This is a genomic window from Jiangella endophytica (genome assembly GCF_003427025.1).
Taxonomy (GTDB): Bacteria; Actinomycetota; Actinomycetes; order Jiangellales; family Jiangellaceae; genus Jiangella; species Jiangella endophytica.
In genome coordinates, this window is the sequence record NZ_QVAI01000002.1 from 341,582 (window position 1) to 572,267 (window position 230,686).

General features: G+C 72.1%; 207 protein-coding genes, 6 tRNA genes and 3 pseudogenes (1 of these 216 only partly in view). 120 read left to right on the forward strand and 96 right to left on the reverse strand.

Annotation, left to right across the window (positions count from 1 at the left end; genetic code table 11):
- Positions 1-192 precede the first annotated feature (192 nt).
- From DZA62_RS05920 to DZA62_RS05975, 12 genes are all read left to right on the forward strand, one after another.
- A complete protein-coding gene (locus DZA62_RS05920) occupies positions 193-993 on the forward strand; it encodes a hypothetical protein (RefSeq protein ID WP_116947863.1) in 801 nt (266 codons plus the stop codon).
- A 1,340-nt stretch (positions 994-2,333) separates the two neighbouring features.
- A complete protein-coding gene (locus DZA62_RS05925; RefSeq protein WP_157987507.1) occupies positions 2,334-2,759 on the forward strand; it encodes a hypothetical protein in 426 nt (141 codons plus the stop codon).
- 98 nt (positions 2,760-2,857) lie between these two features.
- The gene (locus DZA62_RS05930; RefSeq protein ID WP_116947867.1) at positions 2,858-3,556 is read left to right on the forward strand and encodes an SAF domain-containing protein; all 699 of its coding nucleotides are present in this window, start codon (positions 2,858-2,860) and stop codon (positions 3,554-3,556) included.
- Positions 3,556-4,365: a hypothetical protein gene (locus DZA62_RS05935; protein ID WP_116947868.1), complete on the forward strand. Its 810-nt coding sequence runs from the start codon at positions 3,556-3,558 to the stop codon at positions 4,363-4,365. Before DZA62_RS05930 ends, DZA62_RS05935 begins: the two co-directional genes overlap by 1 nt.
- Complete coding sequence (locus tag DZA62_RS05940; protein WP_116947870.1) at positions 4,358-5,962, forward strand: ATPase, T2SS/T4P/T4SS family; 1,605 nt, start codon at positions 4,358-4,360, stop codon at positions 5,960-5,962. The genes DZA62_RS05935 and DZA62_RS05940 overlap by 8 nt, the downstream gene beginning before the upstream one ends.
- Positions 5,962-6,867 (forward strand): type II secretion system F family protein, encoded by a 906-nt coding sequence (locus DZA62_RS05945; RefSeq protein ID WP_116947872.1) that lies wholly within the window; start codon positions 5,962-5,964, stop codon positions 6,865-6,867. Before DZA62_RS05940 ends, DZA62_RS05945 begins: the two co-directional genes overlap by 1 nt.
- The gene (locus DZA62_RS05950; protein WP_116947874.1) at positions 6,864-7,769 is read left to right on the forward strand and encodes a type II secretion system F family protein; all 906 of its coding nucleotides are present in this window, start codon (positions 6,864-6,866) and stop codon (positions 7,767-7,769) included. The genes DZA62_RS05945 and DZA62_RS05950 overlap by 4 nt, the downstream gene beginning before the upstream one ends.
- 124 nt (positions 7,770-7,893) lie before the next feature.
- Positions 7,894-8,094 carry a hypothetical protein gene (locus DZA62_RS05955; protein ID WP_157574545.1) on the forward strand — a complete coding sequence of 67 codons (201 nt, stop codon included), beginning with the start codon at positions 7,894-7,896 and terminating at the stop codon, positions 8,092-8,094.
- A gap of 93 nt (positions 8,095-8,187) precedes the next feature.
- The gene (locus DZA62_RS05960) at positions 8,188-8,532 is read left to right on the forward strand and encodes a TadE/TadG family type IV pilus assembly protein (protein ID WP_198663457.1); all 345 of its coding nucleotides are present in this window, start codon (positions 8,188-8,190) and stop codon (positions 8,530-8,532) included.
- A 1-nt stretch (position 8,533) separates the two neighbouring features.
- Positions 8,534-8,971 carry a TadE family protein gene (locus DZA62_RS05965; RefSeq protein ID WP_116947878.1) on the forward strand — a complete coding sequence of 146 codons (438 nt, stop codon included), beginning with the start codon at positions 8,534-8,536 and terminating at the stop codon, positions 8,969-8,971.
- Complete coding sequence (locus tag DZA62_RS05970) at positions 8,968-9,399, forward strand: hypothetical protein (RefSeq protein ID WP_116947880.1); 432 nt, start codon at positions 8,968-8,970, stop codon at positions 9,397-9,399. Before DZA62_RS05965 ends, DZA62_RS05970 begins: the two co-directional genes overlap by 4 nt.
- A 125-nt stretch (positions 9,400-9,524) precedes the next feature.
- Positions 9,525-12,689, forward strand: coding sequence for a LysM peptidoglycan-binding domain-containing protein (locus DZA62_RS05975; protein ID WP_116947882.1), 3,165 nt, complete (start codon positions 9,525-9,527; stop codon positions 12,687-12,689).
- Between the two features lie 73 nt (positions 12,690-12,762).
- Here DZA62_RS05975 and DZA62_RS05980 read toward each other — a convergent pair whose 3' ends face one another.
- Both DZA62_RS05980 and DZA62_RS05985 read right to left on the reverse strand, forming a co-directional pair.
- The gene (locus DZA62_RS05980; RefSeq protein ID WP_116947884.1) at positions 12,763-13,686 is read right to left on the reverse strand and encodes a hypothetical protein; all 924 of its coding nucleotides are present in this window, start codon (positions 13,684-13,686) and stop codon (positions 12,763-12,765) included.
- Positions 13,680-14,231, reverse strand: a complete 552-nt coding sequence (locus tag DZA62_RS05985; RefSeq protein WP_116947886.1) for a hypothetical protein — start codon at positions 14,229-14,231, stop codon at positions 13,680-13,682. The genes DZA62_RS05980 and DZA62_RS05985 overlap by 7 nt, the downstream gene beginning before the upstream one ends.
- A 247-nt stretch (positions 14,232-14,478) precedes the next feature.
- On the opposite strand from DZA62_RS05985, the gene DZA62_RS05990 reads away from it, so the two are divergent.
- The 3 genes from DZA62_RS05990 to DZA62_RS06000 all read left to right on the forward strand — a co-directional run bounded on the left by DZA62_RS05990 (position 14,479) and on the right by DZA62_RS06000 (position 18,059).
- A complete protein-coding gene (locus DZA62_RS05990; RefSeq protein WP_116947888.1) occupies positions 14,479-15,615 on the forward strand; it encodes an N-acetylmuramoyl-L-alanine amidase in 1,137 nt (378 codons plus the stop codon).
- A gap of 127 nt (positions 15,616-15,742) precedes the next feature.
- Positions 15,743-17,077, forward strand: a complete 1,335-nt coding sequence (locus DZA62_RS05995) for an aminotransferase-like domain-containing protein (RefSeq protein ID WP_232827274.1) — start codon at positions 15,743-15,745, stop codon at positions 17,075-17,077.
- A gap of 16 nt (positions 17,078-17,093) precedes the next feature.
- Complete coding sequence (locus DZA62_RS06000; RefSeq protein ID WP_116947889.1) at positions 17,094-18,059, forward strand: D-alanine--D-alanine ligase family protein; 966 nt, start codon at positions 17,094-17,096, stop codon at positions 18,057-18,059.
- A gap of 175 nt (positions 18,060-18,234) precedes the next feature.
- On the opposite strand, the gene DZA62_RS06005 is transcribed toward DZA62_RS06000, so the two are convergent.
- From DZA62_RS06005 to rpmH, 8 genes are all read right to left on the reverse strand, one after another.
- Positions 18,235-19,269, reverse strand: a complete 1,035-nt coding sequence (locus DZA62_RS06005; protein WP_116947891.1) for a ParB/RepB/Spo0J family partition protein — start codon at positions 19,267-19,269, stop codon at positions 18,235-18,237.
- Positions 19,262-20,176 (reverse strand): ParA family protein, encoded by a 915-nt coding sequence (locus tag DZA62_RS06010; RefSeq protein ID WP_116948153.1) that lies wholly within the window; start codon positions 20,174-20,176, stop codon positions 19,262-19,264. Before DZA62_RS06010 ends, DZA62_RS06005 begins: the two co-directional genes overlap by 8 nt.
- Positions 20,177-20,415: 239 nt before the next feature.
- The gene (gene rsmG, locus DZA62_RS06015; protein ID WP_116947892.1) at positions 20,416-21,096 is read right to left on the reverse strand and encodes a 16S rRNA (guanine(527)-N(7))-methyltransferase RsmG; all 681 of its coding nucleotides are present in this window, start codon (positions 21,094-21,096) and stop codon (positions 20,416-20,418) included.
- Positions 21,097-21,149: 53 nt separating this feature from the next.
- Positions 21,150-21,671, reverse strand: a complete 522-nt coding sequence (locus DZA62_RS06020) for a Jag family protein (protein WP_116947894.1) — start codon at positions 21,669-21,671, stop codon at positions 21,150-21,152.
- Positions 21,672-21,749: 78 nt separating this feature from the next.
- Positions 21,750-22,676, reverse strand: coding sequence for a membrane protein insertase YidC (gene yidC / locus DZA62_RS06025; RefSeq protein WP_198663458.1), 927 nt, complete (start codon positions 22,674-22,676; stop codon positions 21,750-21,752).
- A gap of 7 nt (positions 22,677-22,683) precedes the next feature.
- Positions 22,684-23,031: a membrane protein insertion efficiency factor YidD gene (gene yidD, locus DZA62_RS06030; protein WP_116947897.1), complete on the reverse strand. Its 348-nt coding sequence runs from the start codon at positions 23,029-23,031 to the stop codon at positions 22,684-22,686.
- On the reverse strand, positions 23,028-23,399 hold the full coding sequence (gene rnpA / locus DZA62_RS06035) for a ribonuclease P protein component (RefSeq protein WP_116947899.1): 372 nt from the start codon (positions 23,397-23,399) through the stop codon (positions 23,028-23,030). The genes yidD and rnpA overlap by 4 nt, the downstream gene beginning before the upstream one ends.
- A gap of 37 nt (positions 23,400-23,436) precedes the next feature.
- A complete protein-coding gene (gene rpmH, locus DZA62_RS06040; RefSeq protein WP_053203721.1) occupies positions 23,437-23,574 on the reverse strand; it encodes a 50S ribosomal protein L34 in 138 nt (45 codons plus the stop codon).
- 473 nt (positions 23,575-24,047) lie between these two features.
- Here rpmH and dnaA point away from each other — a divergent pair, with 473 nt between their 5' ends.
- The 15 genes from dnaA (at position 24,048) to DZA62_RS06115 (ending at position 39,047) form a co-directional block, all read left to right on the forward strand.
- Positions 24,048-25,529, forward strand: coding sequence for a chromosomal replication initiator protein DnaA (gene dnaA / locus DZA62_RS06045; protein WP_269813849.1), 1,482 nt, complete (start codon positions 24,048-24,050; stop codon positions 25,527-25,529).
- A gap of 427 nt (positions 25,530-25,956) precedes the next feature.
- Positions 25,957-27,090, forward strand: a complete 1,134-nt coding sequence (gene dnaN, locus DZA62_RS06050) for a DNA polymerase III subunit beta (RefSeq protein WP_116947903.1) — start codon at positions 25,957-25,959, stop codon at positions 27,088-27,090.
- Between the two features lie 127 nt (positions 27,091-27,217).
- Positions 27,218-28,138 (forward strand): phosphogluconate dehydrogenase (NAD(+)-dependent, decarboxylating), encoded by a 921-nt coding sequence (gene gnd, locus DZA62_RS06055; RefSeq protein WP_116947905.1) that lies wholly within the window; start codon positions 27,218-27,220, stop codon positions 28,136-28,138.
- A gap of 9 nt (positions 28,139-28,147) precedes the next feature.
- A complete protein-coding gene (gene recF / locus DZA62_RS06060) occupies positions 28,148-29,323 on the forward strand; it encodes a DNA replication/repair protein RecF (RefSeq protein WP_116947907.1) in 1,176 nt (391 codons plus the stop codon).
- Positions 29,324-29,390: 67 nt separating this feature from the next.
- Positions 29,391-30,008, forward strand: coding sequence for a DUF721 domain-containing protein (locus DZA62_RS06065; RefSeq protein WP_116947909.1), 618 nt, complete (start codon positions 29,391-29,393; stop codon positions 30,006-30,008).
- Between the two features lie 250 nt (positions 30,009-30,258).
- A complete protein-coding gene (gyrB, locus tag DZA62_RS06070) occupies positions 30,259-32,259 on the forward strand; it encodes a DNA topoisomerase (ATP-hydrolyzing) subunit B (RefSeq protein ID WP_198663459.1) in 2,001 nt (666 codons plus the stop codon).
- A gap of 198 nt (positions 32,260-32,457) precedes the next feature.
- Positions 32,458-34,929 carry a DNA gyrase subunit A gene (gene gyrA / locus DZA62_RS06075; RefSeq protein ID WP_116948154.1) on the forward strand — a complete coding sequence of 824 codons (2,472 nt, stop codon included), beginning with the start codon at positions 32,458-32,460 and terminating at the stop codon, positions 34,927-34,929.
- Complete coding sequence (locus DZA62_RS36735; protein WP_232827277.1) at positions 34,926-35,957, forward strand: DUF3566 domain-containing protein; 1,032 nt, start codon at positions 34,926-34,928, stop codon at positions 35,955-35,957. The genes gyrA and DZA62_RS36735 overlap by 4 nt, the downstream gene beginning before the upstream one ends.
- Before the next feature lie 88 nt (positions 35,958-36,045).
- Positions 36,046-36,119: transfer RNA gene (locus DZA62_RS06085), tRNA-Ile, on the forward strand.
- 38 nt (positions 36,120-36,157) lie between these two features.
- Positions 36,158-36,979 carry a hypothetical protein gene (locus tag DZA62_RS06090; protein ID WP_157987508.1) on the forward strand — a complete coding sequence of 274 codons (822 nt, stop codon included), beginning with the start codon at positions 36,158-36,160 and terminating at the stop codon, positions 36,977-36,979.
- A gap of 95 nt (positions 36,980-37,074) precedes the next feature.
- On the forward strand, positions 37,075-37,443 hold the full coding sequence (locus DZA62_RS06095; RefSeq protein ID WP_157987509.1) for a hypothetical protein: 369 nt from the start codon (positions 37,075-37,077) through the stop codon (positions 37,441-37,443).
- 79 nt (positions 37,444-37,522) lie between these two features.
- Positions 37,523-38,032: a DUF305 domain-containing protein gene (locus tag DZA62_RS06100; protein WP_116947916.1), complete on the forward strand. Its 510-nt coding sequence runs from the start codon at positions 37,523-37,525 to the stop codon at positions 38,030-38,032.
- Between the two features lie 85 nt (positions 38,033-38,117).
- Complete coding sequence (locus tag DZA62_RS36215) at positions 38,118-38,258, forward strand: DLW-39 family protein (RefSeq protein ID WP_169790490.1); 141 nt, start codon at positions 38,118-38,120, stop codon at positions 38,256-38,258.
- A gap of 238 nt (positions 38,259-38,496) precedes the next feature.
- Positions 38,497-38,823: a TipAS antibiotic-recognition domain-containing protein gene (locus DZA62_RS06110; protein WP_269813852.1), complete on the forward strand. Its 327-nt coding sequence runs from the start codon at positions 38,497-38,499 to the stop codon at positions 38,821-38,823.
- A gap of 148 nt (positions 38,824-38,971) precedes the next feature.
- Positions 38,972-39,047 (forward strand) — tRNA-Ala (locus DZA62_RS06115).
- Positions 39,048-39,093: 46 nt separating this feature from the next.
- Here the strand turns inward: DZA62_RS06115 and DZA62_RS36220 are convergent.
- The 3 genes from DZA62_RS36220 to DZA62_RS06130 form a co-directional block, all read right to left on the reverse strand.
- Positions 39,094-39,345 (reverse strand): tyrosine-type recombinase/integrase, encoded by a 252-nt coding sequence (locus tag DZA62_RS36220; RefSeq protein ID WP_198663460.1) that lies wholly within the window; start codon positions 39,343-39,345, stop codon positions 39,094-39,096.
- Between the two features lie 16 nt (positions 39,346-39,361).
- Positions 39,362-39,826 carry a DoxX family protein gene (locus DZA62_RS06125; RefSeq protein WP_116947922.1) on the reverse strand — a complete coding sequence of 155 codons (465 nt, stop codon included), beginning with the start codon at positions 39,824-39,826 and terminating at the stop codon, positions 39,362-39,364.
- Between the two features lie 82 nt (positions 39,827-39,908).
- Entirely contained in the window at positions 39,909-40,115 is a 207-nt protein-coding gene (locus tag DZA62_RS06130; RefSeq protein ID WP_116947925.1) for a hypothetical protein, read from the reverse strand.
- 66 nt (positions 40,116-40,181) lie between these two features.
- Here DZA62_RS06130 and DZA62_RS06135 point away from each other — a divergent pair, with 66 nt between their 5' ends.
- Together DZA62_RS06135 and DZA62_RS06140 are read left to right on the forward strand one after the other, a co-directional pair.
- Positions 40,182-41,054, forward strand: a complete 873-nt coding sequence (locus DZA62_RS06135; RefSeq protein WP_198663461.1) for a phosphotransferase — start codon at positions 40,182-40,184, stop codon at positions 41,052-41,054.
- A 63-nt stretch (positions 41,055-41,117) separates the two neighbouring features.
- Positions 41,118-42,257: an HIRAN domain-containing protein gene (locus tag DZA62_RS06140; protein WP_157987510.1), complete on the forward strand. Its 1,140-nt coding sequence runs from the start codon at positions 41,118-41,120 to the stop codon at positions 42,255-42,257.
- Positions 42,258-42,271: 14 nt separating this feature from the next.
- Here the strand turns inward: DZA62_RS06140 and DZA62_RS06145 are convergent, their stop codons facing one another.
- A complete protein-coding gene (locus tag DZA62_RS06145; protein ID WP_116947931.1) occupies positions 42,272-44,554 on the reverse strand; it encodes an LLM class flavin-dependent oxidoreductase in 2,283 nt (760 codons plus the stop codon).
- Positions 44,555-44,619: 65 nt separating this feature from the next.
- On the opposite strand from DZA62_RS06145, the gene DZA62_RS06150 reads away from it, so the two are divergent.
- The 11 genes from DZA62_RS06150 to cobT all read left to right on the forward strand — a co-directional run bounded on the left by DZA62_RS06150 (position 44,620) and on the right by cobT (position 56,364).
- Positions 44,620-45,015 (forward strand): winged helix-turn-helix transcriptional regulator, encoded by a 396-nt coding sequence (locus DZA62_RS06150; RefSeq protein ID WP_116947933.1) that lies wholly within the window; start codon positions 44,620-44,622, stop codon positions 45,013-45,015.
- 384 nt (positions 45,016-45,399) lie between these two features.
- Positions 45,400-46,260, forward strand: coding sequence for a fumarylacetoacetate hydrolase family protein (locus tag DZA62_RS06155; RefSeq protein WP_116947934.1), 861 nt, complete (start codon positions 45,400-45,402; stop codon positions 46,258-46,260).
- An 81-nt stretch (positions 46,261-46,341) separates the two neighbouring features.
- Entirely contained in the window at positions 46,342-47,250 is a 909-nt protein-coding gene (locus DZA62_RS06160) for a sigma-70 family RNA polymerase sigma factor (protein ID WP_116947936.1), read from the forward strand.
- A 236-nt stretch (positions 47,251-47,486) separates the two neighbouring features.
- Positions 47,487-48,464, forward strand: coding sequence for an ABC transporter substrate-binding protein (locus DZA62_RS06165; RefSeq protein WP_198663462.1), 978 nt, complete (start codon positions 47,487-47,489; stop codon positions 48,462-48,464).
- Positions 48,465-48,468: 4 nt separating this feature from the next.
- Entirely contained in the window at positions 48,469-49,530 is a 1,062-nt protein-coding gene (locus DZA62_RS06170; protein WP_116947938.1) for a FecCD family ABC transporter permease, read from the forward strand.
- A 5-nt stretch (positions 49,531-49,535) separates the two neighbouring features.
- Positions 49,536-50,339 (forward strand): ABC transporter ATP-binding protein, encoded by an 804-nt coding sequence (locus DZA62_RS06175; protein WP_408618262.1) that lies wholly within the window; start codon positions 49,536-49,538, stop codon positions 50,337-50,339.
- Positions 50,336-51,256: an adenosylcobinamide-phosphate synthase CbiB gene (cbiB, locus tag DZA62_RS06180; RefSeq protein WP_116947942.1), complete on the forward strand. Its 921-nt coding sequence runs from the start codon at positions 50,336-50,338 to the stop codon at positions 51,254-51,256. Before DZA62_RS06175 ends, cbiB begins: the two co-directional genes overlap by 4 nt.
- Positions 51,253-52,647, forward strand: a complete 1,395-nt coding sequence (locus DZA62_RS06185; RefSeq protein ID WP_198663463.1) for a cobyric acid synthase — start codon at positions 51,253-51,255, stop codon at positions 52,645-52,647. The genes cbiB and DZA62_RS06185 overlap by 4 nt, the downstream gene beginning before the upstream one ends.
- Positions 52,644-53,405, forward strand: coding sequence for an adenosylcobinamide-GDP ribazoletransferase (cobS, locus tag DZA62_RS06190; protein ID WP_116947944.1), 762 nt, complete (start codon positions 52,644-52,646; stop codon positions 53,403-53,405). The genes DZA62_RS06185 and cobS overlap by 4 nt, the downstream gene beginning before the upstream one ends.
- 137 nt (positions 53,406-53,542) lie before the next feature.
- Entirely contained in the window at positions 53,543-55,306 is a 1,764-nt protein-coding gene (cobC, locus tag DZA62_RS06195; protein ID WP_198663464.1) for an Rv2231c family pyridoxal phosphate-dependent protein CobC, read from the forward strand.
- Positions 55,303-56,364 (forward strand): nicotinate-nucleotide--dimethylbenzimidazole phosphoribosyltransferase, encoded by a 1,062-nt coding sequence (cobT, locus tag DZA62_RS06200; protein WP_116947948.1) that lies wholly within the window; start codon positions 55,303-55,305, stop codon positions 56,362-56,364. Before cobC ends, cobT begins: the two co-directional genes overlap by 4 nt.
- A gap of 6 nt (positions 56,365-56,370) precedes the next feature.
- On the opposite strand, the gene DZA62_RS36225 is transcribed toward cobT, so the two are convergent.
- Positions 56,371-57,129, reverse strand: a complete 759-nt coding sequence (locus DZA62_RS36225; RefSeq protein WP_198663465.1) for a hypothetical protein — start codon at positions 57,127-57,129, stop codon at positions 56,371-56,373.
- 148 nt (positions 57,130-57,277) lie between these two features.
- Between DZA62_RS36225 and DZA62_RS06210 the strand changes: the two genes are divergently transcribed.
- The gene (locus tag DZA62_RS06210; RefSeq protein ID WP_116947950.1) at positions 57,278-57,802 is read left to right on the forward strand and encodes a peptidylprolyl isomerase; all 525 of its coding nucleotides are present in this window, start codon (positions 57,278-57,280) and stop codon (positions 57,800-57,802) included.
- A 160-nt stretch (positions 57,803-57,962) separates the two neighbouring features.
- The gene (locus DZA62_RS06215; protein WP_198663467.1) at positions 57,963-58,754 is read left to right on the forward strand and encodes a rhomboid family intramembrane serine protease; all 792 of its coding nucleotides are present in this window, start codon (positions 57,963-57,965) and stop codon (positions 58,752-58,754) included.
- Between the two features lie 1,343 nt (positions 58,755-60,097).
- On the opposite strand, the gene DZA62_RS06220 is transcribed toward DZA62_RS06215, so the two are convergent.
- The gene (locus DZA62_RS06220; protein WP_116947954.1) at positions 60,098-60,355 is read right to left on the reverse strand and encodes a cell division protein CrgA; all 258 of its coding nucleotides are present in this window, start codon (positions 60,353-60,355) and stop codon (positions 60,098-60,100) included.
- Positions 60,356-60,464: 109 nt separating this feature from the next.
- Between DZA62_RS06220 and DZA62_RS06225 the strand changes: the two genes are divergently transcribed.
- The gene (locus tag DZA62_RS06225; RefSeq protein ID WP_116947956.1) at positions 60,465-61,202 is read left to right on the forward strand and encodes a DUF881 domain-containing protein; all 738 of its coding nucleotides are present in this window, start codon (positions 60,465-60,467) and stop codon (positions 61,200-61,202) included.
- Positions 61,199-61,840, forward strand: a complete 642-nt coding sequence (locus DZA62_RS06230; RefSeq protein WP_116947958.1) for an aminodeoxychorismate/anthranilate synthase component II — start codon at positions 61,199-61,201, stop codon at positions 61,838-61,840. The genes DZA62_RS06225 and DZA62_RS06230 overlap by 4 nt, the downstream gene beginning before the upstream one ends.
- 78 nt (positions 61,841-61,918) lie before the next feature.
- Here the strand turns inward: DZA62_RS06230 and pknB are convergent, their stop codons facing one another.
- The 6 genes from pknB to DZA62_RS06260 all read right to left on the reverse strand — a co-directional run bounded on the left by pknB (position 61,919) and on the right by DZA62_RS06260 (position 69,400).
- Positions 61,919-63,793 (reverse strand): Stk1 family PASTA domain-containing Ser/Thr kinase, encoded by a 1,875-nt coding sequence (gene pknB / locus DZA62_RS06235; RefSeq protein WP_116947960.1) that lies wholly within the window; start codon positions 63,791-63,793, stop codon positions 61,919-61,921.
- An 85-nt stretch (positions 63,794-63,878) separates the two neighbouring features.
- On the reverse strand, positions 63,879-65,348 hold the full coding sequence (locus DZA62_RS06240; RefSeq protein WP_116947962.1) for a peptidoglycan D,D-transpeptidase FtsI family protein: 1,470 nt from the start codon (positions 65,346-65,348) through the stop codon (positions 63,879-63,881).
- Positions 65,345-66,739, reverse strand: coding sequence for an FtsW/RodA/SpoVE family cell cycle protein (locus DZA62_RS06245; protein WP_116947963.1), 1,395 nt, complete (start codon positions 66,737-66,739; stop codon positions 65,345-65,347). The genes DZA62_RS06240 and DZA62_RS06245 overlap by 4 nt, the downstream gene beginning before the upstream one ends.
- Positions 66,736-68,193 carry a PP2C family protein-serine/threonine phosphatase gene (locus DZA62_RS06250; protein WP_116947965.1) on the reverse strand — a complete coding sequence of 486 codons (1,458 nt, stop codon included), beginning with the start codon at positions 68,191-68,193 and terminating at the stop codon, positions 66,736-66,738. Before DZA62_RS06250 ends, DZA62_RS06245 begins: the two co-directional genes overlap by 4 nt.
- 6 nt (positions 68,194-68,199) lie before the next feature.
- The gene (locus DZA62_RS06255) at positions 68,200-68,676 is read right to left on the reverse strand and encodes an FHA domain-containing protein FhaB/FipA (RefSeq protein WP_116947967.1); all 477 of its coding nucleotides are present in this window, start codon (positions 68,674-68,676) and stop codon (positions 68,200-68,202) included.
- Positions 68,677-68,680: 4 nt separating this feature from the next.
- Positions 68,681-69,400 (reverse strand): FhaA domain-containing protein, encoded by a 720-nt coding sequence (locus DZA62_RS06260; protein WP_198663468.1) that lies wholly within the window; start codon positions 69,398-69,400, stop codon positions 68,681-68,683.
- A gap of 251 nt (positions 69,401-69,651) precedes the next feature.
- On the opposite strand from DZA62_RS06260, the gene DZA62_RS06265 reads away from it, so the two are divergent.
- Together DZA62_RS06265 and DZA62_RS06270 are read left to right on the forward strand one after the other, a co-directional pair.
- Positions 69,652-69,738: transfer RNA gene (locus tag DZA62_RS06265), tRNA-Leu, on the forward strand.
- Between the two features lie 75 nt (positions 69,739-69,813).
- Entirely contained in the window at positions 69,814-70,413 is a 600-nt protein-coding gene (locus DZA62_RS06270; protein ID WP_116947971.1) for a short chain dehydrogenase, read from the forward strand.
- On the opposite strand, the gene DZA62_RS06275 is transcribed toward DZA62_RS06270, so the two are convergent.
- From DZA62_RS06275 to DZA62_RS06285, 3 genes are read right to left on the reverse strand one after another with little or no spacing between them, the layout of a single operon-like run.
- Complete coding sequence (locus DZA62_RS06275; protein ID WP_116947973.1) at positions 70,397-71,254, reverse strand: immunity 49 family protein; 858 nt, start codon at positions 71,252-71,254, stop codon at positions 70,397-70,399. The two genes, DZA62_RS06270 and DZA62_RS06275, sit on opposite strands and share 17 nt — an antisense overlap.
- Before the next feature lie 10 nt (positions 71,255-71,264).
- Entirely contained in the window at positions 71,265-72,671 is a 1,407-nt protein-coding gene (locus tag DZA62_RS06280) for an MFS transporter (RefSeq protein WP_116947975.1), read from the reverse strand.
- A gap of 34 nt (positions 72,672-72,705) precedes the next feature.
- Entirely contained in the window at positions 72,706-73,407 is a 702-nt protein-coding gene (locus DZA62_RS06285) for a TetR/AcrR family transcriptional regulator (protein WP_116947976.1), read from the reverse strand.
- A 114-nt stretch (positions 73,408-73,521) separates the two neighbouring features.
- On the opposite strand from DZA62_RS06285, the gene DZA62_RS06290 reads away from it, so the two are divergent.
- Complete coding sequence (locus DZA62_RS06290; protein WP_116947978.1) at positions 73,522-74,454, forward strand: NAD-dependent epimerase/dehydratase family protein; 933 nt, start codon at positions 73,522-73,524, stop codon at positions 74,452-74,454.
- A 159-nt stretch (positions 74,455-74,613) separates the two neighbouring features.
- On the opposite strand, the gene DZA62_RS06295 is transcribed toward DZA62_RS06290, so the two are convergent.
- Positions 74,614-75,192: a TetR/AcrR family transcriptional regulator gene (locus DZA62_RS06295; protein ID WP_157987511.1), complete on the reverse strand. Its 579-nt coding sequence runs from the start codon at positions 75,190-75,192 to the stop codon at positions 74,614-74,616.
- 115 nt (positions 75,193-75,307) lie between these two features.
- Here DZA62_RS06295 and DZA62_RS06300 point away from each other — a divergent pair, with 115 nt between their 5' ends.
- The 3 genes from DZA62_RS06300 (at position 75,308) to DZA62_RS06310 (ending at position 78,981) form a co-directional block, all read left to right on the forward strand.
- Entirely contained in the window at positions 75,308-76,714 is a 1,407-nt protein-coding gene (locus DZA62_RS06300) for an MFS transporter (RefSeq protein WP_116947982.1), read from the forward strand.
- Between the two features lie 276 nt (positions 76,715-76,990).
- Positions 76,991-78,007, forward strand: coding sequence for a LacI family DNA-binding transcriptional regulator (locus tag DZA62_RS06305; RefSeq protein ID WP_116948158.1), 1,017 nt, complete (start codon positions 76,991-76,993; stop codon positions 78,005-78,007).
- On the forward strand, positions 78,004-78,981 hold the full coding sequence (locus DZA62_RS06310; RefSeq protein WP_116947984.1) for an ROK family protein: 978 nt from the start codon (positions 78,004-78,006) through the stop codon (positions 78,979-78,981). Before DZA62_RS06305 ends, DZA62_RS06310 begins: the two co-directional genes overlap by 4 nt.
- Before the next feature lie 9 nt (positions 78,982-78,990).
- Here DZA62_RS06310 and soxR read toward each other — a convergent pair whose 3' ends face one another.
- Entirely contained in the window at positions 78,991-79,467 is a 477-nt protein-coding gene (soxR, locus tag DZA62_RS06315) for a redox-sensitive transcriptional activator SoxR (RefSeq protein ID WP_116947986.1), read from the reverse strand.
- A 122-nt stretch (positions 79,468-79,589) separates the two neighbouring features.
- On the opposite strand from soxR, the gene DZA62_RS06320 reads away from it, so the two are divergent.
- Positions 79,590-80,570: a zinc-binding dehydrogenase gene (locus tag DZA62_RS06320; RefSeq protein WP_116947988.1), complete on the forward strand. Its 981-nt coding sequence runs from the start codon at positions 79,590-79,592 to the stop codon at positions 80,568-80,570.
- Between the two features lie 356 nt (positions 80,571-80,926).
- Here DZA62_RS06320 and DZA62_RS06325 read toward each other — a convergent pair whose 3' ends face one another.
- On the reverse strand, positions 80,927-82,192 hold the full coding sequence (locus tag DZA62_RS06325; protein ID WP_157987512.1) for a Stp1/IreP family PP2C-type Ser/Thr phosphatase: 1,266 nt from the start codon (positions 82,190-82,192) through the stop codon (positions 80,927-80,929).
- Between the two features lie 568 nt (positions 82,193-82,760).
- On the opposite strand from DZA62_RS06325, the gene DZA62_RS06330 reads away from it, so the two are divergent.
- Together DZA62_RS06330 and DZA62_RS06335 are read left to right on the forward strand one after the other, a co-directional pair.
- Positions 82,761-83,198, forward strand: coding sequence for a hypothetical protein (locus DZA62_RS06330; protein ID WP_157987513.1), 438 nt, complete (start codon positions 82,761-82,763; stop codon positions 83,196-83,198).
- 145 nt (positions 83,199-83,343) lie between these two features.
- Positions 83,344-86,433, forward strand: a complete 3,090-nt coding sequence (locus DZA62_RS06335; RefSeq protein ID WP_198663469.1) for an AfsR/SARP family transcriptional regulator — start codon at positions 83,344-83,346, stop codon at positions 86,431-86,433.
- Between the two features lie 39 nt (positions 86,434-86,472).
- Here DZA62_RS06335 and DZA62_RS06340 read toward each other — a convergent pair whose 3' ends face one another.
- Positions 86,473-87,432 (reverse strand): AraC family transcriptional regulator, encoded by a 960-nt coding sequence (locus tag DZA62_RS06340; RefSeq protein WP_116947995.1) that lies wholly within the window; start codon positions 87,430-87,432, stop codon positions 86,473-86,475.
- Positions 87,433-87,512: 80 nt separating this feature from the next.
- On the opposite strand from DZA62_RS06340, the gene DZA62_RS06345 reads away from it, so the two are divergent.
- Positions 87,513-88,346 (forward strand): NmrA family NAD(P)-binding protein, encoded by an 834-nt coding sequence (locus DZA62_RS06345; protein ID WP_116947997.1) that lies wholly within the window; start codon positions 87,513-87,515, stop codon positions 88,344-88,346.
- A gap of 183 nt (positions 88,347-88,529) precedes the next feature.
- Here DZA62_RS06345 and DZA62_RS06350 read toward each other — a convergent pair whose 3' ends face one another.
- The gene (locus tag DZA62_RS06350; protein WP_116947999.1) at positions 88,530-90,815 is read right to left on the reverse strand and encodes a hypothetical protein; all 2,286 of its coding nucleotides are present in this window, start codon (positions 90,813-90,815) and stop codon (positions 88,530-88,532) included.
- Between the two features lie 302 nt (positions 90,816-91,117).
- On the opposite strand from DZA62_RS06350, the gene DZA62_RS06355 reads away from it, so the two are divergent.
- The 3 genes from DZA62_RS06355 to DZA62_RS06365 all read left to right on the forward strand — a co-directional run bounded on the left by DZA62_RS06355 (position 91,118) and on the right by DZA62_RS06365 (position 95,185).
- Positions 91,118-92,902, forward strand: a complete 1,785-nt coding sequence (locus DZA62_RS06355) for a helix-turn-helix transcriptional regulator (RefSeq protein ID WP_198663470.1) — start codon at positions 91,118-91,120, stop codon at positions 92,900-92,902.
- A gap of 205 nt (positions 92,903-93,107) precedes the next feature.
- On the forward strand, positions 93,108-93,548 hold the full coding sequence (locus DZA62_RS06360; protein WP_116948001.1) for an HIT domain-containing protein: 441 nt from the start codon (positions 93,108-93,110) through the stop codon (positions 93,546-93,548).
- 713 nt (positions 93,549-94,261) lie between these two features.
- Complete coding sequence (locus DZA62_RS06365; RefSeq protein WP_116948003.1) at positions 94,262-95,185, forward strand: phytanoyl-CoA dioxygenase family protein; 924 nt, start codon at positions 94,262-94,264, stop codon at positions 95,183-95,185.
- A 108-nt stretch (positions 95,186-95,293) separates the two neighbouring features.
- On the opposite strand, the gene DZA62_RS06370 is transcribed toward DZA62_RS06365, so the two are convergent.
- Positions 95,294-95,755, reverse strand: coding sequence for an NUDIX domain-containing protein (locus tag DZA62_RS06370; protein ID WP_116948005.1), 462 nt, complete (start codon positions 95,753-95,755; stop codon positions 95,294-95,296).
- 100 nt (positions 95,756-95,855) lie between these two features.
- Here DZA62_RS06370 and DZA62_RS36230 point away from each other — a divergent pair, with 100 nt between their 5' ends.
- Positions 95,856-96,395 (forward strand): Arm DNA-binding domain-containing protein, encoded by a 540-nt coding sequence (locus DZA62_RS36230; RefSeq protein WP_408618264.1) that lies wholly within the window; start codon positions 95,856-95,858, stop codon positions 96,393-96,395.
- A gap of 67 nt (positions 96,396-96,462) precedes the next feature.
- On the forward strand, positions 96,463-97,101 hold the full coding sequence (locus DZA62_RS37500; RefSeq protein WP_408618266.1) for a tyrosine-type recombinase/integrase: 639 nt from the start codon (positions 96,463-96,465) through the stop codon (positions 97,099-97,101).
- Positions 97,102-97,248: 147 nt separating this feature from the next.
- Here the strand turns inward: DZA62_RS37500 and DZA62_RS06380 are convergent.
- Positions 97,249-97,321: transfer RNA gene (locus tag DZA62_RS06380), tRNA-Arg, on the reverse strand.
- A 157-nt stretch (positions 97,322-97,478) separates the two neighbouring features.
- On the opposite strand from DZA62_RS06380, the gene DZA62_RS06385 reads away from it, so the two are divergent.
- Both DZA62_RS06385 and DZA62_RS06390 read left to right on the forward strand, forming a co-directional pair.
- Positions 97,479-98,684: a metal-dependent hydrolase family protein gene (locus DZA62_RS06385; RefSeq protein WP_116948007.1), complete on the forward strand. Its 1,206-nt coding sequence runs from the start codon at positions 97,479-97,481 to the stop codon at positions 98,682-98,684.
- A 354-nt stretch (positions 98,685-99,038) separates the two neighbouring features.
- Positions 99,039-100,874, forward strand: a complete 1,836-nt coding sequence (locus DZA62_RS06390; RefSeq protein WP_116948009.1) for a phosphoenolpyruvate carboxykinase (GTP) — start codon at positions 99,039-99,041, stop codon at positions 100,872-100,874.
- 122 nt (positions 100,875-100,996) lie between these two features.
- Here DZA62_RS06390 and DZA62_RS06395 read toward each other — a convergent pair whose 3' ends face one another.
- From DZA62_RS06395 to DZA62_RS06415, 5 genes are read right to left on the reverse strand one after another with little or no spacing between them, the layout of a single operon-like run.
- On the reverse strand, positions 100,997-101,950 hold the full coding sequence (locus DZA62_RS06395; RefSeq protein ID WP_116948011.1) for an LLM class flavin-dependent oxidoreductase: 954 nt from the start codon (positions 101,948-101,950) through the stop codon (positions 100,997-100,999).
- Complete coding sequence (locus tag DZA62_RS06400) at positions 101,950-103,194, reverse strand: threonine synthase (protein WP_116948013.1); 1,245 nt, start codon at positions 103,192-103,194, stop codon at positions 101,950-101,952. The genes DZA62_RS06395 and DZA62_RS06400 overlap by 1 nt, the downstream gene beginning before the upstream one ends.
- A complete protein-coding gene (locus DZA62_RS06405) occupies positions 103,191-104,390 on the reverse strand; it encodes a M24 family metallopeptidase (protein WP_116948015.1) in 1,200 nt (399 codons plus the stop codon). The genes DZA62_RS06400 and DZA62_RS06405 overlap by 4 nt, the downstream gene beginning before the upstream one ends.
- Positions 104,387-105,409, reverse strand: coding sequence for an LLM class flavin-dependent oxidoreductase (locus DZA62_RS06410; RefSeq protein ID WP_157987514.1), 1,023 nt, complete (start codon positions 105,407-105,409; stop codon positions 104,387-104,389). Before DZA62_RS06410 ends, DZA62_RS06405 begins: the two co-directional genes overlap by 4 nt.
- Positions 105,406-106,728: a cytosine permease gene (locus DZA62_RS06415; protein ID WP_116948019.1), complete on the reverse strand. Its 1,323-nt coding sequence runs from the start codon at positions 106,726-106,728 to the stop codon at positions 105,406-105,408. The genes DZA62_RS06410 and DZA62_RS06415 overlap by 4 nt, the downstream gene beginning before the upstream one ends.
- A gap of 149 nt (positions 106,729-106,877) precedes the next feature.
- Between DZA62_RS06415 and DZA62_RS06420 the strand changes: the two genes are divergently transcribed.
- Both DZA62_RS06420 and DZA62_RS06425 read left to right on the forward strand, forming a co-directional pair.
- Complete coding sequence (locus DZA62_RS06420; protein ID WP_116948021.1) at positions 106,878-108,017, forward strand: PucR family transcriptional regulator; 1,140 nt, start codon at positions 106,878-106,880, stop codon at positions 108,015-108,017.
- A gap of 76 nt (positions 108,018-108,093) precedes the next feature.
- The gene (locus tag DZA62_RS06425; protein ID WP_116948023.1) at positions 108,094-108,528 is read left to right on the forward strand and encodes a VOC family protein; all 435 of its coding nucleotides are present in this window, start codon (positions 108,094-108,096) and stop codon (positions 108,526-108,528) included.
- Here the strand turns inward: DZA62_RS06425 and DZA62_RS06430 are convergent.
- The 3 genes from DZA62_RS06430 to DZA62_RS06440 all read right to left on the reverse strand — a co-directional run bounded on the left by DZA62_RS06430 (position 108,525) and on the right by DZA62_RS06440 (position 110,557).
- Entirely contained in the window at positions 108,525-109,298 is a 774-nt protein-coding gene (locus DZA62_RS06430; protein WP_116948025.1) for a hypothetical protein, read from the reverse strand. The genes DZA62_RS06425 and DZA62_RS06430 overlap by 4 nt on opposite strands.
- A 105-nt stretch (positions 109,299-109,403) precedes the next feature.
- Positions 109,404-110,366 (reverse strand): nucleotidyltransferase domain-containing protein, encoded by a 963-nt coding sequence (locus DZA62_RS06435; protein ID WP_116948027.1) that lies wholly within the window; start codon positions 110,364-110,366, stop codon positions 109,404-109,406.
- A gap of 100 nt (positions 110,367-110,466) precedes the next feature.
- Positions 110,467-110,557, reverse strand: a tRNA-Ser gene (locus tag DZA62_RS06440).
- Positions 110,558-110,636: 79 nt separating this feature from the next.
- Between DZA62_RS06440 and DZA62_RS06445 the strand changes: the two genes are divergently transcribed.
- Positions 110,637-111,290 (forward strand): phosphoribosyltransferase, encoded by a 654-nt coding sequence (locus tag DZA62_RS06445; RefSeq protein WP_116948029.1) that lies wholly within the window; start codon positions 110,637-110,639, stop codon positions 111,288-111,290.
- A 209-nt stretch (positions 111,291-111,499) separates the two neighbouring features.
- Positions 111,500-113,071, forward strand: a complete 1,572-nt coding sequence (locus DZA62_RS06450) for an LCP family glycopolymer transferase (RefSeq protein ID WP_116948031.1) — start codon at positions 111,500-111,502, stop codon at positions 113,069-113,071.
- Position 113,072: 1 nt separating this feature from the next.
- Here DZA62_RS06450 and DZA62_RS06455 read toward each other — a convergent pair whose 3' ends face one another.
- From DZA62_RS06455 to DZA62_RS35530, 4 genes are all read right to left on the reverse strand, one after another.
- Complete coding sequence (locus DZA62_RS06455) at positions 113,073-114,089, reverse strand: hypothetical protein (RefSeq protein ID WP_116948033.1); 1,017 nt, start codon at positions 114,087-114,089, stop codon at positions 113,073-113,075.
- A gap of 38 nt (positions 114,090-114,127) precedes the next feature.
- On the reverse strand, positions 114,128-114,604 hold the full coding sequence (locus DZA62_RS06460) for a hypothetical protein (protein ID WP_116948035.1): 477 nt from the start codon (positions 114,602-114,604) through the stop codon (positions 114,128-114,130).
- A 387-nt stretch (positions 114,605-114,991) separates the two neighbouring features.
- A complete protein-coding gene (locus tag DZA62_RS06465; RefSeq protein WP_116948036.1) occupies positions 114,992-116,647 on the reverse strand; it encodes a bis-aminopropyl spermidine synthase family protein in 1,656 nt (551 codons plus the stop codon).
- Position 116,648: 1 nt separating this feature from the next.
- Positions 116,649-116,741 (reverse strand) — tRNA-Ser (locus tag DZA62_RS35530).
- A gap of 47 nt (positions 116,742-116,788) precedes the next feature.
- Between DZA62_RS35530 and DZA62_RS06470 the strand changes: the two genes are divergently transcribed.
- Positions 116,789-117,577 carry a phosphotransferase gene (locus tag DZA62_RS06470; RefSeq protein ID WP_116948037.1) on the forward strand — a complete coding sequence of 263 codons (789 nt, stop codon included), beginning with the start codon at positions 116,789-116,791 and terminating at the stop codon, positions 117,575-117,577.
- A 209-nt stretch (positions 117,578-117,786) separates the two neighbouring features.
- Here DZA62_RS06470 and DZA62_RS06475 read toward each other — a convergent pair whose 3' ends face one another.
- A complete protein-coding gene (locus DZA62_RS06475; RefSeq protein ID WP_116948038.1) occupies positions 117,787-118,617 on the reverse strand; it encodes a sulfurtransferase in 831 nt (276 codons plus the stop codon).
- Positions 118,618-118,718: 101 nt separating this feature from the next.
- Here DZA62_RS06475 and DZA62_RS06480 point away from each other — a divergent pair, with 101 nt between their 5' ends.
- Genes DZA62_RS06480 through DZA62_RS06490 form a run of 3 tightly spaced genes read left to right on the forward strand, consistent with a single transcriptional unit; the run spans position 118,719 to position 119,868 of the window.
- Positions 118,719-119,156: an SRPBCC family protein gene (locus DZA62_RS06480; protein WP_116948039.1), complete on the forward strand. Its 438-nt coding sequence runs from the start codon at positions 118,719-118,721 to the stop codon at positions 119,154-119,156.
- On the forward strand, positions 119,153-119,482 hold the full coding sequence (locus DZA62_RS06485) for an ArsR/SmtB family transcription factor (protein WP_116948040.1): 330 nt from the start codon (positions 119,153-119,155) through the stop codon (positions 119,480-119,482). The genes DZA62_RS06480 and DZA62_RS06485 overlap by 4 nt, the downstream gene beginning before the upstream one ends.
- Positions 119,479-119,868 (forward strand): VOC family protein, encoded by a 390-nt coding sequence (locus tag DZA62_RS06490; protein WP_116948041.1) that lies wholly within the window; start codon positions 119,479-119,481, stop codon positions 119,866-119,868. Before DZA62_RS06485 ends, DZA62_RS06490 begins: the two co-directional genes overlap by 4 nt.
- Positions 119,869-119,935: 67 nt before the next feature.
- On the opposite strand, the gene DZA62_RS06495 is transcribed toward DZA62_RS06490, so the two are convergent.
- Both DZA62_RS06495 and DZA62_RS06500 read right to left on the reverse strand, forming a co-directional pair.
- Positions 119,936-120,493, reverse strand: coding sequence for a hypothetical protein (locus tag DZA62_RS06495; RefSeq protein WP_116948042.1), 558 nt, complete (start codon positions 120,491-120,493; stop codon positions 119,936-119,938).
- A complete protein-coding gene (locus tag DZA62_RS06500; RefSeq protein WP_116948160.1) occupies positions 120,494-122,119 on the reverse strand; it encodes a long-chain fatty acid--CoA ligase in 1,626 nt (541 codons plus the stop codon).
- Positions 122,120-122,358: 239 nt separating this feature from the next.
- On the opposite strand from DZA62_RS06500, the gene DZA62_RS06505 reads away from it, so the two are divergent.
- From DZA62_RS06505 to DZA62_RS06525, 5 genes are all read left to right on the forward strand, one after another.
- The gene (locus DZA62_RS06505; protein WP_116948043.1) at positions 122,359-123,708 is read left to right on the forward strand and encodes an ammonium transporter; all 1,350 of its coding nucleotides are present in this window, start codon (positions 122,359-122,361) and stop codon (positions 123,706-123,708) included.
- A 70-nt stretch (positions 123,709-123,778) separates the two neighbouring features.
- Positions 123,779-125,062, forward strand: a complete 1,284-nt coding sequence (locus tag DZA62_RS06510; RefSeq protein WP_116948044.1) for a glycoside hydrolase family 15 protein — start codon at positions 123,779-123,781, stop codon at positions 125,060-125,062.
- An 83-nt stretch (positions 125,063-125,145) separates the two neighbouring features.
- Positions 125,146-126,027: a hypothetical protein gene (locus DZA62_RS06515; protein ID WP_116948045.1), complete on the forward strand. Its 882-nt coding sequence runs from the start codon at positions 125,146-125,148 to the stop codon at positions 126,025-126,027.
- A gap of 84 nt (positions 126,028-126,111) precedes the next feature.
- Entirely contained in the window at positions 126,112-126,471 is a 360-nt protein-coding gene (locus tag DZA62_RS06520) for a YciI family protein (protein WP_116948046.1), read from the forward strand.
- Positions 126,468-127,727 carry an RNA polymerase sigma factor gene (locus DZA62_RS06525; protein ID WP_116948047.1) on the forward strand — a complete coding sequence of 420 codons (1,260 nt, stop codon included), beginning with the start codon at positions 126,468-126,470 and terminating at the stop codon, positions 127,725-127,727. Before DZA62_RS06520 ends, DZA62_RS06525 begins: the two co-directional genes overlap by 4 nt.
- On the opposite strand, the gene DZA62_RS06530 is transcribed toward DZA62_RS06525, so the two are convergent.
- Positions 127,720-128,301 (reverse strand): dihydrofolate reductase family protein, encoded by a 582-nt coding sequence (locus DZA62_RS06530; RefSeq protein WP_116948048.1) that lies wholly within the window; start codon positions 128,299-128,301, stop codon positions 127,720-127,722. The two genes, DZA62_RS06525 and DZA62_RS06530, sit on opposite strands and share 8 nt — an antisense overlap.
- A 67-nt stretch (positions 128,302-128,368) precedes the next feature.
- On the opposite strand from DZA62_RS06530, the gene DZA62_RS06535 reads away from it, so the two are divergent.
- Positions 128,369-129,295, forward strand: coding sequence for an RNA polymerase subunit sigma-70 (locus DZA62_RS06535; RefSeq protein ID WP_116948049.1), 927 nt, complete (start codon positions 128,369-128,371; stop codon positions 129,293-129,295).
- 60 nt (positions 129,296-129,355) lie between these two features.
- On the opposite strand, the pseudogene DZA62_RS37505 reads toward DZA62_RS06535, so the two are convergent.
- The 5 genes and pseudogenes from DZA62_RS37505 to DZA62_RS06560 all read right to left on the reverse strand — a co-directional run.
- Positions 129,356-129,631 (reverse strand): annotated as a pseudogene (locus DZA62_RS37505) (sulfatase-like hydrolase/transferase); the annotation flags it as partial.
- Complete coding sequence (locus tag DZA62_RS06545) at positions 129,628-130,923, reverse strand: Gfo/Idh/MocA family protein (protein ID WP_116948050.1); 1,296 nt, start codon at positions 130,921-130,923, stop codon at positions 129,628-129,630. The gene DZA62_RS06545 and the pseudogene DZA62_RS37505, both read right to left, overlap by 4 nt.
- Positions 130,924-130,925: 2 nt before the next feature.
- Positions 130,926-131,789: a carbohydrate ABC transporter permease gene (locus tag DZA62_RS06550; RefSeq protein WP_116948051.1), complete on the reverse strand. Its 864-nt coding sequence runs from the start codon at positions 131,787-131,789 to the stop codon at positions 130,926-130,928.
- Positions 131,789-132,820 carry a carbohydrate ABC transporter permease gene (locus DZA62_RS06555; protein WP_116948052.1) on the reverse strand — a complete coding sequence of 344 codons (1,032 nt, stop codon included), beginning with the start codon at positions 132,818-132,820 and terminating at the stop codon, positions 131,789-131,791. The genes DZA62_RS06550 and DZA62_RS06555 overlap by 1 nt, the downstream gene beginning before the upstream one ends.
- Before the next feature lie 5 nt (positions 132,821-132,825).
- A complete protein-coding gene (locus DZA62_RS06560; RefSeq protein WP_157987516.1) occupies positions 132,826-134,232 on the reverse strand; it encodes an ABC transporter substrate-binding protein in 1,407 nt (468 codons plus the stop codon).
- Positions 134,233-134,362: 130 nt separating this feature from the next.
- On the opposite strand from DZA62_RS06560, the gene DZA62_RS06565 reads away from it, so the two are divergent.
- Positions 134,363-135,361, forward strand: a complete 999-nt coding sequence (locus DZA62_RS06565) for an Lrp/AsnC family transcriptional regulator (RefSeq protein WP_198663473.1) — start codon at positions 134,363-134,365, stop codon at positions 135,359-135,361.
- A 73-nt stretch (positions 135,362-135,434) separates the two neighbouring features.
- A complete protein-coding gene (locus tag DZA62_RS06570; protein WP_198663474.1) occupies positions 135,435-135,989 on the forward strand; it encodes a GrpB family protein in 555 nt (184 codons plus the stop codon).
- On the opposite strand, the gene DZA62_RS06575 is transcribed toward DZA62_RS06570, so the two are convergent.
- Entirely contained in the window at positions 135,961-136,911 is a 951-nt protein-coding gene (locus tag DZA62_RS06575) for a DUF389 domain-containing protein (protein WP_116948056.1), read from the reverse strand. The two genes, DZA62_RS06570 and DZA62_RS06575, sit on opposite strands and share 29 nt — an antisense overlap.
- Positions 136,912-136,941: 30 nt before the next feature.
- A complete protein-coding gene (locus DZA62_RS35535; RefSeq protein ID WP_157987517.1) occupies positions 136,942-137,094 on the reverse strand; it encodes a hypothetical protein in 153 nt (50 codons plus the stop codon).
- Between the two features lie 74 nt (positions 137,095-137,168).
- Here DZA62_RS35535 and DZA62_RS06580 point away from each other — a divergent pair, with 74 nt between their 5' ends.
- The 13 genes from DZA62_RS06580 to DZA62_RS06630 all read left to right on the forward strand — a co-directional run bounded on the left by DZA62_RS06580 (position 137,169) and on the right by DZA62_RS06630 (position 148,617).
- Complete coding sequence (locus tag DZA62_RS06580; protein ID WP_116948161.1) at positions 137,169-138,119, forward strand: 2-hydroxyacid dehydrogenase; 951 nt, start codon at positions 137,169-137,171, stop codon at positions 138,117-138,119.
- Between the two features lie 42 nt (positions 138,120-138,161).
- Positions 138,162-138,944: a carbon-nitrogen hydrolase family protein gene (locus DZA62_RS06585; protein WP_116948057.1), complete on the forward strand. Its 783-nt coding sequence runs from the start codon at positions 138,162-138,164 to the stop codon at positions 138,942-138,944.
- 13 nt (positions 138,945-138,957) lie between these two features.
- Positions 138,958-139,662, forward strand: a complete 705-nt coding sequence (gene mobA, locus DZA62_RS36235) for a molybdenum cofactor guanylyltransferase (RefSeq protein ID WP_232827288.1) — start codon at positions 138,958-138,960, stop codon at positions 139,660-139,662.
- A 43-nt stretch (positions 139,663-139,705) separates the two neighbouring features.
- Entirely contained in the window at positions 139,706-139,969 is a 264-nt protein-coding gene (locus DZA62_RS36240) for a DUF6457 domain-containing protein (RefSeq protein WP_232827289.1), read from the forward strand.
- 24 nt (positions 139,970-139,993) lie between these two features.
- Positions 139,994-141,094: a potassium channel family protein gene (locus DZA62_RS06595; RefSeq protein WP_116948058.1), complete on the forward strand. Its 1,101-nt coding sequence runs from the start codon at positions 139,994-139,996 to the stop codon at positions 141,092-141,094.
- A gap of 13 nt (positions 141,095-141,107) precedes the next feature.
- Entirely contained in the window at positions 141,108-142,085 is a 978-nt protein-coding gene (locus tag DZA62_RS06600) for an NAD(P)H-quinone oxidoreductase (protein WP_116948059.1), read from the forward strand.
- Between the two features lie 97 nt (positions 142,086-142,182).
- Positions 142,183-142,728: an NUDIX hydrolase gene (locus DZA62_RS06605; RefSeq protein WP_116948060.1), complete on the forward strand. Its 546-nt coding sequence runs from the start codon at positions 142,183-142,185 to the stop codon at positions 142,726-142,728.
- Positions 142,729-143,316: 588 nt separating this feature from the next.
- The gene (locus DZA62_RS06610; protein ID WP_116948061.1) at positions 143,317-143,949 is read left to right on the forward strand and encodes a PadR family transcriptional regulator; all 633 of its coding nucleotides are present in this window, start codon (positions 143,317-143,319) and stop codon (positions 143,947-143,949) included.
- Positions 143,946-144,677: an ABC transporter ATP-binding protein gene (locus tag DZA62_RS06615; RefSeq protein ID WP_116948062.1), complete on the forward strand. Its 732-nt coding sequence runs from the start codon at positions 143,946-143,948 to the stop codon at positions 144,675-144,677. Before DZA62_RS06610 ends, DZA62_RS06615 begins: the two co-directional genes overlap by 4 nt.
- Positions 144,674-147,415, forward strand: coding sequence for an FtsX-like permease family protein (locus DZA62_RS06620; RefSeq protein WP_157987519.1), 2,742 nt, complete (start codon positions 144,674-144,676; stop codon positions 147,413-147,415). The genes DZA62_RS06615 and DZA62_RS06620 overlap by 4 nt, the downstream gene beginning before the upstream one ends.
- Positions 147,412-147,573, forward strand: a complete 162-nt coding sequence (locus DZA62_RS35540; protein WP_157987520.1) for a hypothetical protein — start codon at positions 147,412-147,414, stop codon at positions 147,571-147,573. Before DZA62_RS06620 ends, DZA62_RS35540 begins: the two co-directional genes overlap by 4 nt.
- 10 nt (positions 147,574-147,583) lie before the next feature.
- A complete protein-coding gene (locus DZA62_RS06625; protein WP_116948064.1) occupies positions 147,584-148,168 on the forward strand; it encodes a bacterial proteasome activator family protein in 585 nt (194 codons plus the stop codon).
- 2 nt (positions 148,169-148,170) lie between these two features.
- Entirely contained in the window at positions 148,171-148,617 is a 447-nt protein-coding gene (locus DZA62_RS06630; RefSeq protein WP_116948162.1) for a hypothetical protein, read from the forward strand.
- Between the two features lie 10 nt (positions 148,618-148,627).
- Here the strand turns inward: DZA62_RS06630 and DZA62_RS06635 are convergent, their stop codons facing one another.
- The 4 genes from DZA62_RS06635 to pheA form a co-directional block, all read right to left on the reverse strand.
- Complete coding sequence (locus DZA62_RS06635; protein WP_116948065.1) at positions 148,628-149,083, reverse strand: DUF6918 family protein; 456 nt, start codon at positions 149,081-149,083, stop codon at positions 148,628-148,630.
- A 181-nt stretch (positions 149,084-149,264) separates the two neighbouring features.
- Positions 149,265-150,074, reverse strand: a complete 810-nt coding sequence (locus DZA62_RS06640) for an HAD-IIB family hydrolase (protein WP_198663477.1) — start codon at positions 150,072-150,074, stop codon at positions 149,265-149,267.
- Complete coding sequence (gene serS, locus DZA62_RS06645) at positions 150,071-151,333, reverse strand: serine--tRNA ligase (protein ID WP_116948164.1); 1,263 nt, start codon at positions 151,331-151,333, stop codon at positions 150,071-150,073. Before serS ends, DZA62_RS06640 begins: the two co-directional genes overlap by 4 nt.
- 109 nt (positions 151,334-151,442) lie before the next feature.
- Positions 151,443-152,378, reverse strand: a complete 936-nt coding sequence (gene pheA / locus DZA62_RS06650; RefSeq protein ID WP_116948066.1) for a prephenate dehydratase — start codon at positions 152,376-152,378, stop codon at positions 151,443-151,445.
- Between the two features lie 91 nt (positions 152,379-152,469).
- Here pheA and DZA62_RS35545 point away from each other — a divergent pair, with 91 nt between their 5' ends.
- Complete coding sequence (locus DZA62_RS35545; protein ID WP_157987521.1) at positions 152,470-154,776, forward strand: hypothetical protein; 2,307 nt, start codon at positions 152,470-152,472, stop codon at positions 154,774-154,776.
- 3 nt (positions 154,777-154,779) lie between these two features.
- Here DZA62_RS35545 and DZA62_RS06660 read toward each other — a convergent pair whose 3' ends face one another.
- Together DZA62_RS06660 and DZA62_RS06665 are read right to left on the reverse strand one after the other, a co-directional pair.
- Positions 154,780-155,604, reverse strand: a complete 825-nt coding sequence (locus DZA62_RS06660) for an arylamine N-acetyltransferase family protein (protein ID WP_116948067.1) — start codon at positions 155,602-155,604, stop codon at positions 154,780-154,782.
- A 20-nt stretch (positions 155,605-155,624) separates the two neighbouring features.
- Positions 155,625-156,380 carry a glycosyltransferase family 2 protein gene (locus tag DZA62_RS06665; RefSeq protein WP_116948068.1) on the reverse strand — a complete coding sequence of 252 codons (756 nt, stop codon included), beginning with the start codon at positions 156,378-156,380 and terminating at the stop codon, positions 155,625-155,627.
- 119 nt (positions 156,381-156,499) lie between these two features.
- Between DZA62_RS06665 and DZA62_RS06670 the strand changes: the two genes are divergently transcribed.
- Positions 156,500-157,723 (forward strand): arginine deiminase, encoded by a 1,224-nt coding sequence (locus DZA62_RS06670; RefSeq protein ID WP_116948069.1) that lies wholly within the window; start codon positions 156,500-156,502, stop codon positions 157,721-157,723.
- Positions 157,724-157,927: 204 nt separating this feature from the next.
- Here the strand turns inward: DZA62_RS06670 and DZA62_RS06675 are convergent, their stop codons facing one another.
- Together DZA62_RS06675 and DZA62_RS06680 are read right to left on the reverse strand one after the other, a co-directional pair.
- Complete coding sequence (locus tag DZA62_RS06675) at positions 157,928-158,845, reverse strand: DUF5926 family protein (RefSeq protein WP_116948070.1); 918 nt, start codon at positions 158,843-158,845, stop codon at positions 157,928-157,930.
- A 57-nt stretch (positions 158,846-158,902) separates the two neighbouring features.
- Positions 158,903-159,343, reverse strand: coding sequence for an ATP-binding protein (locus DZA62_RS06680; protein ID WP_157987522.1), 441 nt, complete (start codon positions 159,341-159,343; stop codon positions 158,903-158,905).
- Between the two features lie 723 nt (positions 159,344-160,066).
- Here DZA62_RS06680 and DZA62_RS06685 point away from each other — a divergent pair.
- The gene (locus DZA62_RS06685; RefSeq protein ID WP_198663478.1) at positions 160,067-161,149 is read left to right on the forward strand and encodes a globin domain-containing protein; all 1,083 of its coding nucleotides are present in this window, start codon (positions 160,067-160,069) and stop codon (positions 161,147-161,149) included.
- A gap of 55 nt (positions 161,150-161,204) precedes the next feature.
- Here the strand turns inward: DZA62_RS06685 and DZA62_RS06690 are convergent, their stop codons facing one another.
- The 6 genes and pseudogenes from DZA62_RS06690 to DZA62_RS37510 form a co-directional block, all read right to left on the reverse strand.
- Entirely contained in the window at positions 161,205-162,401 is a 1,197-nt protein-coding gene (locus DZA62_RS06690) for an AAA family ATPase (protein WP_116948073.1), read from the reverse strand.
- Positions 162,402-162,477: 76 nt separating this feature from the next.
- Positions 162,478-162,768 carry a YiaA/YiaB family inner membrane protein gene (locus DZA62_RS06695; protein ID WP_116948074.1) on the reverse strand — a complete coding sequence of 97 codons (291 nt, stop codon included), beginning with the start codon at positions 162,766-162,768 and terminating at the stop codon, positions 162,478-162,480.
- A 120-nt stretch (positions 162,769-162,888) separates the two neighbouring features.
- Positions 162,889-165,294, reverse strand: coding sequence for a hypothetical protein (locus DZA62_RS35550; protein WP_157987523.1), 2,406 nt, complete (start codon positions 165,292-165,294; stop codon positions 162,889-162,891).
- Positions 165,295-165,395: 101 nt separating this feature from the next.
- Positions 165,396-167,246 (reverse strand): CocE/NonD family hydrolase, encoded by a 1,851-nt coding sequence (locus DZA62_RS06700; RefSeq protein ID WP_116948075.1) that lies wholly within the window; start codon positions 167,244-167,246, stop codon positions 165,396-165,398.
- 23 nt (positions 167,247-167,269) lie between these two features.
- A pseudogene (locus DZA62_RS06705) lies at positions 167,270-167,698 on the reverse strand (response regulator transcription factor); the annotation flags it as partial.
- A 124-nt stretch (positions 167,699-167,822) separates the two neighbouring features.
- Positions 167,823-168,194 (reverse strand): annotated as a pseudogene (locus DZA62_RS37510) (DUF5931 domain-containing protein); the annotation flags it as partial.
- A 69-nt stretch (positions 168,195-168,263) separates the two neighbouring features.
- On the opposite strand from DZA62_RS37510, the gene DZA62_RS06715 reads away from it, so the two are divergent.
- From DZA62_RS06715 to DZA62_RS06740, 6 genes are all read left to right on the forward strand, one after another.
- Positions 168,264-169,055, forward strand: coding sequence for a helix-turn-helix domain-containing protein (locus DZA62_RS06715; protein ID WP_116948078.1), 792 nt, complete (start codon positions 168,264-168,266; stop codon positions 169,053-169,055).
- A gap of 84 nt (positions 169,056-169,139) precedes the next feature.
- The gene (locus DZA62_RS06720) at positions 169,140-169,688 is read left to right on the forward strand and encodes a TIGR03086 family metal-binding protein (RefSeq protein ID WP_116948079.1); all 549 of its coding nucleotides are present in this window, start codon (positions 169,140-169,142) and stop codon (positions 169,686-169,688) included.
- 58 nt (positions 169,689-169,746) lie between these two features.
- Positions 169,747-170,151 (forward strand): pilus assembly protein CpaE, encoded by a 405-nt coding sequence (locus DZA62_RS06725; protein ID WP_116948080.1) that lies wholly within the window; start codon positions 169,747-169,749, stop codon positions 170,149-170,151.
- Positions 170,152-170,253: 102 nt separating this feature from the next.
- Positions 170,254-171,681 carry a PTS ascorbate transporter subunit IIC gene (locus DZA62_RS06730; protein WP_116948081.1) on the forward strand — a complete coding sequence of 476 codons (1,428 nt, stop codon included), beginning with the start codon at positions 170,254-170,256 and terminating at the stop codon, positions 171,679-171,681.
- Between the two features lie 8 nt (positions 171,682-171,689).
- Positions 171,690-171,998, forward strand: a complete 309-nt coding sequence (locus DZA62_RS06735; RefSeq protein ID WP_116948165.1) for a PTS sugar transporter subunit IIB — start codon at positions 171,690-171,692, stop codon at positions 171,996-171,998.
- Entirely contained in the window at positions 171,995-172,429 is a 435-nt protein-coding gene (locus DZA62_RS06740) for a PTS sugar transporter subunit IIA (protein WP_157987525.1), read from the forward strand. Before DZA62_RS06735 ends, DZA62_RS06740 begins: the two co-directional genes overlap by 4 nt.
- Before the next feature lie 115 nt (positions 172,430-172,544).
- Here the strand turns inward: DZA62_RS06740 and DZA62_RS06745 are convergent, their stop codons facing one another.
- From DZA62_RS06745 to DZA62_RS06765, 5 genes are all read right to left on the reverse strand, one after another.
- Positions 172,545-173,225 (reverse strand): RraA family protein, encoded by a 681-nt coding sequence (locus DZA62_RS06745; RefSeq protein ID WP_116948166.1) that lies wholly within the window; start codon positions 173,223-173,225, stop codon positions 172,545-172,547.
- A 31-nt stretch (positions 173,226-173,256) separates the two neighbouring features.
- Positions 173,257-175,197: a glycoside hydrolase family 127 protein gene (locus DZA62_RS06750; RefSeq protein WP_198663479.1), complete on the reverse strand. Its 1,941-nt coding sequence runs from the start codon at positions 175,195-175,197 to the stop codon at positions 173,257-173,259.
- Between the two features lie 66 nt (positions 175,198-175,263).
- A complete protein-coding gene (locus tag DZA62_RS06755) occupies positions 175,264-176,088 on the reverse strand; it encodes a carbohydrate ABC transporter permease (protein ID WP_116948083.1) in 825 nt (274 codons plus the stop codon).
- 9 nt (positions 176,089-176,097) lie between these two features.
- Entirely contained in the window at positions 176,098-177,039 is a 942-nt protein-coding gene (locus DZA62_RS06760; RefSeq protein ID WP_198663480.1) for a carbohydrate ABC transporter permease, read from the reverse strand.
- 79 nt (positions 177,040-177,118) lie between these two features.
- Complete coding sequence (locus DZA62_RS06765; RefSeq protein WP_116948085.1) at positions 177,119-178,432, reverse strand: ABC transporter substrate-binding protein; 1,314 nt, start codon at positions 178,430-178,432, stop codon at positions 177,119-177,121.
- Positions 178,433-178,676: 244 nt separating this feature from the next.
- Between DZA62_RS06765 and DZA62_RS06770 the strand changes: the two genes are divergently transcribed.
- The 5 genes from DZA62_RS06770 to DZA62_RS06790 all read left to right on the forward strand — a co-directional run bounded on the left by DZA62_RS06770 (position 178,677) and on the right by DZA62_RS06790 (position 189,606).
- On the forward strand, positions 178,677-179,702 hold the full coding sequence (locus tag DZA62_RS06770; RefSeq protein WP_116948086.1) for a LacI family DNA-binding transcriptional regulator: 1,026 nt from the start codon (positions 178,677-178,679) through the stop codon (positions 179,700-179,702).
- Between the two features lie 137 nt (positions 179,703-179,839).
- Positions 179,840-180,460, forward strand: coding sequence for a hypothetical protein (locus DZA62_RS06775; protein ID WP_116948087.1), 621 nt, complete (start codon positions 179,840-179,842; stop codon positions 180,458-180,460).
- Positions 180,461-180,464: 4 nt separating this feature from the next.
- Entirely contained in the window at positions 180,465-181,523 is a 1,059-nt protein-coding gene (locus tag DZA62_RS06780; protein ID WP_116948088.1) for a hypothetical protein, read from the forward strand.
- 101 nt (positions 181,524-181,624) lie between these two features.
- Positions 181,625-186,340, forward strand: coding sequence for an Ig-like domain-containing protein (locus DZA62_RS06785; protein ID WP_198663481.1), 4,716 nt, complete (start codon positions 181,625-181,627; stop codon positions 186,338-186,340).
- Between the two features lie 155 nt (positions 186,341-186,495).
- Entirely contained in the window at positions 186,496-189,606 is a 3,111-nt protein-coding gene (locus DZA62_RS06790) for a family 43 glycosylhydrolase (RefSeq protein WP_116948090.1), read from the forward strand.
- An 86-nt stretch (positions 189,607-189,692) separates the two neighbouring features.
- Here the strand turns inward: DZA62_RS06790 and DZA62_RS06795 are convergent, their stop codons facing one another.
- From DZA62_RS06795 to DZA62_RS06825, 7 genes are all read right to left on the reverse strand, one after another.
- A complete protein-coding gene (locus tag DZA62_RS06795) occupies positions 189,693-190,898 on the reverse strand; it encodes a cytochrome P450 (RefSeq protein WP_157987526.1) in 1,206 nt (401 codons plus the stop codon).
- A 70-nt stretch (positions 190,899-190,968) separates the two neighbouring features.
- Entirely contained in the window at positions 190,969-194,052 is a 3,084-nt protein-coding gene (locus DZA62_RS06800; RefSeq protein WP_116948092.1) for a beta-L-arabinofuranosidase domain-containing protein, read from the reverse strand.
- A gap of 358 nt (positions 194,053-194,410) precedes the next feature.
- Positions 194,411-195,919 carry an L-arabinose isomerase gene (araA, locus tag DZA62_RS06805; protein ID WP_116948168.1) on the reverse strand — a complete coding sequence of 503 codons (1,509 nt, stop codon included), beginning with the start codon at positions 195,917-195,919 and terminating at the stop codon, positions 194,411-194,413.
- Between the two features lie 13 nt (positions 195,920-195,932).
- A complete protein-coding gene (locus tag DZA62_RS06810; protein ID WP_116948093.1) occupies positions 195,933-196,586 on the reverse strand; it encodes an L-ribulose-5-phosphate 4-epimerase in 654 nt (217 codons plus the stop codon).
- Positions 196,583-198,253: a ribulokinase gene (araB, locus tag DZA62_RS06815; RefSeq protein ID WP_116948094.1), complete on the reverse strand. Its 1,671-nt coding sequence runs from the start codon at positions 198,251-198,253 to the stop codon at positions 196,583-196,585. The genes DZA62_RS06810 and araB overlap by 4 nt, the downstream gene beginning before the upstream one ends.
- A gap of 42 nt (positions 198,254-198,295) precedes the next feature.
- Positions 198,296-199,330, reverse strand: coding sequence for a LacI family DNA-binding transcriptional regulator (locus tag DZA62_RS06820; protein ID WP_116948169.1), 1,035 nt, complete (start codon positions 199,328-199,330; stop codon positions 198,296-198,298).
- A gap of 74 nt (positions 199,331-199,404) precedes the next feature.
- On the reverse strand, positions 199,405-200,040 hold the full coding sequence (locus DZA62_RS06825; protein ID WP_116948095.1) for a TetR/AcrR family transcriptional regulator: 636 nt from the start codon (positions 200,038-200,040) through the stop codon (positions 199,405-199,407).
- 111 nt (positions 200,041-200,151) lie between these two features.
- On the opposite strand from DZA62_RS06825, the gene DZA62_RS06830 reads away from it, so the two are divergent.
- A complete protein-coding gene (locus tag DZA62_RS06830) occupies positions 200,152-200,934 on the forward strand; it encodes an SDR family NAD(P)-dependent oxidoreductase (protein ID WP_116948096.1) in 783 nt (260 codons plus the stop codon).
- A 25-nt stretch (positions 200,935-200,959) separates the two neighbouring features.
- Positions 200,960-201,373 carry a nitroreductase family deazaflavin-dependent oxidoreductase gene (locus tag DZA62_RS06835; protein ID WP_116948097.1) on the forward strand — a complete coding sequence of 138 codons (414 nt, stop codon included), beginning with the start codon at positions 200,960-200,962 and terminating at the stop codon, positions 201,371-201,373.
- A gap of 1 nt (position 201,374) precedes the next feature.
- Here the strand turns inward: DZA62_RS06835 and DZA62_RS06840 are convergent, their stop codons facing one another.
- Both DZA62_RS06840 and aat read right to left on the reverse strand, forming a co-directional pair.
- Positions 201,375-202,238, reverse strand: a complete 864-nt coding sequence (locus tag DZA62_RS06840) for an Fpg/Nei family DNA glycosylase (protein ID WP_116948098.1) — start codon at positions 202,236-202,238, stop codon at positions 201,375-201,377.
- Between the two features lie 4 nt (positions 202,239-202,242).
- Positions 202,243-202,956: a leucyl/phenylalanyl-tRNA--protein transferase gene (gene aat / locus DZA62_RS06845; RefSeq protein ID WP_198663482.1), complete on the reverse strand. Its 714-nt coding sequence runs from the start codon at positions 202,954-202,956 to the stop codon at positions 202,243-202,245.
- Positions 202,957-203,040: 84 nt separating this feature from the next.
- Here aat and DZA62_RS06850 point away from each other — a divergent pair, with 84 nt between their 5' ends.
- Positions 203,041-203,736, forward strand: a complete 696-nt coding sequence (locus DZA62_RS06850) for an EcsC family protein (protein ID WP_116948170.1) — start codon at positions 203,041-203,043, stop codon at positions 203,734-203,736.
- Here the strand turns inward: DZA62_RS06850 and DZA62_RS06855 are convergent.
- Both DZA62_RS06855 and DZA62_RS06860 read right to left on the reverse strand, forming a co-directional pair.
- Positions 203,670-204,371: a hypothetical protein gene (locus DZA62_RS06855; RefSeq protein WP_116948100.1), complete on the reverse strand. Its 702-nt coding sequence runs from the start codon at positions 204,369-204,371 to the stop codon at positions 203,670-203,672. The two genes, DZA62_RS06850 and DZA62_RS06855, sit on opposite strands and share 67 nt — an antisense overlap.
- 11 nt (positions 204,372-204,382) lie before the next feature.
- Complete coding sequence (locus DZA62_RS06860; RefSeq protein ID WP_116948101.1) at positions 204,383-204,940, reverse strand: TetR-like C-terminal domain-containing protein; 558 nt, start codon at positions 204,938-204,940, stop codon at positions 204,383-204,385.
- A 72-nt stretch (positions 204,941-205,012) separates the two neighbouring features.
- Between DZA62_RS06860 and DZA62_RS06865 the strand changes: the two genes are divergently transcribed.
- A complete protein-coding gene (locus DZA62_RS06865; protein WP_116948102.1) occupies positions 205,013-205,477 on the forward strand; it encodes a cytidine deaminase family protein in 465 nt (154 codons plus the stop codon).
- A 192-nt stretch (positions 205,478-205,669) separates the two neighbouring features.
- Here the strand turns inward: DZA62_RS06865 and DZA62_RS06870 are convergent, their stop codons facing one another.
- Both DZA62_RS06870 and DZA62_RS06875 read right to left on the reverse strand, forming a co-directional pair.
- Positions 205,670-206,236 carry a hypothetical protein gene (locus tag DZA62_RS06870; RefSeq protein WP_116948103.1) on the reverse strand — a complete coding sequence of 189 codons (567 nt, stop codon included), beginning with the start codon at positions 206,234-206,236 and terminating at the stop codon, positions 205,670-205,672.
- Between the two features lie 130 nt (positions 206,237-206,366).
- Entirely contained in the window at positions 206,367-207,164 is a 798-nt protein-coding gene (locus tag DZA62_RS06875) for an Fpg/Nei family DNA glycosylase (protein ID WP_116948104.1), read from the reverse strand.
- Positions 207,165-207,243: 79 nt separating this feature from the next.
- On the opposite strand from DZA62_RS06875, the gene DZA62_RS06880 reads away from it, so the two are divergent.
- Entirely contained in the window at positions 207,244-207,567 is a 324-nt protein-coding gene (locus tag DZA62_RS06880) for a hypothetical protein (RefSeq protein ID WP_116948105.1), read from the forward strand.
- Positions 207,568-207,571: 4 nt separating this feature from the next.
- Here the strand turns inward: DZA62_RS06880 and DZA62_RS06885 are convergent, their stop codons facing one another.
- The 4 genes from DZA62_RS06885 to DZA62_RS06900 form a co-directional block, all read right to left on the reverse strand.
- Complete coding sequence (locus tag DZA62_RS06885) at positions 207,572-208,039, reverse strand: methylated-DNA--[protein]-cysteine S-methyltransferase (protein WP_116948106.1); 468 nt, start codon at positions 208,037-208,039, stop codon at positions 207,572-207,574.
- 15 nt (positions 208,040-208,054) lie between these two features.
- Positions 208,055-209,494 (reverse strand): DNA-3-methyladenine glycosylase 2 family protein, encoded by a 1,440-nt coding sequence (locus DZA62_RS06890; RefSeq protein ID WP_116948107.1) that lies wholly within the window; start codon positions 209,492-209,494, stop codon positions 208,055-208,057.
- Between the two features lie 354 nt (positions 209,495-209,848).
- Positions 209,849-211,378, reverse strand: coding sequence for a helix-turn-helix domain-containing protein (locus tag DZA62_RS06895; protein ID WP_116948108.1), 1,530 nt, complete (start codon positions 211,376-211,378; stop codon positions 209,849-209,851).
- Between the two features lie 357 nt (positions 211,379-211,735).
- On the reverse strand, positions 211,736-212,776 hold the full coding sequence (locus DZA62_RS06900) for a serine hydrolase domain-containing protein (protein ID WP_116948109.1): 1,041 nt from the start codon (positions 212,774-212,776) through the stop codon (positions 211,736-211,738).
- 199 nt (positions 212,777-212,975) lie between these two features.
- Between DZA62_RS06900 and DZA62_RS06905 the strand changes: the two genes are divergently transcribed.
- Genes DZA62_RS06905 through DZA62_RS06915 form a run of 3 tightly spaced genes read left to right on the forward strand, consistent with a single transcriptional unit; the run spans position 212,976 to position 215,377 of the window.
- Positions 212,976-213,596, forward strand: coding sequence for a cyclodeaminase/cyclohydrolase family protein (locus DZA62_RS06905; protein WP_116948110.1), 621 nt, complete (start codon positions 212,976-212,978; stop codon positions 213,594-213,596).
- Positions 213,593-214,420, forward strand: a complete 828-nt coding sequence (locus tag DZA62_RS06910; protein ID WP_116948111.1) for a bifunctional 5,10-methylenetetrahydrofolate dehydrogenase/5,10-methenyltetrahydrofolate cyclohydrolase — start codon at positions 213,593-213,595, stop codon at positions 214,418-214,420. The genes DZA62_RS06905 and DZA62_RS06910 overlap by 4 nt, the downstream gene beginning before the upstream one ends.
- A gap of 30 nt (positions 214,421-214,450) precedes the next feature.
- Positions 214,451-215,377 (forward strand): bifunctional helix-turn-helix transcriptional regulator/GNAT family N-acetyltransferase, encoded by a 927-nt coding sequence (locus DZA62_RS06915; RefSeq protein WP_116948112.1) that lies wholly within the window; start codon positions 214,451-214,453, stop codon positions 215,375-215,377.
- A gap of 139 nt (positions 215,378-215,516) precedes the next feature.
- Here DZA62_RS06915 and DZA62_RS06920 read toward each other — a convergent pair whose 3' ends face one another.
- The 3 genes from DZA62_RS06920 to pdhA are packed head-to-tail and all read right to left on the reverse strand — an operon-like array spanning position 215,517 to position 218,878.
- A complete protein-coding gene (locus tag DZA62_RS06920; protein WP_198663484.1) occupies positions 215,517-216,806 on the reverse strand; it encodes a dihydrolipoamide acetyltransferase family protein in 1,290 nt (429 codons plus the stop codon).
- A 10-nt stretch (positions 216,807-216,816) separates the two neighbouring features.
- Positions 216,817-217,824, reverse strand: coding sequence for an alpha-ketoacid dehydrogenase subunit beta (locus tag DZA62_RS06925; RefSeq protein ID WP_116948113.1), 1,008 nt, complete (start codon positions 217,822-217,824; stop codon positions 216,817-216,819).
- Position 217,825: 1 nt separating this feature from the next.
- Entirely contained in the window at positions 217,826-218,878 is a 1,053-nt protein-coding gene (gene pdhA / locus DZA62_RS06930) for a pyruvate dehydrogenase (acetyl-transferring) E1 component subunit alpha (RefSeq protein ID WP_198663485.1), read from the reverse strand.
- 132 nt (positions 218,879-219,010) lie between these two features.
- Between pdhA and DZA62_RS06935 the strand changes: the two genes are divergently transcribed.
- The 4 genes from DZA62_RS06935 (at position 219,011) to DZA62_RS06950 (ending at position 228,055) form a co-directional block, all read left to right on the forward strand.
- The gene (locus DZA62_RS06935) at positions 219,011-219,640 is read left to right on the forward strand and encodes a TetR/AcrR family transcriptional regulator (RefSeq protein WP_198663486.1); all 630 of its coding nucleotides are present in this window, start codon (positions 219,011-219,013) and stop codon (positions 219,638-219,640) included.
- Between the two features lie 178 nt (positions 219,641-219,818).
- Positions 219,819-222,713, forward strand: a complete 2,895-nt coding sequence (locus tag DZA62_RS06940) for an AfsR/SARP family transcriptional regulator (RefSeq protein ID WP_116948114.1) — start codon at positions 219,819-219,821, stop codon at positions 222,711-222,713.
- Positions 222,710-225,595, forward strand: coding sequence for an AfsR/SARP family transcriptional regulator (locus DZA62_RS06945; protein WP_116948115.1), 2,886 nt, complete (start codon positions 222,710-222,712; stop codon positions 225,593-225,595). The genes DZA62_RS06940 and DZA62_RS06945 overlap by 4 nt, the downstream gene beginning before the upstream one ends.
- A 267-nt stretch (positions 225,596-225,862) precedes the next feature.
- On the forward strand, positions 225,863-228,055 hold the full coding sequence (locus tag DZA62_RS06950) for an Ig-like domain-containing protein (RefSeq protein ID WP_157987527.1): 2,193 nt from the start codon (positions 225,863-225,865) through the stop codon (positions 228,053-228,055).
- A 331-nt stretch (positions 228,056-228,386) separates the two neighbouring features.
- Here DZA62_RS06950 and DZA62_RS06955 read toward each other — a convergent pair whose 3' ends face one another.
- Both DZA62_RS06955 and DZA62_RS06960 read right to left on the reverse strand, forming a co-directional pair.
- Positions 228,387-229,070, reverse strand: a complete 684-nt coding sequence (locus tag DZA62_RS06955) for a DUF1707 SHOCT-like domain-containing protein (RefSeq protein WP_116948117.1) — start codon at positions 229,068-229,070, stop codon at positions 228,387-228,389.
- Between the two features lie 99 nt (positions 229,071-229,169).
- Entirely contained in the window at positions 229,170-229,604 is a 435-nt protein-coding gene (locus DZA62_RS06960) for a (deoxy)nucleoside triphosphate pyrophosphohydrolase (RefSeq protein ID WP_116948118.1), read from the reverse strand.
- 282 nt (positions 229,605-229,886) lie between these two features.
- On the opposite strand from DZA62_RS06960, the gene DZA62_RS06965 reads away from it, so the two are divergent.
- Positions 229,887-230,686, forward strand: partial view of a CAP domain-containing protein gene (locus DZA62_RS06965; protein ID WP_116948119.1) — the 5' portion only. It continues 118 nt past the right edge of the window; 800 of the gene's 918 nt are visible here — the first part of the coding sequence; the start codon lies at positions 229,887-229,889; its stop codon lies off the right edge, out of view.

A 230,686-nucleotide genomic window follows, 5' to 3' on the forward strand; every position in this document is an offset into this window, starting at 1 on the left:
ACGGGGTGATCGGGGCGGGTTGTGGCAGCGGATCGGGCATTTGGATCATCACGGGCATTAGGCAAGCCGCTGACCTGCGTACTCCCCAACCGGGCAAGAGCAAGAACCCACCCGAGGGCCTTGCGGGCAAGAGCCAGGGCAAGCCCTTCGGACCACGGTGGAGGCGTCGATCCACCCCGGAGGAGACACTCGATGCCCATCCCCGTCGCCACTGCCCACGACGTCACCCGCACCGGTGCCCGCCGCCGCACGGACGCCAGTCTCGTGGGCCGCTTGAACACCGAATGGAGCCGGCTCTGCGCCGACCCGCGCACCGAACCCGCCGTCGCTCACTGGGGCCGGCGGCACCCCGAGCTGTCCGGCTGCTTCGCCCTCGACGACGTCGAACTGGCCGTCGCCGCGGCCGACCCGGAGCGGGCCGACCAGATCCTGCTCGCGCTGCTGCGCCTCGCCCAGACCGGCGACTCACTGGCCGGCCGCACCGTGCTGCAGCTGATGCTCGGCAAGGCCGTCCGCATCGCCACGACGCGCGCGGGCCGAGACACCAGACCGGCCCTCGAGCACACCGCCGTCGCCGCCCTGTGGACGACCATCGCGACCTATCCGATCGAGCGCCGGCCGGCCAAGGTCGCGGCGAACATCGCCATGGAGACGCTGCGCGCCGTCACCGGCGAACTGACCCATCAGCTCACCGAGACCCCCACGAGCCCCGACCTCCTGGCCGCCGACCTCATGGAGCTGACCCCGTCCGAGCGGACCACCGCCGACCACGAACTGCTCGACCTGCTCACGTGGGCGGTCGACGAAGGCACCATCACGGCGGCCGACGCGACCCTGATCCTCGACATCTACACGCCGGCCCCTGGGACGGACGGCGGCGCGGCCGCGGCGGCACGGCACGGCCTCACCTGGCCGGCGGCGCGGCAACGGGCCAGCCGGGCCATTCGCAAGGTCGCCCGCCAGCTCCGCGCCGACGTCCCCGCGGCGGCGTGACCGGACCCCGGCGGCGGAAGCGGCGGCGCAGGAAGGCCTGCGCTCGGCGATGGCCACGCCTCGATGCCGGGCGCCTCGACACCGGGTTGTTCGGTGCCGGGCCGTTCGGTGCCGGGCCGTTCGGTGCCGGGCCGTTCGATGCCGGTCGGACGTGCCGGACTCCGCGAGGCGGCATCCCGATCGATCGGATCCCCGTGGTCCGGCTACCGCACCGCTGGCTCACGGCGAGCGGGCTCGCCGACGGGCGGGGCACGGCTGGCCGACCCGGCCGGTGCCGCCGTCAGAAGTGACGCTCGGGACCCTCCCATGAAATGACCGTTGCCGACGCATTGCGACCCGGTGGACAGGTGCCTGGTGGCCTGGTCGGCGGCGCGCCGTGGCCCGGTCGCCCGGTCGCCCGGCGTGCCACGTCCCGGCCGCAGGTCCACCGCGGCCCCGGCGGACCGCCGCGACGCGGAGCGTCACGCTCGCGAGCTTCGACCTCGGTCAACGGGCGGCGGCGACCGGACGTGCAGCCGCCGGCCGCGATGTGCGGACGGCTGTCATACGCGCAAATCACGCTGGAAGCCGCACGATCTGAGCCCCTGCCTGAACCCGTGCTGCCGGATCCGCGCCGGACGATGGAAGGACGAGCGCATCGTCGGCGGCCGGCCCCGACCGCCACCGTCACGGGCCCGCTCCATGATCATCAACCCTTTCGGCCGTGATGGTGTCGCAGAAGGTTGATGATCATGAAGCGCTGAGTGCACGCTCGCACCGCCAGGGCATCGTGGGGCCGCCGCCCGGTGCATCAGCCGGTGACGTCGGTCGACCGGGAGTGACGAACGACGGTGATGTGGAAACTGAGCGCGGCACCTGAGGGAACGCCCACCGCCGGCACCGTGTACCGGGACCGCACGGCAGAGCGGTGGCGCGGAGACAGGCCGGTGTCGCCGCAGGACCGGAAGCCCTTCCCACGCGCCCGGAACCGGGACCGACACGGGTCCCGACGGCATCAGACGGCTACAGGCTTCACCTCCGTCACTCCGGACCCGCGATGATCATGGAAGTGAGCCGTTCGGGTTGCGCCGATACTGGTCAGCCGTGAAGATCGTCTGAACGGCCGAGCCGGCAGGGAGGCTCGCGTCGCCCCGGACGGAGCCCATACATGGGTCATACAGTCACCAGACGCTCGCCAAGACTTAACAATTCGTGCCCTATGCAGTTGTGGGCTCAGTCACATACCCTCATGCCACGAGGCCGCCCGTGCAGGGCGCGGCCTCGCAGGTGTATCGAGGAGGCCGGCGTTGACCGAGAGCACTCCGACCACTGAATTCCTGCGGCAGGGCACGGATCCGGTGGTGGATACAGCGGGCCTGGACGACGTCCTGGCCCGCCGCTCGGTCGGCACCGAGACGGTCGCGAAGGCCGCGCCGGTCATCAAGCCGAGTGTGGTGCACGTGCCGTCGTCGCTGTTGTCGCTGGTGGCGGCGGAGCGGCAGCGGTCCGGCCGGTCGAACGGGCAGATCCTGATCGATGCGATCGAAGCCGGGCACGACCACCTGGTCAAACTCCACAACGAGTCCAACAGCATCGGAGGCCGACTCTTCACCGCCCGCACGGCGAAGCCCCAGCTTCCCGTGGCCCAGCCCCTCTCACCGCTGAACGTCCGCCTGTACGAGCAGGACTACGAGGTTCTCGACCGGCTCGTCACCGAGCTCGGCGCAGGTTCCCGCAGCCGGCTGGCGACTCTGGCCCTGGCCTTCTACCTCGACGCCTCGACCTGACGCAGCCCGACCCCGCACCAGTCCCGCAGCACCAGCCCCCAGCACCAGCCCGCAGCACCAGCGTCACCCCCCTTCCCCGGACAAGCAGGACGGCAACGATGAGTTCGCCCCCCACCCATCAGCCGGCGCCCGATCACCTCGACGACGAGTTCGACATCGCCGAGGCGAAGCTGGAACCGGCCGTCGCGGCGCCGCCGAAGCAGCGCCGCCGGCCGGCGTTGATCGGTCTCGGCGTGGCCCTGGTCGCCCTCGGCGGCCTGGGCGCGGCCTGGCTGGCCACGAGCATGAGTGACACGGTCGACGTCATCGCGGTGCGCGCCGACGTCGCCCGCGGCGAGCAGATCACCGAGGACGACCTCACGACGGCGAGCATCAACGCCGACCCCGCGCTCGACCCGATCCCTGAGACGCGCCGCGACGAGGTGGTCGGGCAGTACGCGTCCGTCGACCTCCCTGCCGGCACGCTGGTCACCGAGAACGCCTTCAGCGGCAGCATCCAGCCCGGCGAGGGCGAGTCGATGGTGGGCGTGGCGGTGACGACGGCCCAACTGCCCAGCGAAGCGCTGCGCCCGGGCGACATCGTCCGCATCGTCGACACCCCGAACCCGCAGGACGACCCGCCGGGGTCGACGCCGGACTCGATCGAGGCGACGGTCGTGTCGACGTCGACCGACGAGGAGACCGGTCAGCGCATGGTCAACGTCGTGCTGCCCGAGGTGCGCGCTCCCGACCTCGCCGCCCGCGTCGCGACGGGGCGGATCATCATCATCCTGATGTCGCGAGCGGGAGGCGAGTGATGGCCATCGTCGCGCTCACCTCGGCACGAGGGGCACCCGGCGTCACGACCACGGCGCTGGCCATGGCCATGCTGTGGCCGCGGCCGGTCGTGCTGGTCGAGGCCGACGTCGCCGGAAGCAGCAGCATCCTCGCGGGGTACCTGCGCGGCACCGTCCCACCCGACCGCGGGCTGGTCAGTCTGGCCGTCGCGCACCGCCGCGGCGTCCTCGACGAGAAGTTCTACGACCAGACCATCGCGCTCATCGAGAACCGCGTCCGGCTGGTCCCCGGGCTGGTCAACGCCCAGCAGGCGGCCAGCATGGACAAGCTGTGGTCGCCGCTGAGCATCGTGCTCGCGAACCTGGAGCGCACCGGCACCGACGTCATCGTCGACGCGGGGCGGCTGGGCATGCGGCACGGCCCGATGCCGCTGCTGCGCTCCGCCGACGCCGTCCTGATGGTCACGCGCACGACGCTGCCCGCCGTCAGCTCGGCACGGGCCCGGGTGAACGTGCTGCGCGAGGACCTCGTCGAGCTGGGTCAGGGCGACGACACGCTGGCCATGCTGCTGATCGGCGAGGGCCAGCCGTACCGCGCCCGCGAGATCCACTCCGCCCTCGGCGTCCCGGTGCTGGCCTCCATGGCCTGGGACCAGGCCGCGTCCGACTCGCTGAGCGTGGGCGCGCCGTACGGACGGCGGTTCGCGGCGGCTCCACTGTTCCGCAGCACGCGGGTCGTCATCGGCGCCGTCCACGAGCTGATCGACCGCCATCGCACCCGGCTGGCCCCGGCCGCGGAGTCCTTGATGGAGGAGCACACCTATGGCTGACCCCACGCACGCCGCGGCGAGCCTCGAGAACCTGCCGCTGTTCACCGAGCCGGACGGCGGCAACGGCTCCGGCGACGAGTGGGGCGACACCCATCATTCGCTCAGCGGCCCGGGTGGCCAGACCGATCTGCGCCGGTCGCTGCAGGCCAGGCTCGCGTCCGCCTCGGCGCAGCGCGGCCGCGGCCCGGGGCCGTCAGGCCAGCACGCCCGCCGCGCCGAGGACGAGCTCACCGCGCTCGAGCGCAGCGGCGGCGTCCTCCGGCCGACGAGCCGGGGCGGTGAGGTCGACTGGGGCCTGGTCCGCGCCTACCGCGAGCAGGCCGCGGACCAGCTGGCGCACGCGCTGCGCAGCCGCGAGGGCCTCGACGACGCCGGCCGCCGCGAGCTCGGCCGCAGCATCGTCGTCGAGCTGCTCGCCGACCACGCCGAGCGGGCCCTCACCAAGGGCCTGCCGATCATCACGCCGGACGAGCAGATCCAGCTGGCCGAGGCGATCATGGCCGCGCTGTTCGGGCTCGGCCGGCTGCAGCCGCTGGTCGACGACCCCGGCATCGAGAACATCGAGATCAACGGGCACGACAACGTCCACCTGATCTACAGCGACGGCCGCATCGTCGAGGGCCCGCCGGTGGCCGACAGCGACGAAGAACTGATCGAGACGCTGTCGTTCCTGGCCACGCGCACCGGCACCAACGAGCGCCCGTTCTCGCCGTCGAACCCGCGTCTGCACCTGCGGCTGCGCGACGGGTCGCGGCTGGCGGCCACCGCGTGGATCACCCCGCGGCCGGTCGCCGTCATCCGCAAGCACCGGCTCACCGACATCGGCATCAAGGAACTGGTCGACCTCGACATGCTCAGCCCGGCCGCGGCGGCGTTCCTGACCACCGCCGTCCGCGCCCGCAAGAGCCTGGTGGTCTCCGGCGCGCAGGGCGCGGGCAAGACCACGCTGGTCCGCGCGCTGACGAACGAGCTGGACCCGATGGAGCGCATCGGCACCATCGAGACCGAGTACGAGCTGCACCTGCACGACATGCCCGAGCGGCACAAGCGCATCGTGGCGTGGGAGGCGCGGCCGGGCAGCGGTGAGCGCGGACCCGACGGCCGCGCCGTCGGCGAGATCACCCTCGACGACCTCGTCTTCGACTCGCTGCGGATGAACCTCTCGCGGCTGATCGTCGGCGAGGTGCGCGGCCGCGAGGTGCTGCCGATGTTCAAGGCCATGCAGTCCGGCGCCGGATCCCTGTCGACGACACACGCGCACTCGGCACGAGCGGCCATCGAGCGCCTGGTCACCTGTGCCATGGAGGCGGGCCAGCACGTCACGGAGTCGTTCGCGTACCGGCAGATCGCCGAGCACATCGACCTCATCGTGCAGATCGAGCTGATCGACGAGAGCCATGCCGGCGGCAAGCGCTCGCGCTACATCGCCGAGATCATCGCGATCGAGCCCGGCGAGCACGGCCTGCCCGCGATCACCGACGTGTTCCAGCCCGGCTCCGACGGCCGCGCGGTGCCCGGCACACCGCCCATCTGGCTGTCCGATCTCGAGCGGGTCGGCTTCAACCCGCGGTTGCTCGACCACGGCGGTGCGCCGTGATGCCGTTCGCCGCGGCCCTCGCGGCGATCCTGGTCCTCGGCGGACTGCTCGTGATCGTCCTCGGGCTGATCCCGCGGCCGGCGCAGGCCCGTCCGGCCACCTCCGGGCAGCGGCTCAAGTCCCGGTTCATCAGCATGACCGGAGGCCGCAACGCCGCCGCCCGGCAGCTGCGCATCCTCCTCGGCATCGGCATCGCGGGCGGCATGGTGGCCTGGCTGCTCACCGGCTGGCTGATCCTCGTCGTGCTGGTTCCGGCGGCGCTGATCGGCCTGCCCGCGCTGCTCGCGCCGCCGTCGTCGGCCACCCCCGTCGCCAAGCTCGAGGCCATGGAGGAGTGGACGCGATCGCTGGCCGGCGTGCTGACCGTCGGTGTCGGGCTCGAGCAGGCCATCACCGCCACCATGAAGTCGACGCCCGACGCGCTGCGGGCCGAGGTGACGACGCTGGTGGCCCGGCTGCGCGCCCGCTGGTCCACGGTGGCGGCGCTGCGCGCGTTCGCCGACGACCTCGACGACGCGACGGGCGACCTCATCGCGTCGTCGCTGATCCTGGGTGCGACGCGGCGCGGCGCCGGGCTCGCGGCGGTGCTGGAGGGACTGGCGGCGACGGTGGCGCAGGACGTCCAGGTGCGCCGCAAGATCGAGGCCGACCGGTCCAAGCCGCGGACGACGGCGCGGATGGTCACCATCATCACGCTGGTCGTGCTCGGCTTCATGACGTTCAACAGCTCCTACATCGAGCCGTACGGCTCGGCCATCGGGCAGATCGTCCTGATCGTCCTGCTCAGCTGCTACGTGCTGTGCCTGCTGTGGATGCGCCAGATCACCAAGCCCAGGCCGCTGCCGCGGATCATGGGCTGGGACCTGCGCTCGTCGGGCGGACCGACCCGGGCGGAGGCGCGATGATCTGGGAGCTCGGCATCCTCGCCGGCGCGCTGGCGGGGCTCGGGCTGGCGCTGGTGGTACGCGAACTGGTGCCGGCACAGCCGCACCTGCGGGCCACGCTGGGCCGGCTGCACGACACCGGCACCGAGACCACGCGGTCGCTGGAGCCGCAGGTCAGCCAGAACGGCTCGCTGTTCCAAGACCGCCTGGGCCGGTTCCTCGAGCAGCGGCTGCCGACCCTGGTGGGCTTCCGGCTGCCGCGCCAGGAGTTGGACCTGCTGCGCATCCCGGCCTACCGCTACTACGGCGAGAAGGCACTGTGGGCGCTGCTCGGCCTGGCGTTCCCGGCCATCCTGACGTTGACACTGGCCATCACGGGCGTCTCGCTGCCGTTCACGGTGCCGGCCTTCGTCGGCCTCATCCTCGCCGTCGTCATGTGGTTCCTGCCCGACATCGAGACCCGTCAGAAGGCGAACAACGCCCGCGAGGAGTTCACCCGAGCGCTGGGCGCCTACATCGACCTCGTCGCGCTCGAGCGGGCCGGCGGCGCCGGGTCCACCCAGGCGCTCGAGAACGCCGCCGAGGTGGGCGACTCCTGGGTGTTCCAGCGCCTTCGCGAGGAACTGGCCCGGGCCCGGTGGTCCGGCACCACGCCGTGGGAGGGCCTGCACACCCTCTCGGTCCAACTCGGACTCAGCGACCTCGACGACCTCGCCGACATCATGCGGCTGTCCGGAGAGGAGGGTGCCACGGTCTACGAGAGCCTGCGGGCCCGCGCGAGCGGACTACGCGACGCCACCCTGTCCGCCGAACACGCCCGTGCCAATGCAGACAGCGAACGAATGGTCATGCCCGTCGCACTTCTGGGCGTGGTTTTCATGGCTCTACTGGCGGCTCCGACGGTGATGCGTATGCTCGAATGACTCTTTGTCCGTTATTTCCTCAGTCAGGAATTCCCCGATCCTGATGCGTCACAGAAGTCTCCCCGGACATGCCTACAGCTGTGACGGGTCGGGAACAGCCCGCACCCCCGAGAGGAACACGACAATGCTGCAACTCCAGACATGGATGACGGTCCTGTCCGCAGAGCTGCGCGACCGCTACTCCGAGTTGACCGACCGCCGCCGCGAGCAGGGCGCCACGACGCTCGAATACGTCGTCATCGCCGCGGCGGTGTTCGTCGCCGCCGTCGCCCTGGTGGGCATCATCATCGGCGTCATCAACCGCGAACAAGCGAAGATCCAGTAGGTCATGAGCCGCCGGCCACGTGACGGGCAGCGGCGTCGCCCCCGACGCCGCCTCCCCGGACGTCCCGAACGAGGCGCGGCGACGCTGGAGCTCGTGGTCCTGTTCCCGGTCGTCCTGCTCATCACCTTCGGCGTCATCGAGGGTGCGTTGTGGTACCACGCCCGCAACGTCGCTCTCGCGGCCGCCGAGGAAGGCGTGCGGGTGGCCACCGGCAACGGCGGGTCGCTCACGGCCGGCGTCGCCGAGGCCCGCTCGTTCGCGCAGGAGGCGGGCGCCGACGGCGTGCTCAGCAGCGTCTCCGTCAGCGGCGACGGTGGCGACGTCGAGGTGACCATCACCGTCGAGGGTTCGTCGCAGAGCCTGTTCCCCGGCTGGTCCGGGCACCAGGTCTCGCAGACCGCCACCGGTCCGGTCGAGCGCTTCACCGGGCCGGGCTGACATGTCCGCGCAGACAGCACGCAGGGAGCGCGGCTCGGCCACCGTCGAGCTGGCGGTGGTCGCGCCCGGCCTGCTGATGATCATCGCATTGCTCGTGCTCGGCGGCCGGGTCACCATCGCCGGTGGGTCGGTCGAGCACGCGGCGGCCGCCGCGGCCCGCACCGCGTCCATCGCCCGCACCGAGAGCGACGCGCTGTTCCAGGGCCGCAACGCCGCCCAGGCGTCGCTGGACCAGCAGGACCTCCAGTGCGTCGGCGGACCGTCCATCCAGATCGACACCAGCCAGTTCAGCCGGCCGCCGGGCGAGCCCGCCACGGTCTCGGCCACGGTCACGTGCCGGGTCCAGCTCTCCGACGTCGCCATCCCCGGGCTCCCCGGCTCGCGGGAGATCACCGAGACGGTCGAGAGCCCGCTCGACACCTACAGGATGCGCCGATGACGGGGCGACGGCTGCGGCCCGACGGCGAACGGGGCGCCGTCGCGATCTTCGCCGTGGTCATCGTCATGGCGTTGTTCCTGGCCATCGGCCTCGTGGTCGACGGCGGCGGCCAGATCCGGGCCATGCAGCGGGCCAACGCGATGGCCGCCGAGGCCGCCCGCACGGCCGCCCAGGCGGTCATCATCGACGGCAACGGGGCAGGCCACCCGACCATCGACTTCGCCCGGGCCTGCACGGCGGCCACCAGCTACGTCACCGCGGCCGGCGGCCAGCCCACCGACTGCCGGCGCGTCGACGACACGACGGTGCAGGTCGACACCGCCATCACCTACGACAACGTCTTCCTGTCCCTGATCGGGCAGCCGACGTCCCAGGCCACTGGCAGCGCGCAGGTCCGCCTCGCGCGCGGTGTCGGTACGGAACAGTGAGGAGTACCCCCGTGCCTCGAACCCATCGAACCTCCCGCTCCCGGCACACGATGTCATCTGGGACTGACGTCAGACCTCGCGGTCGGCGATCGCGGCTCGGATCGGTCCTGCGTGGGCTGGGAGCGTTGGTCGTCATCGTCGCGGTCCTGGTCGGCATCCCGCTCGCACTGATCGCCGTCGCCGGTCAACCACTACCCGGTTCGCTGCCGAGCTGGAACGACATCACGTCCGCGCTCACCGAGCCCGACGACGGGTCACTGTTCCTGCAGGCACTCGTCCTGATCGGGTGGCTGGGCTGGATCAGCTTCGCCGTCGGCCTGGTCGTCGAGATCCCCGCCGCGCTCAGCGGCCGCAAGGCTCCGCGCCTGCCCGCGCTGCGGTTCCAGCAGCGCGCCGCCGCCGGTCTGGTCGCCGCCGTCGCCGCCGTGTTCGTCGTCGGGCCGGTCGGCGTGGCCACCGCCGCGGAGCCGATCCAGCCGCCCGCGCAGCAGCCCGCCCCGGTCACGACCACGCAGGCGACGCCGGCGCCCGAGGTGGCGACGGCCGAGACCGCGCCCGCCGCTCCCGAGACGCCCGCCCAGCCGGCCACGGTGCAGCGCACGCACACCGTCGAGCGCGGCGAGTCGCTGTGGCGCATCGCCGAGCAGGAGCTGGGCGACGGCATGCGCTGGCCCGAGATCGCGGAGCTCAACTATGGCACCCCGCAGCCCGGTGGCCGCGCCCTCGACAACACGCACTGGATCGATCCGGGCTGGCAGCTGCTGCTGCCACCGGAGCCGGCCCCGGCCGCCGTCCCGGTCGCCGACACCGGCGCCACCACGCACGTCGTGACCGAGGGCGAGACCCTCTGGGGCATCGCCGAGCAGCGGCTGGGCGACGGCGCCCGCTATCCGGAACTGGTCGACGCCTCCCGCGACACCGTCCAGCCCGACGGCGCTCGGCTCACCGACCCCGACCTCATCAGGCCGGGCTGGACCATCACCGTGCCGGGCACCGCGGGCACACCGCCGGTGGTCGGCGACCCGGTCTCACGCGAGCCGGTCCAGCCGCCGGCCGAGGAGCCGACGCCGCCGGTCGACGAGAACGTGCAGCCGCCCGCCCCGGAACAGCCGCAGGACGAGGCGCCGCCCGAGGAGGCCCCCGCGGAGGAGGCACCGGCCGAGGAGCAGCCGCCGGCCGACGAGCAGGTGCAGCCGCCGGTCGCCGAACAGCCCGGCGACTCCGAGGTCGGCGACTCCGCCACGCAGGCCGTCGGCGACGACGTCGACGTGCCCATCCGCACGGCCGCCGGCGTCGGCGCCCTGCTGGCGGCTGGTGTCCTGGCCTTCCTCGCCGCCCGGCGACGCACCCAGCAGCGCCGGCGGGAGCCCGGCGAGCGCATCGCCATGCCGGTCGGCGCGGTCGCCGCCACCGAGCGCGAACTGCGCGGCGTCGCCGACCCGATGAGCGTCGAGGTGGTCGACCTCGCGCTGCGCGGGCTGGCCGCCGACTGCGCCCGGCGTGGAGTGTCGCTGCCGCCGCTGCGCATCGGGCGGCTCACGTCCGAGCAGTTCGAGCTCTACCTCGCCGACGCCGCGGAGCTGCCGGCGCCGTTCGTCGCCACCGACCAGGGCCACGTGTGGCTGCTGCCGGCCGCCGCCGGACGCGCCTTCGACGCCGCCGAGCTGCGCGAGGTCCCGGCGCCGTACCCGAGCCTGGTCACCGTCGGCCACGGCCCCGAGGACGGCCACCTGCTGCTCGACCTCGAACGACTCGGCACCCTCGCCGTCGTGGGCGAGCGCGAGCCGTCCCGCGAGGTCATGGCCGCCCTCGCGGTCGAGCTGGCCACCAGCCCGTGGGCCGACGACCTGCAGGTCACGCTGGTCGGCACCTGCCCTGAGCTGGCGAGCGGCCTCGACACCGGCCGCATCCGCTACCTGCCGACGGTGGGCAGCCTGCTCACCGAGCTGGGCACGCGTTCCCGGCACGACCGCGTCGCCATGGCCGAGTCCGGCGCCTACTCGCTCGACGACGCCCGTGCCCGCGGGGTCGCCGTCGCCGCGTGGACACCCGAGATCGTGTTGCTCGGTGAGCCGCTCGGCCCCGACCAGGACGCGCAGCTCGCCGAGCTGGTCGAGTCCCTGCCCCGGGTGGCCGTCGCGGCGGTGACCAGCGGTCATGGTGCCGTTGGACAATGGTCGCTGGAACTGTCCGCCGCCGCGCCCGACGACGCCGTCCTGCAACCGGTGGGCGTCGATGTCCAGCCGCAGCGGCTCGACCAGCACCAGTACCGGCGCATCCTCGAGCTGCTGGGCGTCACCACCCAGCCGGCCCGGCCCTGGGTCGACGCCGGGGGCCGTCCGGCCGACGAGCCGGAGCCCGACGACGTCGGTCCCGGCCTGCTCGACAACCTCGAGGCCGACTTCGACCGGCTGGCGGCCGCGGCCGGGCCGGTCGTGGAGCCGGCCGGCGTCGACGACGTCGCCGCGGTGCCGCAGCAGACCGGCCCGGAGTCGGCCGACGAGGTCCCGGCGGCGCCCTCGCCCGCACCGGTTCCGGGCGAGGGACCGACCGTCCTGCTGCTCGGCCCGGTCGAGGTCGAGGACGCCGAGGGACCGGTCGAGCAGTCGAAGTACCGGCAGCTGACCGAGATCGCCGCGTTCATCACACTGCACCCGGGCCTCGGGCACGCGGCGCTCGACGACGCCATGTGGCCGGGCAGCCGGGTCACCCAGAACACCCGCAACACCGCCATCTCCAAGCTGCGCCGCTGGTTCGGCCGCGATACCCACGGCGACGACTACCTGCCGCGGGTCGATTCCGGCTACCGCTTCCACCCGGGCGTCACCACCGACTGGGACGAATGGCGCTCGCTGGTCGGCGACGACCCCGCGCTGGCCGGCACCCAGCAGCTGGTCGCGGCGCTCGAACTGGTCCGCGGCCAGCCGTTCACCGGCGTGAACCCGCGCCGCTACGGCTGGGCAGAGCACCTGAAGCAGGAGATGATCTCGGCCATCGTCGACGCCGCCCACGAGCTGGCCCAGCGGGCCCTGCGTGGCGGCGACGCCCACCTCGCCCGCAAGGCCTCGACCATCGGCCTGCAGGTCGAGCCCGGCATGGAGCTGCTGTGGCGCGACCGCATCAAGGCCGAGCACCTGGCCGGCAACCGCTCCGGCATCGACGACGCCATCGCCCGCATGACGGCCATCAGCGCCGACCTCGGCGACGACCTCGAGACCGCCACCGTCCGGCTGATCGCCGAGCTCACCAGCCCGGCGCCGGAACACTCGGGCGTGCCGGAACGCCTCTAGGCCCCCGCACGAGAGGGCGCCGCACCCGGATGGCCGGGGCGGCGCCCTTCGTGTGTGCCGAAGCCGATGCTGCTCAGCGGGTGCGGACCAGCGCCTGGATCTCGCCGACCGGGACGACGGTGCCGTTCCACGGGCTCTCCAGGGTGTCCGGCACACCCGGCAGGACCAGCTCGACGCCACCCATGGTGAACGTGACGTCGTAGACGAGGCGCGCCTGGGCGGCGAAGCCCGGCCGGCCGTCGAAGTCCTCGGCCGTCTGCTCGTGCGACATCTCCAGGTAGACGTGCTGGCAGGCACGCGAGCGCAGGTCGGGGTCGCAGTCGATGACGTCGGAGCCGTCGGCCGGGTCGATCTCGACGTGACTGAGGGTGCCGGTGGCCTGCAGCGGGCCGGCCACGCTGCCGATGATCTCGCCGTCGCCGAGGCCGTCGAGCATGAACCGGGTCTCGGCGCCGACGTAGGTCAGGCCGGCCGGCTGGAAGCTCATGGTGAACGCGGGGGTCTGCAGGCGGCCCAGGGCCTGCCAGCCGAGGCCCGGCAGTGCGTCCTCGTACGGCTCGATCCACCGCCACCGCGCGTAGAGTTCCTCCTGGCCAGGAACGCGGCACTGGACGAACGTGAAGATGTGGTCCGGGCCGGGCCGGGTCTCCTCGGCCGGCCACTGGTCCTCGGGCAGCGGCGACGGGATGTCGGCCCGGCAGGCCTTCGTGCCGAGGCAGAACTCGTCGTACGGCTCTTCGGTGAGGTCGCAGCGCGGGCCGTTGCCGCCCCCGCCGCCATCGCCGCCATCGCCCTCCTCGTCGGGGTCGGGGCAGATGTTGACGTATTCGAACACGCCCGGGCTGACCTGGATGAGGACGTAGCAGGGGTCGTTGGCGGGGTCGACCGCGGCCGTACGCACGCCGGCCGCCTGGCCGGGTGCGATGCCGCCCAGCAGGCCGACCAGCAGGACGGCGACGGCCGTCAGGACCTGGGACACGCGTCGGGGGGTCAGCATGTGATGGTCCCTCCAGGTTCGATCGGATCGCCGATGAGCCACGAACCGCCGGACTCGACGACTTCGTACACCACGGGATGGGGGGTCGACAGCTCCTCGGCCGGCGGGATGGTCTCACCCGTCGTGAGCTGGGGGGCCCACCCGGACTCGTCCATGCAGGCGCTGACCACCCCGGACCGGTCGACGACCTGGACGTTGACATCGCTGATGACTGGCTCGCCGACTCGGACGATGCCCTGGTCGGCGTAGCGGGAGGCGATGCCGACGTTGAGTTCGGTGGTCTCGTCGGTGGCGAGGCCCTCGAACAGCCCTGCGAGGTCGTCGGCGCGACCGCTCTGGGCCTCGACGACGGCGACGATGAAGTCGTCGAACACCGTTCGAATCTGCTCTTCGGCCTGGGCAGCGGCATCTTGGGTGACGGTGGCTGTGGGCGTGGGGGACGCGGGATCGCCGGTGTCGTCGTCGCCGCTGCATGCGGCCACGACTGCGATGCTCACCAAGCCGACCGTGAAGCGCCAGCCCGTCCGGGGAAACGAGCCGTTCATGCAGGGACAATAGCGATCAAGACGTGACACGGGCAACAGGAACGTCGTGAACGGTGGATGTCATTTCCGCTGGCCGCGCCGGAAATCCGAGCTCGCCGCGAGGCGGTTGAGGGCCCTCGCTGTGGGTAGAATCGGGCCCGAGCTGTGGCGGAGGGTTGTGCGGGTTCCACGTGAAACGGGAGCCGACGGAGCTGGTACGTCGTACAGCCCGATGTCAGAACACGGCCCAGGGAAGGACCACCTCCGGATGACCTCGCTTCGGTACCAGTTGGGCGACACCGGTCCGGCGATCGCGGAGATCCGCTCCAAGCTCACGCAGCTCGGACTCCTCGACGACACCGCGCCGGGCCCCAGCACGTTCGACGAGGACGTGGCCCAGGCGGTGCGCCAGTTCCAGCAGGAGCGCGGCCTCACGGCCACCGGTGTCGTCGACGCCACGACCTACCGGGTGCTCGACGAAGCGCGCTGGCGGCTCGGCGACCGCCTGCTGTCGTACGTGGTGGGCAACCCGCAGGCCGGCGACGACGTCATCGCGCTGCAGCGGCGGCTGTCCGAGCTGGGCTTCGACGTCGGACGGGTCGACGGCGTGTTCGGTGCGCGCGTCGGCGACGCTCTCCGCGACTTCCAGCGCAACATCGGCCTGCCCGCCGACGGCACCTGCGGGCCCAGCACGTTCAAGGCACTCGGCCGGCTCGCCCCCATCGTCACCGGTGGCCGGCCCGAGAGCCTGCGCGCCGTCGAGGCGCTGCGCCAGGCCGGCAAGCGGCTGCCGGGCAAGGTCGTCGTCATCGATCCCGGCCACGGCGGGCCCGACCGCGGCCACCGCGCGAACGGTCTCGACGAGGCCGCCGTCGTCGAGGACCTCGCCGCCCGCATCGAGGGCAGGCTGACGGCCACGGGCGTCCAGACCTACCTGACCAGGGGCCCGGGCTCCGACGCGTCGCCCGGTGAGGCCGAGCGGGCCGCATTTGCCAACGACTCCGGCGCCAACCTGCTCATCTCGCTGCACGTCGACGCTCACGCGAACCCGCACGCGTCGGGGGTGGCCACCTACTTCTACGGCAGCCGCGAGCCGGGCACCGCCAGCGCCATCGGCGAGCAGTTCGCCGGGCTGGTGCAGCGCGAGATCGTCGCCCGCACCGACCTCGTCGACTGCCGGGCGCACCCGAAGACGTGGGACCTCCTGCGGCACACCCGCATGGCCGCGGTGCGGGTCGAGCTCGGCTACATCACCAACGACGGCGACGCCGCCCGGCTGGCCGATCCCGACTTCCGCGACGTCGTGGCCGAGGCCATCGTCGTCGCCATCCAGCGGGTCTACCTGCCGTCGGGCGAGGACGCCGCCACCGGCGCGCTGCGGTTCCACGACCTGGCCACGGGCTGAGTCCGACCTGCCCGAATCGCGGGCAATGGATTAGCCACGCCCTGCCCGATGAGGCACAGTTGACCCTGGGGTACCGGTGTTTCCGGCCCCGTCGTCTGTGTCGGTCCTTGTTCCGGGAGGTGTGTACGTGAGCCAGCAGTCCAGCCCGAACCGGAAGACGACCGACGCAGCAGCCACCGGCTCACGTCTGGACTCATACGTCGACCGTTACGCCACCCGCACGCACGGCATGACGGCCTCCGAGGTGCGCTCGCTGTTCGCGGTCGCTTCGCGGCCCGAGGTCGTGTCGCTGGCCGGCGGCATGCCGAACATCTCCGGGCTGCCGCTCGACGTCGTCGGCTCACTGGTCAACGACCTCGTCGCCAAGCGCGGCATGACGGCGCTCCAGTACGGCTCCGGCCAGGGCGACCCCACGCTGCGCGAGCAGATCTGTGACGTCATGCGGCCGGTCGGCATCGTGGCGCATCCCGACGACGTCACCGTCACGGTCGGTTCACAGCAGGCGCTCGACCTCGTCACCCGCATCTTCATCGACCCTGGCGACGTCATTCTGGCCGAGGCGCCGTCGTACGTCGGCGCGCTGGGGACATTCCGCTCGTACCAGGCGTCGGTCGTACACGTCGAGATGGACGACCACGGGCTGGTGCCCGAGCGACTGAGCGCGGCCATCGACGCCGTCCGTGCCGCCGGCAAGCGCATCAAGTTCCTGTACACCATCCCGAGCTACCACAACCCGGCCGGCGTCACCATGACGGCGGCGCGCCGGGCCGAGGTGCTCGAGATCTGCCGCCGGGCCGACGTCCTCATCATCGAGGACGACCCCTACGGCCTGCTGGGCTTCGACGGCGAGGTGCCGCGCGCCATCCGGGCCGACGACGCAGAACGGGTCATCTACCTGGGCTCCTTCTCCAAGACGTTCGCGCCGGGTCTGCGCGTCGGCTGGGCGCTGGCGCCGCATGCCGTCCGCGAGAAGCTCGTGCTCGCCGCCGAGAACAGCGTCCTCTGCCCGCCGGCGTTCAGCCAGCTCACGGTCTCCGAGTACCTCGCCGGCCACGACTGGATGGCGCAGGTCAAGGACTTCCGCGAGACCTACCGCGAGCGGCGCGACGCCATGCTCGAGGCGCTCGACGACCTCATGCCGGCCGGCGCGCACTGGACCCGTCCGTCCGGGGGGTTCTACGTGTGGCTCACGCTGCCCGAGGGCATCGACGCCAAGGCCATGCTGCCGCGCGCCGTCACCAGCCGGGTGGCCTACGTTCCCGGCACCGCCTTCTTCGCCGACGGTTTCGGTGCGCGCTCCATGCGGCTGTCGTACTGTTACCCGACACCCGAGCGCATCCGCGAGGGCGTTCGCCGGCTGGCGCAGGTCATCGAGCAGGAGATGGAGCTGCGCACCACGTTCGGGGCCTGGAGTGCCGCACAGCGGCCCGGACTCGACGCACCGGCGCCAGACCTGAGTTGAGGGGTTTCGTTCCAGCATGAGTGATCTGGGCCGCGTTCTCGTGATCGCCGGCGGTCTCTCGCACGAGCGCGACGTGTCGCTGCGTTCGGGCCGTCGGGTGGCCGAGGCGTTGCGTGAGGTGGGTCTCGACGTCGAACAACGCGACGCCGACGCCGACCTGCTCCCGTCGCTGCGCCAGGACGCTCCGGACGTCGTGTTTCCGCTGCTGCACGGTGTGTCGGGCGAGGACGGCGCCATCCAGGAGGTGTTGACGCTGGCCGGGCTTCCATACGTCGGCTCGGCGCCGGCGGCCTGCCGGCTGGCGTTCGACAAGCCGGTGGCCAAGGCCATCGTGCGGCGGGCGGGCATCGCCACGCCGGCGGCGACCGTGCTGTCGCAGTCGACCTTCCGCGAGCTGGGCGCCGCCGTGCTGCTCGATGCCCTGGTCGCCCGGCTCGGGCTGCCGCTGGTGGTCAAGCCCGCCCGCGGTGGGTCCGCTCTGGGCACGACGGTCGTGCGTTCGGCCGGCGAGCTGCCCGCGGCCATGGTCGAGTGCTTCGCCTACGGCGAGCGAGCACTCATCGAGCAGTGGATCGACGGCACCGAGGTCGCGGTGTCGGTCCTCGACACCGGCGACGGCCCGAACGCGCTGCCCGGCGTCGAGATCGTGCCGGAGTCGGGCACCTACGACTACCACGCCCGCTACACCGCCGGAGCCACCGAGTTCTTCGTGCCGGCCCGACTCGACGCCGACGTGGCCACGGCGGTCGCCGAGGTCGCCGTGGCGGCACACCGCACGCTCGGACTCAGCGACCTGTCGCGTACCGACGTCATCGTCGACCACGACGGCGTCCCGTGGCTCCTGGACGTCAACGTCGCGCCGGGCATGACGGAGACGTCGCTGCTGCCGCAGTCGGTCCAGGCGGCCGGGCTCGACCTCGGTGTGCTGGCCCACGAGTTGCTCGCCGCCGTCGTCGACCGGCATCTGCGCACCGCCGGCTGACTCGCATTCGTCCGGTCGGTGGGTGCGGAAGCCGTCTCCGCCCGCCTCGCTCGGATGCCCGCAGCCTACCCCTGACGGCATCTCCACCCACCGACCTGGCTGACCTGTCGGCTCGCGGTCCGGCCGACCTGGATCACGGTGCTGTCCACCGGCCTCGCTGGTGATTCGCGGCGGGTCAGGCGGGTGCGCCGTCACCGCCCGCGTCGCGCACCTGCTTCGCCATTCGCGGGTCGATGGTGCCGACGATGCGCTCGAGGTCGTCAATGCTGGCGAACTCGATGGTGACCTTGCCCTTGTTGCGGCCGAGGTCGACCTTCACCCGGGTGTCGAGCCGCTCTGAGAGCGCCGACGCGATGTCGCCGAGCCGCGGCGCCACCGGGCGGGCGGCACGACGGGCTCGGGCTTTGGGGGTCTCGGCGTCGTCGAGCGCCACGATCTCCTCGACGGTACGGACGCTGAGCCCTTCGGCGACGATTCGTTGCGCCAGCCGCTCCTGGGCGGCGCCGTCGCCGAGACCGAGCAGGGCGCGTGCGTGCCCGGCGGACAGAATGCCCGCGGCGACACGGCGTTGCACCAAGGGCGGCAGCTTCAGCAACCGCAGCGTGTTGGAGATCTGCGGCCGGCTGCGCTTGATGCGCACGGCGAGCTCGTCGTGCGTGCAGCCGAAGTCGTCCAGCAGCTGCTGGTAGGCGGCCGCTTCTTCCAACGGGTTCAGCTGGCTGCGATGAAGGTTCTCCAGCAGCGCGTCGCGCAGCATGTCGTCGTCGCGCGTGGTGCGGACGATGGCCGGGATGGTGGGGAAGCCGGCTTCCGTGGTCGCCCGCCACCGCCGCTCGCCCATGACCAGCTCGTAGCGGCCGGTCTCCAGCTGCCGGACGACGATCGGCTGCAGGAGGCCGACCTCCTGGATGGAGGAGACCAGCTCGGCCAGCGCGTCCTCGTCGAAGACCTGCCGCGGCTGCCGGAGGTTGGGCACGATCGCGTCGACCGGGATCTCGGCGAACGTGGCGCCGTCGACGGGCAGCAGTTCGTCGTCGTCATCGGGCGCCGTTTCACGTGAAACATGCGGCGCGGAGCCGTTGGAGGCCGGTGTTCCGCCTGGGAAGAAGACGTCGACCGGCGACTTGCGCAGCGCATCGGCGCTCGCCGGATCCGCCGTGGGGATGAGGGCGCCGAGACCGCGCCCCAACCCCCGCCTCTTCTCAGCCATGAATCGTCTCCCCATGTGTGCTGCCCGATGCTCCCCGCTCCGCGATCTCGCGCGCGGCTTCCAGATACGACAGCGCGCCACTGGAGGCGGCGTCGTACGTCATCACGGTCTGGCCGTAGCTCGGCGCCTCGCTGATGCGCACCGAGCGCGGGATCGCCGTCTTCAGGACGGTGTCGCCGAAGTGCCGGCGGACCTCCTCCGCCACCTGCGCGGCCAGTCGCGTGCGGCCGTCGTACATGGTGAGGAGGATCGTCGAGACCGCGAGATCGCGGTTGAGGTGGGCCCGGACCATGTCGATGTTCTTGAGCAGTTGGCTCAGACCCTCGAGGGCGTAGTACTCACACTGGATGGGGATCAGCACCTCGTCGCCGCCGACGAGAGCGTTGACCGTGAGCAGGCCGAGCGACGGCGGGCAGTCGATGAACACATAGTCGTACTCGACCCCGGGTGTCTGCAGGTGCTGATCGAGGGCCTTCCGCATGCGCGACTCGCGGGCGACCATCGAGACCAGCTCGATCTCTGCGCCGGCGAGGTCGATGGTGGCGGGCACGCACCAGAGGCCGTCGATCTCTTCGACCTTCTGCACGACGTCGCCGATGGCGGTCTCCTCGACCATGACGTCGTAGATGCTGGGGATCTCCGCGTGGTGGTCGATGCCGAGCGCCGTCGACGCGTTGCCCTGAGGGTCGAGGTCGATCACCAGGACGCGCAGGCCGCTGACGGCGAGCGCGGCGGCGAGGTTCACCGTCGTGGTGGTCTTGCCGACCCCGCCCTTCTGGTTCGCGACGACCATGATGCGGGTCTGGTCTGGTTGCGGCATCGGCGCCGTGCGCCGACCGACCGCCATGAGCGCCACGGCGGCCTCACGGGCGATCGGGGTGTCCAGGTCGGCCAGTGAGCCGGACATCGCGAACTCCGCGAGGTCGGCCGTCGAACGTACGTGGGTGCTCGCGGCCGGTTCGGCCGGTCGGTCGCCCGCATTCACCGAAATCTCACGCTCCAGGTTCGACGGTCCGCCCGTCGGATCAATGGTCCCACTGATGAGCGGCCAGCCGTGAGGCGACCGCCGTTCCCCCGTAGCGCTGTCGATTGCGACGACCCCACCGGCCACGGGCCATCCCAGGCCCGCCACGACGGTGGCATCGGTCATCTGTTCGTCCTCCGTTGTCGTGCACCTTGCTTCGGCGCCGTCCCCGTACGTCCGGCGACCACGACGGCGACACGCGCGGCCGGGTCGACCACGCCTGCGCCGGCTTCTTCAACTCTCCATGACGTCGCGCCCATTCTCGCCAATGACGCGGCGGAATCGCGCAACTCTTCGGAAACCGACTGCCCTTTGAGCGCCAAAAGCACTCCACCGGGACGCAGCAGCGGCAGCGTCCAGCCCGCCAGCCGGTCCATCGGCGCGACCGCACGGGCCGTCACGACGTCGAACCGGGCTCGGGGCCGGACGTCCTCGGCCCGCGAACGCAGCACGCTCACGCCGTCGAGCCCGAGCGCCGCCACGGTCTCCGCCAGGAACTCGCTGCGTCGCAGCAGCGGCTCGATCAGGACGACCTCGAGATCGGGCCGGGCGATCGCCAGAGGTATACCCGGCAGGCCGGCGCCGGAACCCACGTCGGCGACGGTTCGGCCCTCGTCGACCAGCTCGGCCACGACCGCGGAGTTCAGGATGTGCCGGTCCCAGATCCGAGGGACCTCGCGCGGGCCCAACAGGCCCCGTTCGATGCCAGGGCCGGCGAGCTGCGCGGCGTAGGCCGCCGCCAGCTCCAGCCGGTCCCCGAAAACGGCGGAGGCCGAGTCCGGCACGGCGAGAACGTCGTCCAAGACTCGGCCTCCTGAGAATGTCAGCGGTGTCGTTTCACGTGAAACACGCACCACTAGGCGGGCATCACCACGACGTAGCGCCGGGGCTCCTCGCCCTCGGACTCGCTGCGCAGGCCCGCCTCGGCCACAGCGTCGTGCACGACCTTCCGCTCGAACGGCGACATGGCGCCCAGCGACTCCGGCTCGCCGGACGTACGCACGGCCTCGATGACCCGCTTCGCCAGCTCCAGCACCTCGGCCCGCCGGTTGGCCCGGAAGCCACCGACGTCGAGCATCAGCCGGCTGCGCTCGCCGGTCTCGCGCACCACCGCCAGCCGGGTCAGCTCCTGCAACGCCTCGAGCACCTTGCCGTTGTCGCCGACCAGGGCATCGAGGCCGTCACCGACGATCGAGACCACCGCGCGGTCGCCTTCGACGTCCATGTCGATGTCGCCGTCCAGATCGGCGATGTCGAGCAGTTCTTCCAGGTAGTCCGCCGCGATGTCGCCCTCGCGTTCCAGCCGCTTCGCCGGGTTCTCCCCGGCCTCGGTCTCTCGTTCCTGCGCCGCATCGAGTTCCGTGCCAGCGTCGCTCACCGTCGACTCCTTCTACGTTCGTTGTGGGGCGGGTCCGCTGCCCGCCGAGCCCTGCTGCCGCGCGGTCGTCGCCGCCGGCTACTTCTTCTTGCGCTGCGAGCGCGTCGTCTTCTTCGGCTGCCGCCGGACGACCTCGGTCTCCTCCGGCTGCGCAGGCTGGCCCGCGTCGGGCGTCGGCAGCTCGATGCCCTTCTTCCGTGCCTTCTCCTCCATGCGCCGCTGATGCGCCTTCTCCGCGTCGGTGCCGGGCGCGGGCATGCGGCGGATGACGTACAGCTGCTGGCCCATGGTCCAGAAGTTCGACGTCAGCCAGTAGAGGACGGTGCCGAGCGGGAAGTAGACGCCGGAGAACGCGAACACCAGCGGCAGCACGTACAGCAGGATCTTCTGCTGCTGCGCGAACGGGCCCTCGAGGGCCTCCTTCGGCATGTTCTTGCGCATGATCTGGCGCTGCGTGATGAACTGCGTGGCGCACATCAGCACGACCATCACCGCGGCGATGATCCGGGTGTTGATGCTGTCGGCCCCCAGGAACGTGTCGGCCAGGCGGGCGCCGAAGATCTGCGCGTGGCCGGCGGACTCGAACAGCTCCGGCTGGCTGGTGAACGCGCCGCGCTCGTGCCCCTTCGCGACACCGTCGAGCACCCGGAACAGGGCGAACAGGAAGGGCGCCTGGAGCAGGATGGGCAGACAGGACGCGAACGGGTTGGTGCCCGTGTCCTTGTACAGCTTCATCATCTCTTGCTGCAGGCGTTCGCGGTCGCCCTTGTACTTCTTCTGCAGCTCGCGCAGCTGCGGCTGGAGGATCTGCATCCTCCGCTGCGACTTGATCTGCCGTACGAACAGCGGGATCAGCAGGATGCGGATGACCACGACGAGGCCGATGATGGCCAGCGCCCAGTTCACGCCGTCGTGCCCGATGCCGATCAGCTGCTCGAAGACCCAGTGCCAGCCGATCATGATCCAACTGACCAGGTAATACAGCGGCGCGAGGATGGTATCCACGGGTGTATCAGACTCCTCGGAGAGAGGTCGGTGCGCCAGGCGGCAGGTCCGCCCGCGGCGCGGAAGCTCCATGCGACGGAGCCGCGAGCGGCTCGTCGTCGCCGTCAGTCCCGGCGGCCCGGCCCCACCAGCGGTAGTTCTCGCGAGTGGGTACGAGGTCGACGCCGCCGGCACACCAGGGGTGGCAGCGGCCGAGCCGACGCAGGGCCAGCCAGCTTCCGCGTAGGGCACCGTGCCGCTCCACCGAGCTCAAGGCATACGCCGAGCAGGACGGGTAGTAGCGGCAGGTCTGCCCATACAGCGGGCTGATGACGAGGCGGTAGCCCTTGAGCAGAGCCACCAGGATGGTCTTCATCGCCGACGCTCCGTTCGGGACACGGCGCGGTCGATGGCCGCGTCGAGCTCACGCGCCAGAGCGGAGCTGGGAGCGCCGGCGATGCCGGGCAGCGCCCGGACCACGAGCTTGGAGCCGGTGGGGAGCCGATCGACCCGTTCGGCGAGGAGGTGGCGCAGCCGGCGGCGTACGGTGTTGCGCATCACTGCACCCCCAACCGTGCGTCCGACGACCAGACCCACCGACGTTGGTCCCGCATCTGCTGCCCCGGCGGATTCGCCGGCGGGCATCAGGTGCACGACCATGGTCGGCCGCCCGACGCGAACCCCACGGCGCACGATCACCCGGAAGTCGGCCGAGCGCCGGAGGCGGTGCTCGGCCTTCAGCACCTCTGATCGTCGAGCGAGCGCAAGCGTGCCAGCCGGATCAGGCGGACAGCTTGGCACGGCCCTTGCTGCGACGGGCGGCGAGGATGGCACGGCCGGCACGCGTACGCATGCGCAGCCGGAAGCCGTGAGTCTTCGCACGACGGCGGGTGTTCGGCTGGAAGGTGCGCTTGACCACGTCCGGGCTCCTGTGTCGATCGATGAGATGTGCGTGCTTCTGGTGCCGTGCGGGACCGATGCATCCCCGGACAGTCAAGCCCGGGCATGACAACGGAAGCCCTCGTCGGACCGATTTACGGTACGCGGTGGCCGCGTCTCAGGTCAAACTCGGCAACCCGACGGCGCCCGGACGGCGGCAACTGCTCATCATGGCAGCCTGGGAGAGCCCATGGCCGGCAGCGACACGCGGCGTGTCTGGGGGCAACCTGTGGACATCAGTTGAAGCGCTGGCCACATGTTGTTAGCGTCGCCTGCTCCAGCACGCTGTCCGTCCGGTACGGCACCACGGTATCGACACCGCGTTCGCGCAGGTCACAATGGAGCGGATGGAGACAAAAGCGCACGTGTCGACACCCTCCACACCCTGTGGACGACCGTGTGGACAACGACAACGGGGGTGGCCAGCCAGTTGCCGCCGGTTTGGAGGGAACTGTGGCAGACGAGGCCGGAACCGATTTCGCGACCGCCTGGGCCAAGGCTCTGACCGATCTGGAGTCCATCGAGATCGGACCGCAGCAGCGCGCGTTCCTGTCGCAGGCCCGTCCCGTCACCCTGGTCGAGGGCACCGCCGTCATCTCCGTTCCGAGTGACTTCGCGCGCGCGCAAGTCGAGCAGCGGCTCCGCTCGCACATCGTCGACGCGCTCTCCGAAGTACTCGGACGGCCGGTCGGGCTAGCCGTCAGTGTGGCGCCGCCGCCTGACGGCGTCGCGCCCGACTCCGTGCCTCCTCCGCCGCCGATGAGCGGTGGCTACCTCGACGCGCCGACCTCGTCGTCGGTCGACACCGAGGAGATCCCGCTGGTCAGCGCCGCTGCCGAGGCGCCGGCATTCGTGCCACGACCGCCGGCCGAGGCACCCGCCCGGCGCGGCGACGTCGAACCGCACCTCAACCCGCGGTACACCTTCGACACCTTCGTCATCGGCTCGAGCAACCGGTTCGCGCACGCCGCCACCGTCGCCGTCGCCGAGGCACCGGGCAAGGCGTACAACCCGCTGCACGTCTACGGCGAGTCCGGGCTGGGCAAGACCCACCTGCTGCACGCCATCGGGCACTACACCCGGACGATGTACCCCGGCACGCGGGTTCGCTACGTGAGCTCCGAGGAGTTCACCAACGACTTCATCAACTCCATCCGCGACGACAAGGCGTCGGCGTTCCAGCGCCGTTACCGCGACGTCGACGTCCTGCTCATCGATGACATCCAGTTCCTCGAGGGCAAGATCCAGACGCAGGAGGAGTTCTTCCACACGTTCAACACGCTGCACAACGCCAACAAGCAGATCGTCATCACGTCCGACCGGCCGCCGAAGCAGCTGTCGGCGCTGGAGGACCGCCTGCGCAACCGGTTCGAGTGGGGCCTGACCTGCGACGTGCAGCCGCCCGACCTCGAGACCCGCATCGCGATCCTGTCCAAGAAGGCCACCCAGGACCACCTCAACGTCTCGCCCGACGTCCTGGAGTACATCGCCAGCCGCATCGCCACGAACATCCGCGAGCTCGAGGGCGCCCTGATCCGGGTCACGGCGTTCGCCAGCCTCAACCGTCAGCCGGTCGACCTCTCGCTGGCCGAGATCGTGCTGCGCGACCTCGTGCCCACCGACTCCGGTCCGGAGATCACGGCCGCCACGATCATGGCGCAGACGTCGGCGTACTTCGGCCTGACCATCGAGGACCTGCAGGGCACCAGCCGCAGCCGGGTGCTCGTCACGGCCCGGCAGATCGCGATGTACCTGTGCCGCGAGTTGACCGAGCTGTCGCTACCGAAGATCGGCCAGCACTTCGGCGGCCGCGACCACACGACGGTCATGCACGCCGAGCGGAAGATCCGCACGCTGATGGCCGAGCGACGCAGTGTCTTCAATCAGGTCACCGAATTGACCAACCGCATCAAGCAGCAGGCCCGGCAGTCATGACGGTGACCGGCGCCGCGACGGCCGGGGAAGCACACGCACGCGGGGTGATCGACTTCTCACAGGCTGTGGACAAGTTTGTGGACATGAGTGCCATCGCCGTGGACCGGGACGGGGAAAGTGTCACCCATCGGTGGACAACCTCGAACGGTCCACGTCACCCACTGGCCGTGCCCACAGCCTCAGTGGACAACGGTAGCCGCGCTCACCTGCGACGTTCATGGTTTTCCACACTTTCCACCAACGCTATGAACATGACTGACCTATCCATGGATCAACGGGCAGCGCACAAGCCTTGCGGGCCGGTTCCTGTGGATCGTGTGATTCACGGCCGCCGATTGACGCCACTGGCCGCCACTGTCGGCGCCCCGTGGAAGGATGTCGTCGAACCACAACGACCCGGGCTGGTGCCCGAGGGGAGGACGGACCGGTGAAGTTCCGGCTCGATCGCGATGTACTGGCAGAGGCGGTGGCCTGGACGGCCCGCACCCTGCCGAACCGGCCGACGGTGCCGGTCCTGGCCGGCCTGCGCATCGACGCGTCCGACACCCAAGTGACGTTCTCGTCGTTCGACTACGAGGTGTCCGGCCGCGTGTCCGTCGACGCCGACGTCGCCGACGGTGGCACCGTTCTGGTCTCCGGCCGGCTGCTCGCCGACATCGCGCGGTCGCTGCCCAACAAGCCGGTCGACCTCAACGCCGACGGTGCCAAGGTCACCATCACGTGTGGCAGCGCCCGGTTCACGCTGCTGACGCTGCCGGTCGAGGAGTACCCCGACCTGCCGTCCATGCCCGACGCCTCCGGCACCGTCGACGGCGCGGTCCTCGCGGCGGCGGTCAGCCAGGTCGCGGTCGCCGCCGGTCGCGACGACATGCTGCCCACGCTCACCGGCATCCGCATCGAGATCGAAGGCGAGACAGTCACTCTGGGTGCCACCGACCGCTACCGCCTCGCGGTCCGCGAGTTCACCTGGAACCCCGGCACCCCCGACATCTCCGTGGTCGCCCTGGTGCCGGCCCGCACGCTGGTCGACGCCGCCAAGACGCTCGGCCCGGCAGGCGAGGTCACCCTGGCGCTGGGCACCGGCACGCAGGACAGCCTGCTCGGGCTCGCCGCCGGCGGCCGCCACACCACCAGCCGGCTCATCGACGGCGAGTGGGTGCCCAACTACCGCCGGCTGTTCCCGGCCGAGACCGCCACGGTCGCCCGGGTCGAGATCTCCGCGCTGGTCGAGTCCGTGAAGCGCGTCGCGCTGGTGGCCGAGCGCAACACCCCGGTCAGGCTCGCCTTCGACGAGGGCCAGGTCGTGCTCGAGGCCGGCAGCGGCGAGGACGCGCAGGCCTCCGAGGCGCTGCCCGCCGACGTCCAGGGCCCGGCCATCGCCACCGGCTTCAATCCCACGTACCTGCTCGACGGCTTGCAGGCGCTGGGCACGCCGTTCGTGCACATGTCCTTCACTGACACTCCGCTGAAGCCCGTGGTCATCCAGGGTGTCGGCAGCGCCGAGGCCGAGCCCGACGGCAGCTACCGCTACCTGGCGATGCCCATTCGCCTCTCCGGCTGACGACTCTCGGTGGCGACCCGGTCGCACGCGGCCGGCCCGGCGCGCGAGGATGGGTGACACCGGCCCGTGCCACGGCGCGGCGCCATCGTCACGGGGAGGAACTCAGGTGGGCACGGAAGGGAACGTCATGGAGTTGGGCCTGGTCGGACTCGGTCGCATGGGTGGCAACATGCGCGAGCGGTTGCGGCGAGCCGGCCACACGGTGGTGGGCTACGACCGCAATCCCGAGGTCAGCGACGTCGAGAGCCTGAAAGAGCTGGTCGGGCGGCTGTCCGCACCGCGGGCGATCTGGGTCATGGTGCCCGCCGGCGAGCCCACCCGAGCCACCGTCAAAGAGCTGGGTGAGCTGCTCGACGAAGGCGACCTCGTCATCGACGGCGGCAACTCCAAGTTCACCGACGACCGCGAGCACGCCGACATCCTGGCCGAGTACGGCATCGGCTACGTCGACTGCGGCGTGTCAGGCGGCATCTGGGGCCTCGACGTCGGCTACGGCCTGATGGCCGGCGGCGACAAACAGCACGTCGAGCGGCTGATGCCGATCTTCGACGCGCTCCGCCCCGAGGGCCCGCGCGACGAGGGCTTCGTCCACGCCGGCGGCGTCGGCGCCGGGCATTACGCCAAGATGGTCCACAACGGCATCGAGTACGGCCTCATGCAGGCCTACGGCGAGGGCTACGAGCTGCTCGCGGCCTCCGGTGTCGTCGACGACATCCACGGCACGCTCAAGGCGTGGTCACGCGGCACCGTCGTGCGCTCCTGGCTGCTCGACCTGCTGGTCCGGGCGCTCGAGCAGGACCCCGCGCTGGCCGAGATCGAGGGCTACGTCGAAGACTCCGGCGAGGGCCGCTGGACGGTCGAGGAGTCCATCCGCAACTCCGTGCCCGCGCCGGTCATCACCGCCGCACTGTTCGCCCGGTTCGAGTCCCGGCAGGACGACTCCCCCGCTATGAAGGCGGTGGCCGCGCTGCGCAACCAGTTCGGCGGCCACTCCGTCAAGGCGGCCGAGGCCGGGCCGACGTCCGGGGCCGGCGACACCAGGCCCTGACGCTCGCGCATGCATGTCGCCCATCTGTCGCTGGCCGACTTCCGATCGTATGCCTCGCTCGAGCTCCCGCTCGAGCCGGGCGTCACGGCGCTGGTCGGGCCCAACGGCCACGGCAAGACCAACCTGGTCGAGGCGCTGAACTACCTCGCGACGCTGGGGAGCCACCGGGTCGCGCAGGACGCTCCCCTGGTCAGGCTGGGCGCCGAGCGGGCGGTCGTGCGCGGCAGCGTCGTCGAGACCGTGGGCGGTGAGCCGCGCAGCACCCTGCTGGAGATCGAGATCACGCCGGGTAAGGCGAACCGCGCCCGGCTGAACCGATCCCCGGTCCCCCGGCCTCGTGAGCTGCTCGGCGTGCTGACCACGGTGCTGTTCGCGCCCGAGGACCTCGCGCTGGTGAAGGGCGATCCGTCCGAGCGGCGCCGGTTCGTCGACGAGTTGCTGGTCGCGCGGGCGCCGCGGTTCGCCGGCGTCCGGTCCGACTACGACCGCGTGCTCAAGCAGCGCAACGCTCTGCTCAAGTCGGCCGGCATGGCCATGCGATCCAGTCGCGGCGGCGGGTCGTCGCGTGGCCCCGACCTCAGCACGCTCGACGTGTGGGACACCCACCTGGCACAGGCCGGCGCCGAGCTGCTGGCCGCCCGGCTCGACCTCGTCGAGGCGCTCCGCCCGCTGGTCGCGAAGGCGTACGACGCGGTGGCCGGCGGCTCCGGCCCGGCCGGTGACCGCGAAGCGCGGCTCACCTACAAGTCATCGCTCGGTCCCGACGCCGATCTCGTGCCGTCGCGCGACACCCTGGCGGCGGCCCTGCTCGAAGCGCTGGCCGGCGTCCGTCGTGACGAGCTGGATCGCGGCGTGTCACTGATCGGGCCGCACCGCGACGACCTCGTGCTGACGCTCGGCCCGATGCCGGCCAAGGGGTACGCGAGCCACGGCGAGTCCTGGTCGTTCGCGCTGGCGCTGCGACTCGCCTCCTACGAGCTGTTGCGTTCTGCCGGCAGTGACCCTGTACTGGTCCTGGACGACGTCTTCGCCGAGCTCGACGCCGGTCGGCGCGACCGGCTGGCCGAGCTGACCGCCGGCGCGGAGCAGGTGCTGGTCACCGCCGCGGTGGCGGCCGACGTGCCGGCCGGGCTCACCGGAGCCAGGGTCGACGTGCTCGGCGGCGAGGTCCGGCGGGCGGAGTGACGACGAGACGATGGTCGGGCCGGCCGCAGGGGTCCGACGTCCCTCGAGGAGGAGGTGGGCACGGCTCATGAGTGACAGCGACGATGTCACCGGTCCGGCGCCCGGCGTCGATCTGCCGGCGCCCGCCACCGATCCCGTCGGGCCCGCGGACGGTTTCACGTGGAACCCGGACGGCGAGGAGCTCGCGAAGGCGCTGCTGGCGCGGGCCAAGGCGGCCGGCCGCCCGGGCCGCCGCGCACCGTCGCGCAAGACCGGCGACGCCGCGGGCGGCCGCACCTGGCGCCGTCGCTGGACCCCGGGCGCCGGCTGGAGCGGCCCCGGCTCCGACGAACGCGACCCGCAGGCGGTCGGCTCGGCCGTCGACCGGCTGATCGGCGAGCACGGCTGGGCCGAGGACATCGCGGTGCACGGCGCCGTCGCCCGCTGGGACCAGGTGGTCGGTCCCGAGGTCGCGGCGCATGTGCAGCCGGAGCACTACGAGGACGGTGTGCTCACCGTCCGGGCCGATTCCACGGCGTGGGCGACGCAGGTCAGGCTGTTCGCGGCCGAGCTGGTCCGCCGGTTCAACGCCGAGATCGGCGACGGCTCCGTCACCAGGGTCGACGTGCGCGGACCGCAGGCGCCGAGCTGGCGGAGAGGACCCCGGAGCGTTCCCGGCCGTGGTCCGCGCGATACGTACGGCTGACCGAAATCCGCCGATCCGCTCCGCGGCGCCAGACGGCCCTCAGCGTCGCCGGGGCGCCCGGTGCGGGTATGGGGACACATGCGAGCCGATCTACGCGGCTCCACGGGGCATTCAGGGCCGCAGAACGCGCATTCTCGCTTCGGCACAAGGTAGAATGGAGGCGTCCATCCAGGCCGCACGGTCTCCTGGGCCTCTCAGCGGCCGCAGGTGGCGGGGTGCGGCCTGATCCCTGGCAGGAGGTCCCCCGCTCGTGACGGACACTACGTCCTACGACGCCAGCGCCATCACCGTACTCGAAGGTCTCGAAGCGGTCCGCAAGCGTCCCGGCATGTACATCGGCTCCACCGGCGAGCGAGGTCTGCACCACCTGGTCTACGAAGTCGTCGACAACTCCGTCGACGAGGCTCTGGCCGGCGTCTGCGATCACATCGACATCACGCTGCTCCCGGGCGACGGCGTCCGCGTCATCGACAACGGCCGCGGCATCCCCGTCGACGAGCACCCGGTCGAGAAGCGGCCCGCGGTCGAGGTCGTCATGACCGTCCTGCACGCCGGCGGCAAGTTCGGCGGCGGCGGCTACAAGGTCTCCGGTGGCCTGCACGGCGTCGGCGTCTCCGTCGTCAACGCGCTCTCCTCGAAGATCGACCTCGAGATCCACCGCGACGGCTACCGGTGGACGCAGTCCTACTCGCTCGGCGTGCCCGACGCGCCGCTGGAGCGGCACGAGCCGTCCGACCGCACCGGCACGTCCACGACGTTCTTCGCCAGCAAGGACATCTTCGAGACCACCACCTACGACTTCGAGACGCTCTCCACGCGGCTGCGCGAGATGGCCTTCCTCAACAAGGGCCTCACCATCGTGCTGCGCGACGAGCGCCCGGCCGAGCCCGACCCCGGCGCCGAGGACGACGTCGACTCCGACGCCCCGGACGGCCCGCGCGAGGTCCGCTACCGCTACGACGACGGCCTGGTCGACTACGTCAACCACCTCAACACCTCCAAGACGCCGATCCACCCCACGGTCATCTCCTACGAGGCAGAGTCGACCGACGGCGACGGCCAGCCGATGAGCCTCGAGATGGCGCTGCAGTGGAACGACCAGTTCACCGAGTCGGTGCACACGTTCGCCAACACCATCAACACCCACGAGGGCGGCACCCACGAAGAGGGCTTCCGCGCCGCGCTGACCACGCTGGTCAACCGCTTCGCCCGCGACTGGGGTGTGCTGAAGGAGAAGGACGCCAACCTCACCGGCGACGACGTCCGCGAGGGCCTCACCGCGATCATCAGCATCAAGATCGCCGAGCCGCAGTTCGAGGGCCAGACGAAGACCAAGCTCGGCAACACCGAGGCGAAGGGCTTCGTCCAGCGCATCGTCAACGAGCAGCTGGGTGCGTGGTTCGAGCAGAACCCGACCGAGGGCAAGCTCATCGCCCGCAAGGCGCAGAGCGCGGCCATCGCCCGCGTCGCCGCCCGCAAGGCGCGCGACGCCGCGCGTAGCCGCAAGGGCCTCATGGGTGGCGGCGGCCTGCCGGGCAAGCTGGCCGACTGCCAGTCGACCAACCCGGAGGAGTGCGAGCTCTTCATCGTCGAGGGCGACTCCGCCGGCGGCCCGGCCAAGCAGGGCCGCGACCCGAAGGTGCAGGCCATCCTGCCCATCCGCGGCAAGATCCTCAACGTCGAGAAGGCGCGCATCGACAAGATCCTGCAGAACCAGGAGGTCCAGGCGATCATCAACGCCTTGGGCACCGGGGTGCACGAGGAGTTCGACCTCAACCGCCTGCGCTACCACAAGGTCGTGCTGATGGCCGACGCCGACGTCGACGGCAAGCACATCCAGACGCTGCTGCTGACGCTGCTGTTCCGGTTCATGAAGCCGGTCGTCGAGCACGGCCACGTCTTCCTGGCCCAGCCGCCGCTCTACAAGCTCAAGTGGGCCGGCCGCGACTCCGCGCCCGAGTACGCGTACTCCGATCGCGAGCGGAACGCGCTGATCCGTGCGGGCCAGGAAGCGGGCAAGCGGCTGCCCAAGGACGAGGGCATCCAGCGCTACAAGGGTCTCGGCGAGATGAACGACGACGAGCTGTGGGAGACCACCATGGATCCCGAGCAGCGGCTGCTGCTGCAGGTCACGCTCGACGACGCCGCTCAGGCCGACGAGGTGTTCAGCACGCTCATGGGCGAGGACGTCGAGAGCCGGCGCAAGTTCATCCAGCGCAACGCTCGCGACGTCCGCTTCCTGGACATCTGATCCAGCACATGACATGAAACGCCGCTACATGAACGACAACGGGGACGAAGACAACCGTGGGCCTGTTTCGCGCGTCATAACTGACGTGTGGCCGGCAGGTCGCACCTGGAGGAACCACTCGTGACCAACGACACCACCACGGCCGGCGACGCGTTCGGACCCGGGGGACGGATCGAGCCGGTCGATCTGCAGGTCGAGATGCAGCGCAGCTATCTCGACTACGCGATGACCGTCATCGTCTCCCGGGCGCTGCCCGACGTCCGTGACGGTCTCAAGCCGGTGCACCGCCGCGTCCTCTACGCGATGTTCGACGGCGGCTACCGGCCCGATCGCGGCTTCTCCAAGTGCTCCCGCGTCGTCGGCGACGTCATGGGCAACTACCACCCGCACGGCGACACCGCCATCTACGACACCCTGGTCCGGCTGGGCCAGTGGTGGTCGATGCGGTACCGGCTGGTGCAGGGGCAGGGCAACTTCGGTTCGCGCGGCGACGACCGCCAGGCGGCCATGCGCTACACCGAGTGCCGCATGGCGCCGCTGGCCATGGAGATGGTCCGCGACATCGAAGAAGAGACCGTCGACTTCTCCCCCAACTACGACAGCCGCGGCGCCGAGCCAGACGTGCTGCCGGCGCGGTTCCCGAACCTCCTGGTCAACGGCTCCGGCGGCATCGCCGTCGGCATGGCCACGAACATCCCGCCGCACAACCTGCGCGAGGTCGCGGCCGGCGTCGACTGGTACCTCGACAACCCCGAGGCCTCGAACGAGGAACTGCTCACCGCGCTGCTCGAGCGGGTCAAGGGCCCCGACTTCCCCACCAGCGCGCTCATCGTCGGCACCAACGGCATCGAGCAGGCCTACCGCACCGGCCGCGGCTCGGTCACCATGCGCGCCGTCGTCGAGGTCGAGGAGGACAGCCGTGGCCGCACCTGCCTGGTCATCACCGAGCTGCCGTACCAGGTCAACCCCGACGCGCTGATCCGCAAGATCGCCGAACTGGCCGACACCGGCCGGGTCCCCGGCATCGCCGATCTCAAGGACGATTCCTCGTCGCGGACGGGCATGCGCATCATCGTCGTGCTCAAGCGCGACGCCGTCGCCACCGTCGTCCGCAACAACCTCTACAAGCACACCCAGCTGCAGGACAACTTCGGCTGCAACATGGTGGCGCTGGTCGACGGCGTGCCCCGCACGCTGTCGCTCGACGCGTTCGTCCGGCACTGGGTCGTGCACCAGGTCGAGGTCATCCGCCGGCGCACCGAGTTCCGGCTGCGCAAGAAGCGCGAGCGCCTGCACATCGTCCTGGGTCTGCTCAAGGCGATCGACGCCATCGACGAGGTCATCGCGCTGATCCGCCGGTCGCAGGACGTCGAAGAGGCCCGCAACGGCCTCATGGCGCTGCTCGACATCGACGAGATCCAGGCCACGGCCATCCTCGACATGCAGCTGCGCCGGCTCACGGCGCTGTCGCGCGACGAGCTGCAGAACGAGCACGACGTCCTGGTCGCCGACATCGCCGAGCTGCAGGCCATCCTCGAGTCCGACGAGCGCAAGCGGGCCATCATCCGCGAGGAGCTCGCCGAGATCGTCGAGAAGTACGGCGACGAGCGCCGCAGCCGCATCGTGCCGGCCGAGGGCGACCTCACCGCCGAGGACCTCATCCCCGAGGAGCCGGTGGTCGTCACGATCACCCGCGGCGGCTACGCCAAGCGCACCAAGGCCGACCTCTACCGCTCGCAGAAGCGCGGCGGCAAGGGCGTGCGCGGCGCGCAGCTGCGCGAGGACGACGTCGTCGACCAGTTCTTCGTCACCACCACGCACCACTGGATCCTGTTCTTCACCAACCGCGGCCGGGTCTACCGCGCGAAGGCCTACGAGCTGCCCGAGCTGGCCCGCGACGCCAAGGGGCAGCACGTCGCCAACCTGCTGGCGTTCCAGCCCGACGAGAAGATCGCCCGGGTGCTCACGCTGAAGGACTACGAGCAGTCGCCGTACCTCGTGCTCGCCACGAAGCACGGCATGATCAAGAAGACCAAGCTCACCGAGTACGACTCCAACCGCTCCGGCGGCGTCATCGCGGTCCTGTTCCGCGAGGAGGACGACGAGCTGATCGGCGCCGAGCTGGTCAGCGCCGACGACGACATCCTGCTGGTGTCGCGCAAGGCGCAGGCCATCCGCTTCACCGCCACCGACGATCAGCTGCGGCCGATGGGCCGCGCCACCGGCGGCGTCGTGGGCATGAAGTTCCGCGACGGCGACGAACTGTTGTCAATGTCCGTTGTGCGCGATGGAACCGACTCGTACGTCTTTACCGTCACAGATGGTGGATTCGCCAAACGAACCGTTGTCGAGGAATATCGTGTTCAGGGACGCGGGGGTTTGGGTATCAAGGCGATGAAGATCAATGAGGACAGAGGCTCTCTGGTGGGTGCCCTGGTCGTCGGCGACGGCGACGAGGTTCTTGCCATCCGGGCATCCGGAGGGGTGACGCGTAGTCCAGTGGCGGACGTTCCTGCCAAGGGTCGTGACACCATGGGAGTCAAGTACGTTGCGCTCGGTGGCGACGATGTGGTCGTCGCCATCGCGCACAGTGCCGAGGAGGACTCGGTGGAGGAGGTCGTCGAGGACGTGGCGGACTCCGAGATCGACGCGGAGGGTGATGGCTCGTGACGAGCAGCGGCGCGACCGGGCGTCCGGGGTCCGACCAGGACGCGCGCAACAAGAGCGCGCCTCCTGCGGACCGGCAGGAACAGCAGTCCAACGGCGCGAAGCCCGGGGCTCCCAGTAGCAACGGGTCGCCCAACGGGCAGCGCGACGCCGGGGAGCCAGCGGTCGACAATCGCCGCCAGCAGCAGGGTGGCGGGCAGACGCGCGGCGCCGCCGCGGCCCGCACGGCCACCCGCAACCGCTCGCGCGAGGACACCACGCCGCGGTCGGGGGCCGAGTCCACGCAGAACCCGTGGTCCCGTCCCGGCGAGCAGCCCGGCCAGAACGGCGGCCCGCAGAACGGCAACGGCAAGCGGCCCGCCGCCGCGAACTCGCCGAACGGCGGCCCGGCCGGGTCCGGTCAGGCCGCCGGCGCGCCGCCGAACGGTCCCGTGCCGCCGCCGTCGCTGGTCGCCCAGCAGGGCGGCGCCGCTCCCACGGTGTTCCCGGCTACGCCGCCCGGGCCGGTCCCGGCTGCGCCCGTCCCGCCGACCGATCTCGCCGTCGACACCCAGGCCAGCCTCGAGGCGGTCCCGCCGGCGACGCCTCGTGCGTCCAACCCGGGCAAGACGGCGGCCGGCTCCAGTTCGTCGCGGTCCACCAGTTCGCGCCGTCCCGGCCGGGTGCGCAAGGCCCGGCTCCGGCTGCTGCGGGTCGACCCGTGGTCGGTCATGAAGACGGCGTTCCTGCTGTCGGTCGCGCTCGGCATCACGCTGTTCGTGGCGGTCGCGGTGCTCTGGTCGGTGCTCGACGCCGCCGGCGTGTTCAGTTCGATCGACGAGATCGTCACCGACATGACGGCCTCCGACAGCAACTCCGGCATCGACATCAACCAGTACGTCGAGCTGTCTCGCGTGCTCGGCTTCACCACCCTCATCGCGGTGGTCGACGTCGTGCTGCTGACGGCCCTGGCGACGCTGGGCGCGTTCCTGTACAACCTCTCCGCGAGCCTGCTCGGCGGCCTCGAGCTGACCCTCGCCGAGGACGACTGAGCCGGTCCCCGTGGCGGCGGTCAGCCCGGTTTGGGTTGGCCGCCGACGGTGAGGTACGCTGCTGCGGCGCACTTGGTGCGAAATCCCCGGGCCTATAGCTCAGACGGTTAGAGCGCTTCCCTGATAAGGAAGAGGTCACAGGTTCAAGTCCTGTTAGGCCCACCCAGGTCAGAGCCCCTATCGACCCACTCGGTAGGGGCTTGCTCGTGCCCGCGCTCCTACGCGGGCATCCGGACCTCAGGCCGCGGACTCCGAGCCGGGTAGCTTTGAGCTACCAAGGACGAGGGGATCCGATCATGGCAAACGGTCCTGAGGTCATCACGGCTCGCGTCCAGGCCGCCGCCGCCCGTACGTCGGCGGCCGGTTCGGCGCGCCTGTCGTCCGGGCTCCATCACGGTGCGCCGACCCTGGAGGTGCGCGACCGGCTCACCGAGGGCGTGGTCGATTTCGCGGCCCGCAGGGCGCTGGTGTCCGAACGACTCCTGTCCGGATCTCTCCAGGACGACCTGCAGAGCGCACCGGAGGCCTTCATCAGACCGCGCGAGCTGCTCTACGACGGCGCGATCCAGCTGATGCGCTCGGGTGACTCCTGGCTCGCCTTCACCGACGTCGAGCGGGACGGCCCACGCAGCCACCTCGATCCGCTGTGGCCGATGGACGCCCTGTTCGGTGCCGGCGATGACGTCATCGTGGCTGGTACGGACACCATCCGCGACGTCACGACCACTCACTATCAGTTCACCGTCGATCTCGTGGCGGCCGACGACCGCCTGCTCACGGGGATCGAAGTGCCCGAAGGGCCGTTGCGCCGATTGCGTCGGCTGCCCGCAGAGGTATGGCTGGACGACGCCGGCCGAGCGCGCCGGATCGCGATCCAGAACGCCGCGGGCGATCGTCAGGTCTGGAAGGTCCTCGAGTTGTGGGACTTCGGCGTCGCGGTAGCGATCACCCCTCCCGGCCCTGACCAGGTGACGACCCCGGACCCGGTCGACCTGCCGCGGATCCTCATGGGAGACGGTTAGGACCAACGGCGTGACTGCGCACCACCCGTGTGGTCCCGTCGTCCGGCGGGCAGGGCTGCGGGCTGTCCGCGCCGGTCCCGGTAGGCTCGGTGGCCGTGAGGACGGTGTCGCGGCTGCTGGTGCTGGCCGCGTTGCTGCTCGGCATCGTGCTGATGCACCACGTCGCCGGGGCCGGACACACCGACGGGCACAGCCCGGCGCACGAGCCCACGGCCACCCATGCCGCGGGGCACGAGAACGAGCCGTCGCCGTCGTCGGAGGGACACGGGCTCGCGCACCTGTGCCTGGCGGTCCTGTCGGCCGCCGCGCTGGTCCTGGCCGGCCGGCTGCTGCTGGGCCGGCTGCCCGACGTCACGCGGCGCGCCCGCGACGTCGTCCTGGCTGGGCGGACGCTCTGGGCGTGGCCGCCGCCGCGCGCTCATGGAGCCGCGCTGCTGACGTCCCTGGGTGTGTCGCGGACGTGACGGCCGGGGCCACGCCCCGACCCACCGTCCACGTAGCTCCCGAAGGGACCGGTTCCCATTGCACCGCAGACGCTTCGCGATGCCCGCCCTCGCCCTCGTCGTCCTGGCCGGCTGCGGCTCGAACGACGACGGTGACGACTTCGCTCCCGCGGACGTCGAGTTCGCGCGCCAGATGATCCCGCACCATGCCCAGGCCGTCGAGATGGCCGGCATGCTGCCGGCCGACGGCGTCAGCGCCGAGCTGACCGAGCTGGCCGCCGCCATCGCCGACGCCCAGCAACCGGAGATCGACCAGATGACCGCGATGCTGGACCGCTGGGGCTACGTGCCGCCACCGCTGGAGGGCGGCCACGCGCACGAGATGGCCGGCATGCTCACCGAGGACGACCTCGCCGCGCTCGACGCCGCGACCGGCGTCGAGTTCGAGCGGATGTGGCTGACGATGATGATCGAGCACCACGAGGGTGCGATCGAGATGGCCCGGTCCGTGCTCGACGACGGCATCGACACGCAGGCCCGTGAGCTGGCCGAGGAGATCGTCGACGTGCAGCAGGCCGAGATCGTGCGGATGGAGCGCATGCTGGAGTGACGTGATTCCGATGTCGCCCTGCTGCCGCCGGGATCACTGCGTTAACCTCACACGTGAGTCGACCACCGTCTGGAGGCGGACCATCGTGTTCAACAAGAAGATCCTGTTCGGAGCGGTCGTTGCCGTGGTGGGGTACCTCGGTTACCGCCGTTACCAGTCCGGACGGGCCGAGCAGGACCTGTGGGCCGAGGCCACGGATCCGATCCCGCCCGCCGACCCGCGCTGATTCATACATCGACGGCCACGTGAGCCCTCGCCCGGTCGTGGCGAGGCCTCACGTGGCCGTCTGCTGTCGGTGGACTTGACGTTGACGTAGCGTCAACGCTTACCGGCGTGGACGGCCGACGGAGGCTGCCGCCACTACGAGCAGGAGCAACTGCTGCGGTTGCAGCGGATCCTGCTGTTGCGCGAGCTCGGTCTCGGGCTGGAAGGGGGACCATGACGGCGAACTCGATGACCTCGCCATCGACGAGGCGACCGCCCGGATGCGCGGTCGGTCGGCGGACCAGGCGACGCAGGCACGGTCGGGCTTCGCTGCGGCGTCGTCCGCTCTCGCCGCTCTGCGCGCCGACGGCGTCTCCGTCGCCGCTGCACAGGTGCAGGAGGTCGTCGACGAGCACTACCGGTGGGTGTGCCTGTTCTGGACGCCCAGCCGTGACGCCTACCGCGGCCTCGCCGACCTCTACGTCGACGACGACCGCTTCCGCCAGAACATCGGCCAGGGCGACGACGCGCTGGTCGACTACCTCCGCGACGCCATGAAGGCCTACGCCGACGCGCGGCTCGCGTAGCGGTCCGACGGGCTCGGGAGAGCTGCGGATCTCCCGGCCCGCCGGATGCCGGTTCGGGTATGAATTCGCTGCACAGCGCGCTGACGCGCTATGGTTGGCGGCGCGGTTCGGCACCGCGCTCTTCGGCGTGGAGCCGCTCCGCACCAGCGGGGACGTAGCTCAATTGGCAGAGCACTGCCTTTGCAAGGCAGGGGTTAGGGGTTCGATTCCCCTCGTCTCCACCAGCGCCAACAGCCCAAGAACGATCATCGTCAGCATCGGTCGTGCCCGTTACGTGCCCGTACGGCCGTCGTCGGTGGCTTCGACACCGGGCAGCGTGATCCCCTTCAGCGCGTCGGCGATCTGACGGTCACGTCCGTTGGCGGCATGCAGGTAGATGACGGCGGCGCGAGTGCTGGCGTGGCCCATCCGCTCCATCAGCTCACGTAGGTTCGCACCGCTCGCGGCGGCCAGCGTGTTGACGGCGTGCCGAAGGTCGTGGACGTGCACATCCGTCAGCCCTGCCGCTGTGAGCGCCTTCACCCCGCGACGGCGGTGGTCACTCGGGCACGGTAGCGGCGCTCCCGTGGCGAACCTCGCTCGCCCCTCGTCCCCGCCAGTCCCGTGGCCGTGCCACCCATGCGACCACCAGCGCCAGCACGAGGTGGATGGGCGCGGAGATGCTGTGTGCGAGGGGATCCTCGTTGGCGACATGGGTGACCACGGCGCCGAAGGTGATGACGATCAGCATCGAGGCGCCGGCGAAGCGCAGGGGCGGCCGGAGCAGCATGAGCGCGGCCACAAGCTCGCCTGCGCCGACGAAGAAGCGGAACCAGCTCGGGTAGCCCCACTCGACGAACTTCACCGAGTACGCGTCGCCGAACCACGTCTCGCCCCAGTAGAACTTCGTCAGCGCCCCCATGACGAAGGAGAACACCATCCATGCCAGCAGGACGGTGAACGCACGTCGTCCGACGGTGGAGCGGGTCGGCGGTGTCGCTGCCTGGGATTCCTCGGTAGGCATCGGTCTGCCCCTTCCGGTCTCGGTACTCGGTCGTCCCCCTGACGGGTCTCGACGCGAATGTGTGACCGGGTGCCGGTCGAACTCAGGCCTGGCGGGCGCTCGCCGGCCGGATCGTGGAGCCGACGATGCGCATCTCGTACTGGTCGACGACGAAGGCCGTGTGCTGGTGGGCGTCGGAGTGGTCACGTGCCGCCGCGTCCGCCGTCCCGTATCGGATGAACGGCCGGCCGACCCAGGAGCAGTCGGCGCAGCGGCCTCGGTAACGGAGTTGGCCGTGTGCCTGAGGCATGGCCAGAGATTAACCGGCGACAATGCATGCCGACCTCAGTAGTGACTACTGCTCTATCGTGAGGCCGTGCTGCCCGATCCCGTCCTCCAGAGCCTGACCGGCCGCCCACCGGCGGACGTCGCCGACATCGACGAGGTGGCGCTGGGAGGGGGCACCGGCGCGGCGACCGCCGGGCTGACGCGGCTGACGGTTCGGCTGCGCGACGGTCGAGAGGCGACGGTGATCCGCAAGGAGTGCCAGCCACTGACGTCGGGCCGCCACCGGCACGGCGCCACCGATCCGCGGCACTGGGCCTACTGGCGGCGCGAGCCGCTGGCGTACGCGTCAGGCCTGCTCCCGTCCGGTCCGGGGCTGCGGGCGCCGCGCTGCCACGGCGTCGTGGACGAGGTGGTGTACCTGGAGGACGCGGGCGCGACGCCGGCGGACGTGCGGACGGCGGCGCGGCAGCTCGGCGCGTGGCAGTCCGGCGTCGGCCTCCCCGACGTCCCGTGGCTGGGCGGGCACCAGCTGGCGCAGCGGGTCGCGGTGTCCGAGCTCGACTGGTCCGCCGTCGACGCCGACGAGCGGGCGGTGCGGCTGTGGTCGCGGCGCGACGAGCTGCTGGCCCTGCTGGCCGCCCTCCCCCGGGTCGTCTCCCATGGCGACTTCCACCCGCTCAACCTGCGCGCCGACGGCTCGGACACCGTCGCCCTGGACTGGGGCACGATGAGTGCCGCACCGGTCGGGGCTGACGTCGCGCACCTGGCCCTGGGCGCCCAGGCCGACGTGCTGGACGACTACCTGGCGGGCGCGGACGGGGCCTTCTCCCGCGACGACGTCGACGCCGGCTGCCGGGCGACGCTGGTTCTGGTCGGCGCCAGCCGTGTGCACTGGATGCTCACGACGGGCGCCTCCTTGCCGCCCGGCTACGTCGACTTCCTCTGGGCGCACCGGCCCTGACGGAGTTCTGTCCGCCCCGCCGGGCAAGATCAGTTCGCGGGCGGCGAACGACCGGGGGTCTCCATGAGATTGCTGGACCGATGGCGTACTACGCGCAGGCCGAACGACGCGATAGCGCCGTCGATCCTGGGCGGAACCGAAGACCTCGAGGTGGTCGGTGAGGCCAGCTATCAAGAGGCGCTGTGGAAGCTGTGCGGAGGGTCTCCGGGCGACCGGGTCCGGCACCGGATCGTCGCGGTCCTGGTGCCCGAACCCCATAACCAGCACGACGAGAACGCCATCGCGGTCCACACCGGCGGGTATCTCGTCGGCTACCTGACGCGCGAGGTCGCGGCGCAGTACGTGGCCGGGCTGCACGCATTGAGGACGAGGATCGGCGGGCACGTCGCGCTGCACGGGGTGATCGTCGGCGGCGGATACTACGCGTCCGGGCGGGGCCGGCTCGGCGTCTGGCTCGATCACGATCCCGCCGACTTCGGACTCGGCCGGGGGTCGCCCCGACCGCGCCGGGCGACGGGCACGCTGCGGACCGGGTTCACGGAGGCCTGGCTGACCGACGTCGCGGACGACTCGTACGACCTCTCGTGGTTCGACGAGTTGCCTGACGCCGATCGGCCGGCGATCGCCATGCTTCGCCGGCTGCTGGAGACCGATCCGGACCCGATCGACCGCCACTTCCAGTTCACCGAGCTGGAGAGCCGCCTGTACCGCAGCCGCGACCGCGACGAGTCGGCGCTGAACGAGTTCGACGACGCGTTCCGGCGGCACGACGCGGAGATGGACGTGATCCGGGCCGCGTTCATGGCCAAGTGGGGCAAGGTGCCGCTGCTCGCGACCTATCGTCAGATGGCCATCCGCTTGCAGAAGCAGAAGGACTGGACCGCCTGCGTCCGCTGGACCGAACGCGGCCTCGAGCTCTACGGCGACGACGCCGCTCGCGAGGAGGCGGTCGAAGATCTCCTGAAGCGCCGCAACCGCGCGCTCGCCAAGCTCGAGGCCGCGCTGTCGGCGGAGCCGGCCAGGCCGACCAGCGTCGTCACCACGCTGGCGAAGTCGTCAGGGGCACCGCCCAGGGCGCCGGCCGGCATCGTCGCCGAGATCGAGATCCTGACCTGCTCTCGATGCGCGACGTCGTTCGAACGAGTGCGGGTCCGTGGCCGGAAGCCGTCACTCTGCCCGGACTGCCGGTCGGCGCCCGCGTGAGCCGTGCGGCGACGTCAGGTCGTCACGGCCGCCGGCGCGATGCTGGGAGCGATGTTGAAGTTGTGCCGGAAGACGTTGTCCGGGTCGTAGCGGTCCTTGATCTCGCGCAGCCGCTCCAGCGTCGCCGGCGGGAACGCCGCGGCCAGCACCTCCGGGCTCTGGTCGGTCTCGAAGCTGAGGTACAGGCCGGAGAAGAACGGCTGCAGCGTCGCCCAGACCTCGCCCAGTCGCTGGACATGGGCGCCCATGGCCGTCACCGAGAAGTTCGCCGACCGGTGGGCGTAGGCCGTCGCGTCGGCGGGGACGTCGGAGACGGCGCCACCGACGGCACGGATCTGGAAGAAGTAGATCGCGCCGCTGGACAGGGCCTTCGCCACCGCTGCCGCGAACTCGGGCGTGATGTGCTCGATCAGGCCGCTGTGCGCCAGCGGCTCGCCGGTCGCCACGTGGGCGGGGCCGGAGGCGTTCTGCATGATCCCGGCGTAGGAGGTGATCGTCACCTCCTGGTCGTAGAGGGGTGCGATCGACGCGATCTCCTGCAGCCGCGCGACCACGACCTCCGGGTCGTCGGACTCGACCACGCTCCGGCTCTGCGCGACGGCCGGCTGCCCGTTCCGCGGCGGGCCCATGACGAGGAAGCTGGTGAGGTCGCGCGGCGCGTTCTCGACGGCGGCGCCCCAGCGGATCAGGTAGTCGCCGACGTCCTCCGCGACCTGGGTGAGGAAGCCCCACCCCACGTCGCCGACCTCGTCGGCGACGAAGTCGAAGGACGTGACGATGCCGAGGTTGCCGCCGGCGCCGCGGACCGCCCAGAACAGGTCCGGGTGCTCGGTCTCGCTGGCCCGCACCACCGAACCGTCGGCCAGGACGATCTCGGCCGCGCGCAGGTGGTCGATGGTCAGCCCGTGCGACCGCGACAGGTACCCGATGCCGCCGGCCGTCGCCAGCCCGCCCACCCCGACCCCGCCGTAGTCGCCGGACGACAACGCCCAGCCGTGCGGAGCCAGCGCCGCCGCGACGTCTCCCCACCGTGCGCCGGAGCCGACGCGGACCAGCCGCTGCTCCTCGTCCAGCACCTCGATTCGGTCCAGCCGCCCGACGTCGATGACCAGGCCGCCGTTGTTGGTCGACCGTCCGCTGATGCCGTGCCCGCCGCTGCGGACGCCCAGCGGCAGGTCGGGGTGGCGCCGCGCGTATGCCAGTGCCTCGACCACCTCTCCGGTCGACGACGGCCGCAGGACCAGGCCGGGTGATCCGCCGCGCAGGTAGCCGCCGCGCACGGTCCGGTAGTCGGGGTCGCCGGGCTCGACGGCGGAGTCGCGCAGCGTCGGCGGAAGGCCGTCGTAGTCGATGCCGTCGCGCCGTTGTGCCAGCGCCGACACGGGCCGGATCCGCTCCCCGGCCGAGCCGGCCGGCAGCGCGTCGTCGACGGCCTCGCGCAGCGCCGGCATGACCTCCTCGGCGAACTGCTGCATCGTGCGCGGGTCGTCGGCCATGACGATGAGGGTGCCGATGCCGTCGTCGACGACCAGCGGCAGCAGGTCGTCGACCCAGTCCTGGCTGGTGCCCTGCAGGAAGCCGGTGCGCGACGCGCCGAACCGTCCGCCGATGTTGAGCAGCCGGCGGATCTCGCGGGGGTCGCGGCCGGCCTCGCGCGCCGCCTCGTCGATGATCGCGTTGCCGCGCTCGAGGGCGCCCGGCTCGAGGTACGGCAGGCTGGGCAGCCAGCCGTCGCCCTTCTCGCCGATCAGCCGGAGCATGCGCGGCTTCAGCGCCCCGATCCACAGCGGGATCGGGTGTTTCGGCGCGGGGCCGCGCTTGGCGCCGTCGAGCCGGTAGAACTCGCCGCCGATCCGAGCCCCGCCGCGCGCGTCGACGTCCCACAGCGCCCGGATGACGTCGATCGCCTCGCTGAGCGCCTGGACGGACTCGCCCGGCGTGAGCCGGCGCCCGCCCATCGCCTCGATCGCGTCCCAGAACCCGCCCGCGCCGAGGCCGAGCTCGGCCCGTCCGTCGGAGAGCAGGTCGAGGCTGGCCGCGGCCCGGGCCAGCACGGCGGGCGTGCGCAGCGGGATGCTGTGCACGTTCGCGGACAGCCGCACGCGTGACGTCTGGGCCGCGACCCAGGTGAGCAGTGTCCAGGTGTCGAGGAACGCGGGCTGGTAGGGGTGATCCTGGAACGTCACCACGTCGAAGCCGAGCTGCTCGCTCAGCTGTGCGAGCGCGAGGGGCGTCTGCGGCGACTGGTTGGTGGGCGTGATGAAGGTGCCGAACTCGAGACGGTGGCCGTAGTTCACGGTCCTCAGTCTCCGGATCGGGCCGGTTGTTGGCCAACTGGGCGTTAGCGACTTACTATGAGTGAGTGGCAATCGACACCAGACTCACCCCCGACCGACCGGAGACCGGGTTCGAGCACATCGACGACGAGAAGTGCCGGCTGTTCACCGGCTACATCGAGATCATCGGCAAGAAGTGGAGCGGTGGCATCATGCTGGCCGGCGTTCGCGGCGCTCGGCGGTTCATCGAGTACCGCGCGGCGGTGCACGGCATCTCCGACCGGCTGCTGAACCAGCGCCTCAAGGAGCTCGAGGCCGAGGGCCTGATCGAGCGGACGGTCGTGCCCACCACTCCGGTGCTCGTGCAGTACCACCCGTCGGAGCGTGGCCGGAGCCTCATGCAGGCGCTCGAGCCGCTGGTCGCCTGGGGTGTGGACGATCACGAGCGGCAGCTGCGGGAGCAGGCGCGGGCGCACCGCTAGATGAGTGAGGGCGATCGTCGGTGGTGGGGCGACGGCGTGCTTGTGGACGCCGATGATCATCAACGATCGCGTACAACACCAGGCGTTCTCCCGCTCCACCAGGCATGCATGCCTCGTGATGCACCAGAACGCCTCATGGCACCGCCTCCCGGATGGAGGCCGCATTCGGACTGACTCATCCAGGGAGCCACTCGCCGGTCGTGCGGGTCCGATCCGGCGGATCTCCCCGGAATGGGCAGGCCGGGCCGCCTACGATGGGCGAGCACCCGCCCGGGCGCCCACCGGCTGCGCGTGACGGACCGCGCTGCCGCCAGCGGACACCGCCACCCCGGCGCCATTGCCGGCGGTCGCCGCCACCGGGCGGCCGCGACCGGAAGGAGACCCATGCGCCTCGCGTCCATCCTCGTCGACGGTGTGCCGCGGGCCGCCGTCGTCCACCCGACCAAGGGCGTGGCCGTCGTCGCGGACCTGCTGCCGGAGTTCACCGGTGACGTCATGTCGCTGATCGCGGACCGGCGCGGCGACGAGGTCGACGAGGCCGTGGCGCAGGCCGATCCGGGCCTGTTCCGGCCGGCCGGCGAGGTGACGTACACGGCGCCGTACCGTAACCCGCCGAAGATCTGGGGCATCGGCCTGAACTACGTCGACCACGCCAGTGACCTGGCCGAAGTGGTCCCGGACGAGCCGGCGTCGTTCATCAAGGGCCATCACACGATCATCGGGCCGGGCGAGCCGATCCCGTTGCCGGTGCAGAGCGAGCGCGTCACCGCGGAGGCCGAGGTCGGCCTGGTCATCGGCCGGTACTGCCGCGACGTCGAGGAGGACGAGGCGCTGGACCACGTGTTCGGCCTGTGCGCGATCCTCGACCAGACCGCCGAAGACATCCTGCAACGCAATCCGCGGTTCCTGACCCGGTCGAAGAACTTCCCCGGCTTCTTCTCCTTCGGGCCGCACATCGTGCCGCTGGCCGAGGCGCTCGCCGCGCAACCGACCGGCCCGGACATCGCCGGCATCGAGGTCAGCACGGTGGTCAACGGCGAGCGGCACCGCAGCAACGTCGTCGGGCGGATGCGGTTCTCGCCGGCCTTCCTGGTCAGCTTCCACAGCAAGGTCATGCCGCTGTACCCGGGCGACATCATCTCGACGGGCACGCCCGGCGCCGTGGTCGTCCAGCCCGGCGACGTCGCCCGCTGTGAGGTCTCCGGGCTGGAGCCGCTGGTCAATCCCGTGGTCGCCCCTGAATGACCGGTCCGGCGCAGGGGCGCGGTCACATCCGGCGCCCGCCACTCGTCAACCAGGTGACGGGACGAGACGGGAGAGTGTGACGTGACGCGCGACGACGACTGGCTGGCCCAGCGGTTCGAGGAGAACCGGCCGCGCATGCGGTCCGTGGCCTATCGCATGCTGGGCTCGGCCAGCGAGGCCGACGACGCCGTGCAGGAGGCCTGGCTGCGGCTGAGCCGCACCGACACCGACGAGGTACGCAACCTCGGCGGCTGGCTGACGACGGTGGTGTCGCGGGTGGCGCTGGACATGCTGCGGTCGCGGACGTCGCGGCGCGAGGACCCGCTCGACGACGACGCCGACCGCGACACCGCCACCATCGATGACGCCGCACCCGATCCCGAGGGCGAGGCGCTGCTGGCCGAGACCGTCGGTCCGGCCCTGCTCGTCGTTCTCGACTCGCTCGCGCCGGCCGAGCGGCTGGCCTTCGTCCTGCACGATCTGTTCGCGATGCCGTTCGACGAGATCGCGGCCATCCTCGACCGCACGCCAGCCGCCACCCGCCAGTTGGCCAGCCGGGCGCGTCGCCGCGTGCAGGGCGCCCGTGCGCCGTCCGCCGATCCGGCCCGGCAGCGGCTGGTCGTCGACGCGTTCCTCGCGGCCTCCCGCAACGGTCAGTTCCAGGACCTGCTCGCGTTGCTCGACCCCGACGTCGTGCTGCGCGCCGACGAGGTCGCGATCGAGAACGCGAAGGCCGGCCGGGCGCAGGGCGCGCCGGAGCTGGTCCGGTTGCTCCGCGGCGCCGACGCCGTCGCCGGCGTCTTCTCCGGCCGGGCGGCGCACGCCGAGACGGTCCTCGTCGACGGTGTCCCGGCGGCCGCGTGGGCGCCCGGCGGGCAGCCGCGGGCGCTGTTCCGGTTCACCTTCGACGGCGATCGCATCACCGCCATCGACATGGTCGGCGACCCCGATGCGATCGCCGAGGTGGAGGTCACGCTGTTCCGGCAGTGACGACGGCGCCGGAGGCGATAGGATCGCGAATGCCCGGGCTGCGGCCCGGGTGCGACGAGTGTCTGCGAAGTCCGGTTCGATTCCGGCGCTGTCCCGCAACTGTGAAGCCGCCCGCCTGCCGCGGACGGACGAGCCAGGTCGCCAGCCTCGTGGCCCGGATTCGTCCTCGGTAGAAGGGCGGTTCGCAGATGGCACCCCGCCATCCGCGCCCCTTTACCGTCTGAAGGAGGCGCACGTTGCGAACCATCCGCCCCGCGCGGCTCGCCCTGCTGGCGGCCGCGCTCCCGCTCGTTCTCGTGGCCTGTGGCGACGACTCCGACGACAGCTCGGCCGCGCCGAGCGACGCGCCGTCGTCGGCCGCGGCCGGTGACTCCGGCGACGATGCCGCGTTCCCCGTCACCGTCGACACCCAGGACGGGCCGGTCGAGATCGCTGAGCAGCCCGAGCACATCGTCTCGTTGTCGGCCACGGCCACCGAGATGCTGTTCGCCATCGGCGCCGGTGACGCCGTCGTCGCCGCCGACTCGTACTCCAACTACCCTGCCGACGCACCGACCACGGACCTGTCCGCGTTCGAGCCCAACGTCGAGGCGATCATCGGGTACGACCCCGACCTCGTCATCGCGTCCAGCGATCCGGGCGAGCTCGTCTCCGGCCTGGCCGCCGTCGACATCCCGGCCATCGTGCTGGCGCCCGCCGTCACACTCGACGACACCTACACGCAGCTCGAGCAGCTGGGCGCCGTCACGGGTCACGTCGGCGACGCCGCCGAGCTGGTCGGGCAGCTGCGGTCAGACGTCGACGAGCTCGTCGCGCAGGTCCCGGCCGACGCGCCGCCGGTGACGTATTACCACGAGCTCGACCCCAACCTGTACACCGTCACCAGCGGCACGTTCATCGGCGAGATCTACCGGCTGGCCGGCCTGACCAGCATCGCCGACGAGGCGCCCGACGCCGCCGGCGGCTACCCGCAGCTGTCGCCGGAGTTCATCGTCACGGCGAACCCGGAGATCGTCTTCTTCGCCGACGGCGGGGCCGGCGGCGTCACGGCCGACGACATCGCGGCCCGGCCGGGCTGGGACCAGCTCAGCGCCGTCCAGCAGGACCGCGTCGTCGAGGTCGATCCCGACATCGCCAGCCGCTGGGGGCCGCGCATCGTCGACTTCCTGCGCACCGTCGTCGAGCAGCGGACGGCGCTCGCGCCGGCCGAATGACGCCATGAGCAGCGCCGCCAGGAGCGAGCCTGACACCGCGACGCCCACGTTGCGGCCGGTCCGGCTGCCCCGGCGCTGGCTGGTCGGCTCGCTCGCGCTGCTCGTCGCGGCGGTCCTGCTCGGCCTCACGGTGGGGCCGGCGGGGCTGCCGCTGCGCGGCGTCGTCACCGAGATCGTCAACCTCGTGCCCGGCGTCGACCTCGCCGGTGGGCTGGACGACCGCGAGGCGGCGGTGCTCTGGCAGTTGCGCGCGCCGCGGGTCGTGCTCGGCCTGATGGTCGGAGCGATGCTGGCGCTGGCCGGGGCCGGGTACCAGGGCGTGTTCCGCAATCCGCTGGCCGACCCCTACCTGCTGGGCGTCGCCGCCGGCGCCGGGCTGGGGGCGACGTTCGCGATCGTCTCCGGCGGTAGCCGGTTGCTGGTGCCGCTGGCCGCGTTCACCGGGGGCGTGCTGGGCGTCGCCGCCACGTACGCGCTGGGGCGAGGCGTCGGCGGGCGCAGCACCAACTCGCTGATCCTCGCCGGCGTCGCGGTCGCCGCCTTCCTGACCTCGGTGCAGACGTACGTCAACCAGCGCAACACCGACTCCCTGCGCGAGGTGTACGGCTGGATCCTCGGCCGGCTGCTGACCGCCGGGTGGGACGAGGTGCTGGCGGTGCTGCCGTACATCGCGGTGTCGGCGATCGTGATCCTGGCGCACCGGCGGCTGCTCGACGTGCTCAGCGTCGGGCCTGACGAGGCCGGCACCCTCGGCGTCCCCGCGGCCCGGGTCCGCCTCGTGGTGGTGCTGGCGGCGACGCTCGGCACGGCGGCCGCGGTCTCGGTCAGCGGGCTGATCGGGTTCGTCGGCATCGTCGTCCCGCACATCGTGCGCATGCTGGCCGGCTCGTCGTATCGCATCGTGCTGCCGCTGGCGGCCGCGGTCGGCGCGACGTTCCTGGTGGTGGCCGATCTCGTCGCCCGCACCGTGGTGTCGCCCGGCGAGCTGCCGGTGGGTGTCGTCACCGCGTTCGTCGGCGCGCCGTTCTTCACGCTCGTGCTGCGCAGCTCTCGGAGGTCCTGGTGACCGCGCTGACCGTCGACGGTGTCGGCGTCACCCTGCTGGAGCGGCGGGTGGTCGACGACGTCAGCCTCGGCGTCCCGGCCGGGACCTGGCTGACACTGGTCGGGCCGAACGGCGCCGGGAAGTCGACGCTGCTGCGAGCGGTGTCGGGGGCGGTCACGCACACCGGCACCATCGCGTTCGACGGCGTCGAGGTCGCGCGGCTGCGGTCGCGCGAGCGAGCCCGCCAGGTGGCCGTCGTCCCGCAGGACCCGGCCCGGCCCGACGGCATGACAGTCCTCGACTACGTGCTGCTCGGGCGCACGCCGTACGTGCCGTACCTGGGCACGGAGTCGGCCGAGGATCTCGCGGTGGCCGGCGAGCTGCTCGACACACTGGAGCTGCGGTCGCTGTCCGGCCGCATGGTCACGGAGCTGTCCGGCGGCGAGTTCCAGCGCGCCGTGCTCGCCCGGGCGCTGGCCCAGCAGGCGCCGGTGCTGTTGCTGGACGAGCCGACCAGCTCGCTGGACCTCGGCCACGCCCAGCAGGTGCTCGAGCTGGTCGACGAACTGCGCTCGTCGCGCGGACTGACGGTGGTCAGTGCGCTGCACGACCTCACCACGGCCGGTCAGTTCGCCGACCACCTGGTGTTGCTGGTCGACGGCCGGGTGGTGGCGCAGGGGTCGGCCCAGGAGGTGCTGACCGAGGAGCTGATCCGCGAGCACTACGGCGCCCGCGTGCGGGTGGTCACCGATCCGCAGGGCGGTGTGGTGGTCGTACCGCTGCGGTCGCGGCCGGCCGGCGGCATCCGCGACGTCGGAGGGGTGGCATGAACGCCACCAGGTCGGTGGGTGCCGCGGCGGGCGTCGCCGTCGCGGTGGTGCTCGACGCGACGTTGCGCGAACCGCCGCTGGCCGCGCATCCGGTGCGTTGGATCGGGCGGTACCTGACGTGGGCCGGCCGGCGGGTGCCGTCGAGCCCACCCGTCCGGGCGGTGACGGCCGGCGGGCTGGCCTGGGTCGCGGGCGCGGCGACGGCGTACGGCGCGGGCCGGCTCGCCTCACGGGCGGTCGCACGGCTGCCGCGGCCGGTCCGGCCGCTGGTCGCCGGGGCGGCGTTGTGGCCACTGTTCGCGCACCGGATGCTGCTCGACGAGGTGACGGCGGTGGAGCACGCGCTGGTCTCGGAGGGTGTCGAGGCCGGGCGGTCGGCGGTGGCGCGCATCGTCAGCCGCGACGTGACCTCGCTGACGGAGGACGAGATCCGGCAGGCGGCGGTCGAGTCGCTGGTCGAGAACCTGTCCGACTCCGTCGTCGCGCCGCTGGTCTGGTACGCGGCCGGCGGGCTGCCCGCGGCCGCGGCCTACCGGTTCGCCAACACGGCCGACGCCGTCTGGGGCTACCGCACGCCGCGCTGGAACCACGCCGGACGGGTCGCCGCCCGCGCCGACGACCTGCTGAATCTCGTGCCGTCCCGGCTCACCGGCGCACTGCTGGCCGGGCGGCGGGTGTCCTGGCGCCGGCTGCGCGCCGAGGCGGCGCTGACCCCGTCGCCGAACGCGGGCTGGCCGATGGCGGCCCTGGCGCTGCGCCTCGGCGTGCGGCTGGCCAAACCGGACGTCTACGCCCTGGGCGCGGCCGGCCGGGCCGTCGGGTCGGCCGACGTCGAGGCGGCGCTCCGGCTGGCCCGGCACCGTGGATGGGCGCTGGCCGCCGCTGCCGCCGTCACCGCCGGGGTGCGGTCACGATGAGCGCCGTCATGCTCCAGGGCTGCACCAGCTGGGCCGGGAAGAGCCTGCTCACGACCGCGCTGTGCCGCTGGTACGCACGGCAGGGCCTGACGGTCGCGCCGTTCAAGGCGCAGAACATGTCGAACAACGCGCGGGTCGTCGACGGCGGTGAGATCGGCGTCGCGCAGTGGCTGCAGGCGCGCGCGGCCGGGGTCGAGCCCGAGGTCAGGATGAACCCCGTCCTGCTCAAGCCCGAGTCCGGGACCAGCCAGGTCGTGCGGCTCGGCCGGGTCGACGCCGAGCTGTCCCGGCGGCCGTGGCGCGACCGCAGCGAGGCCCTCTGGCCCACCGTCGAGAACGCGCTGGCCGAGCTGCTGGACGAGTACGACGTCGTGGTCATCGAGGGCGCCGGCAGCCCGGCCGAGATCAACCTCGCCGCGAACGACATCGTCAACATGCGGGTCGCCGAGCGGGCCGACGCGCCGGTGCTGCTCGCCGTCGACATCGACCGCGGCGGCGCGTTCGCGCACCTCTACGGCACGTGGGCGCTGCTGCCGCCGCACCACCAGCGGCGCATCCGCGGCTTCGTGCTCAACCGGTTCCGCGGCGACGCGTCGCTGCTGCCGCCCGGCCCGGAGCAGCTGGAGCGGCTCACGGGCGTGCCGACCGTCGGCGTCGTCCCGATGATCCGGCACGACCTCCCCGACGAGGACGGCGCGGCGTTGCGGGCGCCGGTCCGGGGCGGGCTGCCGCCGGTCGCGATCGTCCGCTACCCGGCGGCGTCCAACCTGGACGAGTTCGCTGCGTTGGAGCAGGTCGCCGACGTGCGCTGGGCGACCCAGCCGTGGCATCTCGACGGCGCGGCGACGGTGATCCTGCCGGGGTCGAAGCACGTGGCGTCCGACCTGCGCTGGCTGCGTGCGTCCGGGATGGACGACGCGGTCGTGGCGGCATCGGCGCGGCCCGGTGTGCGGGTCCTGGGCGTGTGCGGCGGGCTGCAGCTGCTCGGGCGGCGGCTGGACGACCCGTTCGGGGTCGACGGCGCCGGCGACGCGCTCGGCCTGCTGCCGCTGACCACGACGTTCGAGCGCGACAAGCTGCTCCGGCGGCGGTCGGTGACGCTGCCCGCGTTCGGTGCGCCGTGGGCCGCGCTGAGCGGCCTGCCCGTCGACGGCTACGAGATCCGGCAGGGCCGCACGGTCGATGCCGACGGGTCCGACGCCCTTGTCGCCGCGGAGGGGAACGTCGCCGGGTGGTACCTGCATGGGCTGTTCGAGGACCCCGCGGTGCTCGAGGCGCTGTTCGGCGCCCGGCCGTCACGCACCCTCGACGCGACGTTCGAGCGCCTGGCCGACGTGGTGGAGGCGCACCTGGACACGCGGCTGCTGCGGTCGTTGGTGGGGCTGTCGTGATCGCGGCACTGCGGGCGGCGGTGGGGTTCCTGACCCGGATCCCGGTCGGTTCGGCCCCGTTCGCCGGGTCCGCGCTGGATCGGGCCGGCGCGTGGTTTCCGCTGGTCGGAGCGCTGGTCGGCGGCGTCGGGCTGGGCGTGTGGTGGGTGGCGGACGAGTTGGCCGGTCCGTTCGTCGCCGCGGTGGCGGCGGTGCTGGCGACGGTGATCGTCACCGGCGCGCTGCACGAGGACGGCCTCGCCGACACCGCCGACGGACTGTGGGGCGGCGCGACCCGCGAGCGGCGGCTGGAGATCATGCGCGACAGCCGGCTCGGCACGTATGGCGCTCTGGCCCTGGCCGGTGACCTCCTGCTGCGGGTGGCGCTGGTCGCGACGGCCGGATCGGGCTCCGCCGCGTTCGCCGACGTCGCCCGCATCCTGCTCGCCGGCCACGTCGTCGGGCGGGCGGCGCCCCTGGTGCTGGCGGCCTGGCTGCCGCCGGCCCGGGCGGACGGCCAGGGCCAGCGGCTCGGCCGGCTCGGCGCGGCGGACACGGTGGTGGCGGCGGTGACCGTGCTGGTCGTGGCGGTGCTGACGTCCGGCTGGTGGGCGCCGGTGGTGCTCGCCGCGGCGGCGGTGCCGGTGCTCGGCCTGCGCCGGGCGGCCCGGCGGCGCATCGGCGGGGTCACCGGTGACGTGCTCGGCGCCGCGGTGGCGCTGACGAACCTCGCGGTCGCGATCGCCGTCGTGGCCCTGGCCCAGGAGGACCTGCTGTGAATCCCGAGCCTCGCCCCGGCCCACCGCCCGCCTCCACTCACGTTGATCATGGAGAAACGCGGGTTCCGTCGGGCACGGACGCCGCGCTTCTCCATGATCAACCCCGGTCGGCGGCGGTCGGGGGACGGCTGACGCTGGTGCTGGGCGGTCAGAAGTCCGGCAAGTCGGGGCTGGCGGCGCGACGGGCGGAAGCGAGCGGCCGTCCGGTCGTGGTCGTCGCGCCCGCCGTGGTCCGCGACGAGGAGTTCGCGGCCCGGGTCGAGCGGCACCGCGCGGACCGTCCGGCGCACTGGCGGACGCTGGAGACGTTCGACCTGGCCGCCGCGGTCGCCGACGCGGGTGCGGGCACGTTCGTGCTGGTCGACGCGCTGGATACCTGGCTGGCCGAGACCCTGGAATCGTCCGGGGTGTTCGTCGGCGACGACGTTCCCGACCCCGCGCGGCGAGTCCGCGCCGAGGACGGCGTGGTGGCGGCGCTGCGGGCGTTCACCGGCGCGGTCGCTGCCTTGGACGTCGACGTGCTGGTCATCGCGGGTCAGCCCGGCCTCGGCGTGCACGCCGGCGGTCCCGGCGCCCGCCTGTACGTCGACGTGCACGGACGGGCCGTGCAGTCGCTCTCCGCGGCGGCGGACGAGGCTCTCCTGGTGGTCGGTGGCCGCGTCGTCCGCCTCGAGCCCGACGTGCCGCCTGGTGTCTCGGCCTCTGGCACCTCACCCTCGTCCGGCCCGGTCGCCGCCCCGCCGGCGGGCGACCTCGCGACACCCGCTGACGCGGCGACGCCGGAAGGGTCATCGTCCCTGGGAGGGTTCGCGCCGCCGGGAGAGCCGACGATCGCCGTCCGCCCGGAGACCGGCCAGTCGGCGGCGGGCGCGTCGGTGGACCCACCTCTGCGCGAGCACGGCGACACCCAGGTGCCGGCCGGGATGGTCGACCTCGCGGTGAACGTGCAGCCAGGTCCGCCGTCGTGGCTGGCCGATCGGCTGGCGGCGGCGGTGCGCGATCTCGCCGCCTATCCCGACGACCGTGCCGCCCGGGCCGCGGCGGCCGCCCGCCACGGCCGTCCCGCCGAGGAGTGCCTGGTCGTCGACGGCGCCGCGGAGGCGTTCTGGCTCCTGGCTCGCGTGTTACGGCCGCGGCTGGCCGCCTGCGTGCACCCGTCGTTCACCGAGCCCGAGGCGGCGCTGCGAGCGGCCGGCTTACCCGGAGTCCGGGTCCTGCGCGACGCCGAGCAGGGCTGGCGGCTCGACCCGTCCTCCGTCCCGGAGGCCGCGGATCTCGTCGTGCTCGGGCGGCCGGACAACCCGACCGGCGTGCTCGATCCCGCCGAGACGGTAGCGGCGCTGGTCCGGCCCGGGCGGATCGTCGTCGTCGACGAGGCGTTCGCCGAGTTCCTCGACGACGCCGACGGCGTGGCCGGGCGCAGGGACCTCCCGGGCGTCCTCGCCGTGCGCAGCCTGACCAAGCTGTGGGGCCTGGCCGGCCTGCGGGTGGGCTACGTCGTCGGCCCGCCGGACCTCGTCGGCCGGCTCGCCGCCGAACGCCGGCCGTGGAGCGTCAACAGCCTCGCGCTGACCGCGATCGAGGCCCTGACCTCGCCGGTCGCCGAGGACGAGCGGCGCGCCCGGGCCACCGCCGTCGCCGGGCTGCGGGCGGAGCTGATCGCCGGCCTGCGGGCCGTCGGCGGCCTGGAGGTGTGGGACGCGCACGCCAACTTCGTGCTGGTCCGCTCCGGCCGTCCCGGTCTGCGCGACCGGCTGCTGGAGCACGGCCTGGCCGCCCGCCGGGCCGACACCTTCCCCGGGCTGGACGACCGCGCCGTGCGCGTCGCCGTCCGGGACCGCGCGACGAACCAGCGGCTGATCGCCGCGCTACGCACCATCGAGGAAAGGGGTTCGGCATGACGCCGACTGTCGAGGAGCTCATCGCGTCGGTCCGCCCGGTCGACCACGCGGCGCTGGAGCAGGCCCGCGAACGGCACGCCGGGCTGGCCAAGCCGCCGGGGAGCCTGGGGCGGCTGGAGGATCTCGGCGCGCAGCTGGCCGCGATCGGCGGGCACTGCCCGCCACCGGTGCCGTCGTCGCCGACGGTGATCGTGGCCGCGGCCGACCACGGCGTGCACGCGCAAGGTGTGTCGGACTGGCCTCAGGAGGTGACGGCGGCAATGGTCGCGACCGCCGTCTCCGGGGGCGCCGCGGTGAACGCGATCGCCCGGACCGTGGGCGCTCGGGTCGTCGTGGTGGACGTCGGGACGCTGCAGCTCGGCCCGGTTCCCGACGGCGTCCGCGACGAGCGGGTACGCAGCGGGACGCGTGACCTCGCCGTGGAGCCGGCTATGACGCTCGACGAGTGCCGGGCGGCGATTCGGGCGGGCGCACGGGTCGCGGCGGAGCTGATCGACGGCGGCGCCGATCTCCTGGTGACCGGCGAGGTCGGCATCGGCAACACGACGGCGTCGGCCGCGCTGATGGCGGCGTTCACCGGTGTCGACCCGGCCGAGGTGACGGGGAAGGGCGCCAACCTCGACCACGGCCGGACGCCGCACAAGCTCGACGTCGTGCGAACGGCGCTGGCGCGGCACGCCGAGGCCGAGGAGCCCGGCCCGCTCGGGACGCTGGCGTCGCTGGGTGGGCTCGAACACGCCGCGCTGGTCGGCGTCATGCTGGCCGGCGCGGCCGCGCGGATCCCCGTCGTCGTCGACGGCGTCGTCACCGGGGCCGCCGCGCTGGCCGCCGTCGCGCTCTGCCCGGAGATCGTGGGCTATCTGGTCGCCGGGCACACGTCGGCCGAGCCGGGCGGGCGCACGCTGCCCGGCCGCCTCGGCGAACCGGCCCTGCTCGACCTGTCCCTGCGTCTCGGTGAGGGCACCGGCGCGCTGCTCGCGGTCCCGCTGGTGCAAGCCGCCGCACGGGTGCTCACCGAGATGGCGACCCTCGCCGAGGTGACGAAGGATGCCGGCTGACGCCTGCTAGTTCTGGCTGCCGTCGAGAGTGCCCTGGGTGCTGTTGCCGGCCGTCGAGGCGGGCGTCGACTTCTTCGCCGGTGCCTTCTTGGCGGTGGCCTTCTTGGCCGGGGCACTCTTCTTCGCCGGCGCCGCCTTCTTCGCGGCCGGCTTGTCGTCGCCGGCGCCGTCGGAACCGGCTGCGGACTTCTTGGCGGCGACCGGCCCGGGCTCGTCGTCCGGCTTGGCCTCAGGTGCCGGCGCGGGTGCCCAGGGACCCGTGGACGGGTCGTACGTCGTCCACTGATCGGACTGCCCGCGACGGCGCACCACCGCGGCGAGCGCGGCGCCCGCGGCGGCGAACCCGCCCAGCACGGCGACGACCCGGCGGCGACGCTTCTTCTTGCGCTGCTTCTCGCTCTTCTCCGCGAGCGCGGCGGTGCGCTCGGACAGGTCGTGCGCTCGCTCGGAGAACTTGTCAGCCGCGACCGCCAGCGAGTCGGCGACCCGCGGGACGACGTCGTGCAGCAGCGTGTCCTTGGCCTGGTTGGCGGCCGGGCCTACCTTCTCGCGGGCCGCCTGGACCTTCGGGCCCACCTTGTCGACCGCGGACTCGACCACCGGCGCCAGCCGCTCACGCGCGGAGTCGACCACCGGTGTCGCGGCCTCGCGGGCGCGCCGGCCGGCCTCACGTGCGGCCTGGCGGGCCTGTTCCGCAGCCTCCTGCGTGCGCACCTTGGCGTCCTCGGTGCTGCCGTTCCGCCGGATGCTGAATAGCCTGCTCACGTTGGGCCTCCCTTGTCGGATCGCGTGCAGGGCCCCTGTCCCCGTCGTATCCCCCCGATCTTGCCTTACCGACGACCGTATGCCGACATACGCCACGGCGTGCGAGGATGGAGCAAATCGAGGACGTCGAACAGCGAAGGGCTTACCCGTGGCCGACCAGCTTCATGCCACCCTGCACACCAACCGCGGCGACATCACCGTGGCACTGCTGCCGAACCACGCCCCGAAGACGGTGCGCAACTTCGTCGAGCTCGCCAAGGGCGAGCGCGAGTGGGTCAACCCGGAGACCGGTGAGAAGACCAGCGACAAGCTGTACGACGGCACCGTCTTCCACCGCGTGATCTCCGGCTTCATGATCCAGGGCGGCGACCCTCTGGGCAACGGCCGCGGCGGCCCGGGCTACGAGTTCGCCGACGAGTTCCACCCGGAGTTGGCGTTCAACAAGCCGTACCTGCTGGCCATGGCCAACGCCGGGCCGGGCACCAACGGCTCGCAGTTCTTCATCACCGTCGGCCTGACGCCGCACCTGAACCGCCGTCACACCATCTTCGGTGAGGTGGCCGACCAGAGCAGCCGCGACGTCGTCGACGCCATCGCCGCCACACCCACCGACCGCACCGACCGGCCGCTCGAGCCCGTCGTCATCGAGTCGGTCACCGTCACCGGCGGCTGAGACCCGAGAGCCGGCGTTCTCCATGACCGGAAATGCCGGCGGTCCGGCCGGGCCGCCCGCCAGCGGCGACTCGGCCGCACCGCCGACCTGCTACCGCCACCCAGACCGCGAGACGTACATCCGTTGCTCGCGGTGTGAGCGGCCGATCTGCCCCGAGTGCATGATCTCCGCCCCGGTCGGCTACCAGTGCCCGCAGTGCGTCGCCGAGGGCCGCAAGGGCGTGCGTCAGGGCCGCACCGTGCTGGGCGGCCACCGGCGCGACACCAGCTCCAACGTCGTCACGCTCACGCTCATCGGCATCAACGTCGTCATCTGGGTCATGGGCCTGGTCATCGGGACCCGCGGCGACTCGTTCTACGACCGCTACGCCCGAGGCATCGGCACCAACGAACTGAGTGCCCGGCTCGGCCTCGTCCTCGGCGAGCGCAACGACCCGTTCTCCTTCGGCGTCGTCGACGGGCAGTGGTACCGGCTCATCACGGCCGCGTTCACGCACGAGAACGTGCTCCACATCGGGCTGAACATGGTCGCGCTGTACATGCTCGGCAGCTCGCTGGAGCCGATCCTCGGCCGCAGCCGGTTCATCACCCTGTACCTGCTGTCCGCGCTCGGCGGTACGGCGGCGTCGCTGCTGACCGTGTCCGACCCCTACCAGCTGTCGTACGGCGCGTCGGGCGCGGTGTACGGCCTGTTCGGTGCGCTGTTCGTGATCGCGCGGCGGCTGGGTCGCGATACCGGCGGCATCGTGGTGATCCTGGGCATCAACCTGGTGTTCGGGTTCACCGTGCCGGGTATCGACTGGCGGGCGCACCTGGGTGGTCTGGTCATCGGGACGGCGCTGGCGGCCGTGTTCGCCTACGCGCCCAAGGAGCAGCGCGGGTTGTGGGCGCTGATCGGCTCATTGGCCGCAGCCATGTTCATCACGACGGCCATCATGATCGCCGTCACCTGACGTCGTCCCGGTCGGCCTGCCCGGTGACGTGCGGCGCGGCGGGTGTCGTGTGGCGCGGCCTGGCCGGGTCCGCCGAGGAGGTCTGGTCGGGCCGGTCGAGTGGGTCAGGCCCCGGTCCGGACCGGTACGGGTTGTGACCACCTGGCGGCCGGCGGGCTCAGGGCTGGATCGCCTCGAGTTCGGTGAACTCTCGTGACTCGACCGGCCCCGCCTCCCATCCAGTGCCTGATCGCTTGCCGCCGCCGAACGGCGCGAACCGGGCGCCGCCGACCTGGACCTGGCCGCCAGGTCCTCCGAGCGGCCGGTGTCCACGCCGAGCATCGCACCGGACTCGACGCCCGGACCCATCCGGACCTGCTGCGCATGGTCGCGGGCCCGTCGGGCGATGCCGAGCTCGATGTAGCCGGCGACCGCTGGCCCTGGCCTCCGGCGCGAGCGGGCCGATCGGGGCGGCTGCAGGGCGATGTCACGTGGCCCGGCCGGACTCGCCAGGAATGCTCCTCGCCCGCCACACAGCCGGATGATGTGCCGACCTGGCCGTCATTCGGCTCGGGCGCGGGTGAAGAGCCGCTCGCGCGAGTGACGGCGGCCTGCGAGACGCCGCCTTCTGCCGCCGCTCGTCGTCCTGGCGGGGTGCGAGTCGGCGGTGCCGGCACATCACGGTGCGGACGAGCTCCGTGGCGGTGTCGTTCGCGCTCGGTCGACGGTGCTTCTGCCTCGGGTGCGACGGCCGGGTCGGGGTCGGCGGCGGTCGCCCTTCTCGCCCGCCACGTCGTCGGGCGGGCGGCGCCAGGTGCTGGCGGCCTGGCTCCCGCCGGCCAGGATCTGCGGGATCCCAGGTGCTGGCGGCGTGCCGTGCTGCCGGCCTGGCGGACGGTGACATGGGGTGGCGGTCTGGCTGCCGCTGACCTGGTGTGCGGGAGCCTGGCTGCCCGGCTACCGCTGGCCTGGTCGGACGGGAAGGGTCAGCGGCTCGGCCGGCTCGGCGTGGCGGACTCGGTTCCCAGAGGCGACACCTGCGTCGCGCCACTGGGCCGAGCCGGTCAGCGGTCGGCCCCGGTCCTGTCTGAGCGCACCCTGCTGTTCGCGGTGTGATCCGGTGCGCGAGTGGTGCGGACAAGCGGGAGCGTCCGCGCCGAGGTGAAACACCGCCAGCCACCAGCTGCGGCCGTGACCGACAGCGGCCAGCCCCGGCCGGCGACGCGCCGGGCGTCCACAAGCACCGTTGCGGACGGTGTTATCCACAGGGGTTATCCCCACTGGGGAAAATTACACGCGTGTAATCACAGCTGTGCAATAACCTGTGGACAACACCGTTCCCGCAGGTCAGTGACGAAAAGCCGTCACTTCCAGCGCGTGGCGGTCATGAACCCGCCGGTGATCAGACCCATGCCGATCAACAGGTTCCATCCACCGAGGTCCTGGACGAGCGGAATGTCGTCGCCGACGAGGTAGTAGACGACGATCCACACCAGCCCGACGAGGAGCAAGGTGATCATGGTGGGGACGACCCAGCGACCAGAGACCGTCGGGTCCTTGAGCTCGCCCCGCTCCGGAGGGGTGTAGTCGTCGTCCTTGCGACGGCTGCGAGACTTGGGCACGGTCGGTTCCTCTCGGTCTTGGCTGGTTGCGGTGATGCTCGGCTAGCGTAGTCGTCAGCAGGCCGAGCGCCCACATCGCGGCTTGCAGTCCCGATCGTCCCACTTGGAGGTGGACACCATCAGCCGGTCGTCCGACTATCCCCGGGCCTGGCGGTTCCTGGCGCCCGTGGTGCTCGCAGGCTGTGGTGTCCTGCTCATCACCAGCGCCAAGGCGGCCGACGGCGACGACCTGCGTGGGAGCGACGTCATCGCGTTCTCCGACCTGGTCCGCGCCGAGGAGCAGCGGGTTCAGGAACTACAGGCTCGCATCGACGACCTCAACTCCGACATCACGGACCTCACGGGCGGCCAGGGCAGCAGCGAGTCCGCCGAGGTCGACCGCCACACCGAGGAGCTGATGCCGGCGGCCGGGCTCACGCCGGTGCAGGGGCCTGGCCTGACGGTCACGCTCGACGACGCGCCGCTGCCGAACAACCTGGGCGAGGACTCCGAGTTCAACACCGAGGACTACCTGGTGCACCAGCAGGACCTCGAGGGCGTCATCAACGCACTGTGGGCGGGCGGCGCCGAGGCCATGACCGTCATGGACCAGCGCATCGTCTCGACCAGCACGGTCCAGTGCGAGGGCCCGGTGCTGCTGCTCAACGGCCGCACCTTCTACCCGCCGTACACCATCAGCGCCATCGGCGACGCCGACGCCATGCGCGACGCGCTCGACGCGGCGCCGGCAGTGCGCGAGTACCGCGCCTGGGCCGACCGCATCGGGCTGACCTACCGCGTCGGCGGCGAGGACAACATCACGATGCCGGCCTTCACCGGCAGCGTTCAGGGAGGCCAGACGTCGTGAGCCGGCGCATTCTCGTGGTCGACAACTACGACAGCTTCGTCTTCAACCTCGTCCAGTACCTCGCACAGCTCGGCGCCGAGTGCGACGTGCGCCGCAACGACGAGATCGGGTCGACCGACGGCTACGACGGCATCCTGCTCTCGCCCGGCCCCGGTACGCCCGAGAAGGCCGGCGGTTGCATCGACCTCATCCACACGCTGGCCGGGCGCACCCCCATCTTCGGCGTCTGCCTCGGGCTGCAGGCCATCGGTGTCGCGTACGGCGCCACCGTCGGACGTGCGCCGGAGCTGCTGCACGGCAAGACCAGTCAGGTCCTCCACGACGGCGACGGCGTTCTGGCCGGGCTGGCCAGCCCGTTCACCGCCACCCGCTATCACTCGCTGGCGGTCGAGCCCGACACCGTCCCCGCCGAGCTGGAGGTCACGGCGCGCACCGCGGGCGGCGTCATCATGGCCATGCGGCACCGGTCGCTGCCGGTCGAGGGGGTCCAGTTCCACCCGGAGTCGGTGCTCACCGAGGGTGGCCACCGCATGCTGGCCAACTGGCTCGCCGACTGCGGCGACGACGGCGCGGTGGCCCGGTCCGCAGGGCTCGCCCCGGTGGTCGCGCACGGCCCGGCCGCCGACCTCCCCGCCTGACCTCACACACGAGAAAGCCGCGCGGCCCGGGAGGACGTCTCCCGAGCCGCGCGGCTCTCGTTCGTGCCGTGATTCCGGCTACGGGCCGAGGACGCCGCCGCCGTCGCCGCCGGTCTCGTTGCCGCTGTCGGTTCCGGCGTCTGTGCCCGCGTCGCCGCCGGTCTCCGTTCCGCCCTCGGCCCCGGAGTCGGTGCCGGGCGTCTCGGTCTCGGTCGGCTCGTCGGTCGGCGTCTCCGTCTCGGTCTCCGTCGGCTCCTCGGTGGGCGCAGGGGCCTCGGCGACGTAGATGATGACGGTGTCGCCTTCCTGCAGTTCCTCGCCCTCTCCGGGCTCCTGCCGGAACACGTTGCCCTCGGGTTGGTCAGCGGTCTCCTGGCGGCGGACGTCGGCTCTCAGACCGAGCCGGTCCAGCGCGTTGGTGGCCGCGTCCGCGCTCTGGCCGATCAGGTTCGGCACCAGAATCGCGACCTCTCCGGTGGAGACCACGATGTCGACGGACGAGTTGGGGGCGACGGCCGTGCCGCCCGCGGGCTCGGTACTCAGCACCTCGCCGGCCGGCGCCTCGTTGTCCTGACGGGTGACGTTCCCGCGTTGCAGGCCGGCCGCTTCGATATCGGCCTCGGCGTCCTCGAGCTGAACGCCGACCACCGATGGCACGGTGACCATGTCGGGCGCGACACCGACGACGAGGGTAACCGTGGAGCCCTCGTCGAGCTGCGTGGCGGGCCGCGGTTCCTGGCGGATGACGGTGTCGATCTGGTTCGGGTCGTCCGTGGCTTCGGTCTCGACCGATGGTTCGAGGTTCTCGTCGGCGAGCCTGGCCGTGGCCTCTTCCTGCGTCATGCCGACGAGGTTCGGCACCGTGGCCTGCGCGGTGCCGCCGCTGTTGAAGACCAGGTAGCCGATGAGTCCGGCGATCGCCAGAACGGCCAGTGCGCCGAGGACGACGGCCCACCAGCTGAAGCCCTTGCGCTCGTCGTCCTCGTCGTCCTCGTACTCGTCGGGGTACGGGGTGTCGTCGTCGAGGGGCAGGGCGCCGGCCGCGACGGTGGCCGGCGCGGCGTTGGCGATCAGCTGCGTCGCGGCCGAGGTGTCGGCGGCCGCGGCGACGGGCAGTCCGGCGGCGGCCCGCTCGAGGTCGGTGCGCATCTCGTAGGCGCTCTGGTACCGGTGCAGGCGGTCCTTGGCCAGCGACTTCATGACGATGGCGTCGAGCTCGGGCGTGATGTTGGGGTCGAGCGCCGACGGCGGCGTGGCCTGCTCGCGCACGTGCGACACCGCCACCGACACCAGCGACTCGCCGATGAACGGCGGCCGGCCGGTGAGCAGCTCGTAGAGCACGCAGCCGCTGGCGTAGAGGTCGCTGCGGGCGTCGGCCTGCTCGCCGCGCGCCTGCTCGGGCGAGATGTACTGCGCGGTGCCGACGACGGCGGCGGTCTGGGTGAGCGCCATGCCGGTGTCGGCCAGTGACCGGGCGATACCGAAGTCGGTGACCTTGACCTCGCCACCGCTCGTGATCATGATGTTGCCGGGCTTGATGTCGCGGTGGACGATGCCGGCGCGGTGGCTGTACTCCAGCGCGTCGAGTGTCGCGACGAGGATCTCGATCGACCGCTCGGGCGTGAACCGCTGATGCTCCTGCAGCAGCTCACGCAGCGTGTGGCCCTCGACGTACTCCATGACGATGTACGGAATGCGGTGGCCGTCGACGTAGTCCTCGCCGGTGTCGTAGACAGCGACGATGTTGCGGTGGTTCAGCGACGCCGCCGACTGCGCCTCGCGGCGGAACCGCGCCTGGAACGTGGCGTCGCTGGCGTGGTCGACCCGCAGCATCTTGAGAGCGACGATGCGGCCCAGCCTGGAGTCGCGGCCGCGGCGAACCTCGGCCATGCCTCCACGGCCGATCACCTCGCCCAGCTCGTAGCGATCTCCGAGGAGTCGCAACTCGTTCATTGCGCGGCCCTTTCTCGACTCGACCCCGGGCAGGCTACCCGTTTCGGGCTACCCGGCGCTGTACCTGACCGAACAGTGAAGATGGTCACGATCCCAACACCGCCTCCATGACCGCCCTGGCGATCGGTGCGGCCAGGCGGCCGCCACCGATGTCGTCGCGGGCGGTATCGGGCGCATCTTCGATGACGACGGCGACCGCGACGCTGGGCTCGTCGGCCGGCGCGAACGACGTGAACCAGGCGTAAGGCGGCCGGTCGGCCGAGCTCTGGGCGGTGCCGGTCTTGCCGGCGACCTGGATGCCCTCGATCTGTGCGTTGCCACCGGTGCCGTTCTCGACGACGTCGACCATCATGGAGGTCAGCTCCTCGGCGGTCTCCGGCGAGACGGCGCGGGTGCGCTCCTCGGGCTCGGTCCGCTCGATCGGGCTGACGAGGTCCGGACCGCTGACCTCGCGGACGAGGTACGGCTCCATCAGGACGCCGTCGTTGGCGATGGCCGCGGAGACCATGGCGATCTGCAGCGGCGTCGCGGAGACGTCGAACTGGCCGATCGCCGACAACGCCGTCTGGGGCGCGTCCGGGTCGGACGGGAAGACGCTGGTCGCGGCGTTCATGTCGTCGTTGGTGAGCGGCTGGGTGCCGAAGCCGAACTTCTCGGCCTGCTCGCGCAGCGCGTCGTCGCCCAGTTCGTTGCCGAGGTAGGCGAACGCGGTGTTGCAGGAGATCCGCAGCGCCTCGGTGAGCGTGGGCGTGCCGTCGAGGCAGGCCTGGCCGTTCTGGTTGGGCAGCGATCGGGTCGACTGCGGAAGGTCGTAGTCGGCCGGTCCGGGGACCTCGGTGTTCGGGTCGTAGTCGCCGGACTCCAGCGCGGCGGCGGCCGTGACCAGCTTGAACACCGAGCCCGGTGGCAGCCGCTGGGCGATCGCGCGGTTGAGGTCGGGCTTGTTCGGGTCGGCCGTCAGGGCGTCGCGGGTCTCCTGCTGCTCTGCGGTCGAGTGGCTGGCCATCGGGTTCGGGTCGTACGACGGCGTGCTGACCATGGCCAGGATGGCGCCGGTCTGGACGTCGATGGCGACGACCGCGCCCTTGAAGCCCTTGTCGGTGAGGCCGTCCCACGCGGCCTGCTGAGCGGCCGGGTCGATGGTCGTCCGGACGGCGCCACCGCGCGGCTCCTCGCCGGTGACGAGGTCGATGAGCCGGCGGACGAACAGCCGGTCGTCGTCGCCGGAGAGGATGTCGTTCTGCGCCCGCTCCATGGCCGTCCGGCCGAAGAAGTACGAGTAGTACCCGGTCAGCGGCGCGTAGATGGGGCCCTCGGGATACTGACGCTGGAACTGGTACTCGTCGTCGACGGGCACCGACTGCGCGACCGGGGTGTCGTCGGCGAGCAGGATCGGGCCGCGCTCACGCGAGAACTCGTCGAGCAGGACGCGGCGGTTCTCGGAGCGCGCGTTGAGATCGTCGGCCCAGAACGCCTGCACGTAGGTGGCGTTGATGAGCAGTGCCACGCAGAGCAGGAGGCAACCGGCGGCGATGCGGCGGATCGGGGAGTTCATCGGATTCTCACGACCTGAGTGACGGCGGTGTCCGTCTGCGAGGACGCGGTCGCCGACGGCGGTGCGGGCCGCCTGGCCGCGTCGGACAATCGGATCAGCAACGCGACGAGCACCCAGTTCATCACCAGCGACGAGCCGCCGAGGGACAGGAACGGCGTGGTCAGACCGGTCAGCGGGATGAGCCGCGTGACACCGCCGAGCACGATGAAGACCTGCAGGAAGAACCCGGCGGCGAGGCCCGCGGCCAGCAGCTTGCCGAACGGGTCGCGCAGCAGCAGGCCGGCCCGCAGGCCGCGCGACGCGAGCAGCGCGTACAGCAGGATGATCGCGATGAGCCCGGTGAGGCCGAGCTCCTCACCCAGCGCCGAGCCGATGAAGTCGCTCTCGGCGATCGGGGTGAGGTCCGGACGACCCTGACCGAGGCCGGTGCCGAGCAGCCCGCCGTACGCGAGCCCGTAGAGCGACTGCGCGACCTGGCCCTGCGGGTCGATGAACGGGTCCATCCAGAAGTCGATGCGCTCGGCGACGTGCGAGACGACGGCGTTGGCGGCGAACCCGCCGGCCAGGATCAGCAGCAGGCCGAGGATGATCCACGAGATGCGCTCGGTGGCGATGTAGATCATCAGCACGAAGATGCCGAACAGCAGCACCGACGGGCCGAGGTCGTTCTGCACCACCAGGATGCCCAGGGCACCGAGCCAGACCAGCAGGATCGGCCCGAGGTCGCGGGCCCGGGGCAGGTCGACGCCGAGGAACCGGCGGCCGGCCAGGGCGAGCGCGTCGCGGGTCTGCACCAGGTAGGCGGCGAACGCGATGATCAGGATGATCTTGGCCGCCTCGCCCGGCTGGAACGTCATGCCACCGACGTTGATCCAGATGCGGGCGCCGCGGATGGAGTGACCGATGACCGGCAACAGCGGCAGCACCAGCAGGAGCAGTCCGCCCAGGCCGGCGATGTAGGGCAGCCGCGACAGCACCCGGTGGTCGCGGACGAAGATCAGCACGCCGACGAACAGCGTCACGCCGATCGCCATCCAGGTGAGCTGCGTGGACGCCCTGGTGGTCCCGTCGGCGATGTCGAGCCGGTGGATCATCGCCAGGCCGAGTCCGCAGAGCGTCACGACGATCGGCAGGATGACGGGGTCGGCGTACGGCGCGCGGAGGCGGATGACCACGTGCGCCACCGCCGTCGCGGCCGACAACCCGCCGAGGTAGGCCAGCGCGTTCGGCGGCACTCGGCCGAGCGCGCCGAGGTCGACGCTCACGTAGGCGAACGTGGCGATGCCGATGGCGAAGATCAGCAGCACCAGTTCGGTCCCCCGGCCGCGGCGGGGGGTGACCGCCTCGGACGCGGGGGCGTCGGTGCGGGCGCGGGCGCGGTCGAGACTCATGACGTCCCCGCACAGAGCAGTCCGGGGTAGCCGACGTCGCTGCCGAGCCACTCGTCGCCGGTGCCGTCGGTGGCGCCGTCGGTGGGCTCGGTGGCCGGCGGCTCCGCCGGTGGGGTGGTCGCCGCCACGCCCGCCCGCGGCGCCGGGGTTGCGGCGGGCGTGGGCGTGGGTGTCGGCGTGGGCGTGGGTGTCGGGGTCTCGCCGCCGCCGACGCGCGCGTGCGCCCGGCAGGCCTCGAGCCGCAGCCGCTCGACGACGGCGTCGGCGTCCTGGAGGTCGTCGGCCGTGATGGTGTCGGCGACCTGCTCGCGGTAGAGGTCGGGCAGCGCCTCGATCGGCAGCCCGCCCGGGACGTCGTGCAGCTCGGACAGCCGGACCGGCCCGATCTCCTGGCTGACGCCCTGGTAGATGGCGACCTGGCCGTTGCTGTCGCCGACGTAGTACTGGTTGCGGACCCAGTTGCTGGCGAGGTCGAGGCCGACCCAGCCGATGGCGCCGATGGCGGCCACGATGACGACGGTGCGCAGCCAGCGACGGCGTCGCGGCGGCTGCGGCGCGTAGCGCATGGCCTCGAGGTCGTCGGGCGTCGGCCGATGCTCCTCGGCGCCGACGAGCGCCCGTAACGCCGCGCCCGGACGGCGGCGGTGCGGCCGTTCCGGCGGAGGAGCGTCATTGCTGGCCGCGGCGCCGACGAGGAACGCCTCGGCGGTGTCGTCGGGCTGCCGCGGGGTGTCGGTCTCGACGATGTCGGCCAGGACCAGCGTGACGTTGTCGGGCGCGCCGCCGGCCAGCGCCAGCCGGATCAGCTCGTCAGCGGCGTCGTCGAGTCCGGCCACGGAGCCGAGCGTCTCTTCCAGCGTGGCGTCGGAGACCACGCCGGTGAGGCCGTCGCTGCACACCAGCAGGCGGTCGCCCGGGTGGACGTCGAGCACCTGCAGGTCGGGGTCGACGTCGCCTTGCCCCTGCAGTGCCTTGAGGATCAGCGAGCGGGCCGGGTGGACGCCGGCCTCCTCGAGCGTGATGCGACCCTCGTCGACCAGCGACTGGACGAACGTGTGGTCGTGCGTGAGCTGCCGGATGGCGCCGTCGCGCAGCAGGTAGGCGCGGGAGTCGCCGATGTGACCGAGCCCGAGCGCCGTGCCGGTCCACAGCAGTGCCGTGACCGTGGTGCCCATGCCCTCGCGACTGGAGTCGTCGACGATGAGCTGGCGGATGCGCTTGTTGGCCGCCTCGATGGCGGTGGTCAGCGTCTGGAGCGGGTCGGTGTCGCGAGGTTCCCGCTCCGTCAGCACCAGTTCGTCGATGGCCGCCTGGCTGGCGACCTCGCCGGCCGCGTGGCCGCCCATGCCGTCGGCGACGGCCAGGAGATAAGGGCCGGCGTAGCCGGAGTCCTCGTTGCCTTCCCGGACCAGGCCGACGTCGGAGCGCGCGACGTAGCGCAGCGTCAACGGCATCAAGACCTACTTCCGCAGCTCGACGACGGTCTTGCCCAGCCGGAACCGGCTGCGGGCGGTGACCGGCGTGCTGCGCGTGAGTCGCTGGTTGCCGACGTAGGTGCCGTTGGTGGAGCCGAGATCCTCGACGAACCACTGGCTCTCGTGGAACCGCAGCCGGGCATGCTGCGTGGACACGTACTCGTCGGCCAGCGGCACAGTGCACTCGGCGCCGCGGCCGAACGTCACAGGGGTGCCGTCGAGCGGCACGGACCTCCCGGTGTCAGGGCCCTCGACGATGAACGCCCTGGTCGGGGTGCCCTTGGCGCCGCGCGGCTGACGGTTCTGGCGGGCCGCCTCGCGGGCTTCACGCTGCGGCTTGGGCTGCTTGGGTGGTCGCACACCGAACAGGTCGGCGCGCATGGCCGACGTGACGGAGAGGATCAGCAGCCACAGCACGGCCAGGAAGCCGAGCTTGATGACCGTGAGTGTCAGTTCCGACACTCGTTCACCTCCCGGGACTGCGCCGACGGATGTCGATCACAGTGGAGCCGATCACGATGCGGGAACCGTCGGTCAGAGGCGCCTGGCCCACCCGGGCGCCGTCGACGACCATCCCGTTGGTGGATCCGAGGTCGACGGCCACCAGCTGGGACTGCGGTCCCTGCTGGTACACGCGGATCTCCAGATGCCGGCGCGAGACGCCGGGATCGTCGATGCGAAGGTCGCACTCGCTGCCGCGCCCGAGAACGACGCCGGGCGGCAGCACGGGGTGCTGGGTGCCGTTGATGATGAGGTACGCGTCGGCCTGCTGCTCCGAGGTGGGCGTCGGCGCGAACGACGAGCCGCGGTCGACGCCGGCCCGCACCGCGCTGCGGATGCGGAAGGCGCCCGTGCCGAGGTCCTCGTGCCGCTCGAACCCGACCCCGACCGGCCCCGTGAAGGCGTAGTGCTGCAGTTCGGCGTGCTCGCGGGCCAACTCGACCAACTCGGTGGCCAGCGTGCCGATGTACGCCGTCAGCCGGTCGTAGTCGCTCGGCCCCAGCTCGACGACGAAGTCGTTCGGCACGAGCGAGCGGTCGCGGCTGACGATCTGCGCGTTGTTGTCGAGCTCGCGCTGGATCGCCGCGGCGATCTCCACGGGCTGCACCTCGGAGCGGAACGCTCGGGTGAACGCACCTTGGACCATGCTCTCGAGCCGGCGCTCGAAGCGCTGCAACACCCCCACGGGTACCTCCCTCCACGTCTCGCTCCTGGTGCCGCGGACAAGACCCTGATCGTAACGGCGCGTGGCGAAGTGGTGCGGATGCGCCCTGGATCGGGGCCGTGCGGAAACGGCCGTCGCAACCTTATGTGACGAAGGACGGCTGGCGGCTGGTTCCGGCGGCTCTCTGTGCTTCCCGCCCATGCTGACATCCAGACCCCCAGATCGTGGAATCGACCACCCGCCGAGGCGTGTTAACCTTGGTGCCGCACCACGCGCGGGTGGCGGAATAGGCAGACGCGCACGGTTCAGGTCCGTGTGTCCGAAAGGACGTGGGGGTTCAACTCCCCCCTCGCGCACCACACCGAAGATCCCGGTCAGGTACCTACCTGGCCGGGATTTTCGCGTTCGGGGCAGGAAGAGGTGGAGGAGCAGCGGTGAAGATCGTGGTCATCGGGGCGAGCGGTGTCGTGGGGTCGGCGGTGGCCGAGGAGCTGGCCGGGCGCGGGCATGAGGTGGTGCGGGCGTCACGGCGCGGGCCGGTCGTGGTCGATGTGGGTGATCCGGCGACGGTGGAGGCGCTGTTCCAGACGGTGCCGGACGTCGACGCGGTGGTGTGTTGTGCGGCGAACGCGCCGACCGCCGATCTGGTCGAGGCGGACGACGCGGAGTTCACGGCAGGGCTGTCGGGCAAGTTGCTCGGCCAGGTGCGGCTGGCCCGGACGGCGCTGCACCACGTCCGCGACGGCGGGTCCGTCACGCTGACCGGCGGCACGTTCGTCGAGCCGTTGCCGGGTGGGTCGTTCGGTGCGCTGGTCAACGCCGGGCTGGCGGCGTTCGTCGAGGCAGCGGCGCCGGAGCTGCCGCGTGACCTGCGGCTCAACCTCGTCGCGCCGGCCTGGGTGCGCGAGTCGCTCGAGGCGTTCGGGTGGGACCCCGCCCGCGGGGTGCCGGCGGCCGACGTCGCGCGGGTCTACGCGGGCCTCGTCGAGGGCCGGGCCCAGGGCGAGGTGGTCGCCGTCACGGGCCCGCGATGACCGACGCCGGCAGGTAGTCGGACCACACGGCCGACGGCAGGCCGTGGTCGTGCCGTAGGGCAGCCCAGGCCAGCGGCCCGAGCGCGAGGAACCCGGCCGGGTCGCTGTCCTGCGGTTCACCCGGGGTGGCCTCGACCTCGGTCCAGTAGCGGCGATGCAGCGTCAGCGCGTTGCGCAGGGCGCGGTCGAACCCGTCGCCGTCGGGCTGCAGGTGCAGCAGGGTGAGCTCGATCTCCGGCGAGACGAGGAACAGCGCGTAGTCGCGGGCGGCCGGGTGCAGACCATTGGAGCCGCAGCCGTTCAGCGCCTCCAGCAGCAGGTCGTTGCCGGCCGCGTCGCCACGCAGCAACGCCTGCAGGCCGCGCGCGTGCGCCAGCCCGTATGCGGTGTCCTCGGACGACACCGGCTCGCGGGTCGTGCGTTCGAGAGGCACCGCCGCGAACAGCTCGAGCGCGACGGCGTCCCGGGTGGCGAGCGCCGCGTGGGTGGCCTGGACGATCGCCCGCGGGCTCAGCCCTGCGGGCCGCGACGCCAGCGGCGGCAGCGTCACCGGCTCCGGTCCGCCGAGGTCGGCCCGCAGCGGCCCGTCCAGGCCGAGCAGCGCGCCGGCCGCTCCGATCGCCCGCCCGGCCATCCGCAGTGGTGCCTTGACGTCGCCGTCCTGCAGCGTCCGCAGCCCCGCGACGGCCAGCGCCTCGGTGCCCAGCCCGACCAGGTTCCCGGGCCGCTCCGGGAGGCTCGCCGTCAGCGGTGCCAGTTCCGCCTCCCGCCCGGCGAGCTGCTCGGCCAGGTCTGCCGGCGCCCTGCCGGGCCGGTGCCGCTTCACGACGTTGTCGTCCACACTCTCCGCCTCAGCCGATCCGGACCGCTTCGGCCTCGACGGTAGCGGCGCGGTCCTCGACGACGCGTCCGGCGGTCAGCAATCCGGCGAGGGCGACCACGCCACCGGCCCCGAGGATGCCCGCGAACGTCGCCGGGCCGGGTGCGGTCAGGGCGACCGCGGCGCCGCTGACCGCCAGCGCGGCCGCCGTGCTGAGCGACCCGGCCAGTTGCCCGGCGCTGACGTTGCGACCCTGGTTCGTCCGGTCCGACCCGGCCAGGATCAGCAGCGACAGCACCGGTGACGTGAGTCCCATGCCGACGCCGGCCAGCGCCCAGCCGAGCAGCCCGATCACCGGTGGCAGCGCGGGCGAGGCCAGCAGCGTCGTCACGGCGAGACCGGCGGTCATCGCGGCCAGCCCGGCCCGCAGGACGGCCGCCGGAGCGTGGCCGTGGTCGCGACCCTGCAGCCAGGAACCGAACGCCCACATGACGCCGGTGATGGACAGGCTGATGCCGGCGGTCGTCGGTGTGAAGCCGTGCACCAGCGTCAGCAACAGGGGCAGCCACGACCCGACGCCGGCGAACGCGGCCGCGGCGAACGCCCGCTGGGCCACGACGGCGGGCAGCCCGCGCCGCACCCGGAACGTCCCCCGCGGCAGCAGCCGGACCGCCGCGAGCCCGGTCCCCGCCGCTCCGAGGGCGATGACCGCGGCGGCAGGTACGGGGTCGGCGGCCAGGTGCTCGCCGGCCAGCGACAGTCCGAACACCGCGGCCGCCGCGAGGACCGCCCACCGCAGCACCGTCCGCGGCGCGGCACCCGACCCCGTCGGAGCGGGCGGACCCGCGGCCCGCGGCATCGTCCGCAGCGCCGGCCGGAGCAGCAGCCACACCGGCACCAGCACCGCGAGCGCGCCGAGGAACACCCACCGCCACCCGACGCCCTCGGTGACGATGCCCGTCAGCACCGGACCGACCACCGACGGCAGCACCCAGGCCGCCGCGAACAGCGAGAACATCCGCGGCCGCAGCTCCTCCGGCAGCGCCCGCGCGATCAGCACCATGATGCCGACGTCGATCAGACCCTCGGCCAGGCCGCTGAGCAGCCGGCCGGCGATCACCTGAGGCATCCCCGCGGCCGTACCGACCAGCACCTGCGCGACGGCGAACAGGACGGCGCCGGCCCGCAGCGGCGGCACCGGGCCGGACCGGTCGGCCCACACGCCGGCCAGGGCCAGCGAGACCACGTAGGACGCGATGGGCGCGGCCGTGGCCAGGCCGAAGCTGCTGACGGCGTCGAACTCGCGCACCAAGGTCGGCAGCGCGGTGCCGACCGCCCGGTTCTCGAAGGCGCCGAGCGTCACCAGCGCGACGGCGCCGATGGCGAGCGGCAGGTGTTCCCGGCTGAACAGGGACGACGTGGTGGTGCGAGCGGGCATGCTCCCGATGTTGCAACCTCAACTGAGATTGAGGTCAAGACGCCGGCAGCCCGACCAGCCGGCCGAGGGTCCGGACCTGGTGCTCGAACAGCGTGGCACGGTCGTCGATGACGTTGGCGAACTGGCCGAACAGCTCGAAGCTGAGGAAGCCGAACAGGCCGGTCCAGGCGGCGATGGCGCGGGCGACGAGGTCGTCGGGGAGGCCGGGCATCAGCTCGCGGACCGCGTCGGCATCGCCCGCGAAGGACGGCGGCGGCGCGGGAAACCCGTCGGGAGGCGTCAGGACGCCGGCCGCGTACGCGGAGGCGAGGATGCGGCCGTAGACGACGGTGTCGCGCACGGCCGGGCCGACGGTGTCGGCCGGTGCCTGATAGCCCGGCACCGGGGAGCCGTAGATGAGCGCGTACTCGTGCGGGTGCGCGAGCGCCCAGTCGCGGACCGCATGGCAGACCGCTCGCCATCGGCCGGCGTGATCGTCGGGGTCGCGGGCCGCGTCGGCTCGCTCGACCGCCTCGCCGACCGCGGTGTACGCGTCGATGATCAGCGCGGTCAGCAGTTCGTCGCGGCTGGGGTAGTAGCGGTAGATGGCCGACGAGACCATGCCCAGCTCGCGGGCGATGGCGCGCAGGTTGAGCCCTCCCGCGCCCTCGGTGCCCAGCTGGCGCCGGGCGATCTCGGTGATCTCTCTGGTCAGTTGGGCGCGGGCGCGCTCGCGTGCGGTGCGTCCGGCGTTCATGGCGACGACTCTAGCAGAGCACTGCACCGAATCGAGAGCACTGCTCTTGACATGGTTGCTCCAAAGAGAGAGCATTGCTCTCGGAAGAGAGCGAGAGACACTGAGGAGCAGGTCATGGGCAAGCACGTCATCGTCGGCGCCGGGCAGATCGGCCGGCTGCTGGCCGAGCGCCTCGTCGCCGACGGCCACGAGGTCACCGTGGTCAGCCGGTCCGGGTCGGGCCCCGACGGCGTCACGAGGGTCGCGGCCAGCGCCGCCGACGAGGCCCGGCTGACGCAGGTCACGCAGGGCGCCGACGTCCTCTACAACTGCGCCAACCCGCAGTACCACCGCTGGACACAGGACTGGCCGCCGATGGCCGCCGCGATGCTCGGTGCCGCGCAGACGAACGGCGCCGTCCTCACGACCCTGGGCAACCTGTACCCGTACGGCCCGGTCGACCGTCCGATGACCGAGGACCTGCCGCTGACCGGTTCGGGCGTGAAAGGTCTGGTTCGGGCGACGATGTGGGCGGACGCGCTGGCGGCGCACGAGGCGGGCCGGGTCCGGGTCACCGAGCTGCGCGCGTCGGACTACTACGGTCCGGGCGTGCGCGGCCAGGGACACGTCGGCGACCGGTTCTTCCCGCCGCTGCTCGCCGGCAAGCCGGCCACCTACCTGCACGACCCGGACGTGGTGCGCAGCTGGACCTATGTCCACGACGTCGCCACCGCCCTCGCCACGGCCGGCAGCGACGAACGCGCCTACGGCCGGGCCTGGCACGTCCCGACGGTGGCGCCGTTCAGCGCGCGCGACCTGGCGAAGAAGGCGGCCGAGATCGCGGGCACGTCGCCGGCGCGGATTCGGCGGCTGCCTTACTGGATGCAGGACGTCCTCGGCCTCGGATCGCCGATGATGCGCGAGCTCAAGGAGACCCGCTACCAGTTCAGCCGGTCGTTCGTCCTGGACTCGTCGGACTTCCAGGAGACGTTCGGCCGGCGGCCGACGCCGCTCGACGATGCCGTCGCGGCGACGGTCGGCTGGTGGCGAGCCCAGCCGGCCCGCTGAGCGCAGCGCTCCGTCTCGGGGCTGCAGGCTCGTTCCACGTGGAACATCCGGGCGATCCGCCCACAAAGCCAGCGGGCCAGGTGCACCGGGCTGGGTGTCCGCCGGGCTGCGGCTGTTGGGCGCGTCGGCGCGGGAGGCGCCCGGCCGACGCGGGCGTGGTCAGCGCGCCGGCGCCCCCGCCGTCTCGGCGACGATGACGTCGCGGGCGAAGTCGACGGCGTCGTCGGTCATGCTGGTGCCGAAGATCGAGCCGCTCACGTAGAGGCCGTCGAGGATCAGCATGATGCGGTCGCCCAGCCGGTCCGGGCGCGGCGCGCCGGTGGCCCGGGCCAGCTCGCGCAGCTGCTCGCGGGCCTCGCGGAAGTGGTCCATGGACACCTGGTGCGCCGGGTGGGCGGGGTCGGGGAACTCGGCGTGGGTGTTGCGCAGTGGGCAGCCGCGCGTCCCCGGCGTCGTGTGCTGGACCGACCGGACGATCTCGAGCAGCTGCTCCGCGGGGTCGTCGGTGCGCTCGCGGGCGCCGTCGACGACGCCTCGCCAGTCGCGGGTGCGGTACCGCAGGTAGGCGACGATGAGCGCGTCCTTGCTGGGGAACTCGCGGTAGAGCAGCTGCTTGCCGACCCCGACCTCGTCGATGATCTGCTGCATGCCGACGGCGTGCACGCCGTGCTCGTCGAACAACCGCCCGGCGGTCTCGAGGATGCGCTCCCGGGCGTCGGGGGTCGGTCTCCGCGCCATGACCACACCCTAACAGACCGATCGGTCTGAAACCGTTGACACTGCTCGAATCCGATGCTGAGAATGGTCGCCAAGCAATTACGGACCGATCGGTCCATGATCTTGGAGGCTCTCTGTGTCGGCACCCACCACGTCGGCGGTCGTCTATACGACGCTGTCGGCGAAGGCCCGCGCCATGCTCGCCGTGCTGTGCGCGGTGTTGTTCCTCGACGCGCTCGACGTCTCGATGAAGGGCGTCGCGTTGCCCGATACCGGCGCCGCGCTGGGCATGTCCACCAGCACACTGCAGTGGGTCATCACCGGCTACGTCGTGGGCTACGGCGGGTTCGTGCTGCTCGGCGGGCGGGTCGTCGACCTGCTGGGCCGGCGTCGGATGCTGCTGAGCGCGCTGGCCGTCTACGTCGCCGCGTCCGCCGTCGGCGGGGCGGCCGACTCGGGGGCGCTGCTGCTGGCGGCGCGGTTCGTGAGCGGGGTGAGCGCCGCGATCAGCGCGCCGGCCGCGTTCTCGATCATCACGACGGGCTTCGCCGCCGGGCCGGCGCGCAACCGGGCGCTGTCGATCTTCACCGCGACCGGGGCGTCCGGGCTGGCACTCGGCCTGGTGGCCGGCGGGCTGCTGACGGAAGTGCACTGGCGGCTGACCTACCTCGCGCCGGCCGCATTCGGGCTGCTGGCACTGGTCGCCGGAGTGTTCCTGCTGCCGCGGTCGGCCCCGGTGCCCGTTGCCGCGCGGCGGTTCGACGTCGGCGGGGCGCTGACCATCACCGCCGCGATGCTGCTGGCCGTGTACACGCTGGTCGAGGCGCCGAACGCCGGCTGGCTCTCGGCACGGACGCTGCTGTCGTTCGCGGCCGTCGCGCTGCTGGTGGTGGCGTTCGTCGCGATCGAGCGGCGGGTCGCGGCGCCGCTGGTCCGGCTGGGACTGCTGCGCTCCGGCGCCTTGGTGCGAGTGGCGGTCGGTGCGATGTCGCTGCTCGGGCCGTGGATCGGGGTGCTGTTCCTGGTGACGATCTACCTGCAGGAGCACCGCGGCTGGTCGGCGCTCGAGACCGGGCTGGCGGTCGCGCCGGTCGGCGTCGTCGGGGCGATCCTCTCGCCGGTGCTGGCGCCGCCGCTGGTCGGCCGGTTCGGCCCGCCGCGCCTGATTCTGGCCGGTCAGCTGACCGCCGTGGCGGCGTACCTGTTGCTGCAGTTCCTGGGTCCGCAGACCAGCTACGCGTCGGTGCTGCTGCCGGCGTTCGTGCTGATCGGGGTGGCGTTCACGCTGGCGTACGGCCCGCTGACGATGGCCGCCGCGGGTGCCGTCGACGCCGAGGACCAGGGCCTGGCCGGCGGTGTCGTCAACACGGCGTTCCAGCTCGGCGCGGCGCTGGGGTTGAGCGCCGTCACGGCGGCGTACGCGGCCGGCGCCGGGGACGCCGCCATGGACGGGTTGCGGCCGGCGCTGGTCGTGCCGCTGGTCATCGCGGTGATCGGAGCGCTGGCGGCGCTCCGTGGTGTTCAGCGGGCGAGGACGGCCTGAACGAGTGGCGGCACGACGGTCCGGAGCATGTGGTGCTGCTCGTGCGCCTCGGCGACCCGCCCGCCGTCCCGAGTGCCGCCGGAGAAAGTAGAGGTCACTGGATGGATGGTGGTCCCGCTAGGCTGGGCGTGGAGCCGGCCAGCACGTGCCCACGGAGGCTCGGACGTGAGGCTGCCGCCATCGCCGGACGCCGGTCGTGGCTCGCCGAGAACATGACACGCGAGGCCGAGCCGTGAGGGAGGCGTAGTGGGTCGCCGGAGCAACGGTGACGGCGAGATGCCGGCACTGACCCGCCGCGCGACCATCAAGGACGTCGCGGTGGCCGCGGGGGTGTCCCGGTCGACGGCTTCGCGCGCCCTCACCGGCCGTGGTTACGTCGCCGCCGGTGCGCGTGAGCGCATCCTCGCTGCCGCGGAGGAGCTCAGATACGTCCCCGACGCCGCCGCCCGTTACCTCAAACAGCAGGTCAGCCTCTCCATCGGCGTGCTGGTCTCGGATCTGCGCAACTCCTTCTACGCCCGGCTCGCCGCCGGAATCGGGCAGACGGCCCGCGCCCGCGGATTCAGCCTGGTCCTCGGCGACGACGGCGGATCGGCGCAGACCCAGGTCGAGATCGCGGAGACGTTCGTCGCGACCCGGGTCGCCGGAGTGATCGTCACGCCCACCTCGGCCGAGGTCACGACGTACCTCCTCCGGCATCGTGTCCCAGTCGTCGAGGTCGACCGGCAGTTCGCCGCCGGAACCTGTGACGCCGTCGTCGTCGCCAATCGGACCATGTCGCAGCGGGTCACCGCGTATCTGCTGCGCCAGGGTCACCGGCGCATCGCATTACTCGTCGACACCGCGACCCTGACCATGGGCGGCGATCGGCACGCCGGGTACCTCGCAGCCCTGGCCGCGGCAGGCGTCCCGCCCGACTCGGACCTCGTGGTCGGGTCGGACCTCGAGGTCGGTGCCGCGCGGGAGGCGGCCGGCGCCCTGCTGGCCGGACCGCACCGGCCGACGGCGGTGTTCGCGGCCAACAACGTGCTGGCCGAGGGCGTCTGGCGTGCGGCCAGGGAGATCGGCCTGAGCATCCCGGCCGACCTCAGCGTCGTCTCCTTCGATGATGCGCCGTGGATGAGCTTGGTGGCGCCCGGCGTCACCGCCGTCGACCAGGACGAGGAGGCGCTGGGTGCGGCCGCCGTGAACCGGCTGCTGGAACGCATCGCGTACCCCGGCGCCGAGCCGGTGACGATCACCATGCCAACCCGGCTGGTCCACCGCGCCTCGACCGGTGCTCCGCTCCGATGACCGCCGACCCCGGCAGCGGACCGGCCGCCGCGGCTCCGTCGGCCGTGCTGGGGCTGGACATCGGCGGCACCAAGCTGGCTGTCGGCGTGGTGACGCCAGACGGGGCAGTGCACGGGCTGATCACCGAGCCGACCCGCCGGTGGGAGGGGCCGGAGATCGTGATCCGGCGGCTGTTCGAGTTGGGCCACCGGGCCGTCGCCGCGGCGGGACGGCCCGTCGCTGCCGTCGGTATCTCGTGTGGCGGGCCGCTCGACGCCGCCGCCGGCGTGCTGATCGCGCCGCCACACCTGCCGGGCTGGCTGGACGTGCCGCTGGGCCGAATGACCCGGAGTGCGTTCGGCCTCCCGACGTACCTCGAGAACGACGCGACCGCCGCCGCTCTGGGCGAGCATCGGTTCGGCGCGGCGCGCGGTGCTCGGACGATGATCTACCTGACCCTCTCGACGGGGGTGGGCGGCGGCGCCGTCATCGATGGACGGCTGCACCGCGGTGCGGCCGGGAACGGCGGCGAACTGGGCCACGTCATGGTCCGCCCCGGCGGACGGCCTTGCACGTGTGGCCGGCGCGGCTGCCTCGAGGCGTACGTCTCCGGCACGAACATCGCCGCTCGGGCGACCGACGGGTTGCGTGGCGGGGCCATTTCCAGCCTGGATGACGTGGACCCGGTGACGGCGGCCGACGTCGCCGCCGCGGCCGCCGCTGGTGATCCGTTCGCCCGAGCGATCTGGACCGAGACCACCGACCTGCTGGGTCAGGCATTGACCGACCTGGTGAACGCCTTCGAGCCCGAGGTCGTGGTGCTGGGCGGCGGGGTCACGCGGGCCGGCGCCATGCTGCTGGACCCGGTGGCCGAGCTGGTCACCCGTGAGGCGATGCCACCGGCGGCGAAGGCGGTCCGGGTGGTCCTGGCCGGGCTGGGTGATGTCGTCGGTGTCGTGGGCGCCGGCGCTGTCGCGCTCGACCCGCCGGTCTGACCCGAGAGGTCAGCCGCAGCAGGCCGGGTCGGCGTCCTCGATCAGCCGACGCGGGCCCGGACCGTGTTCGCCCAGCTCGTCGTGCATGTTCGTCAGCGCACACCGGCGCAGCGACAGGCAGCCGCAACCGATGCAGTCGGTGAAGTCGTCGCGCAGCTGCTGCAGCCGGCGGATCCGCTCGTCGAGGTCGGCCTGCCACTCACGCGACAGTTCCTCCCAGTCCTGCTGGTTGGGGGTGCGACCATCGGGCAGGCAGGACAGCGCGCGGTTGATCTCGGCCAGCGGGATGCCGACGCGCTGGGCGATGCGGATCAGGGCCACCCGCCGCAGCGTCGCCCGCTTGTATCGTCGCTGGTTGCCGGACGTGCGCCGCGACGTGATGAGGCCCTGCCGCTCGTAGAAGTGCAGCGCCGACACCGCGACGCCGCTGCGGTTGGACAGCTCACCGACGGTCAGCTCGGACTTGTTCCACGCGACGGTGTCCACGGCGGGCGTCCCCTCGACGACTTGACCTCAACTTTGCTTCAGGTTTTAGCGTAGCGACGACAGCACGCGAAGCCAACGGACGCGCCGCGTACGGCGGGGCGCCACGACGCGAAGGACCCCGAATGCACGCGATCCGTCTGCACGAGTTCGGCCCGGCCGAGAACCTGCGCTTCGAAGAGGTGCCCGATCCGCTGCCGGCGGCCGGTCAGGTCCGTGTCGCCGTCGAGGCCAGCGGCGTGCACCTGATCGACACGGTGCTGCGGGCCGGCCAGGGCGGTGGCGGTCCGCTGCCGCTGCCGGCGCTGCCGTCGATCCCCGGTCGCGAGGTGGCCGGCACGGTGGACTCCGCCGGTGACGGTGTCGACGCGGCCTGGGTGGGCCGACGGGTCGTGGCGCACCTCGGCCAGGCCGGCTCCGGGTACGCGCGGCTGGCGGTCGTGCCGGTCGGGTCGGTGCACGTACTGCCCGACGGTCTCGAACCGGACGCTGCCGTGGCGATGATCGGGACCGGGCGGACCGCCGTCGGTGTGCTGGACCGCGCTGCGCTGACCGCGGACGACGTCGTGCTGGTGACGGCCGCGGCGGGTGGGGTGGGGAGCCTCGTCGTGCAGGCCGGGCGCAACGCCGGCGCCGTCGTCGTCGGGGTCGCCGGGGGTGCGGAGAAGCTCGCGCGGGTCCGCGAGCTAGGTGCCACCCACGCCGTCGACTACACGGACCCCGACTGGCCGGAGCGGGTCCGCGCCGCCCTCGGCGACCGCGAGGTCACCGTCGTGCTCGACGGCGTCGGCGGTGCGTTGGGGCGGGCGGCGATGGACCTGCTCGGCGTCGGCGGGCGGCTGGTGATGTTCGGCTGGTCCTCCGGCGAGCTGGTCCCGTTCGCCTCCACCGACCTCGTCGACCACGGGCTCACCGCGACCTGGCCGATCAGCCGGCACCAGGTCGGCCGGCCCGGCTTCCTGCGCGGGCTCGAGACGCGAGCGCTGGCCGAGGCCGCTGCCGGACGGCTGGTCCCGCTGGTCCAACGCTTCCCGCTCGACCGCGCCGCCGACGCGCACGCCGCCCTCGAGACCCGCCGGACGACGGGCAAGGTCGTACTGGTCTGAGTGTCGGCTCCGGACGGGACGGTGCGGGGCTGCGTCCGTCGGGCGTGCTCCGGGCCGCACGTCTCGACGTCGGTGTCCGCGGGCTGTGGGCGGCTCGACGATGGCGTCCGCGGGCGCTGGGCCGGCACGTTGACCCACCGCCTCCCGCGCCGCCTAGTCGTGGGGATCGCGGCCGGTGGTCTGGCGGGTGGCTGGTGTGGACGTTCTCGGTGGGTCGCGGGGATCGCGGCCGGTGGTCTGGTGGGCGGCTGGCGTGCACGTACGCGCTCGGCCGGGACCGCCGGTACCGGCGCCGCTGATCGCCGTCCGCCGAGTCCGCACGTCCGTAGCGGCCGTGACGGTTCAGCGGACGCCGGTCAGTCGGAACAGAGCAGGCCGGGAAAACCGACTTCGTCGCCGAGCCATTCGTCGACGTTGGCGCCCTCGGTCGCCGTCGTCTCGCGCGCGTGTGCGCGGCAGGCGCGCAGTCGCAGCGTGTGGACCACCTGCTCGGCCTCGTCGAGATCGCCGGCCGTGATGGTCGCGTCGACCTCGTCGCGGTAGACAGTCGGCAGCGCCTCCATCGGGAGGCCCCCGGGCACGGCGTACAGCTCGGACAGGTGCACGGGGCCGAGCTCGTGCCGAACCCCCTGGTAGATGGCGACCTCACCGTCGCTGACGCCGATGTAGTACTGCTCGCGGACCCAGCCGTTCGCGACCGTGAGGCCGGCCCAGCCGACCGCGATCACGGCGGCGACGGCGATCAGCGGGCGCAGCCAGCGTCGACGGCGGCGCCGCCGGGCCCGCGGCGCGTAGCGCATGGCCTCGGGATCCTCGGTGAGCTCCGCCGGCTCGCCGCCCTCGATGGCCTCCGCCGCCGATCCGACGATGTACGACGTGGCGGGCGCGCCGTCGCCGGCGGCGTCGGCCTCGACGAGCTCGCCGATCACGACTGTGATGTTGTCGGGCGCGCCGGAGTCGAGCGCCATCGCGATGAGCTGGTCGGCGGCATCGTCGATGGTGTGCGCTCGGCCGAGCGTGGTCTCGATCTCCTGGTCGGTGACGACGTCGGACAGCCCGTCGCTGCAGATCAGCAGGCGGTCGCCGGCCTGCACGTCGATGATCGAGTAGTCCGGACGGATCGGCGACTGCCCCTGCAGCACCTTCGTCACGACGGAGCGCGCGGGGTGCTCGCGGGCGTCCTCCGGAGTGATGCGTCCGTCGTCCACCAGAGACTGGACGAACGTGTGGTCGCGGGTGATCTGGGTCAACGACCCGTTGCGCAGCAGGTAGGCACGGGAGTCGCCGATGTGGCCGAGCGCCAGCTGGGCGCCGTTCCACAGCAGCGCCGTCGACGTCGTACCCATGCCGGCTCGGGACGGATCGGCGCGCGCCATGTCGTCGATGCGGCCGTTGGCGGCGCTGACGGCCGCCGACAGCACGTCGATCGGATCGCCGTCGGGCAACTGGTCAGCGTTGACGAGTTCGTCGATGGCCGCCCGGCTGGCGACCTCACCCGCTGCGTGCCCGCCCATACCGTCGGCGACGGCCAGGAGATAAGGGCCGGCGTAGCCGGAGTCCTCGTTGCCCTCCCGGACCAGGCCGACGTCGGAGCGCGCGGCATAGCGCAGCGTCAACGGCATCGATTCCCTACTCCCGCACCCATTGAGGCGCCGTGGGCCCGAAGCACGCCCACCTCGTCGCCTCCCCCCAGAGACTTGTCGATCACTGCGGATCGTAACGGTCCTCGGTTCGCCACCGTCGGGACGCCACGCGGACAGGCCGTGTCCACAGCCCTCGCCGATCTCCTCAGTTGTCCACATTTCCGGGATCGGCGGGAGCGGACGAGTGCCTGTTCGGCGAACGATGAAGTGGTCCGGCCGAGCTGCCGGACCGGGGCCTCGGGCTCCGTCATCGTCGTGGGAAAGGACATTGTTCATGCAGCTCATCAAGGGTGCCGCGGTGTGCGGACTGACGGTTGCCGCGTTGGTCGCGGGAGGTTCGATCGCCACCTCTGCGCCTGCCTCGACCCCGGCGTCGGCGTCGAGCACCACGGCGCGAGCGGCGCCGACGGGAGCGGTGTCGGTGGGGGGCGCGTCGTCCGGGATGGTGCCGGACGCCACTACCCCGGTCGAAGGCAGACCGGCCCTCGCGCCGGCGGGCGTCGCGAAGGCATCCGTCGTCGCCGGGTGGACGGTCGACTGCCGGCCCATGCCGCCACCGCGCCATCCGCAGCAGCTCGACGGTTTCGTGCTCGGCTGGGTCCCACAGGGCCTCGGTCCACTCGTCTCCGACTTCGAGTACGAGTGGGACGACGTCGGGTTCCGGTCGCGCGTCTGGGAGTCCGGCCCCTACCCCGACGAGTCCTACCGTGTCGATCTCCAGGTCACGGTCATGCGCAGTCCGCTGTTCACCGACGTGGCGGCGTTGCGGGGGTTCCTGGTCGAGTACCTCGAACGCGATCCAGCCGCCTGGGCGACCGAGTTGTTCGCCCACCCCGACGGACCCGGTTTCTCCGACGCCGGTGAGTTCTTCTGGCTCGCTCGACCTGGCGTCGCGGTCCGCGTCTTCGGTGGTGGCGAGCAGATCGACTTCCGCGATCTCACCCGGACGGCCTGTGCCGTGCGGCAGGTGATGCCGATGGACTGATCCGGCGCGCGAGGCGCGACCGCCGGCCGACCGACGGGCATGGGCTCGGGCCGCACCACGGCCCGATCCCGTTTCGAGGCGCCGTTTGGCGACGAGTTGACGCGGGAGGGTGACATGCGGATGACCTAACGACGATGCTGTGTGCGTGACCGCCTCGCCCAGCACCGTCGCCGGTGACGACCGTGGCGCCGTCTGGTTCGGCCTGCTCGGGCCGTTCGAGTACCGGCGCGACGGCCGTCCCGTGATCGTGACGAGCGGCCGGCTGCGCGGAATCATCGCGGTGCTGGCGTCGTCGGCCGGGCAGACGGTGTCGTTGGACGCGATCGGCGACTTCGTGTGGGGCGACGAGCCGCCGGTCAACGTCCGGCGCACGGTCCAGACGTGGATCGCCCGGCTGCGGGCCATGCTGCCCGACGCCGTCGTCGCGAGCCGGCCCGGCGGGTACACCCTCGACGTCCGGCCTGACCAGGTCGACGTGCTGCGGTTCGAGGTGCTGCTCGACGAGGCGACGGCGGTTGCCGACGTGCAGGTCGAGCGGAAGCTGCTCGGCCATGCGCTGGAGCTGTGGCGCGGCGCGCCGTACCTCGGAGTCGAGGCCGATGCGCTGGTGGCCGTCGAGGCGCCGCGCCTGACCGAGCGCTACCTGAGCGCGCTCGAGCGGGCGGCCGACCTCGCGCTGGCCACGGGTGAGATCGACGACGCGACCGGGCGGCTGCGCTACGAGACCGCACGGCATCCGCTGCGCGAGTCGCTGTGGGCGCGGTACCTGCGATCGCTCGCCGCGGCCGGCCGCACCGCGGAAGCACTGGCGACCTACGAAGAGGTGCGGCTGCGGCTGGTCGACGAGCTCGGTGCCGACCCGGGACCGGAGCTGCAGCGGTTGCACGCCGAGCTGCTGAACCCCGGCGCCGCGTCCGGCCCGGCCGGCCGCGCCGGCACATCATCGGCGGCGACGTCGTCGCGCGCGGCGACCGACCCGGGCGCGATCCACCCGCGCCAGCTGCCCGCCGATGTCGCGTTCGTCGGACGGTCCGAGGCGCTCGCCGCGCTCGACGACGCGTTCGGCATCGACGATCCCGATGCGCCCGGGACGGTGCTCGTCGCGGTCACCGGTCAGGGCGGATCGGGCAAGACGGCGCTGGCCGTGCACTGGGCGCACCAGCGGCAGGAGACGTTCCCCGACGGTCAGCTCTTCGTCGACATGCGTGGCTTCGCGGAGCGCCGTCCGCTCGAGCCGTTGACGGCGCTCGGCGAGCTGCTGAGCGGGCTCGGCGCAGCTGCCGACCAGGTCCCCGACGGACTGGACGCACGGGCGGCGTTGTACCGGACGCTGCTCGCGGGTCGCCGCATGCTGGTGGTCCTCGACAACGTCCGCGACTCCGAACAGGTCCGGCCGCTGCTCCCCGGAACCTCCGGGCGGGTGGTGGTGACCAGCCGCAACGCGCTGCGAGGGTTGTCCGCACGTGAGGGCGCCCGCCGCATCGCCGTCGACCGCCTGCCGGCCGACGAGGCGGTCGAGTTGCTGACCGATCGGATGCGCCGGCACGGGCTGACCGTCGGCGGGTTCGGCACCGATTCCGCCGGCGCAGCGTCGTCCTCCACCGACGGCTCGCGTTCTGGTGACGGCTCGAGCTCCGGCGACCTGGGCTCCAGTGACGGGTGGGCTTCTGGCGACGAGCGGCGCACTGGTGACGAGGCGCGCCGCGCCGGTGCGCTGTATCCGTCCGGCGGCGGACGATCGGGCGGCGTCTCGCATCCCGACGTGGCCGGCGACGCGTGGAGCATCGACGAGCCGACTGTCGGCGAGCTGGCCGAGCTGTGCGAACACCTGCCGCTCGCCCTCCTCATCGGGGCCGAGTACCTGGCGCGTCATCGCGACCGTGACTCGGCGACGCTGGTCCGCGAGCTGCGCGACGGGCAGGCGAGGATGGAGGCCCTGGACGACATCGACGATGGGCCGACGGCCAGTGTGCGGGCGGTCATCTCGTGGTCCTACGCCGCGCTCGAGCCGGAGTCGGCGCGAGTGTTCCGGTACCTCGGGTGGGTGACGCCGCTGGATTTCAGCGCCGACCTCGCGGCATCCGTCGTCGGTATGCCGGTGGCCGACGTCCGGCGGCTGCTGGACCACCTCGCCGACCTCTCTCTCCTCTTCAGCGTGCGTGGCCGCTACCGGTTCCACGATCTCGTCCGGGTGTACGCCGCGCTGCTGGCCGACACCGTCGACGACCCGGAGGTGCTGTTGGCGGCCGGCGCTCGTGGTCTCGGCTGGTACGTGCACAGCGTCCGCAACGCCGCCGACCGGCTGCGTCCCAATGTGCGCCGGGCACCGTTGCTCGGTCCGCCCGCCGACATCCAGCCGATGACCTTCGCCGATCGTGAGGCGGCCTGGGCCTGGTGCCGGACCGAGCACCGTGCCCTCATGTTCCTGACGTTGCGCCTCTCCGAACTCGGCTGGCACGAGGAGGCCTGGAAGCTCGCGTGGGACTTCGGCCGCGTCCTGCTCATCGGCACCGCCTATCAGGACGAGCGCATCGAGATCGCCCTTGCCGGAGTCACCGCGGCCGAACACCTGAACGAGGCCGCCCGATACGTCGCTTACAACAACCTGGGCAACGCCTACCACCGGGGCGGTGCGGGAGAGCAGGCGGCCGCGGCCCTGCGGGAGGCGCTGGCAGGTTGCCGCGCGGCTGGCGATGTCGGCACGGAATCCGCCGTCCTGATGAACCTGGGGATCACCCAGAACCGGGCCGGCGATCTCGAGGCCGCGGTCGAGACCTACCGGGCGTCACTGGTGGCGGCCGCCCGATGGGAGCGCTCCGATGTCCCGGCGATGCTGTCGCCGGAGGTCGCGGCCTGCCATCTCAACCTCGGCAACACCCTGAATCTGCTCGGCCGCTACGACGAGAGCATCGCGCACGCGCAGCAGTCGATGGAGCTGAGCCGGCGCTCCGGCAACCGCATCATCGAGGGCATGAGCCTGGGCACCCTCGCCGAGGCCGGCCTGCGCACCGACGATCTTGACCGGGCAGCGCACCATGCCGCCACCGCGATGGCACTGTTGCGCGAGCTCGGCGCGACGGACGGCCTGGTCAACGTGCTGTTGACGGAGACGCAGCTCAAGATGGCGCTGAATCGCCGCGACGAGGCGCGCACGGCCTACGACGAGGGGATCGGCCTGCTCGGCACGGCCGACGATCCGCGGCGGTCTCGGTTCGACGCCGCCTTGCGAGGCTGACAGTCCGGCGGCCGCGGGGACCGATCGTGGCGTGACGCGTCAGCCGGCGGCATCGGCGGGTTGGCGTGTCGGCCCGTGCAGTGAGCGGCCTACCGCACGATGCTGCGACGGTGTCAGACCGCGGCGCCGCTTGAACGCGGCGCTGAGCGCGAACGCACTGCCGTATCCGACCTGACGGGCGATGCTCTCGATGGTCGCGTCGGTCTCGCGCAGCAGGTCGGCCGCGATCGACAGCCGCCACCCGGCCAGGTAGCTCATCGGCGGCTCGCCGACCCGAGCGGCGAAGTCGCGGGCCAGCAGCGCCCGCGACACCCCGGTCGCAGCGGCCAGCGAGCCGACCGTCCACCCGCGGCCGGGGTCGTCGTGCAGGAGGCGCAGCGCCTGGCTCACCGGCGAGTCGTCCAGCCGGCCGTACCAGTGCGGCGCCCGCGCCTGCGGCCGGTCGAACCAGCCGCGCAGCGTCGAGACCAGCATGAGGTCGAGCAGGCGGTCGAGCACGACCTGCTGGCCGGGCCGATTCGCGGCGATCTCGTCGGCGACGAGATCCAGCATCGGGCACGGGCAGTCGTCCTCGGCGATCACCAGGACCCGCGGCAGCGCGTCGAGCAGCCGCTCGCTGATGCCGGCCGCACCGTCGTACGTCCCGGTCAGCACGACGGTGTCGCCGCTGGCGCCCGGGTCGCAGGTGCGTCCAGCGGCGCCGGCTCGCACGCTCCACGCGCAGTAGTCGGCGAGCTTGACGGCGTCCTCGGGCCGTGCGGCGGGGTCGACGGCGACGGTGAACGGCTCCGGTCCGCGGACGATGGCGACCTCGCCCGCACCGACCCGCACAGGGTCGCCGTCCGCCGGCAGGAGCCATGCGGTGCCGTCGAGGACGGCGAGCAGCGTCAGTTCGGCGCCGGTCGCGAACCGGACCGACCAGCGCGGGTCGAGCACCGTCCGCCCGATCAACGCACCGCTCGCCCGGACGTCGTCGAGCAGGTCGGTCAGCGCATCCATCACACCACCGTAGACGACGTCGCATGGATTGGAGCGCCTGGACCATTCAGCGTCCAACCCGGTGACGGTTGGCTGGCGGCATGACGATTCTCCTCATCGGCGCCACCGGGAAGGTCGGCCGCCGCGTCGCCGCCCGCCTCGACGACCTCGGCGTGCCCACCCGCCAAGCCGGCCGCAAGAGCGCGCCGCCGTTCGACTGGACCGACGACGCCACCTGGCCGGCCGTGCTCGACGGCGCGCGCACGGCGTTCGTGGTGCCCTACGACGCCGCCCCGGTCACACGGCCCTTCATCGACACCGCGATCGGCAGTGGCGTCGAGCGCATCGTGCTGCTCTCCGGTCGCGGCGTCGACGTGCCCGACTACCTGCCGGCACACCTGATGGAGGACAACGCGCACATCGACGGCGAGGCAGCGCTGCGTTCGGCGGCGGTCGACTGGACGATCCTGCGCCCGGGCTGGTTCGCGCAGAACTTCAGCGAGGGCTTCTTCCGCGACGCCGTCCTCGCCGGCGACCTGCGACTGCCGGCCGGCGACGGCGCGGCCAGCTTCGTCGACGTCGACGACATCGCCGCGGTCGCCGTGGCGGCGCTGACCGACGACCGGCATGTCGGACAGACGTACGAGCTGTCCGGCCCGCGCGCCCTGACGATGACCGAGGTGGCCGCCGAGATCTCCGCGGCGACCGGCCGCGACGTCCGCTACACCCGCCTCGAACACGACGACCTCGTGCGTGAGCTGGTCGACGAGGGCTGGCCCGAGGCCGACGCCGACGTCTATGCGAGCCTCATCGGCCCGATCCGCCGCGGCATCGACGCCTATCTCTCCGACGGCGTCGAGCGTGCCCTCGGCCGTCCGGCTCGCGACTTCCGCGATGTCGTCCGTGACGCTGCCGCGGCCGGCGCCTGGTCCTGACCTGCCGGTGCGGCGGGACGCTGGCGCGCTCACGGGAATCAGGCCGGTCGTGCCGAGGTCGTGGGTCCTTCGCCGGCGGTGAGCAGGTGTGCTGACGGGGCTTCGCGGGCTGGCCGTGCTCGGCCCCGGCGCGGTGGAGCGGTTCGGGAGTCGCCCGCTGGTGGGCGGGCGACTCCCGATCGATCAGACGGCGCTCATCGCCCGGCGGCGGGCCCGCAGCGCCAGTACCCCGCCCGCGACCAGCAGTGTCGCGAGCGCGACCCCACCCAGCGTCCACACGCCGGTGTCCGGCAGCAGGTCGCCGTCCTCGGCCGGGTCGTCGCCGACGCCACCGTCCGAGCCACCGTCCGAGCCGTCGCCGGAACCGTCCTCGGAACCGTCGCCGGAGTCGTCGCCCGGACCGTCCGTGGGTGACCCGGTCGGTTCGTCCGACGGCGAGGGGGACGGTGTGGGCGCCGGGTGCTCGGGCGCCGAGGTGACCCGCAGCAGCACGTCGGTCCCGTCCCACACGGCGTCGAACACATACTCGCCGGACGTGACCTCCTGCGCCGGCAGGTCGGTGCTGCCCGGCCCCGACGTGGTGACGACGGCGAACTCGTCGCCCTCAGCGGGTGCGAACCCGTCGAGGACCGTGACGTCCCAGGTGAGGTCGCCGAGGGTCTGATGGCCGGTCGCGATCCGGTCGAACGTTCCGCACGGCTCATGCCCGCCGAGTTCGACGCCGAGGGTGCCGTGACCGGTGAACTCGCCGTCGACGGTGAGACAGCCCGCCGAGGCGCCGGGAGCGACCGTCCCGCCGTCGAGTGCCAGGGTCCCGACGGTGCCGACACCACGCAGCACGCCCTGCACCGTCGCCGCCGTCTGGCCGAGGTCGCCGTTCACCGCGACCGTCCCGCCGGCCACGGCCAGCCGGGATCCGTCGGCGTTCTGGGTCCAGTCGCCGCCCAGCGTCAGCGCGCCGTCGCCGCCGTGCCGCAGTGTCCCGGCGCCACGCAGGTCGCCGCCGAACGTCGTGGTCGCCGCGCCGACGACGGACAGCTCGGACGCCGCGTCGACCAGCAGCACCGAGCCGCCGGAGCCGGAGCCGCCGAGCGCGCCGATCGCCTCGTTGTCGTTGAGCACGAACGTCCCGCCGCCGGTGATCGACAGCGCGGCGGTGTCCGGAATCAGGTCGTGCAGGTCGGCGTGACCGGTGTGGACGGTGGTGACGTGCGCGTCCTGGATCTCGAAGTCGCCCGGCACGGACGTGTCGCGGTGCAGCGAGACGCCGCCGCTCTCCGCCACCGTGGAACCCACGTACGTGCTGGAGCCGCCGTCGCTGAAGATGATCGGCGCATCGATGCCGGCGCTCGCCAGGCTCAGGTCGCCCTCGCCCCCGACCGACACCAGGTCGACGACGGACGGAGTCGCCCGGGTCTCGACCCGGCCGCCGCCGTTCGCCAGGCTCATGTCCGTCACCGTCAGGCTCGCTCCGGGCGCGAGCGTCGCCAGGATGGACTGGTCGCCGACCCGGATCTCCTCGTCGAGCGTGATGGTGTCCTCGGTGCCGACGGTGGCGCCGTCGTACACCGTCGTGATGCTCGACCCCACCGGGCCCAGCGCGAGCGCGTCGTTCGCGACGAGCAGCGACTCGGCCCCGTTGACCGCCGTCCAGCCCTCGTGGCCGAACTGGCCCTCCTCGATGCTGAGGCGTCCCGGGCCGTGCGCCGTGCCGACCCGCACCTCTCCGTTCGGGTCGCTGGTCAGGCTGGCGAACTGCGGCACGGTCGCGTCGCCGTCGAGGGCCAGCGTGCCGGTGCCCACGTGCAGGTCGCCGGCGAACTCCAGCGGGTCGCCGCCGGTGCCGCCCTGCACGTGCACGTACGCGCCGAGCGTCACCGGCTCGGCGAGCGTCACCGCGTGCGGGCCGGCGACCAGCGAGTACGGTCCCAGCACCGGGCCGGTGCCCAGTGTGATCGGCCGCTGGAACTCGGTGTCGGCGGTGAACTCGAGCGTCGCCTCCTCGTCGACGGTGACGGCGCCGCCGGCGCCGCCGCAGTCCGTCCCGCCGCATCGCAGCGTGACGTCGTCCTCCAGGCCGATCGTGCCCGCGTACGTGCTGCCGCGCAGCTCGACGGTGCCGGTGCCGCGGAACCGCAGCGCCTGGTCGTCACCGCCGACGCGGGCCGCGAGCGTCGCGCCGTCAGTCAGCTGGACGATGTCCGTCGCGTTCGCCGCTTGGGTGAACCGCAGCTGGTGCGGTGCCTGGATGGTGAGATCGGCGGCGACGTGGTGCAGGTGCTCGCCCGCGCCGGACGGGACCTCCAGGCCGGTCGCGAGCGTCGTCGGCGCCGAGATGTTGAGGAAGTGCGCCTCGATGTCGTCGCCGGAGAGCTCGTAGCCGGGCTCCTCGACGCGCAGCACGCTGAACGTCGTTCCGCCGAGGTCGTTGACGGGGTTCTTCTCGGCCGCGCCGGCGCTGAAGACCACCTCATCGCCGTCTCCGGGAGCTCCACCCCCGCAATCGGCCCAGTTCTGTGCGGTCGACCAGTTAGCATCGCCCCCGGCTCCGGTCCATCGGCAGGTCAGGCCGAGGGCGTGAGCAGGTGTGGCTGGAAACGTCAGTGCGAGCAGGACCGTTGTAACGGCGCAGGTGGCCGCGGCCCGGAAACGGGCAGGGGTCGTCGAAGTCACGGCTCGACCGTAGGGAGGGGACACGGCATGGACGAGTGGGGTTCCTACGCAGGCCGCTGGCCGGGCATGGGGGTTTCCACGGTTTCTCGGCGGTGGCGATGAGGCACGGGCTCGTCGCCGGGGAAGCCGATGCGCTCGCGGGCCGGTCGCTGACCGCACTGACCAAGGGCGTGGCCGCGCAGCTGCTGGGTGTGTCGCCGCGGGGGACGCTGCGGTTGGCGCGCTACGAGCAGCTCAGCGGTCGCGAGCGGCCGGCCCATGACCGCCTGACGGCCGTGCTGCCGACGGTGTCCGATCCCGCCCTGTGCCGGGACATCGAAGTGCAGCGGCAGCTGGGCGCGGCGTTCGAACCGTCCTTCGGCGCGTTCACGCTCTCGCTCGACGGCGCGCCCGGCGCCCCCGAGTCGGCCGCGACCGACATCCGCGCGCTGGTCGCCGTCGCCTTCCATCGCCTGGTCATGGACGGCGTCGAGCCGGCGGGCGGCTGGACCGCGCCGCCGTCGGCGGCGGACTGGGCGGAGCAGCTGTCGATCGAGGAGCAGGCCCGGCTCGGTCTGCTGGAGTTGCTCGCCCGCGACGACCCGGCCGAGATCCTCGACGCGATCGACCTGCTGTACTGGGTGCCGACGCTGTCGTTGGCGCACTCGCTGGTCGCCGAGGCGCTCGTGGTCGCGGACGCCGCCCGGCGCGCGGCGGAGCGCGCGGGACTCCGCGCCATGGAACCGTTCCTCGATCACACCACGGGCTGCAGCTACACCACACAGCTGCGGGTGGGCGATGCCGCGGAGCTGATCGAGCGTGCCCTGACCGGCTTCGAGGCGTCCGGCAACTGGTCGTGGTGGATGCACACGCGCTCCGTCCAGCACGTGCTCGCGGTGATGTCGCGCGAGCAGCTGCCCGACGGCGGCGCGTCGATGTCGGAGTTGGAACGGCTGCTCCTGCTCGGCGACTGGCGCGAGGGCCGGCGGTCGCTCGGCCACTCGGTGCTCATGGAGATGGCGATCGTCCTCACCAGCCTCGGCGACGCCGACGGCGCCCGCCGCATCGTCCTCGCCGACGGCGACATCGACGAGCTGGTGCTCACCAACTCCGACCGCGCGCTGATCGCGGAGATGCTGTTCGCCGCCGCGGTGGCCGACGGCGACACCGTCGGCGCGGAGCGGCTGCAGCGCGTCGTCGAGCACATGATGCCGTCGCCGTACGTGCTGATCGTGCGGGAGCGGATGCGGGCGCTGCTGTCGGGGTCCGCGGTCCTGGAGGCGCCGGTCGTCGAGGATCTGGGCAATGGGTTCGAGATCTTCCGGACCCGCTGGCTGCTGCTCTCCGACGCCGTCCGCCGTGGCCGGCGGGACGCGGCGCTCGGTGCGCTCGCCGACCTCGACGCCTATGCGAGCGAGGCGCGTGTCGCCGCCGTCCGGACCCGGGCCGTGCAGTTGTTCCGGACGCCGGTGGCCGCGGCCGAGGGGCTGTTGAGCACACGGCAGCTCGAGGTCGCGACGCTGGCGGCCGCGGGCGGCACCAACCGGGAGATCGCGGCGGCGCTGTTCCTCGGCGTGCGGACGGTCGAGGGCTACGTGGCCAGCGCACTGCGCGCCCTCGGTCTGACCCGGCGCGAGGACCTGGCGACGGTGTCGCTGCCGGTCGCGCTCGGGGCCGCGTCGGGGGCGGCCACCGAGCCGGTGTACCTGACGTTGCGCCAGGGCCAGGTGGCCGCGCTGATCGCCGCTGGCGCGAGCAACCTCGACATCGCCGACGCGCTCAACATCACCGAGAAGACGGTCGACAAGCACATCGCGGCGATCAAGGAACGGACCGGGCTGGGGACGAGGACGGCCATCGCGGCGTCCTTCCACACCGTCCTCGCCCACCCCGTCGCGCCCTGACGTCGATGGCCGATCAGCACCGCCGGTCGAACCGATACCAGTCCGGGTACCACTGAGCGTTCCGCACCGCCGACCCCCCAGCAGCCGACATGGATGTCGACGTTGCGCTTCCGCCGGCAGTCGGCGAGGCCGGGATCGCGAGGATGCCGGCGTTCCAGCCGCGGGTGCGAGCGGCTTGGGGTGCGATGGTCGCTACCGTACGCGGATGCGGATCCAGGTCCCGATCGATGACCCGTGTGCGTTCTGCGAGTATCTGGCTGGTCGGAGGCCTTACACCATCATCGACAGAGACGCGCTGACCGCAGTGTTGGTGACGCGCGAACAGCGAGGCCGCGGCCATGTGCTGGTCGTCCCGGTCGACCACTACGAGACCATCATCGATGTTCCGACACCTGTGGCCGAAGCACTCATGCGGAGCGTGCAGAGGTGGGCGGCTGCGATCGCTCGTGCGCACAGCGCCGAGGGCTTGGCAGTTTGGCAGAACAACGGGATCCCGGCACATCAGTCAGTGCCGCACGTCCACTTCCACTTGGCGGCGACCCTTCCTGAGGGTGGAACACATTGGGACGGCGTGCCGACGCTGTCGATCCGGGAGACCGACGCCATCGCTGAGACGTTGCTCGCGAAGCTCGACGCACGCCCCTGAGCGTTCCGTTCGCGACGCCCGACGTGACTTTGCAGGCATGGTGGAGCTGGCCACGGCTGTGAACGTGCTTGCCGGCCGACGGGCCCGGGACGGCCGCCAGGTCGCACGCCCGGCTCGGAAGGCCGGGCCATGCTCGTGGAGCCTTCTCCCGAGTGGAAGGCTGGTGCCCGTGGGCGCCGACTCCGAACTCGCCGCGGCGATCAAGGCTGCGACCTCACCGAATTGGGCCGTCCCTGCGGATGCCGGCCGGCAGTCGGCCGCCCGAGCGGAGCGCTCCGACATCGCAGGGACATTGCGTGTCAGCTGGAGCCGAACTCCTCGTCACCTGGACCGCGCCGGACGCGCGGCGCGGGTCGCCACCGCAAGGCCTCGAGGCGCTGGTGCCCAGTTGGCAAGCCGAGGCGCGGAGACGATGGAACCCCAGGCCGGAAGTGCATTGGCCTGGGGTTCAGGATGCGCGCCCGAAGGGATTCGAACCCCTCACCTTCTGATCCGTAGGCGGATATGTGCCGTCCAGATCGGTCGCTGATGAACGGGGCCGTTCTGCTGACCTGCACTAACAAGTCCGCTGCTGTTCAGTGCATTCCTTGACGTCCAGCCCTCGCGTTAGCAAGGCCGTTAGCAGTGGGCGACCTGCTTTGAGGACGTGCTGCTCGGTGTGGCCCCTCACAAACTCTGTTGCACATCGACCGCCGGAGCGCCAACGTGGACGCATGGATAACGGCACCGCAGACGCTTGGCGCACCGATGGGTTTGTGATCCTGCCCGGCTTTCTGACGGGCAATGACCTGGCGGCCGCACTCGGGGAGGTGGAGACGATGTTTCCCACCCCGGAGGGGTTTCATGACGGCACCGATCCACGTCGTACCCGCTATGTTGATGACGAGTTCGACGGGATCGACGAGTTCCCGTTCTCCAGTACCGAGCTGAGTCTCCTGGCTGTGCATCCCCGGATCATCCAGCTGGCCGAGGACTTGCTCAGGCAGACTGACCTGCGGATTTCCTCGGCGGAGGCGTGGGCCAAGTACACGGGCGCCGTATCTTACGAGCAGGCGCTGCACCGCGACTATCTCAATCAAACGATCCTGGTGCCTTCCACGGAGAACCGGTACCAGCAATTGGAGCTCTTCGTCTTCCTCGTCGACGTCCCTGAAGAGCTCGGTCCGCCGCATTTGGTCTCATGGGACCACACCGACCACCTGCCGATGAACCCGAACTTTTACCCTCGGGGCGGTGGTGCCGGCGAGTTCGTCTCGGCCGCCGACAACTCGCATCTGTACGCCGCAGAACAGTCCGGTGCGGGCCCGGCCGGCACAGTCATCGCATTCAACACCCGGACCTTCCACCGCGGCACCAGGCTCAGGAGGTCTCGGGGCGCCCGATACTCGATGCAACTCATCTACCGTCCGGCCGAAGTCGACTGGGGCCAACGGATGGCATGGGCGGCGCGAAGCCACATGCCCGAGTGGTACGAGTTCGTGCACCGTGCAACGCCACGTCAACTCGAACTATTCGGTTTCCCGCCCCCTGGCCACCAGTTCTGGACCGCGGAGACACTCGATGGCATACAGCAGCGCTACTCTAAACTGGACTTGCGGCCCTGGCGTGACGCTCGTCGATTCACCCCCGGCGCCTGACAGCGAGTACTGCATCGACAATGACGCACGCCCAGAGATCATGCTGGTTCAGTGCGGGAAGCCACGAGGGCCACCAGCCGTCCACGTCCTCCGCAGGGGTCGCGCGGATCAGACAAGCGGCACTCGTCGCTCGCTGCGGAAGACGATCCTTCCTGACTGCAACGCAGCGGGGATGTCGTCGCTGAGGTGGTGTGGCAGTAGTGTCACGTTGCCGAGTCCGGATAGGGGTATCCAGGCAAGCTCCTGGTGCTCCTCACCAGGAGGTGACGCCGGGATGGAACCGTCCTCGGGTCCCCCGTCGACCCAGGCGAAGAAGGCGATGGCGTGTTCCATCGTGCCCTGGCTTGAACGGAACAGGTCGTCTGTGACAACGGCCATCTCGCCCACCGAGACCTCCCAACCGACCTCCTCGCGGAACTCCCGAACAATCGCTTCGGGAACGGTCTCGCCCGGCTGGAGTCCTCCACCTATCGGACACCAACGCTCGACACCCACGAGGGACTCCATGAGGACGTGGCCGTCGCGGACGAGGAGACCGGCACAACGAACCCGCACGCCTTGGTCCGTCACGGATCTCGCTCCTCACCATCGGGCCGGATCGCCAGCAGCATAGCGGCGCAGGCACGTCGGACGGCCGGGAGAACTGCGACTCCCCGTCGCCCTGTTGACCGTGCTCGCGGTCCTAGTGCTGACGGCCGCGCAGCTCGCCACCACGACGCGGGCGTATGCGTTCCACTGCCCGGTCTGCGACAGTCCGCTCCACGGCACCGGACACGCTGTGCCGGTACTGCGCCCGCGCGGTGAAACCGACCCGGCAGCGGACATCCAAGGGCCGTGGCTCCCGGTGACCCGGCCACGCGGCTCGACCTGGTCCTACGTGATCCGGGTGACCGATCCGCGCACCGGGTTGAGTAAGCCGAAGTGGGTGGGCGGGTTCGCGACCGAGGCTGAGGCGAAGGCTGCGCGCGACGAAGCCAGGGTGAATGCTCGGCGGGGTCAGTACGTCGAGCGCAACCCGGTCACCGTGGGCGCTTACCTGGACATGTGGATCGAGGGCCACGCCGTCGAGATCAAGCCGAAGACGCTCGCCGGTTACCGGGACCTGCTCGACGACGGCGGCAAGAACGGCCGGCCGTTGTCGGCCTCGGTCCGTCGACCAAGTGCACGCGATCCTGCGCAAGGCGTTGAACGATGCTGTGCGGGTGGATGAGGTGCTGTCGTCGAACCCGGCTGAGCGGGCGAAGCGTCCTCGGCGTGAGCGGGCCGGCGTGCGTGACGTGTGGAGCGCTGACCAGTTGCGCCGGTTCCTGGAGTTCGCCAAGCGTCACCGGCTGCAGCCGTTCTTCCATGTGGCGGCGCACACCGGTGCGCGGCCGGGTGAGCTGCTGAACCTGCGTTGGCTCGATGTGGACCTGGAGCGCGCCGAGGTCGTCATTCGTGGGTCGGCGGCGGTGATCGAAGGTGAACGGATCGAGGGCACGACCAAGGGCGGCTACGTACGGATCGTGAGCATTGACGTTGGCACGGTGGCGGTGCTGAAGTCGCTACGGGCCGACAGGCCGAGGAACGCCTCATCGCCGGTCCCGCATGGGTGGATGAGGATCACGTGTTCACTCGTGGTCTCGGTGGACCGGTGTATCCGGACACAGTGTCCCAGCTCATACCCCGGCTGGTCGAAGCGCACAACCGGAAGGCGAAAAGGCCGGACAAGCTGCCGCGCGCCAGACTGCACGACTTGCGGCACGTGCACGCGACGACGCTGCTGCTGGCCGGTGCGCCGGTGCGCCGGTGCACGTGGTCGCGGAACGGCTCGGACACGCCGATCCCGCGATCACGCTGCGCGTGTATGCACACGTGATCCGCCAGCGAGCGGCGGACGTGGCGGACATCTTCGCCCGCGAGGTCGGACCCGATGAGGGCTCGGGCAGTTCTGCGAGTGACCCGGACGGGGACGATCTGCCCGCGGCCGCGCTAACGCCGTGTTAGCAAGGGTGTTAGCAAGCCGTGCTGCTGAGACGACGAAACCCCAGGCCGTTATCGTTCTGGCCTGAGGTTTCAGTGTGCGCGCCCGAAGGGATTCGAACCCCTAACCTTCTGATCCGTAGTCAGATGCTCTATCCGTTGAGCTACGGGCGCTCGACCCGCTGGAAGCGGACCGGTGACCGAGTGTACCGGTCCGAGCGGCGAGGCTGAAATCGGATAACGACGCCTGCCGGTGGACCGCTCGCGACCAGCACGGACACCCGCTATAGCGTGTGACATGACACAAAGCAGACTAGAAGGGTGATCGCCCATGGGCCAGCAGCCGGCCAGCCTGACCATCACGAACGCGCGCATCTTCGACGGCTTCTCGGCCGAGCTGACCGAGGGTGATGTCCGCATCGTCGACGGCGTGATCGTGGATCCCGAGACGTGGGACAGCGAGGACCGCGACGCGACCACGATCGACGCGCGCGGCGGCACCGTCGTCCCCGGTCTCATCGACGCGCACTGTCACGCCTACGGCATCGGGCTGGACATGGTCGGCATCGAGTCGAGCCCGCTGAGCTACGTCGCGCTCAAGGCGGCCCAGCGCTTGAACAACGCCCTGCGCCGCGGGTTCACGACGGTCCGCGACGTCGCGGGCGGCGACCCCGGGCTGGCCCGCGCGCTGGACGAGGGCCTGGCCGCCGCGCCGCGCTACTTCTACACCGGCCCGGCCCTCTCCCAGACCGGCGGCCATGGCGACCCGCGTCCGGGCGACAGCGACCTGTGCGTCGGCCACAACCACATGACGGAGGTCGTCGACGGGGTGGACGGGGTGCGGCGCGCCGTCCGCGATCGGTTCCGCCGGGGCGCGCACGCGATCAAGATCATGACGTCGGGTGGGGTGGTGTCGCTGACCGACCCGATCCGCCGGCCCCAGTACAGCGCCGACGAGGTCCGCGCGATCACCGACGAGGCGGCCCGCCGCGGCTCGTACGTCGCCGCGCATGCGTACTCGCCCGAGGCGATCGAGCACTCCGTCAGCAACGGGGTCCGCTCGATCGAGCACGGCAACCTGCTCGACGAGGCGACCGCCGCGCTGATGGCCGAGCACGACGCGTTCCTCGTGCCGACGCTGGCGGCGTACGACGCGATGGACCGGCGCGGTGACGCGCTCGGGTTGAACCCGATCTCCAAGGCCAAGAACCGTGAGGTCCTCGACTCGGGCAAGCACGCGATCGAGCTGGCGAGGGACGCTGGCGTCCGCGTCGGCTTCGGCACCGACCTCATGGGCGATCTGGAGGACGACCAGCTGGTCGGGCTGCGCTTGCAGGTCGAGGTGCTCGGCGTCCTCGACGCGCTCAGGTCGGCCACGGCGGTCAACGCCCAGTTGCTGGGGCGCGACGACCTCGGCCGGATCGGCGCCGGCGCGGCCGGCGACCTCGTCCTGTTCGACGGCGACCCGTTCGCGGACGCCTCGCTGCTCTGGAGCGAGAAGGGGCGCATCGTCATCCGGTCGGGCGCGGTCGTCTGACCCGGGCGGCCACGGCCGGAAGGTCGCCGCGCCAACTGGGCGGCCCTCCGGCCGAGTTCGGCCCGACGGCCCCGGCAAGCGGCCAGCACGACGCCTTACTGGTACGTACCACCTCGCACAAGTGGTGAGGTGAGGTACGTACCACTGTCCGTTTTGTCCTGAATTTTGGGACCCTGTGTGGTCCTGATCACCCGAGCGTCGGTTCCAGTCCCTGAGATGCCGGTCCTAGCGTGCTGAGCATCCCCGCGGAAGCATCGCCCGTCTCCGAATGGCCTGAGACCGGGTCGCTTCCGCATACCCGGAACGCGCTGCAGGGCCGACTGCGCGCACCGACACGAAGAGGGTGACCGCTAGATGACGACGTTCGCCGAACCCGGAGCAGCACACGATCTCGACGACGCGCCTACGTCCCACGTCCGTTTGCTCGCCTGGGTCCGCGAGGTCGCGGAACTGACCCAGCCGGACCGGATCCACTGGTGCGACGGATCGGACGAGGAGTGGACCGCCCTCACCGACCAGCTCGTCGCGGCGGGGACGCTCACCCGGCTGAACCCGGAGAAGAAGCCGAACTCGTTCTGGGCACGGACGGACCCGACGGACGTCGCGCGGGTCGAGGAGCGGACCTTCATCTGCTCGGTGAACGAGGCGGACGCGGGGCCGACGAACAACTGGCGCGACCCGAACGAGATGAAGGCCGAGATGAGCGAGCTCTACCGGGGCTCGATGCGCGGCCGCACCATGTACGTCATCCCGTTCTGCATGGGCCCGCTGACCGCGGCCAACCCGATGTTCGGCGTCGAGCTCACCGACTCGCCGTACGTGACGGTGTCGATGCGGATCATGGCGCGCATGGGCGCCCATGTCCTCGAGGCGATGGGCGACGACGCGGAGTTCGTGCCGTGTCTGCACTCGGTCGGGGCGCCGCTGGAGCCGGGCCAGCAGGACGTCGCGTGGCCATGCAACGAGACCAAGTTCATCACCCAGTTCCCCGAGGAGCGGATGATCTGGTCGTACGGCTCCGGCTACGGCGGCAACTCACTGCTGGGCAAGAAGTGCTACTCGCTGCGCATCGCCAGCGCCATGGCCCGCGACGAGGGCTGGCTGGCCGAGCACATGCTGATCCTCAAGCTCACCGCGCCGCACGGTGCCGTTCACTACATCGCCGCGGCGTTCCCGTCGGCCTGCGGCAAGACCAACCTGGCGATGCTGGAGCCGACCATCCCGGGCTGGAAGGTCGAGACGCTCGGCGACGACATCGCCTGGATGCGGTTCGGCGACGACGGCCGTCTCTACGCGCTCAACCCGGAGTACGGCCTGTTCGGCGTCGCGCCCGGCACCGGCCTGAAGACGAACCCGAACGCGATGCGCACCATCGACCGCGGCAACAGCGTCTTCACCAACGTCGCGCTCACCGACGACGGCGACATCTGGTGGGAGGGCATGACGGACGAGCCGCCGGCCCAGCTGACCGACTGGCGCGGCGACTCCTGGACCCCGGACAGCGGGCGGCCCAGCTCGCACCCGAACTCGCGGTTCTGCACCCCCATCGAGCAGTGCCCGATCATCGCCCCGGAGTACGACGACCCGCGCGGCGTGCCGATCTCGGCGATCCTGTTCGGCGGTCGCCGCGCGACGACGATCCCGCTGGTCACCGAAGCGCGCGACTGGACGCACGGTGTCTTCATGGGCGCCACGCTCTCGTCGGAGACGACGGCGGCAGCGGCCGGCCAGGTGGGCGTCGTCCGGCGCGACCCGATGGCGATGCTGCCGTTCATCGGCTACAACGGCGGCGACTACTTCGCGCACTGGATCGCCATGGGCAAGGACGCCGACGCGGTCAAGCTGCCGAAGATCTTCTACGTCAACTGGTTCCGCCGCGACGACGACGGCGGTTTCCTCTGGCCGGGCTTCGGCGAGAACGGCCGCGTCCTCAAGTGGGTCGTCGAGCGGTTGGAGGGCCTGGCCGCCGCGACCGAGACGCCGATCGGCCACGTGCCGGCGCCGGAGTCGCTCGACACCACCGGCCTCGACCTGACGGCCGAGCAACTGGCCGCGTGCCTCGAGGTCGACCCGGAGGAATGGCGGGCCGAGGTCCCCGGCATCACCGAGTGGTTCGACAAGTTCGGCGACCACCTGCCGACCCTGCTCTGGGCCGAGCTGGACGGCCTCAAGGCGCGCCTGGGCATGTGACGAGACGGGCGGGGCGCCCGGCCAACGCGGTCGGGCGGTTCGCTCGCTCACGGTTGTCGGTGCCCGCCCGTAGGGTGGGTCCCCTCCCAGCCGGGCGGGCACCGCACCTCGGCCAACCGCCGTCAGAAACCGGCCGCTGCTCGCGCCAGTCGCAGCGTCTGCTCGGGCGCGACGGAAGGGTCGTCGCGGACGACGGCGACGTCGAGGCCGGCGGCCGCGAATCGGGTGAAGGCGGCCGCCACCTCGGCGGGCGTGCCCGCGGCGACGAGCCGGTCCAGCAGCTCGTCCGTCACGAGGTCGACCCGCGGCGCATCGGCGACCAGCCCGGCCCGGAACTGCGCGCACAGGTCCGCCGACAACCCGGCGGATCGGGTGATGAGGTGGTCGCCGTGGATGCCGAGGAAGCGCGCGACCATCGGCCGGATCCGATCCCGCGCCGCCGCGCCGGAGGCGTCGACCGACAGTCCGACGTAGCCGGCCAGCCGCACCGACGGGCCGACGGCGTCGCGGACCAGGCGGACGTAGGCCGGTCCGGCCAGGATCGACAGCAGCACGCCGTCGGCGGCGCCCGCCGCAAGCTCCAGCGCTCGCGGCCCCTTGACCCCGAGCACGATCGGCAGGTCCGGCCGTAACGGCCGGAACGACAGGGCGGTGTCGACGGTGTATGCAGGCCCGGAGTGCGTGACGTGCTCGCCCGCGAGCAGCCGGCGCACGATGGAGACCGACTCGGCCAGCCGGCTCAGCGGCCGGTCGAACGCGATGCCCAGCTGCCCGGTCATCCACCGTTCGTTGCTGGCGCCGAGGCCCGCCAGCGCGCGCCCACCGCTCAGCTCGTCCAGCGTCGCGAACTCCATCGCCAGCAGCACCGGGTGCCGGGTCCAGGGGTTCACCACACCGATCCCGACCTGGACCGACGAGGTTGCCTGGGCGATGGCGCCGGCCAGCGCGAACGCGCCGCGCTCCACGTAGTCCTCGGTGACCCAGACCTCGTCGAACCCGGCCTGCTCGGCGGCGACGGCGGCAGCGACGGCGGACCGGCTCGGCCGGTGCCCGGACAGCGAGAACGCCAGCCGCATCAGGACCCGACCGCGGCCAGCAGTGCGTCCGCCGACGGCTCGATGACCGGCACCTCGGGCAGCGTCGCCGCCGTCGCGCCCACGTCCTTGAGTCCCGTCGACGTGCCGATGACCACGACCGACGAGTCGGCGGGCAGCAAGCCCCGCGCGGCCAGGGTCGCCAGGGCCGGCCATGCCGTCGCCGACGCCGCCTCCTGGTACAGGCCGGCGGACGCGGCCAGCTCGCGCTGCGCGGTCAGGACGACCTCGTCCGAAGGGACGGCAACCGCGGCGCCGTCGGTCGACCGCAGCGCGCTGAGCCCCTGGAACGTCCCGACCGGCGAGGCCGTCGAGAACGCGACGGACGGCTGGTACGGCACCGGACCGGCGACCTCGGCCCCGGTGGCCAGTGCCGCCGCGTGCGGGCCGAACGGCTCGGCCGCCACCATGCGCGGCGAACGCTCCAGCACGCCCAGCGCGACGAGGTCGGCGAAGCCGCGCGCGATGCCCACCAGCCCGTCCGCGTAGGCCGTCGGCACCACGACGACGTCCGGCGGCGACGGCAGCTGGTCGGCCAGCTCGTAGGCGATGGTCTTGTAGCCGTCGACGCCGTACGGGTTGGAGCCGACCGGCGGGTCGGCGTGGCCGGACATCGCCAGCCAGCCGAACTTCCGGACCAGCTCGCGCATCAACGTCCAGCGCTGCCGCGGCTCCGGCAGCGCGACCACCTGCGCGCCGTAGACCTGCATCAGTGTCTTCATCGTCGACGGGACGCTGGCGACCGTCAGCACGACGCAGCGCAGCCCGGCCCGCGCCGCGTAGGCGGCGATGGCCGCGCCGTGGTTGCCGGTGCTCGCGACGACGACGGTGTCGATGCCCAGCTCGACCGCCTTGGTGACGGCGACCGACGCCAGCCGGTCCTTGTACGACCACGTCGGATTGCGGGTCTCGTCCTTGACGACGACCGACGCGACGCCGAGCCGCTTCGCGACCGCCGGCAACTCGACGACCGGGGTCGCGCCCTCGGCCAGGCTGACCGCCGGCGTGCCGGCAGCCAGCGGCAGCAGCGCCCGGTACCGGAACAGGCCGGGCTCCCCGTCGGACACCGGCACGGCCTCCAGGCCGGCGAGGTCGTAGCGCGGCAGCACGTTCGCCGGCACGCCGTCCGCCTCGCACGCCGGGCAGCCGCGGCCGACCAGCTCCAGCGACGGGTCCGGGTAGCTCGCGGCACAGCGCAGGCAGCCGAGCGTGCGGGTGTACGTCATGTGGTCACCACCCGCAGGTCGCGGCTGGACCGGGTCAGCAGGTCGACGCCGTCATCGGTGACGACGACCGCGTCCTCGACCATCATCCCGCCCCATCCCAGTTCGTAGTACGGCGTCTCGAAGCAGAACGTCATGCCCGGCGCGAGCTCCGTGTCGACGCCGGGCGCGACGATCGGCGGCTCGTAGATCGACAGTCCGATGCCGTGCCCGCAGTGCTGCCGACGGTACCGGGGCACGCCGTTCGCGACCGCGTCGAGCCCGATCCCGAACAGCTCGGCGGCGGGCAGCCCTGGCCGCGCGGCGGCCAGCTGCTCGTCCTCGCCGGCCTTGACGGCGGCGTAGACGTCGCGCTGCCGGGCGGACGGCTCGCCGAGCACCGCGGTACGGCCGATGTCGGACCAGTACCCGTCGACGACGCAGCCGACGTCGAACCGGGCGGTCTCGCCGGGCCGCCAGGCGCGGGCGGACGGGACGGCGTCGGCCAGCGCGGACCGCTCGCCGGTGAGCGCGACGACGAAGCGCGGGTCGCCCCCGCCGGCCACCATCGTGCCGGCGACGACGGCGGCCAGCTCGGCCTCCGTGGTGCCCGGTCCGGCGGCGGCCAGCGCGGCGTCGATGCCGGCCTCGGCCAGCTGGGCGGCGTAGGCCAGCAGCTCCACCTCCGCCGGCAGCTTGCGCGACCGGACGGTGAACAGCAGCCCAGCGCCGTCCTCGACCACGTCACCGCAGGCCGCGAGCACATCGGCGGGCACGTCGCGGGTCTCGACCGCCAGCCGCGCCGAGGACGGGAGCGCCGCGACCACGGCGGCCAGCGCTCCGGCCAGCCCGTCGTGCCGGTCGGCGACCTCGGTGATCGGGTCCGGCGACCCGGACTCGACGTAGAACCGGCCGAACGGCGAGATGCGCTCCACGGGAACAGCGGTGGCGCCGGCAGCCGGCACGTCGGCCGCCGGCGCCACCAGCCAGAGGTCGGTGGCGGTCACCAGCGCCGCCATCCGATGGGTGCGGAACACCTGCCCGGGCATGCTGCGGTAGCCGGTCGCGTAGAGGACACTCTCCGGCTCGGTCAGCACGACCGCGTCATAGGGCTGTTCCGCGAGCCCGGCGCGCAGCCGGTCGAGGCGGTCGCGCGCCAGAGCGGCCAGGTCGACCGCGGGCTTGGACGGGACGGTGGACTGCGTGGAACCGGCCGTCATCGGCTGCCCTTCGTCTCTGCGGCGATGATCGTCTCGCTGAACTCGGCCATCGCCTCGGTCGTCTCCTCGACGGTGTCGACGGCGAACAGCAGGCCGGCCAGCGTCGTCACCCCGGCGTCGCGGTAGGCGCGGACCTGCGCGGCGACGTCGTCGGGGGTGCCGATGAGGTTGCGGGCGGCGAGGTCGCCGGTGCCCTGGTCCTTGAGCGTGGTCTTCGACAGCGACGCGAGGTGCTTGAAGACCTGCGACGACTCGAACCGCCGCCAGGCCTCCTCACGGGTCGGCGCGACGCTCACGGCGACCTGCAGCGCGACCTCGAAGCCGGCCGGCAGTTCGCGCCCGCGCTCCGCGGCCTCGGCCCCGATGGCCGTCAGCGCGGCGCGCACCTCGTCCGGCGTGAGGCAGGCGGGCAGCCAGCCGTCGCCGTGGCGGGCGGCTCGCGACCGCGAGCCGGGCGAGTTGCCGCCGGACAGGATCGGCAGCCGCCGCTCCCCGTACGGCTTCGGATAGCTCTCGACGTCGGTGAACTCCACCCAGGTGCCGTGGAACGACGCCGACCGCTCGGTCAGCAGCGCGCGCAGCGCCGGGATGGCCTCCTCGGCGTGCTCGCCGCGGTGGATCCGGCGGCCCGGCTCGATGGCCTCCAGCTCTTCGCGGTAGGCGCCGATGCCGACGCCGAGCACCGCCCGGCCACGTGACAGTTGGTCCAGCGTCGCGGCCTGCTTCGCGGCGACGACGGGGTGGCGGAACGGCAGCACCATGACCGCCGTCGCCAGCCGGATCCGCTCGGTCACGGCGGCGACGTAGCTGAGGTAGCCGAACGGGTCGTAGTAGCGCGGCGCCTGGTCGAACTCGGCACGTACGTAGCGCTGCGTCGTCAGGTGGTCGTTGCCCCAGATCGACTCGAAGCCCAGCCGCTCCGCCGTCACCGCCAGCTCGACCGCCTGATCGATGTCCGCGTACGGGACCGGGTACATGAGCCCTTCGGTCCCGGTCGGGACGCCGAGTCCGAACCTCACGAGCGCACCCCCGCGGCCGGGGACGGCGAGCGCCATCGGGTGAGTGCGGTCCCGACGACGGCGTACAGGACGAAGCCCGCGACCAGGCCCTCGATGGCGTCGGCGAGGAGCAGGTCGCTGTAGCGGGCGATCAACGCGGCAGCCACCCAGCAGCCCAGCGCCTCCCAGCGGACGGCCGGGGCGGTGCGCAGCAGCTCGGTGGCGTCCCAGCGGCGGACCACCACCCAGAAGTACGCGATCAGCACGCCGGCGAACGGTGGCACCACCACCGAGATCACGCCGAGGAACCGCTGGAACTCCGCGGCCAGCCCGGCGAACGCGATGAGCAGCGCGATCAGCACGGCGATGACCGTCCACACCGGCTTGGCCACCTTGAGGCCAAGCGTGTTCGACGCGTTCGTGAAGGCCAGCGACGCCGAGTAGATGTTGTTGTCCGCGGTGTTCCAGAGCGCCAGGAACAGCATGACGGCGGCCGGCGCGAGCAGTCCGAGGCCCTGCATGACGACGACGAAGTTGCTGTTCCCGACCTTCATCGCCGAGACCGTCGCGATGATCTCGAAGATCGCGGCGCCCACCGCGAAGCCGCAGAAGCTGGAGATGACGACGTCGCGGGCGCGGACGGCGTACCGCTGCACGTCGCCGACCAGCGCGGCGCCGGTGACCCACGTCGCGATGACGGCGCCGATCGCGACCGAGAAGCCGATCGGGGCGGCCGGCTGGTAGTTGACGACGTCGGCGAACCCGCCGTCGAGGTCGGCGATGCGGACCAGCGCGAACAGCGCGATCGCCACCTGGACCGGCACGGCGATCGCCGAGTACCGGTGCAGGCCCTTGAAACCGAAGATCGCCGTGGTCAGGATCGCCGCGCTGAACGCCAGGATGAACGCCCACTTGGGGATCTCCGGGATCAGCTGGTTCACGGCCAGACCCCAGGTGTCCATCAGCACGCCGATGAAGCCCATCGCGACCACGCCCAGGAACAGCGACACGATCACCGCGCCATGGGTGCCGAACACCGCACGTGAGGTGAGGTAGCTGGTGAGCCCGGTGCGGAAGCCGACCATGCCGACCAGGCTGGCCACCACCGCGAGCAGCACGTTGCCGAGCAGGATCGCCAGCAGGCCCTCGGTCAGGGTGGTGCCGCCGCCGACGACCCCGCCGACGAGGAAGCTGCTGACGCTGATGTTCCAGCCCATCTGAACGACGATCAGCTGGATCAACGGCTTGCGCCGGTCGGCGGGGACCGGCTCGAGGGCATGGTCCTCCATGTCCGTGGCCACGGTGCTCTGGACGGCTGTGGTGTCAGGCTCGGTGCTCACGAAATGCCTCCCCGGTCGCCGGTGCCTGTTGGGGTGCCATGTTGTCCACAATCCGCCCGTCGCTCTATGGGGTATCTCCGGAAGTTGACACACTACGATTTGTGGATCTGACACAACGGGCCGAGCTTCTTCTCAGCCGTGTTTCCGACGTGGCACAGACGCTCGTCGGCGACGTCTGGGAGCGGCTGCCCGGCTACGACGACGCCCGGATGGATCTCGACGACCTCGTCGGTGTCGTGACGCCGAACCTGCGGGCGCTGCTGGTCGCCGTCGCGGGCAACCGCGGGCTGCGTCCGGACGAGGTGACGCCGGCGGCGCAGCTCGGCGAGCGGCGGGCCGTGCAGGGCGTGCCGATCGAGGGTGTCGTCGCATCGTGGCACTCGGCCGAGCGGCGGCTGCTGGACCAGCTGGTCGCCGCGGGACCGCCGATGGCGCCGGAGGAGTACACGCGGCTGGCCCGGCTGCTGGCAGGCGCGGTGGACGTCATGGTGGCGGTGTCGACGGAGGCGTACCGGCGGACCCGCACCGAGGCGGCCGCGCACCTGGACCAGATCGCCACCGACCTGGTGTCGCGGCTGGCCGGCGGCGAGCCGCTGGACCCGGCGCACGTCGAGGAGCGGGCCCGGCTGATCGGCGTCGCCGCCCAGGTGCCGCATCGAGCGGTCGCCGTCGGCGGTCCCGGCGACGACCCGCTGCAGGTGGCCCGGGCGCAGCGGGAGATCGTCGACGCGCTGCGGCCGCGGCTGCGCTCGCGGATCCTGGTCGGTGCGAAGGACGCGACGATCCTGCTCGTGCTGCCGGATCTGCCGGGTCTCGGCGACATGCTGTCGCGCGCCGCCCGGAGACCAGGAGTGGCGTCGGGAACGGTGATCGGGCTGGGTGAGCCGCGCGACCGGCTGGGCGAGTCGGCGGCGTCCTGCCGTGAGGCGGTCGCGGCGCTCGAGGCCGGTCGGCGGGCCGGGCTGGACCGCGTGGTCGTTCCGTTCGACCAGGTCATCGCCGACGTCATGCTGATCGACAACCCGCTGGACGCTCGCCGGCTGGCGGCCCGGGCGCTGGAGCCGCTGGCCGGGCACGGGCAGCTGGTCGACACCGTCCGGGCGTATCTGGCGACCGGGTTGTCGGTGCGGAGAACGGCGGAGCGGCTGGCGGTGCACGAGAACACCGTCTCCTATCGGCTGCGGCGGGTGGCGTCGCTGCTGGCGCTGGACGGACCGGAACAGCTGATCAGGTCCGACCTGCTGCTCGCGCTGCGCGCCGTCGACCTCGGGTTGTACGCGGCGCCCTGAGCGGTCACTTTCGTCCAAGCGGTGGCGACGCGGGTGCTCTAGCGTCGGAGGGGTAGCCCGGACCGAGGGAGCTGACATGGCCACCGTCACGCCGTATCTCTGTGCCAAGGACGCCGCCGCCGCGCTCGACTTCTACGTCGCCGCGTTCGGCGCCGTCGAGACCACCCGCTGGACCGACCCGGACACCGGCACGATCGGGCACGCCGAGTTCACCGTCCAGGGCGCCCGCGTCATGATCGCCGACGAGTGGCCCGAGGGAGGTGTCTACGGCCCCGACCCCGGGCGCACCGCGGTGTCGCTCGTCCTCACCGTCGACGACGTGGACGGCGTGTTCGAGCGGGCCGTCGCGGCCGGCGCCAGGGTCGACCGGCCGGTCACCGACTCGCCCCACGGTCGCGGCGGCTGGCTGTACGACCCGTTCGGGCACCGCTGGCACCTGACCACGCCCGAACCGGACATCACGAAGGACGAGCTGCGCTCCGCCGTCGGCGACGACTACGTGATCAGCTAATACCCCGCCGCCTGCAGGGCCGCGTCGATCGCCCGGGCGACGTCGACCAGCTGGGCACCGCCGCTGCCGAGGCTGGCGGAGAGCGCGACCGACACGTCGTCGCGGCGCCAGGCGATCTGCAGGTTGGACGACGCGCTCAGCGACGCCCACGCCTCGGTGCCGAGGTCGCCGACGTTCTCGGTGCCGCCGCCGAGCTGGTCGGCGGCGCTGATCCAGTCGTCGAACGTCGAGACGTTGAGGACCAGCTCGTCACCCGCGGCGCCGGTCCAGAAGCAGCCCGGGCCGAACTCCTCGGCGTCGGACGTGTCCTCCGGCGCCGGGTTGGCGCCGAGCAGGCCCGCGATCGCCTCGGCGCCCAGCGCGCACGCGTCGATCGGCTGCGCGACGGGCGGCGGGTCGTCGTCGCCGCCCGGGTCGGGTTGCGGCTGCTGGCCCCCGCCGTCGCCGCTGTCGGCCGGTGGGCCCGCGGCGTCGCCGCCGCCGTCGCCGCCGTCGGCCGGCGGATCGGCCGGTGCGTCGCCGCCGTCCGCGACGGGCTGTTCCGGCGCGGCCTGCGGCTCCTCCGCGCCGGCGTCGGCCTCGGTCGCGGGCGGCGTCTCGTCAGTGGGCGCGTCGGCGTTGGTCGGCGCCGCCCCGCGCGTCGACTCCCACGCGGGCGTCGGTGTGGCCTCGGCGCTCGCGTCGGCGTCGTCGCCGCCGCACCCGGCCAGGACGCCGGTGGACAGGATCAGGGCAGCCGCGACCGCGGACCGCTTGGACGAAGTGTTCACCTGCGGATACCTCTCGTGAGCACATCGAAGCGATCCCGACATTAGCAACAGAACGGGTGCGAACTCGATGGCCGATTCGGTAACGGTCCAGGAACGACGCGGTCGCTAGCGGGCCAGCTCCAGCAGCGTCTCGATCGCCGCGTGGAGGTCCGCGTCCGGTGCCGGCCGCATCCAGGCGTACGTCGAGCGGGGGAATCGGCCCCGGTAGAGACCGGCGTAGGCGAGCAGGTTGTCGCGCGCGTTCTGCTCGGGGCCGACGTCCTCGCCGACGAGGAGCCGGGCCTCGTAGGAGAGGGCGATGCGGTCGGCGAGCCACTCCGGGACCTCCGCCGGGTGCGCCGGATGCGCCTGCGCCGCCCTGAGCAGCCGATCGGCGAACGCACCGTCGTCGTGCCGGCGCGCCCGGGCCTCGAAGAGCGTCCAGTAGCGGCCGAGCGACCCGGCGCGCTCGCCCCAGCGCTCGGTGGCGACCTCCGCGATCGCGGTCGCGGCCCGGCGGACAGAGATCCACGCCCCGGTAGCGTCCTCGCCCGCCTGCCGTTCGGCGTCCGCGAGCGACCGTCGCGCGGCGGCCAACCACGCCTCCACCCGGCGCCCGACGACGGCCTGGTCGAAGCGCCAGCGGGCCGACAGCCCCAGGAGCGCCGACGCGACGCCGTCGTCGTCGCGGGCCGGGCGGCCGCCGTAGACCTTGTCGAGGCCGTGCAGCCAGCGGTGGTCGTCCATGCGCGAGGGCAGGCCGCCGGGATCGCGCACCTCGCCCGCGTCGAACGTCAGCCGCCCCGCGTCGACCGCCGTGTAGATGCCGCTGGTCCCCCACATCTCGCTCAGCTGGTAGGCGCACCGATCGACCTCGTCCGCCACCTCGGCGACCGGCCGGCCGGCGCTGACCACCATGAGGTCGAGGTCGCTGAGCGGCCAGTGCTCGCCGCGCCCGTAGCTGCCGCCGAGCACGACGCCGACGACTCCGGGCACCTCGCCCAGGGCCGTCGTGGCCTCCTCGGCCCGTGCCGCCAGCCGGGCGCGCCAGTGCCGCAGCCGCGGGTCGGTGATCGGCGCCTCGTGCATCCGCCGCAGCCTACGCGCCGGAACGACGCCGCAACCGGGACCGGACGCACGTCGGGCCGGTCCTGGTGGGGACCGGCCCGTTGCCTTGGTGCTGGTGGTGCGGAGGCGGCGGGATTTGAACCCGCGAGAGGGTTTGAGCCCTCAACCCGCTTAGCAGGCGGGCGCCATAAACCGGGCTAGGCGACGCCTCCATGCCCGAGGAAGCACTGGTGCAACACCGGGCGACGCAAGGCTACCGTTCCAGCGCCGGAGACGGCAAAGTCAGGTGGTGTGAGATCTCGCGGGCGTGTCTGGCGCGATCGTCGCGAGGCTGGTGAGCAGCTGGGCGCGGCGGTTCTGGAACAGCTCGGCGACGCCGAGGACGTGCTGGTGCTGGGGCTGCCGCGCGGGGGTGTCGCGGTCGCGGCGCCGGTGGCCGCCATGGTGGGCGGCGAGCTGGACGTGCTCGTGGTGCGCAAGGCGGGCGTGCCGTGGCAGCCGGAGCTGGCGCTGGGCGCCGTGACGGCGTCGGGGCATCGGGTGGTGAACGGTGAGGTGGCCAGGCGCATCCGGCTGCGTGCCGACGATGTCGAGGAGATCTTCCGACGTGCCCAGGACTCCGCGAGCGACCGCGAGCGCCTGCTGCGCGGCGACCGCCCGCCCCCGCTGCTGGCCGGCCGGACCGTCGTCCTGGTGGACGACGGCATCGCCACAGGAGCGACGATGCGGGCGGCGGCCGAGCTGATCACGACGGCGCGACCGCGGCCGGACGGCGTCCTCGTCGCGGTGCCGGTGGGGCCGAGGGGGACGGTGGACGAGCTGGCGGAGGTCGTCGACGCGGTGGTCGCGTTGCGGATCCCGGCGATCTTCCACGCGGTCGGCGAGTGGTACGACGACTTCACTCAGGTCGAAGACGCCGACGTCAGGGCGCTGCTGGAACCGTGACCGTGGTCACTTAGGCAACTTATCGGGCGGTTCAGGCGTCTTGTTACACAGGCGGTTGCACCGACGTCCGGCTGGACCGGGCCGAGGTGTGATTATCCTGGCTTCGGCGAATAGAGCGGATCATGCGAGCTGACGACGTGAGAGCGAGGAGGGGTGACCGGCCGGTGCAGCAGCGCTCCCGACGAGCTCAAGGTGCTCGGCGCGCTCGGTTGCAGTCGCGCCGGAACGAGCGCAACCAGCGCTACGGCCGCTTCATCGGGCTCACCGCGCTCGGCTCGCTGATCCCTGGCACCGGGCTGCTCGCCGCTGGCAAGCGCCGCCTCGGCACCACCGTGCTGGTGATCCTCGCCGCTCTGCTCATCCTCGCGCTCGCCGTGGTGGTGCTCGTCCCGCCGACCGAGCTGGCCTCCTACGGCGGCGACCGCCAGATGATGCTGATCGTCGGGACGGCGCTCGCGGCCGGCGCGGCGGCCTGGCTGCTCATCGCCGTCGGCAGCCACCGCTCACTGGAGCCGGACGGCCTGCCCACCGGCAAGCGGCTGGCCGGCGCGTTGGTCGTCATCGTCAGCGCGTCCGTGGTGGTCGCCCCGATGGCGGTCGGCTCCAGGTACGCGTTCACTCAGCGCGACCTGGTCGGCAGCATCTCGTCCAGTGGCGGCAGCAACACGACGCCTGACGTCGACCTCGCCGATCCGTGGGCGGACAAACCGCGGCTGAACGTGCTCTTCCTCGGCGGCGACGCCGGCGACGGCCGCACCGGGCTGCGTCCGGACACCCAGATCCTCGCCAGCATCGACACCGACACCGGTGCGACCACGATGATCTCGCTGCCGCGCAACCTGCAGGGCTTCCCCTTCCCCGAGGGCACCCCGCTCGCCGACGCCTACCCTGACGGGTTCACCGGCAGCGGCGACCCGCTGGAGTGGATGCTCAACGCGGTCTACGCCAATGTGCCGCGCGACCATCCCGACGTCTTCGCGGGCGTCGGCGACCCGGGTGCCGACGCCACGAAGTGGGCGGTCGAGGGGGCCCTCGGCATCGACGTCGACTACTTCATCATGGTCGACCTCGCCGGCTTCGAGGCCGTGGTCGACGCGCTCGGCGGCATCACCGTCAATGTGCCGCGCGACATCCCGTGGGGCAACAAGAGCCTCCCCGACGGCACCTGCACCCAGGCCAACGGCTACATCGAGCAGGGCGACAACCAGCTCCTCGACGGTTTCCACGCGCTCTGGTTCGCCCGCTCCCGCTGCGGCAGCGACGACTACGAGCGCATGGAGCGCCAGCGCTGCGTCATGAACGCCATCGTCGACAAGGCCGACCCCACCACGCTGCTCAGCCAGTACCAGAGCCTCGCGTCGGCGGCCGGCGACATCATCACGTCCGACGTGCCGGCCGACCTGTTCCCGGCGCTGATCGAGCTGATGGTGCAGGTCCGCACCCAGCCGCTGGAGAGCCTGACGCTCGACAACGAGTTCTTCGGCAGCATGGGCACGACGTCCGGCGACCCCGACTACGACCAGCTGCACGCGCGCATCCAGGAGATCCTCGCCGACACCCCGGCCGCTCCGGACGCCGGCGAGACGGCGCCGCCCGAGGACACCACCGAGGCGACCGGGCAGAACGCCGACAACGCCGGCACCGACCGCGCCGGCGCCGCCGTCCAGCAGGCCTCCGGCGACGCCGAGACGCAGAGCGACGAGACGACCGACGAGCCCACCGAGGGCGCGACGGACGAGCCCGCGGCCGACGAGCCGGTCGACACCGGCGCGGTCTGCTGACTCACTCGTACAGCACGTAGTCCGGCCTCGGCGCCAGGGCCAGCACCTGGGCCGGCGTCATGAGCGGTCCCTGCTCGGCGTCCTCCTCGAAGAACAGCTTGAAGCCGGCCGCGACGTGCGGCGGCTTCGTGCGCATGAGGGTGGTCCAGGTCCGCTCCTTGTCGGCGCGGCTGCCGATGCCGTCGACGCTCTTGATGGCGACGACGCCCGGGTGCGGCCGCAGCGCCGCCTCGTCCTCGACGACGGACGCGTGCACCTGGTGGAACACCATGGCCTTCTCCGGCAGGCCGTGTTCGGCGACCAGCGCCGACAGGTAGGCGGCGACGGAGTCCAGCTCGGCGCCGGTCGTGCTGCCGTAGACGTCACCCGGCACTTCGTCGGGCCCGACCGCCCACTCCGGGTCCAGCGCCAGCCCGACGTCCGGTTCGGTCAGCCACGGCTCCAGCCGGGTCACCTCGTCGAGGAAGCCGGCCCGCCCGGGCTGGATGTTGAGCAGCAGCAACGCGCCGTGTCGCCGGGCCGCCGCCAGGTACGCCGCGATGACGTCGTCGGGCTCGTGCGTGCGGTACAGCCCGTCGGCCGCCGGCGACCCGTGCGCGATGACCGTGATCAGCTCGAACACCGGCAGGACGGTGCGGCCGTCGCCGTCGTACTCGGCGGCGATCGCGTCGATCTGGTCCGCGGCGGCTTCCAGGTCGCCCGCGCCGAGCCGCCCGAACGCCGGCGACCGTCCGCCGGCGAAGCCGACCAGCCGGCGGTCCGGCAGGATCGTCGTTCCGCCGCCGGGCAGGGTGGGCGACATCGTGGGGGCCGGGCTCGGCGCGGGCGTGGTGTCGGGGGCCGGCGACGGCGTACGGCTCGCGCCGGGCGCGCCGTCGGGTGCGGGTGTCGACGGCTCCGACGCCGCCCAGGGCGCCACCGGCGTGCGACCGTCGCCGGAGACGGCGCCACCACCACCGGGGGCACATCCGGCCGTCGCCAGGGCGGCGATCGTCAGCAGGAGCAGGGATCTACGCACTCATGCCAGTGTGCCCGGACAGCCGGGCCGGCATGCGTTCAGGCGAGGTCGTCCTGGCCGGAGAGCGGACGGTAGCCGCGGTCCTGGTTGAGCCGGCCGCGCAGTTCGCGCGCCAGCACCCGCGGCTCGACGTCGATGGACGCGGTGCGGATGAGGCTCTGCCGGCCGCCGGAGAGGTCGACGGAGACGATGGCGCCGTCGGTCTGCACCTTGCGGACGTCGCGCCATGGCACCCGCCGCCCGACGCCGAACCCCGTCGCGTTGACGAAGCCGTCGTCGTCGAGCACCAGCCGGGTGCCGCGGCCGAACACCCGCAGCACGCCCACCAGCAGGATGACCAGGGCCACCACCGCGGCCGCGGCCAGCAGCACCAGCAATACGGCGCGCAGCCACCCGGCGGGGTCGGCCGCCAGCACGATCGTGAGCGCGATGGTGACCAGGCCGAGACCGGCGGCGCCCACTCCGACGCCGCGGACCGCGAGCTGGGTCGGTGGGCCGTAGACCGTGCGTGTCACGGACCCAGTGTGTCACGCGAGCGCAGGTCAGCCCGCGTGGAGGGTCAGGTGACGGAGGCCAGCCGGGCCCGGTTCTCGGCGATGATCCGGCACAGCGGGCACAGGTCGAGCCCGTGTCGCCGAGTCCAGCCGGAGAGGGTCGCGCGAGCGTGGTGTGGTGTCGAACCCAAGGTCCCCAAGTCGCCGCATTGGTCGCAGACGATGGCTACCTGAGCGCTCATGGTCTCCTACCTGTCTGTCGTGCGCCGCCCCGGCGCGTTCCCACCCATGTCAAGAATGCCTGACCGATAGTGATGCCGCGAGAAAACTCGCCGCACAGCACGATCGAAACCATCCGTGACCTGCATCCAGGCTAGCGATCAGGCCGGTGCGATGAGGTCGAAACGATCAATTCGCGCCGACGCCGGCGATGATCGAGACGAGGCGGTGCGCCGGCAGCTCGATCAACGGGTGGTCGAGCTCGTGGGGCGCGACGCCGGACTCCTCGACGATCCGCCGGGCCTCGTTCTTGGTGAGCGGCTCGCCGCCCGTGCGCCGGCTGGCCTTGATCAGGGCCTCGCGCCATGCGGTACCCAGGCGCCGGTGGGCGTTGTCGAGCAGGAACCGCCGCGCGACGTCCGCGGGTGGCAGCTCCGCGGGGTCGACCGCGACGGCCTCGACGATCGCGTGCCGCGAGTCAGGGGTGCTGCGCCGGAACCGCAGCCGCCATTTGGCCCCGACCAGCCGCTGCAGCTCCTGCTGGCCCGCCTGCGACGTCACGGCCGGGTGCGTGTTCTGGACGGCGAGCGCGAGCCGCCGCACGTCGAGGGCCAGCAGCGTCCGGAGCAGCCAGGTGTTCGGGTCGCCGACCAGGTGCACTGCCACGGCTGCCGAGCGGGCGTTGGGGATCGCCGCCGCTGCCCGCCCCGAGAAGACGTCGCCGAGCGCGATGCCGCCGGGCGGGCGCTGCACCGCGACGACCGCGCCGACCTCGAGCGACTCGGGCCCGGCGGCGGCGTCCGTCAGCGCCGTCATGACGTCCTGTGCGTCGGGCCGGCCACCCTCGAGCGACTGGGGCCCATGCGTGTAAATCGTGACGGCCTCCTGCGCCATACGCGGCAGCGCCTTCCACGTCGCCGCCGTCGGCTGGAGGACGTAGAGGTCGCTGGCGCTGCCGATGGCCTGTGCGCCGTCGTAGCGGTTGAAGTGCGGCAGAACGGCCTCGGTGGCCAGCGACAGGCCGACGAGCTCGCGCTGCACCTTCAGCCCCAACGCCGGCTGGTGGCTGCCGTAGCCGTAGGCCATGACCAGCCGGCCGTTCGTGCGGTCGTGCAGGCTCTCCAGGCCGCGGGCGAGGAACAGCCGGACGCCCTCGGGCGTGTAGGGCGGGTCGGTGACGACGAGGTCGCCCGCCTCGCGCGCGGCGGACGGCAACCCGGCGCGGAAGTCGGCGTAGGCGGTGCGGATCGACAGGCCCAGTGCCGCGGCCCGGTCGTCGACGTAGGCCAGCAGGTCCTCGTCGAGGTCGGCGACGACGACGTTCACCCGCGGGTTGACCAGGCACACCGCGATCGACGTGAGGTCGTGGTCGCCGACGCAGACCACGGTCGCGCCGTCGAGGTCGAACGTGGCGTCCAGCCACAGTGCGCGGCGCAGCGCGGTGACCGGGGTCGCGGGCACGTGGTCGAGCGCCTGGACGGCCGCCGGCGCCCCGGCGACCACCTCGGCGATCTGCCGGGCGACCTCGCCGGTGGGCAGTGCGTCGGCCGGCTCGGGCAGCACGGGCGGTGTCAGGCGGTCCAGCCCGAACCGCTCCCGGTACCGCGACCGAGCGCCGGCCCGCACCGTGGACCGGTCGCCATGCGTCTCGAGGTCGCCACCCAGCGCGTCGAGCAGTCGTTCCACCAGCCGTCGCGGCACCGCGTGCCGGCGGACGAGATCGTCGAGCGGGACCGTGCCGGCGACGAGCGCGGCCAGCGTCTCCCGCAGCGGGCGCGCGGCGACGCCGAGTCCCGACACGAGGTCGGCGACACGGTCGATGGGGTCGGCGTGAAGCGAGTCCAAGCGGAGGGCATGGGATTCGAACCCATGAGGACGGAGAGGGCCCCGCCCTAGAACTTTTCAAGAGTTCCCCGTTCGGCCACTCCGGCAGCCCTCCAGGCAGGTGCAAGTGTGCCACGTCCGGCGTGTGGCAGCATCGGCCCGGTGAGCGAGGCCGAGACGCCCTTGCCGGGTGGCCGGGTGGGTGGAGCCGTGCGGGTCGGCGACACCGTCAGGCGGCCGGCGGGGCCGTGGACGCCGGCCGTGCACGCGCTGCTGGACGCGCTGCGCGCCGCAGGGCTGGACGCCGTCCCCGACGTGCGTGGCGTGGATGAACGCGGCCGCGAGGTGCTCGGGCTGATCCCCGGCCGCGCCATCGGCCGCGACGAGCTGATCGGCGACCAGCTGCTGGCCGACGGTGTCCGCTGGTTGCGGCGCTTCCACGACGCCGTCGCCGGCTACCGGCCCGACGGCGAGGTGACGTGGCGGCACGGCCGGCGAGCCCTGGCCGCCGACGAGATCGTCTGTCACAACGACCCCGCCGCCTACAACTGGATCGCCGACGCGGACCGCGTCGTCGGCGTCGTCGACTGGGACATGGCCGGCCCGGGCGTCGCACTGGACGACCTGGCGTTCGTCGCGTGGATGTCGGTGCCGCTGCGTCGCGACCTGCCGGTGGACGACGTGGCGCGGCGGTTGACAGCGATGGCCGACGCGTACGGCGACGTCACGCCGGCGGCGATCCTCGCCCACGTGCAGGTCCGGATGACGATGGCCGCCGACCGCATCGAGGCCGGTCAGCGCCGCGGCGACCCGGGGTTGCTGAACCTCGCGGCGATCGGTGAGCCGGGCCGGACCCGGGCCGCGCTGGCCGCGCTGGCCGACCGTGAACCGGCGATCGCCGCCGCCCTCCGCCCCCCTCCGCCTCCCGACGTGACCCCCACCCGACGTTGATCTTGGAGTTGTTCGGCAACGGCGGGTGAAATGTCCGATGGATCCCCGAAGAACTCCAAGATCAACTTCTGGCGGGGGTGCGGGGCGCGGGCGGGGGTGCTGGGTGCGGGTTGCGGGCGCGGGCGGGGGTGCTGGGTGCGGGTTGCGGGCGCGGGCGGGGGTGCTGGGTGCGGGTTGCGGGCGCGGGCGGGGGTGTGCGGGGAGGTGCGTCAGGGGCCGGTGGCCGCGGGGCGGTCGGGGTCGGCTGACCATTGCGACCATGAGCCCGGGTACAACGTCGCGTCGATGCCGGCGACGGCGAGGGCGGCGATCTCGTGCGCCGCGGTGACGCCGGAGCCGCAGTAGACGCCGACCGGGCGTCCGCCGAGGATGCCGAGGGCGGCGAAGCGGGCGCGTAGCCCGTCGGGGCTCAGGAAGCGGCCCGTGGCGTCGACGTTGTCGGCCGTGGGGGCGCTCAGGGCGCCGGGGATGTGCCCGGCCCGCGGGTCGACCGGCTCGGTCTCGCCGCGGAACCGCTCGCCGGCGCGGGCGTCGAGCAGCACGCCGTCGGTGGTCAGCTCGCCGGCGTCGTCGGCGGACAGTGTCGGCAGCGCGTCGGCCCGCAGTGTCACGTCACCGAGCGGCGGCGTGACCGGACCGGTCTCGAGCGTTCCGCCGGCCGCCGTCCATGCGCTCAGTCCGCCGTCGAGCAGCCGCACGTGGGACAGTCCGGCCCAGCGCAGCAGCCACCACGCCCGCGCCGCGGACATGCCGCCGAGGTCGTCGTAGGCGACGACGGTGTCGCCGTCGTGCACGCCCCATCGGCGGGCGGCCGCCTGCAGCACCTCGACGGGCGGCAGCGGATGGCGGCCCGCGGCCGGCGACGGCGGGCCGGACAGCTCGGTCTCGAGGTCGACGTAGGCGGCGCCGGGCAGGTGACCGGCGAGGTAGTGGTCGTGGCCGTGGGGGTCGCCGAGCTTCCAGCGGACGTCGAGCAGGACGGTGCGCTCCCCCGCGGCCAGGCGCCGGCCGAGCGAGTCGGTGTCGATCAGCACGCTCATGGCACTCACGCTAGTCCAGCGACGAGCCGCAACCCGCGAGTTGCGCAGCAATCCGACTTTGTGCAACCCTGTAGTTGCAGCTAATGACGAGAGGGCCACGCATGACCACCGACCGCATCGAACACGACATCGTCATCGCCGCCTCGCCGCGGCGCGTCTGGGAGATCGTCACCCAGGCCCAGCACCTGGGCACCTGGTTCGCCGACGCCGGCGCGGAGATCGATCTGCGGCCCGGCGGCGAACTGACGCTCACGTGGAAGGAGTACGGCGTCTCCCGCGGTGTCGTCGAGACCGTCGAGCCGCACACGACGTTCGCGTTCCGCTGGGCGCTCGACGACGGCCGACCGGGCGAGGGCAACTCGACGCTGGTCGTGTTCACCCTGACGCCCGACGGCGACGGCACCCGGCTGCGGGTGGCCGAGAGCGGGTTCGGCCGGCTCGCGCGCGGCGCGGATCAGCGGGCGAAGCACGTCGAGCAGAACACCGAGGGCTGGCGGCTGGAGCTGGACGAGCTGCGCGACTACGCCGAGGCGGCATGAGCCGGTCGCTGCTCGACGCCGTCCTGGTCGCGCTGGCCGAGCCGACCCGCCGGCAGTTGCTCGACCTGCTGGCCGAACGCGGCGAGGCCAGCGCCAGCACGCTGGCCGGCGCGTTGCCGGTGACCAGGCAGGCGGTCGTCAAGCACCTGGCCGTGCTCGACGACGCCGGGCTGGTCAGCGGCCGGCGCATGGGCCGCGAGGTGCGCTACCGGACGCGGCCGGAGCGGCTGGCGGAGGCGGCGCGCGACCTGAGTGAGCTGGCGACCGTGTGGGAGACGCGGCTGGCGACGATCAAGCGCCTGGCCGAGGAAGGAGAACGACCATGACATTCGAGGGCAGCGTCAACATCGCCATGAAGATCCCGAGTGCCCAGTTCGCCGCGACGGTCGCGTTCTACCGCGACGTCCTGGGCCTGCCCACGCAGGACGTCACCGGGACGGAGATCGCCGCCGGGGTGTCGCGCAGCGTCCGCGTCGAGTTCGGGCCGAACCGGCTGTGGCTGGACGAGGTGCCGAACTACAGCCGCTCCGACGTCTGGCTCGAGCTGGGCACCGACGACCTGCCCGCGGCGATGGAGCGGCTGGCCGCGGCCGGCGTCGTGGCGCGCGACGAGCTGGAACCGCTGCCCGACGCCATGCGGGCGCACTGGATCGCCAATCCCGCGGGCGTCGTCCACCTGGTCGCCCAGGCCGCGGCCGAGCCCGGCGTCTGAGCCGGAAGGGCTTCGATGCCCGATCCCGAGGGCGACGTCGCCTGACCGACGACTCCCTGGCGGCCGATCAGGTGTGCCGGGTCCAGGTCTCGTGGGTGGCGATGACCGCCGACGAGTGGGCCCGGCCGTCGGCGCCGCCGACCTCGGGCCGCCCGAGCACTCTGGCGCCGTCGACCTCCAGCGTGGCGTCGGTGCAGAACGTCAGCAGGTTGGTCAGCGTCCACGGCACGCCGCCCAGCTGCCAGGCCACCGCCTCGCCGGGGCGCGTCTCGACCGGCCGGCTGATGGTCGTGACCACCCGGGTGCCGTCGGCGCCGATCACCTTCGCCCGGGCGTGGTCGGAGCCGATGTGCCATTCCACGACGTCGCACTCGACCGGCTCGGCGATCTCCGGCAGCCCGTCCAGCTCGGGGAACCAGCGGCTGAAGGTGTCGGCCAGCCAGCCACCGAGCGGCGCGTCCGGGGTGAGCAGCCGGACCGCGTCGTCGCCGTCGACCCAGACGAGGACCGCGAGTCCGGAGCCCTGCACGCTCCACTCCGCCTCCCAGAGCGAGACGAAACCCGCGCGGGAGTCCGCGCGCATGAGTGTGGCGCTCGGGTTGGCTCCGATGAACTCGACCGGCATTCAGCCGAGCGTAGTGACGTTGAGGTCGTCTTGGGCGTAGGCCGCGCGAATGATCTTCTTGTCGAACTTGCCGACGCTCGTCTTGGGGATCTCCGGCACGACCGCCCAGCGCTCCGGCAGCTGCCACTTCGCCACCTTCGTCGCCAGGAACTCGCGCAGCTCCGCGGCGTCGGCCTGTTCGCCCTCCTTGATGACGACGGTGGCCAGCGGGCGCTCGCCCCACTTCTCGTCCGGCACGCCGACGACGGCCGCCTCGGCGACGGCCGGGTGCGCCGCGAGGTGGCCCTCCAACTCGACCGAGCTGATCCACTCGCCGCCTGACTTGATGACGTCGCGGGCGCGGTCGGTGAGGCGCAGGTAGCCGTCGGACGTGATGGTGCCGACGTCGCCGGTGCGCAGCCAGCCGTCGTCGAAGTGCTCCTCGTCGTTCTCCCGGTAGTACGAGGCGGTGATCCACGGGCCGCGGACCTCGAGCTCGCCGACCGACTCGCCGTCCCAGCCGAGCACCTCGCCGTCGGGACCGAGCAGCCGGGCCTCGACCGGCGCGGCGAACCGGCCCTGCGCGAGCCGGTGGCCGTCGACGTCCTCCTCGGCGTCGTCGAGCGACGGCCGCGAGAACGTCCCGAGCGGGCTCATCTCCGTCATCCCCCACGCGTGCAGGCCGGTGATGCCGCGCGCGTCCAGGCCGCGCATCAGCGTCTCGGACATCGCCGAGCCGCCGACCACCAGCTCGGTCAGCGACGAGATGTCCGCGTCCGGGTGCGCCTCGACGTGCTGCAGCAGCCCGACCCAGACGGTCGGCACGCCGGCGCCCTTGTTCGGACGCGCCGCGGTGACGAACGCGGCCAGCGGTTCCGGCGTGAGGAAACGGTCGGGCATGGCCAGCGACGTGCCCGCGGCGAACGCGGCGTACGGGAGCCCCCACGCCAGCACGTGGAACTGCGGGACGACGGTCAGCATGAGGTCGCGGGCGGACAGGTCGAACGCGTCGGGCATCGCCTCGGCCAGCGCGTGCAGATAGATCGAGCGGTGGCTGTAGACGACGCCCTTGGGGTGGCCGGTCGTGCCGGACGTGTAACACATGGCGGCGGCCGCGCGCTCGTCCACGTCGGGCCAGTCGTACGTCACCGGCTGTGCGGCCAGCAGCGACTCGTAGTCGTGGACGCCCACCCCGGTGCCCTCGAGGACGCCGCGGTCGGCCGCGCCGGCGACGATGACGTGCCGCACGGACTTCAGCGAGGGCAGCAGTTTCGCGAACCCGGGCAGCAGTGAGTTGTCGACGATGACGACGCGGTCGGCCGCGTGGTTGGCGATGAAGGCGATCTGCTCCGGGAACAGCCGGATGTTCAGCGGGTGCAGCACCGCTCCCATGGACGGGACCGCGAAGTACGCCTCGACGTGCCGGTGGTTGTTCCACATGAACGTCGCCACCCGGTCGCCGGGCTGGACGCCGAGCGAGGCCAGCGCCCCGGCCAGCCGGGCCGCCCCGCGGGCGATGTCGGCGAACGTCGTCTCGTGGGTGCCGGTCCCGGTGGCCGTGACGACCCGGCTGCCGCGGTGGATCGTCGCGCCGTGCTCCAGCAGCCGGCGCACCTGCAACGGAACGTCCATCATCGTGCTGGTGATCACGGAGACCTCCCCGTCGAGGACCCGGCGACGCCGTGTCTGTCGGACCACCCTGCCGCAGGAACCCGGCCGGCGGAAGTATCGATCTCCGCGCGATTAACGAACCCGACACACGTCGGTGGTGACGACATCACCTTGTAACCGCCTGTGCCACCTGGTGAAACGCCCGGGGAACACGCTGTCCGCGTTCGCAGGTCGCAACGTCGCGGCTCGGCACGGAAGGGAGGGGACGGCACTCCATGGATACCGGAGACACCGCCTGGATACTCGCATCCACGGCACTCGTCATGCTGATGACACCGGGCCTCGCGCTGTTCTACGGCGGTATGGTCCGGGCGAAGAGCGTCATCAACATGATGATGATGAGCTTCGGCGCCCTCGGCGTGATCAGCGTGCTGTGGGTTCTGTACGGATACTCGATGGCCTTCGGCACCGACCTCGGCGGCGGTCTCCTGGGCGACCCCAGTGAGTTCTTCGGCCTCTCGGGCCTGATGAGCCCCGAGGCACTGTCCGGCACGATCCCGTCGATGCTGTTCGTCGGGTTCCAGGGCATGTTCGCGGTCATCACCGTCGCGCTGGTGTCGGGCTCGATCGCCGACCGCGCGAAGTTCTGGACCTGGCTCCTGTTCGCGGCCATCTGGGGCACGGTCGTGTACTTCCCGGTCGCCCACTGGGTGTTCGCGTTCGCCGACGGCGACGGCGGCTGGATCGCCGACCGCCTGCTGGCGGTCGACTTCGCCGGTGGCACCGCGGTGCACATCAACGCCGGCGCGGCCGGCCTCGCCCTGGCCCTGGTGCTCGGGCGGCGCCGCGACTTCGCCAAGGGCGCGCACCGCCCGCACAACCTGCCGCTGGTCATGCTCGGCGCCGGCCTGCTGTGGTTCGGCTGGTTCGGCTTCAACGCCGGCTCGGCCGTGGGCGCCAACGGCGTGGCGGCGGTGGCGCTGGTCAACACGGTCGCGGCTACGGGCGCGGCGATGCTGGCCTGGATCATCGTCGAGAAGGTCCGCGACGGGCACGCGACGTCGCTGGGTGCGGCGTCCGGCGTGGTGACCGGCCTCGTGGCCATCACCCCGGCGTGTTCCGCGCTGAACCCGGTCGGCTCGCTGATCCTCGGTGTCGTGGCCGGAGCGATCTGCTCGCTGGTGGTCGACCTGAAGTTCCGGCTGCGCTACGACGACTCGCTCGACGTCGTCGCGGTGCACCTGGTCGGTGGCCTGGTGGGCACCATCGCGATCGGCTTCCTGGCCACGGCCGACGCTCCCGCCGGTGTGGACGGCCTGTTCTTCGGCGGCGGTGTCGACCAGCTCTGGCGGCAGGTCGTCGGCGCCGGTGCGGTGCTGGCCTACTCGTTCGTGGTCACCTACCTGATCGGCCTGGTGCTCCAGCGGACGGTCGGGTTCCGGGTGGACGACGACCACGAGGTGGTCGGCGTGGACCGGGTCCACCACGGCGAGTCCGGCTACGAGATCGGCTCCGAGGAGGTCTCGGAGGACGTGCTGGCGCGGGTGGCCGCGCCGGCGGCGGCGCAGGACGCGCCGTCGACCGGCCGGGCGATCCCGGCCGGTGGTGACGTCGCCACCGCGTAGTTCCACCGTTCGACCACGGCCCGGGGTGTCTCGCCCCGGGCCGTGGCGCGTCCGTGCTTAGGGTGTGCCGATGCAGCCCACCGAGCTCGGCACCCGGGGCACCTCGTGGTCGCCGGAGACCCGGCTCTACTCCGACGGCGTGGTCATCGGCACCGAGGGCGCGCCGCTGGTCGTCCCGCCGCACAGCGGCCTGCGCCGGCTGCCCGGCACCGGCTACCTCGACCCGGACTCGGGCGCGCTGCCCGGCGCCGCGGTGCCCACCGCCGACGAGATCGAGGGGGCGCGCGAACTGCTCGCGGCCACCGAGCTGCCCGGCCGGGGCACGCCGTACCAGGCGATGGCCGAGGAGGCGCTGGTCGACATCGGCGTGCTGACGTTCCCGAACGGCGCCGTGGTGGCGGCCGGCAGCCCGTACTGGCGCTACGTGTGGCCGCGCGACGCGGGGTACATGGCCGCCGCGCTGACGGTGTGCGGTCTGCCTGAGGCGGCGTACGCGCAGCTCGCGTACGTCGCCGCCATGCAGGAGAAGGACGGCACCTGGCAGGCGCGCTACCTGCCCGACGGCTCGCGCGGCGTCCCGGACGACCGCGGGCTGCAGCTCGACGGCATCGGCTGGACGCTGTGGGCCACGTGGCTCTGGGCCGGTGTGTCGGGCGGTGCCGTCGAGACGCTGGCGCCGATGGTCCGGGCCGCCGTCGACGCCGCGCTGGCCGCGCTGGACCCGTCGACCGGGCTCCCGCGGGCGTCGCAGGACTTCTGGGAGATGGACCTCGACGAGGCGACGCTCGGCTCGGCGGCGCCGCTGCTGCTCGGCCTGCGGGCCGGCCGCGAGCTGCTGCCGTTGCTCGGCGGGCCGGGCGACGCCGAGCTGGGCCGGCGGGCCGCCGCCGGCGCCGACCGGCTGGCGACGGCGCTCGCCGACGGGTTCGGGGCGCACGGCTACACCCGGCGGATCAGCGGCGCCGGTGGCCGGGACGCGTCGGTCGCGTTCCTGCTGCCGCCGTTCGCCCCGGCCGGCGACGGCGTCGAGGCGGCCTGGCGCGCCGCCGTCGAGGCGACCACCGTCGGCAACGGCGGCGTCCGGCCGGGCGAGGAGTGGACCGATCTCGTCACCGGGTGGACACCGCAAGTGTCGCTGCACGCGCTGACGGCAGCGTCGATCGGCGACACCGCGCTGGCGCACCGGCTGCTCAGCTGGCTGGACCTGCGCCGCACCACGCTCGGGGCGTTGCCGGAGAAGGTCACCGACGCCGGCCGCCCGTCCGCCGTGGCGCCGCTCGGACTGACCGGAGCGACGGTGCTGCTGGCGCTCGCCGCCCTCGACGGACGCCCGCTCCCGCTGCCTGCCCGCTGACGCCGCCGCGGGAGATCGTCCTGAGGCGGCGACGCGAGGTCCCAGTAGGCAGCGAGGCCTCCGAGGCAGGGGGATAATGCGCTATGCGCCGCCTGCGGTTCGTCCTGGTCCTCGTGGTGACTGTCGTCCTCGTCGGCATCGCGGCCCTCGTCGTCGCGCTGACCACCGGCGATGACGACGAGGTCGCGGCCGGCGATGCCGCCGCGGGCCCGGCGCCCGAGCTCACCGCCACCGCCGAGATCCGCCGCTCGTTCAACCGCTCCGGCCTGGTCGTCATCGCCGTCACCAACCACGGCACCGAACCGGTCACCGTCACGTCGGCAGAGCTGCTCAGCGACTCGTTCGAGGCGACCGGGCCGCAGCCGTTCGACTCCACCATCCCGCCCGGCGACATCCCGCGCGACCTCCAGGTCGAGTACGGCCCGGCCCGCTGCCCCGACGGCATCGACTCCGAGGCCGTCGCGTCGCAGGTGAGCCTGGTGGCGCGGGCCGACGGCGGCGAGGAGCACGAGCTGGTGGTCGACCTCCCGCACCCCAACGGGACGCTGAACCGGTTGCTGCGCACCGACTGCCGCGACGCGGCGCTGGCCGAGGCCGTCACGCTGACGATGGGCCCGCTGGAGCCGCGGGCCGACGGCACGCTGACCGGCGTCCTCGCCGTCACGCGCATCGACGGCGGCACGGCGCCGGCCACCATCACCGACACCCGCGGCAGCGTGCTGTTCACCGTCACCCCCGAGGCCGACGCGACGCTGCCGCCCGGCCAGCTGCGCGTCGTCGCCGACGTGCTGCGCTGCGGCGGCCACGCCATCGGCGACGCGAAGCGACCCTACGGCTTCACGGCGTGGATCGACCTTGGCGACGGCGTCGAGATCCCCACCGCGATCCCCGTGGACACCAGCCAGCGCGCCGCTCTCGACGCGATGCAGCCGATCCGCTGTGCCGGCCGCGACAACGACATCTGACCGGGCTGTCGAGAACGCGGCCACGGCTCCGACCCACTGCTGAGAGCGTCCGAGGGCGGCGCTCACGAGACGGGAGCGAACCCGATGAAGTACATGCTGATGATGTTCGGTGACACCGAGTCCATGCTGGCCACCGCCTCGAAGGAGTGGATCGAGGAGATGATCGGCTTCATGGTTCAGCTGGACAAGGACCTCGAGGCCTCCGGCGAGCTGGTCTTCCAGCAGGGCCTGGCCGACCCCGGCACGGCGAAGACGGTGCGGCTGCAGGACGGCCTGCCGGTCGCCACCGACGGGCCGTTCGCCGAGGCGAAGGAGTCGCTGATCGGCTTCTGGGTGGTCGACGTCGAGAGCGAGGAGCGGGTCCTGGAGATCGCCGGGCAGATCGTCGAGTACTCCGGCCGGCTCGAGATCCGCCCGGCGATGGACGCCCCGCCGGACCTGTGACCACGCCCGCCGTCGAGGACCTGCTGCGCGAGGCCGCGCCGCAGGTCCTCGGGGTGCTCGTACGCCGGTACGGGCAGTTCGACGCCTGCGAGGACGCCGTGCAGGAGGCGCTGCTGGCCGCGGCGACGCAGTGGCCGGTCGACGGCGTGCCAGACAGCCCGCGGTCGTGGCTGGTGACGGTCGCATCGCGCCGGTTCGTCGACGAGGTACGCAGCGCCGAGGCCCGCCGGCGTCGGGAGGAGACGGTGGCCGCGCTGGACCTCGTCGAGCCGGGCGACGTGGAGCAGTCCGACGACACCCTCACGCTGCTGTTCCTGTGCTGCCACCCGGAGCTGCCGCTGCCCGCCCAGCTCGCGCTGACGTTGCGCGCCGTCGGTGGCCTGACGACGGCGGAGATCGCGGCGGCGTTCCTGGTGCCCGAGGCGACGATGGCCCAGCGGATCAGCCGGGCCAAACAGAAGCTGCGGGCCGGCGGTGCCCGGTTCGGCGCTCCGCCGCCGGGCGAGCGGGGCGAGCGGCTGCGCGCCGTCCTGCACGTGCTCTATCTGATCTTCAACGAGGGCTACACCGCCAGCTCCGGCACGTCGACGCAGCGGACCGACCTCACCGCCGAGGCGATCCGGCTGACCCGGCTGGTGCGGCGGCTGGCGCCCGGCGACGGCGAGGTGACCGGGCTGCTGGCGCTGATGCTGCTCACCGACGCCCGGCGGGCCGCACGCACGACCGGCGACGGCATCCCCGTCCCGCTGGCCGAGCAGGACCGCTCGCTGTGGGACGCCGCCCAGATCGCCGAAGGCGTCGAGCTGCTCACCGGGGTGCTCGGCGGCGGCCCCGTCGGCCCGTATCAGTTGCAGGCCGCCATCGCCGCCGTCCACGACGAGGCGCCCACGCCCGAGGCGACCGACTGGCCGCAGATCGTCGCGCTCTACGAGGTGCTCGAACGGGTCGCGCCCGGCCCCGTCGTCACCCTGAACCGGGCCGTCGCCGTCGCGATGGTGCACGGCCCGCGGGCCGGGCTCGCGCTGCTCGGCACCCTCGACGCCGACGATGGGGAGGGTGGTCCCCGGCCGCGAGGACGCGCGCCCGCGGGGGCCGACATCGCGCAGACCCACCGGCTGGACGCCGTCCGCGGCCACCTGCTCGAATTGGCGGGTGACCCGGACGGCGCTCGCGCGGCCTACCTGCGGGCGGCCCAGCGCACGGCGAGCCTGCCGGAGCGGCGCTACCTGACGCTTCGCGCCGCCGGCGTCACTTGATGACGCGGTAGCGGACGTGGGTGGCGGCGTCGGTCGGCACCACCTCGACGGTCTCCAGCCCGATGTGCTCGGCGCCGGTGCGGGCGAACAGGGCGACGCCGTCGCCGAACACCACCGGGACGATGTGCAGGGAGATCTCGTCGAGCAGGCCGGCGGCCAGGTACTGCTGGGCGACGTTCGCGCCGCCCATGACCGCGACCACGCCGTCGCCGGCCGCGGCCCGCGCCTGCGCGAGTGCGTCCTCGATGCCGGTGGTGACGAAGGTGTAGACGCCGTTCTCGGGCGACTCGGCGGGGGCCTCGTGGGTCAGCACGATCAGCGGCCGCCGGGCCGGTCCCGTCGGGCCGTCGGCGCCCCACCAGCGCAGCGAGTCGTCGTAGTTCTTGCGCCCGGTGATCAGCGCGCCGAGCCCGCCCACCGCCTTCTCGGTGAACGCGCGGTTCTGTTCGTCGGCGCCGAACGCCCAGTCGTGCAGGCGCTCGCCGCCCTGGCCGAGGGGCTCGTCGGGGCTCTGCCCGCCCGCCGTGATGTAGCCGTCGAGGGAGATGCTGATGTCCAGTACGAGTGTGTTCATGCCCCGTGTAACGACGGCTGCGCCGTGGACTCATCGGTCCTGAGCGGACGACTTGCAGAATGGTCCGGTGGACGACTTCACGACCGCTATCCACCAGCACCGACGCGAGCTGCACGTGCACTGCTACCGCATGCTCGGCTCGTTCGACGACGCCGAGGAGGTCGTCCAGGACGCGTTGTTGCGGGCGTGGACGCACCGCGACTCCTACGAGCCCGGCACGAACCTGCGCGCGTGGCTCTACCGCATCGCCACCAACGCCTGCCTCGACCAGCTGCGGCAGCGGTCCCGGCGGCCCGAACAGGTGCGCTCGTTCGCCGAGGTGCCGTGGCTGCAGCCGTACCCGGACCGCCTGCTCGACCAGGCGGCGCCGAGCGCGGACGAGCCGGAAGCCGTCGTCGTCGGGCGGGAGACGATCGAGCTGGCGTTCGTCGCCGCCATGCAGGCGCTGCCGGCGCAGCAGCGGGCCGTGCTGGTGATGCGCGACGCGATCGGCTGGTCGGCCGCCGAGACCGCGACGATCCTCGAGACGTCGGTCCCCGCGGTGAACAGCGCGTTGCAACGGGCCCGGGCGACGCTGCAGCGCGAGCCGCGCACGCCGGAGACCAGCCCGCCGCGGACGTCACTCAGCACGGAGGAGCGTGACCTGCTCGATCGCTACATCTGGTTGAGCGAACGACCCGATGCCGATCAGATGGCCGCGCTGGTCCGCGACGACATCCGGGTCACCATGCCGCCGCAGCCGGTCTGTTACGACGGCTGGGCCACGCTGGCGCCGCTGCACGAACTCGCGGCCGAGCACGGCGAATGGCGGCTGCTGCCCACCACCGCGAACCGGCTGCCGGCCGCCGCCTGCTACCTGCGCGCCGCCGGCGAGAGCGGGTTCGCCGCGTTCAAGCTGGACGTCCTCCGGATCAAGGACGGCCTGATCGCCGAGATCACCACGTTCGGCCCGGACCTCTTCCCCGCCTTCGACCTGCCGCCCCGGCTGACCTGACCCCACCCGAGAAGTTGATCTTGGAGTTGTTCGCGGATCCATCGGACATTTCACCCCACGATTGCCGAACAACTCCAAGATCAACTTCTCGGGTGGGTCGGACGTGGCGCCGTTGTGCGTCAGACCGTGCCGGAGCGCGGACCGCCCGGTGAGCAGCGTGACCCGCGACGGCACGCACACCGGCGTCGACGCGTACGCGGCGTCGAACCGGGTGCCCTCGCGCGCCAGCTGGTCCAGGTGCGGCGTGCGCAGGAACGCCGGCGCGCCCGGACCGACCGTGTCGCGGCGCTGCTGGTCGGTGGTGACCAGCAGCGGGTTCGGCCGCTCCGTGGTCATAGGTACTCGACGGTGCCGTTCTGCCGGGACCGCTCGGCCGCGAACGCGACCCAGTGGCTCTCCAGACTCTCCTCGAACGCGCTCGGCGCGGCCTGGACCGGCAGCCCGGCCCGGCGCCGGCGGGTCCGCTCGGCGAAGTCGGCCATCAGCCCGGCGTCGCCGCCGGAGTGCCCGCCGCGGTCGTCGGAGACCTGCTCCACGTGCCGCTCGGCCGGCGGCAGTCCGGCGACGCTGGGCGCCGAGGCGCCGAACCGGACCACCTCGATGCGGCCGGCGTCGAGGTCGGCGTTGATCTCGCCGTGGCTGCCCATCATCGTGATGATCCGGGTGTTCTCCTCGGTGAACGCCGACACCACCAGCGATGCCGTCACGCCGTTGGCGTAGCGCAGCGAGGTCGTCTGGTGGTCGACGACGTCGTTGTCCATGCGGTAGACGCAGCGGCCGTAGTCGGTCTCGCGCAGCGCCTTCAGCCGGCCCTCCGGCGACGGGTCGCTGGTGATGACCGAGATCGGCCAGGTCTCGACGCCGGCCAACTGCTCGACGTAGAACCGATGCGCGTTGTAAGGGCAGGTCGCCGCGACCGCGCACCCGTCGACGCAGCGGTCGGTCGAGCCGGGCGGCGCGTTCTCGATGCGGAAGTGCCGCCGGTCGCCGAACGACGACACCGCGATGCACGGCGAGCCGACCAGCCAGCGCAGGATGTCGATGTCGTGGCAGGCCTTGGCCAGCAGCATCGGGCTGGAGTCGGCGGTCCGGTGCCAGTTGCCGCGGACGTAGCTGTGCGCGAAGTGCCAGTACGCGATGTGCTCGGCGTGCTGGACGCCCTGCAGTTCGCCGATCCGGCCCTCGTCCAGCAGCCGCTTGAGTGCGTTGAAGAACTCCGTGTAGCGCATGACGTGCGAGACGGTGATCGCGCCGGGCCGGTCCTTCGCGGCGGCGATCAGCCGGTCCAGCTCGCTCGGCGTCGGCGCGATCGGTTTCTCCAGCAGCACGTCGTAGCCGAGCTCCAGCGCCCGCAGCGTCGGGTCGACGTGCATGCGGTCCGGTGTGGCGACGACGACGGCGTCCCAGGGGCCCGGCCGTGACAGCGCCGCCTGCCAGTCGGCGTAGCGGTGCTGTGCCGGCACGCCGTGCGCGTCGCCGACGGTGCCCAGCCGTCCCTCGTCGCGGTCGGCGATGCCGGTGACCACTGCCGCCTCCGGATGCTCGAGGCACCAGCCGGCGTAGGCCTGGCCGCCACGGCTGCCGGCGCCGATCACCAGCAGACGCACCGGCGCGTCGATGTCCGTCATGCTCACCCTTTCTCGGCCCCGGCGGTGAGGCCCTCGACCAACAGTCGCTCGGCGGCGAAGAACAGCGCGATGACCGGCAGCGTGAGCAGCACGGACCCGGCCATCAGGACGGTCGCCGACACGCTGATGTCGTCCAGCTGTGCCAGGCCGAGCGACACCGTCCAGTTGTCCCGGCTCTCCAGCAGGAAGAGCAGCGCGAACAGGTACTCGTTCCAGGCGATCATGAACACGTAGAGCGAGGTCGCGGCGATCGACGGCATCGCCAGCGGCAGCACGATGCGCACGATCACCTGGGCCCGGTTGCAGCCGTCGACCATGGCCGCGTCCTCCAGCGCCCGCGGGATGGACCGGAAGTAGTTGCGCAGCATGTACACCGACACCGGCACCGTCGACGCCAGGTAGATGATGATCAGCGCCGGCAGTTCGCCGCGCAGGCCGAGCCGCGAGAACAGCACGAACAGCGGGATCGCCATGACGATGCCGGGGAACATGTAGCAGGCGAAGAACGAGATGTTGATGACGTTCTTGCCCGGGAACCGCAGCCGGGTCGCCGCGTAGGCCCCGAGCACCGAGAACACCACCGTCAGGACGACCGAGCCCACCGCGACGATCAGCGAGTTGCCGAAGAACGACAGCAGCCCGTAGCCGCCGTCCTCGGGAGACGCGACCACCCGCCGATAGGCCTCCAGGTTCAGCTCGCTCGGCGACGGCACGCCGAGCGGGTCCTGCAGCACCGCCTGCAGCGGCCGCACCGACAGCAGCAGCATGTAGAGCAGCGGCAGCACGCAGGCGATCAGCACGACCGTCAGCCAGAGCACCCGCGCGACCCCGAGGACGCGGGTCTCGACCACCTCTCGCGACGCCATCAGACCTCCGCCTCCTGCTTGAGCACGCCGAAGCGGTAGTAGACGGCGAAGGCGATGATCAGCACGACGGACATCAGCAGGCCGAGCGCCGCGGCCCCGCCGACGTCGTTGCGGGAGACGAGGTAGTTGTAGACCTGCACCGCCACGACCTCGGTGCCGGCCGCTCCGCGGGTCAGCAGGTACACGTCGTTGAAGTTCTGGAACGTCCAGATGAACCGCAGCAGCACCAGCAGCGCGATGACGCCGGACAGTTGCGGCGCGATGATGTAGCGGAACCGCTGCAGCGGGGTGGCGCCGTCGACCCGCGCCGCCTCCTCCAGATCGCGCGGCAGGCCCTGCAACCGGGCCAGGATGAACAGGAACGCCAGCGGGAACGTCTTCCACGCCTCGAACACGATGACGGTGAGCAGCGCGATCGGGACGTCCACCCCGACACCGAACAGTTCGACCCGGTGGAACCGCTCGCTGAGGAACCCGATCGGCTGGTCCCAGCCCAGCACGTCGACGCCGAACACGTTGACCGGGCCGAACTGAGGGTTCAGCAGTGTCCGCCAGACCAGTGCCGCCGACACCACCGGGATGACGTACGGCACCAGCACGAACGCCCGGATGATCATGCGGCCGGGGAACCGCTGCCGCAGCGCCAGCGCCGTCGCCAGCCCGGCGCCGACCGACAGCACCGTGCCGCCGATGCTGTAGACCAGCGTGGTGCGCACCATCTCCCACAGGTCCGCACTACCCAGGACGGTCTCGAAGTTGCGCAGCGTCAGCGTGATGTCGAAGACGTTCTGCAGGTCGATCAGCCGCAGCCGCTGGAACGACATCACGATCGTCCACAGGAACGGCAGCACGACCACCAGCAGGACGATCAGCACCGTCGGGCTGACCAGCACCAGCCCGGCGCGCGACTCGCGGGCCCGCAGCGAGAGCCTGCCGCCGCGGCGACCGCGCCGTCCTCCGCTGCCCGGCCCGGCGCTGGTACCGGTGGTGCCGGTACCAGCGGCGGACGGGGCGATCGGTCCGGACGTCATGGGCCTCAGCCCAGTTCGGACTGGAGCTGGGTGGCGCTCTCGTCCATCTGCGCGGCCGCCTCGGCCGGTGTCAGGGTGCCGTCCAGTGCGTCGCGCAGGATGTTGGTCAGCTCGAGGTCGCCGTACATCGCGGTGACCAGCGCGCCCTGGCCCTGCGGGAAGCCCCAGCGCTCGAACCCGGTGGCGCCCTCGGTGATGGTCTGGACGGCGTCGTCGCCGTACAGCTCGCCGACGCTGAGCTGCGCCTGCCCGGAACCGACCGCCAGGCCGGACCAGCCGTCGACGTAGGACGTGTCGCCGGCCTCGGGACCGGTGCGCATCGGGAACCGCCCCTCGGGCGAGATGGAGAGGAACCCCATGTAGCCGTCGCCCAGCAGGTAGCGCACCAGCTCCTTGGCCGGTTCGGTGTCGGCGGACGACGTGATGCCCAGGTTGATGGTCAGGCCGAACTGGGTCGGCTGGTCGCCCGACGGGCCCTCGAACAGCGGCAGGATCGTGGTGCGGTCGACCAGCCACTGCTGGTCGGCGCCGCACTCGGCGCAGGTCAGCGGGGTGTCCGCGAACAGTCCGGCCAGCTCGTCCAGCAGGTGCGGCGACCACGATGTCATGGCCGTCTGCCCGGCGAGGTAGTTGGCCCGGGTGCTGTCGACGTCGCCGGCGCCGGCGGGCGCGAACTGCGCGAGGTCGACGTAGAACTGGATCGCCTCCTCGCACTCGGGGGTGTCCAGCGTCACCTCGCCCTCGTCGTCGACCAGCTGGCAGTCGTTGGCCAGCGCCACGTGCTCGAAGACCTGCATCGTGAAGCCGTCGCCGCCGGTGCTGCCCAGCGCGAAGCCGGAGATGCCGTCCTGCCCGTTGAGCGCCTCGGCCGCGGCGAGGACGCTGTCGTAGCTGGACGGCTCCTCCAGGCCGGCGGCGTCGAACAGATCCGTCCGGTAGAAGATCATCTGGCCCCAGCCGTCGGACGGGACGGTGGCGTACTCGCCCTCCGCGTCCTCGACCCGGATGAGGTTCAGTGCGCTCTCGTTGAACGTGTCGGTGCCGAGCTCGTCGACCAGTTCGCTGGCCACGGCGGAGTCGAGGATGCCCTCGTCGACCCAGCCGGCGGCCAGCTCGACGCCGTGCACGACGATGTCGGGGAGGTCGCCGGCGGCGGCCGCGGACACCATCGCCTGGGGGAGGTCGGGCGCGCTGACGCCGACCAGCTCGACGTCGATGCCGGACTGCTCGGTGAAGTCGGCCAGCACCTGCTGCATGGTCGCCATGCGATCGGCGGTGTCGTAGACCGTCCACAGGGTGATGCTGCCCCCGCCGCCCTCGCCGGAGCCCGCGCTGTCGCCGTCGTCGTCGCCGGAGCAGCCGGCCGCGACCAGACCGATCACCGCGAGTGCAGTCAGAGGTCGTCGCCACATGATGCCGTCCCTCCTCGGGTGGAGCCTGCAGATGTGGGGCACCATGCTTGGGAAATGTGATTCAAGGTGTCAACGAATGGAGCAGGTATGCAAGGAATCGTGAACGGAGGGCGCTGATCTGATGAAATCCATGAAGATCGACGAACTCGACCGGCTCGTCGTCGCCGCCCTGCTGGCGAACCCGCGGGCGACCCACGCGGCCATCGGGCAGGCGGTGCGCAGCTCCGAGGCGACGGTGTCGCGGCGGCTCGCCCGGCTGCGGCGGACCGGCGCCGTCCGCGTCGTCGGCGCGCTCGACTCGCAGATCAGCCACCGGGCACGGTCGGTGTTCGTCCGGCTGCGGTGCGCGCCCGGCGCGGCGAACGAGCTGGCGCTGCCGCTGGCGCTCTGGGACGAGACCGGCTCGGTCAAGGTGCTGACCGGCAGCGTCGACTGTGTCGCCGAGGTCGCGTACACCTCGAACGAGCACCTCTACGCCCTGATGATGCACCGGCTGCCGCAGTTCGACGGCGTCATGGCGACGTTCAGCAACCAGGTGATCCGCCGGTTCTCCACGCCGCACGGCTGGAACCCCGGCCTGCTGCCCGACGCCGCCGTCGCCGAGTTGCGCTCCGAGCGGCGGGACCGGTGGAGCGAGCACCCGGAGCCCGACGAGGCCGCCCCGATGTCGGAGCTGGACGAGCAACTCGTCGGCGCGCTCATCGACGACGGGCGGATGAGCTGGCAGGACCTCGCCGCGCGGTGCCACGTCACGCCCAGTACGGCGCGCCGGCGCACCGAGTCGCTGATGGCCCAGGGCGTGCTGCGCATGCGCACCGTCGTCGAGCCGGAGGTACTGGGGCTGGCCGTGAACGCGTTCGTCTGGCTCACCATCAACCCGACGAAGATCGGCCTGGCCGGGGAGATCCTGGCCCGGCACCGCAACGTCGTCATGATCGCCGCGACGACCGGTGACCGGAACCTGTGCGGCGAGATCGCCGTCGCCAGCGACAGCGCGCTCTACGAGTTCCTCTCCGAAACCGTCGGCCACCTGCCCGGACTCATCCACGCCGACGTCGCGGTGGCACTGCGCACCGTCAAGCGGGCCGGCATGATCGCTCCGGAGCTGCGGTCACGGTCCGGGCCGTGAACAGGACCGGAACTCCGAGCGATCATGCGTATCTCGTGCGTCATGACGGCGCTCGGAGGACTATGGTCGAACCATGTACGAGAGTGAGGCAGCGCACGATGCTGTGCGCCGCGACCCGATAGAGATCCTTCCTTACGACACCGCGTGGCCCGAGTCGTTCGAGCAGCAGCGCCTGCGCGTCGAACCGGCCCTGCGTCCGTGGCTGATCGGCTCGGTCGAGCACGTCGGCAGCACGGCGGTGCAGGGTCTGCCCGCCAAGCCCATCATCGACATGATGGCCATGGTGGCCTCCTACGAGGAGGCCGAGGGCACCATCGCCGCCATGCGCGAGATCGGCTGGACCCAGGTGTGGGAGACCGGCGACGAAGAGCTGCGACGATGGTCGTTCTGCTACCCGGACCCCGCCTGGCGCACCCACCACCTGCACGTCGTCGAGTACGTGTCGCAGCTGGGCCGCGACTGCCTGGCCTTCCGCGACCACCTGCGCCACCACCCCGACGACGCCCAGCGCTACGCCGAGATCAAGCAGAGCCTGGCCGCCGTGCACCACGACGACCGTCCCGCTTACCGCGCGGGCAAGGCACCGTTCATCGAGGACATCATGCGGCGGGCCTCCGTCCAGCACTGAGCCGTGGCAACCGGCCGGTCGTGGCCTTCAGCACGAGCAGGGTCAAGATCCCGGCCAGCACGATCGCGGTCATGTTGATGGCCAGCTGAGCGGCCGCGCCACCCAGCTCGGCGGCGTCGCCGAGAGCCAGGGCCAGCCCCAGGTTCCCGGCGGCGGGCACCGTCGTCACCGAGATGAACACGCCCACCAGGGCACCCGACTTCGCGGACGTGAGCGACAGGATGCCGGCGATCCCGGCGATGAACGCCACGACGAACGACCACCGGTCCGGCCGCCAGATGAACCCCGTGAGCGGCCGATCCGACGTCAGCACCGCCGCATCGATCCACCCTGCCCAGGCGGCCAGCAGGCCGAGCACCGTCGTGACGGCGATCGCGATGGTGAACCCGGCCACCAGCGTCACCAGCGACTGGCGCACGATGCTGAACCTGCGGTGCACCAGTCCGACGGCGAGGCCGGCCAGCGGGCCGAACTCCGGCCCGACGACCATCGCGCCGACCACCAGGATGGCGGAGTCGAGCACGATCGCGATCGCGGCCAGCACGGCGGCCAGGGACAGGAACCAGACGAACGTCTTCGACAGCACCGAGTCCTCGTCGGCGCGGCGCACGACCTGCTCCCAGATGACGGCGTCGGCGCCCTCGCCGGGCGCCTCGTCCTCGGCGCGTTCGGCGGCAGCGGAGATCGACGTCTCGACGGGCTCGAGCGCGATGGTGCCGGTCCGATCGAGGCCGAGGTCGCGCAGCGCACGGATCATGCCCTCGGCCGACTCGCGGGCCAGCTCGGCCAGCACGACGTCGCCCTCCGGGCGCACGGAGGCGCCGCGCAGCACGGCGATGCTGGCGACGCCCGGGGACCCGTCCAGCAAGCTGACGATGCGGTCGGTCGTCTCCGCCGGCGTCGTGACGCGCAGGTGCAGCACGGCGCCATCGTAGAGGCGCCGTGGGCCGGGTCAGCGCAGGTCGCCGGCCAACAGGGTGGTGTCGCAGGGCCAGGCCGAGCCGCAGACGGCGCACAGCCCGGCGTCGTCGGCGTGGTCGTTGAGCACGGTGTTGCCGTCGGTGAGCCGGAGCAGGGTCGCGGGCTCCCGTTCCTTGACGTCCATGTCCCCATGGAAGTCCGGCGGTGTTGAGTCCGGGGTGCGGACGCGTGACGGCGGTGTGAACAGTGGCTTGTACGCTGGCGGCCGTGACTGACGGCGTGATCCTGCAGGTCGGTGGCCTCCACCCGACGGCCGAGCGTGAGCTGGCGACGACGTACGGGGCGGTGCGGCTGCCATCGGGCCCGGAGCGCGCGGCGTTCCTCGACGAGCGCGGCGCCGACGTCACCGTCGCGGTCACCGGTGCGGGCATGGACGCCGAGCTGATCGGCGCGCTGCCTCGGCTGGCCGCCGTCATCAACCTCGGGGTGGGCTACGACTCCGTCGACGTCGCGGCGCTGAAGCCGCGCGGCATCGCGCTCAGCAACACCCCCGACGTGCTCACCGACTGCGTCGCCGACCTCGCCGTCGGCGGGCTGATCGACGTGTTCCGCGGCCTGTCCGCCAGCGACCGGTTCGTCCGCCGCGGCGAGTGGGCGGCCGGGCGCAAGTTCCCGCTGCAGCGCCGGGTCAGCGGCGCCCGCGTCGGCATTCTGGGGCTGGGCCGCATCGGCCGGGCCATCGCGCACCGGCTCGAGGCGTTCGGCTGCACCGTCGCCTACCACAACCGCCGCCGCGTCGACGACGTCCCGTACGCCTACGCGGCCACACCGGTCGAGCTGGCCCACGACGCCGACGCCGTCATCGTCGTCACCCCCGGCGGCACCGGCACCCAGGCACTGGTGTCCGCCGAGGTCATCGCGGCGCTCGGCCCGGACGGCTACCTGGTCAACGTGGCGCGCGGCAGCGTGGTCGACCAGGACGCGCTGGTGACCGCGCTGACGACCGGCGCGCTGGGCGGCGCCGCGCTCGACGTGTTCACCGACGAGCCGCGAGTGCCCGAGGAGCTGTTCGCGCTGGACAACGTCGTGCTGCTGCCGCACATCGGCAGCGCGACCGTCGAGACGAGAGAGGCGATGGCCCAGCTGGTGCTCAGCAACCTGGAACGGTTCCTGGCCGACGGGACGCTGGTCACGCCGGTGCCGCTGTGAATCATCGCTGATCGTGGCGAGATGGCGCGCTTTAATGACCGTATGCGGGTAGCACTGGTCCAGCTGGCGGCGGCGACGGACACCGACGCGAACACCTCGGCGATCCGGCGGCTGACGAAGGGCGTCGAGGCCGACCTCGTCGTGCTGCCGGAGGCGGTCATGCACGACTTCGGCGACCCGTCACTGCCGCTCGGCCCGGTGGCCCAGCCCTTGGACGGCCCGTTCGTCGCGACGCTGGCCGAGCTGGCGCGGTCGGCCGGTGCGGTCGTCGTCGCCGGCATGTTCGAGCGGTCCGACGATCCCGACCGGCCGTACAACACGCTGGTCGCGGTCGGGCACGACGGCGCGGTGCTGGCGACGTATCGCAAGGCGCACCTCTACGACTCCTTCGGCTACCGCGAGTCCGACCGGCTGCGCACCGGCGACCCCGTGCCCGCGGTATTCGCCGTCGACGGGGTCCGGCTCGGCCTGCTGACCTGCTACGACCTGCGCTTCCCGGAACAGGGCCGGGCACTGGTCGACGCCGGCGCCGACACGTTCGTCATCCCGGCGGCCTGGGTGCGCGGGCCGTTGAAGGAGGACCACTGGCAGACGCTGCTGCGTGCGCGGGCCATCGAGAACACCGTCTACGTGGCCGCGGCGGCGCAGACCGGGCGGGCGTACTGCGGGCTGAGCCAGCTGGTCGACCCGCTCGGGGTCGTGGTCGCCGCGCTGGGCGACGACGAGGGCCGGCTGGTCGCCGAGCTCGACCCGGAGCGCATCGCGGCGGCCCGCGAGCGCAACCCGGCGCTGCGACACCGGCGGGCCTGGCCCACGCCGCCATGACGATGCGACGGTGATGGTGCCGACCGGCGACGTGGACCCACCCCGCCCGGACCGGGTGGGACCGACCCTAGCGGCCGGCACCGACAGCCGGGCGGGCGACGACAGCGGGGCGGGCGACGACAGCGGGGCGGGCGACGACCGTCGGGCGGACGGCATGCGGTGGGCAGCGGTCGTCCTCGCCGGCGGGTCCGGGCGGCGGCTCGGCGGGACGGACAAGCCCGCGCTCGTTGTCGGCGGGCAGACGCTGCTGGACCGGTCCGTCGCGGCGGCGGCCGGTGCGGGCGCCGCGCAGATCGTGGTCGCGGGCCCGCGGCGCGACACGCACACGCCGGTCACGTGGACACGTGAGGACCCGCCCGGCGGCGGCCCGTTGGCCGGGCTCGCCGCCGGCCTGACGGCGCTGGACGTGGCGGCGGACGCCGTCGTCGTGCTCGCCGCGGACCTCCCGAGGGTGTCGTCGGCGCTGGTCGGACGGTTGCTGGCCGGGCTCCGGCCGGAAGTCGACGCGGTCGCCGTCGTCGATGCCGCCGGCTGGGTACAGCCGCTGGTGGCGGCGTATCGGACCGAGCCGCTGCGGGCCGCGCTGGACGCCGTCGGCGACCCGCGGGCGAAGCCGGTCCGCGCGCTGCTCGAGCGCCTGCGCGTGGCGACGCTCCGGGACGAGGAGGGCTCCGCGGACATCGACACGCCGGGCGACCTGGCCCGATGGCGGCCATGATCAGTGGAGGATGTGCCGGACGGCGGGAGGAAGGTACGTGACCATGGACAGCTGGGTGACCGCGTTGTGCGAACGACTGGGGGTGCCGGTCGACGACGTCGACGTCGGCGGGATCCTCGACCTCGCCCGCGACGCCGCGCACACGGTGGAGCGGCCGGCCGCCCCGGTGACCGCGTTCATCGCGGGCTATGCCGCGGCGACCAAGGGCGGCGGCGCGGCCGCCGTCAACGCCGCCCTCGACACCGCAGGCGAACTGGCCCGCGACTGGAACGACGGCCCCGACGCCACCACACCGACGCTGCAGTGAGCCGCGTCCGCTAGCGTCACGGCTGTGCAGACCAAGAGCTCCGTCCACCTGCCGGCGCCCGCCGAGGTGGTCGACCCGCTGCGCCTGCTGACCAAGCGGGTCATCATCGCGGTGGGCGTGCTGGTGCTGACGGCATTGCTCGTCTACCTCGACCGCGACGGCTACAACGACAACTCCGACGGCTCGGTCGACCTGCTGGACGCGTTCTACTACACGACCGTCTCGCTCTCGACCACCGGCTACGGCGACATCACGCCGACGTCGGACAGCGCGCGGCTGGTCAACATCGTGCTGATCACCCCGCTGCGGGTGCTGTTCCTGATCGTCCTCATCGGCACGACGTTGGAGACCCTGACCACCCGGAGCCGGGAGCAGGTGCGGCTCAACCGCTGGAGGAAGAAGTTGCGCGACCACACCGTCGTCATCGGCTACGGCGTCAAGGGCCGCAGCGCGGTGAGCACGATGCTCGCGAACGGCATGGCGACCGAGACGCTGGTCGTGGTCGACCCCGACCCGGCCGCGATCGCCGAGGCGAACGAGCAGGGCCTGGTCGCCGTCATGGGCGACGCCACCCGTACCGAGGTGCTGCGCCGCGCCGGCGTCCCGGCCGCCAGCCGCATCGTCATCACCACGGCTCGCGACGACGCCAGCGTGCTGGCCACCCTCACGTGCCGGCAGCTCAACCAGACCGCGAACATCGTCGTGTCGGTCCGCGAGGCCGACAACCTCGCGCTGGTCCGGCAGGGCGGTGCCAACGAGGTCGTGACGTCCTCGGACGCCGTCGGCCGGATACTGGGCCTGGCCACGGTCAGCCCGGCGCTCGGTCACGTGCTCGAGGACCTCACCACGTCCGGCGTCGGCCTGGAGGTCGCGGAGCGGCTGGTCTCGCCGCGCGAGGAGGGCAAGCAGCCCCGGCAGATCACCGACCTCGTCGTGGCCGTGGTCCGCGACGGCGACGAGCTGCCGTTCCACTCGCCTGCCATCGGGCACCTCGTCCGCGGCGACCGCCTCATCGTCATCAGGCCCTCCGAGGAGTACCCGTGGGCCCGGCGCGAGGACGCCCACGAGGCGCCGGCGGAGGAGGAGCCCGAGGACCCGGCGGACCGCCCGCCGGGCGGTATCTGAGCGGAGGGGTCACGTGCACGCGGTCGTCATCACCGAGCCCGGCGGGCCGGATGTCCTGCGCTGGTCGGAGGTGCCCGATCCCGTCTGCGGGCCGGGCGAGGTGGTCGTCGACGTCGTCGCGGCCGGCGTCAACCGGGCCGACCTGCTGCAGCGGATGGGCAAGTACCAGGTCCCCGACGGCGCGCCGGCCTGGCCCGGCCTGGAGTGCAGCGGCACGATCAGCGCGGTCGGCGAGGGCGTCACCGGCTGGAAGGCCGGCGACCAGGTGTGCGCGCTGCTGTCCGGCGGCGGGTACGCGGAACGGGTCGCGGTTCCGGCCGGCCAGTTGCTGCAGGTCCCGACCGGTGTCGACCTCGTGACGGCGGCCGCGCTGCCCGAGGTCATGTGCACGGTGTGGTCGAACGTCGTCATGACCGCCGGGCTGCGCGCGGGCGAGGTGCTGCTGGTGCACGGCGGCGCCAGCGGCATCGGGACGGCGGCCATCCAGATCGGCCGCGCGCTGGGCGCCCGGGTGGCGGTGACGGCGGGTGCGGCGGCCAAGCTGGAGCGGTGCGCCGAGCTGGGCGCGGACATCCTGGTGAACTACCGCTCCGAGGACTTCGTCGAGGTCGTGAGGTCCGCGACCGGCGGGCACGGCGCCGACGTCGTCCTCGACATCATGGGAGGCTCCTACCTGGCCCGGAACCTCGACGTGCTGGCGATGGACGGACGCATCACGATCATCGGGACCATGGGCGGGCGGCGTGCGGAACTCGACCTCGCCGCCGTCATGGGCAAGCGGGCCCGCGTCACCGGCTCGCTGCTGCGGCGTCGCACCCTCGCGGGCAAGGCCGCCGTCGTCGCCGAGGTGTGCGAGCATGTGTGGCCGCTGATCGAGTCCGGCACCGTCCGGCCCGTCGTCGACCGCGTGCTCCCGATGACCGAGGCGGCCGAGGCGCACCGTGTCGTCGCCGACGGCGAGCATGTCGGCAAGGTGCTGATCACGACCTGAGACCCCGGTCACCAGCAGCGATGACGCAGCGATGATGACTCGATGAGACATCATCGGTCACGGCGCCTGAAGGGGGCGTACCCTGGCGAACGTGGTCATGTCACTGGAATCCGAGATCGACCGGCCGGTCACGCACCGCCGCACCGCCCGGGTGCTGCTGCTCGAACCGGGTGGCCGCATCCTGTTGTTCGAGGACAGCGACCCGTCCGCGCCCGGCGCGCCCACGTTCTGGATCACCCCCGGTGGCGGCGTCGACCCCGGCGAGACCCTGCTCGACGCCGTCGTTCGCGAGGTCGAAGAGGAGACCGGCCTGCGCCTGACGCCGTCGGCCATCCGCGGCCCCATCGCCGAGCGCACCGTCGTCCATGCCTACTCCGACAAGATCGCCGTCCAGTCCGAGACGTTCTTCGTCGCCGACGCGCCGCACCAGGAGATCGTCCCGGCCGGGCTCACCGAGGAAGAGCAGCTCACCGTCATCGGGCACCGCTGGTGGAGCCTCGACGAACTCAGCCGCACCGAGCGGCCCATCTGGCCGGTCGGCCTGCCCGGACTGGTGGCCGCCGTGCCCGCGCCGGCCCGCTGGCCGGTCGCGCTGAGCGCCGCCGAGGAGTCGACGGTGCCGACCAACCACTTCGCCCGCTGAGCGTCGCTCACCGGGTGTCGGCGGCCGGCCACGATTCGAGGGCGTGGGCCTGGGTCACGGCTGTCGGCTGACGTCCGAGCCGCTGATCGCTCGCCGTTCGCCGGGGTGCGGTCCCCGCCCGGCTGGGAGGGAGTCCCACCCTACGGGCGGGCACCGACACTGGCCGCTCGTCGTGCAACAGCCGACGCGAACGTTCAGGCGGATGCTGACCGCTGCACCAGGCATGCATGCCTCGTGGAGCGTGAGCACGCCTGGTGAGGTCCACGATCGTTGATGATCACCGGACGGCAAGACCGCCAGGTACGTCCTCACCCGCCGTGCGGACACCTCGCTGGGTTCCCGGCCGCACATCGCGCGTGTGACGTCCGCGTCGCGGTCCTCGCGCGGGTGAGGTGCCGTCCAGGGGCGTTGCGACGAAAGCCGCCGCGGGCGGCCCACGCCCCGGCCCCACCGTCGTGACCGCCATCGGCACGTCCTGGGAGTCGACACCGACCTGCTCGACGCCGGCCGACCGCAGGCCGTCCACCGCCCCGCCCGATGACCAGCGTCGGCTTGACGGGCCATACCGGGTATGCATACTTGGTAGCCATGTCGATTCGTCATGGTCTGCTGGCGTTGCTGGAGCGGTCGCCGATGTACGGCTACCAGCTGCGGCACGAGTTCGAGCGGTCCACCGGGGCGACCTGGCCGCTCAACGTCGGTCAGGTGTACACCACGCTGGCGCGGCTCGAACGCGACGGCCTGGTCGAGCAGACCGGCGAGTCCGACGAGGAGGGCAAGGTCGTCTACCGCCTCACCGACGCCGGGCACGCGGAGCTGACCGGCTGGTTCGCCACGCCGCTCGGTGGCAACGACCGGCCGCGCGACGAGCTGGCCATCAAGGTGGCGCTCGCCCTCACCACACCGGACGTCGACGTCCGGGCGGTGCTGCAGACGCAGCGCACGGCCACGCTGCGGCACCTGCAGGAACTGACCCGGCTCAAGGCGGTCGCCGACGGGTCCGAAGACACCGCGTGGCTGCTGGTGCTCGACTCCATGATCTTCCGGGCCGAGGCGGAGGTGCGCTGGCTCGACCACTCCGAGACCAGGCTGGCGCGCCTGGCCACGGCACCGCGACCGACCTCCGCGGGCCCGGCCCCCGGTTCGGCCGCGGGCCCGGCCGCTCCGCCCGCCGTCGCGACGGACCCGGCCTCCGACTCCGATCAGGCCGTCCGGCGATGACCACCGACGCCGTGCTCGAGCTGCGCGGGGTCGGCCGCGTGCACGGCGACGGTGCCACGGCGGTGCACGCGCTGCGCGCCATCAGCCTGACGCTGCGGACCGGTGAGCTGATCGCCGTCATGGGACCGTCGGGCTCCGGCAAGAGCACGCTGCTGCATCTGGCCGGCGGACTGGACACTCCCAGCGAGGGCGCCGTCCTCGTCGAGGGCACCGACCTCGCGACGCTGAGCCGCGGCCAGCTGGCCGCCGTCCGGCGCCGCAGCCTCGGCTACGTCTTCCAGGACCTCAACCTCATCCCCGCGCTCACCGCCGCCGAGAACGTCGCGCTCCCCCGCGAGCTGGACGGCGTCCGGGCCCGGGCCGCCCGGCGTGAGGCGCTGGACGCGCTGGCCGAGGTCGGCGTGGGCGACCTCGCCGACCGGTTCCCCGACGAGATGTCCGGCGGGCAGCAGCAGCGGGTCGCCATCGCGCGGGCGCTGATCGGGCCGCGGCGACTGGTGCTGGCCGATGAGCCGACCGGCGCGCTGGACTCCCAGACCGGCGAGGACGTGCTGCGGGTGCTGCGGGCGCGCTGCGACGCCGGCGCCTCCGGGCTGCTGGTGACGCACGAGGCCCGGCACGCCGCGTGGGCCGACCGGGTCGTGTTCCTGCGCGACGGCGCGCTGGTCGACGACACCGGCGTGGCGCCGCCGCCCGAGGTGCTGCTCACCGCGGACGGGTTCGGGTGACAAGGCCCGGGCGCGGGTGGCGGCCCGCGCTGCGGATCGCCCGGCGGCAGGTGCGCCGCAACCTCGGCCGGTCGCTGCTGATCGCGGTGCTGGTCGGCATCCCGGTGGCCGGCGCGACCATCGCCGACGTCCTGTACCGCAGCACCGAGTCCCCTGAGCGCACCGCGTACGAGCGCATGGGCGACGCCGACGCGATCATCGAGGTGACGCCGTACGACGATCTGCCGATGCCGGACAGCGGGCTGCTGCCGCTCGTCGAGCTGATGTACATCGGGATGTCGGAGCGCGCCGCGGAGCGCGACCCCGCCGCGGTCGATCTGGCCACGCTGCTCCCGCCGGGAACGGTGCTGGAGCCCGAGCGTCACCTCCACGCCGTCCGGCTACGCCTCGGCGACGCCGTGCTGCGCTTCGTCACGCTCGACGTCGGGTCGCAGGGCGGCCCGCTCACCGACCACGAGTTCCGGCTCGGCGACGGCCGCTGGCCGGAGGCGCGCGACGAGGTCGTCGTGTCGCAGGAGCTCGCACGCCGGCTGGAGCTGCTCGACGACGGCGAGCTGCGGCCCGGCGCGACCGCGACGTTCGACGGCGGGCCGCGGGTGCGTGTCACGGGCCTGGTCGTCGACCCGTTCTCGCTCGACGCGGAGCTGCTGAGCGCCGCGCCGGACTCCGTCGCCGCCGAGTTCGCCGCCACGCAGGAGACCGGGTGGGGCGAGCTGTCCATCACGGGCGGGACCAGTTACCTGGTCGACCTGCCCGACGGCGTCGACGCCACGGAGCTCGGGCTGCGCCTGGCGGCCGAAGGGGTCGGCCTGCTGCCGCGCTCCGCCGCGGCGGACCCGGAGCAGTTCTTCGACACCGCTGGAGGCCCGACCGTCGAGCAGGTGCAACAGGCCGCCCTGGTCGCCCTCATCGTCGGCCTGGGACTGCTGGAGGTCGTGCTGCTGGCCGGCGCCGCGTTCGCCGTCGGCGCCCGGCGGCAGGTCCGTGAGATCGGTCTGCTGGTGGCCGGCGGAGCGAGTGCCGCACAGGTGCGCCGGACCGTGCTGGCGCAGGGCCTCGTGCTGGGTGTCATCGGCGCGGTGCTCGGCCTCGCGACCGGAGCGATGCTGGTGCCGGCGGCAGCGCCGGTCTGGGAGTCCTACCTCGGCCAGCTGATCGACGACTGGTCGTTCGGCTGGGCCGAGCTGGCCGTCGCCGCCGGGGTCGGCGTGCTGTCCGGGCTGGCCGCCGCCGTGGTGCCGGCCGTCGGCGCGGCCCGCATGCGGCCGGTCGACGCGCTGGCGCAGCGGTTCCGGGCCACCCGGCTGGCGGCGCGGCTGCCGGTGGTCGGGCTCGTGCTGTTCGTCGTCGGCGCCGGTGGCGCGCTGATCGCCGGCCGAGCGCTGGCCGGGAACCTGGAGGAGTACGGCCGCCGGCTGGAGCAGCTGGTCGGCACCGGCGTCTACGTCACCCAGCCCTCGACCGCGCCCTACATCGCCGTCCAGCTGGCGGGAGCGCTGGTCGCGACGGCCGGGATCGTCGTACTGCTGCCCGGGCTGATCTCCGCTCTGGCCCGCGGCGCGCACCGGCTCGGTCTCTCGGCGCGGCTGGCCCTGCGCGACGCCGCCCGGCACCGTCACCGCACCGCGCCGACGGTCGCGGCCATCGCGATCGTCGTGGCGGGCTCGACGGCGGTCGCGTTCGGCGCCGGAGGCTCCGCGCGGGCCGACGAGCTGCGCTACACGCCGTCGCTGCCCGACAACGTCGCCCGGATCGAGGTCGACCGCCACGAGCAGACCTTGGACGAGGCCACGGCCCAGCTCGCCGCCGCCGAGGAGGCACTCGCCGAGCGCCTGCCCGGGGCCGAGGTGCACCGGCTGACGGAGGCGACGGTGCGGTACTCGTCCGACAGCAGGATCTCCTTCGACACCGCGTGGCTGCATGGCGCGCCCGGCTGTGCCGACTGCGGGTGGACCAGCGGGTCGGTGAGCGTCGCCGTGGCCGACCCGGCGGTCATGGCCATCGCGGCGGACGGTCCGCCGGACCAGGCCGCGCTGGACGCCGTCGCCGACGGGGCGATGGTGGTCTACGACCACTCCTACGTCAGGGACGACCGCTCCATCGGCATCGAGACCTGGCCGACGGACGGTGAGCCGGTGCTCGTCCGATTCCCCCGGCATCTGGCCGAGCGCGACATCGCCTATTCGCTGGTGCCCGGCGCGTTCGCCTCGGCAGAGGCCCTGGCGGCGGCCGGCTTCCAGCTGCTGTCGTCGGCCAGTCTCGTGACGTTCGGCGACGCGACCCCGGAGCAGCTCGACGCCGCCTTGCAGGCCGCCGAGTCCGCCGGCGCCTGGGTCAGCATCGAGCAGGACCTCGAGTCCGAGCCCGACCCGGCGGTGCTGGCGCTCGCCGCGGGCGCGGCGTTCGTGACGCTGGTCGGCGTGGCGATCGCCGTCTCGCTGGCGGCTGCCGAGGGCCGGTCCGACCTCGCCACCCTGGCCGCCGTCGGCGCGGCACCCCGGCGGCGGCGCGGGCTGGCCGGGGCGCAGGCGCTGGTCGTGGCCGGGCTGGGGGTAATGATCGGGTCCGGGCTGGGTATCTACTTCGCGTATCTCGTGTGGCCGGCGCTGGGTGCGCCGGAGTTCATCTGGGCATGGGACAGCCTCGTCGTCACCGGCGTCGCCGTCCCCGTCCTCGCCGTTCTCGTCGCGGTGATCTTCACCCCGAGCCGGCTGCCGATGATCAGGAGGGTCGAGTGAACAGCACGACAGTGCGCCGGGCGAGGCAGGCCGCGCGGCGCCGGACGCTGGAGCTGCTCGCCCTGCGCAGGGCCGAAGCGGCCGGCCGGCAGGCCCGCGAGCGCGTCCCCGGATACCAAGTTCGACCCGGCCGGGCGGAGGCGGGCCCGGAGGGGTAAAGATGGTGCCATGACGGAGCCGAACCAGAACGCCGAGACCCACGACACCTCCGGGGACGACGAGCAGCGCGTCGTTGTCGTCGGCCCCGGCGGCATGGCCGTCGAGTCCGCGCCCGGCGGACACGACGAGCAGCGCTCGCTCACCGACCTCATCGAGCAGCCGGCCAAGGTCATGCGCATCGGCAGCATGATCAAGCAGCTGCTCGACGAGGTGAAGGCCGCCCCGCTCGACGAGGCGAGCCGACGCCGGCTGGGTGAGATCCACCGGGCCTCCCTCGACGAGCTCGAGGACGGCCTGGCGCCGGAACTGGTCGACGAGCTCGAGCGGCTCGCGCTGCCGTTCGACGACGACACCGTGCCCACCGACGCCGAGTTGCGTGTCGCGCAGGCGCAGCTGGTCGGCTGGCTGGAGGGCCTGTTCCACGGCATCCAGACCACGCTGTTCGCGCAGCAGATGGCCGCGCGAGCGCAGTTGGAGCAGATGCGGCGGGCGCTGCCGCCGGGCGTGCAGCTGGCACCCGGCCAGGCGATGCCGGGTCAGCCGCCGGCCGGCCCCGACGACGGCGACCAGCGCGGCAGCGGGATGTATCTGTGACCATGCCGGCCGGCGATCCGCTACTGGAGCGGATCGCCGCCGCGGTCGCCGTGGGCCACACGGAGTCGCGGCCGGCGGCCCGCACCGCCCTGACCGAGCTGTGGCCCGCGCTGGAGTCGCTGGGTGGCGGGCCGTTTCACAGCTGCGTGCTGGCACACCACCTCGCCGACCTGCAGGACGACGTCGCCGACGAGCTGGAATGGGACCTGCGTGCACTGGCCGCGTCGAGCGAATTCGACGCCCGCGGCTTCACCGCGTCGCTGCAGCTGAACGTCGCCGACGCGTACCGCCGGCTCGATGACGTCGAGACCGCGCGCACGCACGCGGTGCTGGCGCGGGCCGCGTGCTCGGACCTGGAGGACGACGACTACGGCCGGATGATCCGTGCCGGCGTGGCCCGCCTGGCCGAGCGGCTCGACGGTGTCGAACCCGCCCGGCCACGCGGGTGAGTGGAGCCCGTCAGGCGGCGGTGCGGGCGTGGCTCTCGATGACGCTGGCGAGGCGCGGCAGCGCCTCTTCGACGTGCTTCTGGGCCTGCGGGCGCAGCTTGCCGTAGACCTTCTTGACGCTGTCGCGCTGCGAGGCCGCGGCGCGCGCGTCGGACACGCCCAGGAGTGCGTCGGCGACCTCCGTGCGGCGGCCCTCGAAGTAGTCGGCGAGCGAGCCGCCGCCAGTGGCCTGGAAGTCGGCGTAGAAGGGCTCGGCCTGCTCCACGAACGAGTCGAGCATGTTGTCGATGGTCTCCGGGACGAACCCGGCGTTGATCTTCTTCAGGACCGCGTAGCCGCCCTTGACGGCCATCCCCGAGACGCCGCTCTTGTCGGATACCTCGGCGTCGACGAGCTGGTGGAGGTCCTTGACGACGGCGGGCCGGCGGGCCGGGTCGAGAAGGATCTCGCGGAGTGTGTCAGCCATGTGGGAAGTGCCCCTCAGTATCGAAATTGATCATGTGTGACGGTCGTGCTCCGCCACTGTAGAACACGAAGATCCGTGCGGCGAAGAGTGGCTTTCGTCCGAATTGTTGCGTGAGCGACCTGGTGAGATCAGAGTGGCCGGAGTGGCAACGCTCGCGGCCGGTCGGCCGGTTCCGGTGCGGTCAGTCGGCGAAGTAGCCGTCGAGGAGGGTGGCCAGGCCGTTGGACCCGACGTCGTCGCAGACGGTGTCGGCCACCGCCTTGACGTCGTCCGGCGCCTGGCCCATCGCCACGCCGACGGCCGCCCACCGCAGCATCTCGAGGTCGTTGTGGCCGTCGCCGGCGGCGAGGGCGTCGGCCGCCGTGAGGCCGAACCGGGCGGCCACTTTGCTCAGCCCGGACGCCTTCGAGACGCCGACCGGCATGATGTCCAGCCACGCGGTGTAACCGATGGCGTAGTCGACGCTGGTCAGGCCGGATTCGCGGGCGATGTCGCGCAGCTGCTCGCGGTCGCCGTTGGGCCAGCGCACCACCAGCCGCGTCACCGGCTGGGCGACCAGTTCGTCGTGCTCGACCACGGTGACGTGGCCGTCGAGGTCGCCGGTCGGGAACTCGCCGGTGACGCGGTAGCCACGGCCCAGCTCCTCGACGGCCAGGACGGCGTCGGGGATGCGGCTGGTGAAGTAGCGGACGGTGTCGGTGATGTCGAACGTCTCGATCTCGATCGGCGTCCGTGTCGCGACGTCGATCACCACCGCCCCGTTCGAGCAGACCGCGTACCCGTCCTTCAGTCCCAGTTGGTCCAGCAGCGGCAGCGTCGAGTGCATCGACCGCCCGGTGGCGACGACGATGTGCGCGCCGGCGTCGTGCGCCCGCCGCACCGCGTCGACGACCGGGGGCCGCGGCGGCTCGTGGAACTCGGCGTACGTGACCAGGGTGCCGTCGACGTCGAGCGCGATCAGCGCCGGGCGCCACCCGCCGGTCAGCGTCACGTCGCGACCGGTGTCAGGAGCTCGCGTCCGCCCAGGAACGGCCGCAGCGCCTTCGGCACGTGGACCGAGCCGTCGGGCTGCTGGTGGTTCTCGAGCAGCGCCACGATCCACCGGGTGGTGGCCAGCGTGCCGTTGAGCGTCGCGACCGGGCGGGTGCCGCCATCGGTGCGCTCGCGGACGCCCAGCCGCCGGGCCTGGAACGTGGTGCAGTTGGACGTGGAGGTCAGCTCCAGCCAGCGCTCCTGCGACGGCAGCCACGCCTCGCAGTCGAACTTGCGGGCCGCGCTGGACCCGAGGTCGCCCGCCGCGACGTCGATGACGCGGTACGGCAGCTCCATGTCGCCCAGCATCTGCTCCTCCCACCCGAGCAGGCGCGCGTGCTCGTCGGCGGCGTCCTCCTCGTGGCAGTAGGAGAACATCTCGACCTTGTGGAACTGGTGAACGCGGATGATCCCGCGGGTGTCCTTTCCGTAAGATCCCGCCTCGCGGCGGTAGCAGGCCGACCAGCCGGCGTAGCGCAGCGGCCCGTCGGAGAGGTCGACGATCTCGTCGGCGTGGTAGCCGGCCAGCGCGACCTCGCTGGTGCCGACGAGATAGAGGTCGTCGGCGTCGACGCGGTAGACCTCGTCGGCATGAGCGCCGAGGAACCCGGTGCCGCCCATGATCTCGGGCCGCACCAGCGTCGGCGTGATGACCGGCGTGAATCCGGCGGCGACGGCGGTGGCCATGCCGTGGTTGAGGATGGCCAGCTCGAGCTGCGCGCCCACACCGGTGAGGAAGTAGAACCGGGCGCCCGACACCTTCGCGCCGCGCTCGGTGTCGATGGCGCGCAGCCCCTCGCCCAGCTCGAGGTGGTCGCGGACGTGGTCGAGCGACGGCTTCTCGCCGACCTCGCGGATGACGGTGTAGTCGTCCTCGCCGCCCGCGGGCACGCCGTCGATGACGATGTTCGACGGCACCCGGGCCAGCTCGTCGAGCCGTGCCTGCGCTTCGCCGGCGGCGGCCTCGGCGGTCTTCACCGCGGCGGAGAGGTCGCGGGTGGTGGCCAGCAACTCCTGCTTCTCCTCGGGCGAGGCCTTCGGGATCAGCTTGCCCAGACGCTTCTGCTCCGCGCGCAGCCGCTCGAACTCGGCCAGGGAGGACCGGCGCGACTCGTCGGCGGCGAGCAGGTCGTCGACGACGGCTTCGCTCTCGCCGCGCGCTCGCTGCGACGCGCGGACACGGTCGGGGTCTTCGCGGATCAGGCGCAGATCTAGCACCACCCGAGGGTATCGGGCGAGCAGGGCGCGGCGCGCGCGGGTTTCCGTCCGTTCGGAGACCGGAGAGTCTCCGGGCAGGGCCGCCGGACCGGGGCGCGCAGCCGACGGATCAGCCGCGCAGCCGGGCCAGCCAGGTGGCGGCGTCGTCGAAGTCGCCGTTGGAGGTGCCGGGCAGCACCGGGGGCCGGACGCCGTCGGCGCGGGGGTAGGAGCCGAGGAAGCGGACGTTGGCGCACACCCGCCGCAGGCCCATCATCGCCTCGCCCACCCGGGCGTCGGCGACGTGGCCCTCGACGTCGATGGCGAAGCAGTAGCGCCCCATGCCGTTGCCGGTGGGCCGCGACTCGATGCGGGTGAGGTTGACCCCGCGGGCGGAGAACTGCTCGAGGATCTCGAGCAGCGCGCCGGGGTGGTCGTCGCGGATGAAGGCGACGAGGGTGGTCTTGTCGGAGCCGGTGGGCCGGCCCGGCTTCCCCGGCCGGGTGACGAGCACGAACCGGGTGACGGCGTCGGAGTCTTCACCGATGTCGGCGGCGAGGGCGGCGAGGCCGTAGCGCTCGCCGGCCAGCGGCGCGGCGATGGCGGCGTCGTAGACGGTGCCATCGGGGCCCGGCGTGCGGTTGGCGACGGAGGCCGCCGCGGCCGCCGTGGACGGCCCCAGCGAGATGACGGCGTTGGGCAGCTTCGCTGTGACCCACGCGCGGCACTGGGCCTCGGCCACCGGGTGCGTGACGATGTGCCGGACGTCGGCGAGGTCCGTACCGGGCCGGGCGAGCAGGGTGAACGTGACCGGCAGCAGCACCTCGGCGGTGATGTCGAGCGGCTCGCCGCGGATCAGTTCGTCGAGCGTGGCGTTGACCGACCCCTCGACTGAGTTCTCGACTGGGACGACGGCGCCGGTCACCTCGCCGGTACGCACGGCGTGGATGGCGGCGTGCACCGTCGCCGACGGCTCCAGCGTCGCGCCGGCCAGGGCGGGAAAGCGGAGAGCGGCCGCCTCGGTGAAGGTCGCCTCCGGGCCCAGGTAGGCGTAACGATCGGTCATGTTCAGCAGCCTAGTGTGTCAGCCTGGCCACAATTAGCACTGTCGTTGCCTTCGGATCGGGCTGGTGCGGATACGGTCGACCATGATGGACGTGGAGCGCGCAGGCAGCACCGGCACGCACCCCGGCGCCTTACGGCTCCGGGTGCGGGCGGGGCGGGCTCGCCTCGGCGCGCTCGCGGTCGCGTTCCTCGCCCTTCTCGTGCCGCTCCTGACGGCGTCGCCGGCGGCCGCCGAGACGCCGCCGCCCGCCACCACGTCCGACGAGCAGCAGCGGGTCGTCTTCCTCGGCATCCCCGGCCTGTCGTGGCCCGACATCACCGCCGAGGGCACACCCACGCTCTACGACCTCGCCGGCTCCGAGGCGGCCGGCTCACTGACCGTCCGCACCGCCCGCACCCGCACCTGTGTGGTCGACGGCTGGCTGTCGGTGAGCTCCGGGCGCCGTGCCACCGACCTCCTCGACACCGACGCCGACGGCGAGAACGACCGCTTCTGCCGCCAGCCGCCGGAGCCCACGGCCGCGCCCGACGGCCCTGGCGTCGTCGTTCCCGGCTGGGAGCTGCTGCAGCAGCAACAGGACGACAACTCCTACAACGCCGAGATCGGCCTGCTCGGCGACCGGCTGGCCGAGACTGGCGTGTGCGCCACGGCGGTCGGGCCGGGCGCGGCGCTGGCGCTGGCCGACTCCACCGGCCGCGTCCCGGCCTACCACCAGGTCTCCGGCGACGTCGGCGCCGGGGTGCTGAACCAGTGCCCCGTCACCGTGGTCGACCTCGGTGGGCTGCCGAACCCCGCGCCCAACGGCAGCGACGAGCTCACGGTCCAGGCCGCCCTCGACGCCCGGCAGCAGGCCGCCGCGAATATCGACCAGCAGGTCCGGCGCATCATCGACCAGCTGCCGCCCGACACCGCTCTGATGATCGCCGGGCTGTCCGACAGCGTCGGCACCCCGGCCCCGCTGCCCGATGAGCCGACGCCGGTCCCGCCGGCCGGGCTGCGGGCGGCGCTGGCCCTGGGCCCGGTCGCCGACGGCGGCACCTTCGGGCCCAACTGGCTCACCTCGTCGTCGACGCTGTGGCCGGGGCTGGTGCAGCTGACCGACATCGCGCCGACCCTGCTCACCTACGCCGGCGCCGAAGACCCCGCACAGGACGTCGTCGGGCGGCCGTGGCGCCCGGCCGGCCCCCACCCGGGCAGCTCCGCGGCCACGGTCTCCGAGTTGATCGGGGTCGACCGCGCGTCGGCCATCTACCGCGACCAGTCCGGGCCGTTCTTCCAGATCCTCGGCGGGCTGCTGGTGGTCGTGTGCGCGGCGGCGCTGCTGGCGCTTCGGCGCGGCGTCTCGTTCCGGCCGGCCGTCCTGCGCGTCGTGCAGGTGGTGTCCGTCCTGGTGGCGGCCGCGCCGGTGGCGTCGTACCTCGCCAACATCATTCGGTGGTGGCGCTACGACCAGCCCAACACCGTCCTGTGGACGTCGATCGTGGTGGGCACGGTCGCGCTGACGATCGTCGCGCTGGCCGGGCCGTGGCGCCGCCGTGTCTACGGGCCGCCCGGCGTGGTGGCCGGCGTGACGGCCACGGTGCTGGCGGTCGACGTCGCCAGCGGGTCGAGCCTGCAGCAGTCCAGTCTGCTGGGGCTGTCGCCACTGGTGGCGGGCCGGTTCTACGGCTTCGGCAACATCCCGTTCGCGATCTTCGTCGTGGCCAGCCTGGTCGCCGCGGCGGCGCTGGGCCAGTGGCTGATCGACACCGGCCGGTCCCGGCGGTTCGCCGCGGGCGCGGTCGCCGTCGTCGGCATGGTCGCCGTGGTCATCGACGGCGCGCCGCAGGCCGGCGCCGACGTCGGCGGCATCCTGGCCGCCATCCCCGGCTTCGCCGTGCTCGTGCTCGGCACGCTCGGCGCCCGCATCACGCTCACTCGGCTGCTGCTCGCCGGCGCCGGCGCGACCGCGCTGTTCGGGCTGTTCGCCTTCCTCGACTGGCTGCGGCCGGCCGGTTCGCGCACCCACTTCGGCAGCTTCTTCGCCGACGTGCTCTCCGGCGACGCGCTGACGGTGATCTTCCGGAAGGCCGAGGCGTCTCTCGGCACGCTGGAACGCTGGCCCATCTACGGCTGGCTGGTGCCGTTGGCGTACCTGCTGATCCTGTGGCTGGTCCGGCCCGACGGCGAGAACGCGGTGAGCCGCACGGTGCAGCACTGGTCGCTGTTCCGGTACCTCGTGTGGTCGGCGCTGCTCACCGGCGCCGCCGGATTCGCCGCCAACGACTCCGGCATCATCGTGCCGGCGCTGCTGCTGACGGTCGGTGTGCCGCTGGGCATGGCGGCGGTCGCGGCGGCTCAGGGGCAGGCTCCGGCCCCTTCGCGCGCCGAACGCGAGCTGCTGACGCCGTCGTCGTAGACGTCAGCCGAGCGCCGCGACGCGCTCCAGCAGCCGAGCCTCCTCGTCCGCGGTGAGCGGCACCTCGAGCACCCGCAGCCACTCGGCCAGCTCGCCGTCGCGCAGCGCCCGGTGCTCGGTCGGCTCGCCCGGACTGCGGACCGTCACCGTCTGGTGCGTGACCATGACGTGCCGGCCGGGCAGGTGCTTGCCGACCATGAGGCCGGACCGGAAGTGGATGCCCGGGAACGTGCTGGTGTAGTGGTGCGACATGACGATGTCGATGGGCTTGACCTCGAACTCGTCGGTCGTGTGGGCCAGCTCCCAGCCCGCCTCGCGGTAGCGCTGCAGGCCCCAGAGGCCGTCGCCGGCGCTGACGACGCGATAGGGCCAGCCGTCCTGGTCGGACTCGGCGCCGTCGGTCAGCGGGGCCGGCCGCAGCAGGCCCATGCCGAATCCGGGGTCGCAGAGCAGCCGCCGGCCGTCCAGCCGCACCTCGACGACCATGTGGCTGCGGCCCTGCTGGGTGCCGGCGGCGGGGTCGCCGACGCGGCCGAGGTGCCTGACGACGTCGTAGCCGAGCCGCTGCAGCGCCGCGGCGACGATCGTGGCGTGCTCGAAGCAGTAGCCGCCCCGGCCGCGGCCGGCGAACTTCGCCTGCACGGCGTCGAGGCCGACGCCCGGATGCTGCTCGAGCAGCACGTCGATGTTGTCGAACGTGAACGTGCGGACGTGCGCCTCGTGCAGTTCGTCGAGCGCGTGACGGCTGGGCTCGCGTGCCGGGATGCCGAGCCGCGCCAGGTAGCCGGTGAGGTCGAGCCGCTCGGTCTCCCAGGGGTCAGCCGCCATTCCCCCACGGTAGTGCGTGGTCAGACGCGGCGGAACCGGGCCGGCGCCGACGGCCGGATGCCACGCGTGACCAGCGCCCGCATGACGTGTGCGTACTGCTTGCCTCGGTGCAACTGGGCCTTGAGGTCGGTGCCGGTGACCCGGTGGTGGAACTCGACGTCGACCTCGACGACACGGAAGCCGGCCCGCAGCAGGTCGATGGTGAGCCCGGTCTCGACGCCGAACCCCTCGGCCAGCGGCAGCGCGGCCTCGAACGCGGCCCTGGTGAGGCAGCGCTGCCCGGACAGCGGCTGCGTCGCGGTCCAGCCGGTGGCCCGTTCGATGCCGTTGCGGGCGAGGTCGACCACCAGCCCGCGGCCGCCGCCCTCGGTGCGCTGAGCGGGGAGCACACCGATGGTCATGTCGGCCTCGCCGGCCAGCACCGGGTCGACCAGCGGCCGGGCGTGGCCCGCCGTCGACTCCAGGTCGGCGTCGAGGAAGAGCAACGCGCGCGGCACGGTGCGCGACGCCTCGCGCGCCTCGATGGCGGCCAGCGCCGTGGCGCCGGTCTCCATGGCGGCGGCCTTGCCCCGGTTGCGGGCGTGCCCGACGACGACGGCGCCTGCCTCGGTGGCCGTCGTGGCGGTGCGGTCGGTGGAGCCGTCGTCGACCACGACGACGAGGTCGACCCCCGGGATGCTCTTCGTGGCCTCGACGGTGGCCGCGATGCGGTCCTGCTCGTCCTTGGCCGGGATGATCGCGGCGACGCCGTCGGCTCGGGGGTCCTCGGTGGTCATGTGCGCCAAGAATAGAGGGTGGCAGCCGGTCGCGAGGTCTGACGTCGGACTCGACGAGATCGTGCCGGTGTCGTGGTAACGGGTCAACCCGCCTGTCGCTCGCGTAGCCTCTGATCTCGATGACCACGCCCGCGTCCACCGTCGACGCCGCCGACTCCGAGGTCGGGCGGCTGCGCACCGTCATGCTGCACCGGCCCGGTCCGGAGCTGAAGCGGCTCACGCCGCGCAACAACGACAAGCTGCTGTTCGACGGCATCCCGTGGGTCGGCCGCGCGCAGGACGAGCACGACGCCTTCGCCGACGTGCTGCGTGGCCGCGACGTCGAGGTGCTGTACCTCGCCGACCTGCTGGCGCAGACGCTGACAGGCGACGCCGCACGGCACGAGTGCATCGAGGCGGCGCTGGCCGATCCGCGCCACGGCGACACCCTGCGCGACGTTCTCCGGGCGCACCTCGGCGGGCTGCATCCGGACGACCTCGCGCAGGTGCTCGTGGCCGGGCTGGCGCACGACGAGCTGCGCGACGGCCGCGGGCTGACGTATCGGCTGATGAACCCGCACGACTTCGTCATCGACCCGCTGCCCAACCTGTTGTTCACCCGCGACTCCAGTGTCCGCATCGGCGACCACGTGGCGGTCACCAGCCTCGCCATGGCCGCGCGGCGCCGCGAGACCAGCCTGACGTCGGCGATCTATCGGCACCACCCGCGCTTCGCCGGCGTGCCGGAGGTGTACGGGCCGGAGCTGGAGAACCTCGAAGGCGGCGACGTGCTGCTGCTCGCACCCGGTGTCGTGGCCGTCGGCACCGGCGAGCGGACCACCCCGGCCGGCGTCGAGCGGCTGGCCCGCAACGTGCTGGGCGCCGGGCTGGCGCACACCGTCCTGGCCGTGCCGATCGCGCAGGACCGCGCGACGATGCACCTCGACACCGTCATGACGATGGTCGACCACGACGCGATCGTCATGTATCCGAACGTCGCCGACGAGCTGACGGCGGTCGCGCTGCGCTGGGCCGGCGGCGACCTCGTCATCGAGGCCGAGCCGGCGCCGTTCGTCGACGCGGCCGCGGTGGCCATGGGCATCGACGCGCTGCGCATCGTCGAGACCGGCCTCGACCCCGTCACCGCCGAGCGCGAGCAATGGGACGACGGCAACAACACGCTCGCCGTCGGACCGCGGCTGGCCGTCGCCTACGAACGCAACACCGAGACCAACGCCCGGCTCGAGGACGCCGGCATCGAGGTGCTGCGCATCCCCGGCAGCGAACTCGGCTCCGGGCGGGGCGGGCCGCGCTGCATGTCGTGCCCGATCCGGCGCGACTCCGCGGCGCCGAGCGACCGTTGACGACGCCGCTACCTCGCGCCACGGCACCGTTTCTACATCGGCACAGACCAGTCGATACCAGACCGTAACGGAATGAATCCGAAGAAGTCGTCATACGAGGGAACTTCTCCCCCGGAAAGGCGGTAAGCTGCGAAGAAGGCCCCGGTCGCTCGTGTTCCCCCGTCGTGAGCGGTCGGGGTCTTCTCCTTGCCGCCGGTGCCCGCGTCAGCGAATTGTCACCTGACGGTTGGCCAGACCGGCTCGCGCGCGGCGCTGCTCGGACGTCAGCGGTGCCTTCTCGGCCACCGCCGCGGCGAGGCGTTCGCCCAGCGCGGCGGCGGGTTCCTCGACGGCTTCGGCGGGCGTGCCGTCGACCAGATCCCACACCGGCACGAGGAGTCCGGCGGCGCGGAACGTGCCGAGCAGCCGGGTGCCCTCGCCGAGGGTGTCGTCGCCGGCGGCATGCAGCCGGGCCAGGCCGTCGAGCAGCGGCTCCTCGTCGTACGGGAGCACCCAGCGGACCTGGTCGCGGTCGCCGAGGCTGCACCAGTAGGCCGCCTCGACCGATTCCAGCCTGGCCGCCGGAACGATGGCCGAATTGGCCTCCTCGAGCGCCGCCCGAGCCTCGGAACCGGTGTCCGACTCGGGATCCAACCAGTAGTCGAATCCGTCGTGAACCGTGACCCGGAATTCCGCGTCGGTGTCGATGAGGTCGTGCAGCCGCGGCGTGCCGGACGTCCGCGGAGCCGGGCTCACCGTCGAGCCGGGCTCGGTCTCGAGCGCCGCGGCCAGCGTGTGGCCGAGGTCGGCGGCGGGGTCGCCGGTGGACGTCATGGTCTGCAGGGCCAGCAGGACCTCGCCGTTCTCGCGCACCAGCGCCGGGAACGCGCCCGGCAGCAGCGTGCACACCACGACGGACCGGTCGTCGCCGGAGGCCAGCCGCAGCGGCGCCGTCGCGGCCGAGACGATCTCGCGCATGGCCACCCAGTCGCACTCGCCCGGCAGGCCGGCGAACGGGCGGACGACGTACTGCCGCTCGGCCTCGCGGGCCTGCTTGCCGTGGCAGACCTTGTAGCGCTTGCCCGAGCCGCACGGGCAGGGCTGGCGGGGGCCGACGACGGGAACTTCGGTAGTGGCACTCACGACAGGCGAGGGTAGCCGGTTCCGGCTGCCGGGTGTGAGCCGGACGTCGTCATGACGTCAGACGGCGGGGTTCCACGGGCCGACGACGGCGTGCACCGTCACCCGGCCGGGTTCGGAGCGCACTCGCCACTCGCGGGCGATGGCGTCGACGATGGACAGGCCGCGGCCTTGGTCCTCGGTGGACGTGGGCTGGCGCACCCGCGGGCGCTCGGAGCCGCCGCCGTCGCTGACCTCGATGAGGACGTCGTCGCCGAGGACCGCCCACTGCAGCACGACCCCGGTGCGGGTGCCGCTGAGCGACAGCGGCTGCGCGTGCAGGATGGCGTTGGTGACCAGTTCGGTGACCACGACGAGTGCGTTCTCGATGACCGTGGGCGAGACGTTGGTGTTGCGGAGATCCTCCGCGACCAGATGGCGAGCGTGTGGGACGTTGCTGACCTCACCGGTCAGCTCGACGGCGCGTGCGCTGTTGGATCGGGCCTCACGCCTCGTGGCCACGACTCGACCCACTGGTAGATCTCCCTTCACCGGACCCACGCCACCCGCATCCAGTGGTGCCCACTGCACGACTCTGCCAAACCTCCCGACAGTGAACCATTCGCCACGGGATCACGTCCATATGTTGAGATGAGAGTTCGCTGAATCTCCCGTTTCGGTGCAGAGTGCGCTGGTGACCGGCCTGTGGCCGTCACACCGTTGATCACCAGCGCATTTGCCTGATCTTGCGGTGCCGGCGGGGTCGTGGCCCCTTGATCGGGATGCCCTCATCGCACGCATATGTCCGGCCGTGACTCTTCCTTCCGTGCCGAAGTTGCGGATCGACCGCTAGGTTAGAGCGGGGCGGAGAGGATGACGATGTGGACTCACTCCCGGTCTTCGGGACAACGTGGGGCGGAAGGGGAGCGGACCGGGGGAGCGTCGGGCGACGCCATTGTCGACGCTACCGGTGCCGCCGTGCCCGGACGCGCCGACACGCATGGCGGCGTGTCGTGGTTCGAACCCGGCGTTCCGCTGCCGCCGCTGCAGAACGGCGCGGCCACGGTTGCGGATACCGACGAGGCGAGTGACACTCTGTCGGGTCCGGCCGGTGAGGACACCCCGTCGCCCGACGGCGAGTCAGGGGCCGGTGCGGCAGCAGCAACCGAGGCAGAGCCGGAGCGAGCACTGGAACCTCAGCCAGTCAACAGCACGGGGCTCGACAGTGAGGCTCTGCGCCAGAGCATGGCCCTCGTCGAGGACCACCTCGACGCGATCGGTGCCGACTTCTACGCCCAGCTGTTCACCATCGCGCCCGAGTCACGCGACCTGTTCGGCGCCGGTATGGCGGTGCAGCGGTCGCGGCTGGTGGGCGCCCTGGTGCGCATCGTCGGCAATGCCGACGACCGCGAGACCCTCGTGCCGTACCTCGAGGCGCTGGGCCGCGACCACCGCAAGTTCGGCGTCATCGACGAGCACTACGCCCCGGTCGGCACGGCGCTCGTGCTCGCCATCCGACGTGCGCTCGGCGACGATTGGACGCCGCGCTTCGAGTCGGCCTGGATCGAGGCCTACGACCGCATCGCGGCGGTCATGGTCGGCGCCGCCCGCCGCGACGCCGTCATCTCGCCGCCGTGGTGGGACGCCGAGGTCGTCTACCACCGGCGCATCCTCGACGATCTCGCGATCATGCAGGTCCGGCCGCATACGGACTATCCGTATCGGCCCGGCCAGTACGTCTACCTGACCACGCCGCGGCGGCCGAAGATCTGGCGTGCCTACTCCATGGCCTCCGCCCCGCGCGACGACGGCCTGCTCGAGTTCCACGTCCGCACCGTCGGCGCCGGCTGGGTCAGCAGCGCGCTGGTGTGGCGCACGGAGCCCGGCGACATCCTGCACCTCGGCGCCCCGCAGGGGCACGACGTCGCGACACCGCGGTCCGAACACGACCTGCTCTGCATCACCGGCGGTACCGGCATCGCGCCGGTGCTGGCCACACTGCAGGAACTCGAGCAGCGTCAGGACGGCCGGCGGGTGCACGTCTTCTATGCCGGCCGCGATCGCGACCACCTGTACGCGCTGCCGCACCTGGAGTCGATCGGGGTCCGCTACCGGCGGCTGACCGTCGTGCCGGTGGTCTCGCCCGACGGGCCCACCGACCGCAGCCCCGACCTCATGGGCAACATCGTCTCCGCCTACGGCGACTGGCGGAAGCACCGCGTCTACGTCGCCGGGCCCACCGGCATGGTGGCGACCAGTCTCGAGCGGCTGCGCGCGCAGGGCGTCCCCGACGAGCAGATCGTCGTCGACGATTACGGTCTCTGGTGAGGTCTAGCGTTCTCTAGTTCTCGCGCTAGACAGTCGTAGACGACCCGATGCACGGTCAGACGGCGGCGTGCTTGCGCAGGTAGATGCCGAAGTGCGGCACCGTGAACGCGATGGTGCCGCGCTCGGCGGAGTACACCAGCCCTTTCTTGATCAGCGAGTCGCGGGCCGGCGACAGCGACGACGGCTTGCGGCCGAGGTAGGTGGCGACGTCGGACGTGGGGACGACGCCGTGGGTGTGGTCGGAGAGCGCGGCCATGGCGCGCAGGTACTCGCGCTCGGCCGGCGTGGCCCGCTCGTAGCGCGAGCCGAAGAAGCCGACCGCCAGCTCGGCCTGGGCCTCCGGCGCGGCCATGCGGACGTCGTCGGCGCCGATCGGGTCGGTGGGCGCGTTGTCCCACGTGACCTTGCCGTAGGCCTGGACGAAGTACGGGTAGCCCTCGGTCGCCGCGTAGAGCGCGTCGAGGGCCGCCGGTTCGTACGTCACGCCCTCGTCCTCGGCCGGTGCGACCAGCGCGCGGTCGGCGGCCTCGCGGTCCAGCCGGTCGATGCGCACGTACCGGAACAGCCGCTCGGAGTAGGACTTCGACGCCGACAGGACGGCGGGCAGGTGCGGCAGTCCCGCGCCGACCACGACCAGCGGCAGCCCCTGCTGGGACAGTTCGTGGCAGGCCGCGCACAGCGCCGACACGTCCGGCGCGGGGATGTCCTGCATCTCGTCGACGAACAGCGCGATGCCCACCCCGACGTCGCGGGCCACTCCGGCCGCGTCGACCAGCAGCTCGACGAGGTCGACCTCGATGTCGCCGGTGTCGGCGCGCCCCGTCGCCGCCGGCACGTCGATGCCCGGCTGCCAGCGGTCCCTCAGCTTGGCGTCGTCGCCGGCCGAGCGCAGCGCGAACGCCTTGAGCACGCCGAGGAAGCCGTCGACGCGGTCAGGGTCGCGGTGCCGCGGAGTCAGCTCGCGCACCGCCATGTGCAGCGCGCTGGCCAGCGGCCGGCGCAGCGACTGGTCGGGCCGCGCCTCGATCTTCCCGGTGCCCCACATGCGTCCGATCGCCTGCGACCGCAGTGCGTTCAGCAGCACCGTCTTGCCGACGCCGCGCAAGCCGGTGAGGACGAGCGAGCGCTCCGGCCGCCCCCGCGCGATCCGCTCCAGCACGACGTCGAACTGCTGCAGCTCGCGGTCGCGGCCGGCCAGCTCGGGCGGGCGCTGACCGGCGCCGGGAGCGTAGGGATTGCGCACCGGGTCCATGATCGGACTCTATGGTGTCGTCTAGCGGGGGTCGTAGATTTCGCTAGACGACACCATAGGCGTGTCGCGAATCTGGTCAAACGGGCTCACGGAACGGATCGTGCTCGGCGATCAGCTTGTCGACCCGGGCCTGGTCCAGCCGCTTCACCAGCGCGGTGTCCTCCTGCTGGTCGCGGATGCACTTGGCCAGCGTGAACGCCGACGTCACGAGGTAGATGGTGCCGAGGCCGAGGAAGGCCCGCACCCAGGGGCCGATGTCGAGGTAGAGGATGCCGACGACGACCGTGACCAGCGCGATCGCGAACGATGCGATCGCCTGGACGTAGAACGCGGTGGTGTTCCTGGTGGAAGGCGGCGCGGTGGTCATGTCAGCACTGCGCCGCTGCCATACCGGCCCGTCCTGAGCGCCGGCGCTCAACCCGCCTGGGTACGCGTACTCAGGCGGATTCTTGAGCATTGTGACGCCAAGAGATACCTCGCTCTCGGCTCAGCCGGCGCGAGACGTCGTGTGAGTGCCGGCTTCGAGCGGCGTGGCGAGCGATTCCGACTCGTTAGACCCAACCCTGCTTCCCGGTTGTGGGCGTCGCGGAAAGTACTGCCAGTACTCCTGAAACTCCGTCTCGAAGCCCTCCGAGAATCGCAACATCTCGTTCGGTGCCGCGAATAGAGCGCCGTGCACGAGATACTGCCTCCCCCTCAGGTCAGGCAACCCGAGCCATTCATAGGAAGATGGCGAGGAAAACGAAATCGTCCTATCCCCAGAACGGAGCGTAGTGGTCGCATGTCCCCATCGGTCGACGCTGCTAGATGCCATAGAGAAGGTACTGCGAACACACCCGATTTTCTCGAGGCTGTCCAGCGCCTTCCGTGCTCTTGCGAGCAATTCAGTCACCTCGCCGATCGTGGGAACCCGCGTCTTGGCATGTAGCAGGCCGTTTCTCGCCGTCATAATCCCCGAGGCATTCAGGTCGCCCGCGACCTCGGAAAGCACTTCTATGAGTTGCACCTGGGACTCGGCAAGTAGGTCGAGGAATGGTTTGGTGTGTTGGAATGGAAACTTTTGCAACGAGGTCTTATCCGAGAACTTCGGTCGCTCGGCGCGATCGCGCACGTGTTGGGACTCTTCCTCACGCAACTTCTTTAGAAGCTTTGCGAGCCGACTAAACCCTTCGACGACCTGGCTCAGAACGGGTTCATCCGTTAATTCGCCAGTTGCTCCTTCGGGCATATCTCCGAGAGCGGTGATCGCAAATCGGCGCGCGGCCTGCGGGAGATATACATAAGGCTGATCGCTAGTGTAGTGATCATTCAAGAGTGCCCAGGCTGCGAAGACAAGGGAATCAAACAGGAATCGTTCTAAGCATACGAAATAGTCCGACGCGGCCGCTCGAAGGCCCTCGGCCGTTGCAGACAAATCTACGTTTGCCGTTGTAGCAATGGCCTCAAGATCGTCATGGAGGCCCCAATACCTATCACGAAGATCGATTGTCTTAGGTAGGGGGAAGCCGAGTTTCCAGAGGATTCCATCACGGATATCGCTATCAGCCTGATGCACCGGCACGTTTAAGGCGGAGCATACGCGTATGGCGTTTGACCGCCTAGCAAAGATTAGAGCGTCTACCACCCGCGGTGGCTCCGCCGTCCTGAGAAATTCTTCCAACCTTCGGTACGGGGTGTCGCCGTCTACTTCGCGCAAGATCCAGGTGAGATCGTCCATATCCTGTGCAGATTCAATATTGAAAAGCTCGCGTGCGTGCATCGAGAGGCGCAGCAATGGCAGGGCCGAGTCTGCCCCTACCTCCCGCATACCGAGGCGACTCAATTGTGGGCGCAGATTCCAGGCCCCGGTCCTCGTGGAGGTGTTAACGCGTGGCCGACGAACCTCTCCGGCTGAGACGTTAATCACCGAATTGCGGACGGCAGAGTCGACGATTTCCCGCAGGGTTGTATTATCCAGTAAGAATAACAGCTGAAGAAGTTGAGCCCGATCTAATGGTGCGGTGTAGTCCTCGGCTCGACTCGAAAGCCCAAGCCTCCGTGCGGCCTGGGGGAGCGCTCCCCTAGACTCCTTCTCTGCATGACAAGTGAGAATTCTTAGCTCATTGTCACTGAACGCGTCCCCGAGGAGGTACGGGATTGTATTGCTACCGTCGAGTTCGTATGGGTTGCTTTCGCTGTCGATAATATCGGCAACAAAACCGCTCCACGCTGATGGTTCGGCACTTGTCTGATTCAGGACCTTATTCAGAGCTGGTCGAGATCGATTGACGCCGGCCTCAACGCTTGTGGATAGCTGGATTCGATGGACAGACTTACAGCTGCTGTCGGCGCAGTGCTGCAGCGGCGGAGCAGTGGTGGGATATAGGCTCCTGGAATGGTCACATCTGAACAGGCCGAATGGTCCCAGGACGTATCTTCCTGACTGAAACACGCCTTGGGGTGTCCCTTCAAGTAGTCGAATCGTGTCGTCGTGGCCGAGATACTCTCTTTCGTCAGGAAACAGCTCAGCAAAGCGGTCGTAGAGTTGACGGCCGAATCGAAGCGGGTATTTGAGTGAGCCAGCTCGTATCTCCTCAGAGATCGCATCGACTAGCCGCTCGATGTCGATCGCTTCGACATCGACTAGCAGCTCTGCGTGTGCAAGCGCCAAGAAGGTTAGGACGTTTCCATCCTTGGCGTTAACGGATTCTTTCGTAGCCAGTTGAGAGCGTACTCGCTTACCTGCGGCGCTTAAGGCGATGGAATTATTGAGAGTTTCGGTGGGTTTGTACGCGCGCGTGATGATCGACTCGCGCAAAATGGTAACTATTGACAAAAGTTCAAGAAAGCGCTCACGCCAATCAGGGTCAGGAAACCTTTCGGAGAGCTCGGCGCGGTTGAGAGGTCGATCCATCTTATACCCCCTGCATTCGACCAATCTGGTCTATGCATCATGATCGATATCGATTAACATGTAAAGGGGCGTGTCGGGTCAGGGTCGAACCCGCACCGTTCTCAGAGCTCACCCACGGCGGGCAGCTCGATCGACGTCCGGGCGAGGTCGACGGTGACGGTGGGCAGCTGGCTGGGCGCCCCGGACCGCCAGTAGTCGGTGCCCGCGAGCACCAGCCCGATCCGGTGACCGGCCGGGACGACGTGGTCCATGGCGGTGAGGTCGAACGTGATCGTCTGCGCCCGCCCCGGCCGCAGCGGCAGCTGGCGCCACAGCGTCGCCCAGTGGCCGAGGTCGCCGGTGCCGCTGGCCACGACGTGGTGGTCGACGTCGTGCATGGAGAGGGCGGTGTCGAGGTAGCAGGCGCTGTCGGCCGGCGTGCTCTCACCCCAGCAGGACCGGGTGCCGAGGTTCTCGATGCCCCAGCCCGGGTTCAGGTAGTCGTGGATCGTCGCCGGTCCGTAGTCGACGAGTGCCGCCGACACCACCGCCTCGGACGTGGTCGACGACGCGCGCACGGTCACCGACGCGGTGCCGGACAGCCGCAGGTCCGACGCCAGCGGCTCGGTCCGGAACAGCACGCGGGCCGGTGACGGCTGGTCCGGGTGCTCGGCCCAGACCCAGCGGTCCTGCTCGGGGTCGTCCGTGTACGCCGCGGTGTCGCCTGGCGGTGCCGTCGCCGTCGACAGCAGACCGGGCGACGACGGGCGCAGCGCCACGTCCCGCGTCCCGGCGGCCGGCCAGTCGGCCTCGTCGGTCCATGTGCCGGGCGCGTGTTCGATCGACACCATCGGCTCGTCGTCGATGCCGTTGTCGATGTCGAGCAGCCAGTGGTCGAACCAGCGGTGCAGGGTCTCGACCCAGCGTGCCCGGTCGACGTCGAACGGGTCGACGTGGCCGGCCTGCGTGAGCCACAGCTTGCGCGGCACGCCCGCCTCGGACAGGGCGTCCCACCAGCGGGCCAGGTGGTCCGACGGCACCGCCTGGTCGGTGAACCCGTGCACCAGGAAGACACTCGCCTCGACGCGGTCCGCGCGGCGGGTGTAGTCACGCTCGGCCCAGTAGCGCGTCCAGTTGCCCTCGTCGCCGAACCGGGTCTCCAGCTCCTGGAAGAACGGCTCGCACAGCTCGTAGGCCTGGGGCGTCAGCAGGTTGGGCGGCCCGCTGCGCAGCGGCGGGTAGCCGCCCCAGGCGCCGTTGGAGTTGTACTGGTGGTAGAAGGAGCTGACCGCGCCGATCGGCACGATCGTGCGGAGTCCGTCGACGCCCAGGGCGGCGACGCCGTTGGCGACGGTGCCGTCGGCCGACTTGCCGATCATGCCGACCGCGCCGGTCGACCAGGTCGCGTCGACGGTCTCGTCGCCGGTGGCCGACGTGTACGCGGTGGCGCGGCCGTTCAGCCAGTCGATGACGGTGGCGCTGGCGCCGGTCATGGCCGGGCCGCCGCCGTCCGGGCAGCTCGTCGACCGGTTCGTCCCGAGGTCGTCGACCAGAGCGACGGCGTAGCCGCGGGGCACGAAGTAGTTGTCGTAGTAGAGGGGGAAGCCGACGGGGTCGCCGTTCTCGTCGTACGTCTTGCGCTGCGCCTCGTTGCCGCGGCCGCAGCAGAGGTAGTACGGGCTGGTGTCCATGATGACGGGGACCCGCTGCCCGGCCGCCGCGGGCTCGGCCGGCCGGACGATGTCGACGGCCATGCGGTCCGTCTCGCCGTCGTCGTCGAGATCGGTGCCGAGGTCGACCCAGACCGACTCGCGGATGGCGTCGGTGTACGAGTGGACCGGCTGTGTCACGCCGCCGGCGACCACGAATGCCGGGGCGTCGCCGGACGGTGCTGGCGGCGCGGCCGCTCCGGCGGCGGCGAACGCCGTCACGGCGGCGGCCGCCATCAGGACGGACAGGGGCGTACGGCGCATTCGTCCCGTCATGATCGAGGAACCTATCGGAGATCGTCGAGACCGTGCTCGATCGCGTACCGGGTGAGCTGCACGCGGTTGTTGAGATGCAGCTTGCCGAGGATGTTCTGCACGTGGTTCTGCACCGTGCGGTGCGACACGACCAGCTGATCGGCGATCTGCCGGTAGGACCGGCCGGTGGCGACCAGCCGCAGCACCTCGGTCTCGCGCGGCGTGAGGACGTCCTGGGTGGGCGCGGCGGACGCGAGCTGACGGAACTCGCCCAGCACGAGCCCGGCCAGCCCGGGCGTGAACACCGGCTCGCCGCGGCCGGCCCGCTCGACGGCGGCCAGCAGCTCCTCGCGGGTCGCCGACTTGGTGAGGTACCCGGTGGCGCCGGCCTTCATCGCGTCGAGCACGTCGCCCTGCTCGCCGCTGGCCGAGAGCACCAGCACGTACGGCACCGGCGGCGGCCCCGAGCAGAGCGTCCGGGTGACGTCGACGGTGCAGCCGCAGGGTGACCTCGACGCCGTCACCCGGCGTGACGGCGCCCCGCTCGGCCACGTTGGCCAGCCCGATGACGGCCGCCGCGGGCAACGCCGCGCCCCAGCCGTACACCAGCGCCCACGCGATGACCGGTGCCGTCACCCAGAAGACCGGCAGCGTCTGGGCGCCCCGCTCGACCGCGGACTCCAGTTGCAGCGGCCGGGTCGCCACGATGGCGGCCGCCGCGACGAGCAGGTCGACGGTGAGCAGCGGCCAGCGCCGGGCGGCCGGTCGCTGGTACCGGACGAAGGTCAGCGCCGTCCAGCCGCCGAGCCCGGCCAGCACCAGCCAGCCCGCCGCGACGTGCCGGTAGTCGTCCAGCGCGAACGCGTAGAGGACGGCCGCATAGAGGACGGAGAACGTGCGGAACACCGCGAGGGCACGCCACCACTGCTCCTCGTAGCCCGGCAGCGTGGCGTCCACGGGGGTCAGCGTAGGGAGCGGTCCGGACGTTTCCCCAGGTCCGTCGGTGCCACGCCCTAGGCTGGCGCCATGTCCTGGTACCGCCCCGTCGCCGTCGCGCCCGAGCTGCGCGATGCGCTCGTGTGCGGCTGGACGGCGCAGGTCGACGGCGTCGAACTGCTGGTGCCCGACGGGTGCATCGACGTCATGTGGCTGGCCGACGGGCGGGTCATCGTGTGCGGGCCCGAGACCGCGGCCTGGCCGGTCACGACGCCGCCGGGCACGGCGGCGGTGGGCGTGCGGTTCCGGCCCGGCGTCGCGCCGGGGCTGCTGGGCACGCCCGCGCACGTGCTGCTCGACTCCCGGGTCGGGCTCGACGACCTGCTCGGGCCGAGCGCGAAGGAGCTGGCCACGCGGGTCACCGACGCCGGCACGGAGGAGGGGCGGCTGGCCCTGCTGACGACGGCCGCGCGGGGCTGGCTGGCCGGCGCCGACGGCCCCGACCCGCTGGCGTCGTGGACGGTGCGGGTGCTGAGCCGGCGGTCCAGCAGCATCGCCGAACTCGCCGACGCCGCGGGCCTGACCGACCGCCAGTTGCAGCGCCGCAGCCGCGCCGCGTTCGGCTACCCACCGTCCATGCTGCGCATCATCCTGCGGCTGCAGCGGTTCATGGCGCTGGCCCGCGCACCCGGCAACGCCGCGCTCGGGCTGGCCGACCTCGCACACCTCGCGGGTTACAGCGACCAGGCGCACCTCTCGCACGACTGCCGGCGCATCGCCGCCAGCACGCCCAGCGAGCTGCTGCAGAGCCAGGCGCCCGACTGGCACGGCCCCGGCTCGGTGGTCGACGGCGTGCTTGAAGCCGGCGGCCGGGCGGCGTGACCTTCGGCCCACGCGGCGTGGTCCCGAGTGCCGATGTCGGATCCGTACAAGCCCACGCCGGCGCGGCCGCCGCAGGCTGGAGCCATGACCGACATCGCTGACCGCTACCGCCGGCTGGCCGCCGTGCTGACCCGCCGCATCGAGTCCGTCCCGGCCGATCGCTGGGAGTCGCCGTCGCCGTGCGAGGGCTGGACCACCCGCGACGTTGTCGCGCACCTCGTCGACTGGCATGGCGAGCTGGCCCGGCTCGGCGGGCTGAGCCTGCCGGCGGGCCCGTCGGCCGCCGACGACCCGGTGGCCGCCTGGCGACACACCCGCGACGCCATGCAGGAGCTGCTCGACGACCCGGCGCGCGCCGACACCCCGTACGAGGGCATGTTCGGCCCCACGACGGTGGCCGCGACGGCGGACCGGTTCCTCGGCCTCGACCTCATCGTGCACGGCTGGGACATCGCTCGCGGCGCCGGCCTCGACGACGCCATCCCGGCCGAGGACGTCGCCGACCTGCTGCCGATGGTCGAGCAACTGGGCGACAACCTGCGCCGCCCGGGCGTCTGCGGTCCCGCCGTGCCGGTGCCCGACGACGCCGACGACCAGACGAGGCTGCTCGGCCTGCTCGGCCGCAGCCGCTGAGCGCATCCCCCACCCCCGCGGCCCATCGATATCGGGCGCAGCAGGGGACAATGAACGCATGATCTCCGTCGAGCTGGCCCGGAAGCTGCGCGAGGCGGGGCTGCGGTGGGAGCCCCGTCCGGGCGACCGGTTCGTCATCGCCGACCGCGGCATGGACGACGAGGTCTTCGTGGTCTCCCACATGGTGGTCGACATCCACGAGTTCCCGAGCGGCGGCCGCGTGCTCGGCTTCAACGGCACCGTCGAGTGGGCGCTGGACAGCGTCGAGCAGGAGGCCGCGCTGTGGCTGCCCGGTGAGGAGCGGCTGCGCGAGTTGCTCGGCGGCGCGTTCGTCCGCCTGGAGCGCACGGACGACGGGCACCGGGTGACGCTGGACGTCGCGGGGCGATTGGTCGAGGTCGACGACGACGAGGCCGAGGAGGCCTACGGGAAGGCGCTGCTACACCTCGCGACAGGCGACTGACGAGCCATTCACGGGCGGTTGCCGCGGATTGGTCTGGACCAGTAGGGTCTCGCGCAACGAAACGGGGGGTGTCCGAGCGCCGAGACCGAGGAGACCCGACCCGTGGACGTTCTCGAGTTCTTCGCCACCAACCTGTTCAACGAGGTGTCGATCCTCATCGGCCTGATCACGGCCGTCGGCCTGCTGCTGCAGCGCAAGCCGGTCGAGGACGTCGTCGGCGGCGCCATCCGGGCGACGATCGGGATCATCATCCTGTTCATCGGCGTCGACGTGTTCGTCGGCGGGCTGGCGTCGTTCCAGGCGATCGTCTCGAGCGCGGTCGGCCTGGACCCGCCGTCGTCGAGCAACACGCTGGACGAGTTCCTCGGCACGCACGGCAGCGACGTCGCGCTGGTGATCACGCTCGGCTTCGTGGTGCACCTGGTGCTGGTCCGGGCGCTGAAGACCCGCTACGTGTACCTCACGGGCCACCTCTTGTTCTGGATGGCCGTGGTCATCACCGCGTCGCTGGTGCAGGTCTTCGGCGAGCTGGACCGCTGGCAGCTGGTGCTCGTCGGGTCGGCGGTGGCCGGCTGCTACTGGACCGTCCAGCCGCTGTTCATCGCACCGATGATGCGCCGCGTCATCGGCTCCGACGACTGGGGCTACGGGCACACCAGCTCGTCGGTGGCGTGGCTGAGCGGCAAGCTGGCGCCGTTGGCCGGCGACCCGGTGAAGCACGACGTCGAACAGGTGCGGCTGCCGAAGCGCCTGTCGTTCTTCAAGGACGTCACGGTGTCGACGGCGGTCGTGATCGGGCTGATCATGCTGGCCGGGCTGGCCTTCGCCGACGGCGGCGTGGTCGAGGCGCAGGCGGCGGCGTACGACCCGGAGATCAACCCGTGGGTGTGGGGGATCATCGCCGCGCTCCGGTTCGCCGCCGGCATCGCGATCCTGCTCTACGGCGTGCGGATGTTCCTGGCCGAGATCGTGCCGGCGTTCACCGGCATCAGCGAGAAGGCGATCCCGGGCTCGCGGCCGGCACTGGACGCGCCGACGATCTTCCCGGTGGCGCCGACGGCGGTCATGGTCGGCTTCGTCTCGACGACGGCGACGTTCCTCGTGCTGATGGGCGTGTTCGCCGCGGCGGGCTGGTTCGTCCTGGTGCCGCCGATGATCATGCTGTTCTTCGTCGGCGCGGGCGCGGCGGTGTTCGGCAACGCGTTCGGCGGCTGGCGGGGCGCCGTGCTGGCCGGCGTCGTCACCGGTGTCTCGCTGGCGTTCGGCCAGTGGCTGGGCTGGAACCTGCTGTCCGACACCGCGCCGGAGCTGGCCACGTTGGCCGACCCGGACTGGTACCTGATGATCCTGCTGCTGCTCGGCCTGGGCGAGCTGTTCTCCGGGTTCGGCGACAACGGCGTGCTGCTGGCCGGGCTGGTCGTCGTGGCGGTGTTCGGGGTGTGGACATGGTTCCTCAAGCGTCTGCAGCGCCGCGACGACGCGACCCTGGCAGAGTCGGAGGAGCAGCCCGAAGCCTCGAGAGAACGGTGAGCCACTCGATGTCGCCAGCACCGAACCGCCCGCTGACCGTCCTGACCGTCTGCGGGGTCGGCATGGGCAGCAGCCTGATCCTCAAGATGAACGCCGAGAAGGCGCTGGCGTCGCTCGGCGTCGAGGCGAAGGTCGAGCACACCGACGTCTCGTCGGCGCGCGGCATGAAGGCCGACGTCGCCATCGCGCAGGGCCTGCACGCCGACGACCTCGGCTCGGTCGCGCCGGTGGTACTCGCCATCAGCAACTTCATGGACGTCGAGGGTTTGCGCCGGCAGCTGGAGGAGGCGCTGCGCGAGCAGGGCTGGCTGTCGTGACCGAGCCGGTGATCGACGCCATCGTCGACGTGCGCGCCGACGACTGGCGCGGCGCGGTGCACGCGGCCTGCGCGCCGCTGGTGGGCGTGGGCGCACTGGAGCCGCGCTACCCGGAGCGCTGCATCGCGATCGCCGAGGACCACGGCCCGTACATGGTGCTGGCGCCGGGCATCGCGCTGGCGCACGCCCGCCCGGAGGACGGCGCGCTGCGGCTGTGCCTGGCGGCGGCCGTCCTGGCGGCGCCGGTCGAGTTCGGCCACGACCAGAACGACCCGGTCGACGTCGTGCTGGCCTTCGCCTCGCCGGACGACGCCGCGCACCTGGTGCTGCTGCGGAACCTCGCCGAGCACCTGCTGGCCGGCCTCGCCGACCAGTTGCGCCTGGCGCCTGACCGCGCCACCGCGGTGCGCGCGCTGAGCGCCGTCCGCTAGCGCGTCCATCCCGCCTCGGCCCAGGCCTGCTCCTGCTTCAGCAGGCATCCATGCCGAGGGAAGCGGGAGCACGCATGCTCAACGTGATCATTTCCGGCTCGGCGGGGCGGCGTCGTCACTCCTCGATCGCGCCGCCGATGGCGCGCAGATGGGCGCGGAAGGTGTGGTCCGGCTCGTCGCGGCGGCGGGCCAGGTAGTCGCCGAACCGGAGCTGGTCGCGCAGGGTCGTGCCGCCGCGGACGAGCTCGGCCTGCCGCCGCTCGGTGTCGCGGATCGCCGCGGCCAGGTCGGTCAGCTCGGCCGCTCGGTCGGCGGCCACCACGACCACGCCGTCGTCGTCGGCCAGAACGGCGTCGTCGCGGGTGACCTCGAAGCCGGCCGCCTCGGCGCGCGACAACCCGCCGTCGGCCGGGCGCGGGTCCAGCCGCCGCGGCCCGGTGGGCAGGGCTCCGAGGCTGAACACCGGCAGCCCGATGGCGCGGATGTCGGCGGTGTCGCGGTGCAGGCCCCAGATGACGACGCCGGACAGCCCGGCCGCCCGCGCCTCGAGCACCGCGAGGTCGCCGACGCACGCCTCGTCGCGGCGGCCGCCGTTGTCGACCACCAGCACGTCGCCCGGCCCGGCCGACTCGTACACCTCCAGGAACACGTCGACGCTGCCGACGTGGACGCACGGCAGCGCCCGCCCGGCCGCCCGCGTCCCCGCGACGACCGGCGGGAGCGCGGCGCATCGCACCGGCACGCCCGCCCGCAGGCAGGCGTCGGCCAGGTGCGCGGTGGTCAGGTTCTCGAACATGGCCACACCCTAGGGGCTAGGGGGCTAGGGGCTACTCGGTCGTGGGCAGCCAGACCCGCATTGTCGACGGGCCGCGGGACGCCCAGGAGTGGTACGGCACGAGCCGGATGCGGGCCGGTGTCGTAGCCGTGCCGGCGTCGGCGTCGGGAGCGTACGGCCAGCCGCGGTCGTCGTCGGAGACCAGCGCCCCGGCGGCGAGGCTCGCGCCGTCGCCGCCGGGGGAGATCGGGGCCGACGGGTCCACCCGGACGGCGTCGACGTCGCGGCCGGCGGGCAGGTCGGTGGACTCCGCGCACAGCACCAGCGGGCCGCGCTCGGCGGCGACGGTGCCGCGCAACGCGTCGATGCGCGGGTCGGCGCGCACCCACCGCGGCTGCATGGGCAGCTCCAGGCGCACCTCGTCGCCGACGGCGAACGCGCTGGTCACCGACGCGACGCCCGGACGGGCCGGTCGACGGGTGCCGTCCGGCCCGACCAGCACCGCGCCGTCGCCGGCCCACGCCGGCACTCGCACCGACAGCGTCCACGGCCGCGCCGAGGTCTCGGTGACCCGCAGGACGACGGCGCCGTCGTCGGGGTACCCGGTGCGCATCTCGAATCCCGCCGGCCGGTCGTCGGCCAGCCGCGTCGACACCTCGGCGTCGGCGTACTGGTGCACCTGCAGGCCGTCGTCGTCGGAGGTGACGAGGTACGCGGCCAGGCTGGCGAACGTGCGGGCCAGGTTGTTCGGGCAGCAGGACACGTCGAACCACGGCGCCCGGATGCTCGACTCCGCCCGCGGGTGGTGCCGGTCCGTCGCTGGGAGGGCGCCGACGCGGCGGCGGTGCAGCGTGTTGACGTAGAAGAAGGACCGGCCGTCGTCGGCGGGCGACGTGGCGACCACGTTGTACAGCGTCCGCTCGGCGAGGTCCGCGTACCGCACGTCGCCGGTGGCCAGCAGCAGCCGCCAGCTCAGCTGCACCGACGCCACCGCGGCGCACGTCTCGGAGTATGCGCGGTCCGGCGGTAGCACGAAGTCGTCGCCGAACGCCTCGTCCATGTGCCGCGCGCCCATGCCGCCGGTGACGTACGTGCGCCGCGCGACGGTCGCTGCCCACTGCCGTTCGATCGCCGCCAGCAGTTCGTCGTCGCCGGTCTCGACCGCGACGTCGACGGCGCCCGAGGCCAGGTACAGCGCCCGGACCGCGTGCCCGTGGAAGACCTCCGTGGCGCGGATCGGCACGTCGTCCTGGAAGTAGGCGCGGCCGAACTCGACGTCGGCGAGCGTGCCGTGGCCGCGGCGGTCGACGAACAGCTTCGCCTGGTCGAGGTAGCGCCGCTCGCCGGTGGCCCGGTACAGCTCGACCAGCGCCATCTCGATCACCGGGTGCCCGCAGACACCCTGGTTGCCGTCCGGTCCGAACGTCGCGCAGATGTGGTCGGCGGCCCGGATCGCGACGTCGGCCAGCGGGCCGTCCACGCCGGTGCGCAGCAGCGCGACGCCGGCCTGGATGAGATGGCCGTAGCAGTACAGCTCGTGGCCCCACTCGAGGTCGGAGTACCGCCCGCCCTGGCCGTCGTGGCCGAACGCGGTGCTGAGGTAGCCGTCGGGCTCCTGCGCCCGCTCGATCACCTTGGACAGCTCGTCGATCGACGCGGCGGCGAACTCGTCGCCGGTACGCGCGACCTCCCAGGCCATCCCCTCGATCAGCTTGTACACGTCGGAGTCGGAGAACTCGCGGCCGCGGCGGTCCCGGCCCACCCGGCCCTCGACGACGGCGGCGAAGTTGTCGATCCAGCCGACCCGACGCTCCCAGCTCAGGTTGTGCTCCAGCGTGGCGGCGGCGTTGACGGACTGCCGGTGGCCCCAGAAGCCCCCGGTGATGCGCACCTCGCGCAGTCCGAGCGGGCGCAGGCGGCCGATGCTCGGCACCACGGGCCGGCCGCCGGTGTCGTCGCGGGTTCCGGCATCGGCGGTCAGGTCGGCGGGCACGATGCATTCACCTCCAGGAGGGGTCGGTGGGACGGCGGGACGGGGAGAGCGGCCGAGGTGCGCCGCTCATCCCTTCAGTGCTCCGGACATGAAGCCGCGCACGTAGTGCCGTTGCAGGAGGACGAACAGGAGCAGGCAGGGCAGCGCCATGATCACGACGCCGGCCTGGGTGGCGCCGAAGTCGACGGCGCCCATGGTCTGCTGCCGCAGCGTGGCGATGGCCAGCGACAGCGGATAGCGCGAGCTGTCGTTGATCATGAACAGCGGCGCGATGAAGTCGTTCCAGGCGTGCAGGAACGCGAACAGCCCGACGGTGATCATGCCCGGCCACACCGCGAACACCAGCACCCGGCGCAGTACGCCGAACGTGCCGCAGCCGTCCACCAGCGCGGACTCCTCGATCTCGCGCGGCACGGCCTCGAACGAGATACGCATCATGAACATCGAGAACGGCAGCTGGTACAGCGTCAGCACCAGCGCCAGGCCGAACAGCGAGTTCCGCAGCCCCAGCTCGCCCATCAGCACCCACAGCGGCACCAGCAGCGTCGCGTACGGGACCATGAGGATCGCGATGATCAGCAGGAACAGGAGGTCGCGGCCGGGGAACCGGAACCGGGCGAACGCGTAACCGCCCAGCAGCGACAGTCCCAGCGTGAACACGACGGTGAGGATCGAGACGTACGCGCTGTTCCACAGGTACGTGGGCAGCCCGGCGTCGTACTCGGTCAGCGTCCGGTAGTTGTTGAGGCCGTAGCCGTCCTGCTGCGCCGTCGCGCCGTGCGGCGACACCGACGCGACCGTCGTCCAGATCAGCGGGACGAGGAACATGATCGCCAGCCCGCCGCCGAACACCCAGAACGACGTGCGGCCGATGGCCTGTCGCAGTCTCATCGTCGCCCCTCAGTCGTCCGCGCCACGGCGCAGGTAACGGAACTGGGCGATGTTGATGACCAGGAGGACGAGTAGCACGACGACGGACAGCGCGGCCGCCGAGCCGAGGTCGAACCGGCGGAACGCCTCCCGGTAGATCATCATCACCACGGTGGTGGTGGAGTTGTCCGGACCGCCGTTGGTCAGGATGAAGAACTGGTCGAACGCCAGCAGCGACCCGGTGATCGAGATGATCAGGCACAGCGCGATCGACGGGCGCAGCAGCGGCAGCGTGATGCGGAAGAACGACTGCACCTTGCTGGCGCCGTCGACCCGGGCGGCCTCGTAGACCTCGGTCGGGATCGACTGCAGGCCGACCATCAGGATCAGCATGAAGAACCCGGCGAACTTCCAGACGACGAGGATGATCGACGAGAACAGCGCCATGTTCGGCGTCCCGATCCAGCGGATCGGCTCGTCGGTGATGCCCAGCCACTGCAGCAGCGGGTCGATCGGGCCGATCTGCGGGCTGTAGAAGCCCCAGAACAGCAGCGACGCCGACGCCAGGCCGAGCGACACCGGCAGGAAGTAGGCCGTGCGCAGGAACCCGACGCCGCGGCGGCGCTCCTGCACCAGCAGCGCCATCCCCATCGAGAGGACCAGCAGCACCACCACGACGATGACGGTGTACTTCAGCGTGAACCCGACCGCCGGCCAGAACAGCCGGTCGTCGGCGATGCCGGCGTAGTTGTCCGGCAGGTTGAGGCCCTGGCCGCCCTTGAGCAGCGGCCACTCGCTGGCCGACATCCGGCCCACCAGGAGCAGTGGCACCACGAACAGCAGCAAGACGAAGATCGCGGCGGGTGCGGCGTACATCGCTCCCTGGAAGGTCCGGGTGCGCCACCACGCCCGGGAGCTCGGGGGCTGGTGCGCCGGCGGAGCCGCGGGCTCGCGCAGGACTGGGCTGGCCAAGCGTCGGGTCCTTCCTCTGGCCGGGTGCTGACGGGACGGGTGCCGGTGGGGCCGCGGGGTGCGACCCCACCGGAGCCGGTCAGCTCTGCAACGACGCGTCGACCGCCTCGTTGTCCTGTTCCAGCGTCGAGCCGTCGCCGAAGACGTAGTTGCGCACCAGCGGCAGCCACGGGCCCTGCGGGTCGTTGAACGTCTCGCCGAAGCGCATCGAGTACGGCGTCCGGCCGACGCCCGCGACCTCGTTGATGGTCACCAGGCGCGGGTCCTGGTCGGAGTACTCGTTCGACGCGAGGTCGGTGCGGGCGACGACGTCGCGGTTCTGCGCCAGCACCTCGACCTGCGCCTCGTCGCCGAGCGTCCAGGCGATGAAGTTCCAGGCCGCGTCCGGGACCTCGCTGTTGCTGGAGATGCCCACGGCGTCGCCGCCGACGAACGTCGACTCGCCGCCGTCGACACCCGGGATCGGCGCGACGCCGGTCTCGAACGTGTCGGGCATGAGGCCGAGCGTCGTGGACGGCATCGGCATGACGCCGATGTTGCCCTCGGGGAAGACGCCGGTCCACGTCGGGCCGGCCTCGTCCTGGGTGCCAGGCGCGACGATGTCGTCGTCGACCAGGCCCTTCCACACGTCGTAGACGGCCTGCGCCTCGGGTTCGGCGAGGAACGACTCGGTGCCGTCCTCGTTCATCACGTCGGCGCCCGACGCCCAGATGCTCGGCCACCAGGTGAACACGAAGCAGCCGCCGCAGTTGCCGCCGAAGAACGTCCCGTTGACGTCGCCGCCGAGGGCGTCGATGGCCCGGGCGTGGTCGGCGAACTCCTGCAAGGTGGTGGGCGGCGCCTCGGGGTCGAGACCAGCCTGCTCGTAGAGGCTCTTGTTGTAGAAGAGCACCGACAGGTCCATTGTGTGCGGCACGACGTACTTGGCACCGTCGAGTGTGCCGACCTCGATGTGCGACTGCGCGAGGTCGTCGGCGAACGGCAGCGCGTCGATGCGGTCGGTGATGTCGAGGTACGCGCCGGCGGTGGTGAACTGCGGCACGAACACCACGTCGAGGCTGAGCACGTCGGGCAGCTCGCCGGCGCCGGCCGCCGTGCCGACCCGCGGCAGGTAGTCGTCGGTCGGGATGACCGTCAGCTCGACCTGGTTCTCATGGCTGGCGTTGTAGGCGTCGACGAGGCGCTGGGACTGCGCCTCGGTGGCCGCCCGGGTCCACATGGTGATGGTGCTGCCGTCGTCGACGCCCTCGGCCAGCGATTCCGGCGAGGAGCTGCCGTCGCCGTCGCCGCCGGCGGTGCCGGTGTCATCGTCACCGCCGCAGGCGCTCATCACGAGCGCCAGCACAGCAGCGGTCACGGCCGTCGTCGCCCGTGTCCTGGTACTACGTCGCATCGTCCGTCTCCCCGGTGGGACCGAATCTGGGTGGGATGCCTCCGTTGTCGGCACCGGGAACGAAAGTGCCGAAAAGGCTTTCTGTGACCGTAGGAGGTCGATTCGGCGGCGTCAACCCTCTGTGGCGTGGGAATTCTCGAAACACGGCGAGACGAAGAAATCGATCACGAAAGTCGCTCTATCCGATTTCGGGGTGCTCGGGTACAGTGAACCGAAACGTTCGTCTACGGAGGCTTCCCCCAGCATGAACAACGCCGTGCCGTCGTCGGCCTCGCGCAAGGTGACGTTGAACGACGTCGCCCGCCTGGCCGGCGTCTCGGTCGCCACCGCGTCCAAGGCACTCAACGGTCGCAAGCAGGTGCGCGCCGAGACCCGCGCGCGTGTCGTCGAGGCGGCCGAGCAACTTTCGTTCTCACCGAACGAGCTGGCCCGCAGCCTGCTGGCCGACCGCACCGGCACGGTCGGGCTGCTCACGAACGACCTCGAGGGCCGGTTCTCCATCCCGATCCTCATGGGGGCCGAGGACGCTTTCGGCGCCGACAGCGTGGCGGTCTTCCTGTGCGACGCCCGGGGCGACGCCATCCGCGAGAAGCACCACGTCCATGCACTGCTCAGCCGTCGGGTCGACGGCCTCATCGTGGTGGGCAGCCGCACCGACCCGCGGCCGTCGCTGGGCCGCGAGCTGCCGGTCCCGGTCGTCTACGCCTACGCGCCGTCGGAGGACCCGGACGACCTCTCCATCGTGGTCGACAACGTCGGCGCCGGCCGCAGCGCCGTCGACCACCTCGTCTCCACCGGGCGCTCCCGCATCGCCCACATCAGCGGCGACCCCACCTACGGCGCCTCGCAGGAACGCGCCCAGGGCGCGCTCGCCGCGCTCGCCGATCACGGTCTCGAGCTGGTCGGCGAGGCCAGGTTCGGGTCGTGGACCGAGAGCTGGGGCCGCGCGGCGGCGTCCATGCTGCTCGGCCAGCACCCCGAGCTCGACGCGATCCTCTGCGGCAGCGACCAGGTGGCCCGCGGCGTCATGGACGCGCTGCGGGAACACGGCCGCACCGTGCCCGACGACGTCGCGGTCATGGGCTTCGACAACTGGGAGATCTTCACCAGTGGCGCCCGTCCGGCCCTGACCAGCGTCGACATGAACTTCGAACGGCTCGGACGGGTGGCGGCGCAACGTCTGTTCGCCGCCATCGACGGCGAGCCACGGTCCGGGGTCGAGGCGCTGGACACCCGGGTGGTGATCCGCGGCTCGACCGTCCCCGGGTGAGCTCGTGCGGCGCCCGGTCCGGATGTCCGCCCGGCGGAAGTGTGAACGCTAACAACGCCTCCGCCGGTGTCACGCAGTGTTCGTTCCAGGGCCGGCCACTCGGCCGGCTCCAGGCTCCAACGACGGAGAGGTTCGACATGAGCACACGACACGTCAGACCGCGGCTCGTCCTGGCCGCCCTCGGCCTGGTGGCCCTCGGCCTCGCCGGCTCGGCCACGGCCGCGGTGGCCGACGAGGAGGAGGGTGTCGACCTGTCGGTCGTCATCGACGACCTGACGCCGCCCGGCCAGCTCACCCTCACGGTCGCGCCGAACGACGGCGTCGTCCTGACCGAGGACGGCTCCGACGACACCGCCCGGCAGTTCACCGGCACGCTCCCGACGGTGACGGTGAGCGACACCCGCACGCCCGAGGAGATCCCGGACGGGGCGTTCTGGGCCGTCGTCGGCCAGGCCGGCGACTTCGCCGGCGGCGACAACACCATCGGTGCGGACCACCTCGGCTGGCGGCCGGAGCTGCTGACGCCGTCGCCCACCGGCAACGTCGCCGAGGGCGAGCCGGTCTCCGGCGTCATCCCCGACGGCAGCGGCGCACCCGCGGTCGGCCTCGTCGGCCAGGAGCTGCTGATCTCGACGTTCAGCGCCGAGGAGGAGACCGGTAGCTGGGACGTCACCGCCGAGCTGGCCCTGCGCACGCCGACGGACGTCGAGCCGGGCGAGTACCACTCGGTGCTGACCCTGTCGCTGTTCGACCAGTAGCGCCATGAGCGGCCTCTCCCGCGTGGTGCCGCTGACGCTCGTGGCCGCGGTGCTCGCCGTGGCCGGGCAGCTCGCCCCGGCGATCGCCGCCGACGCCCCGGTCACCTGGTCGGTGCGGCCGGCGGACGAGACCGGCCCGGACGGCCGGCGGATCATCGACGTCGTGCTCGAGCCGGGCCGGCGGGCCGTCGAGCACGTCGCGGTGACCAATCACTCGGCGGTCGCGGTGACGTTCTCGATCAGCGCCAACGACGGTTACCTCACCGAGCGCGGCAGTTTCGACATGCTGCCGTCCGGCACACCGCCGACGGACGGTGGCGCGTGGCTCGCGGTCCCGGAGCAGGCCACGGTCGGCGCCGGTGAGTCGGTCGTCCTGCCGGTGGAGGTCGCCGTGCCGGAGACCGCCGAGCCAGGCGACCACCCGGCCGGCATCGCGGCGTCGATCCTGTCCGCCGGGTCCGAGGTGGCGGTCGAGAGCCGGGTCGGCGTGCGGGTGAACCTCACCGTCGCGGGCGAGGCCGTGGCCGCGCTGGACGCGCACATCACCGACGTCTCGTACGAGCCGTCGTGGAACCCGTTCGCGCCGGGAGACCTGGTCGTGCACTACGAGGCGGTCAACACCGGCACGGTCGGCCTCACCGCGGCCGGCAGTGCCGCCGCGGGCACCGTCCTGGGTGACACCCCGGCGACGGACGGCGGCGAGCCGCGCGAGCTGCTGCCCGGCGGGCGCATCGAGCAGACGGTGCGGGTGCCCGGTGTCTGGCCGCTCGGGCCGGTGCGGGCGGACCTCACCGTCGAGCCGCGGGTGCGTGACGGGTCGTCGGTGCTCGTGCCACCCGCGGTGGTGGCCCTGAGCGCCACCGCGTGGGCGCTGCCGCTGGCTCAGCTGCTCCTGGTGCTGCTCGTCGTCCTGCTCGTGCTCGTCCTGCGGCGGCTGTCGCGGCAGCGACGGGACCGGCTGCGGCGGCTGCTGGACCAGGCCCGGGCCGAAGGCGCCGCCGAGGCCCGGACGCAGGACCGGCAGTCCGTGACCGACGTCCACCGACACCCCGTGAAGAGGTGATCCGCTGACCCTTGCCGACCGCCGCGCTGCGGCTCGAAACGTGACCGGGACGCGTTGTTAGCGTTCACATTTCCTGGTTCCCCGATGGAGAGGACACGGTGATGTCGGGACGAACATTCAGACGAGCCATCGCGACCGCGACCAGCGGCGTGATGGCCTGCGGCGGCCTGGTGCTGTTACCGGGCGCCGCCTACGCGGATACGCACGTACTGCCGGGCAACGAGAGCGATGTCGGCCTCTACACGGACGGCCTGACCGACACGATGGACATCGGCGACCCCACGTTCCTCAATGCCGACCAGGTGGAGGCCGCGCTCGAGCCCGGCGTGCCGTACACCGCGGGCAACATGCACCAGTCGATCTTCGAGAAGGACCTCGCGGCCGGCGGGACCGACTACTACCTCGACCGGATCCTCGGCGTCCGCGGGACCAGCGGCAACAACGTCCTGCAGACCCGAGGCCGCACGTTGTACATGCGCGGCAACAGCAACTTCGGCGTCATGGGGTTCGCCGGCAGCGCGTACGCCGGCGGTCCGAACAACCTGGGCAACTTCTACACCGTCACGGTGCCCGGCCAGACCGTCGCCGAGGTGGGCGCCGAGCGGTTCAACGCGCCCAGCCACGCACGCGGCCAGTACACCGTCGGCACGACCGGGGTCGTCGCCGAGCAGACCAGACTGATCACCTACGACAACGTCGCGGTCACCGCCCTCAGATTCCGCAACCCGGGCGCCGCTCCCGTCACGTTCACCGTCCGCGCCGCCGCACCGCTCGCGACCACGTCGACCGACGCTCCCGACGAGCTGACCGGCACCCGGACGCTGACCAGCGGCGCCAACAACGGCCTGATCGACACCCCGTGGTCGCGGGTGACCGTCGGGCTCAAGGCCGCTGGTTTCACGCGAAACGGCACCAACCTCGATCGCGAGGTGACCGTTCCCGCGGGCGGGTCGGTCGACCTGTCCGTGGTCGGCGTGCTCTACTCCGCCAGCCTTACTGACTCGCTGACCAGCTTCCGCGAGTACGCGGAGCAGGCGCCGACCGAGGCCACCCGCAGCGCGATCACCGAGTTCAACCGGCGCTGGGCGGCCGACATCCCCTACATCGACGTGCCGAACGCGGCCGTCGAGAAGGCGATCGTCTACCGCTGGTGGGGCGAGCGCTACAACAGCCTCGACGCGAACGAGCCGGGCTACGTCTATCAGTACCCGACCACGATCGAGGGCGTGAACCTGTACCAGAACGCCGTCGCGCTCACGCAGCCGATGCACCTGCAGGACACGAAGTGGATCCGCAACCCGTACCTCGCCTACGGGCAGATCATGAACATCGGCGAGCTGTCCGGCTCGTCGGCGTTCCTCGACAGCCCCGGCCACACCAGCTGGAACAACCACTACTCGCAGTACCTCGGCACCGCGGGCCTGGAGGCGTACAACGTCCACGGCGGCGGTGCGGCCGTCGCGGAGCGGTTCGCCCGTTACTTCGAGGGTGACGGCGTCGGCCAACTGGAGCACTACGACGGCAACGGTGACGGGCTGATCGCCTACGACACCAACTACATGCCGGGCAACGACGCCGACGCGATCAGCTTCGGCTACCCGAAGACGAACGCCGGGGCGCCGGGCGCGCGGACGATCGAGCGGCCGGAGTCGGCGTACGTGTGGGGCGCGTTCGACGCGGCGCGGCAGCTGTACGAGCTGGCCGGCGTCGACCCGGCGAAGGTCGCGGAGGTCGGCGAGCAGGCCGACGAGATCCGTGCCGCGATCCTCGGCCGGCTGTGGAGCGAGGAGACGCGGATGTTCCTCGCCGGCACCTCGCACGGCGCGCGCTCGGGCGGCACGCAGAACCCGTTGACCGAGGCCGAGCGGGACCTCATCCCGGCGAAGGAGTCGAACCTCTACGACGTGTACGCGGAGAACCTCATCCCGTTCGAGGACCACGAGACCTACGTCGACGGCTTCCGGTTCCTGCGCTACGGCGACAACTTCCCGATCTTCCCGTTCTACACGGCCAACCAGTACGACCGGTCGAAGTTCGCGATCGGCGGCTCGAACAACTTCTCCAACATCAACTTCACCGTGCAGTACCGCGCCGTCCGCTCGGCGCTGCGGCACTACGACCCGGAGCAGAAGTACGTCACGCCGGAGTACGCCGCGCGGCTGCTGGACTGGATGGCGTGGAGCATCTACCCCGGCGGCGACGTGAGGGTCGCCAACCAGGCCGAGTACTACTCGAACTGGAACCCGGCCACGCGCACGTACAACCGCAACAACCCGAACCACGTGATGCTCGGCAACATGAACTACATCTACGTCGAGGACATGGGCGGCATCCAGCCGCGCTCCGACGACGTGATCGAGCTGTGGCCGGTCGACCTCGGCTACGACCACTTCATGGTCGACAACCTGCGTTACCACGGCAAGGACGTCACGATCGTGTGGGACGAGGACGGTTCGTCCTACGGTCTCGGCGCGGGCTACAGCCTGTTCGTCGACGGCGAGCGGAAGGCCACCGCCGACGCTCTCGGCCGGTTCGTCTACGACCCGAACACCAACGAGGTCGTGGAGGCCGACGAAGGCCTGGACGTCACGGTCGTCGCCGAGGAGGGCAGCGCGCTGCCCTCCGCCGTCGACACCGTGATCGACGACGAGCGGGTCGCGTCGTACCTGCGCACCGCCGGCATCGACCTCGACGAGGACGCGCCGAACCTGGCCGTCGGCGCCGAGCTGTCGTCGTCGTTCACCCAGCAGGGCGCCCGGCCGACGCCGTGGCGGCAGTTCCACACGCCCGGCTGGAGCACCGGTTCGATGAACTACACGCCGGGCGCGATCACCACGACGGAGCGCCCGGTCGCGCTGGCCGCGGTCACCGACGGCAGCACCGTCAACGAGCCGTACTGGGGCAACTACGGCACCACCGAGCCCGGCGGCTACGTCGAGCTGGACCTGGGCGAGCCGGTGCGGTTCGACAACGTCAAGGTGTGGTTCGTCAGCGACCGCCAGGCCGGCGGCTACCGCGAGCCGCAGCGTTACACGATCCAAGTGCCCGACGGCGACGGCGGCTGGGTCACCGTCCCGGACACGTTCAAGTCGCCGAAGATCCCCGGCGCCAAGTTCAACGAGGCGCTGTTCGACACCGTCACGACCGACCGCGTGCGAGTGGCGTTCACCAACACGCCGTCGTTCGCCACGGCCATCTCGGAGATCCAGGTCTTCGACTCCGGTCGCGAGGTGCCCGACGTCGTCAACGACCCGCCGTCGGTGACCGTCACCGTCGACCGGTCCCGTGACGGCAACCTGTCCACGACGCTGGCCGGCGCGATCACCGACGACGGCATCCCGGACACCGGCGAGCTCACCTACGGCTGGTCGGCGGTGTCGAAGCCGGACGGCGCGGGCGTCATCTTCGCGGCGCCGAATGCCCTGACCACACAGGTCACCGGCACTGTCGCAGGAACCTACGTCTTCCGGCTGACGGCGTCGGACGGTGAGCTGACCACGCAGCGCGACGTCGAGGTGGCGCTCACCGAGAAGGCCTCGTCGGCCGAGTTCGGCGCGCTGGCGGCCATCACCACCAGCGGCAGCGCGTCGTGGGAGAACCCGCTGCGCGTCAACGAGCCCACCACGCCGGCCAGCTCCAATCCCGGCGCCGGCAACGGCTGGGGCACCTGGGGCCAGCCGAACAACGGCACGTCCCCGTCGACCGCGGCCTGGCTGCGGTACTCGTGGGACTCGCCGGTGCTGATCGGGTCGACCGACATCTACTGGTACGACGACAACGGGGGCACCCGCATGCCGCGGGCCGACACCTACGTCGTCGAGCAGTCGGCGGACGGCCAGACGTGGACACCCGTCACGCTCACCGGCGGCTCCACGTACGCCGGCGCGCTCACCCGCAACGCGTACAACCGCCTCGACTTCGAGCCGGTGACCACCAGCCACCTGCGCATCCGCATCACCGGCGTGCAGGGCACCGGCGCCGGGACGGGCGTGCTGCGGTGGCGGGTCAACGGCGACACCGTGAGCCAGGTGGCCAGCCCGGTCATCATGCGCACGGTGGTCGGCGAGGTGCCGGAGCTGCCGGCCCGGCTGGACGTCGAGTACGCCAGCGGGCCACGCGGCACGCTGCCGTTCACCTGGCAGCCGATCACGGCGGACATGGTCGACGAGACCAACGTCGAGCCGTTCGTCGTCTACGGCACGAACACGACGTACGGCCTGATCGCCGAGGCACGGATCTACGTGCGGCCGGAGAACTCGCAGGGCGGCATCTCGATCCAGGGCGCCCAGCACTTCGAGCAGTCCGTCGCCGTGGGCGAACTGCCGCACCTGCCGACTCGCGTCGAGGTGTCGTACAACGACGGCTCGCGCGACAACCAGGCGATCGGCGTCGACTGGGACTTCGACGAGTCCGTCGTGGACACCCCCGGCGTCTACGTGATCCAGGGCGACCTGATCCTGCCCGACTACGTGAGCGAGGCGGGCACCACGTCCACGACGCTCACGCTGACGGTCGGCGACGGTGTGGCCCCGGTGGACGTGTCGGTGACGACCGAGGTGCGCTGCCTCGGACGGCGGGCGTTCATCGCCGTGCGGGCGACGAACGACGACACCGTCCCGCTCGACATCACCCTCGCGACGGCGTACGGGTCGCGGTCGCTGTCCGGCATCCAGCCGGGCGCCGCCGCGTACCAGATGTTCGCCACCCGGGTGGGCGACCTGCCCGCCGGCGAGGTGACGGTCACCGCCGCCACCGCCGACGACAGCCGGCGGTCGCAGACCGTGGACGACTACCCGGCACTCGCCTGCGGGTCGTAGCCGCACGCGGGCACGGCTGAGGAGGGGTGGTGGGTGCGGAGCCGGCGTCAAGAGCGCCCGCGGCATGCTTCACCGCCGCGTAGCGGAGCCGGCGCAGTACCCACCACCCCCTCCGCTCCCCAGGGACCCGGAAAGCTCGACGTCAGGAGACTCCCATGACCACGATCAGACGCGGCGGGCCGGCCGCCGTCGCCGCCGTGCTCGCCGCCGGCCTGCTCGGCCCGGTCGCCCCGGCGGCCGCCGCGGACCCCGTCACGATCACCAGCACCGAGAACCCGATCCTCGGTGACGGCAGCTACTACTCGGCCGACCCCGCACCCCTGGTGGTGCCGGCCGGGACGCCGGGCAACGACACCGGCGCGGACCAGCTCTACATCTACACCGGCCACGACGAGGCCGGACCCACCCGCAACGACTTCATCATGAACGAGTGGGGCGCGTTCGTGACGTCGGACGTCGACGCCGGCGAGTGGACCCACCACCCGTCGCTCATGCGCCCGGAGCAGGTCTTCACCTGGGCGACGCCCGGCCGCGCCTATGCCGGGCAGGTCGTGCGCGGCGTCGACGGCCGCTACTACTGGTACGTCCCGGTGAACGAGGCGGCCAGCCCGGCCAGCGACAAGTTCGGCATCGGCGTCGCCGTCTCGGACACGCCGACCGGGCCGTGGACCGACCACGTCGGCGCACCGATCATCTCGCAGCGGGTGCCGGCGGCGAACACCATCCACAACATCGACCCGACGATCCTCATCGACGGCGAGGCGCCGAACCAGCGCGTCTACGTCTACTGGGGCAGCTTCGGCAACCTGCGCATGCTGGAGCTGGCGCAGGACATGAAGACGCCGATCGGCTCGGTGCGCACCGTCACCGGCCTGACCGGCTTCTTCGAGGCCGCGTGGATCTTCGAGCGGGGCGGCACCTACTACCTCGCCTATGCCGGCAACAACGCCGGGCCGACGTCGGCCTGCACGCCGGCGAACTACCATGCGTGCATCGCCTACGGCACCGCGACGTCGCCGGCCGGGCCGTGGACGTACCGCGGCACGATCCTGCCGCCGGTGTCGTCGACGACCAGCCACCCGGGCATCGTCGAGTTCGACGGGGAATGGTGGCTGGCCTACCACACCGCCGACGCCGTGGGCGGCAACCACTTCCGCCGCTCGGTGGCCATCGACCGGGTCGAGTGGGACGACACGCAGTCGCCGCCGCGGATCAAGCCGGTCGTGACGACGCCGCCGAAGGTCGAGGACGTCACGCCGCGGGCCAACGTCGCCCAGGAGGCCACCGTCACGGTCTCGAACACCCCGGTGCCGACGCAGTACTGGGTGAAGGCGCTCAACGACGAGATCGTCCGGCCCAACCCGCTGCCGCCGGACATGTGGGGCACGTGGACCGGCAACAACCCGCCGCAGCAGTGGGTCCAGTACACCTGGGACCGGCCGATGCGGCTGGCCGGTTCGCAGATCGAGTTCTGGAACGACCAACCACAGGGCACCGGCGTCGGTGTCGCGGCGCCCGCGTCGTGGCGGATCCAGTACTGGGACGGCGGCGCCTGGCGCGACGTGCCGAATCCCAGCGGCTACGGCACCGCCACGAACGGCTTCCAGGACACCACGTTCGACCCGGTCACGACGACGCAGGTGCGGGCGGTCCTCGACGCCTCGACCAACGGCAGCACGTACTCGGCCGTCGCGGTCGAGGAGTGGAAGATGCTGGCGGAGCAGCCGGCGTCCGTCGCGCCGCCGCCGATCACCGTCGAGACCGGTGAGACGGAGCTGCCCGGCACCGTGCCGGTGACGTTCCGGTCGTCCGGCGAGACGCTGCAGATCCCGGCGTTCTGGGACGCGCTGGGCCCCGAGGACGTCGCGGCGCCGGGCACCCTCACCGTCGAGGGCTCGGTGCTCGGCTACGCCGGTGGGCGCGTCACGGCCCAGGTGACCGTCATCGACCCCGGCGACACCGAGGGCGACGAGACCGCGCCGTCGGTCACCCTGACCCCGAGCGGCAGCGCCGGCAGTGCCGGGTGGTTCCGCTCCGACGTGCGGGTGCGGATCGCCGGCGCCGACGACCGCGGCGGCCGGGTCACCATCGAGTCGGCGGTCGACGGCGGCGCACCCGTGGTCGCGGAGCCGGTGCGCTACACCGACATCACGGTGACCGGCGACGGCGAGCACACCGTCGTCGCGCGCGTCACCGACCGGGCCGGCAACACGTCGCAGGACGCGCGCCTCGCGGTCCGGATCGACCGCGCCGCCCCGGTCAGCACCGGCACCGTCGACGAGGCGGCCCGGACGGTGACGGTCACCGCGGCCGACGCGACGTCCGGCGTCGCGGAGGTCGAGTACGCCATCGGCGCGGGCGGGGAGTGGCGGCCGTACGACGGTCCCGTCGCCGCCCCTGACACGCAGCGGCACCAGGTGTTCTTCCGGGCCACCGACGCCGCGGGCAACGTCGAGACGGCGAAGTCCGCCGTCATCGCGGCGGACATCTCCGGGCCGCTGACCGGCAACGTCGCGCCGCTCGGCACGGCGACCGCGTCGTACACGGCCGGCTGGAACGCCGTCACCGCGCTCAACGACGGCCTCGACCCGGCCGGCCCGAGCCAGGCACAGATCTGGGGCACGTGGTCGGGCACGCGGCCGGCCGGCCAGTGGATCCAGTACACGTGGTCGCGGCCGATCCGGCTCACCGGTGCCGAGATCAAGTTCTGGCGCGACCAGCCGAAGGGGACCGGCGACGGCGTGGCCGAGCCGGACGCATGGGTGCTGCAGTACTGGGACGGCGCGGCCTGGCGCGACGTCGCGGACCCGTCCGGCTACGGCACGAGCTCGACGGCGTTCAACACCGTCACGTTCGCGCCGGTCACCACCGACCGGCTGCGCGCGACCATCGCCGCGAACGGCAACGGCACGACGTTCTCCGCGGTCGCGGCGACGGAGTGGCGGGTGTTCGCCGACGACCCGGGCGTGCGCCCCGCGGTTCCGGTGACGGTCGAGGCCGAGCCCCGCTGCCTGGGCCGCACGGGCTTCGTCGCCGTGCGCGTGACCAACGACCACGACGGTCCCGTCGACGTGCGCGTCGAGACCGCTTACGGCACCCGCACGTTCCGCGACGTCGCACCGGGACAGGCCGCCTACCAGTCGTTCGCCGCGCGCACGGCCCAGGTTCCCGCGGGCGAGGTCACGGTGCGGACCACCGGAACCGTCGACGGTGAGGAGGTGACGTCGGAGGCCGTCGCCGCGTACCAGGCCGCGACCTGCGGCTGACATCCCACCAACCCCACCCAGTTGATCTTGGAGTTCTGCGGGTATCTATCGGACATTTCGCCCCGCAAGGGCGAACAACTCCAAGATCAACTGGGTGGGGGCGGGCCGACGGTGAGGGGGAGCGCGCCGCCGTGGTGGAGGCGGACGTCGTCGGGGGCGCCGTCGGCGAGCCGCAGGTCCGGCAGCTCGCGGGCGACGGCCTCGAGCATGAGTCGGGCCTCCAGGCGGCCCAGGGAGGCGCCCAGGCAGAAGTGGCTCCCGTAGCCGAACGCGATGTGGCCGGCGACGTCGGTGCGGTGGACGTCGAACGCGTCGGGGTGGGAGAAGACCTCGGGGTCGCGGTTCGCGCCCCACAGCGACAGGCCGACCCGCTCGAACGCGGGGATCGTGCCGCCGGCGAGGTCGAGCTCGCGGAACGTGAACCGGGGCGGCACGATCTCGACCGGCCCGCGGTAGCGCAGCGTCTCCTCGACGACCGCGCTCGCCAGCGACGGGTCGCCGCGTAGGTCGCGCCACTGCTCCGGATGTGTGAGCAGCAGGCGCAGCGCGTTGGTGATGACGTCGACGGTGGTCTCCTGGCCGGCGATCAGCAGCAGCTGCACCATCGCGACCAGTTCGTCGCGGTCCAGCGCGTCGCCGTCGGCCTCCAGCGCGACGAGCCCCGACAGCAGGTCGTCGCGTGGCTCGGCTCGGCGCCTGGCCGCCAGCTCGTCGATGTACGCGGCGAACGCCAGCGTGGCCGAGCCGTCGTAGTCCGACGCGGAGACGATCGTCGCCGACCAGTCGCGGAACCGCGCGCGGTCCTCGTCCGGGACGCCGACCAGCTGGGCGATGACGTTGACCGGCAACGGGTCGGCCAGGTCGGTGACGGCGTCGAACCGGCCCAGCCGGCGGACGTGCGCGACGAGGTCGGCCGCGACGCCGGCGATCCAGCCCTCCAGCCGGGCCACCGTGCGGGCCGTGAACGCGGTGCTGACCAGCCGCCGCAGCCGGGTGTGGTCGGGCGGGTCCAGCGCGATGAGCTGGCGCGACGAGATCCGCTCGGTCTCGCTCGGCGGGTACGGCGACGGCGAGAGGTCCGGCTCCTGGTGCCGGTGCACCTCGTGGCCGATGTCCGGATGCTGCAGGCCCTCGAGCACGTCGGCGTGCCGCGCGACGATCCAGAACCGGTTGCCGGCGGGGTCGTACTGCGGGACGGGGCCGCCGGCCGCCCGCACCCGCGCGTAGAACGCGTACGGGTCGCGCCGGGTCTCGGGCTCCCACAGCTCCATCGGCCTGAAGTCGTCGGTCAAGAGTCCCGCCCTCCGGTGCGGTGGTGACCCGCCGGCCGGCCCAGGACCGGCCGGCGGGTCGCGTCGAACGTCAGACTGCCAGCTCGGTCCGCGCGTTCGCGGCGGCCGAGACGACCGTGTCCTTCTGCTCGTCGGTCAATAGGCCCTTCGCGACGAAGTCCTCGGCGGTCCGGGCGACCGTCGAGACGAACGCGCCGTGGTTCTTGAACGGCGCGTTGTCCCACACGACGTCCAGGAAGGTCAGGCCGTCGGTGCCCGGCTGCGGGATGCCGGTGACCGGGACGTCATAGCTCGGCAGGCCGTCGTTGCGCTTCACGTTCGGGACGCCGGTGTCGACACCGCCGAACACGATCGACGGCTCCACCCGGCGGAAGTACGCCGAGTGCGCCTGGGTGTCGCCGACGTACCACGGGCGCAGGTTGAACCCCTGCGTCGTGAACAGCTGGTCGCCCGCCGGGCTGGTGCCCGCCGCGGTGATCGCCGTGCGCGAGTAGTCGCCGTCCAGCTTGAGGTGCGAGTACAGCGTCAGCTCGCGGTACGTGCCGCCGCCGGGGTTGCCGAGGATCGGCAGGAGCAGCGGGCCCCACATGATCGACTGGGTGTCCGGCCGGTCGATGGCCCGCTCGACCCGGATCCCGAACGGCATCGCGATGTCGACGACGTCGCCCGGCCGCCAGGTGCGGCGCAGCGTCGCGTAGGTGCCCGGGACCGGCGGCTGCATCGGCGCCGGCCGGCCGTTGACGCGGACCGTGAAGCCGTTCGTCGCCCAGTCCGGGACGCGCAGCTTCAGGTCGAACAGGCCGCCGCCGCTCTGGATCGTGATCCGGGTGCCCTGCTCGCGCGGGAACGCCGTCTCCTGCGAGACCACCAGGCCCTTGTCGGCCCACGTCAGCGTCGACGGCACGAACAGGTTGACCCACAGCGCCGAGCCGTCGGCGGACTTGAAGTACACCGTGTCCTGGTACTTCGTGTGGTTCTCCACGCCGGTGCCGCCGCAGCAGGTGCCCGAGTTGCCGTACGAGCGGTTCGCGCCCGGCGTCAGCGGCTGGAAGTAGGTGACCTGCGGGTTGCTCGTCGTGGTCGTGTCGGCCCGCGAGCCGGCGATCTGGTTGAAGATCGCCCGCTCGTAGTAGTCCATGTACTTCGGGTCCTGCGTGTGGAAGAACAGGTTCCGGGCCAGCTTCGACACGTTGTAGATCGAGCAGGTCTCGGCGCCGCCCTGGGCGATCGCGTTGGCGATGTTGTCCCGGTTCTGGAACATCTCGATGTTGTTGTTCGAGCCCGGGTAGTTGCCGCCGGTGCCGCCGTGGCTGAACATGCGATGCGGGACGATCCAGCCGAAGAAGTGCTCCGCCGCGTCGAAGTAGTCCTGATCGCCGGTCTGCTCGAAGATCCGCAGGTAGCCGGTGAAGTTCGGCACGTGCATGTTGACGTGCAGCCGCGCCGGCCGGCGGCGGCCGATCTCGCCGGGGTTGGTCACCACCAGGATGTCGCGGTCCTCGACGGCCGCGTCGAAGAGCGACTCGCGGTTGTCGAAGCACTTGGCGGTCTCGAGGTGCTTGGAGTCGCCGGTCAGCGCGTAGAGCTCCGGGAAGATCTCGTTGGCGCCGCCGAACTCGCCGGCGATGTAGGTGTCCCACATGTAATTCAGGTCGCTGCGGGTGATCGGACCGGTGTACTGCGGGTGGTTCTTGTCGCCGACGGTCAGCGCGAGGTGCGCCCAGTTCGCCATCTTCGTGACGACGTCGAGCGCGGTCTGGTTGCCGGCCAGGTAGTAGGCGTCCAGCAGGCCGCGCATGATCTTGTGCTGGGTGTACCAGGGCGCCCAGACGTTGGTCTCGAGGTTGCTGCCGTAGACGGCGAAGCGCGGCGGCGCCAGGCGGATGACGGCGTCCTCCGGGATCGCGCCCAGGTAACCGGGGTAGACCGGCTTCCAGAGCGGCTGGTCGCCACTGGGCACCGGCACGATGCCCGCGGCGCGGCCGTTCGGCGAGGCGTCGAGCAGCGAGGCGCCGTCGGCCTCGTCGGCCCGGTACCAGGCGATGTTGCCGCCGCCGGTGGTGCCCGCCGCGGAGCTCTGCAGCGACTGGAGCTCGGCCACGCTCAGCGCGCGGTCGAAGATGTGGAACTCGTCGATGCTGCCGTTGAGCATCGGGTCGCCGTACTGCGAGCGGCCGATCCAGACGTTGCCGGGCACGCCCAGGGACGTCGGGTTGAGCGTCATGGTGGTGTTCGTGCCGGCCACGGCTCCGTTGACGTACAGCGTGCCGACGGTGCCGGCGAGGGTCACGGCGAGGTGCACCCACTGGCCGGTCGGGATCTGGGCCGTGCCGTTGATCTGCTGCTCGCCGCCGCTGCCGCTCACCGTGATGGCGAAACGGGGCAGGTTGCCGCTGGCGCGGGCGGTCAGGAACATGTTGGCGGTGGTGCCGGTGCCGAAGTCGAAGACCCGGCTCCAGCTCTGCGCCGCGGCGAGGTTGACCCAGGTCGCGACTGTGAAGTCGGTGAGCTGCGAGACCGCCTCCTGGGGCAGCCGCACGTACTGGGCGTTGCTGTCGCCGTTGAGCCGCAGGGCGTTGCCGAAGCGGCCCGGCACGCGGCCGATGACCGGCTCCTCGGGCTCCTCCGGCTCCTCGCCCGGGTCGCCCATGCGCGCGGTGATGGCGGCCTGGCACGCGGCGAGCTCGGTGACCATCCAGTCCAGCTTGGTCTTGAAGACCTGCTCGCCGCCGTCGGCGTAGGCCTGGGCGAGGGCGCTCAGATAGTGGCCGGCCCAGTGCCCGCTCAGCAGGCCGCCGTTCTCCCAGCCGCCGGGGTTGGACACGCCGGCGGGGTTCGGCCGGCCGGCCTGGTTGTTGAAGAGCACGAGGAAGCGCCGCTCGTCGAACGTCTGCAGGAACGCCTTCATCCGGTCGCGCTTCTCCTGCAGCAGACCCGATCCCAGGTGGACGTCGTTCGGACTGAACGGCCGCACCGGGGTGTTGCTGCCGGCGCCGACGTACGGCGCCCCGCCCGTCGCGGCGGCGGCCGCGCCGTTGGACTGGGTCGCCGCGGCGGCAGCGGGGACGGCCGTCGGTGCGGCGACCATGGCCGCGCCGATGGCGGAGGCGCGCACGAACGTGCGGCGGCTCAGGCCTGGCTTCTCGATTGTCATGCTCGGTCTTCCCTTCATTGCGAGATCGGCAGTGGACGGGATCCGTGAACACCCTGGTCAGCGGGTGTTAACGGTAACAATGTGCGGCGGTCGTCCCCCTGTCTCGCACCGTTGCCCGGGTGCGGCGGGTGGATGGTGGTGGGTGCCCGATGCGACGGCCGCTGCGGCAGGCGTCGATGAGTCGGTAAGTACTATGCCACATTTGACATGAAATGTGGCGGGTGTCTCAGTGGTGGGGGCGATCGGTCGGCCGGCCGCGGGTCAGCGCGGCCCCGCCGCCCCGTCGATCATGGAGAAACGCCCCTTCAAGGCGCTGGACAGGGGCGTCTCTCCGTGGTCGACCGCGGTGCGGGGAGGGTCAGAAGCCCTGGGCCAGGCGGTGGTATGCCTGGTTCCAGCGCAGCTCCTTGGCGAACTGACGAGTCGTGGTGTCGGCGTCGATGACCAGCAGCTCGGTGCGGACCATGTCGGAGAACAGCGACAGCACGTCCGACCCGACCGACTGCGACAGCACGGTGTGGTGCGGGCCGCCGGCGGTCAGCCAGGCCTCGGCCGACGTCGACAGGCTCGGCCGCGGCTTCCACACGGCCCGGGCCACGGGCAGGTTCGGCAGCGGCTCGTCCGGCGCCACGACGTCGATCTCGTTGGCCACCAGCCGGAGCCGCTCGCCGACGTCGGCCAGCCCGACCACGACGGCCGGTCCGGGCGCCGCGTCGAACACCAGCCGCACCGGGTCCTCACGGTCGCCGATGCCCAGCGGGTGGATCTCGCACGACGGCGTCGTCGCCGCGATGGACGGGCAGACCTCCAGCATGTGCGCGCCGAGGATCTTCGGCTCGCCGGGCCCGAAGTGGTACGTGTAGTCCTCCATGAACGACGTGCCGCCCGGCAGCCCGGCCGCCATCGTCTTGACGGTCCGCAGCAGCACCGAGGTCTTCCAGTCGCCCTCGCCGCCGAAGCCGTAGCCGTCGGCCATCAGCCGCTGCACCGCCAGGCCCGGCAGTTGGCGCAGCCCGCCGAGGTCCTCGAAGTTCGTGGTGAACGCGCGGAACCCGCCGTCGGTGAGGAACGTGCGCAGGCCGGCCTCGATGCGGGCGGCGTAGCGCAGCGACTCGCGCCGGTCGCCGTCCTTGCGCAGCTCAGGCACCAGGTCGTAGGCGTCGTCGTACTCCGCCACCAGCGCGTCGACCTCCGCGTCACCGGCGGCGTCGACGACCGCGACCAGGTCGTTGACGCCGTAGGTGTTGACCGAGACGCCCAGCCGCAGCTGCGCCTCGACCTTGTCGCCCTCGGTGACCGCGACGTCGCGCATGTTGTCGCCGAACCGGGCCAGCCGCAGCGAGTGCACCTCCGCGTAGCCGATCGCGGCGCGCACCCAGTCGGCCACCCGGCTCACGACGACGGGGTCGCTGACGTGCCCGGCGACGGTCGAGCGGGAGACGCCGAGCCGGGACTGGATGTAGCCGAACTCGCGGTCGCCGTGCGCGGCCTGGTTGAGGTTCATGAAGTCCATGTCGAGCTCGGCCCACGGCAGTGACCGGTTCGCCTGGGTGTGCAGGTGCAGCAGCGGCGTGCGCAGCGCGTCCAAGCCGGCGATCCACATCTTCGCCGGCGAGAACGTGTGCATCCACGCGATCAGGCCCACGCAGGCGTCGTCGGCGTTCGCCTCGAGGGCGACGCGGCGGATCGCGTCGGACGAGGTGAGCACCGGCTTCCACACCACGCGCACCGGGATGCCGCCGGCCTCGTCGAGCGCACGGGCGACCGCCTGGGACTGCTCGGCCACCTGCCGCAGCGCGTCGTCGCCGTACAGCCCCTGGCTCCCGGTCAGGAACCAGATCTCGCGCTGACCGAACACGTCGTCCATCGTCATCTCCTCATCACTGCCCGTAGACGTTCTGGTACCGGTGGTAGAGCCGGTCGATGTCCTCCGCCGGGATCGGCACCGGCGCGCCGAGCTGCCGGGTGATGTGCACCGTCCTGGCGACGTCCTCGCACATCACCGCGGCCTTGACGGCGGCGCGGGCGTCCTTGCCGATGGTGAACACGCCGTGGTTCTGCATCAGCACGGCCGGCGAGCGGTGCCCGGTCAGCGTCTCGACGATGCCGCGGCCGATCGACTCGTCGCCGATCAGCGCGAACGGGCCGACCGGGATCTCGCCGCCGAACTCGTCGGCCATCGCCGTGAGGACGCACGGGATCGGCTCGGCCCGCGCGGCCCACGCCGTCGCGTACGTCGAGTGCGTGTGCACCTGACCGCCGACCTCGGGCATGTTCCGGTAGACGTAGGCGTGCGCGTCGGTGTCGCTGGACGGCGAGAACTCGCCGTCGACCAGCTTGCCGTCGAGGTCGCAGACGACCATCGACTCCGGTGTCAGGTTCTCGTAGGACACCCCGGACGGCTTGATGACGAACAGGTCCTCGCCCGGCACCCGGCCGGACACGTTGCCCGACGTCCAGGTGACCAGGTGGTTGCGGGTCAGCTCGGCGTGCAGGTCGCAGACCGCGCGCCGCAGCGCGTCGATGGTGGTCATCGGGTCACCGCCGCGCGCTTGATCGCCCGGAGCCGGTGCATGACGTCGTTGCCGCCGCGGCCGAAGTGGTCGTGCAGCGTGACGTACTCGGCGTAGAGCGCGTCGTAGGCCTTCGCGTTGTCCGGGTCGGGCCGGTAGACGCCGCGTTCGACGTTGCCCATCGCGGCCGCGCCCGCTCGCACGTCGGCGTAGGCGCCGGCGGCGACCGCGGCGTGGATGGCCGAGCCGAGCGCCGGGCCCTGCTCGGACCCGATGACGCTCAACGGAAGCCCGGTGACGTCCGCGTAGATCTGCATGATCAGGCGGTTCTTCAGCAGCCCGCCGGCGATGATCAGCTCGGTGACCGGCACGCCGGAGCTGTTGAAGGTGTCGATGATGGTGCGGGTGCCGAACGCCGTCGCCTCGATCAGCGCGCGGTAGACGTCCTCGGGCTTCGTCGCGAGCGTCTGGCCGACGACGACGCCGGACAGCTCGTGGTCGACCAGCACCGAGCGGTTGCCGCTGTGCCAGTCGAGTGCGACCAGCCCGTGCTCGCCGACGCGCTGGGCGGCGGCCAGCTCGGTCAGGTACTCGTGGACGCTCTGGCCGCGCTGGGCGGCCTCGGCGGCGTAGTTCGCGGGGACCGAGCTGTCGACGAACCAGCCGAAGATGTCGCCGACGCCGCTCTGCCCGGCCTCGTAGCCCTGCAGGCCGGCGATGATGCCGCCGTCGACGACGCCGCACATGCCCGGCACCTCGCGCAGCACGTCGCCGTTCATGACGTGGCAGGTGGACGTGCCCATGATCGCGACCATCTGACCCGGCTCGACCGCCTGCGCGGCCGGCGCCGTCACGTGCGCGTCGACGTTGCCGACCGCGACCGCGATGCCCTCGGGCAGCCCCGTCCAGGCCGCCGCCCGCGCCGTCAGCCCGCCGGCGCGGTCGCCGAGCTGGCCGATCGGCTGGTCCAGCTTGTCGTCGACGAACCCGGCGAACTCCGGGTTCAGCGCCGCCAGGAACTCGCGCGACGGATAGCCGCCGTCCTGGCGGATGCCCTTGTAGCCCGCGGTGCAGGCGTTGCGGACGTAGCTGCCGCAGAGCTGCCAGACGATCCAGTCGGCGGCCTCGACCCAGCGCTCGGTGGCCGCGTAGAGCTCCGGGTCCTCCTCGAGCAGCTGCAGGCCCTTGGCGAACTCCCACTCCGAGGAGATCAGCCCGCCGTAGCGCGGCAGCCACGCCTCGCCGCGCTCGGCCGCCAGCGCGTTGATGCGGTCGGCGTGCGGCTGGGCGGCGTGGTGCTTCCACAGCTTCACGTAGGCGTGCCTGCGCCCGGCGAACTGCGGCAGCTCGTTGAGCGGCGTGCCGTCGGCCAGCGTCGGGACCATCGTGCACGCGGTGAAGTCGGTGGCGATGCCGATGACGTTCGCGGGATCGACGCCGGCCTCGGCGAGCGCCTGCGGCACCGCGGTCCTCAGTACGTCGATGTAGTCGGACGGGACCTGCAGCGCCCAGTCCGGCGGCAGCTTCTCGCCGGTGCCGGGCAGCTCGCCGTCGACGACGCCGTGCGTGTACGCGTGGACGGCGCTGCCGAGCTCCGCGCCGTCGGAGACGCGGACCACGACGGCCCGGCCGGACAGCGTTCCGTAGTCGACGCCGACGACGACGGCGTCGTCGTTGTTATCGCTCACAAGTGACTCCCTGGTGCGGTATGGGGCGGCGGATCGGCCTGATCAGGTGCTGGCGGGTGGGGCGGTGCTGGCGCGGGCGACGAGGACCGGAGACACGACGATGCGCTCGGTCTCCGGCCGCGGCCCGGTCTCGATGAGGTCGAGCAGCAGCGCGATGCTCTTGCGGCCGACCTCGGCGAAATCCTGCCGGACGGTGGTCAGCGGCGGGGTCAGGAACTCCGCCTCAGGGATGTCGTCGAACCCGACGATGCTGACGTCCTGCGGCACCCGGACGCCGGCCTCGTGCAGCGCGCGGAGCAGGCCGAGCGCCATCTGGTCGTTCGAGACGAAGATCGCGCTCGCCCGGCCCGAGCGGGCGTCGTCGGCGATACGCAGGCCCGCCTCGTAACCCGACCGCGGGCTCCAGTCGCCCTCGACGACCGGCGGGATTTCGACGCCGGCCGCCTCGAGGGTGGCGCGCCAGCCGCGCTTGCGGCCCTCGGCCTCCAGCCAGTCGACCGGCCCCGCGACGTGCCAGACCGTGCGGTGCCCGAGGTCGAGCAGGTGCCGCGTCGCGAGTTCGGCGCCATGGACCTGGTCGACGGCGACCACCGGCATGCCGTCGGCCTCGCCGCCCTCGACCGCCACCACCGGCACGTTGCCCTGCAGTGCGGAGACGGCGGCCGCGGCCTCGACCTGCGGCGCGATGGCGATCAACCCGTCGACCGCCTGCGCGGCGAGGTAGTCCAGCGCCTCACCGACCGTCTTGCGGTTGATGGTCTTCAGGCTGACGATGCTGATGAAGTACCCGGCGTCGCGGGCCGCCTGCTCGAGGCCGAACAGCGTGCTGGCCGGGCCGTACAGCGTGGTGTCGAACGCGACCACGCCGAGCGTGTTGGTGCGCCGGGTGACGAGCGCGCGGGCGGACAGGTTGCGGCGGTAGCCGAGCTCCTCGATGGCCGCGAGGACGCGGTCGCGGGTGGCCGGGCGGACGTTGGGGTGGTGGTTCAGGACGCGGGACACCGTCTGGTGCGAGACGCCCGCGATGCGCGCGACGTCGGCCATGACCGGGCTCCGGCCGGCCGCTCCATGCGTCATGCTCACCTCGCCCCCACTTGGTCGGCAGTGTGCTGTGAACGTTAACAAACCCGCCGGAGGTGCGCCAGGCAAGGTCAGGACGCGGCGTCGTGGACGCCATACCGGGCCACCATCGTCGCGACCGCCTCGTCGACGACGTGGCTCGTGGCGTCGTCGTCGGGCTCCCACCCGACCAGCAGCATCCGGGGCCAGAAGACGTAGTTGGAGATCATGCCGAGGAACTGGGTCGCGGCCAGCTCGGTGTCGTCGAACCGGGCCGTCCCCGCTGCGGACTCGGCGTCGAGGTAGCGGCGGACGGAGTCGAAGTACGGCATCTTGCCCCGGGTGAACTGGGCGTCGCCCAGCTCCGGGAAGCGCGGCAGCTCGGCGATGACGATGCGGAACAGCGCGGCCATGCCGGGGCGGGTGAGCAGTGCGACGTAGCGCCGGCCGATGGTCGTCAGGCCGGTGCGCAGGTCGCCGGCGGGCGGGCCGGCGTCGACGTCGTCCTCGACCGTCCACGACTCGGTGACGATGGCGTCGAACAGTGCCGCCTTGGTGGGGAACTGCTTGAACAGGGTCGCGCGCGACACCCCGGCCGCCTCGGCGATCTTCGCCAGCGAGGTGCCGTCGTAGCCGGCGTCGAGGAACAGCCGGGCGGCGGCCTCGAGGATGGCCGTGCGCTTCTGTTCGGTGACGCGCTGGTGGTAGGTCGGCTGCTGCGCGGTCATGCCTCCAGTCTATGCGAGGTGAGTCACTTGACTCACCTCCTCGCCCGTGCCTAACCTGGATCGTGAGGTGAGTCGCTCGACTCACCACCTCATTCAGGGAGAGATCGCATCATGGGACGTTTCGAGAACCAGACCGTCGTGGTCACCGGCGGCAGTGGCGGCCAAGGCGCCAGCCACGTCCGCGCCTACCACCGCGAGGGCGCGAAGGTCGTCATCGCCGGCATCACCCAGGAGGCGGGCGCCGCACTGGCCGAGGAGCTGGGCGAGCGAGCGCTGGCCGTCCGGCTCGACGTCACCGACGAGCACGAGTGGACGTCGGTCGTCGCCACGGTCGAGCGTCGGTTCGGCCCGATCGCGGTCCTGGTCAACAACGCCGGGGTGCAGAACGCCGCGGCGCCCATCGAGGCCACCGGCCAGGACGTCTGGGAGCGCACCCTCGCCGTCAACCTCACCGGCACGTTCCTCGGCATCAAGGCCGTGGTGCCGTCGATGCGCCGCAACGGCGGCGGGGTGATCGTCAATATCGCCTCGACCATGGCCCACGGCGGGACCGCGCTCTATGCGCCGTACGTCGCCAGCAAGTGGGCGCTGCGCGGACTGACCCGGACCGCCGCGCTCGAGCTGGGCAAGGACCACATCCGGGTCAACTCGATCAACCCCGGCGTCATCTCGACGCCGCTCATCAACGAGCCGCGGGCCGCGGGTGCGCCCGCCATCGCGGAGTTCTTCTCGCCGGAGCCGTTCGCCGTGCCACGGATCGGCGACCCGGACGACGTCACCCGGCTGCTGCTGTTCGTGAGTTCGCCCGACGCGTCCTTCATGACCGGGTCGGAGATCGTCGTCGACGGCGGTCTGCTGCTCGGGCCGGCGCTGCGCGAAGACGCCGCGGCCTGACCACGTACGCCACGAAGGAGTACATATGGACGACGCCGTACGCCGCGCGATCGAGCTCACGCCCGCCGCTTCGACCAGCGAACGCGTCATCGACATCACCACGACCGGCCGGCGCACCGGCCGGGCCCGTCGCATCGAGATCTTCTTCTACCGGGTCGGCGGCGAGACCTACCTGTGCAGCGGCACGGTGCCCTCGCCCAGCTGGTACGTCAATCTGGTCGCGAACCCGGAGTTCACGGTGCACCTCAAGCACGGGGTGCGGGCGGACCTCGCGGCGCGGGCCACTCCGGTGACCGACCCGGCCGTGCGTCGCGCCGTCCTCACGGAGATCGTCGCCGACCTCAACCAGCCGAGCAACCCGGGTCACCTCGCCCAGCCGGTCATGCTGGAGGACTGGCTGGGCTGCCGGCTGGTGCGGGTCGACTTCGCCGCGGCCTGAGCTACTTGAGCAGCTTGGACATGCGCCGGTCGGCGAGGATCTTGCCACCGGTCTGGCAGGTGGCGCAGTACTGCAGCGAGGAGTCGGCGAACGACACCTCGCGGACGACGTCGCCGCAGACCGGGCAGGTCTCGCCGGCGCGGCCGTGCACCCGCATGTGGGTGCGCTTGCTGTCTTTGAGGTCCTTCGCGGCCAGTCCTTCGGCCCGCTTCAGCGCCGTCGTCAGCTCGTCGACGATGACGGCGTGCAGGTTCGCGACGCCGTCGGCGTCGAGCGCCGACGAGGGCTGGAACGGTGAGAGCTTGGCGGCGTGCAGCACCTCGTCGGAGTAGGCGTTGCCGATGCCGGCGATGACGGCCTGGTCGCGCAGCACGCCCTTGATCTGGGCCCGGCCGGCGCCGGTGAGGATCTGCTGCAGCTTGTCGACGGTGAACTCGTCGGACAGCGGGTCGACGCCGAGCCGCGAGACGCCGGGCACGTCGGCGGGATCGCGGACGACGTAGACGGCCAGCCGCTTGCGGGTGCCGGCCTCGGTGAGGTCGAAGCCGGTCTCGTCGTTCAGGTGGACGCGCAGCGCGAGCGGCCCGCTGCCGGGCTTCGGCGGCTTCGGCGACAGCGCGTCGCTCCAGCGCAGCCAGCCGGCGCGGGCCAGGTGGATGACGAGGTGGACGCCGTCGCAGTCGAGGTCGACGAACTTGCCGTGCCGGCTGATGCCGGTGACGGTGAGTCCGCCGAGTGCCGTGACCGGCGGGTCGAACGTCTTGAGCACGCTGATGGCGGCGACGTCGACGCGCGTGACGACCTTGCCCACGGCCTTCTCTCGAAGGAAGGCCGCGAGCGCTTCGACCTCGGGCAGCTCGGGCATGCGTTCATTTTGCCTTGTGCGCGGAGCGTTCGGCGAACGCCGGCGGCAGCGGGAGCTCCAGCGCCCGGCGCAGCCGGCTGAGGTACTCCGGCCGCGGGATCTCGACGACGCCCAGGCTGGCCAGGTGCCGGGTGCCCCACTGGACGTCGAGCAGCCGGCCGACGGGGTGCTCGACGCGCATCATCTCGACCAGTGCGACGAGCGCGACCTTGGACGCGTCGCGGCCCCACCGCTGCCGGGCGTGGAACATCGACTCGCCGGCGAACAGGCCGCCGATGGCGACGCCGTACAGCCCGCCGGCCAGCCGCCCGTCCGGCGTCCACGCCTCGATCGAGTGCGCCCAGCCCAGGCGGTGCAGGCGTTCGTAGGCGCGGCGGATGTCGTCGCTGATCCAGGCCCCGGGCCGGGACGGATCGGCGCACGCCTCGATGACCTCGGCGAACGCCGTGTCGACCCGGACCTCGAACTTGTGCGTCGACTGCTTCAGCGACCGCGAGACCTTGAGCCCGCCGATCGGCATGACGCCGCGCGGGTTCGGCGACCACCACGCGAGGTCGGTGGCCCGGCCGAGCAGTTGGTCGACCGGCATCGGGAACAGGCCGTTGCGGTAAGCCGCGAGCAGCGTCCCCGGCTCGAGGTCGGCGCCGAAAGCGACGAGGTCGTCGTCGCTGGACGTGCTGGGCAGCTCCCATCGGGTCGGGGGTGGCTCGACGGGCACATGACCTCCCTGGGCGCCGGCAGTGCTGTTGCGGTCCTTCGTCAGCGTAATCCGCTCCAGGCCCCGCGCACGTACAGTGGTGACATGGGTGTGCGACGGACCATCGGGACCTGGGCGGGTACCACCGCGGCGCGCCGGGCCGCGCCCATGGTCGCCGCTCGTGGCGCGAACCAGTTCATGTCCAAGGCCATCGAGGGCTTCCCGGGCTTCCCGGGCGCCCGCGAGGTGGCCCGGCGTCATCTCGACAAACGCGGCGACGTCGAGCGCGCCATTCGCGACGTCGTCGAGCAGCACGTCCGGCTGGCCGGCGTGCAGGGCTTCGTCACCAACATCGGCGGCATCGTCACCATGCCGGTGACCATCCCGGCCAACATCGCCGGCATCGCCGTCCTGCACCTGCGCATGGCCGCGGCCATCGCTCACCTGCGCGGCTACGACATCGCCGACCCTCGGGTCCGCACGGCGGCGCTGGTGACGCTGCTCGGTCGCGACGGCATCGAGGAGGCACTGCGCGGGCGCGACCTTCCGGGTCGTCCGTTCGACATCGCCACCGGCCTCAACGAGCCCGACCCCGCGGTCACCGAGCGCGCGGTGGCCGCCGTCACGTCGCAGCTGGTCGCCCGCATCGGCGGCAAGCACGCCACGCTGGCCATCGTGCGCCGGGTGCCACTGGTCGGCGGCGCGGTCAGCGCGGGCATCGACGCGTTCTCGACCTACGCCATCGGCAGGTTCGCCGACCGCGAGTTCCCCGCCAACGTCGTCACCGTCGAACGGGTCTGACCCTCGGCGGCGCGCCACAGCACGGCCGCCAGCAGCACGCTTCCGGCCGCGAGCAGCACGCCGTGGCCGATCCGGCTCGCCGCCGGGGTGAAGAACTGCGGCAGGAACAGCGCGAAGCCGGCGCCGAACAGCACACCGCTCCACCGCGGCAGCACCCCGGACCGCCAGACGGCGACCGCCGCCAGCACGCCGGCCACGCCCAGCAGCACGAGCCCGATCGCGAACGTCGTGGTCGCCACCGGTCCGTTGCGCACCGCGTCGGTCAGTTCCAGCAGGTCGAACCCGGCGCCGTTCGCGGCCTCGCGGGCGATCGCGTGCAGCGCGAAGTCCTCGGCGCCGTAGTACGGCAGCGTCAGCCCGGCGCCGATCCAGAACACGACGACGGCCGCGGCGGCCGCCCGCTCCGCCCGGGTCTCGCGCACGACGTCACGTAGCGCGAGCAGGCCGAACGGCACCAGGACGAAGCCGATCATCGCGAACAGGTGCGACGCGACCCAGGCGTTCGACCCCAGCGACGCCAGAGCGCCGTCGACGGTGTCCTCGTCGTGCCAGGGGCGGAACGCGGGGTAGAGCAGGAACAGCAGGCCGGCGACGGCGAGCGCGGCGGCTGCGAGCCGGTTTCTCGTCGGTGTCATGGGACTCTCCTTCAGTCGCGGGGGAGGCTGGCGAGGTACATGGCGATGAGCTGCGCGTACGTGACGTCGGTGTCCTCGGCCATGCCGAACCCGCCGGTCGCCTCGATCGAGGCGAACCCGTGCACGACGGCGCGCAGCCGGCGCACCGCGTGGACGGCGTCGGAGCCCTCCAGCCCGTAGTGGCTCAGCACCGCGAGGAACACCTCGAGCAGCTTCGTTCCGGCGGCGACGTAGGCGGGTTCGTGCAATGGGTCCGGCACCATCGCGGCGTACCGCGCGGGGTGCTCGAGAACATAGCCGCGGTAGGCGTGCATCAGCGCCGCGACGGCGTCGTCGCGGCTGCGCCCGATGGCGACCGCGGCCAGCCGCTCGGCGGTCTCCTCGAAGACGCGCACCCCGATGAGGACGCGCAGTTCGCCGAGGCTGCCGACGTGCTTGTACAGCGATGGGACGGCGACCCCGGTGCGTGCGGCGACCGCGGTCAGCGTCAACGCCTCCAGCCCCTGCTCGTCGACCACCGCCAGTGCGGCATCGACGACGGCCGTGGTCGACAAACCGGCCCTAGGCATGGTGGCGAATCTCCATAGCCAAAAAGCTAATCGCTTTAGCTTGGGGAGTCAAGTGAGCCTAGGGTTCGACCCATGACGAGTGCGCTGCACGCCTTGACCGATGCCGATCGCGAGCTGATCGACGCAGCCAGAGCCACCATCGATGCCGGTACCGACGCGGCCACCGCGGAGGCGCCGGGTGTCCACACGATGGGCGCGGCCGTCCGCGACGCGAGCGGCCGGATCCATGTCGGCGTCAACCTCGCGCACTTCACCGGCGGCCCCTGTGCGGAGTTGGTCGCGCTCGGCGCCGCACGGGCGAACGGCGCCCGCCGGATCGAGTCGATCGTCGCCGTCGGCAACCACGGTCGCGGGGTCGTCGGGCCCTGCGGCCGCGACCGCCAGATCCTGTTCGACCACCACCCCGGGATCCGGGTGCTGCTCCCGACGGCCGACGGCGTCCGCGCGGCACCGATCGAAGCGCTGCTGCCGCTGGCCGCCGTGTGGACCGTCGACGGCGGGACGCAGCCCTACGACCCCGCGCGGGTCACAAGCTGACCGGCCGCCGCCAGTGCCACGACTCGGCGTCGATCGTCCAGAGGTCCGTAGAGTCGCAGTTCACGCCCTGCTGGTTGGCCGGGCGTGGCCCACGGCGGTATTCTCTCTCCAGCCGGTCCATCGCGGTGGATCCGGAAGTGAACCCGGGAAGGTCCCGCTCGGAGTGGGGTCCCGGGTTTCGCGCTCCCAGGATCAGACCACCAGCTCGATGATCTTGTCGTCGAGAATCTTCCGGTAGCTGGCCTCACCCGCGTACGCCGCCATGACGGCACCAACCGCGATGTCTGCGACCGCCAGGAGCGGAGTCGACGGTCCCGGCACGTGGTCCAGACGGAGCGGTCCTTGGATCAGCTTCTGATTGCGCAGCGCCAGCAGCAGTTCCACGTCGCGCGCGTTCTGCTTGGCCTCTCGTGCCTCCGCCACAACCTGCGCGACGCCGCGATCGTGCAACTCAGGGAGCAGGCGCGTCAGACAGTGCCGCCGACGCCGCTCCGGGCGAGTTCCGTCCGGGGCTGTGGCCAGAACCACGACGATGTGCTCGATGCCGGCCAGTTCGGCGACGGTCATCGCCAGCAGCGTGCGGCGTGCAGTCTTGTGCTCGTCATACCAGTGCAGCTTCCTCGAGCGGGGAAGCACCAGTGCCCGGATCGCGTCGGCAACCTCTTCGGCGGAGTCATCCTCGATCATCGACGCGGCGATGCTGTAGGCGTGGCCAGGGTGGACGGCCTCGCACTCGTCGACGTAGGCCACCGCGGTCACGGACGACGCTCCGTGCGGGTCCGCTCGGCTGCACGGGCGGCATCGGACATGGGGCAGCACTCTCTCGCTCACGTGATCAGGTGCCCCACCGACCTCCGAAGGTTACGGCGTGGGGTGCCACCTTTGCATCTCAGCCGCTGGCCGGACCGGGCTGGCAGCGTGGGCACCAAAAGGTCACCCGGTCCTGCGGCGCGGCGCCGATCGAACCGGTGCGGATCGGGGTGCCGCACCTCCAGCACGGACGGCGGGCGCGGCGGTAGACCCAGTGCTGCCGCCCCGGTCGCGGATCGCCGGTGGTGATCTGGCGGCCGGTCTCGATGCCCAGGTGCAGCAGCCGGTGTGCCTCGTCGACGACGAAGCGGAGGTCGGGCACGGCGGACACCGGCGCGTAGGGCGACGACCCGGCCAGGAAGCACAGCTCGGCCATGTACAGGTTGCCGATCCCGGCGAGCACCCGCTGGTCCAGCAGCGCCTCCCCGAGCGGCCGCGACGGGTCGAGCGTCAGTCGCGAGACGGCGTCCGGCGCGGACCAGTCGTCGCCCAGGAGGTCGGGGCCGAGATGGCCGAGCACGGTGTCTTCATCGGTCGTCCGGACCAGTTCGACGACGGGCAGCCGGTAGCCGACCGCCTCCGCCCGCGCCGTCGCCAGCACCACCCGGATCTGGAACGCCGGCCCGCCGCGCCACGGCCGGCCGGCGGCGAACACCCGCCACGCCCCGTCCATGCGCAGGTGCGTGTGCAGGGTCAGCCCGCCCTCGATCCGGGTCAGCAGGTGCTTTCCGCGCGCCACCGACTCGACCACCGTCCGTCCGGAGAGATCGGTCGTCGCCAGACGCGGAACGCGGAAGTCGGTGCGCACCAGGACGTCGCCGGCCAGCGCGTCGTGCAGCCGCCGGGTGGCCAGCCAGACGGTGTCGCCTTCGGGCATGCCCCACCTTCGCACACGGGGCCAGAATCCCCTCGTCAACCGCCGTCCAGCTGATTACCATGCTGGTGAGGAGCCCACGATGGAATCGCCTTTCCACGACCTCACCCGGGCACTGCGCCGACGCTGGCCCGGCGGCAAGGCCGCGCCGTGCGTCGTCGCCGATCCGTTCGAGACGCTGACGGTGCAGCTGCGGCTGACCCGCGTCGTCGGCGAGATCCGCCGGCTGGAATGCGACCAGGGCCGGTGGGCCCGCGCCCACCACCTGGCCGCGGCCACCCGCGCGTACGACGACCTGCTGGCCGACGCCGCGCGGCTGGCCGGGCTGCCGGTGCCGGACGCCCCGCCGCCGGTGCGCCGCATGATGATCGAGAGCGCCCTCCGGCACGACGGCTGGAGCTGGTGACCGCCTACCGGCCGGCCGTCTCCAGGTCGAGCAGCGCCCGCTTGCGCTCCAGCCCCCACGCGTACCCGGTCAGGACGCCGGACGAGCCGACCACGCGGTGGCACGGGACGATGACGGAGATGGGGTTGCGGCCGTTCGCGGCACCCACCGCACGCGACGCCGTCGGGCGGCCCAGCTGCTCGGCGATCTCGCGGTAGCTGCGGGTCTCGCCGTACGGGATCGCCCGCAGTGCCGCCCATACCTGCTGCTGGAACGGGGTGCCGACGGGGTCCAACGGCAGGTCGAAGTCCTGCCGGTCGCCGGCGAAGTACGCGGTCAGCTGCTCGCGCGCCACGGCGAAGGGCGCGTCGTCCTCGATCCAGCCGGGCTGGTCGAGCGTGGCCGGGCGCTCCATGTAGAGGCCGGTCAGCGAGGTGCCGTCGCCGGTCACCCAGAGCGTGCCGAGGGGGCTGTCGATGGTGGTCCAGTACATGGTCAGTTCTGCCTTTCAGAGAGTCGACCAGGCGTGCAGCAGCGCGTACGAGCGCCACGGCCGCCAGTTCTCGGCCAGCTCGGCCACCGCCCGCGGTTCGGACGGCAGCCCCAGCACGGCCATGGCGTGCTTCACGCCGAGGTCGGTGGGAAGGAACACGTCGGGGTCGGCGAGCGCGCGCATGCGCACGTACCTCGCCGTCCAGGGGCCGATGCCGGGCACGTCGAGCAGCCGCCGTTCGGCCTCGTCGCGGTCGACGCCGGGGTCGAGACAGAGCGTGCCCTCGGCCAGCCGGGTGGTCAGCTCGTGCAGCGTGCGCTGCCGGCTGCTCGGCATCGGGAACGTTGACGGATCGACGGCGGCCAGGACGGCCGCCGCCGGGAACGCGTGGGTGACGGTGCCGACCGGGGCATCCAGTGGCTTGCCGTGTTCGGCGACCAACCGGCCGGCGACGGTGCGCGCGGCGGCCACGGACACCTGCTGGCCCAGCACGCCGCGGACCGCGAGCTCGTCGCCGTCGACCGTGCCCGGCACGCGGGTCCCCGGGCGCGCGACCACCAGCGGGCCGAGCGCGGGGTCCGCCCCGAGCAGGTCGTCGACGGCTCGCGGGTCGGCGTCGAGGTCGAACACGCGCCGGCAGCGCGCCACCGCCGCCGTCAGGTCGCGCGGGTCGGCCAGCCGCAGCGTCGCCTGTACCCAGCCGTCGCGCGGCGTCAGCTCGGCGACGCCGGTGCCGTGCGGCAGCGTGAGGCTGCGCCGGTACGTGTCGCCGTCGACCTCCTCGATGCCCGGCACCGCACGCAGCGCCAGGAAGTCCAGCACGCCGCGGAAGTCGGCCGGCTGCCGGTACGCCAGCCGCAGTTCGACCGTGCCGGCCGTGGCGGTGCGGCCACGCCGGCGGGCCTTGCCGCGCAGCTCGCTCGGCGTCAGCGCGTAGACCTCGCGGATGGTGTCGTTGAACTGACGGATGCTGGCGAACCCGGCCGCGAACGCGATCTCGGTGACCGGCAGCTCCGTGGTCTCCAGCAGCGTCCGCGCGGTGTGCGCCCGCTGCGACCGGGCCAGCCGCAGCGGGCCGGCGCCGACCTCCTCGACCAGCGTCCGGTGGACCTGGCGCTCGCTGTAGCCCAGCCGGCCGGCCAGCCCGGCGACGCCGTCGCGGTCGACGACGCCGTCCGCGATCAGCCGCATCGCCCGTCCGACGACGTCGGCGCGGACGTTCCACTCCGCCGAGCCGGGCGTCGCGTCCGGCCGGCAGCGGCGGCAGGCGCGGAAGCCGGCCGTCTGCGCCTCGGCCGCGGTGCGGTAGAACCGCACGTTCTGGCGCTTCGGCGTCATGGCCGGGCAGCTCGGGCGGCAGTAGATGCCGGTGGACGTGACGCCGATGTAGAAGACGCCGTCGAACCGGGCGTCGCGGCCCTGAACTGCTCGGTAGCACGCCTCTTCGTCCAACATGCTTACCAGTCTCGCCCGCGGGCGGCCCGGTGACTAGCGGGAATCGGACATGGCCGTGAGCGGCCGGGGTCAGGGCGTGACGGCACCCTGACCCAGCGCGGCGCCGGCGTCGAGGATGTGCGACCAGCCAGGCGACGAGCCCTCGACGTCGGTGGTTCCGGCCGGCGCACCTTGCCGTGTCGAGGTGCACAGTCCAGGCGGGCCAGATGGAGATGGATCCCGCCCTGGGCCTGTCGAGCCACCGTGCCGCGCCGCGCCCTCACCCCGCCCCGTGGACGTGGTGAGGCGGCACGTCACATGGGGGTAGGTGCCCGTTGCCCCCGCGCTGTGACACGCGAATCGGAAGAACCTCGACTAAACGTCGCGGAACGCCTCGATGCGCGCGCCGAGCACGGACAGCCGGGCGGCGAGGTCCTCGTAGCCGCGGTTGATCACGTACACGTTGCGCAGCACCGACGTGCCCTTCGCGGCCATCATCGCCAGCAGCACGACGACTGCCGGCCGCAGCGCCGGCGGGCAGATGATCTCCGTCCCGGACCACCGCGTCGGGCCTTCCACCAGCACGCGGTGCGGGTCGAGCAGCGTCACGTTGCCGCCGAGCTTCGTCAGCTCGGTCAGGTAGATCGCGCGGTTCTCGTACACCCAGTCATGGATCATCGTCTGGCCGTTGGCCGTGGCCGCGATCAGCGCGAAGAACGGCAGGTTGTCGATGTTCATGCCGGGGAACGGCATCGGGTGGATCTTGTCGTGCGGCGCGCGCAGCTGCGACGGCCGCACCGTCAGGTCGACCAGGCGGGTCTCGCCGTTCGCCGCGACGTACTCGCCGCTGCGGTCGTAGTCGAGGCCCATCTCCTCCAGCAGCGCGAGCTCGATCTCGAGGAACTCGATCGGCGCGCGCCGGACCGTGATCTCCGAGCCGGTGACGATCGCGGCGGCCAGCAGGCTCATCGCCTCGATCGGGTCCTCGGACGGCGCGTAGTCGACGTCGACGTCGATGTCCGGGATGCCGTGCACCGTCAGCGTCGTCGTGCCGATACCGTCGATCCGGACGCCGAGCCGGGTCAGGAAGAAGCACAGGTCCTGGACCATGTAGTTCGAGCTGGCGTTGCGGATGACGGTGATGCCGTCGTTGCGGGCGGCCGCCATCAGCGCGTTCTCGGTGACGGTGTCGCCGCGCTCGATCAGCACGATCGGCCGGCCCGGCGACATCGAGCGGTCCACCTCGGCGTGGTAGTACCCGCCGGTGGCCTTCAGCTCCAGGCCGAACGGACGCAGCGCGGCCATGTGCGGCTCGACGGTGCGGGTGCCGAGGTTGCAGCCACCGGCGTACGGCAGCTTGAAACGGACCTCGCGGTGCAGCAGCGGGCCGAGGAACATGATGACGCTGCGGGTACGCCGCGCCGCCTCGACGTCCATGCTGTCGAGGTCCAGCCGCTCCGGCGGGGTGATCTCGAGGTCGCGGCCCTCGCCCAGCCAGCGGGTGCCGATGCCGATGCTCTCGAGCACCTCGATGATGCGGTTGACCTCCTCGATGCGCGCGATGCCGCGCAGGGTGGTCTTCCCCTTGTTCAGCAGGCTGGCGCACAGCAGCGCGACGCTGGCGTTCTTGCTGGACCGCACCTCGATGCTGCCGGAGAGCTGCTGTCCACCGCTGACCCGCAGATGCACGGGTCCCTGCGGCGCCAGCGACACGATCTGCTTGTCCAGCGCCTCACCGATGCGGGCGATCATCTCGAGACTGAGGTTCTGCTGCCCGTGCTCGATGCGATGGATCGCGCTCTGACTGGTGCCGAGTGCGTCGGCCAGCTGGCTCTGGGTCCAGCCCCGGTGCTGCCGCGAGTCGCGGATCAGCCGGCCGATCTGGCCGCGGTAGTCGTCTGCCACGAGCCGAACGATATCTCAGCTATGAGTTAACGGTCGCCACATTCGTCACATTGGTATCCAGAAATTGCGACGTGAGGGAACTCTCATCCGCGCCATGAGGTCTCGGCGCCGCGTCGAGCTGCCGCCGGGAGCCTAGTCGACGACCGGGGCGTCGTCGTCCCGGGTGCGCGCGAATCACACATCCGGTGCGACTCGCCCATCCGGACGGACGAGCCCGCGTACTTCATCCGGTTCTGGGACGGTGCGCGCGGCCGCCCGGTTCCCCGATGAGCATGACCAGGCGTACTCCCGCTTCACGCGGCCCGCATGCCTGGTGAAGCGGGAGCAGCCCTACTCAACGTGATCATTCCCGGGCGGTCAGAGGTCGAACGCGTACCGGCAGAACGCCTTGCGCACGTCGAGGATCGGCCCGCTGTCGCGGGTGTAGTAGAGCTTGTTCGTCAGCAGGACCGCCCATCTCCGCCGCCGCACCGAGACCCACATCGCCGTCCCGGTGAAGCCGAAGTGCGCCCACACATCCCGCCCGCCCACGCCCTCGGGCGTCGGCGCGGGATGCCAGAACAAGCCGCGGGCCGGCTGCAGCGCACCGGTCTGGACCTTCAGCGACTCCTTGATCCACGCCGGTCCGAAGCCGGGCCGCCGCGGCGCCTGGTCGGGCGCCAGCAGGTAGCGCAGGAATGCCCCGAGGTCGGCGGCGACGGAGAACACGCCGGCGCTGCCGCAGGCGCCGAGCAGCCGGGCGGAGAAGTCGTGCGGCGTGCCCTTGAGATGCCGGCCGGCCGGCTCGTCCCACTCGGTCGGCGCGCACCGAGCGACGTCCTCGGCGGGGACCGGGCCGAACCGGGTCGACCCCATGTGCAGCGCGTCCCAGGCGCAGGCCCGGCTCAGCTCGTCCAGGCGCAGGCCGGTGAGCCGCTCGGCGACGATGCCGAGGATCAGCGCCGCGCGGTCGGTGTACTCGACGACCTCGCCGGGGCGGTGGGTGAGCGGCTCGTGCAGGATGCCGCGTTCGACGGCCTCGCGGTCGGTGCCGTAGAGCGCCTCGAGGTTGGCCCGCGGCGGGACGCCGGCGGTATGGGTGAGCAGCTGCTGGGCGGTGACGTCGGCGAGGTCGTGGCCGGCGAGGTCGGGGAGGTAGTCGGCGAGCCGCCGGTCGAGATTGAGGGTGCCGTCCTCCCAGAGCGTGCCGACGCACGACCAGACGGCGACGATCTTGGTGAGACTGGCGAGGTCGAAGAGGGTGTCCGGACGCATCGGATCGTCGGGCACGGCCGGATCGAGCAGCCCGCAGGCGCCCTGAGCGCGTAGTCCGTCGGGATCGCCGACGGCCCAGACGGCGCCGGGCAGGACCGCTGTGTCCACGGCGTGAGTCAACAACTGGTCGATGGCTCTCGTCATGATCGCCGCCTATTCGGTTGTGATGGCGCCCGGGGGTTTGCGCCACTGCTTTCATGATCGGCCGGAAGCAGACGATTCCGGGAGCGTTGTCTCATCTGCTGAACATCGTGAGACCGTGCTGCGCGCACCCCGTCGTGCGGGACCGGTCGAGGCGCGGGAGACTGGAGGCTGGGACCGTCAGCCGACTCGAGGAGATCCCGTGCGCGACGAGACCATCGGCGCCTTCCTGGACAGCCTGGCCGCCCGGGTTCCGGCCCCCGGCGGCGGCGCCGTCGCGGCCCTGCATGCCGCCCAGGCGGCGGCGCTTCTGGGCATGGTGGCGCGCTACAGCACCGGCCCCAAGTACGAGGAGCACGCCGACGTCGTCGAGCGGGTGCTGGTGAAGGCCGACGCGCTGCGCACCGACGCGCTCGAGCTGGCCGAGGACGACGCCGAGGCGTTCTTCGCCGTCACCGAGACCTACCAGCTGCCGCAGGAGACCGACGAGCAGAAGGCGGCCCGGTCCGAGGCCATCGCCACGGCATTGGCGGCGGCCGCCGAGCCGCCGGCGGCCGTCATCATCGCGGCGACGCACCTGGTCTCGATGGCCGAGGAACTGCTGCCGGTCGGCAACGCGAACGTCATCACCGATGTCGCGGCCGCCGCCGAGGCCGCCCGCGCCGCCGCCACGACCGCCCGGCTGAACGTCGAGATCAACCTCTCCGGCGTCACCGACCAGGCGGTCCGCGACCGCCTGACGGCCACCACGGGCGAGGTCGACGATCTCGCCGCCCGGGCCGACCAGGTCACCGCCGCGGTGCGTCAGCGAGCCGGCGCGTGACGGCGCGGCCGCTCACCGGGAAGGACCTCGCCGCCCGCATCCGGGCCCGGGTCGCCGACAGCGCCGGATCCCGGCGCGACTCCGGACGGCCGGCCCGGCTGGTCATCGTCACCGCGACCGACGACGAGGCCAGCGCCTGGTACGTCCGGTCCATCGCGTCGGCCGCGGGCAAGGCCGGCCTCGACTGCGACGTCGCCGACCTCGGGACGGCCGCGACGGCCGGCGATATCGCGGGCCGGCTGGCGGCCCTCAGCGAGGACGCGGCCGTCGACGGCGTCATGCTGCAGACGCCGTTGCCGCCGGGCATCGCGCTCGCGGACGTGTCCGGCGCGATCGACCCGGCCAAGGACGTCGACGGCGCCAACCCGCTCTCGCTCGGCCGGCTGGCGGCCGGGCTGCCCGCCTACGCTCCGGCCACGGCGGCCGCAGTGGTCGCGCTGCTGGACGAGTACGCCGTCGACCTCGCCGGCGCCCGGGCGGTGGTCGTCGGACGGTCCGCGGTCGTCGGCAAGCCGCTGGCGCACCTGCTGCTGGACCGCGACGCCACGGTGACGGTGTGCCACTCGCGCACCCGCGACCTCGCCGCCGTGACGTCGACGGCGGACGTGCTGGTCGCGGCCGTCGGCCGGACGCACCTCGTGACGCCTGAGCACGTCCGGGCGGGAGCCGTGGTCGTCGACGTCGGCACGAACCCGACGGCCGACGGCGGCCTCGCGGGTGACGTCGACCCGGCCGTCGCGCAGATCGCGGCCGCGCTGACGCCGGTGCCCGGCGGCGTCGGCCCGGTGACGACGGCACTGCTGCTCCAGAATGTTGTTGACTGAGTCAAGGGATTTATTGATACAGTCAACGGTATGACCGAGGTGCAACGCGACCAGGTGGCCGCGGTCCGTCAGTTCAATCGCTTCTACACCCGCGTCATGGGCTTCCTCGACCAGGAGCTGCTGCGGTCGGGGTTCTCGCTCACCGAGGCGCGCATCGTCTTCGAGCTGGGCCGGCGCGACGTCACCGAGGTCGGTGAGCTGCGCGAGGCGCTCGACGTCGACGCCGCTCAACTCAGCCGCACGCTGGCCCGGTTCGAGGCGGCCGGGCTGATCGAACGCACCCGCTCGGCGGCCGACGGGCGCAAGCTGCTGGCCGCGCTGACCGACGCCGGCCGCGCGGCGCGAGAAGACCTCCAGAACCGATCCGACCGGCAGGCCGAGCAGTTGCTCGACGCGCTGCCCGACGCCGACCGGCGCCGGCTGGTCGCCGACCTCGACTCCGTGCGGCGGCTCCTGGGCGAGTCCGAGCGGCCGCACACCGTCGTCGTCCGCGGGCTGCGTCCCGGCGACCTCGGGTGGGTCGTCCAGCGCAACGCCGTCGCCTACACCCGCGAGTACGGCTGGGACCGCAGCTACGAGGCGCTGGTCGCGCGCATCGTCGCCGACTACGCCGAACACCTCGACCCCGCCCGCGAGAGTGCCTGGGTCGCCGAGCTCGACGGCCGCCCCGTCGGCGCCGTGTTCTGCGTGCGCAAGGACGACACCACGGCGCAGCTGCGGCTGCTGCTGGTCGAGCCGGAGGCTCGTGGCACCGGCATCGGCAGCCGGCTGGTCGCCGAGTGCCTCGAGTTCGCCCGGGCGGCCGGCTACACGTCGATGATCCTGTGGACCAACGACGTGCTCGTGGCCGCCCGGCGCATCTACCAGAAGGCCGGCTTCGAGCTGGTCGAGGAGAACCGGCACCACAGCTTCGGCCGCGACCTGGTCGGCCAGACCTGGCGGCGCGAGCTGTCGTGAGGCCGGCCCGAATCTCGGTAGGGTCACCGCCGGTCGAGTCGTCACCCCGCCGGCGTCGGAGTTCCGCCCGGCTGAGTGAGGTGCCCGCCCGGCTGGGAGGGTGCCCACCCTAGGGGCGGGCACCGACAGCGTCAGCCGACTACGCGACCGCCAGCCACGGGTCCTCGAGCACGGCGGCGAGGTCGCGGACGAACTCCGCGGCCTGCGCGCCGTCGATGACCCGGTGGTCCGACGACAGCGTCATCGTCATCTTCTGCACGACCGCCAGCTCGCCGTCCTTCACACCCGGCTCGGACCGCACCGCGCCGACCGCGAGGATCGCCGCCTCCGGTGGGTTGATCACGGCGGTGAAGTGGTCGATGCCGTACATGCCGAGGTTGCTGACCGTGAACGTGCCGCCGCTCATCTCGTCCAGGCCGAGCTTGCGGTCGCGGGCCTTGCCGGCCATCGCGCGGGTCTCGGCGGAGATGCTGGTCAGGCTCTTCGTGTCGGCGTCGCGGATGACCGGCACGACCAGCCCGGTCTCCGTCGCCACCGCGATGCCGACGTGGATGCGCCCGTGCTGCACGATCGCCTCGGGCGTGAACGAGGAGTTCACCACCGGGTGGTCGCGCAGCACGACCGCGACGGCCCGCACGATGATGTCGTTGACGCTGACCTTCTTCTTGCCGGCCGCGACCAGCCGGTCGTTCAGCTCCGCCCGCAACCCCGACAGCGGGCCGGCGTCGACCGTCTTCGTGACGTAGAAGTGCGGCGACGACTGCATGCTCTCGGTGAGCCGCCGGGCGATCGTCTTGCGGATCGACGTCAGCGGGATCAGCTCGTCGGTCTCCTCGACGGCCGGTGCGGCGACGGCGGCAGCCGCCGGCGTCGCGGGCGTGCTCGCGGGGGCGGCCGGAGCCGAGGCCGCAGCCTTCGCGACGTCGGCCCGGATGATCCGCCCGCCGGGGCCGGAACCCGCCACGGCCGCGAGGTCGACGCCCAGGTCGCGGGCGTCGCGCCGGGCCAGCGGCGAGGACAGGATGCGGTCGCCGTCGGCCCGGGTCGTGGCCGCCGGCGCCGGGGCGGCCGACTCGGGCTGGGCGGCGGGCACCGCCGGCTCGGCCGCAGGCGTGGGAGCGGGAGCCGGCTCGGCGGCGGGTGCCGACGCGGGTGCCGGCGCAGGCGCCGGTGCGGACCCGCCGACCGGCTCACCGGCACCGACGAGCCTGGCGATCGGCGCGCCGATCGGGGCGGTGTCGCCCTCCTTCACCAGGATCTCGCCGAGCACGCCGTCCTCGTAGGCCTCGTGCTCCATGACGGCCTTGTCGGTCTCGATCTCGACCAGGACGTCGCCGGCATGGACCTCGTCGCCGACCTGCTTGCGCCAGGCGCTGACGACCCCCTCCTCCATCGTGTCGGAGAGGCGGGGCATCAGGATGTCAGTCATCAGAATCTCCTCAGTGCGCGCCGACGGACCGGCGGCCGACGGCGTCGAGGGTCTGGTGGACGGCGGTCACGACGTCGTTCGCCGACGGCAGCGCCGCCAGCTCGAGCGACTTCGCGTAGGGCAGCGGCACCTCGGCCATCGCCACGCGCCGCACCGGGGCGTCGAGGTAGTCGAACGCGCCGTCGGAGATCGACGCGGCGACCTCCGCGCCGATGCCGTACGTCAGCCAGTCGTCCTCCAGCACCACGGCGCAGGACGTCTTCTTGACCGATTCGATGATCGTCGGCCGGTCCAGCGGGCGCAGGCTGCGCAGGTCGACGACCTCGGCGGAGATGCCCTCCTCAGACGCCAGCTTCTCCGCGACCTGCAGCGCGACGTGCGCCATGCGCGAGTACGCGACCAGCGTGATGTCGCTGCCCTCGCGGGTGACGGCGGCCCGCCCGATCTCGCCCGCGACGTCGCCGTCGGGGACCTCGCCCTTGGTGTTGTAGAGCGCGAGGTTCTCCAGGAACAGCACCGGGTCGTTGTCGCGGATGGACGCCAGCAGCAGCGCCTTCGCATCGGCCGGCGACGACGGCGCCACCACCTTGAGGCCGGGGGTGAACGCGTAGAACAGCTCGACGTTCTGCGAGTGCGTGGCCGCGAGTTGCTGGCCGCCGCCACCCGGCGTGCGGATGACCATCGGCACCGACTTCTGGCCGCCGAACATGCCGTAGATCTTCGCGGCGTGGTTGACGATCTGGTCCAGCGCGAGCAGCGAGAAGTTGATCGTCATGATCTCGACGACCGGGCGCAGGCCGAGCATGGCCGCGCCGACGGCGGCGCCGGTGAAGCCCTCCTCGGCGATGGGGGTGTCGCGTACGCGTTTGGGGCCGAACTCGTCCAGCAGTCCCGCGGTGATCTTGTACGACCCCTCGAAGCGGCCGATCTCCTCGCCCATCAGGAAGACGTCCGGGTCGCGGAGCATCTCGGCGCGCAAGGTGTCGTGCAGCGCCTGGCGATAACTCATGACGGCCATGTCAGGCTCCTACCGGGAACAGCGGGTCAGCGGGAAGGCGGCGCGAGTCGTTCGGCACCGGGCTGGCATAGGTGTAGTCGAACAGCGACGACACCTCGGGCGCGGGGCTCTTCTCGGCGAACTCGACGGCGGCCTTGACGATGCGGTGGACGTCGGCGTCGACCTCGGCCAGCTGGTCGGCGTCGGCGGCCTTGGCGGCGATCAGCTGGTCGTGCAGGCCGGCGACGGGGTCCTGGGCGCGGACCGCCTCGACCTCCTCCTTGCTGCGGTACGCGGCGGGGTCGACGACGGAGTGCCCGCGCAGACGACCGCTCACGGTCTCCAGCAGGTACGGCTTCTGCTCCTTGCGGGCCCGCTCGACGGCGATCTTCGCCGCGTCGCGGACGGCGACGACGTCGTTGCCGTCGACCCGCGCGGACTCCATGCGATACGACGCCGCGCGCTTGTACAGCTCGGGCTCGGCCGAGGACATCTCGACCGTCGTGCCCATGCCGAGGTGGTTGTTCACGACGACGAACACGATCGGCAGGTCCCAGAGCGTCGCGATGTTCAGCGTCTCGTGGAACGCGCCGATGTTCGTGGTGCCGTCGCCCATCTGGCACATGACGACCTCGTCGCCGTCGCGGTACGAGACCGCGAGCGCGGCGCCGGCCGCCAGCGGCAGCTGCCCGCCGACGATGCCGTAACCGCCGAGCTGGCGCACGTCGGTGTCGAACAGGTGCATCGAGCCGCCCCAGCCCCTGCTGACGCCGTCCTGGCGGCCGTACAGCTCGGCCATGACGCGGCCCGGGTCCATGCCGCGGATCAGCGCGTAGCCGTGGTCGCGGTAGTTCGTGAAGAGATAGTCACGTTCCTCGATCGCCGCCATCAGGCCGACGACGGTGGCCTCCTCACCGAGGTTGAGGTGGCAGTAGCCACCGATCTTGGCCTCGGTGTACGCCTGCGCGGTCCGCTCCTCGAACCGGCGGACGAGGAGCATCTGCCGGTAGTAGCCGAGCAGTTCCTCGGTGTTCTTCGCCGAGCGCGCCGGACGCTTGCGACTGGTGGTCGCCACTCTTACCCGCCCTTCGTTGTCACGGGGCGCGCGTCCCTGGACGCGCAGCGGTGGCCCGGCGGTGGCCGGGCAAAACAATGAAACGTTAGCGTTTCATTGCATCCAAGACTACCTCCGCGTCAGGATGACTACGTGACTGCACGGGGGGCGGCGACGGCGCCGCGGGGCCGGCCGCGCGATGTCGATCGCGCGGCCCGGCGCGACGCGCTGCTCGAGACCGCCATGCGGCTGTTCCTCGCGCGCGGCTACGGCGGCACGACCATCGAGGTCATCGCCGCCGAGGCGCGGGTGGCCAAGCGCACCGTCTACACCACGGTCGGCGACAAGGCCGACCTGTTCGTGGCCGTCGTGCGCCGGCTCGGCGACCGTGTGGTCAACACCGTCGCGCCCGACGCCGGCGACCCGGTGAGCGACCTGCACGCGTTCGGGGTGCGGCTGGTCCGGCTCATGCTCTCCGACGAGGCCATCGGGCTGCACCGGCTGGTGACCGGCGAGGCGGCGAAGTTCCCCGAACTCGCCGCGCGGCACTACGCGAACGGGCCGCGCCGCTACATCGGCGTGCTGTCCGGGCTGCTCGCCGCGCTGCCGCCAGAACGCGTCGGCGTCCGCGCCGACGACCACGAGGAACTGGCCGAGCAGCTGTTCACGCTGCTCATGGGCGAACCGCACCGGCGGCGGATGTTCGGGATGGACCCCGCGCCGACCGCCGCGGCCGCCGCCGAGCACGTCACGCGCACCCTGGGCTTGCTCCTGACGCCATGATCCGATGTGTCTGATAGCGCAAGAGATGCGCCTTCTGAGTGGGTTGCGAACCTTGCCGGAAACCGATCACTCCAGATGAGCGCCGCCGGAGCCGGTCCGGCTGCCGGATGACTGTGCGATCTCCTGTCAGTCACCGGTACGGTTGCGGTGGCGCAGGGGGACGGAGGGGTGAGAACTGGTGGGCCGGGCGCGGCTTGAAGTCGCACTGCTGGGTCCGGTCGAGGTGCACCGCGAAGGGGTCACGATCCCGGTGCCGCCCGGCCGGCCCACCGTCATCCTCGCAGCTCTCGCCACCCGTCCCGGTGCCGTGGTCCCCGTCGACGCGCTGGCCGGCTGGCTGTGGCCCGACGACGAGCCGGTGCACCCGCGGGCGGCCATCCAGACCCACGTCGCCCGGCTGCGCGCCGCGCTGGGCGAGGGGTTCGTCCAGGCCGCCGGCGACGGCTACCGCCTCGACCTCCCGCCCGACGCCGTCGACGTCACCCGGTTCCGCGAGCTGGTCGCCGCGGGCCGCGACGCCGAGACGGCCACCGAGCTGACCCTGCTGCGTGAGGCACTGGCGCTGTGGCGCGGCGACCCGCTGGCCGGGCTCAACCCCGACGATCTCGAGAAGGCCACCGCGCCGCTGCTGGTCGAGGAGCTGCTGTCGGCCACCGAGCGGATGAACGAACTGCGGCTGCGGCTGGATCGCACCGACGAGGAGTTCGTGCCGTCGCTGCGCCGCCTGGTCGCCGCCCACCCGTGGCGCGAGCGGCTCTGGGCGCAGCTGATGCTCGCGCTGTATCGCCAGGGCCGGCAGGGCGATTCCCTCGCGGCGTACCACGAGGTCGTGACGGTGCTGCGGGACGAACTCGGCATCGATCCCGGCCCGGAGCTCACCGACCTGCACCGGCGCATCCTCGACACCGACCCCGCGCTGCTCGCGTCGGCGCCCGGTGCCGGCTCGGCGGCCGGTGGCGGCTCGGCGCCGGCCGGTGCTGTCCCGGTCGCCCGGCCGCCGGTGCAGCTGCCTCGGTCGACGGCGCAGTTCGTCGGCCGCGAGCACGAGATCGACCTGCTCACGGCCGTGCTCTCGGAGAACCGGTCGTGGGCTCGGCTGGGACTGATCTCGGGGCCGGGCGGGTCGGGCAAGACCACGCTGGCCCTGCACGTCGGGCACGCGCTGCGTGAGGTGCACCCCGACGGCCAGCTGTTCGCGGAGCTGCGCGGCTCCACCGTCCCCGCCGACCCCGCCGAGGTGCTGGCCGAGTTCCTGCGCGCGCTGGCCACACCCGAGGAGGACATCCCGGCGACGCTCGACGAGCGAGCCGCGCTGTTCCGGTCCGCCTGCGCGAACCGCCGGCTGCTGGTGGTGCTCGACGACGCCAGCGACGCCGCGCAGCTGACGCCGTTGCTGCCCGGCGCCGGCGGCTGCAGCGTGCTGGTGACCAGCCGGCCGCAGCTGAGCATGATCCCCGCCGACGTGCAGATCGACCTCGCGCTCTTCTCCGACGAGGACGCCTACGAGCTGCTCGAGTCGATGGTCGGCCACCGCCGCCTGGCGGCCGAGCCCGACGCGACCGCGCTGGTCGTGAGCGCCTGCAAGGGCTCGCCGCTGGCGCTGCGCATCGCCGGTGGGCGGCTGGTCACCCGGCCGGCGTGGCCGATCGACCACTTCGCCGAACGGCTGCTCACCAGCCGGCTGGACGAGCTGGAGATGGGCGACCTCAGCGTGCGGTCCATGCTGACCGCGTCGGTGCAGGGCCTCGACCCCGCCATCGCGTTCCGGTTCCGGCTGCTCGCGGCCGTGCCCGGCCCCGCCGTCGACGTCGAGACCGCGGCCGCCACCTGGGACGTCGCGGCCGACGACGCCCGCAGCGTGCTCGAGCACCTGGTCGACGTCCGGCTGATCGACTCCGCCGCCCCCGACGAGTACCGCTGGCACGATCTCGTCGACGACCACCTGCGCGCCGTCGCCGACTCCCACCGCGTCACCGCCGCCCGCCGCCGTCTCGCCCGCTACTACCTGCGCTGCCTGCACAACCTGTGGCCGGTGCTGCGGCCGGGCAGCAACGGCGTCGAGCCCGGTGCCTGGTTCCCGCACGAGGTCCAGGGACGATCGTTCGCCGACCGCGCCGAGATCCACGCGTGGCTGCACCCGCACACCGCCATCATGACGTCGCTCGGACTGGCCGGCCTGCACTCCGACCAGCAGGACGTCATCGACGAGTCGGCCGCGCTGCTGCTGGCGCTGGCCCGTGCCCGGTACGAGTGCTGCCGCGAGGCGCACACCGAGGACCTCTCGCGAGCCGTGCTCGACGTCCCGGCCAAGCTCGGCGACCCGGTGCTGACGGCGCGCGCCTGGCACGCGCTGGCCCTGTCGCTGGGCGCGCAGAGCCGGCGCGACGAGGCGCTGGAGGCCGGCGAGCGCGGCCTGGCGGTCCGCCGCGAGCTGGGCGACCGGTACGGCGAAGTGATCATGCTGCACAACATGGCGGTCTGGTACGAGCTGGACGGCCGCTACGACGAGGCCGCCGAGCTGTTCGAGCGGTGCGCCGAGGCCGACGACGTCCTCTCCCCGGAGGTCCGGCGGCGCTGCCGGCGTAACCTCGCCCACGTGCAGACCAGCACGGGTCGCTTCGACGACGCCCGGCGCAACCTGGAGCTCACCGGCGAGGGCGTCGGCGACGAGCCCGGCATCGAGCTGTTCGACCAGGTGCTGGCGCTGGCGCATCTCGCGCTCGAGACCGGCGCCGCCGACGACGCGGTGGCCGGGTTCCAGCGTGCGGTCGGGGTCGCAGCCGAGCTCGGGTCGGTGCCGCTGCAGGCCACCGGGCTGGTCAAGGAGGCCAACGCGCTGCGCCGGTCCGGCCGCGACGGCGGCGGCCCGGCCGCGCGCGCGGCCGCGCTGGCCCGCGAAGGGCACCTCAGCGACGTCGAGGCCGAGGCGCTGGCCGAGCTCGGCCACAGCCGCGCCGTCGACGGCGACGACGAGACCGCCCGGGTGCACTGGACCGCGGCGTTGCGGATCTTCGAGGCGCTCGGCTCGCCGCGCGCCGGCGAGCTGCGCGACCTGGTGGCGGAGCGGTCGTGACCCACACCCCGGACCTCGACCTCGGGCTGCACAGCAGCCCGGCCGAGGTCGCGGGGCCCGGCGTCGAGCTGGACGTGCGGTTGCTCGGTGCGGTCGAGGTGCGCCGCGACGGCGCTGCGGTGCCGGTGCCCTCCGGGCGGCCGGCGGTGGTGCTGGCCGCGCTGGCGCTGCGCCCCGGCGGCATCGTCACGCAGGGCACGTTGGCCCGGCTGCTCTGGCCGGACGCCCAGCCCGAGCATCCGCGGGCGGCGCTGCAGACGCACGTGGCCCGGGTCCGCGCGGTGCTCGGCCGGTCCGCGGTCGAGTCCGCCGGCGACGGCTACCGGCTCGGCCTGCCGCCCGACGCCATCGACGTCACGCGGTTCCGCGGCCTGTTCGCGGCGGCGCGCGCCATGGACGACCTGCCTGGGCGGCTCGCGCTGCTGGACCAGGCGCTGGTCCTGTGGCGGGGCAACCCGCTGGCCGGACTCTGGCCCGACGTCCTGACCCGCCAGACGGCGCCGTCCCTGCTCGACGAGGTGCTGACGGTCGCCGAGCGCGCGCACGAGCTGCGGCTGCTCCTGCACGGCCCCGACGACGGCGTGATCCGCGAGCTGCGCGAGCTGGTGACGGCGCACCCGGAGCGCGAGGGCGCCGCCGGGCAGCTGATGATCGCGCTCTACCGCGAGGGCCGCCAGGGCGACGCACTCGGCGTCTTCCACGACACCGTCCGCGCCCTGCGTGCCGCCGGACGCCGGCCCGGGCCGGAGCTGGCGGCGCTGCACGCCCGCCTGCTGACCGGCGGCGACCTGGTCGCCGACGACACGGGCGGCGACACGGGCGGCGACACCGGTCCGGCACCCGCGCCGGCCGCAGTGCCGGTCGCCCCGGCTCCCGGTGCCGCGGGGCCGGGCACCCGGCCCGCGCAGCTGCCGTCGCGGCCGCGGTCCTTCGTCGGGCGCGCCGCGGAGGTCGCGACGCTCGCGGCAGCCCTGCGCGACGGTCCCGCGCCCGCCGGCCGATGCCGGACGGTCGTCGTGTCCGGTGCCGGCGGGACCGGCAAGACGACGCTGGCGCTGCGGGTGGCCCACGAGGTGCGCGACCGGTACCCCGACGGCCAGCTCTTCGCCGACCTGCGTACCAGCAGCGACGCCGCCGCGTTCGGCACCGACGCGCTGGCCGGGCTGCTGCGGGCGCTCGGCGTCGGCGGCCCGGACCTGCCGCCGTGTCCGCACGAGCGCGCCGAGCTGCTTCGCCGTCTGTGCACCGGCCGCCGGCTGCTGGTGCTCATGGACGACGCCGATCCGGACACCGTGGCGTCGCTGCTGCCGGCGGAGTCGCAGTGCGCCGTCATCGTCACCAGCCGGCGCCGCATCCCCGAACTGCCGGCCGACGCCCGCGTCGACCTCGGCATGTTCTCCGAGCCGGAGGCGCGCGAGCTGCTGGCGTCCGTCGTCGGCGTGGACCGCCTGGTCGCCGAGCCCGACGCCACCACCACCGTCCTGCAGCGGTGCGCCGGGTCGCCGCTGGCCGTGCGCATCGCCGCCGGCCGGCTGGCCACTCGGCCGGCCTGGCCGATCGAGCACTTCGCCGGACGGCTCAGCGACGGCGACCGGCTCGGGGAACTGCGGGCCGGCGGACTGGCCGTCCGGGCGATGCTCGACGCCACCTACGTCAGCCTGCAGCCGGTGCAGGCCCAGCGGTACCGGCTGCTCGCGGCGCTCACCGGCGCCACCGTCGACGCCGAGATCGCCGCGGTCGTGTGGGAGGTCGACGTCGACGAGGCGCGTCGGCTGCTGAACCGGCTGGCCGACATCCGGCTGCTCGAACCGGCGGCCGACGGCGGCTACGGCTGGCACGACCTCGTCGACGACCACATCCGCGCGGTGTCGGACACGGTCACGGCGCGGGCGGCGCGCCATCGCCTGCTCGGGCACCTGCTGCTGACGCTGCGCAACGCCCGGCTGCGGCTGCGCCCCGACGACAGCGTGCCCGGCGTGCCCGAGCCGCCGCGCGACTGCCCGCCCGGACGCTCGTTCGCCGACCGGTGCGAGATCCACGCCTGGCTGCACCCGCGCCGGACGCAGCTGATCACGCTGGCCCGGGCCGAGCTGACCGGTGGTGAGTACCCGGCGGTCGACCACGCGGCCGGACTGCTGGTCCTGCTCGACGCCGTCGCCCGCGAGTGCTGCGACAGCGGCGACGACGAGGAGACGGCGAGGACGGTGCTCGCCGCGGCCACGCCGCCGTCTCACCCGGCCATCACCGCGGCCGCCTGGACCAACCTCACGCTGACCCTGGCCGCCCAGCACCGGCTCGACGAAGCCCTGACGGCGGCCGACCACGCCGTCGAGCTGCGCCGCGAGCAGAACGACCGGTACGGCGAGCTGATCATGTTCGAGAACCAGGCCTGCATCCACGTCGAGGCCGGCCGGTATCAGGAGGCGGTGGACGTCATCGCGGCCTGCGTGGCCGACCGCGAGTTCCTGTCGTCGCAGGTGCGGGCCAGATGCCTGCGCACCCGCGCGCGGGGGTACGCCGGGCTCGGCCGGTGCGCCGCGGCCCGCGCCGACCTCGCCGCCGCCGACGCCGTCGAGATCCCGGCGCCGGTGTCCTACGACGCGCACTACGCGGCCGCCGTCGCTGCGGCCGTGCACCGGGCGGCCGGCCACCGCGACGAGGCGCTGCGGTCCTGCTGGCAAGCCGTCGACATCGCCGTCGCACTCGGATCGACCTGGATGCGGGCCTTGTCGCTGCTCGACGCCGCACGGACGCTGCGGCATTTCGGTGCCGACGGGAGCGCGGCCGCCTCCGACGCCGTCGCCGTCGCCGTCGAGAACCGGCACGTGCGGCTGGCCGCGGAGGCCCGCACGGAGCTCACACTCGCCACGTCCGGACGCTGATCCCGGCCTTTGTCCGCATTTGGCGGATAAAGGCGGCTCATGGATTCTTCGGGAGAAATGTTCCCGGAATTCAATGTGACCACTTGGCGATGGAGCTGTCACGTCGCGGTCGACTTGTGTAACGTGATCTCGCCCGGGTTTCCGCACGTCAGGCGCTAGATCACGACTGAATGGGCGATTCCGGGCAACGCCATGTCAAATGGAGTATTTGGAGAATTTGTGAGCGCAATGCTGCCGCGTCGGCGAGGCGCGGCACGGTTCGCCGGAGTGCTCGTCGCTTCGGCCGTGGTGAGCGGGGGCGTCTTCGCCTCCAGCACCGCGGCCCAGGCCGACGAACAGATCCCGGTGACCGTCCCGACCTTCGCCGCCGACGACTTCATCGAGCTGGCGGCCCAGCTGCCGGCCACTTTGCGGGAGGCGATCGAGCGCGACCTCGGCGTCGCTCCCGAGCAGTACCTGGCCAACGCGGAGCGGGCTCGTGCCGCCTCCGACGCCGCCACCGTGCTGCGCAACCAGGGCGTCGACGTGCTCGGCGCCTCGATCAACGGCCAGGACGTCACCATCAACGTCGGCAGCGACGCCGACGCCGCGGCCGTCGAGGCCAGCGGTGCGCGGGTCGTCGTCGGCCCGCTGGACGTGCTGGACACCGAGCGTGAGGTCCAGCCGGCCCGCGACCACAAGGGTGGCTACGGCTACGCCTACCAGATCAGCGAGCCCGACGAGACCGGCGCGTTCAGCCTCAGCCGGTGCTCCGTCGGGTTCAGCGGGTACGACCCCGACGGCAACTCGCGGTACCTGACCGCCGGCCACTGCGGCGTCGACGAAGCCACGGGCGAGCAGTTCACCTACCCGGTGCACCACATCGAGCTGGACGCCCCGATCTGGGGCACCGAGGACTGGGCGTCGGAGTTCCCCGGCCCCGACCTCGGCGAGTTCGTGCCGGGCTCGTTCCACTACGGCGACGAGCACGACGGTGGTCTGGTCGACATCACCAACTCCGAGTGGACCGCGGTGCCGCAGGTCGCCGGCTGGGCCGGTGGCTCGGGCGCGCCCGACGAGGCCTCCGTCACCATCCGCGGCCCGATCGACGCCGTCGTCGGCGCCCAGGCCTGCAAGTCCGGCGCCACCTCGGGCTGGACCTGCGGCGAGATCCTGGTCCCGGTGCAGAGCACGCCGGTCGGTGAGCAGGCTGTCACCGGCTTCATCTTCAACGCCTGCATGCTCGGTGGCGACAGCGGCGGCTCGGTCGTCGTCGGCAACTACGCCCTCGGCGTGAACTCCGGCTCGACGCACGACGGCCGGACCGACTGCGACACCTGGAACCCGGCGCAGTCGCCCGACACCGGCAGCGCCGACTTCAGCATCGGCTACTCGCTGGCGACCGGCCAGTACAACGCGCTGACGCTGCTGGGCAGCGACTGGGAGCTGGCGGTCGCGGTCGCGACCCCGGTCGTCACGTCGCCCGAAGACGGTGGCGAGACCGGCCCGCGGCCGTCCTTCACCGGCACCGTCGAGGGCGCGCGCTCGACCCACAAGGTCCGCGTGGTCATCGACGGCGAGAACACCTATGAGGGTCGCATCAACGACGACGGCACCTTCTCCGTCGCCGTCACCGACGACCTCGCCGCGGGTGAGCACACCTACGAGGTCGTCGCCTCGTACGGGAACTTCTCCCGGTCCGAGGCCGCCGAGGGCACCTTCACCTCGACCGAGGTGCAGGCCGAGGCACTCACCGTCGCCTCGCCCACCGACGGCCAGGCCACCGGCAACGCCCGGCCGAGCTTCACCGGCACCGGCCAGCCCGGCGCCACGGTCACCCTGACCGTCGGCGACGAGGTCTACGGCGAGGCCACCGTCGGCGACGACGGCAGCTGGACCATCGCGCCGTCGGCGGACCTGCCGGTCGGCGAGCGGTTCGACGCCACCGTCACGCAGGCCTTCGAGGGCGACAGCCAGGCCGTCACGGTGGCCGACCTCGGCATCACCGTGCCGGCGGTCACCATCGCCGCGCCCGAGGACGGCTCGACCGTCACCGGTGACGTCGTGTTCAGCGGCACGGTCTTCCCGGCCGCCGAGCTGACCCTGGCGATCGAGGGCACCGTCACCGAGTCGTCGGAGCGGGTTCAGACCGCCGCCGACGAGTGGGCCGGCGAGCTCGAGATCGGCGAGGACGGCGCCTGGACGTTCACCCCCGCCGAGGCTCTGGAGAACGGCGAGTACACGCTCACCGCCTCCGCGGCCGTCGACGGCGGCGACCCGGAGCTCACCGCGTCGGAGACCTCGGTCTCCTTCATCGTCGCCGCCGGTAGCGACGACGACGGTGAGGGCGACGGCGACGGCGACGAGCTGCCCGACACCGGTTCGTCCAACGTCTGGATGATCGTGGTCGGCGTCGCGCTGCTCGCCCTGGGCGGCGCCGCCATCGCGATCCGCGCCCGGCGCAACGGCACGACCGCCTGAGGCACGTCGTACCGCACGTCACACCAGCGGCCCCGGCCCCCGCAACCCGCGGGGACCGGGGCCGTTCCGCGCTGACCAGCAGTGAATGCGCGATGAAAGCGATCTGAAAGCGGCCCTGCCTAGTGTTTGAGCCAGCGCAGGAACACGAGGTAGTCCTCCACCGCCTCGACCCCGCGCTCGCCCACGGGCGCTTCCACGGGGGAGCTGTCCCGGATATAGACCGGCCCCGCAGGTCCGTGCCCGGCCTGCGGGGCCGCCCTATGTCCACCGGGCGGCCGTCCGCCGTGCCTCACCGGCTCGCGCCCTGGCCGCCGCCGCGAGCGCGGCCGTGTCACTCCGCGCGCTTCGCCCGCTTCTTGGCCTGCTTCAGCGGCATGTCCTTGGTCTCCTCGGGAAGTCGCCAGACGTCGATGCCGCCCATGACGTTGTAGGCCAGGATCTTGATCTGCGGCGCCCCCGCCCGCGCGGGCCGCCGGCTGCCGCGCTCGCCCGTCCCGCCCATCAGCGAGAACCCGCCGACCTCGACGTCGATGGTGTCGGGCACGTAGATGTCCATGCCGCCCATGATCGTGATGGCGATGATCGTGGTCTCGTCGGAGTCGAGCTCAGCGTGCCGCAGGTCGATGTCGTGACCACCCATCACGGCGACCGCGTTGATGCGCTCGGCCGCCCGCCAGCGGCCGCGCTTCTCCGTCCCGCCCATGAAGGCGACGATCCACTTGGTGGCCGAACGGCGCCCGGCGGAGTCGCGGCGGACGACCGGCCCGTCGGCGGCCACCTGCTCCAGCGCGCTCGATCCCGGCAGGTCCGCCGTCAGCCGCGCGAGGTCGTCGCGGGTGACGGAGCGGTAGGCCAGCCCGATGCGCTCCTCGAGCTCGGCCAACGTGAGCCGGCCGGTGGTCGCGTGCTCCGACAGCGCCTGGACGACCTGCTCGCGCTCGGCGTCGGACGCGCGGACGCCGGGCAGGACGTGCGGCTCCGTGGGCTGGTCGGGCGGTTCGGGCGGGGTGGTCATAGCGGCCAGGCTAGTGCCGCGGGCGGGCGCCGTCGTCCACCGCTCAGTTGACCTCGCTGCCGCCGCCTCGGCCGGCCGGTCGCGCCCCGGTGCCGCGCCCTACACCCGCGCCGACGGACACCGCGAGATCAGTGCCTCCACCACGGCGACGTCCGCCGGAAGCCACGGCACACCGGACCACCCGCCGGGGCCGAGCCAGCGCAGCTCGTCGTGGTCCTCCAGCGGCGCCGGCACCCCGTCCACGACGATCGCGAGCCACAGCCGCATCGACAACCCGGGCCCGAGCGCCCACCGTCCCTCCAGCGGGCCGGTGATCTCCGCGCCGACCTCGACGGCGACGCCGAGCTCCTCGCGCAGCTCGCGGTGCAGCGCGTCCAGCGGCTGCTCGCCGTGCTCGACCTTGCCGCCTGGGAACTCCCAGCCGCCCGCCAACTCCGGCGGGTCACTGCGCCGTGCGGCCAGCAGCCGGCTGGGTCGTGCGAGGTCGTCGACGATCGCGGCCGCGACGACGAGCCGCCCCTCCTGTTCGCTCATGCGAGACATCTTCGCCGACGGTTCGTCCCGCTCACTTCTTCGGACGGCGTGTTCACCGGTATGACCTCGGCACTCTCGGTAGTTGACCTTTCGTGTTCACGGAGGTCTTCCTTGATCGATGTTTGAGATGCGGGTTTCCTGGACAAAACTGGGCGATGGCTATGGAATGTCGGTTCTCTGCGATATGACCGGGATCCGGTGCGGTGCGGCCGGCCCGGGTGGAAAGGATCAGCCCCCGTGAGCTCGAACCTGCCGCGATACAGACAACGGCGCGTCCGAGGCGTGCCTCTGCCTGCTCGAGTCGGCGTCCTGGCGCTGGTCGGCGTCCTGGCGGTCGGCGGGCTGGTCTTCGCCATCACGGACGGTCCGCCCATGCTCTACGCGCGCGCCGACGGCGGGCCGGAGGTCTCCGACTTCGAGACCGGCGACGGCTCTCCGACGCCCGGGACGGGCACCACGCCGTCCGGCAGCCCCACCGAGCCCGCCGAGACCCCGTCGCCGTCCGGTTCGCAGACCCCGTCGCCCGACGAGTCCGACGACAGCGACGGCGGGTCGTCGGACGAGGGCTCCGGCGGGTCTGACGACTCCGACGTCCCCGACAACGACGTCACCGCGACGACACCGCCGCGCGAGCCCGACACACCGCGCCCGTCGGACCCGTCCGAGCCCACCGAGGACCCGTCCGAGCCGTCGGAGGAGCCGAGCGACGAGCCGTCGGAGGAGCCCTCCGACGAACCGACGATCGAACCGACCACCGAGCCCTCGGAGCCGTCGGAGCCCACCGACGACCCGACGCCTGACTACCCGGGCCTGCCGTTCATCGAGCTGTCCAGGGCGGAGACGCAGCTGCTGGACTCCGCCGACGCGGCCCGGGTCGACGCCGGCTGCCCGGCGCTGCGGGTCGACCCGCGCCTCACGCTCGCCGCCCGCGGGCACAGCGCCGACATGCGCGACCGGCTGTACGTCTCGCACGTCAACCCCGACGGCGCGACGCCGCAGGATCGCGCCGCCGAGGAGGGCTACACCGCGACGGTCGCCGAGAACCTGTCGTACGGGCTGCGCAGCGCGCAGCAGGTCGTCCG

Bases quoted from the DNA above. Each gene is read 5' to 3' on its own strand.
- DZA62_RS05920 (WP_116947863.1), top strand. From the start codon at position 193: ATGCCCATCCCCGTCGCCACTGCCCACGACGTCACCCGCACCGGTGCC.
- DZA62_RS05930 (WP_116947867.1), top strand. From the start codon at position 2,858: ATGAGTTCGCCCCCCACCCATCAGCCGGCGCCCGATCACCTCGACGAC.
- DZA62_RS05935 (WP_116947868.1), top strand. From the start codon at position 3,556: ATGGCCATCGTCGCGCTCACCTCGGCACGAGGGGCACCCGGCGTCACG.
- DZA62_RS05940 (WP_116947870.1), top strand. From the start codon at position 4,358: ATGGCTGACCCCACGCACGCCGCGGCGAGCCTCGAGAACCTGCCGCTG.
- DZA62_RS05945 (WP_116947872.1), top strand. From the start codon at position 5,962: ATGCCGTTCGCCGCGGCCCTCGCGGCGATCCTGGTCCTCGGCGGACTG.
- DZA62_RS05950 (WP_116947874.1), top strand. From the start codon at position 6,864: ATGATCTGGGAGCTCGGCATCCTCGCCGGCGCGCTGGCGGGGCTCGGG.
- DZA62_RS05955 (WP_157574545.1), top strand. From the start codon at position 7,894: ATGCTGCAACTCCAGACATGGATGACGGTCCTGTCCGCAGAGCTGCGC.
- DZA62_RS05965 (WP_116947878.1), top strand. From the start codon at position 8,534: ATGTCCGCGCAGACAGCACGCAGGGAGCGCGGCTCGGCCACCGTCGAG.
- DZA62_RS05970 (WP_116947880.1), top strand. From the start codon at position 8,968: ATGACGGGGCGACGGCTGCGGCCCGACGGCGAACGGGGCGCCGTCGCG.
- DZA62_RS05980 (WP_116947884.1), bottom strand. From the start codon at position 13,686: ATGCTGACCCCCCGACGCGTGTCCCAGGTCCTGACGGCCGTCGCCGTC.
- DZA62_RS05985 (WP_116947886.1), bottom strand. From the start codon at position 14,231: ATGAACGGCTCGTTTCCCCGGACGGGCTGGCGCTTCACGGTCGGCTTG.
- DZA62_RS05990 (WP_116947888.1), top strand. From the start codon at position 14,479: ATGACCTCGCTTCGGTACCAGTTGGGCGACACCGGTCCGGCGATCGCG.
- DZA62_RS06000 (WP_116947889.1), top strand. From the start codon at position 17,094: ATGAGTGATCTGGGCCGCGTTCTCGTGATCGCCGGCGGTCTCTCGCAC.
- DZA62_RS06005 (WP_116947891.1), bottom strand. From the start codon at position 19,269: ATGGCTGAGAAGAGGCGGGGGTTGGGGCGCGGTCTCGGCGCCCTCATC.
- DZA62_RS06010 (WP_116948153.1), bottom strand. From the start codon at position 20,176: ATGTCCGGCTCACTGGCCGACCTGGACACCCCGATCGCCCGTGAGGCC.
- yidD (WP_116947897.1), bottom strand. From the start codon at position 23,031: ATGAAGACCATCCTGGTGGCTCTGCTCAAGGGCTACCGCCTCGTCATC.
- gnd (WP_116947905.1), top strand. From the start codon at position 27,218: ATGGAGTTGGGCCTGGTCGGACTCGGTCGCATGGGTGGCAACATGCGC.
- recF (WP_116947907.1), top strand. From the start codon at position 28,148: ATGCATGTCGCCCATCTGTCGCTGGCCGACTTCCGATCGTATGCCTCG.
- DZA62_RS06065 (WP_116947909.1), top strand. From the start codon at position 29,391: ATGAGTGACAGCGACGATGTCACCGGTCCGGCGCCCGGCGTCGATCTG.
- gyrA (WP_116948154.1), top strand. From the start codon at position 32,458: ATGCAGCGCAGCTATCTCGACTACGCGATGACCGTCATCGTCTCCCGG.
- DZA62_RS06100 (WP_116947916.1), top strand. From the start codon at position 37,523: ATGCCCGCCCTCGCCCTCGTCGTCCTGGCCGGCTGCGGCTCGAACGAC.
- DZA62_RS06125 (WP_116947922.1), bottom strand. From the start codon at position 39,826: ATGCCTACCGAGGAATCCCAGGCAGCGACACCGCCGACCCGCTCCACC.
- DZA62_RS06130 (WP_116947925.1), bottom strand. From the start codon at position 40,115: ATGCCTCAGGCACACGGCCAACTCCGTTACCGAGGCCGCTGCGCCGAC.
- DZA62_RS06140 (WP_157987510.1), top strand. From the start codon at position 41,118: ATGAGATTGCTGGACCGATGGCGTACTACGCGCAGGCCGAACGACGCG.
- DZA62_RS06155 (WP_116947934.1), top strand. From the start codon at position 45,400: ATGCGCCTCGCGTCCATCCTCGTCGACGGTGTGCCGCGGGCCGCCGTC.
- DZA62_RS06170 (WP_116947938.1), top strand. From the start codon at position 48,469: ATGAGCAGCGCCGCCAGGAGCGAGCCTGACACCGCGACGCCCACGTTG.
- cbiB (WP_116947942.1), top strand. From the start codon at position 50,336: ATGAACGCCACCAGGTCGGTGGGTGCCGCGGCGGGCGTCGCCGTCGCG.
- DZA62_RS06185 (WP_198663463.1), top strand. From the start codon at position 51,253: ATGAGCGCCGTCATGCTCCAGGGCTGCACCAGCTGGGCCGGGAAGAGC.
- cobT (WP_116947948.1), top strand. From the start codon at position 55,303: ATGACGCCGACTGTCGAGGAGCTCATCGCGTCGGTCCGCCCGGTCGAC.
- DZA62_RS06215 (WP_198663467.1), top strand. From the start codon at position 57,963: ATGATCTCCGCCCCGGTCGGCTACCAGTGCCCGCAGTGCGTCGCCGAG.
- pknB (WP_116947960.1), bottom strand. From the start codon at position 63,793: ATGAACGAGTTGCGACTCCTCGGAGATCGCTACGAGCTGGGCGAGGTG.
- DZA62_RS06240 (WP_116947962.1), bottom strand. From the start codon at position 65,348: ATGAACTCCCCGATCCGCCGCATCGCCGCCGGTTGCCTCCTGCTCTGC.
- DZA62_RS06245 (WP_116947963.1), bottom strand. From the start codon at position 66,739: ATGAGTCTCGACCGCGCCCGCGCCCGCACCGACGCCCCCGCGTCCGAG.
- DZA62_RS06250 (WP_116947965.1), bottom strand. From the start codon at position 68,193: ATGCCGTTGACGCTGCGCTACGTCGCGCGCTCCGACGTCGGCCTGGTC.
- DZA62_RS06280 (WP_116947975.1), bottom strand. From the start codon at position 72,671: ATGCCCGCTCGCACCACCACGTCGTCCCTGTTCAGCCGGGAACACCTG.
- DZA62_RS06285 (WP_116947976.1), bottom strand. From the start codon at position 73,407: ATGAACGCCGGACGCACCGCACGCGAGCGCGCCCGCGCCCAACTGACC.
- DZA62_RS06290 (WP_116947978.1), top strand. From the start codon at position 73,522: ATGGGCAAGCACGTCATCGTCGGCGCCGGGCAGATCGGCCGGCTGCTG.
- DZA62_RS06295 (WP_157987511.1), bottom strand. From the start codon at position 75,192: ATGGCGCGGAGACCGACCCCCGACGCCCGGGAGCGCATCCTCGAGACC.
- DZA62_RS06305 (WP_116948158.1), top strand. From the start codon at position 76,991: ATGCCGGCACTGACCCGCCGCGCGACCATCAAGGACGTCGCGGTGGCC.
- DZA62_RS06310 (WP_116947984.1), top strand. From the start codon at position 78,004: ATGACCGCCGACCCCGGCAGCGGACCGGCCGCCGCGGCTCCGTCGGCC.
- DZA62_RS06320 (WP_116947988.1), top strand. From the start codon at position 79,590: ATGCACGCGATCCGTCTGCACGAGTTCGGCCCGGCCGAGAACCTGCGC.
- DZA62_RS06325 (WP_157987512.1), bottom strand. From the start codon at position 82,192: ATGCCGTTGACGCTGCGCTATGCCGCGCGCTCCGACGTCGGCCTGGTC.
- DZA62_RS06330 (WP_157987513.1), top strand. From the start codon at position 82,761: ATGCCGCCACCGCGCCATCCGCAGCAGCTCGACGGTTTCGTGCTCGGC.
- DZA62_RS06340 (WP_116947995.1), bottom strand. From the start codon at position 87,432: ATGGATGCGCTGACCGACCTGCTCGACGACGTCCGGGCGAGCGGTGCG.
- DZA62_RS06345 (WP_116947997.1), top strand. From the start codon at position 87,513: ATGACGATTCTCCTCATCGGCGCCACCGGGAAGGTCGGCCGCCGCGTC.
- DZA62_RS06355 (WP_198663470.1), top strand. From the start codon at position 91,118: ATGAGGCACGGGCTCGTCGCCGGGGAAGCCGATGCGCTCGCGGGCCGG.
- DZA62_RS06360 (WP_116948001.1), top strand. From the start codon at position 93,108: ATGCGGATCCAGGTCCCGATCGATGACCCGTGTGCGTTCTGCGAGTAT.
- DZA62_RS06365 (WP_116948003.1), top strand. From the start codon at position 94,262: ATGGATAACGGCACCGCAGACGCTTGGCGCACCGATGGGTTTGTGATC.
- DZA62_RS06385 (WP_116948007.1), top strand. From the start codon at position 97,479: ATGGGCCAGCAGCCGGCCAGCCTGACCATCACGAACGCGCGCATCTTC.
- DZA62_RS06390 (WP_116948009.1), top strand. From the start codon at position 99,039: ATGACGACGTTCGCCGAACCCGGAGCAGCACACGATCTCGACGACGCG.
- DZA62_RS06395 (WP_116948011.1), bottom strand. From the start codon at position 101,950: ATGCGGCTGGCGTTCTCGCTGTCCGGGCACCGGCCGAGCCGGTCCGCC.
- DZA62_RS06400 (WP_116948013.1), bottom strand. From the start codon at position 103,194: ATGACGTACACCCGCACGCTCGGCTGCCTGCGCTGTGCCGCGAGCTAC.
- DZA62_RS06405 (WP_116948015.1), bottom strand. From the start codon at position 104,390: ATGACGGCCGGTTCCACGCAGTCCACCGTCCCGTCCAAGCCCGCGGTC.
- DZA62_RS06425 (WP_116948023.1), top strand. From the start codon at position 108,094: ATGGCCACCGTCACGCCGTATCTCTGTGCCAAGGACGCCGCCGCCGCG.
- DZA62_RS06435 (WP_116948027.1), bottom strand. From the start codon at position 110,366: ATGCACGAGGCGCCGATCACCGACCCGCGGCTGCGGCACTGGCGCGCC.
- DZA62_RS06475 (WP_116948038.1), bottom strand. From the start codon at position 118,617: ATGAGCGTGCTGATCGACACCGACTCGCTCGGCCGGCGCCTGGCCGCG.
- DZA62_RS06480 (WP_116948039.1), top strand. From the start codon at position 118,719: ATGACCACCGACCGCATCGAACACGACATCGTCATCGCCGCCTCGCCG.
- DZA62_RS06485 (WP_116948040.1), top strand. From the start codon at position 119,153: ATGAGCCGGTCGCTGCTCGACGCCGTCCTGGTCGCGCTGGCCGAGCCG.
- DZA62_RS06490 (WP_116948041.1), top strand. From the start codon at position 119,479: ATGACATTCGAGGGCAGCGTCAACATCGCCATGAAGATCCCGAGTGCC.
- DZA62_RS06495 (WP_116948042.1), bottom strand. From the start codon at position 120,493: ATGCCGGTCGAGTTCATCGGAGCCAACCCGAGCGCCACACTCATGCGC.
- DZA62_RS06505 (WP_116948043.1), top strand. From the start codon at position 122,359: ATGGATACCGGAGACACCGCCTGGATACTCGCATCCACGGCACTCGTC.
- DZA62_RS06510 (WP_116948044.1), top strand. From the start codon at position 123,779: ATGCAGCCCACCGAGCTCGGCACCCGGGGCACCTCGTGGTCGCCGGAG.
- DZA62_RS06515 (WP_116948045.1), top strand. From the start codon at position 125,146: ATGCGCCGCCTGCGGTTCGTCCTGGTCCTCGTGGTGACTGTCGTCCTC.
- DZA62_RS06520 (WP_116948046.1), top strand. From the start codon at position 126,112: ATGAAGTACATGCTGATGATGTTCGGTGACACCGAGTCCATGCTGGCC.
- DZA62_RS06530 (WP_116948048.1), bottom strand. From the start codon at position 128,301: ATGAACACACTCGTACTGGACATCAGCATCTCCCTCGACGGCTACATC.
- DZA62_RS06545 (WP_116948050.1), bottom strand. From the start codon at position 130,923: ATGACGGACATCGACGCGCCGGTGCGTCTGCTGGTGATCGGCGCCGGC.
- DZA62_RS06550 (WP_116948051.1), bottom strand. From the start codon at position 131,789: ATGGCGTCGCGAGAGGTGGTCGAGACCCGCGTCCTCGGGGTCGCGCGG.
- DZA62_RS06555 (WP_116948052.1), bottom strand. From the start codon at position 132,820: ATGACGTCCGGACCGATCGCCCCGTCCGCCGCTGGTACCGGCACCACC.
- DZA62_RS06560 (WP_157987516.1), bottom strand. From the start codon at position 134,232: ATGTGGCGACGACCTCTGACTGCACTCGCGGTGATCGGTCTGGTCGCG.
- DZA62_RS06565 (WP_198663473.1), top strand. From the start codon at position 134,363: ATGAAGATCGACGAACTCGACCGGCTCGTCGTCGCCGCCCTGCTGGCG.
- DZA62_RS06570 (WP_198663474.1), top strand. From the start codon at position 135,435: ATGTACGAGAGTGAGGCAGCGCACGATGCTGTGCGCCGCGACCCGATA.
- DZA62_RS35535 (WP_157987517.1), bottom strand. From the start codon at position 137,094: ATGGACGTCAAGGAACGGGAGCCCGCGACCCTGCTCCGGCTCACCGAC.
- DZA62_RS06585 (WP_116948057.1), top strand. From the start codon at position 138,162: ATGCGGGTAGCACTGGTCCAGCTGGCGGCGGCGACGGACACCGACGCG.
- mobA (WP_232827288.1), top strand. From the start codon at position 138,958: ATGGTGCCGACCGGCGACGTGGACCCACCCCGCCCGGACCGGGTGGGA.
- DZA62_RS36240 (WP_232827289.1), top strand. From the start codon at position 139,706: ATGGACAGCTGGGTGACCGCGTTGTGCGAACGACTGGGGGTGCCGGTC.
- DZA62_RS06605 (WP_116948060.1), top strand. From the start codon at position 142,183: ATGTCACTGGAATCCGAGATCGACCGGCCGGTCACGCACCGCCGCACC.
- DZA62_RS06610 (WP_116948061.1), top strand. From the start codon at position 143,317: ATGTCGATTCGTCATGGTCTGCTGGCGTTGCTGGAGCGGTCGCCGATG.
- DZA62_RS06615 (WP_116948062.1), top strand. From the start codon at position 143,946: ATGACCACCGACGCCGTGCTCGAGCTGCGCGGGGTCGGCCGCGTGCAC.
- DZA62_RS06625 (WP_116948064.1), top strand. From the start codon at position 147,584: ATGACGGAGCCGAACCAGAACGCCGAGACCCACGACACCTCCGGGGAC.
- DZA62_RS06630 (WP_116948162.1), top strand. From the start codon at position 148,171: ATGCCGGCCGGCGATCCGCTACTGGAGCGGATCGCCGCCGCGGTCGCC.
- DZA62_RS06635 (WP_116948065.1), bottom strand. From the start codon at position 149,083: ATGGCTGACACACTCCGCGAGATCCTTCTCGACCCGGCCCGCCGGCCC.
- pheA (WP_116948066.1), bottom strand. From the start codon at position 152,378: ATGACCGATCGTTACGCCTACCTGGGCCCGGAGGCGACCTTCACCGAG.
- DZA62_RS06660 (WP_116948067.1), bottom strand. From the start codon at position 155,604: ATGGCGGCTGACCCCTGGGAGACCGAGCGGCTCGACCTCACCGGCTAC.
- DZA62_RS06665 (WP_116948068.1), bottom strand. From the start codon at position 156,380: ATGACCACCGAGGACCCCCGAGCCGACGGCGTCGCCGCGATCATCCCG.
- DZA62_RS06670 (WP_116948069.1), top strand. From the start codon at position 156,500: ATGACCACGCCCGCGTCCACCGTCGACGCCGCCGACTCCGAGGTCGGG.
- DZA62_RS06685 (WP_198663478.1), top strand. From the start codon at position 160,067: ATGGCCCTCGTCGAGGACCACCTCGACGCGATCGGTGCCGACTTCTAC.
- DZA62_RS06690 (WP_116948073.1), bottom strand. From the start codon at position 162,401: ATGGACCCGGTGCGCAATCCCTACGCTCCCGGCGCCGGTCAGCGCCCG.
- DZA62_RS06695 (WP_116948074.1), bottom strand. From the start codon at position 162,768: ATGACCACCGCGCCGCCTTCCACCAGGAACACCACCGCGTTCTACGTC.
- DZA62_RS35550 (WP_157987523.1), bottom strand. From the start codon at position 165,294: ATGGATCGACCTCTCAACCGCGCCGAGCTCTCCGAAAGGTTTCCTGAC.
- DZA62_RS06700 (WP_116948075.1), bottom strand. From the start codon at position 167,246: ATGCGCCGTACGCCCCTGTCCGTCCTGATGGCGGCCGCCGCCGTGACG.
- DZA62_RS06715 (WP_116948078.1), top strand. From the start codon at position 168,264: ATGTCCTGGTACCGCCCCGTCGCCGTCGCGCCCGAGCTGCGCGATGCG.
- DZA62_RS06720 (WP_116948079.1), top strand. From the start codon at position 169,140: ATGACCGACATCGCTGACCGCTACCGCCGGCTGGCCGCCGTGCTGACC.
- DZA62_RS06725 (WP_116948080.1), top strand. From the start codon at position 169,747: ATGATCTCCGTCGAGCTGGCCCGGAAGCTGCGCGAGGCGGGGCTGCGG.
- DZA62_RS06735 (WP_116948165.1), top strand. From the start codon at position 171,690: ATGTCGCCAGCACCGAACCGCCCGCTGACCGTCCTGACCGTCTGCGGG.
- DZA62_RS06745 (WP_116948166.1), bottom strand. From the start codon at position 173,225: ATGTTCGAGAACCTGACCACCGCGCACCTGGCCGACGCCTGCCTGCGG.
- DZA62_RS06755 (WP_116948083.1), bottom strand. From the start codon at position 176,088: ATGAGACTGCGACAGGCCATCGGCCGCACGTCGTTCTGGGTGTTCGGC.
- DZA62_RS06765 (WP_116948085.1), bottom strand. From the start codon at position 178,432: ATGCGACGTAGTACCAGGACACGGGCGACGACGGCCGTGACCGCTGCT.
- DZA62_RS06770 (WP_116948086.1), top strand. From the start codon at position 178,677: ATGAACAACGCCGTGCCGTCGTCGGCCTCGCGCAAGGTGACGTTGAAC.
- DZA62_RS06775 (WP_116948087.1), top strand. From the start codon at position 179,840: ATGAGCACACGACACGTCAGACCGCGGCTCGTCCTGGCCGCCCTCGGC.
- DZA62_RS06780 (WP_116948088.1), top strand. From the start codon at position 180,465: ATGAGCGGCCTCTCCCGCGTGGTGCCGCTGACGCTCGTGGCCGCGGTG.
- DZA62_RS06785 (WP_198663481.1), top strand. From the start codon at position 181,625: ATGTCGGGACGAACATTCAGACGAGCCATCGCGACCGCGACCAGCGGC.
- DZA62_RS06790 (WP_116948090.1), top strand. From the start codon at position 186,496: ATGACCACGATCAGACGCGGCGGGCCGGCCGCCGTCGCCGCCGTGCTC.
- DZA62_RS06800 (WP_116948092.1), bottom strand. From the start codon at position 194,052: ATGACAATCGAGAAGCCAGGCCTGAGCCGCCGCACGTTCGTGCGCGCC.
- araA (WP_116948168.1), bottom strand. From the start codon at position 195,919: ATGGACGACGTGTTCGGTCAGCGCGAGATCTGGTTCCTGACCGGGAGC.
- DZA62_RS06810 (WP_116948093.1), bottom strand. From the start codon at position 196,586: ATGACCACCATCGACGCGCTGCGGCGCGCGGTCTGCGACCTGCACGCC.
- DZA62_RS06820 (WP_116948169.1), bottom strand. From the start codon at position 199,330: ATGACGCATGGAGCGGCCGGCCGGAGCCCGGTCATGGCCGACGTCGCG.
- DZA62_RS06825 (WP_116948095.1), bottom strand. From the start codon at position 200,040: ATGACCGCGCAGCAGCCGACCTACCACCAGCGCGTCACCGAACAGAAG.
- DZA62_RS06830 (WP_116948096.1), top strand. From the start codon at position 200,152: ATGGGACGTTTCGAGAACCAGACCGTCGTGGTCACCGGCGGCAGTGGC.
- DZA62_RS06835 (WP_116948097.1), top strand. From the start codon at position 200,960: ATGGACGACGCCGTACGCCGCGCGATCGAGCTCACGCCCGCCGCTTCG.
- DZA62_RS06840 (WP_116948098.1), bottom strand. From the start codon at position 202,238: ATGCCCGAGCTGCCCGAGGTCGAAGCGCTCGCGGCCTTCCTTCGAGAG.
- DZA62_RS06850 (WP_116948170.1), top strand. From the start codon at position 203,041: ATGGGTGTGCGACGGACCATCGGGACCTGGGCGGGTACCACCGCGGCG.
- DZA62_RS06855 (WP_116948100.1), bottom strand. From the start codon at position 204,371: ATGACACCGACGAGAAACCGGCTCGCAGCCGCCGCGCTCGCCGTCGCC.
- DZA62_RS06860 (WP_116948101.1), bottom strand. From the start codon at position 204,940: ATGCCTAGGGCCGGTTTGTCGACCACGGCCGTCGTCGATGCCGCACTG.
- DZA62_RS06865 (WP_116948102.1), top strand. From the start codon at position 205,013: ATGACGAGTGCGCTGCACGCCTTGACCGATGCCGATCGCGAGCTGATC.
- DZA62_RS06875 (WP_116948104.1), bottom strand. From the start codon at position 207,164: ATGCCCGAAGGCGACACCGTCTGGCTGGCCACCCGGCGGCTGCACGAC.
- DZA62_RS06880 (WP_116948105.1), top strand. From the start codon at position 207,244: ATGGAATCGCCTTTCCACGACCTCACCCGGGCACTGCGCCGACGCTGG.
- DZA62_RS06885 (WP_116948106.1), bottom strand. From the start codon at position 208,039: ATGTACTGGACCACCATCGACAGCCCCCTCGGCACGCTCTGGGTGACC.
- DZA62_RS06890 (WP_116948107.1), bottom strand. From the start codon at position 209,494: ATGTTGGACGAAGAGGCGTGCTACCGAGCAGTTCAGGGCCGCGACGCC.
- DZA62_RS06900 (WP_116948109.1), bottom strand. From the start codon at position 212,776: ATGACGAGAGCCATCGACCAGTTGTTGACTCACGCCGTGGACACAGCG.
- DZA62_RS06915 (WP_116948112.1), top strand. From the start codon at position 214,451: ATGACCGAGGTGCAACGCGACCAGGTGGCCGCGGTCCGTCAGTTCAAT.
- DZA62_RS06920 (WP_198663484.1), bottom strand. From the start codon at position 216,806: ATGACTGACATCCTGATGCCCCGCCTCTCCGACACGATGGAGGAGGGG.
- DZA62_RS06925 (WP_116948113.1), bottom strand. From the start codon at position 217,824: ATGGCCGTCATGAGTTATCGCCAGGCGCTGCACGACACCTTGCGCGCC.
- DZA62_RS06955 (WP_116948117.1), bottom strand. From the start codon at position 229,070: ATGACCACCCCGCCCGAACCGCCCGACCAGCCCACGGAGCCGCACGTC.
- DZA62_RS06960 (WP_116948118.1), bottom strand. From the start codon at position 229,604: ATGAGCGAACAGGAGGGGCGGCTCGTCGTCGCGGCCGCGATCGTCGAC.